Annotated in this window: 201 protein-coding genes, 10 pseudogenes and 2 riboswitches (2 of these 213 running past the window's edge); of the genes and pseudogenes, 101 read left to right on the forward strand and 110 right to left on the reverse strand. The window is 71.7% G+C overall.

The features are described 5' to 3' along the window. The 3 genes from mmsA to ACSMXO_RS20610 form a co-directional block, all read left to right on the forward strand. On the forward strand, positions 1-1,123 hold the 3' portion of the coding sequence (mmsA, locus tag ACSMXO_RS20600; RefSeq protein WP_346263320.1) for a multiple monosaccharide ABC transporter ATP-binding protein. 425 nt of this gene lie to the left of the window's left edge; only the last 1,123 of its 1,548 coding nucleotides appear in the window; its start codon lies off the left edge, out of view; its stop codon occupies positions 1,121-1,123. Next, positions 1,120-2,424 carry a multiple monosaccharide ABC transporter permease gene (gene mmsB / locus ACSMXO_RS20605; RefSeq protein ID WP_346263319.1) on the forward strand — a complete coding sequence of 435 codons (1,305 nt, stop codon included), beginning with the start codon at positions 1,120-1,122 and terminating at the stop codon, positions 2,422-2,424. The genes mmsA and mmsB overlap by 4 nt, the downstream gene beginning before the upstream one ends. A 69-nt stretch (positions 2,425-2,493) precedes the next feature. Next, on the forward strand, positions 2,494-3,603 hold the full coding sequence (locus ACSMXO_RS20610; RefSeq protein WP_455418994.1) for a substrate-binding domain-containing protein: 1,110 nt from the start codon (positions 2,494-2,496) through the stop codon (positions 3,601-3,603). A gap of 78 nt (positions 3,604-3,681) precedes the next feature. On the opposite strand, the gene selD is transcribed toward ACSMXO_RS20610, so the two are convergent. The 3 genes and pseudogenes from selD to ACSMXO_RS20625 form a co-directional block, all read right to left on the reverse strand. After that, the gene (gene selD, locus ACSMXO_RS20615; protein ID WP_455418995.1) at positions 3,682-4,707 is read right to left on the reverse strand and encodes a selenide, water dikinase SelD; all 1,026 of its coding nucleotides are present in this window, start codon (positions 4,705-4,707) and stop codon (positions 3,682-3,684) included. Positions 4,708-5,021: 314 nt separating this feature from the next. Then, positions 5,022-6,044 (reverse strand): IS110 family RNA-guided transposase, encoded by a 1,023-nt coding sequence (locus ACSMXO_RS20620; protein ID WP_455414638.1) that lies wholly within the window; start codon positions 6,042-6,044, stop codon positions 5,022-5,024. A 233-nt stretch (positions 6,045-6,277) separates the two neighbouring features. Next, positions 6,278-7,786: pseudogene (locus ACSMXO_RS20625) on the reverse strand (ISL3 family transposase). A 683-nt stretch (positions 7,787-8,469) separates the two neighbouring features. On the opposite strand from ACSMXO_RS20625, the gene ACSMXO_RS20630 reads away from it, so the two are divergent. Together ACSMXO_RS20630 and ACSMXO_RS20635 are read left to right on the forward strand one after the other, a co-directional pair. Further along, the gene (locus ACSMXO_RS20630) at positions 8,470-9,729 is read left to right on the forward strand and encodes an IS256 family transposase (protein ID WP_455414466.1); all 1,260 of its coding nucleotides are present in this window, start codon (positions 8,470-8,472) and stop codon (positions 9,727-9,729) included. 22 nt (positions 9,730-9,751) lie between these two features. Next, a complete protein-coding gene (locus ACSMXO_RS20635) occupies positions 9,752-10,102 on the forward strand; it encodes a hypothetical protein (RefSeq protein WP_455414467.1) in 351 nt (116 codons plus the stop codon). 41 nt (positions 10,103-10,143) lie between these two features. Here ACSMXO_RS20635 and ACSMXO_RS20640 read toward each other — a convergent pair whose 3' ends face one another. After that, positions 10,144-11,355: an alpha/beta fold hydrolase gene (locus ACSMXO_RS20640; protein WP_455418996.1), complete on the reverse strand. Its 1,212-nt coding sequence runs from the start codon at positions 11,353-11,355 to the stop codon at positions 10,144-10,146. Beyond that, positions 11,352-11,573, reverse strand: a complete 222-nt coding sequence (locus ACSMXO_RS20645) for a hypothetical protein (RefSeq protein ID WP_455418997.1) — start codon at positions 11,571-11,573, stop codon at positions 11,352-11,354. The genes ACSMXO_RS20640 and ACSMXO_RS20645 overlap by 4 nt, the downstream gene beginning before the upstream one ends. Before the next feature lie 475 nt (positions 11,574-12,048). Between ACSMXO_RS20645 and ACSMXO_RS20650 the strand changes: the two genes are divergently transcribed. From ACSMXO_RS20650 to ACSMXO_RS20670, 5 genes and pseudogenes are all read left to right on the forward strand, one after another. Then, on the forward strand, positions 12,049-12,609 hold the full coding sequence (locus ACSMXO_RS20650; RefSeq protein ID WP_455418998.1) for a hypothetical protein: 561 nt from the start codon (positions 12,049-12,051) through the stop codon (positions 12,607-12,609). Positions 12,610-12,896: 287 nt separating this feature from the next. After that, positions 12,897-13,271 carry a hypothetical protein gene (locus ACSMXO_RS20655; RefSeq protein WP_455418999.1) on the forward strand — a complete coding sequence of 125 codons (375 nt, stop codon included), beginning with the start codon at positions 12,897-12,899 and terminating at the stop codon, positions 13,269-13,271. After that, positions 13,268-13,513, forward strand: a complete 246-nt coding sequence (locus tag ACSMXO_RS20660) for a hypothetical protein (protein WP_455419000.1) — start codon at positions 13,268-13,270, stop codon at positions 13,511-13,513. The genes ACSMXO_RS20655 and ACSMXO_RS20660 overlap by 4 nt, the downstream gene beginning before the upstream one ends. Before the next feature lie 168 nt (positions 13,514-13,681). Then, the gene (locus ACSMXO_RS20665; protein WP_455419001.1) at positions 13,682-14,767 is read left to right on the forward strand and encodes a hypothetical protein; all 1,086 of its coding nucleotides are present in this window, start codon (positions 13,682-13,684) and stop codon (positions 14,765-14,767) included. Positions 14,768-14,925: 158 nt separating this feature from the next. Then, a pseudogene (locus ACSMXO_RS20670) lies at positions 14,926-15,968 on the forward strand (peptidoglycan DD-metalloendopeptidase family protein). Between the two features lie 434 nt (positions 15,969-16,402). Here the strand turns inward: ACSMXO_RS20670 and ACSMXO_RS20675 are convergent. Together ACSMXO_RS20675 and ACSMXO_RS20680 are read right to left on the reverse strand one after the other, a co-directional pair. After that, complete coding sequence (locus ACSMXO_RS20675) at positions 16,403-18,718, reverse strand: WD40 repeat domain-containing protein (RefSeq protein WP_455419002.1); 2,316 nt, start codon at positions 18,716-18,718, stop codon at positions 16,403-16,405. Between the two features lie 509 nt (positions 18,719-19,227). Next, positions 19,228-20,064, reverse strand: coding sequence for an IS5 family transposase (locus tag ACSMXO_RS20680; protein ID WP_455419003.1), 837 nt, complete (start codon positions 20,062-20,064; stop codon positions 19,228-19,230). Between the two features lie 600 nt (positions 20,065-20,664). Between ACSMXO_RS20680 and ACSMXO_RS20685 the strand changes: the two genes are divergently transcribed. Further along, on the forward strand, positions 20,665-20,829 hold the full coding sequence (locus ACSMXO_RS20685) for a hypothetical protein (protein WP_455419004.1): 165 nt from the start codon (positions 20,665-20,667) through the stop codon (positions 20,827-20,829). Positions 20,830-20,831: 2 nt separating this feature from the next. On the opposite strand, the gene ACSMXO_RS20690 is transcribed toward ACSMXO_RS20685, so the two are convergent. Continuing rightward, entirely contained in the window at positions 20,832-21,674 is an 843-nt protein-coding gene (locus ACSMXO_RS20690; RefSeq protein WP_455419005.1) for a transposase family protein, read from the reverse strand. Between the two features lie 245 nt (positions 21,675-21,919). Here ACSMXO_RS20690 and istA point away from each other — a divergent pair. Further along, positions 21,920-22,873 (forward strand): annotated as a pseudogene (gene istA, locus ACSMXO_RS20695) (IS21 family transposase); the annotation flags it as partial. A gap of 439 nt (positions 22,874-23,312) precedes the next feature. Here the strand turns inward: istA and ACSMXO_RS20700 are convergent. The 3 genes and pseudogenes from ACSMXO_RS20700 to ACSMXO_RS20710 all read right to left on the reverse strand — a co-directional run bounded on the left by ACSMXO_RS20700 (position 23,313) and on the right by ACSMXO_RS20710 (position 24,789). Beyond that, positions 23,313-23,936, reverse strand: coding sequence for a transposase (locus ACSMXO_RS20700; protein ID WP_455419270.1), 624 nt, complete (start codon positions 23,934-23,936; stop codon positions 23,313-23,315). After that, a pseudogene (locus ACSMXO_RS20705) lies at positions 23,936-24,427 on the reverse strand (winged helix-turn-helix domain-containing protein); the annotation flags it as partial. The gene ACSMXO_RS20700 and the pseudogene ACSMXO_RS20705, both read right to left, overlap by 1 nt. Next, the gene (locus ACSMXO_RS20710; protein WP_455419006.1) at positions 24,388-24,789 is read right to left on the reverse strand and encodes an Lrp/AsnC family transcriptional regulator; all 402 of its coding nucleotides are present in this window, start codon (positions 24,787-24,789) and stop codon (positions 24,388-24,390) included. The gene ACSMXO_RS20710 and the pseudogene ACSMXO_RS20705, both read right to left, overlap by 40 nt. Positions 24,790-25,311: 522 nt before the next feature. On the opposite strand from ACSMXO_RS20710, the gene ACSMXO_RS20715 reads away from it, so the two are divergent. Continuing rightward, a complete protein-coding gene (locus ACSMXO_RS20715; protein ID WP_455419271.1) occupies positions 25,312-26,613 on the forward strand; it encodes a cellulose binding domain-containing protein in 1,302 nt (433 codons plus the stop codon). Between the two features lie 269 nt (positions 26,614-26,882). Continuing rightward, positions 26,883-28,325: an endo-1,4-beta-xylanase gene (locus ACSMXO_RS20720; RefSeq protein WP_455419007.1), complete on the forward strand. Its 1,443-nt coding sequence runs from the start codon at positions 26,883-26,885 to the stop codon at positions 28,323-28,325. 415 nt (positions 28,326-28,740) lie between these two features. Here ACSMXO_RS20720 and ACSMXO_RS20725 read toward each other — a convergent pair whose 3' ends face one another. Both ACSMXO_RS20725 and ACSMXO_RS20730 read right to left on the reverse strand, forming a co-directional pair. Continuing rightward, positions 28,741-29,316, reverse strand: a complete 576-nt coding sequence (locus ACSMXO_RS20725; protein WP_455419008.1) for a flavoprotein — start codon at positions 29,314-29,316, stop codon at positions 28,741-28,743. Further along, positions 29,313-30,659: a hypothetical protein gene (locus ACSMXO_RS20730; protein WP_455419009.1), complete on the reverse strand. Its 1,347-nt coding sequence runs from the start codon at positions 30,657-30,659 to the stop codon at positions 29,313-29,315. The genes ACSMXO_RS20725 and ACSMXO_RS20730 overlap by 4 nt, the downstream gene beginning before the upstream one ends. 349 nt (positions 30,660-31,008) lie before the next feature. Between ACSMXO_RS20730 and amcA (ACSMXO_RS20735) the strand changes: the two genes are divergently transcribed. From amcA (ACSMXO_RS20735) to selB, 7 genes and pseudogenes are all read left to right on the forward strand, one after another. Continuing rightward, entirely contained in the window at positions 31,009-31,176 is a 168-nt protein-coding gene (amcA, locus tag ACSMXO_RS20735; protein WP_455419010.1) for a multiple cyclophane-containing RiPP AmcA, read from the forward strand. A gap of 74 nt (positions 31,177-31,250) precedes the next feature. Continuing rightward, a complete protein-coding gene (locus ACSMXO_RS20740; RefSeq protein ID WP_455419272.1) occupies positions 31,251-31,532 on the forward strand; it encodes a hypothetical protein in 282 nt (93 codons plus the stop codon). After that, a pseudogene (gene amcB / locus ACSMXO_RS20745) lies at positions 31,529-32,744 on the forward strand (cyclophane-forming radical SAM peptide maturase AmcB). Before ACSMXO_RS20740 ends, amcB begins: the two are co-directional and overlap by 4 nt. 10 nt (positions 32,745-32,754) lie before the next feature. Continuing rightward, on the forward strand, positions 32,755-32,943 hold the full coding sequence (gene amcA / locus ACSMXO_RS20750; RefSeq protein ID WP_455419011.1) for a multiple cyclophane-containing RiPP AmcA: 189 nt from the start codon (positions 32,755-32,757) through the stop codon (positions 32,941-32,943). A gap of 66 nt (positions 32,944-33,009) precedes the next feature. Further along, positions 33,010-33,672: pseudogene (locus tag ACSMXO_RS20755) on the forward strand (pentapeptide repeat-containing protein). 410 nt (positions 33,673-34,082) lie between these two features. Continuing rightward, positions 34,083-35,444 carry an L-seryl-tRNA(Sec) selenium transferase gene (selA, locus tag ACSMXO_RS20760; protein WP_455419012.1) on the forward strand — a complete coding sequence of 454 codons (1,362 nt, stop codon included), beginning with the start codon at positions 34,083-34,085 and terminating at the stop codon, positions 35,442-35,444. A 1-nt stretch (position 35,445) separates the two neighbouring features. Then, positions 35,446-37,218 (forward strand): selenocysteine-specific translation elongation factor, encoded by a 1,773-nt coding sequence (selB, locus tag ACSMXO_RS20765; RefSeq protein ID WP_455419013.1) that lies wholly within the window; start codon positions 35,446-35,448, stop codon positions 37,216-37,218. An 88-nt stretch (positions 37,219-37,306) separates the two neighbouring features. Here the strand turns inward: selB and ACSMXO_RS20770 are convergent, their stop codons facing one another. Then, positions 37,307-38,851 (reverse strand): class I adenylate-forming enzyme family protein, encoded by a 1,545-nt coding sequence (locus tag ACSMXO_RS20770; protein WP_455419014.1) that lies wholly within the window; start codon positions 38,849-38,851, stop codon positions 37,307-37,309. Beyond that, positions 38,838-40,457, reverse strand: coding sequence for an NAD(P)-binding domain-containing protein (locus ACSMXO_RS20775; RefSeq protein ID WP_455419015.1), 1,620 nt, complete (start codon positions 40,455-40,457; stop codon positions 38,838-38,840). The genes ACSMXO_RS20770 and ACSMXO_RS20775 overlap by 14 nt, the downstream gene beginning before the upstream one ends. Positions 40,458-40,530: 73 nt before the next feature. Here ACSMXO_RS20775 and ACSMXO_RS20780 point away from each other — a divergent pair, with 73 nt between their 5' ends. The 7 genes from ACSMXO_RS20780 to ACSMXO_RS20810 are packed head-to-tail and all read left to right on the forward strand — an operon-like array spanning position 40,531 to position 49,508. Then, positions 40,531-42,063 (forward strand): aromatic amino acid ammonia-lyase, encoded by a 1,533-nt coding sequence (locus ACSMXO_RS20780; protein WP_455419016.1) that lies wholly within the window; start codon positions 40,531-40,533, stop codon positions 42,061-42,063. 35 nt (positions 42,064-42,098) lie between these two features. Continuing rightward, a complete protein-coding gene (locus tag ACSMXO_RS20785; protein ID WP_455419017.1) occupies positions 42,099-43,679 on the forward strand; it encodes an FAD-dependent oxidoreductase in 1,581 nt (526 codons plus the stop codon). 5 nt (positions 43,680-43,684) lie between these two features. Beyond that, positions 43,685-44,806: an alpha-hydroxy acid oxidase gene (locus ACSMXO_RS20790; RefSeq protein WP_346262006.1), complete on the forward strand. Its 1,122-nt coding sequence runs from the start codon at positions 43,685-43,687 to the stop codon at positions 44,804-44,806. Beyond that, complete coding sequence (locus ACSMXO_RS20795) at positions 44,803-46,182, forward strand: cytochrome P450 (protein ID WP_455419018.1); 1,380 nt, start codon at positions 44,803-44,805, stop codon at positions 46,180-46,182. Before ACSMXO_RS20790 ends, ACSMXO_RS20795 begins: the two co-directional genes overlap by 4 nt. Before the next feature lie 46 nt (positions 46,183-46,228). Beyond that, positions 46,229-47,515 (forward strand): cation:proton antiporter, encoded by a 1,287-nt coding sequence (locus ACSMXO_RS20800; RefSeq protein WP_455419019.1) that lies wholly within the window; start codon positions 46,229-46,231, stop codon positions 47,513-47,515. Positions 47,516-47,565: 50 nt separating this feature from the next. Beyond that, positions 47,566-48,252 carry a response regulator transcription factor gene (locus ACSMXO_RS20805; protein ID WP_455419020.1) on the forward strand — a complete coding sequence of 229 codons (687 nt, stop codon included), beginning with the start codon at positions 47,566-47,568 and terminating at the stop codon, positions 48,250-48,252. After that, positions 48,249-49,508 (forward strand): sensor histidine kinase, encoded by a 1,260-nt coding sequence (locus ACSMXO_RS20810; protein ID WP_455419021.1) that lies wholly within the window; start codon positions 48,249-48,251, stop codon positions 49,506-49,508. Before ACSMXO_RS20805 ends, ACSMXO_RS20810 begins: the two co-directional genes overlap by 4 nt. A 185-nt stretch (positions 49,509-49,693) precedes the next feature. On the opposite strand, the gene ACSMXO_RS20815 is transcribed toward ACSMXO_RS20810, so the two are convergent. From ACSMXO_RS20815 to ACSMXO_RS20825, 3 genes are all read right to left on the reverse strand, one after another. After that, on the reverse strand, positions 49,694-50,869 hold the full coding sequence (locus tag ACSMXO_RS20815) for a low temperature requirement protein A (RefSeq protein ID WP_346262011.1): 1,176 nt from the start codon (positions 50,867-50,869) through the stop codon (positions 49,694-49,696). A gap of 243 nt (positions 50,870-51,112) precedes the next feature. After that, a complete protein-coding gene (locus tag ACSMXO_RS20820; RefSeq protein ID WP_455419022.1) occupies positions 51,113-53,383 on the reverse strand; it encodes an ATP-binding cassette domain-containing protein in 2,271 nt (756 codons plus the stop codon). Between the two features lie 100 nt (positions 53,384-53,483). Then, positions 53,484-54,521 carry a DUF6461 domain-containing protein gene (locus tag ACSMXO_RS20825; RefSeq protein WP_455419023.1) on the reverse strand — a complete coding sequence of 346 codons (1,038 nt, stop codon included), beginning with the start codon at positions 54,519-54,521 and terminating at the stop codon, positions 53,484-53,486. Between the two features lie 131 nt (positions 54,522-54,652). Between ACSMXO_RS20825 and ACSMXO_RS20830 the strand changes: the two genes are divergently transcribed. Together ACSMXO_RS20830 and ACSMXO_RS20835 are read left to right on the forward strand one after the other, a co-directional pair. Then, positions 54,653-54,856 (forward strand): hypothetical protein, encoded by a 204-nt coding sequence (locus ACSMXO_RS20830; protein ID WP_130462943.1) that lies wholly within the window; start codon positions 54,653-54,655, stop codon positions 54,854-54,856. 95 nt (positions 54,857-54,951) lie between these two features. Next, positions 54,952-56,280 carry an exo-beta-N-acetylmuramidase NamZ family protein gene (locus tag ACSMXO_RS20835; protein WP_455419024.1) on the forward strand — a complete coding sequence of 443 codons (1,329 nt, stop codon included), beginning with the start codon at positions 54,952-54,954 and terminating at the stop codon, positions 56,278-56,280. A 10-nt stretch (positions 56,281-56,290) separates the two neighbouring features. Here ACSMXO_RS20835 and ACSMXO_RS20840 read toward each other — a convergent pair whose 3' ends face one another. Further along, a complete protein-coding gene (locus ACSMXO_RS20840; protein WP_455419025.1) occupies positions 56,291-57,379 on the reverse strand; it encodes an SRPBCC domain-containing protein in 1,089 nt (362 codons plus the stop codon). 167 nt (positions 57,380-57,546) lie between these two features. On the opposite strand from ACSMXO_RS20840, the gene ACSMXO_RS20845 reads away from it, so the two are divergent. Next, positions 57,547-57,726 (forward strand): hypothetical protein, encoded by a 180-nt coding sequence (locus ACSMXO_RS20845; protein WP_455419026.1) that lies wholly within the window; start codon positions 57,547-57,549, stop codon positions 57,724-57,726. 31 nt (positions 57,727-57,757) lie between these two features. On the opposite strand, the gene ACSMXO_RS20850 is transcribed toward ACSMXO_RS20845, so the two are convergent. Continuing rightward, positions 57,758-58,411, reverse strand: coding sequence for a hypothetical protein (locus ACSMXO_RS20850; RefSeq protein WP_455419027.1), 654 nt, complete (start codon positions 58,409-58,411; stop codon positions 57,758-57,760). 211 nt (positions 58,412-58,622) lie between these two features. Here ACSMXO_RS20850 and ACSMXO_RS20855 point away from each other — a divergent pair, with 211 nt between their 5' ends. Continuing rightward, complete coding sequence (locus tag ACSMXO_RS20855; RefSeq protein WP_455419028.1) at positions 58,623-58,844, forward strand: hypothetical protein; 222 nt, start codon at positions 58,623-58,625, stop codon at positions 58,842-58,844. A gap of 61 nt (positions 58,845-58,905) precedes the next feature. On the opposite strand, the gene ACSMXO_RS20860 is transcribed toward ACSMXO_RS20855, so the two are convergent. After that, complete coding sequence (locus tag ACSMXO_RS20860; protein WP_455419273.1) at positions 58,906-59,358, reverse strand: hypothetical protein; 453 nt, start codon at positions 59,356-59,358, stop codon at positions 58,906-58,908. A gap of 65 nt (positions 59,359-59,423) precedes the next feature. Then, positions 59,424-59,636 (reverse strand): phosphatidylethanolamine-binding protein, encoded by a 213-nt coding sequence (locus ACSMXO_RS20865; protein WP_346262018.1) that lies wholly within the window; start codon positions 59,634-59,636, stop codon positions 59,424-59,426. 261 nt (positions 59,637-59,897) lie between these two features. Here ACSMXO_RS20865 and ACSMXO_RS20870 point away from each other — a divergent pair, with 261 nt between their 5' ends. From ACSMXO_RS20870 to ACSMXO_RS20950, 17 genes are all read left to right on the forward strand, one after another. Then, on the forward strand, positions 59,898-61,055 hold the full coding sequence (locus tag ACSMXO_RS20870; RefSeq protein WP_455419029.1) for an XdhC family protein: 1,158 nt from the start codon (positions 59,898-59,900) through the stop codon (positions 61,053-61,055). A 191-nt stretch (positions 61,056-61,246) separates the two neighbouring features. Beyond that, on the forward strand, positions 61,247-62,362 hold the full coding sequence (locus ACSMXO_RS20875) for a golvesin C-terminal-like domain-containing protein (RefSeq protein ID WP_455419030.1): 1,116 nt from the start codon (positions 61,247-61,249) through the stop codon (positions 62,360-62,362). Positions 62,363-62,456: 94 nt separating this feature from the next. Continuing rightward, positions 62,457-62,849, forward strand: coding sequence for a DUF2267 domain-containing protein (locus ACSMXO_RS20880; protein WP_346262021.1), 393 nt, complete (start codon positions 62,457-62,459; stop codon positions 62,847-62,849). A 379-nt stretch (positions 62,850-63,228) separates the two neighbouring features. Then, positions 63,229-63,870: a CDP-alcohol phosphatidyltransferase family protein gene (locus ACSMXO_RS20885; protein WP_455419031.1), complete on the forward strand. Its 642-nt coding sequence runs from the start codon at positions 63,229-63,231 to the stop codon at positions 63,868-63,870. Continuing rightward, complete coding sequence (locus ACSMXO_RS20890; RefSeq protein WP_346262022.1) at positions 63,867-64,769, forward strand: DUF881 domain-containing protein; 903 nt, start codon at positions 63,867-63,869, stop codon at positions 64,767-64,769. Before ACSMXO_RS20885 ends, ACSMXO_RS20890 begins: the two co-directional genes overlap by 4 nt. Next, complete coding sequence (locus ACSMXO_RS20895; RefSeq protein WP_203866211.1) at positions 64,766-65,098, forward strand: small basic family protein; 333 nt, start codon at positions 64,766-64,768, stop codon at positions 65,096-65,098. The genes ACSMXO_RS20890 and ACSMXO_RS20895 overlap by 4 nt, the downstream gene beginning before the upstream one ends. Before the next feature lie 11 nt (positions 65,099-65,109). Beyond that, positions 65,110-66,126, forward strand: coding sequence for a DUF881 domain-containing protein (locus ACSMXO_RS20900; protein ID WP_455419032.1), 1,017 nt, complete (start codon positions 65,110-65,112; stop codon positions 66,124-66,126). A 68-nt stretch (positions 66,127-66,194) separates the two neighbouring features. Continuing rightward, positions 66,195-66,575, forward strand: coding sequence for a glycine cleavage system protein GcvH (gene gcvH, locus ACSMXO_RS20905; RefSeq protein WP_346262024.1), 381 nt, complete (start codon positions 66,195-66,197; stop codon positions 66,573-66,575). A gap of 214 nt (positions 66,576-66,789) precedes the next feature. Beyond that, entirely contained in the window at positions 66,790-67,242 is a 453-nt protein-coding gene (odhI, locus tag ACSMXO_RS20910; protein ID WP_101365931.1) for an oxoglutarate dehydrogenase inhibitor Odhl, read from the forward strand. 152 nt (positions 67,243-67,394) lie between these two features. Next, positions 67,395-68,102, forward strand: coding sequence for a transcriptional regulator FtsR (gene ftsR / locus ACSMXO_RS20915; RefSeq protein ID WP_346262025.1), 708 nt, complete (start codon positions 67,395-67,397; stop codon positions 68,100-68,102). 281 nt (positions 68,103-68,383) lie between these two features. Beyond that, positions 68,384-68,848: a bifunctional nuclease family protein gene (locus ACSMXO_RS20920; protein ID WP_318397067.1), complete on the forward strand. Its 465-nt coding sequence runs from the start codon at positions 68,384-68,386 to the stop codon at positions 68,846-68,848. A gap of 215 nt (positions 68,849-69,063) precedes the next feature. Beyond that, positions 69,064-69,702, forward strand: coding sequence for a MerR family transcriptional regulator (locus ACSMXO_RS20925; protein ID WP_455419033.1), 639 nt, complete (start codon positions 69,064-69,066; stop codon positions 69,700-69,702). Positions 69,703-69,812: 110 nt separating this feature from the next. Further along, on the forward strand, positions 69,813-70,532 hold the full coding sequence (locus ACSMXO_RS20930) for a SanA/YdcF family protein (RefSeq protein WP_346262027.1): 720 nt from the start codon (positions 69,813-69,815) through the stop codon (positions 70,530-70,532). A gap of 349 nt (positions 70,533-70,881) precedes the next feature. Next, on the forward strand, positions 70,882-71,253 hold the full coding sequence (locus tag ACSMXO_RS20935) for a group I truncated hemoglobin (protein ID WP_455419034.1): 372 nt from the start codon (positions 70,882-70,884) through the stop codon (positions 71,251-71,253). 2 nt (positions 71,254-71,255) lie between these two features. Further along, positions 71,256-72,434: a globin domain-containing protein gene (locus ACSMXO_RS20940; RefSeq protein WP_455419035.1), complete on the forward strand. Its 1,179-nt coding sequence runs from the start codon at positions 71,256-71,258 to the stop codon at positions 72,432-72,434. Further along, positions 72,431-73,150, forward strand: coding sequence for a DivIVA domain-containing protein (locus ACSMXO_RS20945; RefSeq protein ID WP_346262030.1), 720 nt, complete (start codon positions 72,431-72,433; stop codon positions 73,148-73,150). Before ACSMXO_RS20940 ends, ACSMXO_RS20945 begins: the two co-directional genes overlap by 4 nt. A 386-nt stretch (positions 73,151-73,536) precedes the next feature. After that, positions 73,537-74,220 (forward strand): HpcH/HpaI aldolase family protein, encoded by a 684-nt coding sequence (locus tag ACSMXO_RS20950; protein ID WP_455419036.1) that lies wholly within the window; start codon positions 73,537-73,539, stop codon positions 74,218-74,220. Here the strand turns inward: ACSMXO_RS20950 and ACSMXO_RS20955 are convergent. The 9 genes from ACSMXO_RS20955 to ACSMXO_RS20995 all read right to left on the reverse strand — a co-directional run bounded on the left by ACSMXO_RS20955 (position 74,116) and on the right by ACSMXO_RS20995 (position 88,761). Next, entirely contained in the window at positions 74,116-75,669 is a 1,554-nt protein-coding gene (locus ACSMXO_RS20955) for an FAD-dependent monooxygenase (RefSeq protein ID WP_455419037.1), read from the reverse strand. The genes ACSMXO_RS20950 and ACSMXO_RS20955 overlap by 105 nt on opposite strands. Next, complete coding sequence (locus ACSMXO_RS20960) at positions 75,599-76,021, reverse strand: pentapeptide repeat-containing protein (RefSeq protein ID WP_455419038.1); 423 nt, start codon at positions 76,019-76,021, stop codon at positions 75,599-75,601. The genes ACSMXO_RS20955 and ACSMXO_RS20960 overlap by 71 nt, the downstream gene beginning before the upstream one ends. Before the next feature lie 58 nt (positions 76,022-76,079). After that, complete coding sequence (locus ACSMXO_RS20965) at positions 76,080-78,182, reverse strand: hypothetical protein (RefSeq protein WP_455419039.1); 2,103 nt, start codon at positions 78,180-78,182, stop codon at positions 76,080-76,082. A gap of 112 nt (positions 78,183-78,294) precedes the next feature. Then, positions 78,295-79,203, reverse strand: a complete 909-nt coding sequence (locus ACSMXO_RS20970) for a carbohydrate ABC transporter permease (protein WP_346262034.1) — start codon at positions 79,201-79,203, stop codon at positions 78,295-78,297. Then, positions 79,197-80,207, reverse strand: coding sequence for an ABC transporter permease (locus ACSMXO_RS20975; RefSeq protein ID WP_455419040.1), 1,011 nt, complete (start codon positions 80,205-80,207; stop codon positions 79,197-79,199). Before ACSMXO_RS20975 ends, ACSMXO_RS20970 begins: the two co-directional genes overlap by 7 nt. Before the next feature lie 31 nt (positions 80,208-80,238). Beyond that, positions 80,239-81,852: an extracellular solute-binding protein gene (locus ACSMXO_RS20980; RefSeq protein ID WP_455419041.1), complete on the reverse strand. Its 1,614-nt coding sequence runs from the start codon at positions 81,850-81,852 to the stop codon at positions 80,239-80,241. A gap of 2 nt (positions 81,853-81,854) precedes the next feature. Further along, on the reverse strand, positions 81,855-85,439 hold the full coding sequence (locus ACSMXO_RS20985) for a glycoside hydrolase family 38 N-terminal domain-containing protein (protein WP_455419042.1): 3,585 nt from the start codon (positions 85,437-85,439) through the stop codon (positions 81,855-81,857). Then, positions 85,427-86,989 carry an FAD-dependent oxidoreductase gene (locus tag ACSMXO_RS20990; RefSeq protein ID WP_455419043.1) on the reverse strand — a complete coding sequence of 521 codons (1,563 nt, stop codon included), beginning with the start codon at positions 86,987-86,989 and terminating at the stop codon, positions 85,427-85,429. Before ACSMXO_RS20990 ends, ACSMXO_RS20985 begins: the two co-directional genes overlap by 13 nt. Before the next feature lie 5 nt (positions 86,990-86,994). Continuing rightward, positions 86,995-88,761: an FAD-dependent oxidoreductase gene (locus tag ACSMXO_RS20995; RefSeq protein WP_346262039.1), complete on the reverse strand. Its 1,767-nt coding sequence runs from the start codon at positions 88,759-88,761 to the stop codon at positions 86,995-86,997. Positions 88,762-88,977: 216 nt separating this feature from the next. Here ACSMXO_RS20995 and ACSMXO_RS21000 point away from each other — a divergent pair, with 216 nt between their 5' ends. From ACSMXO_RS21000 to ACSMXO_RS21010, 3 genes and pseudogenes are all read left to right on the forward strand, one after another. After that, entirely contained in the window at positions 88,978-90,540 is a 1,563-nt protein-coding gene (locus ACSMXO_RS21000; protein ID WP_455419044.1) for an FAD-dependent oxidoreductase, read from the forward strand. After that, a complete protein-coding gene (locus ACSMXO_RS21005; protein ID WP_455419045.1) occupies positions 90,537-91,583 on the forward strand; it encodes a LacI family DNA-binding transcriptional regulator in 1,047 nt (348 codons plus the stop codon). Before ACSMXO_RS21000 ends, ACSMXO_RS21005 begins: the two co-directional genes overlap by 4 nt. Positions 91,584-91,974: 391 nt before the next feature. After that, positions 91,975-92,392: pseudogene (locus ACSMXO_RS21010) on the forward strand (IS5 family transposase); the annotation flags it as partial. A gap of 15 nt (positions 92,393-92,407) precedes the next feature. Here the strand turns inward: ACSMXO_RS21010 and ACSMXO_RS21015 are convergent. The 6 genes from ACSMXO_RS21015 to ACSMXO_RS21040 form a co-directional block, all read right to left on the reverse strand. Further along, a complete protein-coding gene (locus tag ACSMXO_RS21015) occupies positions 92,408-92,812 on the reverse strand; it encodes a hypothetical protein (protein WP_346262042.1) in 405 nt (134 codons plus the stop codon). Positions 92,813-93,073: 261 nt separating this feature from the next. Then, a complete protein-coding gene (locus tag ACSMXO_RS21020) occupies positions 93,074-93,571 on the reverse strand; it encodes a YfbM family protein (protein WP_455419274.1) in 498 nt (165 codons plus the stop codon). Between the two features lie 100 nt (positions 93,572-93,671). Continuing rightward, positions 93,672-94,370 carry an RNA-guided endonuclease InsQ/TnpB family protein gene (locus ACSMXO_RS21025; RefSeq protein WP_455419046.1) on the reverse strand — a complete coding sequence of 233 codons (699 nt, stop codon included), beginning with the start codon at positions 94,368-94,370 and terminating at the stop codon, positions 93,672-93,674. After that, positions 94,310-95,041 carry a helix-turn-helix domain-containing protein gene (locus tag ACSMXO_RS21030; RefSeq protein WP_455419047.1) on the reverse strand — a complete coding sequence of 244 codons (732 nt, stop codon included), beginning with the start codon at positions 95,039-95,041 and terminating at the stop codon, positions 94,310-94,312. The genes ACSMXO_RS21025 and ACSMXO_RS21030 overlap by 61 nt, the downstream gene beginning before the upstream one ends. Next, complete coding sequence (locus ACSMXO_RS21035; RefSeq protein WP_455419275.1) at positions 95,038-95,613, reverse strand: IS607 family transposase; 576 nt, start codon at positions 95,611-95,613, stop codon at positions 95,038-95,040. Before ACSMXO_RS21035 ends, ACSMXO_RS21030 begins: the two co-directional genes overlap by 4 nt. A 382-nt stretch (positions 95,614-95,995) precedes the next feature. Continuing rightward, a complete protein-coding gene (locus tag ACSMXO_RS21040; RefSeq protein WP_455419048.1) occupies positions 95,996-96,445 on the reverse strand; it encodes a hypothetical protein in 450 nt (149 codons plus the stop codon). Positions 96,446-96,626: 181 nt separating this feature from the next. On the opposite strand from ACSMXO_RS21040, the gene ACSMXO_RS21045 reads away from it, so the two are divergent. The 3 genes from ACSMXO_RS21045 (at position 96,627) to ACSMXO_RS21055 (ending at position 98,491) form a co-directional block, all read left to right on the forward strand. Then, on the forward strand, positions 96,627-96,755 hold the full coding sequence (locus ACSMXO_RS21045; RefSeq protein ID WP_455419049.1) for a hypothetical protein: 129 nt from the start codon (positions 96,627-96,629) through the stop codon (positions 96,753-96,755). A 217-nt stretch (positions 96,756-96,972) separates the two neighbouring features. Continuing rightward, entirely contained in the window at positions 96,973-97,263 is a 291-nt protein-coding gene (locus tag ACSMXO_RS21050; protein ID WP_455419050.1) for a hypothetical protein, read from the forward strand. 214 nt (positions 97,264-97,477) lie between these two features. Beyond that, positions 97,478-98,491 (forward strand): LacI family DNA-binding transcriptional regulator, encoded by a 1,014-nt coding sequence (locus ACSMXO_RS21055; RefSeq protein ID WP_346263534.1) that lies wholly within the window; start codon positions 97,478-97,480, stop codon positions 98,489-98,491. Positions 98,492-98,563: 72 nt separating this feature from the next. On the opposite strand, the gene ACSMXO_RS21060 is transcribed toward ACSMXO_RS21055, so the two are convergent. The 5 genes from ACSMXO_RS21060 to ACSMXO_RS21080 all read right to left on the reverse strand — a co-directional run bounded on the left by ACSMXO_RS21060 (position 98,564) and on the right by ACSMXO_RS21080 (position 103,545). Further along, entirely contained in the window at positions 98,564-100,276 is a 1,713-nt protein-coding gene (locus ACSMXO_RS21060) for an amylo-alpha-1,6-glucosidase (protein WP_455419051.1), read from the reverse strand. Between the two features lie 32 nt (positions 100,277-100,308). After that, positions 100,309-101,133, reverse strand: coding sequence for a carbohydrate ABC transporter permease (locus ACSMXO_RS21065; RefSeq protein WP_346263532.1), 825 nt, complete (start codon positions 101,131-101,133; stop codon positions 100,309-100,311). Continuing rightward, the gene (locus ACSMXO_RS21070) at positions 101,130-102,101 is read right to left on the reverse strand and encodes a carbohydrate ABC transporter permease (protein ID WP_455419052.1); all 972 of its coding nucleotides are present in this window, start codon (positions 102,099-102,101) and stop codon (positions 101,130-101,132) included. The genes ACSMXO_RS21065 and ACSMXO_RS21070 overlap by 4 nt, the downstream gene beginning before the upstream one ends. 18 nt (positions 102,102-102,119) lie before the next feature. After that, positions 102,120-103,358: a sugar ABC transporter substrate-binding protein gene (locus tag ACSMXO_RS21075; RefSeq protein WP_455419053.1), complete on the reverse strand. Its 1,239-nt coding sequence runs from the start codon at positions 103,356-103,358 to the stop codon at positions 102,120-102,122. A gap of 61 nt (positions 103,359-103,419) precedes the next feature. Continuing rightward, a complete protein-coding gene (locus ACSMXO_RS21080; RefSeq protein WP_346263529.1) occupies positions 103,420-103,545 on the reverse strand; it encodes a hypothetical protein in 126 nt (41 codons plus the stop codon). A 114-nt stretch (positions 103,546-103,659) separates the two neighbouring features. Here ACSMXO_RS21080 and ACSMXO_RS21085 point away from each other — a divergent pair, with 114 nt between their 5' ends. The 3 genes from ACSMXO_RS21085 (at position 103,660) to ACSMXO_RS21095 (ending at position 108,110) form a co-directional block, all read left to right on the forward strand. Beyond that, complete coding sequence (locus tag ACSMXO_RS21085) at positions 103,660-105,492, forward strand: RICIN domain-containing protein (RefSeq protein WP_346263528.1); 1,833 nt, start codon at positions 103,660-103,662, stop codon at positions 105,490-105,492. A 177-nt stretch (positions 105,493-105,669) separates the two neighbouring features. Further along, positions 105,670-107,232, forward strand: a complete 1,563-nt coding sequence (locus ACSMXO_RS21090) for an arabinofuranosidase catalytic domain-containing protein (protein WP_455419054.1) — start codon at positions 105,670-105,672, stop codon at positions 107,230-107,232. A gap of 239 nt (positions 107,233-107,471) precedes the next feature. Next, the gene (locus ACSMXO_RS21095) at positions 107,472-108,110 is read left to right on the forward strand and encodes a hypothetical protein (RefSeq protein WP_455419055.1); all 639 of its coding nucleotides are present in this window, start codon (positions 107,472-107,474) and stop codon (positions 108,108-108,110) included. Positions 108,111-108,175: 65 nt separating this feature from the next. On the opposite strand, the gene ACSMXO_RS21100 is transcribed toward ACSMXO_RS21095, so the two are convergent. From ACSMXO_RS21100 to mgrA, 8 genes and pseudogenes are all read right to left on the reverse strand, one after another. Then, positions 108,176-108,910 (reverse strand): alpha/beta hydrolase, encoded by a 735-nt coding sequence (locus ACSMXO_RS21100; RefSeq protein ID WP_455419056.1) that lies wholly within the window; start codon positions 108,908-108,910, stop codon positions 108,176-108,178. A gap of 755 nt (positions 108,911-109,665) precedes the next feature. Continuing rightward, positions 109,666-109,821 (reverse strand): annotated as a pseudogene (locus tag ACSMXO_RS21105) (aldo/keto reductase); the annotation flags it as partial. A 132-nt stretch (positions 109,822-109,953) separates the two neighbouring features. Continuing rightward, positions 109,954-110,298 carry a hypothetical protein gene (locus ACSMXO_RS21110; protein WP_455419057.1) on the reverse strand — a complete coding sequence of 115 codons (345 nt, stop codon included), beginning with the start codon at positions 110,296-110,298 and terminating at the stop codon, positions 109,954-109,956. Further along, complete coding sequence (locus tag ACSMXO_RS21115) at positions 110,295-111,140, reverse strand: TIGR04222 domain-containing membrane protein (protein WP_455419058.1); 846 nt, start codon at positions 111,138-111,140, stop codon at positions 110,295-110,297. Before ACSMXO_RS21115 ends, ACSMXO_RS21110 begins: the two co-directional genes overlap by 4 nt. Beyond that, positions 111,140-111,958 carry a DUF692 domain-containing protein gene (locus ACSMXO_RS21120; protein ID WP_455419059.1) on the reverse strand — a complete coding sequence of 273 codons (819 nt, stop codon included), beginning with the start codon at positions 111,956-111,958 and terminating at the stop codon, positions 111,140-111,142. Before ACSMXO_RS21120 ends, ACSMXO_RS21115 begins: the two co-directional genes overlap by 1 nt. A 56-nt stretch (positions 111,959-112,014) precedes the next feature. Further along, positions 112,015-112,935 carry a TIGR04222 domain-containing membrane protein gene (locus tag ACSMXO_RS21125; protein ID WP_455419060.1) on the reverse strand — a complete coding sequence of 307 codons (921 nt, stop codon included), beginning with the start codon at positions 112,933-112,935 and terminating at the stop codon, positions 112,015-112,017. A 242-nt stretch (positions 112,936-113,177) separates the two neighbouring features. Then, complete coding sequence (locus tag ACSMXO_RS21130) at positions 113,178-113,690, reverse strand: DUF402 domain-containing protein (RefSeq protein WP_455419061.1); 513 nt, start codon at positions 113,688-113,690, stop codon at positions 113,178-113,180. A 267-nt stretch (positions 113,691-113,957) separates the two neighbouring features. Next, on the reverse strand, positions 113,958-114,953 hold the full coding sequence (gene mgrA / locus ACSMXO_RS21135) for an L-glyceraldehyde 3-phosphate reductase (RefSeq protein WP_455419062.1): 996 nt from the start codon (positions 114,951-114,953) through the stop codon (positions 113,958-113,960). 324 nt (positions 114,954-115,277) lie between these two features. Here mgrA and ACSMXO_RS21140 point away from each other — a divergent pair, with 324 nt between their 5' ends. Further along, entirely contained in the window at positions 115,278-115,913 is a 636-nt protein-coding gene (locus ACSMXO_RS21140; protein WP_455419063.1) for a carbonic anhydrase, read from the forward strand. Between the two features lie 13 nt (positions 115,914-115,926). Here the strand turns inward: ACSMXO_RS21140 and ACSMXO_RS21145 are convergent, their stop codons facing one another. From ACSMXO_RS21145 to ACSMXO_RS21165, 5 genes are read right to left on the reverse strand one after another with little or no spacing between them, the layout of a single operon-like run. Further along, positions 115,927-116,901 carry an ABC transporter ATP-binding protein gene (locus ACSMXO_RS21145; RefSeq protein ID WP_455419064.1) on the reverse strand — a complete coding sequence of 325 codons (975 nt, stop codon included), beginning with the start codon at positions 116,899-116,901 and terminating at the stop codon, positions 115,927-115,929. Beyond that, the gene (locus ACSMXO_RS21150; protein ID WP_455419065.1) at positions 116,898-118,118 is read right to left on the reverse strand and encodes an ABC transporter ATP-binding protein; all 1,221 of its coding nucleotides are present in this window, start codon (positions 118,116-118,118) and stop codon (positions 116,898-116,900) included. The genes ACSMXO_RS21145 and ACSMXO_RS21150 overlap by 4 nt, the downstream gene beginning before the upstream one ends. Continuing rightward, positions 118,115-119,038 carry an ABC transporter permease gene (locus ACSMXO_RS21155; RefSeq protein WP_346260677.1) on the reverse strand — a complete coding sequence of 308 codons (924 nt, stop codon included), beginning with the start codon at positions 119,036-119,038 and terminating at the stop codon, positions 118,115-118,117. Before ACSMXO_RS21155 ends, ACSMXO_RS21150 begins: the two co-directional genes overlap by 4 nt. Beyond that, positions 119,038-120,021, reverse strand: a complete 984-nt coding sequence (locus tag ACSMXO_RS21160) for an ABC transporter permease (protein WP_455419066.1) — start codon at positions 120,019-120,021, stop codon at positions 119,038-119,040. Before ACSMXO_RS21160 ends, ACSMXO_RS21155 begins: the two co-directional genes overlap by 1 nt. 8 nt (positions 120,022-120,029) lie before the next feature. Then, positions 120,030-121,703 (reverse strand): ABC transporter substrate-binding protein, encoded by a 1,674-nt coding sequence (locus ACSMXO_RS21165; protein ID WP_346260679.1) that lies wholly within the window; start codon positions 121,701-121,703, stop codon positions 120,030-120,032. Between the two features lie 326 nt (positions 121,704-122,029). Beyond that, positions 122,030-122,126: riboswitch (glycine riboswitch) on the forward strand. Between the two features lie 80 nt (positions 122,127-122,206). Between ACSMXO_RS21165 and gcvP the strand changes: the two genes are divergently transcribed. Then, entirely contained in the window at positions 122,207-125,074 is a 2,868-nt protein-coding gene (gene gcvP, locus ACSMXO_RS21170; RefSeq protein WP_455419067.1) for an aminomethyl-transferring glycine dehydrogenase, read from the forward strand. 51 nt (positions 125,075-125,125) lie between these two features. Here gcvP and ACSMXO_RS21175 read toward each other — a convergent pair whose 3' ends face one another. Next, complete coding sequence (locus ACSMXO_RS21175) at positions 125,126-125,326, reverse strand: DUF5999 family protein (protein ID WP_346260681.1); 201 nt, start codon at positions 125,324-125,326, stop codon at positions 125,126-125,128. A gap of 123 nt (positions 125,327-125,449) precedes the next feature. Here ACSMXO_RS21175 and ACSMXO_RS21180 point away from each other — a divergent pair, with 123 nt between their 5' ends. Continuing rightward, positions 125,450-126,664 carry a chorismate-binding protein gene (locus ACSMXO_RS21180; protein ID WP_455419068.1) on the forward strand — a complete coding sequence of 405 codons (1,215 nt, stop codon included), beginning with the start codon at positions 125,450-125,452 and terminating at the stop codon, positions 126,662-126,664. Between the two features lie 180 nt (positions 126,665-126,844). On the opposite strand, the gene ACSMXO_RS21185 is transcribed toward ACSMXO_RS21180, so the two are convergent. Continuing rightward, positions 126,845-128,089 carry an SWIM zinc finger family protein gene (locus tag ACSMXO_RS21185; RefSeq protein ID WP_455419069.1) on the reverse strand — a complete coding sequence of 415 codons (1,245 nt, stop codon included), beginning with the start codon at positions 128,087-128,089 and terminating at the stop codon, positions 126,845-126,847. A 61-nt stretch (positions 128,090-128,150) separates the two neighbouring features. Further along, on the reverse strand, positions 128,151-131,051 hold the full coding sequence (locus ACSMXO_RS21190; protein ID WP_455419070.1) for a DEAD/DEAH box helicase: 2,901 nt from the start codon (positions 131,049-131,051) through the stop codon (positions 128,151-128,153). Positions 131,052-131,260: 209 nt separating this feature from the next. Here ACSMXO_RS21190 and def point away from each other — a divergent pair, with 209 nt between their 5' ends. The 3 genes from def (at position 131,261) to ACSMXO_RS21205 (ending at position 133,301) form a co-directional block, all read left to right on the forward strand. After that, positions 131,261-131,764 carry a peptide deformylase gene (def, locus tag ACSMXO_RS21195; RefSeq protein WP_346260685.1) on the forward strand — a complete coding sequence of 168 codons (504 nt, stop codon included), beginning with the start codon at positions 131,261-131,263 and terminating at the stop codon, positions 131,762-131,764. 130 nt (positions 131,765-131,894) lie between these two features. After that, positions 131,895-132,674, forward strand: a complete 780-nt coding sequence (locus ACSMXO_RS21200; RefSeq protein WP_455419071.1) for an endonuclease/exonuclease/phosphatase family protein — start codon at positions 131,895-131,897, stop codon at positions 132,672-132,674. Positions 132,675-132,884: 210 nt separating this feature from the next. Next, a complete protein-coding gene (locus ACSMXO_RS21205; RefSeq protein WP_346260687.1) occupies positions 132,885-133,301 on the forward strand; it encodes a DUF6223 family protein in 417 nt (138 codons plus the stop codon). A gap of 108 nt (positions 133,302-133,409) precedes the next feature. On the opposite strand, the gene ACSMXO_RS21210 is transcribed toward ACSMXO_RS21205, so the two are convergent. Continuing rightward, a complete protein-coding gene (locus ACSMXO_RS21210; protein WP_346260688.1) occupies positions 133,410-134,072 on the reverse strand; it encodes a response regulator transcription factor in 663 nt (220 codons plus the stop codon). Further along, positions 134,069-135,235, reverse strand: a complete 1,167-nt coding sequence (locus tag ACSMXO_RS21215; RefSeq protein WP_455419072.1) for a sensor histidine kinase — start codon at positions 135,233-135,235, stop codon at positions 134,069-134,071. The genes ACSMXO_RS21210 and ACSMXO_RS21215 overlap by 4 nt, the downstream gene beginning before the upstream one ends. Positions 135,236-135,487: 252 nt before the next feature. Here ACSMXO_RS21215 and ACSMXO_RS21220 point away from each other — a divergent pair, with 252 nt between their 5' ends. Beyond that, positions 135,488-138,160, forward strand: a complete 2,673-nt coding sequence (locus ACSMXO_RS21220; RefSeq protein ID WP_455419073.1) for an Hsp70 family protein — start codon at positions 135,488-135,490, stop codon at positions 138,158-138,160. Here the strand turns inward: ACSMXO_RS21220 and ACSMXO_RS21225 are convergent. The 5 genes from ACSMXO_RS21225 to ACSMXO_RS21245 form a co-directional block, all read right to left on the reverse strand. After that, positions 138,157-139,173 carry a tyrosine-type recombinase/integrase gene (locus ACSMXO_RS21225; protein WP_346260691.1) on the reverse strand — a complete coding sequence of 339 codons (1,017 nt, stop codon included), beginning with the start codon at positions 139,171-139,173 and terminating at the stop codon, positions 138,157-138,159. The genes ACSMXO_RS21220 and ACSMXO_RS21225 overlap by 4 nt on opposite strands. 589 nt (positions 139,174-139,762) lie before the next feature. Next, positions 139,763-142,138, reverse strand: coding sequence for an ATP-binding cassette domain-containing protein (locus ACSMXO_RS21230; protein WP_455419074.1), 2,376 nt, complete (start codon positions 142,136-142,138; stop codon positions 139,763-139,765). A gap of 181 nt (positions 142,139-142,319) precedes the next feature. Next, positions 142,320-142,730: a VOC family protein gene (locus ACSMXO_RS21235; protein WP_346260693.1), complete on the reverse strand. Its 411-nt coding sequence runs from the start codon at positions 142,728-142,730 to the stop codon at positions 142,320-142,322. 5 nt (positions 142,731-142,735) lie between these two features. Beyond that, positions 142,736-143,185, reverse strand: a complete 450-nt coding sequence (locus ACSMXO_RS21240) for a helix-turn-helix transcriptional regulator (RefSeq protein ID WP_455419075.1) — start codon at positions 143,183-143,185, stop codon at positions 142,736-142,738. Positions 143,186-143,295: 110 nt separating this feature from the next. Beyond that, positions 143,296-144,024: an SDR family oxidoreductase gene (locus ACSMXO_RS21245; RefSeq protein ID WP_455419076.1), complete on the reverse strand. Its 729-nt coding sequence runs from the start codon at positions 144,022-144,024 to the stop codon at positions 143,296-143,298. 254 nt (positions 144,025-144,278) lie between these two features. Between ACSMXO_RS21245 and ACSMXO_RS21250 the strand changes: the two genes are divergently transcribed. The 4 genes from ACSMXO_RS21250 (at position 144,279) to ACSMXO_RS21265 (ending at position 148,646) form a co-directional block, all read left to right on the forward strand. After that, positions 144,279-144,998: a hypothetical protein gene (locus ACSMXO_RS21250; RefSeq protein WP_455419077.1), complete on the forward strand. Its 720-nt coding sequence runs from the start codon at positions 144,279-144,281 to the stop codon at positions 144,996-144,998. Positions 144,999-145,115: 117 nt separating this feature from the next. Continuing rightward, a riboswitch (ZMP/ZTP riboswitch) is annotated at positions 145,116-145,206 on the forward strand. Positions 145,207-145,225: 19 nt separating this feature from the next. Beyond that, positions 145,226-146,686 carry a glycine hydroxymethyltransferase gene (locus tag ACSMXO_RS21255; RefSeq protein WP_346260697.1) on the forward strand — a complete coding sequence of 487 codons (1,461 nt, stop codon included), beginning with the start codon at positions 145,226-145,228 and terminating at the stop codon, positions 146,684-146,686. 137 nt (positions 146,687-146,823) lie between these two features. Beyond that, complete coding sequence (locus tag ACSMXO_RS21260; RefSeq protein ID WP_346260698.1) at positions 146,824-147,345, forward strand: SigE family RNA polymerase sigma factor; 522 nt, start codon at positions 146,824-146,826, stop codon at positions 147,343-147,345. After that, complete coding sequence (locus tag ACSMXO_RS21265) at positions 147,345-148,646, forward strand: hypothetical protein (RefSeq protein WP_455419078.1); 1,302 nt, start codon at positions 147,345-147,347, stop codon at positions 148,644-148,646. Before ACSMXO_RS21260 ends, ACSMXO_RS21265 begins: the two co-directional genes overlap by 1 nt. A gap of 50 nt (positions 148,647-148,696) precedes the next feature. Here the strand turns inward: ACSMXO_RS21265 and ACSMXO_RS21270 are convergent, their stop codons facing one another. From ACSMXO_RS21270 to ACSMXO_RS21280, 3 genes are all read right to left on the reverse strand, one after another. Then, positions 148,697-149,575, reverse strand: coding sequence for a siderophore-interacting protein (locus ACSMXO_RS21270; protein ID WP_455419079.1), 879 nt, complete (start codon positions 149,573-149,575; stop codon positions 148,697-148,699). Between the two features lie 164 nt (positions 149,576-149,739). Then, the gene (gene cydB, locus ACSMXO_RS21275; protein ID WP_346260701.1) at positions 149,740-150,735 is read right to left on the reverse strand and encodes a cytochrome d ubiquinol oxidase subunit II; all 996 of its coding nucleotides are present in this window, start codon (positions 150,733-150,735) and stop codon (positions 149,740-149,742) included. A 68-nt stretch (positions 150,736-150,803) separates the two neighbouring features. Then, on the reverse strand, positions 150,804-152,261 hold the full coding sequence (locus ACSMXO_RS21280) for a cytochrome ubiquinol oxidase subunit I (protein WP_455419080.1): 1,458 nt from the start codon (positions 152,259-152,261) through the stop codon (positions 150,804-150,806). Positions 152,262-152,507: 246 nt separating this feature from the next. On the opposite strand from ACSMXO_RS21280, the gene ACSMXO_RS21285 reads away from it, so the two are divergent. Next, complete coding sequence (locus ACSMXO_RS21285; RefSeq protein ID WP_455419081.1) at positions 152,508-153,302, forward strand: lysophospholipid acyltransferase family protein; 795 nt, start codon at positions 152,508-152,510, stop codon at positions 153,300-153,302. A 57-nt stretch (positions 153,303-153,359) separates the two neighbouring features. Here ACSMXO_RS21285 and ACSMXO_RS21290 read toward each other — a convergent pair whose 3' ends face one another. Together ACSMXO_RS21290 and ACSMXO_RS21295 are read right to left on the reverse strand one after the other, a co-directional pair. Further along, positions 153,360-155,807: a poly(A) polymerase gene (locus tag ACSMXO_RS21290; RefSeq protein WP_455419082.1), complete on the reverse strand. Its 2,448-nt coding sequence runs from the start codon at positions 155,805-155,807 to the stop codon at positions 153,360-153,362. A 2-nt stretch (positions 155,808-155,809) separates the two neighbouring features. Next, positions 155,810-157,729, reverse strand: a complete 1,920-nt coding sequence (locus tag ACSMXO_RS21295; RefSeq protein WP_455419083.1) for an RNA ligase family protein — start codon at positions 157,727-157,729, stop codon at positions 155,810-155,812. A gap of 745 nt (positions 157,730-158,474) precedes the next feature. Here ACSMXO_RS21295 and ACSMXO_RS21300 point away from each other — a divergent pair. Beyond that, a complete protein-coding gene (locus tag ACSMXO_RS21300; protein ID WP_455419084.1) occupies positions 158,475-158,921 on the forward strand; it encodes a DUF5980 family protein in 447 nt (148 codons plus the stop codon). A 48-nt stretch (positions 158,922-158,969) separates the two neighbouring features. Here ACSMXO_RS21300 and ACSMXO_RS21305 read toward each other — a convergent pair whose 3' ends face one another. Continuing rightward, positions 158,970-159,500: a LuxR family transcriptional regulator gene (locus tag ACSMXO_RS21305; protein WP_455419085.1), complete on the reverse strand. Its 531-nt coding sequence runs from the start codon at positions 159,498-159,500 to the stop codon at positions 158,970-158,972. A gap of 20 nt (positions 159,501-159,520) precedes the next feature. Next, complete coding sequence (locus ACSMXO_RS21310; RefSeq protein ID WP_455419086.1) at positions 159,521-162,145, reverse strand: LuxR C-terminal-related transcriptional regulator; 2,625 nt, start codon at positions 162,143-162,145, stop codon at positions 159,521-159,523. Between the two features lie 209 nt (positions 162,146-162,354). Here ACSMXO_RS21310 and ACSMXO_RS21315 point away from each other — a divergent pair, with 209 nt between their 5' ends. The 4 genes from ACSMXO_RS21315 (at position 162,355) to gndA (ending at position 168,006) form a co-directional block, all read left to right on the forward strand. Beyond that, on the forward strand, positions 162,355-163,872 hold the full coding sequence (locus ACSMXO_RS21315; RefSeq protein ID WP_455419087.1) for a dynamin family protein: 1,518 nt from the start codon (positions 162,355-162,357) through the stop codon (positions 163,870-163,872). After that, positions 163,869-165,788 carry a dynamin family protein gene (locus ACSMXO_RS21320; protein WP_455419088.1) on the forward strand — a complete coding sequence of 640 codons (1,920 nt, stop codon included), beginning with the start codon at positions 163,869-163,871 and terminating at the stop codon, positions 165,786-165,788. Before ACSMXO_RS21315 ends, ACSMXO_RS21320 begins: the two co-directional genes overlap by 4 nt. Continuing rightward, on the forward strand, positions 165,781-166,428 hold the full coding sequence (locus ACSMXO_RS21325) for a hypothetical protein (protein ID WP_455419089.1): 648 nt from the start codon (positions 165,781-165,783) through the stop codon (positions 166,426-166,428). Before ACSMXO_RS21320 ends, ACSMXO_RS21325 begins: the two co-directional genes overlap by 8 nt. Positions 166,429-166,539: 111 nt before the next feature. Next, a complete protein-coding gene (gene gndA, locus ACSMXO_RS21330) occupies positions 166,540-168,006 on the forward strand; it encodes an NADP-dependent phosphogluconate dehydrogenase (protein ID WP_455419090.1) in 1,467 nt (488 codons plus the stop codon). A gap of 109 nt (positions 168,007-168,115) precedes the next feature. On the opposite strand, the gene ACSMXO_RS21335 is transcribed toward gndA, so the two are convergent. Further along, positions 168,116-169,483: an Hsp70 family protein gene (locus ACSMXO_RS21335; RefSeq protein ID WP_455419091.1), complete on the reverse strand. Its 1,368-nt coding sequence runs from the start codon at positions 169,481-169,483 to the stop codon at positions 168,116-168,118. 188 nt (positions 169,484-169,671) lie between these two features. On the opposite strand from ACSMXO_RS21335, the gene ACSMXO_RS21340 reads away from it, so the two are divergent. From ACSMXO_RS21340 to ACSMXO_RS21355, 4 genes are all read left to right on the forward strand, one after another. Next, positions 169,672-170,445, forward strand: a complete 774-nt coding sequence (locus ACSMXO_RS21340; RefSeq protein WP_455419092.1) for a glycerophosphodiester phosphodiesterase family protein — start codon at positions 169,672-169,674, stop codon at positions 170,443-170,445. A 46-nt stretch (positions 170,446-170,491) separates the two neighbouring features. Beyond that, positions 170,492-171,868, forward strand: coding sequence for an MFS transporter (locus ACSMXO_RS21345; RefSeq protein WP_455419093.1), 1,377 nt, complete (start codon positions 170,492-170,494; stop codon positions 171,866-171,868). Positions 171,869-172,002: 134 nt separating this feature from the next. Next, a complete protein-coding gene (locus ACSMXO_RS21350) occupies positions 172,003-172,374 on the forward strand; it encodes a hypothetical protein (protein WP_455419094.1) in 372 nt (123 codons plus the stop codon). A 141-nt stretch (positions 172,375-172,515) separates the two neighbouring features. Further along, positions 172,516-173,187 (forward strand): thymidine kinase, encoded by a 672-nt coding sequence (locus ACSMXO_RS21355; protein WP_455419276.1) that lies wholly within the window; start codon positions 172,516-172,518, stop codon positions 173,185-173,187. Between the two features lie 27 nt (positions 173,188-173,214). Here the strand turns inward: ACSMXO_RS21355 and ACSMXO_RS21360 are convergent, their stop codons facing one another. Beyond that, complete coding sequence (locus ACSMXO_RS21360) at positions 173,215-173,673, reverse strand: Rv0361 family membrane protein (RefSeq protein WP_346260717.1); 459 nt, start codon at positions 173,671-173,673, stop codon at positions 173,215-173,217. 179 nt (positions 173,674-173,852) lie between these two features. Between ACSMXO_RS21360 and ACSMXO_RS21365 the strand changes: the two genes are divergently transcribed. Both ACSMXO_RS21365 and ACSMXO_RS21370 read left to right on the forward strand, forming a co-directional pair. Beyond that, positions 173,853-175,553: an acyl-CoA dehydrogenase family protein gene (locus ACSMXO_RS21365; RefSeq protein ID WP_455419095.1), complete on the forward strand. Its 1,701-nt coding sequence runs from the start codon at positions 173,853-173,855 to the stop codon at positions 175,551-175,553. 86 nt (positions 175,554-175,639) lie between these two features. Beyond that, positions 175,640-176,011 (forward strand): VOC family protein, encoded by a 372-nt coding sequence (locus ACSMXO_RS21370; RefSeq protein ID WP_346260719.1) that lies wholly within the window; start codon positions 175,640-175,642, stop codon positions 176,009-176,011. Between the two features lie 28 nt (positions 176,012-176,039). On the opposite strand, the gene ACSMXO_RS21375 is transcribed toward ACSMXO_RS21370, so the two are convergent. Next, a complete protein-coding gene (locus tag ACSMXO_RS21375; protein ID WP_455419277.1) occupies positions 176,040-176,984 on the reverse strand; it encodes a tyrosine-type recombinase/integrase in 945 nt (314 codons plus the stop codon). A gap of 139 nt (positions 176,985-177,123) precedes the next feature. Between ACSMXO_RS21375 and ACSMXO_RS21380 the strand changes: the two genes are divergently transcribed. Continuing rightward, a complete protein-coding gene (locus tag ACSMXO_RS21380) occupies positions 177,124-178,107 on the forward strand; it encodes a helix-turn-helix transcriptional regulator (RefSeq protein WP_455419096.1) in 984 nt (327 codons plus the stop codon). A gap of 90 nt (positions 178,108-178,197) precedes the next feature. Here the strand turns inward: ACSMXO_RS21380 and ACSMXO_RS21385 are convergent, their stop codons facing one another. The 3 genes from ACSMXO_RS21385 to ACSMXO_RS21395 form a co-directional block, all read right to left on the reverse strand. Next, on the reverse strand, positions 178,198-178,623 hold the full coding sequence (locus ACSMXO_RS21385; RefSeq protein ID WP_346260721.1) for an Hsp20/alpha crystallin family protein: 426 nt from the start codon (positions 178,621-178,623) through the stop codon (positions 178,198-178,200). A 112-nt stretch (positions 178,624-178,735) separates the two neighbouring features. Next, entirely contained in the window at positions 178,736-179,233 is a 498-nt protein-coding gene (locus ACSMXO_RS21390; RefSeq protein ID WP_455419097.1) for a GNAT family N-acetyltransferase, read from the reverse strand. A 68-nt stretch (positions 179,234-179,301) separates the two neighbouring features. Next, positions 179,302-180,537, reverse strand: a complete 1,236-nt coding sequence (locus ACSMXO_RS21395) for an MFS transporter (protein WP_346260723.1) — start codon at positions 180,535-180,537, stop codon at positions 179,302-179,304. A 70-nt stretch (positions 180,538-180,607) separates the two neighbouring features. Between ACSMXO_RS21395 and ACSMXO_RS21400 the strand changes: the two genes are divergently transcribed. After that, complete coding sequence (locus ACSMXO_RS21400) at positions 180,608-181,111, forward strand: MarR family winged helix-turn-helix transcriptional regulator (RefSeq protein WP_346260724.1); 504 nt, start codon at positions 180,608-180,610, stop codon at positions 181,109-181,111. Positions 181,112-181,136: 25 nt separating this feature from the next. Here the strand turns inward: ACSMXO_RS21400 and ACSMXO_RS21405 are convergent, their stop codons facing one another. The 4 genes from ACSMXO_RS21405 to ACSMXO_RS21420 form a co-directional block, all read right to left on the reverse strand. After that, on the reverse strand, positions 181,137-181,454 hold the full coding sequence (locus ACSMXO_RS21405; protein ID WP_346260725.1) for a type II toxin-antitoxin system PemK/MazF family toxin: 318 nt from the start codon (positions 181,452-181,454) through the stop codon (positions 181,137-181,139). Beyond that, the gene (locus tag ACSMXO_RS21410) at positions 181,451-181,702 is read right to left on the reverse strand and encodes a DUF6364 family protein (protein WP_346260726.1); all 252 of its coding nucleotides are present in this window, start codon (positions 181,700-181,702) and stop codon (positions 181,451-181,453) included. Before ACSMXO_RS21410 ends, ACSMXO_RS21405 begins: the two co-directional genes overlap by 4 nt. A gap of 72 nt (positions 181,703-181,774) precedes the next feature. Next, positions 181,775-182,434: a response regulator transcription factor gene (locus tag ACSMXO_RS21415; RefSeq protein ID WP_346260727.1), complete on the reverse strand. Its 660-nt coding sequence runs from the start codon at positions 182,432-182,434 to the stop codon at positions 181,775-181,777. Next, positions 182,431-183,651, reverse strand: coding sequence for a sensor histidine kinase (locus ACSMXO_RS21420; protein WP_455419098.1), 1,221 nt, complete (start codon positions 183,649-183,651; stop codon positions 182,431-182,433). The genes ACSMXO_RS21415 and ACSMXO_RS21420 overlap by 4 nt, the downstream gene beginning before the upstream one ends. Before the next feature lie 96 nt (positions 183,652-183,747). Here ACSMXO_RS21420 and ACSMXO_RS21425 point away from each other — a divergent pair, with 96 nt between their 5' ends. The 3 genes from ACSMXO_RS21425 to ACSMXO_RS21435 all read left to right on the forward strand — a co-directional run bounded on the left by ACSMXO_RS21425 (position 183,748) and on the right by ACSMXO_RS21435 (position 186,448). Beyond that, positions 183,748-184,710: an ABC transporter ATP-binding protein gene (locus tag ACSMXO_RS21425; RefSeq protein ID WP_455419278.1), complete on the forward strand. Its 963-nt coding sequence runs from the start codon at positions 183,748-183,750 to the stop codon at positions 184,708-184,710. Next, the gene (locus ACSMXO_RS21430; RefSeq protein ID WP_455419099.1) at positions 184,707-185,570 is read left to right on the forward strand and encodes a hypothetical protein; all 864 of its coding nucleotides are present in this window, start codon (positions 184,707-184,709) and stop codon (positions 185,568-185,570) included. The genes ACSMXO_RS21425 and ACSMXO_RS21430 overlap by 4 nt, the downstream gene beginning before the upstream one ends. Before the next feature lie 392 nt (positions 185,571-185,962). Further along, entirely contained in the window at positions 185,963-186,448 is a 486-nt protein-coding gene (locus tag ACSMXO_RS21435) for a dCMP deaminase (RefSeq protein WP_455419100.1), read from the forward strand. Positions 186,449-186,461: 13 nt separating this feature from the next. On the opposite strand, the gene ACSMXO_RS21440 is transcribed toward ACSMXO_RS21435, so the two are convergent. Beyond that, positions 186,462-186,644, reverse strand: coding sequence for a hypothetical protein (locus ACSMXO_RS21440; RefSeq protein WP_346260731.1), 183 nt, complete (start codon positions 186,642-186,644; stop codon positions 186,462-186,464). A gap of 187 nt (positions 186,645-186,831) precedes the next feature. After that, entirely contained in the window at positions 186,832-187,245 is a 414-nt protein-coding gene (locus ACSMXO_RS21445) for a VOC family protein (RefSeq protein ID WP_455419101.1), read from the reverse strand. Positions 187,246-187,626: 381 nt separating this feature from the next. Here ACSMXO_RS21445 and ACSMXO_RS21450 point away from each other — a divergent pair, with 381 nt between their 5' ends. Beyond that, the gene (locus ACSMXO_RS21450; protein ID WP_455419279.1) at positions 187,627-187,947 is read left to right on the forward strand and encodes a transposase; all 321 of its coding nucleotides are present in this window, start codon (positions 187,627-187,629) and stop codon (positions 187,945-187,947) included. A 13-nt stretch (positions 187,948-187,960) separates the two neighbouring features. On the opposite strand, the gene ACSMXO_RS21455 is transcribed toward ACSMXO_RS21450, so the two are convergent. Beyond that, positions 187,961-188,602 carry a hypothetical protein gene (locus ACSMXO_RS21455; protein WP_455419102.1) on the reverse strand — a complete coding sequence of 214 codons (642 nt, stop codon included), beginning with the start codon at positions 188,600-188,602 and terminating at the stop codon, positions 187,961-187,963. 135 nt (positions 188,603-188,737) lie between these two features. On the opposite strand from ACSMXO_RS21455, the pseudogene ACSMXO_RS21460 reads away from it, so the two are divergent. Both ACSMXO_RS21460 and ACSMXO_RS21465 read left to right on the forward strand, forming a co-directional pair. Continuing rightward, a pseudogene (locus tag ACSMXO_RS21460) lies at positions 188,738-189,076 on the forward strand (transposase); the annotation flags it as partial. A gap of 493 nt (positions 189,077-189,569) precedes the next feature. Further along, positions 189,570-189,737, forward strand: coding sequence for a hypothetical protein (locus tag ACSMXO_RS21465; RefSeq protein WP_455419280.1), 168 nt, complete (start codon positions 189,570-189,572; stop codon positions 189,735-189,737). A 130-nt stretch (positions 189,738-189,867) separates the two neighbouring features. Here the strand turns inward: ACSMXO_RS21465 and ACSMXO_RS21470 are convergent, their stop codons facing one another. Continuing rightward, a complete protein-coding gene (locus tag ACSMXO_RS21470; RefSeq protein WP_346260733.1) occupies positions 189,868-190,896 on the reverse strand; it encodes a tyrosine-type recombinase/integrase in 1,029 nt (342 codons plus the stop codon). A gap of 147 nt (positions 190,897-191,043) precedes the next feature. Here ACSMXO_RS21470 and ACSMXO_RS21475 point away from each other — a divergent pair, with 147 nt between their 5' ends. Next, positions 191,044-191,511 (forward strand): HNH endonuclease, encoded by a 468-nt coding sequence (locus tag ACSMXO_RS21475; protein ID WP_455419103.1) that lies wholly within the window; start codon positions 191,044-191,046, stop codon positions 191,509-191,511. A 570-nt stretch (positions 191,512-192,081) separates the two neighbouring features. Here ACSMXO_RS21475 and ACSMXO_RS21480 read toward each other — a convergent pair. Continuing rightward, positions 192,082-192,264, reverse strand: coding sequence for a hypothetical protein (locus ACSMXO_RS21480; RefSeq protein WP_455419104.1), 183 nt, complete (start codon positions 192,262-192,264; stop codon positions 192,082-192,084). Between the two features lie 255 nt (positions 192,265-192,519). Here ACSMXO_RS21480 and ACSMXO_RS21485 point away from each other — a divergent pair, with 255 nt between their 5' ends. Beyond that, the gene (locus tag ACSMXO_RS21485) at positions 192,520-193,779 is read left to right on the forward strand and encodes a chymotrypsin family serine protease (RefSeq protein WP_346260736.1); all 1,260 of its coding nucleotides are present in this window, start codon (positions 192,520-192,522) and stop codon (positions 193,777-193,779) included. A gap of 6 nt (positions 193,780-193,785) precedes the next feature. On the opposite strand, the gene ACSMXO_RS21490 is transcribed toward ACSMXO_RS21485, so the two are convergent. Next, positions 193,786-194,166 carry a hypothetical protein gene (locus tag ACSMXO_RS21490; protein WP_346260737.1) on the reverse strand — a complete coding sequence of 127 codons (381 nt, stop codon included), beginning with the start codon at positions 194,164-194,166 and terminating at the stop codon, positions 193,786-193,788. A 288-nt stretch (positions 194,167-194,454) separates the two neighbouring features. After that, entirely contained in the window at positions 194,455-195,024 is a 570-nt protein-coding gene (locus ACSMXO_RS21495) for a DUF4158 domain-containing protein (RefSeq protein ID WP_346260738.1), read from the reverse strand. Between the two features lie 548 nt (positions 195,025-195,572). Between ACSMXO_RS21495 and ACSMXO_RS21500 the strand changes: the two genes are divergently transcribed. Further along, entirely contained in the window at positions 195,573-196,058 is a 486-nt protein-coding gene (locus tag ACSMXO_RS21500; protein ID WP_346260739.1) for a DUF1062 domain-containing protein, read from the forward strand. A 73-nt stretch (positions 196,059-196,131) separates the two neighbouring features. Here ACSMXO_RS21500 and ACSMXO_RS21505 read toward each other — a convergent pair whose 3' ends face one another. The 4 genes from ACSMXO_RS21505 to ACSMXO_RS21520 form a co-directional block, all read right to left on the reverse strand. Next, entirely contained in the window at positions 196,132-196,983 is an 852-nt protein-coding gene (locus ACSMXO_RS21505) for a sensor histidine kinase (RefSeq protein ID WP_455419105.1), read from the reverse strand. Further along, on the reverse strand, positions 196,980-197,669 hold the full coding sequence (locus ACSMXO_RS21510; protein WP_346260741.1) for a response regulator transcription factor: 690 nt from the start codon (positions 197,667-197,669) through the stop codon (positions 196,980-196,982). The genes ACSMXO_RS21505 and ACSMXO_RS21510 overlap by 4 nt, the downstream gene beginning before the upstream one ends. Before the next feature lie 5 nt (positions 197,670-197,674). Further along, complete coding sequence (locus ACSMXO_RS21515) at positions 197,675-199,825, reverse strand: MMPL family transporter (protein WP_455419106.1); 2,151 nt, start codon at positions 199,823-199,825, stop codon at positions 197,675-197,677. A 115-nt stretch (positions 199,826-199,940) separates the two neighbouring features. Then, on the reverse strand, positions 199,941-200,927 hold the full coding sequence (locus tag ACSMXO_RS21520; protein ID WP_346260743.1) for a zinc-dependent alcohol dehydrogenase: 987 nt from the start codon (positions 200,925-200,927) through the stop codon (positions 199,941-199,943). Positions 200,928-201,016: 89 nt separating this feature from the next. Here ACSMXO_RS21520 and ACSMXO_RS21525 point away from each other — a divergent pair, with 89 nt between their 5' ends. Then, positions 201,017-201,799, forward strand: coding sequence for a class I SAM-dependent DNA methyltransferase (locus ACSMXO_RS21525; RefSeq protein WP_455419107.1), 783 nt, complete (start codon positions 201,017-201,019; stop codon positions 201,797-201,799). A gap of 449 nt (positions 201,800-202,248) precedes the next feature. Continuing rightward, on the forward strand, positions 202,249-203,421 hold the full coding sequence (locus ACSMXO_RS21530) for a hypothetical protein (protein WP_455419108.1): 1,173 nt from the start codon (positions 202,249-202,251) through the stop codon (positions 203,419-203,421). Between the two features lie 25 nt (positions 203,422-203,446). On the opposite strand, the gene ACSMXO_RS21535 is transcribed toward ACSMXO_RS21530, so the two are convergent. Next, entirely contained in the window at positions 203,447-203,863 is a 417-nt protein-coding gene (locus tag ACSMXO_RS21535; protein ID WP_455419109.1) for a VOC family protein, read from the reverse strand. An 87-nt stretch (positions 203,864-203,950) separates the two neighbouring features. On the opposite strand from ACSMXO_RS21535, the gene ACSMXO_RS21540 reads away from it, so the two are divergent. Then, positions 203,951-204,901, forward strand: coding sequence for a helix-turn-helix transcriptional regulator (locus tag ACSMXO_RS21540; protein ID WP_455419110.1), 951 nt, complete (start codon positions 203,951-203,953; stop codon positions 204,899-204,901). Positions 204,902-205,014: 113 nt separating this feature from the next. On the opposite strand, the gene ACSMXO_RS21545 is transcribed toward ACSMXO_RS21540, so the two are convergent. Further along, positions 205,015-206,052, reverse strand: coding sequence for an endonuclease/exonuclease/phosphatase family protein (locus ACSMXO_RS21545; protein WP_455419281.1), 1,038 nt, complete (start codon positions 206,050-206,052; stop codon positions 205,015-205,017). 45 nt (positions 206,053-206,097) lie between these two features. Next, positions 206,098-208,515: a PEP/pyruvate-binding domain-containing protein gene (locus tag ACSMXO_RS21550; RefSeq protein ID WP_455419111.1), complete on the reverse strand. Its 2,418-nt coding sequence runs from the start codon at positions 208,513-208,515 to the stop codon at positions 206,098-206,100. Positions 208,516-208,600: 85 nt separating this feature from the next. Between ACSMXO_RS21550 and ACSMXO_RS21555 the strand changes: the two genes are divergently transcribed. Together ACSMXO_RS21555 and ACSMXO_RS21560 are read left to right on the forward strand one after the other, a co-directional pair. Then, on the forward strand, positions 208,601-209,338 hold the full coding sequence (locus ACSMXO_RS21555; protein ID WP_455419112.1) for a TetR/AcrR family transcriptional regulator: 738 nt from the start codon (positions 208,601-208,603) through the stop codon (positions 209,336-209,338). A 127-nt stretch (positions 209,339-209,465) separates the two neighbouring features. Next, on the forward strand, positions 209,466-210,470 hold the full coding sequence (locus ACSMXO_RS21560; RefSeq protein ID WP_455419113.1) for an NAD(P)H-dependent glycerol-3-phosphate dehydrogenase: 1,005 nt from the start codon (positions 209,466-209,468) through the stop codon (positions 210,468-210,470). A 39-nt stretch (positions 210,471-210,509) separates the two neighbouring features. Here ACSMXO_RS21560 and ACSMXO_RS21565 read toward each other — a convergent pair whose 3' ends face one another. Further along, positions 210,510-211,220, reverse strand: coding sequence for a class I SAM-dependent methyltransferase (locus ACSMXO_RS21565; RefSeq protein WP_455419114.1), 711 nt, complete (start codon positions 211,218-211,220; stop codon positions 210,510-210,512). A gap of 163 nt (positions 211,221-211,383) precedes the next feature. On the opposite strand from ACSMXO_RS21565, the gene ACSMXO_RS21570 reads away from it, so the two are divergent. Both ACSMXO_RS21570 and ACSMXO_RS21575 read left to right on the forward strand, forming a co-directional pair. Continuing rightward, positions 211,384-212,541 (forward strand): hypothetical protein, encoded by a 1,158-nt coding sequence (locus ACSMXO_RS21570; RefSeq protein ID WP_455419115.1) that lies wholly within the window; start codon positions 211,384-211,386, stop codon positions 212,539-212,541. A gap of 232 nt (positions 212,542-212,773) precedes the next feature. After that, a complete protein-coding gene (locus ACSMXO_RS21575; protein WP_101366032.1) occupies positions 212,774-213,115 on the forward strand; it encodes an RNA polymerase-binding protein RbpA in 342 nt (113 codons plus the stop codon). 211 nt (positions 213,116-213,326) lie between these two features. On the opposite strand, the gene ACSMXO_RS21580 is transcribed toward ACSMXO_RS21575, so the two are convergent. The 9 genes and pseudogenes from ACSMXO_RS21580 to kdd all read right to left on the reverse strand — a co-directional run bounded on the left by ACSMXO_RS21580 (position 213,327) and on the right by kdd (position 223,980). Further along, positions 213,327-213,860, reverse strand: coding sequence for an FxsA family protein (locus tag ACSMXO_RS21580; protein ID WP_346260755.1), 534 nt, complete (start codon positions 213,858-213,860; stop codon positions 213,327-213,329). Between the two features lie 60 nt (positions 213,861-213,920). Continuing rightward, positions 213,921-214,733, reverse strand: a complete 813-nt coding sequence (locus tag ACSMXO_RS21585) for a polyprenol monophosphomannose synthase (protein ID WP_346260756.1) — start codon at positions 214,731-214,733, stop codon at positions 213,921-213,923. Next, positions 214,730-216,373, reverse strand: coding sequence for an apolipoprotein N-acyltransferase (gene lnt, locus ACSMXO_RS21590; RefSeq protein ID WP_455419282.1), 1,644 nt, complete (start codon positions 216,371-216,373; stop codon positions 214,730-214,732). Before lnt ends, ACSMXO_RS21585 begins: the two co-directional genes overlap by 4 nt. Before the next feature lie 721 nt (positions 216,374-217,094). Then, the gene (locus ACSMXO_RS21595; protein ID WP_455419116.1) at positions 217,095-218,447 is read right to left on the reverse strand and encodes a glutamate mutase L; all 1,353 of its coding nucleotides are present in this window, start codon (positions 218,445-218,447) and stop codon (positions 217,095-217,097) included. 2 nt (positions 218,448-218,449) lie between these two features. Continuing rightward, positions 218,450-218,878, reverse strand: a complete 429-nt coding sequence (kal, locus tag ACSMXO_RS21600; protein WP_455419117.1) for a 3-aminobutyryl-CoA ammonia lyase — start codon at positions 218,876-218,878, stop codon at positions 218,450-218,452. 89 nt (positions 218,879-218,967) lie between these two features. Continuing rightward, positions 218,968-219,696: pseudogene (gene kamE / locus ACSMXO_RS21605) on the reverse strand (lysine 5,6-aminomutase subunit beta); the annotation flags it as partial. Continuing rightward, a complete protein-coding gene (gene kamD, locus ACSMXO_RS21610) occupies positions 219,693-221,297 on the reverse strand; it encodes a lysine 5,6-aminomutase subunit alpha (protein ID WP_455419118.1) in 1,605 nt (534 codons plus the stop codon). The pseudogene kamE and the gene kamD, both read right to left, overlap by 4 nt. 21 nt (positions 221,298-221,318) lie before the next feature. After that, complete coding sequence (locus ACSMXO_RS21615) at positions 221,319-222,917, reverse strand: amidohydrolase (RefSeq protein ID WP_455419119.1); 1,599 nt, start codon at positions 222,915-222,917, stop codon at positions 221,319-221,321. Between the two features lie 4 nt (positions 222,918-222,921). Next, complete coding sequence (gene kdd, locus ACSMXO_RS21620; protein WP_455419120.1) at positions 222,922-223,980, reverse strand: L-erythro-3,5-diaminohexanoate dehydrogenase; 1,059 nt, start codon at positions 223,978-223,980, stop codon at positions 222,922-222,924. Positions 223,981-224,172: 192 nt separating this feature from the next. On the opposite strand from kdd, the gene ACSMXO_RS21625 reads away from it, so the two are divergent. Beyond that, the gene (locus ACSMXO_RS21625) at positions 224,173-225,582 is read left to right on the forward strand and encodes a KamA family radical SAM protein (RefSeq protein ID WP_455419283.1); all 1,410 of its coding nucleotides are present in this window, start codon (positions 224,173-224,175) and stop codon (positions 225,580-225,582) included. Between the two features lie 108 nt (positions 225,583-225,690). On the opposite strand, the gene ACSMXO_RS21630 is transcribed toward ACSMXO_RS21625, so the two are convergent. Continuing rightward, a complete protein-coding gene (locus ACSMXO_RS21630) occupies positions 225,691-225,885 on the reverse strand; it encodes a CsbD family protein (RefSeq protein WP_318397160.1) in 195 nt (64 codons plus the stop codon). Positions 225,886-226,121: 236 nt separating this feature from the next. On the opposite strand from ACSMXO_RS21630, the gene ACSMXO_RS21635 reads away from it, so the two are divergent. Continuing rightward, on the forward strand, positions 226,122-226,733 hold the full coding sequence (locus tag ACSMXO_RS21635; RefSeq protein ID WP_455413545.1) for a histidine phosphatase family protein: 612 nt from the start codon (positions 226,122-226,124) through the stop codon (positions 226,731-226,733). Here the strand turns inward: ACSMXO_RS21635 and ACSMXO_RS21640 are convergent. The 3 genes from ACSMXO_RS21640 to ACSMXO_RS21650 all read right to left on the reverse strand — a co-directional run. Continuing rightward, on the reverse strand, positions 226,663-227,187 hold the full coding sequence (locus ACSMXO_RS21640) for an Lrp/AsnC family transcriptional regulator (protein ID WP_346260762.1): 525 nt from the start codon (positions 227,185-227,187) through the stop codon (positions 226,663-226,665). The two genes, ACSMXO_RS21635 and ACSMXO_RS21640, sit on opposite strands and share 71 nt — an antisense overlap. A gap of 136 nt (positions 227,188-227,323) precedes the next feature. Continuing rightward, the gene (locus ACSMXO_RS21645; protein WP_455413546.1) at positions 227,324-228,463 is read right to left on the reverse strand and encodes an acyl-CoA dehydrogenase family protein; all 1,140 of its coding nucleotides are present in this window, start codon (positions 228,461-228,463) and stop codon (positions 227,324-227,326) included. Continuing rightward, on the reverse strand, positions 228,460-228,872 hold the 3' end of the coding sequence (locus ACSMXO_RS21650) for a M24 family metallopeptidase (protein WP_455413547.1). 700 nt of this gene lie beyond the right edge of the window; only the last 413 of its 1,113 coding nucleotides appear in the window; its start codon lies beyond the right edge, outside the window — the gene reads right to left on this strand; the stop codon is at positions 228,460-228,462. The genes ACSMXO_RS21645 and ACSMXO_RS21650 overlap by 4 nt, the downstream gene beginning before the upstream one ends.

Consider the following 228,872-nt stretch of genomic DNA (forward strand, 5'->3'; position numbering starts at 1 on the left):
GATCAAGGACATCGGCGTGGGCAAGCAGCAGCTCGTCGAGATCGCGAAGGCCTTCGCCAAGGACGTCAAGCTGCTCATCCTGGACGAGCCGACCGCCGCACTGAACGAGTCCGACTCGCAGCACCTGCTGGACCTGCTGCGCGGCTTCAAGCAGCGTGGCATCACCTCGATCATCATCTCGCACAAGCTCAACGAGATCGCCGAGATCGCCGACTCGATCACCATCCTGCGGGACGGCAAGACCATCGAGACCCTGGACGTCAAGGCGGACGGGGTGGACGAGGACCGGATCGTCCGGGGCATGGTCGGCCGGGAGCTGCACAGCCGGTTCCCCGACCACACCCCGAAGATCGGCGAGGTCTTCTTCGAAGTACGGGACTGGACGGTCCGGCACCCCATCTCGGCCGACCGAATGGTGGCCAAGGGCTCCAGCTTCACCGTCCGGCGGGGCGAGATCGTCGGGTTCGCCGGGCTGATGGGCGCCGGCCGTACCGAGCTGGCGATGAGCGTCTTCGGCCGCTCGTACGGGGTCTACCAGGGCGGCCAGATCTTCAAGGACGGGCAGGAGATCGTGCTGAAGTCGGTGGCCGACGCCATCAAGCACGGCCTGGCGTACGTCAGCGAGGACCGCAAGTCGCTCGGCCTGAACCTGCTCGACGACATCAAGACCTCGGTGGTCTCCGCCAAGCTCTCGAAGATCACCGATCACGGCGTGGTCGACCCGGTACGCGAGTACCAGGCGGCCGAGGGCTACCGCAAGAGCCTGCGGGTCAAGGCTCCGAACGTCGACGAGGGCGTCACCAAGCTCTCCGGCGGCAACCAGCAGAAGGTGGTGCTGGCCAAGTGGATGTTCACCGACCCGGACCTGCTCATCCTCGATGAGCCGACCCGGGGCATCGACGTCGGCGCCAAGTACGAGATCTACGGCATCATCCAGCAGCTCGCCGACCAGGGGAAGGGCGTCATCGTCATCTCCTCGGAGCTGCCGGAGCTGATCGGCCTCTGCGACCGCATCTACACGGTCTTCGAGGGCACCATCACCGGCAACATCGAACGGCGGGACGCCGATCCGGAACTCCTCATGAAGCAGATGACCTCAGCGAAGAAGGCGCAGATCCGGTGAGTCGCATAAAGGAACTCCAGAAGTCCCTGTTCGCGGGGACGACATCCAACGCCCGGCAGTTCGGGATGATCTTCACGTTGGTGGCGATCGTCCTGCTGTTCCAGATCCTGACCAACGGGCTGACGCTGAACTCGAGCAACCTGATCTCGCTGGTCAGCCAGTACTCGTACATCCTGATCCTGGCCATCGGGATGCTGATGGTGATCGTCGCCGGCCACATCGACCTGTCGGTCGGCTCGATCGCCGCCTTCGTCGGCATCGTGGTGGCCCGGGCCATGCAGGACTGGTCGCTGCCCTGGCCGGTGGCGATCCTGTTCGGCCTGCTGGTCGGCGCCGCGATCGGCGTCTGGCAGGGCTTCTGGGTGGCCTACATCGGGGTACCGGCGTTCATCGTCACGCTGGCCGGGATGATGCTCTTCCGGGGCGGCAACCAGTTCATCGGCAGCGCCGACACCATCCCGGTGCCGGAGGGCTTCAAGGTGATCGGCGCCGGCTTCCTGCCGGAGGTCGGCCCGAACACCGGCTACAACAACCTCACGCTGCTGCTCGGGTTGCTCGTCGCGGTCGCCGTGGTGGTCCGGGAGTGGAAGGTCCGGCGTACCCGGCGGGAGATGGACGCCGACGTGGCACCGATGTGGATCTCGATGATCCGGGTCGCCGTGCCGGTCGCGGTGATCCTGTACGCGGCCTTCCTGTTCGCCGGCGGCCGGGTCGGGACCAGCTTCCCGGTCTCCGGCATCATCCTCGGCGTCCTGGTGGTGTTCTACTCCTTCGTCACCCGGAACACCGCCGGTGGCCGGCACATCTACGCGGTCGGCGGCAACGCCCGGGCCGCGGAGCTCTCCGGCGTCAAGCTCAAGCGGGTCAACTTCCTGGTCATGATGAACATGTCGATCCTGGCCGCGCTGGCCGGCATGATCTTCGTCGCCCGGTCGGCCGCCTCCGGGCCGCAGGACGGGATCGGCTGGGAGCTGGACGCCATCGCCGCGGTCTTCATCGGCGGCGCCGCCGTCTCCGGCGGCCTCGGCACCATCAGCGGGTCGATCGTCGGTGGCCTGGTGATGGCGGTGCTCAACAACGGTCTCCAGCTGATGGGTGTCGGCTCGGACCGGGTACAGATCATCAAGGGTCTGGTTCTGCTGCTGGCCGTCGCCTTCGACGTCTACAACAAGAACCGCGGGCGGTTCTCGATCATCGGATCGGTGACCCGCCCCTTCCGCCGGGAGACACCCACCGGGCCGGCGCCCACGCCCAGCGTCGAGACGGGCCAGGAGCCCGCCAAGACTCCGGTGGCCGGCTGACGGTCACCGCCGGTGGGGCGGAAAACCTCCGCCCCACCCCCACCACCTTGTAAAGAAGGGCAACCTGCAATGCGTAGATTCCTAGCCAGGGGTGTCGCCGCCGGCGCCATCGCCCTGCTGGCCCTCACGGCCTGCTCCGAGCGGTCGGGTGACGGCGGCGGCGACGAGGCCGGGGCCGAGAAGGGCTTCGCCGCCAACTCGCTGATCGGGGTGGCGCTGCCGGCCAAGACCTCCGAGAACTGGGTGCTCGCCGGTGACCTGTTCACCAACGGGCTCAAGGAGGCCGGCTTCCAGTCCGACGTGCAGTACGCCGGCGCCACCAGCACGGTCGCCGACCAGCAGGCGCAGATCTCGGCGATGGTCACCAAGGGTGCCAAGGTGATCGTCATCGGCGCGACCGACGCCGCGCAGCTCACCACCCAGGTCGAGCAGGCCAAGCAGAACGGTGCCACCGTCATCGCCTACGACCGGCTGATCAAGAACACCAAGGACGTCGACTACTACGTCGCGTACGACAACTTCAAGGTCGGCCAGCTCCAGGGCCAGGCGCTGCTGGAGGGCATGAAGGCGAAGAAGCCGAACGGGCCGTACAACATCGAGCTCTTCTCCGGCTCGCCGGACGACAACAACTCGGGCGTCTTCTTCGACGGTGCGATGGACGTGCTGAAGAAGGAGATCGACGCCGGCAACGTGGTGGTCGGCTCGGGCCAGAAGGACATCAAGCAGACCGCCACCGACGGCTGGAAGGCCGAGAACGCGCAGCGGCGGATGGACTCGCTGCTCACCTCGACCTACAGCAGCAAGACGCTGGACGGCGTCCTCTCCCCGAACGACACCCTGGCCCGGGCGATCCTGACCTCGGTCAAGGGCGCCGGCAAGCCGCTGCCGGTGGTCACCGGGCAGGACTCCGAGGTGGAGTCGGTCAAGTCGATCGTGGCCGGCGAGCAGTACTCGACCATCAACAAGGACACCCGGAACCTGGTCAAGGAGACCATCGAGATGGTCAAGGCCCTGCAGGCCGGTAACGACCCGAAGACCAACGACACCGAGTCCTACAACAACGGCGTCAAGGTGGTCCCGGCCAACCTGCTGGAGCCGCTGATCGTCACCAAGAAGAACGTGGTCGAGGCGTACGCCAACGACCCGAAGTTGGCCCCGCTCACCGCTGGCGCCAAGTAAGCAGCAGTAGCAGCGGGTTGCACCGTCCGGGTCCCCGGGATCGTCGATCCCGGGGACCCGTCCCGTCTTCTCCGCCTGTCACCACCGTTCTCCGCCCGCGACGATCAGGGTCCGCCCGTCGTCCCGGGCCGGCAGCAGCTCGCCGATCACCGGATGGCCGGGCAGCTCACCGGCGACCAGCAGGCCACCGGAGGTCTGCGCGTCGGCCAGCAGCAGCACCTCGTCCTCGGCGACCCCGGCCGCCTCGAGGTGCGGGCGCACCCAGGCCAGGTTCCGCCGGGTGCCGCCGCTGACGAAACCGTCGGCCAGCGCCGCCCGGGCGCCGTCCAGATACGGTACGGCCGACGCGTCCACCCGGGCGGTCAGCCCGGACGCCCGGGCCAGCTTGTGCAGGTGGCCGAGGAGCCCGAAGCCGGTCACGTCGGTACCACAGCGGATCCCGGCCGCCACCACCGCCGCCGAGGCTGCCCGGTTCAGCTCGGTCATCGCCGCCACCGCCTGCGGAAACACCTCGCCGGTCTGCTTGTGCCGGGAGTTGAGCACCCCGACGCCGAGCGGCTTGGTCAGGGTCAGCGGCAGTCCGGCCCGGCCGGCGTCGTTGCGGATCAGTCGCTCCGGGTCGGCGATTCCGGTGACCGCCATTCCGTACTTCGGCTCGGGGTCGTCCACGCTGTGCCCGCCGGCGACGTGGCAGCCCGCCTCCCGGGCGACGTCCAGCCCGCCGCGCAGTACCTCGGCGGCCAGCGTCAGCGGCAGCACCTCCCGGGGCCAGGCCAGCAGGTTCACCGCGACCACCGGGGTGCCGCCCATCGCGTAGACGTCGGAGAGGGCGTTGGCGGCGGCGATCCGGCCCCAGTCGTACGGGTCGTCGACCACCGGGGTGAAGAAGTCGGCGGTCGCCACCACCGCGGTACCCGACTCCAGTCGGACCACCGCCGCGTCGTCGCCGTCGTCGAGCCCGACCAGCAGCTCGCCCGGCCCGCCCGGGACGGCGGTGCCGACCAGGCCGGCCACCACCTCCTCCAACTCGCCGGGCGGGATCTTGCAGGCGCAGCCGCCGCCGTGCGCGTACTGGGTGAGCCGGTGGCGTTCGGTAGTGGTCACCCGACCACTGTCGCACCTTCCGAGGAGGGATCGCAGCCGTCGGGCGTCGTGCCGGTGCGTGGGCTACGGAAACTGTTCCAGTTGAGAGACACAGACTCTTAACGCGGGTTCGGGGTTCGAGTCCCTGGCGGCGCACAACAATAAGGCCCTGACCAGCAGTAAGCTGGCCAGGGCCTTGATGGTTATCTATGTGGTTTCAAGCTCCCCCCGAACCCCCCCCGGGTAACGCCCCTGGCGATCAGGTTCGACAGGCCCGGGTGATGGCGGCGCTAGCCGCTACCGTGCCCCGGATGGGACTGTACATAGCTCCTCTGTCAAGCCCTGGGTGTGCAGTCTGTGTGTAGGGCTTGGTAGACGACGTCGGACAGGCGTCGTTTCAGTACACGGAGGGCTTCAAGGCCGCCGTCGCCGGCATTTCGGCGGCGGGCGAGGAGGTCTTTGGCGGGTTGGTGGCAGCGGGCCTGGGTCATCGCGATGCGGTGCAGAGCGGCGTTGAGCTGGCGGTTGCCGGTTCGGCTGAGTCGGTGGCGGGCTCTATTGGATGACCATACCGGTAGCGGTGCGGTGCCGTTGTGGCGTGCGTAGGCGGCCGCGGAACGGAATCGGGTGATGCCTGCGGTCTCGCCGAGGATCTTCGCGGCGGTCAGGGCGCCGCAGCCGGGCACGGCGATGAGCGCTGGCGCGAGTTCTTCGGCCAGCTGGCGGATTTCGGTCTCGATCGTGTTGATCTCTTCGGTGAGGTGCTTGCACCGTTGGGTGATCGCGGTGGCGAGGTGGGCGACGACGCCGGGCAGTTGCGTCAGCCGGTACAGGACGTGGTCCAGGTTGCTGACGCGGTCGAGCGATCGCGCTGGTGGGTCCCATTCCGGGTCGAGTTCGTGCAGGTGCCAGCGGAGCCGGTTGACCGCGCGGGTGCGTTCGGCGATGAGGTCTTCGCGGTGGTCGATCAGCAGGCGCAGGTCGCGGTCGGGACCATCGAGGTGGGCGGTGGGCAGGTCGTCCTCGCGCAGCGCAGCGCGGGCGACGGCCAGGGCGTCGATCGGGTCTGACTTGCCGTAGGTGCGGGCGGCGTCGCGGGCGTTGGCCATGAGCTTGGGTGGCACCCGCACGATGCGTTCACCGGCGGCGAGCAGGTCGCGTTCGAGGCGGCGAGTCATGTTGCGGCAGTCCTCCACCGCCCAGACACGGTCCTTGCCGTGCCCGGCCGCCCAGCGCAGCAGCGACAGGTGGTCCTTGCTGGTTGTTTCGCACGTCTTCGTGGCGAGTTTCCGCCCATTGCCGTCGATGATGACAGCGGTGTGGGTGCGCTTGTGCGCGTCGATGCCGATGACGACCATAAGAGTCGTGTCTCCTTGACCGAGGGGGCGCGGGACCGGTCGGTGGGCATATCCCAGTCGGGCGCTGGCACGCTCCTCTCAAGCCATGCCGGCCGGTCCTCGATGTCCGGCGGGCCGCAATATTTACACCAGCCACGCAGGCATCTAACGGCAGAGCGAGCCCGCCGGACTGATCAAGAGTGACACTGGAAATAACGGCCCTGTCTCACATTCGGTGGTGACGGAGGGTGTTGTTATCCGAGGAGGATGCGGTGGCGAAGTAGGGTGAAGCCCGCTCGTCCGTGCATTTGGCGTGCGATCCGTTTGGTCTTGGTGTTGACGCCTTCGGTGGGGCCGTTGCTGTAGGGAAGCGTGAGCGCGGCGTTAACGGCGTCGCGGTCGCGTTCCAGGCCGCGGGTGAAGGCGTGCAGATGAGGTAGGTCGGCCGCGTGGGCCTGGACGATCCAGAGCGAGAGCCGGTCGGCGTTTCTCGGCTGAGGGGTCAGGAGTTCGGCGAAGCCGCCGACTACGGAGGCCAGTTGGGTCATCTCGGGGCAGGCTGCGGTGAGCCGTGCCAGTAGATCTCGATGCTCGGGCTTGAGGTTGTCGGGCCTGGTGAGGATCATTCGGGCGAGCCGGCGCGGGGAGATGTAGCCTGCGGTCGACGTCCGCGCGGCCTTGGTTGATGTACTTGTGCAGGAGGTTGAGGCAGCCGGTGAAGCCGAGGGCCTTGATCTCTTCGAAGAGGTGCTTGATGGGGACGCCGGGGTCCTCGGCTCGACGTTTACGCAGGTGTTCGCGGTATGGGTCGACGAGGCTGGCACGGTATTTGGGAACGCGGAGCATCCGTTCGGGCCGGTCGGCTCGGGCGTAGCGTTTGACGGTGTTCAGGGCCAGTTGTAGACGGCGGGCGGATTCGAGCAGGCCGACGCCCTGGTCGAGCAGGTCATGGACGTGGTGCCAGCGTTCCAGGGTCGTCCGCGCGCGGGGCCCGTCATACAGGGGTGCGTCCAGTACGGGGGCCCAGCAGGTGCTGTGCGCCTTCACCTCGCTGAGGGCGGCTTCGCATAGGTTGTGCCATAGGTGCCACCTGTCCGCGACCTGCACCGCGTTGGGCAGGGCGCGGCGGATGGCCTCGGCGTAGGTGGCCGAGCCGTCGCGGCACACGACCTCGACGCCGGGATGCTCGCGCAGCCACGCTTGCAGGGTGTCGGCGGTGCGGTCGGGCAGTACCTCGATCCGCTCATGGGTCTCGGCGTCGATCACCACGGTGGCATAGCGGTCCCGCCGGCGCAGAGCGAAATCGTCAACGCCGATCACACGGGGCGTCCGCCCGGTGGGCAACGGGATGCGCAGCAGGGCGCGCAGGGCCGTGTGACGGGACAGGCCCATGGCCAGTATCGCCAGCAAACGCGACCCTGCCCGGCCCGCTAACTCCTTGACGACGGCTTTGACCTGCCTGGACAGGCGGGCCGTGCGGCGCTGGTATCGCTCCAGCACCCCAGGACCTGCTCCCGGAAGGTGTGGCGGCAGCCGCGCGTGGGACACACCAGACGCCGCACCCGCACGCGGACCACCACCCGCCGCCCGTCGACCGGAACGTCCGCCACCGTCCGCCAGTGATAGCCGTGGACCCGTCCCGACGAGGCCCCGCACACCGGGCAGACCGCGGTGTCCCGCGGCGTCCGGGCCCGCACCACGATCCGCTCACCCTCGTCGACCACGTCCTCGATGACCAGCGGGGACAGCCCCGAGAACACCATCTGTACAAGTCTGTTGAGGTCCTCCACATAGGAATCAACGACACCCTGCCACCCTCCGTCACCACCGAATGTGAGACAGGGCCGTTAACTTGACACTCCCGATACGCGCGGATCAAGCAGATGCGGATGTCATGCAGATCCCTCCGGTGACCGTGTCGGCGGGTGTCCGGATTGTTTCGAACGCTAGTGGTCAAACTCGTTTTCGATCGCAGTGACGGTGTACTTGAGAGGAGCGGTGGATCCGAGGGCTCGGGAGCTGCGCTCAGACGACGCATTCGCTTCGATGGGGTCCGTCGCTGCCTGCCTACGACAACTCGATAGTGTTCTTCGCCTCGCTGGAGACAGAGCTGCATCGGGGTACCCACTGACCCGGCGGTTCGAGTCGCAACGCGACGCCAGTTCGCTGTCTTCGACCACATCGAGGTCTTCATAGCCGGCAGGGCCGAGATTCCGCCATCGACGGCGCCTCGCCGGTTACCCTCGATGCCCGTCACGCTGAGAAGGTCGGTCTGGCAGCCTGATCGTCAGAAACGCTGTGTCCACCGAAGTGGGTCGGCTCCAGCTACCTTGAGCAATGCTCAAGACCTGTGGATCGGCCGGGAAGGGGCGTACCTTCCCGGTGATCGATTTGTTGTGGTCTCGAGCAAGGCCGACGTTGGCGCGTCGGTCGGGAAGGCACGCCCGTGCTGACTGTAGTCGCCGAGGACGGACAGCGACGCGATGGCGTTTCGCTGTTGGACGAGGTCGTTCGTGAGGGGGCTCGGCGGATGCTGGCTGCCGCGCTGGAGGCCGAGGTCGACGCCTATCTGGCGGAACTGGCAGATGAACGCGACGCGCGGGGCCGGCGCCTGGTGGTGCGTAACGGCCACGCCCAGCCGCGGCAGGTGATCACGTCGGCGGGGGCGATCGAGGTGATCGCGCCGCGGGTCAACGACAAGCGCACCGACCTGGTCACCGGGCAGCGTCGGCGGTTCCGGTCGGCGATTCTGCCGCCGTGGTGCCGCAAATCGCCGAAGATCGCGGAGGTTCTGCCGCTGCTGTATCTGCACGGCCTATCTACCGGGGACTTCGTGCCCGCGTTGGAGCAGTTCCTCGGCTCGTCCGCCGGGCTGTCCGCGGCGGCGATCACGAGGTTGACCGCGCAGTGGACCGACGACTACCACGCCTGGCGCAAACGGGACCTGTCGCAGGTCGACTACGTGTACGTGTGGGCCGACGGCATCCACGTCAACGTGCGCCTCGAGGAGGACAAACTCTGTCTGCTGGTGATCGTCGGCGTGCGTGCCGACGGCAGCAAGGAGTTGGTCGCCTTGGCCGACGGCTACCGCGAATCGACCGGCTCCTGGGCCGATGTGCTGCGTGACTGCGCCCGCCGGGGCATGCGCGCCCCGGTCCTCGCGGTCGGCGACGGCGCGCTGGGGTTCTGGGCCGCGCTGCGGGAGGTGTTCCCCGACACCCGTGAACAGCGGGACTGGGTGCACAAGACCGCCAACGTGCTGGCCGCGCTGCCGAAGTCCGCGCATCCGGGCGCGAAGGCCGCGCTGGCCGAGATCTGGGGCGCCGAGGACAAGACCCGCGCCGAACTCGCGGCGAGGCGGTTCGCTGACCTGTACGGCGCGAAGTTCGCCAAGGCCGTCGCGAAGGTCACCGACGACCTCGACGTCCTGTTGACGTTCTACGACTTCCCGGCCGAGCACTGGGTGCACCTACGCACCTCCAACCCGATCGAATCGACCTTCGCCACCGTCCGGCACCGCACCCGCGTGACCAAGGGTCCAGGCAGCCGCGCCGCCGGTCTCGCGATGGCGTTCAAGCTCATCGAGGCCGCTCAGGACCGGTGGCGGGCGGTCAACGCACCCCACCTCGTGGCTCTGGTCCGCGCCGGCGCCACGTTCGTCGGCGGTCACCTCGTCGAGCGCCCCGCCGACCAGGTCGCAGCATGACCGAGGGCGGCAGCCGGCCGCAGTGCCCACCGACAAGCTGACCGCGCTACGCGTCGGCCGGCGCTTGGTGACCGAGGTACCCGCCCGCGGCCCAGGCCGGCGAGCGTTCATCGAGATCCGACCGATCACGACCGTCGCCGATTCCGACGCCCGGCGGCAGGGTTGGACCCGATCCGACCGTGACCGCGCCTTCAAGCTGGAGCACTGGGATTACGACGCCGCCCACATCGCCGGCTTCGACCACGACATCGGCGCGGTACTCGTGCAAACCACGACCGTCACCGGCGAGGCCCAACTCGCCGCGGCCCTCGAAACATGGAACCTGCGACCCGAGCAGTTCCTCCACCCCTGGCAAACCGACGACCCGACGTAACAGGCAAACTCACCAATCCACAGGTCTTGACGATTCCTCAGCTACCTTTCGCCGTTGGCCTGATCACGGTGTTGTTCGGCCGAAGCGGCGGCCAGAAAGTCCAAGAGTTCACGGTAGAGGATCGAGTGGGTGCTGGCGCCGGCGAGCATGGCGACGTGCCCGCCGGGGCATTCCACCACTCGGGGCGGGCGGCGCAGGCGATCGCTGAGCGCGTAGCTGGCTGGCGCCGGCACGATGTGGTCACGCGCGGCGACCGCGAGCATGACGGGCACGTTGAGGCTTTCGAGGCGTGCTGGCCGGCCGTACACGGTCCAGCGGCCGTCGCGGAGGGCGTTGCTGCGGGCGTAGTCGACGAGGTCGAACAGTAACGCGCCAGGGATGGGTGTCTGCTCCCAGACCCATCGGGCCAGCGGCCCGGCCGTGGCTCGCCAGGTCGGATCCCGTCGGCTCCGCCAGGTGACGAGCGCCGTGCGTAGCGCGATGGGGCGGAGCCAGTGGAAGCTCTCCCGGATGAGCGGGGCGGGCACCAGGCCGTGCCCGTCGAGGGCGAGCACGGGTGGCAGGCGCGGTGAGCGGAGCAACCCGCCCAGGCGGCCCGCGACTGCCGTGTCGATGGATGGGGCAATCGCAGTGAGGGACGCCAACCCGGCGTCGCCGAGTGCCGCGTGCGTGGCCAGAGTCAGCGTGCCGCCCAGGCAGTAGCCGACCAGATGCAACTCCGGCTGACCGCTGTGCTCACGGACTGCCTGCTCGGCCAGCATCAAGGTGGCGACGTAAGCGTCGAACCCGCAGCCTGCCTCGGCAGGTCCCGGGACACCCCAGTCGAGCAGGTACACGTCATGACCCGCGTTGAGAAGCGCGGCGACCAGGCTGCGGCCCGGCGCCAGGTCAAGCACCCAGGAGCGGGTAACCAGCGAAGGCACTACGAGGACGGGTGGGCCAGGTGTATGGCGTTCGCTCGGGTAGCGCCGGAGCACTGCCGGACCGGACCGCCATAACACCGAGGAGGGAGTCGCCGGCACACTCGCCCGGGGTAGCCCAGCGGCAATTTCGACGACGTGGGGCCAGGCGGCCACCGTTGCCAGCAGGCGCGCACAACCCGCTCGGAACCACCGACCTGCGCGCACGATCTGGTTGGCTCGCAGCAGACTCCGGTCTGTGGAGGTGATATGCCGCCAATAGATCCGTGACCAGGCGGCCAGGGTCGTCGCGACGACCATCGCCGCGACGATAATGCCGAACCAGCCAGTCATGGCTTGGCCTGGGTAGTGGCGGTGCCGTCGAGCATCGTCACCACGTCATGGCCACCCACGCCAGTTGCGACGGCCATGCCTGCGGCGCGAAGCCGCTCGGCGACCAGTGTCGATGTACGCCGCTCATCCCCGGCAGGCTCAGGATGCATATGGATGTCGCGGCGCGAACCGATCAGCTCAGGGTCTATCTCGGCCGTAGGCACAGCGAACAAGTTCATGCGACTACCGCCCCCCACTCACGAGATCATCGCTAACGCTAATCGCTGTACCGATCTTCCTCAACAGGACGCTTGCGCCACGCGACTCCTTCGAAGCCGTCCCCGCTCCACACACGCCAGATGCCCGGTAGCGAATCCTCAAAAGGACACCCTCCGACATCCGCTTATCTAGCAGAAGCGGAAGCCGAGCCGCCCGTCGTTGGATCGACGTTCGTTACGCAAAGTCACCAACCGGAACGTCGGCTGGGCCCATGGGCGTCAAGGTAGCCAATCAGTGGGAGGCCGGCTGACCCCGATGCAGCTTTGTACGTCAAGCCGTACCTGTCTCTGCGCCGGAGCCAGTACGCCGACACCCGGCAGTCTCGGAATCCGACAACGACTCACCACGCGCCTGCACCCCCCCACACACACACTTCGCTACTGCGGCGCGGTGCGGCCTAGCCGCACGCGCCCACCATCCGTTGGAAGAGAACCCATGACGACCGATACCAACACCCATCCGCACTTGAACACGACGACCAGCGGGCTTGCGGTGATCTTCGATGCCACCGCACTGCGGTCGTGGCTGGCTGATTCCACCAACACCGGTACCGATGCCAACGACACTGGCAATGGCGACGCCGGCAGCCGCGCCGACGAACTCGGCATCAACGAGTTCTTCAGCCGAACCCATGCATACCTACTCAGCGGCCTGGATGATCTACTGGCGGCGTTGGCAGATGACCAGCAGCAAACTGTGTGGCGGCTGCAGTCCGGCACCGAGCACGTCGGGTTCTTCCGCACCTTCGACGGCGAGATCTGCGATGGCGCGATCATCGTCGTCGACCTCGCCAACTGGCTGCGGCTGGCCAGCCTGCACCAGGACCACCGCGACTTCGCCAGCCTGAACAGCCACGGCTGTGACGCAGCCGTCGAAGCGCTGGCCAACCTCGCCACCGAAGCCAACGCCATCGTTCGTCGTTACAGAAGCACCAACGGGCCCGGCCACGGGACAAACGACATCCGCCAGGCGTCCACGGTCACGTCTGCGGACTGACCAACCACGACCGCGCGGCCTACGACCAGCACCCGCGCCGCCATCCCGGCCCAGGGCGTGTCGCCCCACGGTGCTCCCCGGATTGTTTGTCCCGCTGGCCGGAGCTGCCCGTGCGACTGCCGAAGCACTGGTCGGGACCCACCCGGTCGCCTGCGCATACCCCGTCCCGATTGCCGGCACTACCTGCCCTGACGTGCCGCTGCGTCGCGGCGCATCGGGCGACGCGCCCGTGCGTCGCCCAGCCCTCAGTTCAGGCGTGGGCTCGCCATTTCGAGAGGAGCAGAGAGATGAACATCGCCACCAGTCAGCCGCACCCGGCTAAGCACGAAGCGTCCTGTCCCGACCGGCCCCAGCAGGACGTGTACGGGGGGATCGGGTGGAGCAGCGCGGAAACCCCTACGTCGACCGTCGCCGGCACCGCCGGGAAGGAGCCGTTGTGCCAGCTGATCGTTGCCGGCGAACCGATCGAGGTATGGGTCGAGTCCCTCGATACCGGTCTGGTGCGCATCGACCTTTGCACCACCGGCGGAATGGGCTGCGGCGAGGCCGAACTCGCCGACGGTGAGCTGCGCGTTGACCTGCCCGGCGACTGGAGCGTGGCGGACAAGGCCACGGTCACATGCCTCATCGCCCGGATCGCCTACGCAGTGTGTGCCACATGACCAGCCCGCAACACGGGCGCCGGGCGCGGCCGGAACAACCACGGCTTGCCGACGGTCAACTCACCGCCCTGGTGCTGGAGCACATGCGTGCCCGGCCGCGCCTCGATTTCAGCCCGTACGAGCTGGCGAAAGTGCTGGGCCGCTCCCACGGCACCATCCGTCGCACCCTGCTACGTCTGGCTGAGACCGGCACGGTGACCCGCACCCGGCAGCGCCCTGCCCGCTTCCGCATCACCACCTGAAACATCACCCCGCCCGTCCACGGACATCCACCCCGGATGGCCCGTCGCGGCGGGACGCCTACGCCCGTCTGGGCCCAGCGTCCCGCGTCGGGGCGCTGGGCCCTCCTTGAAGGGAGAAAGCCCCGTGACCCTGGATGAACGCCACCGGCAGCAGCGGGTGGTTCAACGATGAACGGCAACCGCACGCGGCACTCACGTCGTCCTACGGTCGAACACGCCGCCTGGGTCTTCTACGCCGTCGCCGCGCTCGGCTCCACCATCGGACAGATCTGGGTCGGGGTGCAGATCCCGCCCTGGCCCGACACCCTGCACTGGTGGTGGCGGACCGTGTTCGTCGCGCCGTTCGCGATCGTCATCGACCTCGGCGGCGCTGTCACGGCGGCCTTCGCCGACTGGCGGCAGCGGCTCGGCGAGGCCGCCTACGGCTGGCGAATCCTGTCCGCCGCGTGGGTCACCGTCGGCGTCACCACCAACATCGTCGGCCACGCTGACGTGCCCTACCTGGCTGTCGTATTCGGCGGCCTCGGGGTCTTCGCCTACGCGATCTGGCTGATGCACAGCGCGGCCCGACGCCGTGACGCGCTGCGGGCCGCCGGGAAACTCGCCGACACCGCACCGGTCTTCGGCATCGTCCAGTGGTGGCGCGAGCCGGCCGTCACCCGCCGCGCCCGCTCCCTCGCGGTCGCGCAGCGGCTCCCGCTGCACCAGGCCCTCGACATGGCCCGCCAGCAGTTGCGTGACGAGAAGCGCCGCGCCGCGCTCGCGACCCACGTGGAGACGCTGATCCGGTCCCGGCACGACGACCCGGTCCGAGCCGACATCGCCGCCACCACGCTCGACCTCGACGCGGTCGCCGCCGCGCTCACCGCCCAGGCCGACGTGCCCGGCTGGGCCCGCGTCATCGGCGCCGACCTGACGCCCCCACCGCCCACTGACGCCGAGCCGGACACCGCAGGAGAATTGGCCGCGCTGCCGGCCGGACCGATGCCGCCTGCCGACGTGCTGCGCCGGGTGCCGCAGGACCAGGCGTCCTACGACCGCTGGCGGCAACTGTGGGACGAACTCAAAGGCAACCCGGACGTCGTGCCCGCCGAGTTCGCCAAGCGGCACGACATCTCCCTGCGGCAGGTCCAGTGGATCCGCCGCACTGGTGCCAGCGGCCTGCTCGACTCGCCGCTCACGCTGATCGATCGTGTCGCTCTGCTGGGCAGCACCAACGGGAAGCCCACGCAGCATCCGGCACCCACCTCGTAGAGCCTGCCGCCGGTGGCGGCGCGCCAACCCGTGTCCCGCCACCGGCGTGCGCCCCCTTCGGGGCCGGTGCGGGGCCGCCTGATGTCCGCACGGCAGATCGCCGCGGACACACCCACCTCGAAGGGAAACATCATGCCCGCACACACCCGGCGGCTGCCGTGACCAGCCGTCTCATCGCCGTGATCGTCTCCATCGTCGTCGGCGTCGCGTTCCTGTGCGTCGCCGGCCTGACCGCCCTCACCGCAGCCGCATCCGCCTGCTCGGTGACCACCGCCCCGAGCGGCACCACCGGCCGCTACGACGCCAAACAGAGACACCACGCCCAGGTCATCGTCACCGTCGGCGTCCAGCACAGCATCCCTGTCCGCGGGCACGTCATCGCGGTAGCCACCGCGCTACAAGAATCCGGGCTACGCAACCTCGGACATCTCGGCGACCGCAACGACCACGACTCCCTCGGCCTGTTCCAGCAACGGCCAAGTCAAGGATGGGGCACACCCGCGCAGATCATGGACCCCGAGTACGCGGCAGCGGCGTTCTACCGCAAGCTCGTCAGCATCCCCGGCTGGCAGAGGATGCCACTGACCGTCGCCGCACAGGCCGTGCAACGCCCGGCCTACCCCGACGCCTACGCCAAGTGGGAAGACGAGGCGGCACTCCTCGTTGGGCTCGTCTCCGGACAGCCGGCCGCCGCTGGTCCCGGCGAGCAGTGCATCAGCGTCGGCGGCTGGATGAAACCGGTCCAGGGAACCGTCGGGTCCGGGTTCCGCACCGACAAGCGCCCCGGCCACGACGGAGTCGACATCAGCGCGGCCAAGGGCACCCCCATCCACGCCGCAGCCTCCGGATTGGTCATCAGCGTCGTCTGCAACGCCCACCTGCGCGACGGCACCCCGTACTCATGCGATGTCGACGGGCATCCGGTCAACGTCGAGGCTGCGGCTGGTACGTAGAGCTGAAGCATCCCGACTCCACGGTCACCCGCTACTGCCACATGCTCCGCCGACCGCCCGTCGAGGTGGGACAGCAGGTTCCCGTCGGTCAGGTCATCGGCCAGATCGGCAGCAGCGGCCACTCCTCCGGCCCGCACCTGCACCTGCACCTGGAAACCCATACCGGCCAGCCCGCGACCGAAGCCAACGCGGTAGACCCCGTCAATTTCTTCGCCATACGGGGCATCGACCTGACTCAAGATAGCTGATTGTAGGTTCTCATCGCCGATGACGGATTCTCACGATCTTGGCGGGCGCTGCGGCGGATCCGCCATGATCACGAGAATCTATGGGCGTGGTTGTCCGGTCTCGCGGGAGTTGGCGGATTCTCAGGCTCCGCGCGGCTGTCGCGGCGGGTTCTCAGGACCAAGGTGGTCGGGCCACGAAGTTCTTCAGCCCCGTAGCCGGTCGATTCCTCAGTGTTGTGATTGACGTAGCTTCACGTGGGCGTCGGGCGGCGACGGCACGACGCTGGTACGGGCCCTGCTCACCACGGTCAACGGCATCGCCGCCGGGATGCGCAGCACCGGGTGATCTGGACCGGCCGAAGCTGCCCGTCAGCCCAGCTTCGGCAGATCCCGCCTTTCCATGTCCAGCCCGGCTCGGCACGGCCCGGCCCAGTTCGGTCCGGTGGGTGTGCGAGTCACCTGGGTTCGGTGTCGAGCGCGGTGCCGATGGTCCGTAGCGCACTGAACGCGGCGTCGGCTCGACCGTTGAAGTCGTCGTCGCGCAGCGTCGAGAGCAGGTCGAGAACTGCAGTGAAGTGGCGGCACTTCGCAGCCTGCTTGATCAGGTCTTTGGTCGCGTAGAGCCGCTCGCTTCGACGAGTGGTCCGTAGCGTCGCGTAGGCCTCCGCGAGCGCGCCGGTCTCCGCCTGGGTCGGCCGGGGCGCTGGGTTGACGTTCACGGTCGGCGCGGCGCTCTCGATGGCGTCCGCGTCTGCCGTGGCAGTCGCCAGGATCCGCTCCACCTCCGCGGTGGCCTTCAGCCGGGCGGCGGCGACGGGTATCGCCGCCACCAGTTCCAGCGCGGCCGTCGCCTCCCCACGCTGGGCACGCAGCCGGGCCGCGCGCCGGAGCCGCTTGGTCAGGATCGGCTCCACCTCTGTGGTGGCTGCGTCCCGGGCAACAGCGACGGGTATCGCCGCCACCAACTCCAGCGCACCCGTCGCCTCCCCACGCTGGGCACGCAGCACTGCCGCGCGATGGAGGCTGTGGCAGACCTGCGTACTCCACCGTTCGTCAAGGGGCCGGATCGACTCCAGAGCCGCCCGGTACAGGTCGTCCATGGTCGCGGTGTTCGGCGGCGGCCACGGGGTGGCGACCGGCGCGGGTCGGTCCCGGAAACGATCAAGGTACCGCGCCAGCGGCGGGCCGAGGCGCTCGGCGGCGCTGCCGGCATCGGGCACGATGTCGAGGTCTCCCCAGCGGGTCGGCCACGCGAACCGGCGGTCGACCGTCCAGGCGAGGATCGCGTCGAGCGTGTCCCGCCGGTCGCCGGGGGCGATGACGAGTCCGGCTTCGAACGCCACCGCCCAGCTGCTGGCATCCAGCGCGAATGTCGGGTCCAGGCCGAGGTCGCGGCGGATGTCGTCGCCGGTGTCGGTGCGGTCCAGTTCCAGCGGACGGGGCCCAGGCGGCTCCCTCAGGAACGTGAGATCCCCGATCACCTTGCCGGTCGTGGCCCGGACGAACCGCAGGGTGCTCCAGCCGGTGGCGATGAGTACGTCGTCGACACCCCAGAGCACTCCTCCGGTGTTTTCGGGCACGTCGATCACCCGTAGCCGTTCAGGTTCTCCGGCCAACGACCAGACCTCGATGTGGCCGGCGGTGGTGAGGCACGCCGCCCGCTCGCCATCGGGTGCCCACGCCCAGGCGGTGTGATCCGATTCCTCCGGTTCCTGCTTCACCAACGCCAGGTCGAGGTCGTAGCGATGTTCGCCCTCGTCGTAGATGGCGACGAGGGGCCGGACATCGGTGTCGTCGCCGGCGGGAATCACGACGGCCAGTCGGCCCCGACCGTCTCGGTCGCCCCAGTACAACTCGGTGGCGCCGGGACGTTCGGGCAGGTCGGCCACTGGCCGGCCGGTCGCGGTATCGGCGATCACCAGTCGCTCCTGGGACTGGTAGGCGAAGAGCCGGTGGTCCGGGCTCCACGACACGGCTACGTCCGGTGTTTCGGTGTCGACAAGCCACAACACCTGCCGACTGTCGACGTCGATCGCGTACACCTCGCCGTCTTCGGCGCGCGCGAAGATCCGCGATCCGTCCCGCGACCAGATGGACCCCGTGGGGTAGAGCCACCTGGGCTCGGACTCGTCCTCAGCCCAGTCCGGAAGCGTGTCAGCCAGCAACAGCACCGACGCCGGCCCGTCGCTGTCGTCCTCGTCGTCCTCCCGGTCGTGGTCGTAGACCTTGCCGTTGACCAGCGAGACGAGGCAGCCGGACACCGCGCGTTCGAACCCGACGTGGACGTACGCACGCGTGCCGTCCGGCGCGAAGGCGTACCCGGGCGGCCGCCCAGACCCGTTGGTCACATCCGCGGCCCCAATCGGCTCGACGTGGTCACCGAACGGGTCCCACGCCCCCACCACGTTGGTGTCGAAGGCCGCCGCGACCCGCCGGCCCTCGGCTGACCACTGCAGCAGGGTGGGATATCCCGGCCACCCGACACCGCCGCGGATCCCGTCCAGCACGTTGACACACCGCCCGGTGGACACCTCCCAGATCTGCAACGCGCCACCGCGCTCGTAGTCGCCACCACACCAACTGCCGACGGCAAGATAACGACCACACGGGCTCAACGCGAAGGCGTCGATTTCGTCAAAATGCACGTCGGGATGGCGCAGGACCGCGCCGGCCGACCTGATCCGCTCGGTCGCGAGCCGGTGCGCCTCGGTCACCCCGTACGCCTGGTCGAGCGCGACCAGCGCGGCGCGCAACGGCGGTAGGTCACGCACCGGAGTGAACGCGGACCAGTCCGCGCCGCGCAACGCCCTGAGGTACGCGTCCGGATCGGCGCCTGACGGCGGAAGGTCCACAAACCTGGGTGAGTGGCAAGAGGCGTCGTTATCAGGGTGGTCGCCCGATATATCCATGACAGCGGATTGTAGGCAGCGGCACCGACACCCCGCGGACGACCGAGCCGGCTGTCCAGAACTCCGCGGTCGCCGTCACGCGGCGTGTCTACCCCGGACCGGGCAGCGTCGGGCAGCGGCGATCAGGCTCAGCGCCAACAGGAACGCCGAGTACGCCACCGCACCCCCGGGGCGGCCGGCACCTGCCCGAAGCGTGCGGAATCGGCCAGCACCCACCCAGCAGTAACGCGTCCGCTAACCGTAACGGATACGCCTCCGCTAATGCCCCGCGCGGACAGTCAACCCTGCACACCAACCAGGTGACCAACCTTAGCCCTCATAAAGATCACCAAGAAAGCGCCAACTCACTGAGTGAGCGTTTTAGATGTGGGTTACTCGGGTGTGTTGAAGGTACGGCGGGGTTGGCGGGTGGCGGGTCCGATGCGGGTGAGGCGGTTGAGCATGCCGGTGATCGCGGCCCAGCGGATCATGTGTTCAGCGGTGGCGGGATCGGTCTCGTAGTCGCGGGCCAGGCGGCGGTGCAGCATCAACCAGCCCAGGGTCCTCTCCACCACCCACCTGCGCGGATGCACGGCGAAACCCTTCTGGTCGGCGGGCTTACGCACGATCTCCACCGTGGTGCTCAAGGCGTTCTTGGCCCAGTCGACGAACCGGCCGGCGAACCCCTGGTCGGCGAAGACGTGCCGGATCGGGGTGGTCGCGTACGCGGCGAGCAGCGCTGCTTTGCCGCCGTCGCGGTCCTGCCAGCAGGCGGCCAGGACCCAGACGGTGACCAGCAGGCCGAGGGTGTCGGTGACGATGAACCGCTTCCTGCCGTTGATCTTCTTGTTCGCGTCGTAGCCACGACTGTCCGCGGGGACGGTGTCCGCGGCTTTCACACTCTGCGAGTCGATGATCCCCGCCGTCGGCTCCGCCTCGCGGTCGTGGGCGAGGCGGACCTGCTCGCGCAGCTCGGTGAGGATCCGTTCGGTCACACCCCGCTTGTTCAGGCGTTTGAAGTGCCCGTACACCGTCTGCCACGGTGGGAAGTCCGTCGGCAGGTACCGCCACGGGCAGCCGGTACGCAGCACGTACAGGATCGCGTCGATGACCGCCCGGCGGGGATGCTTCTCCGGCCGGCCCATCCACTTCTGGCCAGGCAACATCGCCTCGACGATCTCCCACTGGGCGTCAGTCAGGTCAGACGGGTACCGCCGCACTCGCTCCATACCCGACTACCGAGCCACTCACCCTCATCGATCGGACCCACTGTGCGACACGCCCGACCAACACACATCTAAAACGCTCACTTAGCGCAGGCCAACGACATGATCCCTGGGACATCGACGCATGGCGAAGAGCGAGCTACACGCCGAGTACCTGGCGCACGGCCTCTCCCATCTCGACCAACTTGTCGTGCCCAAGGTTACAGCATGATCGATCGTCATGATTTCTGCGACCGGACAGCGGCGGCAGTGTCGGCGGGATTGTACTTTCGGGAATTTCCGGTGATTCGCTTACTGTAGCTGAGTCGCTGGTCAGATCATGTCGCCTCAGATGCCACCGACCCGGTCAATTCCGTTCAAGCTTAACCGAATTTCGCCGACTCCCAGGAATCGCTGAGTAGTCGGGGGCGTCCAGGTTAACGCGAATCACCATCTCGCGGGGCTGCGGCCTGCGTCGGTGCACCCCTGTTGAACGGCCTACGAAGATTGTAAAGCGATCGGCCGGCCACGAGTCGGCTGCATTGCTCCCTGCCGCCCCGCCAGGGGCGGCGCCAGGCGTGGGCACTTGACGAAGGAGAATTAAAATGGGTTTGAGCGCAGACATTGCCGAACTCGATCGTCGCCGTGGATCGGGCGATTGTCGCTTTTGAAAGCGTGCTACCGCCGGCCCTGCGTGAGTCGCGCGAGTGGATCAACCTCAAGGAGCAGGTCGAAGATCTTCAGTGGGCGTCGTTAGGCGAAGGCATGCACTTCGGCTCACTGACGTGATCTCAACAAGAATCCGGTAGGTATCGGTATTCGACGTGGGTGAGGTGGAGGGCGGCGCGGACGATGTCGCCGATGCCGCGAGGGCTGGCGGTGGTGTGTCGTAACGTTCGCCATCGGCCGGTGAGGATCGCGAAGCCGCGTTCTCCGAGGCATCGCATGGATCGAAGCATGGTGTTGTAGTCCCGGTTGTCCGGAGCGAGGCGGCGGCTGTCGGCGGGTTGCTTGTACGGGGTGTGGATGCCCTGGCCGGCGCCTTCGTAGCCGGAGTCGGCAAGGGTCGGTAGGTGGAGTTGCGATGCCGCCCAGTACAGGGCGCCGGTGACGTCGAGGTGGTGGGCGCAGGTCAGGTCGTGTAGGTGTCCGGGCATCGCGTCGGAGGTCCAGATCGGCAGTCCGTCCGGGCGGATCACGGCCTGGATGTTCGCGCCAAAGTCGCGGTGTTTCCCGGAGTACCAGGCGTCGATCGTCTCGCCTTTCACGCTGGTGGTTGTCTCGGCAAGCCGGTCGGTGTCGAACAGCTTCCCGTCGAGGATCACGTGTGACCAGCCGTCGGCGGCTACTCGTCGCAGGGCGTCGTGCAGGGTGGGTGTCTGCGTCGCCAGGACCCGTACGGCCTCGGCGACGTACCGGTAGGCGGTTGCTCTCGACACTCCGAACCCGGCCCCAAGGATGGTCTTGTCCTCACCTTTGCGAAACCACACCAGCACCAGGAGTGCTTGGTAGAAGCAGGTCGGAGCGCGGGTACCCGGTCGAGTGCCGACCGCGCGACGCTCGGCGCGTAGCAGCCGCGCCACGTACTGCACGAGTTCCTTGGGGACGTCGAGGATGGCACGATAGGCAATCACGTGGGGTCCTTCCTGGTAGATCAGATTCCGTCGCAAGAACCTGTCTACCGAGGGCCCCACGCTCTGTCTCTGGACCATCCGTTATGGACGCGATGCCCGTGTCATCCCAACCTGTGTCGGCGGCCAGTGAAAGATCCCCATAGGCGGCCATTTACCGCCCCGCTGACGGCCAGGGTTCTCCCCGTGGATGGCCAGATATCTCCCCGCTGATCATGACGAGACGCTGGTCGGCGAGGGTCGGCGGCGTGAAACGTGGCAGGAAGATCGTGGAAATCTTGGAGGCGTACGACCTCACGGGTAGTTACCGTGCGGCGGCCGAGTTGGCCGGGTGTGATCACCACACCGTGGCCCGTTATGTGAAGTTGCGGGCCGAGGGGCGCAGCCCCGAGGAGCGGACGCATCGGGCTCGGCCGATCGACGAGTTCATGGACAAGATCGAGGAGCTGGTGGCTCGTTCGGGTGGCCGGGTCCGCGCGGATGTGGTGCATTGGAGGATCACCGCGATGGGTTTCGCCGGCGGGGAACGCACCACCCGTCGGGCGGTTGCCGCGGTGAAGAAGTCCTGGCAGGCCGGGCAGAGGCGGGTGTTCCGCCCGTGGATCCCGGAGCCGGGGTTGTGGCTGCAGTTCGACTGGGTTGAGGGTCCGCGTATCGGCGGCCGGCGGACCACGTTGTGGTGCGCGTGGCTGCCCTGGTCGCGGTTCCGGGTGGTGATCCCGGTGTTGGACAAGACGCTGCCGACGGTCGTGGCCTGCCTGGACGCCACCCTGCGGCGGCTTGGCGGGGTGCCAGCCTACGTGTTGACCGATAACGAGAAGACGATCACAGTCGAGCACGTCGCGGACATCACCGTGCGGAATCCGGAGATCGTGCAGGTCGCCCGGCATTACGGGATGACGATCCGCACCTGCGTGCCGGCGGACCCGCAGTCCAAGGGCGGCGCCGAGAACACCGTGAAGATCGCCAAGGCAGATCTGGTCCCGACCAGCGCGAACCTGCTCGATCAGTACCGCACGTTCGCTGAGTTGGAGGCGGCCTGTCGTGACTTCACCGACGAGGTCAACGCCCGGCTCCACCGCGACACCCGCCGCCGCCCGGCCGAGGCCCTGCTGGAGGAACGCCACCGGCTGCACCCGCTGCCGGCGCAGCCGTTCACGGTCGCGTTTGGCACCACCTGTCGGGGTACCGGCACAAGTACAAAGCCACGTACGGCTCGAAGTGCAGACCCTGGGCACGTCAGCCCATCCCCAGTGATCGACCACCTTGCTGACCGTCGGATCTCGCGAGGTGTCCCCGACGATAACCGTACGTGACGGATCTCCCCAAGTGCCGCGAGCCGCTCGCTTCCGGATCTGTCGAGATCAGTGCACGTGATCAAGGCTGGGTTTCTCGTCAAGGCCAAGGCGTTCGGCCGCCGCGAACCGGCGATGATCATCTGTTTTCTTCGTGCCCATTGACCGGTTGACCGTGCTGGACCGCGACGGGCCGTTCGAGGACGGTACGCAGGACAACGGTGGAATTCGTGTGTGAGATGGCCGGGATCGCCCGGATGCGATCGAGAGCATCGGCGAGTTTGACGGTAGCGCCGACTCGGACCTTGATGAGGTACAGCGGTTGAAAGTCTGGGGTCTGTCGCGGTCATGGTGGTTCCGGTTGCAGGCTGAGTCCGGTCTGGGTGAGGAAGCCGGGGATCAGGTCGGGTCGGTACTGGATCCGTTTGAGTCGGTTGCGGATGATCGCGGCGAGGTGGTCAACGCCGTTGACGGCGAGGTTGCCCAGGTTGGCCTTGATCGTTGAGCACAGGCCCTCGACGGGGTTGAGGTCGGGTGCGTACGCGGGTAGTTGGACCACGGTCAGCCAGCGGTGGCGGGCGGCGATGAGTTGGCGCATCGCCGTGCTGGTGTGGGTGTTGACCCCGTCCCAGATCAGGATGATCGGGGCGTGGAGTTGGTGGTGCGCGGCGGTGATCAGGGTGGCGTAGTCGTCCTCGGACAGGCTGCGGCGCTCGCCCCTACGTCCGCGGTGGACGCGTAGGCGGTAGAAGACGTGGCCGCGCTGGCCGGGCTTGTAGGCGATCAGTCCGGCGATCGAGACCCGGCCCGAGCCCTTGCCCGACACCCGTACGACGGGGGTGTGGCCCTCGCGGGCCCAGGTATGGGCCCTGGGTGGGCGTAGGGTCTGTCCGGCCTCGTCCTCGAAGGCGATCCACGCTCCGGTCGCCGCCGCTGGCCTCGTACCTTGGCCCAGGTGGTGGCCCGCCAGTCGGCGATCGCGTCCTCATCGCGCTGGACGGCCCGGTGTTTGGGGGCCTGCGGGGTGTAGCCCATGCGGTGCAGCAGGTAGGACACGCCGCGCAGCGTGTAGGAGACGTGGAACAGCCGGCCGATCAGGGTGGCGACCCGGGCCAGGGTCCACCGTTGGTCCTCGGTCCAGCCGTGCGCGGCCAGGCCGAGGTCCAACTCGGCCCGCAACCGCAGGAGCTGGTCGGGCGAGAGCCGGGAGAGGTTTCCACCCGGCCCGGTCGAGGCCAGGGCGGTCATCCCACCCGCACGCCAACGACGCCGCCACTGGTAGACCGACTTCGTCGACACCCGCAACCGGGCCGCGACCTGCGTCGCTGGCACATCGACGGCGAACATCCGCGCGGCCTGCATCCATACCTGCTCCCGCCTGGCCCGTCCCGCAGCGGACAGGCCCCCACTATCGGCGTACCTCACACCACAGGCATAGGCCGATACCGACCCAGCGTCCATAGTGGTAGATCACACCCGGCCATCCAAAGCAGACCCCAGTCATTCAACGGCTGTAGCAGTCTTCGCCGGCGACCTCGTGGACCTCCAGGACACACGCTTCCTTTTGGCAGTGCGGTGTTGACCGCGGCTTTGGCGCCGGGTTCCGACCTGAAGCGCAGCGCGACGAACGCGGCGGTGCCGGCGCCGACGGCTTGGGGTTCGGTGACGGCGCGGTCGCCGGTGGCGACACCTTCGCGCGAGAGCTTGTCCAGGCGGTCGCGCACGGCGGGCTCGGACAACCCGACGAGCGCGGCAAGGGCGCGAACGGTTTTGCGTCCCGTCTCGGGACAGTTCCGCCAGCAGGATGCGATTGACGTGATCATCGCGACCACCCACGCGCAATGTGGCGGTCCTCCGAGGGCCGCAGCGAGGGCACTTGGGCCTGGACCGTCGGGTCACTCGTCCAGAGGTGTGTCTGCGGCTGCCGGTCGAGCTGGAACGGTTCGATGGATGGCTGGACGATGAGCGGTTCTTCGCCTCGTTCGTGCCGCACTTCTCCCCGTGGATGTGCCGGCCGCGCATCCCGATGATGACGTATCTGCGGTTGATGTTCCTCAAGCACAGCTACCGTTCATCCGCGGCTGCCACTCACTCTGGACATCGACGGACGTGACTTGACACACGTATGACGTCTGATCTACGTTTTTCTCGAATCGGTTCGCCGGGCCGTGTGGAGATCCCCCCTATCCGAACCCCGCCAGCCGGACGTACGCCAGCGGTTTCGTTCGGATCTGCGTTGCCGCCGCCGACGGAAGGGACGCCTTCGGTCGGTGCCGATCGGGCCACGATCCCCGCAGGCCGGTTCGACCGTGCACGGCAACCGTGGTACCGAGAAGGAGCTGAAGATCTTGAAGTACCGATCAGCACTTGTATCCGCCGCGGTCGCCGCAGTCACCGTCATGGCGGCCGGCGGCCTGACAATCAGCGGCGGGCTCACTGCTGCCGCCGGGGCCGACACTCTGGCGGCGACGGCCGGGTGTGGTAAGGCGCCCACGCTTGCCAGTGGGACACGTACGATCCAGAGCGGCGGGCAGAACCGCAGCTACATCCTGCGGGTCCCCGACAACTACGACAACAACCATGCATACCGGTTGATCTTCTCGTTCCACTGGTGGGGCGGCACCGCCGAGCAGGTCGACAACGGCAGCACCAGCGGCCCCCAGTGGTCCTACTACGGGCTCCGGCCGCTGGCCAACAACACCACGATCTTCGTCGCCCCGCAGGGCATCGGCAACGCCTGGGCGAACTCCGGCGGCCAAGACCTGACCTTCGTCGACGACATGATCAGACAGATCGGGACCGGCCTGTGCGTCGACACCACTCAACTGTTTGCCTCGGGCTTCAGCTACGGAGCCGGGATGAGCTATGCCATCGCCTGCGCGCGGGCAAACGTGTTCCGCGGGGTGGTGCTCTACGCCGGGGGAGTCCTCAGCGGGTGCGAGGGCGGAACTCAACCCATCGCCTACTTCGGGATCCACGGGCTGCGGGACTCCACGCTGTCGATCGCGGGCGGGCGGTCGATGCGCGACCGGTTCGTCAGGAACAACGGCTGCACGCCGCAGAACCCGCCGGAGCCGGCGCAGGGCAGCCTCACCCACGTCGTCACCTACTACACCGGGTGCAGGGCGGGCTATCCAGTGGTGTGGGGCGCCTTCGACGGGCCGCATGCCCCCAACGCCGTGGACGGCTCCGCCGACCCGTACGCGCCCGGCGCGAGGTCCTGGACCCAGCAGGCGGTGTGGACCTTCATCACCCAACTCGGCCCCAACCCGCCGACGAGCTCGCCGACGACGAGCTCCCCACCGTCGACCTCGCCAACGACGAGTGCGTCACCCAGTTCCCCGGGGCCCAGTGGCGCGTGCCAGGCGAGCTACCGGACGGTCAATTCCTGGCAGGGTGGCTTCCAGGGTGAGGTCAGCGTTACGGCCGGCGGTTCGGCGATCAACGGCTGGACCGTCCAGTGGACGCTCGCCGGCGGCCAGAACGTCACCCAGGTGTGGAACGGCACGCTGACCACCAGCGGCTCGACCGTTACGGTGCGCAACGCCTCCTACAACGGATCGGTGCCGGCGTCCGGGTCGACCACATTTGGCTTCCTCGCCAACGGCACACCGTCGACGCCGGCACTGACCTGCGTCAGCCCGTAGCCCGGCATACGCGTCTCGGGAGGCTCGTGAGACGGGCTGCGGCCGGTCGGACCGTCGTCGACTGAAGCGGCCGTGGACGGGCCGCAGCAGAACGACACCGCTGTCACCCACAACGCCCAGGCCCGGTTGAAGCCGGCAATGGCGTCACCTCCCGGGGTGATGGTCCAAGCGCGAGCTTGGTGCTCCGGTCGTCGACCGCACAGCGAGCTGCCGGTTCCGTGCCTCGTACGGCAACGATTCAGACAGAACATCGAGGAGGAAGCGCACAGATGAACGACGTTCCAGCTCACCCGAAACGCCGTACCGGCGGTCGCGCGAGACTGCTGCTCGGCGGTGCTTGCGCCGTGGTGATCGCCGTGTCCTCAGTGGCCATAGTCACGTTCGCCCACGCCGATCTCAGCGGCCCGCCCGGGACTACCTTGAAGGCTGCCGCCGAGCGGAGTGGCCGGTACTTCGGCATGGCCATGGGGGCAGACCGCCTCAGCGACTCAGGCTTCCAGACTATCGCGCGACGCGAGTTCAACATGCTGACGGCCGTCAACGAGATGAAGCCCGACGCGACCGAGCCCAACCCGGGCCAGTTCAACTTCACAAACGCTGACAGGCTCTACAACTGGGCCATTCAGAACGGCATGCGGGTCCGCGGCCACACCCTCGCCTGGCACGCACAGCAGCCGAGCTTCTGGCGGAATCTCAGCGGCAGCGCCCTGCGCTCCGCGATGATCTCGCACATCAACGGCGTCATGGACCACTACAGAGGCAAGATCTACCAGTGGGACGTGGTCAACGAGGCCTTCGAGGAGAACGGCACCCGGCGGAACTCGAACCTGCAGGCCACTGGTAACGACTGGATCGAAGCGGCGTTCCGGGCCGCCGACGCCGCCGACCCGGCCGCGGGTTTGTGCTACAACGACTACAACATCGAGAACTGGACCTACGGCAAGACGCAGGGCGTCTACCGGATGGTGCAGGACTTCAAGAACCGTGGTGTGCCGATCGACTGCGTCGGCCTCCAGACCCACTTCACCGGTGGCAGCTCACTGCCGGGCAACTTCCAGCAGACGCTGTCCAGCTTCGCCGCCCTCGGGGTGGACGTGGTCCTGACCGAGGTCGACGTCACCAACGCGTCACCCAGCCAGTACCAGGGACTGACCCAGGCCTGCATGAACGTCCCCCGCTGCCTCGGCATCACGACGTGGGGCGTACGGGACAGCGACTCCTGGCGCAGCAGCGAGAACCCGCTGCTGTTCGACCGCAGCAGCAACCCCAAGCCCGCGTACACCTCCGTCCTCAACGCTCTCAATGCCGCCTCCACCACGGTGCCAGGCACGACCACGCCGCCGAGCACCCCGACCAGCGCGCCCCCGACCAGCGCGCCCCCGACCACGCCGCCCGTCACCGGGCAACCGGGCGCCTGCACCGCGACGTACCGCATGGTCAACAGCTGGGGCGGCGGCTTCCAGGGCGAGGTCACCGTGGCAAACAACGGCTCCGCCACCCTCAACGGCTGGACCGTACGACTGACGCTGGCCAGCGGGCAGACCCTCGCCCAAATCTGGAGCGGCACCAACACCGGCACCAGCGGCGCGGTCAGCGTCCGCAACGCCGCGTACAACGGCACCCTCGGCGCGAACGCCTCGACCAACTTCGGCTTCCTCGTCAACGGAAGCACCAACGCGGCGCCCAGCAACATCTCGTGCACCAGCCCCTGACCGACCGACGAAACGAACCAGCACTATCGCATCAGGACCCTGACAGGGCCCGGAGCCACCGGCTCCGGGCCCTGCGCCGTCGTCGTCGGCCGGCGAGCTGACGCCGCCGGCGAAGAATGCGACTCCCGAACCGCGTCGCGCCACCGCGCCTGATCTATCAAAATCGGGCCGGTGCACCGCTGGTCCACGAGGTTTTGATGCACGAACCGCGGGTTCGGGGTTCGAGTCCCTGGCGGCGCACCACTGAGATAGGCCCTGACCTGGGGTTTCCCCTGGGTCCGGGCCTTTTCATTGCTGCGGCCGTGCCCGGGGTGCTCGACGGGTGCTCGGGAGCCGTTGGACGGATACCGCGTCCGTGGATTGTCCGCTGCGGTTGTGGACAGGCTCGGAGAGTGGCTGCCTGCATCCCTGACGGTCAGTCCTGATCGCTGGCAACTGCTCGCGACTCGTGGACGAGTCGGGCTGCGGTCTCGAACGCTGCCTTCCAGGGGAAGACTCTCTGCCGTTCGTTTCCGCTGCCCGGTGGGTGGGGTTCCCAGCCGTCGTCTTCGCTGAGCAGGACGCGTACGCGTTCGTCGCGCAGGCTCACCACGGCGCGTTGGAAGGGTGCGCGGGTGGCCAGGGCGGCGTTGACGAACGGGACGATGACTGTCGGTACCTGGCGTCCGATCAGCTCGGCGACCGAGGTCATGGCGTAGTTGTCGGCGATGCCGAGCGCGATCTTGTTGATGGAGTTGTAGGTCGCGGGGGCGATGACGAGAGCGTCGGCGGCGGGAAGCGTGCGGCGGCCTCCTAGAGACATCTGGTAGGTGGACCTGATCGGGTGCCCGGTCATCGTCTCGATCGCTTCGGTGTTGATGAAGTCGATGGCGCTGGGGGTGGTGGTGACCGCAGCCGTCCAGGTTTTCTCTGTAGCTGCGGCGATCAGTTGTGTCACGTCGGTGGCGGGGCCGGCTCCGCAGACGACGATCTGAAGGTGGCCGACGGTCATACCGGGATCCCGACGCGGTGGGCGAACTCAACGACTTCGGTACGGACGTGGCCCCGGCTGAGGGCTGCGAGGTCGCCGGCGATGCGCTGGACCGCCGGTCGGCACCGGAGTTCCTCGGGTGCCACGTCGTACGCGATGCGCAAGGCGTTCAGGCTTTGCTCGTAGCGTCCCCACTGGCCGTAGGCACGGGCCACGTCAACGAACAGTGAGGCTTTGCGTTCGGCGAGGTGGATTTTGTCCAGTGGCACCTGGCGGGCGAGGGTGATCGCGGTGCCGGCGTCGCCCAGGGTCAGCGCGATGTTGACCTGGTGGAGCAGGACGTTCGTGGCGCCGAAACCGGTCCACCGGTCGTTGCCGTCGTAGCCGAGCCGTGCGGCGGCACGGGTGGCCTCGTCGAGCATGGCTTGCGCGCTGTCCCGGTCGTCGCTGCGCGCGGCGGCGATCGCACCGCGAAGCAGGAGGGCGCCGTAGACGGCCACCTGGTCGGCGGACCGGAGATGGGTGTCCCGTTCGAGGGCGCCGGCCGCGTTCCCGGCCAGGTTCCTCGCCTGCCTGGTGTGGCCGTTGCTCATCAGGGCGTGGGTCATGATCCGCGCGCTGGTGGCCATTGCCACCGGGTCCTGGCTGGCCGTGCCGGCGTGGGCGCTTCTCTCGGCCGCCACCAGGGCCATGCCCCGGTCACCGATCTTGAGTAGCACGCTGCCGACGACGTGGTACAGGTCGCTGGCCAGGGCGTCGATTCGGATCCGCTGGTCGCCCTCGGCTTCCGCCTGGGTCGGTGCCAGAGCGGGTAGCAGGGTCGCGAGGCGACCGAGAACCTGCTCGTATCGGCATGCCTGGTAGGCGGCCTTCGCGGTGGCCACGTCGCGAGTGAAGTCTCGAAGGGGCAGGGCAACCGGCTCGGCGGCCAGAGCAGTCGGCGCTGAGACCAGCGCGTCGAGTAGTGGCGTGACGCCGGGAAGGGCAGCCATGCCGCCGACCGTCGCGCCCTGCAGGAACTGTCTACGCTGCACGTCACCGTCCGACTCGAGGCCAGGTCTGTCCCTGCCAGTATCGGCGTCCGCAGCGGCCGGCGGTCTGGTGGTAACGGCAAGTGCAACACTGGTGCCTTGCCCCCGTAGCGCCTCGAAGCGTTCCAGAACGTCGGGGGCGGCCCGGGCGAGCACCGTATCGAGCGCGGTTTGCATGTCGGCACGTAGTTGGATGGTCTCGCCCTGGCTGCTCCACTTGGCCACCGTGCGTCGGGCCGCGCCCAGGTATTCGGCGAAGCCGGTGACGCTCATTCGTAACGCCCGCCGCAGGGCGTTTGCGTCCTGGCCGGTCCAGTTGGTCACTGTGGCCATCGGATGTCCTCTCGATGGGACAGGTCAGCGTGCCGATCGTAGCGTCACGTGGTGTGCCGGCGGGTGCACCGCGAGTGCACCGCGGGGACATTCCTCGTCGTCACGCTCCCCGGCGATTCTGAATCGGCCGGTCGCCCGTTCGAGGCCAGAAGCGCTTGACGCGTCGGCCGGCGGCGTCCCCAGAGACTGGCACGTGTGTGCCCGTGACTCCCCGTCTGCGTACTGCCACGAGAGCTGCGCGGGCGGGTGACCGGCGGTCTGCTCCCAGCCGCCGCCCGGCGGCGGTGGGCTCGCCCTTCCCCAGGCGAGTCCACCGCTTGCCGGCGCCTACCTGCTTCGGGGGGCGGCCATGACGGTGTACGTCTCGCGCAACGCGACGACCGGCGGACCATGGCGTACGGATCCGCCGAAACACGCCGGTCCGGCCGAGTTGGAGCGGATGCCCGAGCCGCCGCTGCTCACCCACGTGTGGCGTCAGCATTTCGAACGGCAGGCACGGGAGGCGATGCGCCGATGACCGAAGCCCACCCGGATGCTGTAACTGCGCATCGCCGCACCTCGAAGCAGGGAGAACAGGCGCGGAGGGAGCACTTGCCGCTGCGTCCGCTCTGGCTGTGCCGGACCTGCGGACAGCCCTGGCCCTGCAGGCGGGCGAAGCTGGATCTCTTGGTCGAGTACCAGGGCAGCAGGGTCAGCCTGTGCCTCTACCTGGCCAGCCTCCTCTGCGACGCCATCGATGACCTGCACAGACTCAACCCGAGCGCTACGGGAAGCACCGCCGGTCTGTTCGACAGGTTCCTTGGCTGGCCACGCGCGCCCCACCCACCAGCAGCACCAGACGACCACGTACAGACGGGGGAGGCAGGATCATGAGCGGCATCGGTGTCATCACCGCCGATGGACGGGCGGCCATAGCCCGCACATTCCACACCCTGGTGCTGCAGCCCACCAGCTTCTGCAACCTGGACTGCACCTATTGCTACCTGCCCGACCGACGATCCCGACGGCTCATGACGGTCCCGGTCGCCGCCGGGTGCGCCCGATCCGTGAAGGAGCAGGCAAGCCTCTATCCGGTGAGCGTGGTGTGGCAAGGAGGCGAGCCCACCGCGACACCTCTCGGCACCTTCTGGGAACTGCTTGCCCCGTTCGAGGAGCTGAGGCAGGCCGGACAGGTACGCCACGAGATCCAGACCAACGCCACCCTCGTCAACCAGCGGTGGTGTGACCTGTTCGCTGCCTACGAGTTCGAGATCGGGGTCAGCATCGACGGCCCCGGCGCCCTGAACCGCAACAGACTTGACCGGGCCGGAAAATCGACAACGGCCCGGACCATCCGCGGGATACAGGCTCTCGCCGAGGCAGGATTGCCGTATTCGGTGATCTGCGTCGTGACCCCGGAAACCATCGACCAGGCGGACGACCTCATCGATTTCTTCACCAACCTGCCCGGGTGCCGTTCTGTGGGCTTCAACATCGAGGAACAGGAGGGCGCCGGGCGAACACAGGTGTCGGAGGATGCCGCCTACCGGTTCTGGCACCGGCTTGTCCAACGACGGATCGACCGCAACCCGCTACCCATTCGCGATCTGGAACGCCTGGCCGACTACCTCACCGCCACCCGCGCCGGGCTCGTCAACGACGCCCCGTACGAACCGATCCCCACCATCTCCTGGGACGGGCACGTGGTCCTCCTGTCACCAGAGCTCCTCGGAGTCAAGGACCCGCAGTACGCAGACTTCGTCGCAGGCCACGTTCTCCGTGAACCGATCGGCAACATCCTGGCCCGGGCCGGCAACCTGCGGTACGTCACCGAGTTCATCGCGGGACTCAACGATTTGCGCGGACCACTGCACGTTCTACGACTCTTGCCGGGGTGCCCAGGCCGGCAACCGCTACTTCGAGCACCACACCTTCACTGAACCTTTTTCAACCTCCCCTTGCGGTCCGGCGGACCGCAAGGTCGGACGCGGTGCGTGAGCGCCGCGCGGTCCAGGTTGAAAAAGGTTCACTGCCCGGGAGACCAACTACTGCCGCACCACCCGGCAGGCCCTTGTCCGCGCCACCGCAAACCACCTCGCCAGCTAGGAGGACCACCGTGACCAACGCCCTCGCGAGCCTCGTGGACGCCACGCCGGAGCACCTCGCACGTTTCGGCGTCGAGCCGGTCCGGACGATAGCGTCGATCGACGCGGCCAAGTTCGACAACCGGCCCACCTGGGACAACAAGGGAGGGTTCGACAGTCGACCCGGCTGGGACAACTGGAACAAAAAGAAGTGCTGCTAACCCAGGAGTAGGCGAACGAACGCGGGGTGGCGTCGCCACCCCGCGCCCTAACCATGCTGAGGATTCATGCGGACAACCACCATCGGTGATGTGAAGATCCTGCTCCCGGATCTCGATCCGGAAGATCTTGACAACGTCTACGATCCGGCGAGCGACCTCACCGAGGCCAGCATCGAGGGCGTCTCCTGGCGAGGTGCGCAACTGGAAGACGTCAGCATCCGTAGCAGCCGGATCGCTGGCGCGGACCTCAGCGAGAGCACCTGGGAAGCCGGAGCCATCTGGGGCAGCGAGATCAGCCGCACCGACCTCTCCGGCTCGACTCTGTCCGAGATCACCATCGAACGCTGCGCGTTCACCGGCTCGCGGCTCACGGGTGCCCGGCTAACCGACGTGCGTCTGAAAGACGTCCTCTTCGACGGCTGCCGCTTCGACTACGCCACCTTCCAACGCGTCGTCGCCGCCGGAGCCACGGCCTTCACCGACCGCACGCTCACCAACGCCATGTGGTCGTCCTGCCGACTACCCAAAATCGCCATCAGGTCCTGCCAGTTGACCAACCTTTAACTCGAATCCTGCCAGCTCCAAGACGCTGATCTTCGCGGCAACCGCCTCCACGATCTCAAGGCGGCACTCGTCAACCTGCACGGGGTCACCATCGGCGAAGACCAACTCTCCGAACTTACTCAGATGGCCATCACGGAGCTACGCGTTGAGGTGCGGGCTGACTGAGGCATCAGAGCGCGGCGAGGCTGACCGGCTCAGGAGTCCGCCGAGGCTACTCGAAAAGTGGCCGCCGGAAGGCGTCAGCGACTCGCCGCTGCCGGGGTGGTTCGACTTTCAACAGTTCGACTTTCCACAACAGGTCCGCCGGCACTTGTTTCGCCGGCTACGCAGCCCTCGCGGGCGGCGAACACCGCGAAGCGGCCGGCTACCAGGACACTCGACGCCCTGCACGCCGTACGGCAGCGGCCTCAACCACTCTGACCCGGTGGAACTCCCCGACACCCCCCGACCGGGTTGGCAGCTGATCCGGCGATGGTGCTGGCCGTTTCCGCCGGGACGTCGGTGAGACTTCCACGGGCGCGGAGAGATCAGGTGTGGTTTAGTGCCGGTGAACGGGTTTCGACAGTGGGGTAGGGATGAACGGGGCGGCCGATCCTCGGCGGCGGGTGCCGCGTACCGACGTACTGCTCGCCGATCCCCGGCTGGCGGCCGCCGAGGCCACCGTCGGGCGGGCCCGGCTCAAGGCCGTACTCGGCGCCGCCCAGGACCGGGTCCGGCGGGGTGAGATCGCGCCGGAGGAGGTCGTCCCGGCCACCCTGGCCGCGCTGCCGGAGACCGCCGCCGGGCTGCGCCCGGTGCTCAACGCCACCGGGGTGGTGCTGCACACCAACCTCGGCCGGGCGCCGCTGTCGGCGGCGGCCGTCGACGCGGTGGTCGCGGCCGCCGGGCACACCGACGTGGAACTCGATCTGCGCACCGGGCGGCGGGCCCGGCGGGGCCGGGGCGCGCTGGCCGCACTCGCCGCCGCGGTGCCGGCGGCCGGCGCGGTGCACGTGGTCAACAACGGTGCCGCCGCGCTCGCCCTGGCCGCGACCGCCCTCACCGCCGTGCGGCAAACCGGCGGGGCAGCCGGGCTCGGCGACGGGCCGGCCGGGCGGGAGATCGTGGTCAGCCGGGGCGAACTGGTGGAGATCGGCGACGGGTTCCGGCTGCCGGACCTGCTGGCCAGCACCGGCGCGACGCTGCGGGAGGTGGGCACCACCAACCGGACCGCGCTGGCCGACTACGCGGCGGCGGTCGGGCCGGGTACCGCGTTCGTGCTCAAGGTGCACCCGTCGAACTTCGTCGTCCGGGGCTTCACCGCCGCCGTACCCGTCGACGAGCTGGCCACCCTCGGCGTACCGGTGGTGGTGGACATCGGCTCCGGGCTGCTGGCCCCGGACCCGCTGCTGCCCGACGAGCCGGACGCCGCCTCGGCACTGCGGGCCGGCGCCGCGCTGGTCACGGCGAGCGGCGACAAGCTGCTCGGCGGTCCGCAGGCCGGGCTGCTGCTCGGCGACGCGGAGCTGGTCGAACTGCTCCGCCGGCACCCGCTGGCCCGGGCGCTGCGGGTGGACAAGCTGACCCTGGCCGCCCTGGAGGCGACTCTGACCGGTCCGGAGACGCCGACCTGGCGGGCGCTGCGGACCACCCCGGCGGCGCTGCGGCTGCGCACCGAACGGCTCCGCGACCAGCTCGCCGCCGCCGGCCTGAGGGCCGAGGTGGTCCCGCACGACGCCGTGGTCGGTGGCGGCGGGGCGCCGGAGGTCACCCTCGACTCGTGGGCCCTCGCCCTCCCCGAGGAGTACGCCGAACCGCTGCGCCTCGGCGACCCGCCGGTACTCGGCCGGCTGGAGCGGGGCCGGCTGCTGCTCGACCTGCGCTGCGTACCCGTCGACCGGGACGAGGCGGTGCGGGCCGCCGTCGCCCGGGTGCCCCGAGGATGGCGGGAGAGCTGAGGTGCAGGTCGTCGCCACCGCCGGACACGTCGACCACGGCAAGTCCACCCTGGTCCGGGCGCTGACCGGGATGGAGCCGGACCGCTGGGCGGAGGAGCGGCGCCGGGGCATGACCATCGACCTCGGCTTCGCCTGGACCGCGCTGCCGTCCGGGACGGTGCTGGCGTTCGTCGACGTACCCGGACACCAGCGGTTCGTCCCCAACATGCTCGCCGGGATCGGCCCGGCCCCGGCCGCGCTGTTCGTGGTCGCCGCCGACGAGGGCTGGATGCCGCAGTCCGCCGAGCACCTGGCCGCGCTGGACGCGCTCGGGGTCCGGCACGGGCTGCTGGTGGTGACCCGGACCGACCTGGCCGATCCGGCCGCCGCCACCGAACTGGCGCTCGCCGAGATCGCGGCCAGCTCGCTCGGCGAGGTCGAGGCGGTCGCGGTCAGCGCGACCACCGGCGCCGGGCTGCCGGAGCTGCGCGCCGCCCTGGACCGGCTCGCCGCCCGGCTGCCGGTGCCCGAGCCGAGTGCCCCGGTGCGGCTCTGGGTCGACCGGGCGTTCACCATCAGGGGCAGCGGCACGGTGCTGACCGGCACCCTCGGCGCGGGGACGCTGCGTACCGGCGACGAGTTGGAGCTGACCGGCAGCGGGCAGCGGGTCCGGATCCGGGGCCTACAGACCCTGGGTACCCAGGTGTCCGAGGTCGCCGGGGTGGCCCGGGTCGCGGTCAACCTGCGCGGGGTGCCCCGGGAACAGGTCGGCCGGGGCGACGCGCTGCTCACCCCGGGACGGTTCCAGCAGACCGACCTGGTCGACGTCCGGCTGGCCGGCGACCCGGTGGCCGAGCTTCCGGCGGAGGTCACCCTGCACGTCGGTTCGGCCGCGGTGACCGCCCGGGTACGCCCGCTCGGCGCCGACACCGCCCGGCTGCGGCTGGACCGGCCGCTGCCGCTGCGCATCGGTGACCGGGCGCTGCTGCGGGATCCCGGCCGGCGGCACGTGGCCGGCGGGGTGACGGTGCTCGACGTCGTACCGCCCAGGTTGAGCCGGCGGGGCGCGGCGGCCGAGCGGGCGGCGGTGCTGGCCGGGCTGGACGGCCGCCCCGACGAGTCCGGGGAACTGGCCCGGCGCGGCCTGGCCCGGCGGCCGGAGCTTTCGCGGATGGGCGTGACCGTGCGCACCGCACCGGTGGCCGGGGACTGGCACGCCGATCCGGCGCACTGGCGACAGCTGCGGCGGCGACTGGTCGACGAGGTGACCCGGTGGGCACAGGCGCATCCGCTGGAGCCGGGCGTACCGGTCGAGACCGCCCGCCGGCTGCTGGACCTGCCGGACCGGGCCCTGGTCGAGGCGCTGGTCGCGGCGCCGCTGGTGTGCCGCGACGGCCGGATCGGCCGGGGCGGGGCGACCGGCGCGCTGCCCGAGCAGGTCGCCCGGGCGGTACGGCGGGTCGGTGCGGAGCTGGCCGAGCGGCCGTTCGTCGCCCCGGAGGCGGCCCGGCTCGCCGAGTTCGGACTCGGCCACCGGGAGATCGGCGCGGCGGTACGGGCCGGCGCGCTGCTCAAGCTCGCCGACAACGTCGTACTGCTGCCGGACGCCCCCGAGCGAGCGATCCGGGTACTCGCCGCGCTGCCGCAGCCGTTCACCCTCAGCACCGCCCGGCAGGCCCTCGGTACGACCCGGCGGGTCGCCGTGCCCCTGCTCGAACTGCTGGACCGGCGCGGCGCCACCCGCCGGCTCCCGGACGACGCCCGGATCGTGCTCTCCGGACCGGGCGACCGCTGAGCCCACCGCCGGATCCCGGCCCCGCCCGACCCGCCGAGAGCGCCCCACTGGTCACGCACCCGCCAAGAGCATCTGCGGCAGCCGCGGGTCAGGGCAGCGCCGCTCGCCGGTCGGCCAGCAGGCGCCGCTTGTCGGGCTTGCCGGCCGTGGTGACGGGAACCTCGGCGATGAAACTGACGTGCCGGGGACTGCTCGCCGCGCCGAGCCGCTCCCGGACGAGCGCGCGCAGCACGTCCGGATCCGGCCGCCGGTCCGGGGCGGGGACGACGAAGGCGTGTACCGCCTCGCCGGTCTCCTCGTCGGGCGCGGCCACGACGTACGCCTCGGCCACGTCCGGATGGCTGGCCAGGGCGCGTTCGATCGGCCCGGCGTACTGGAGGTCGGCGTTCACGATGACGACGTCCCGGGCCCGCCCCAGCAGGTGCAGGTATCCGTCGGCGTCCAGCCGGGCGAGGTCGCGGGTGCGTACCCAGCCGTCGACGAACACCTCGGCCGTCTCCGCCGGGTCGGCCCAGTACCCGCTCGCCTGCGCCGGGGTGCGGACGAAGAGTTCCCCCGCGACCCCGGTCGGCACCGGTCGGCCGTTGCCGTCCCGGACCTGCACCTCGACGGCGGCCGGTGGCCGGCCCACCGAGGCGAGGGTGGCCGGCGCGGCGGTCGGTTCCGCCGGGGTCAGCATGGAGATCATGCCGGTCTCGGTCTGGCCGTAGCCGTGGTAGACGACCGGCCCGAGCACCGAGAGCGCCTCGGCGAGCCGGGCCGGGTGCAGCGGGGAGCCCGAGACCAGCAGGGCGCGCAGCGTGCCGAGGTCGACCGGTGCGGCGCGCTGGCTCGCGACCAGCTTCGCCAGCCGGGGCACGGTGATCACGCTGGCGGTGGCCCGGTGCCGGACGATCGCGGCGGGGAAGAAGGGCTCCGTGCCACGGGGTGGCTCGGCGATCACCATGGTGCCGCCGGCGGCCAGGGTGAGGATGCCGTACTCCAGCATCACCTGGCTGCTGAGTGAGCCGAAGACCAGGTAGCGGTCGAGGTTGGTGGCGAGGTCGCGGATCGCCGGAGGCCACCGGTCCGGGTGCGGTGCCCAGGCGGCACCGAGCGCGGCGTACGTCTGGAGGCAGCCCTTCGGGTTGCCGGTGCTGCCGCTGGTGTAGATGACCCGGCCGACGTCCTGCGGGCGTCCGGCCGGGACCGGCGTGGGCGGGTACGCCCGGGTGGCGGTCAGCTCGGGTACCCCGTCGACCGGGCCGACCGCCAGCAGGGGGCGGCCGGCGGCGGCCGACCGGAGCTGCGGGGTCGCGGTCGACGGGTCGACCAGCACCGCCGCGATCTGATGGCTGAGCAGGTGCCGGAGCTGGCCGGGGGTGAGCCCGGGACGTACCCCGGCCAGCCGGGCACCCACCACCTGCACCGCGACGATCGCGGCGAACGCCTCCGGCGACACGCCGAGCACCACCGCCACCCCGTCGCCCGGGCCGATCCCCGCCTCCCGCAGGCCCGCGCTGATCCGGCCGACCAGGTCCGCCAGCTCGTCGGCGGTGACGGTACGCGGGCCGTGCTCGAAGACCGGGCGGTCCCGGCCGGTGCCGAGCAGGTCCAGGATCGCCTGCGGATAGCCCGGCTCAGCTTCCGGCATCGACCCGGACCTCCTCGGCGGTCCCGCCGCCGGCCAGGGGCTCGGCGACGACCTCGCCGTCGGCCAGGTGTTCCTTCAGGAATGCGGCCAGCGGTTGCTGGTGCACGGTGGGCAGGTTCCACTGGTTCTCCAGGTTCTCCGCCAGGTGGTGCACCGCCCGCACCGTCCCGTCCCGGTAGTGCCGCACCACCGGGTGCAGATAGCTGGCCCGATGCGCGGCGTGCGGGTCGTTCTCCGCGACCCGGGGGATCGAGACGTCGAACGGGTCCACCGCGTCGTGGTCCGCCCCGTACTCCAGCGTGACGGCGAAGGCGGACGAGGAACCGGGACCGAGCCCGCCGTCGGCGAGGTACGCCACCGGCACCTCCTCGTGGAAGTACGCGCTGTCCCCGCGTACCGTCACGACGTCACCGAGCACGCCGAACTGCTGCCACAGCGCGGACGAGCGGTTGATCCGGGCGATGATCGCGTCGGTGATCGCCTCCGGGGTCGCCGCCAACTCCACGGCGGGCCACCCGACCTGGTGGTAGCGGGAGTTGAGGATCCGGTGCAGCGCCCGGGCGCCGTACCGGAAGCCGTGGATGAACCCGCTGGTCGACCGCTTGAAGTCGCGTTGCTGGGTGAGCGTGCCGGCGAAGTACAGGTCGGGTACGGAGGTCGACTCGTAGCCCGAGGTCTGCTCCGGGAAGCGGTCGTTGATCACCAGTCGCGGCCGGCAGGTGTCGTCGAAGACGCTCGCGTCGAACCGGAAGCCGGTGCAGGCGATCACCCGGTCGTACTCGATCTCCCGGATCGCCTCGACCGTGCGGGCGTACCGGAACCGCACGAGGTAGCCGCCCTCCGGGCGCCGGTGGATGCTCTCGACCGTGCCGTCCAGGACGGCGTTCTGCGACTTGAGCTGGTACGTGTCGAGGAAGTTGTTGTTCACCGCCCGCAGGTGCCCGACGTAGTGCGTCTGCCAGGCGAACCGGACCGAGTGCGGCCCGGCGACGTGCACGACGGCGGCGGTCTCCACCAGGGCGTCGGCGGTCTCGAATCCGGAGTTGCCCTTGCCGATGACCATGACCCGCTGGTTGGCGAAGTCCTGCGGATCGACGCTGACCGTGTCGTACCGCTCGGCGGTCTCGATCCCTTCGATCGGCGGCAGGTGAAGCTGGGACACCCCGGTCGCCACCACCAGGCGGCGACCCCGCCAGGTGCGGCCGGCGGCGTCGAGGGCGTGGAACCCGTCGCCGTCGCGGCTCACCCGGACCACCGTGGTCCGGTACTCGACCCGTACCCCGGTCGCCGTGGCGAAGTCGGCGAGATAGCGCACCAGGTCGTCCGCGTCCGGGAAGTACCGCTGGCTGTACCGGCCGAACAGCAGGTCGGGCTCGTCGCTGAGCAGCGAGTTCCAGTCCATCCGCAGGTTGAACTCCGGATCGTCGGAGCCGGTGTAGACCTTGTTGATGGAGATCAGCCGGCGATGTCGCGGATAGGTGCTGAAGAACGTGCCGGGTGCGGCGCCGGCCTCCAGCACGACGTAGTCATGACCGTCGCGTTCGAGCAGGGCGGCGAGTTGCAGTCCCGCAGGCCCGGCCCCGATGATCAGGTAGTCGTGCGTCATGCGCGGGACGGTAGCCACCGGTAATCAGAGATGTCTCAGACCGCTCTGAGATTGCCCGGCTACGGTCGGCCCGATGACGATCCAGGCCCGCAAGGCGATCCGTCCCATCGACCTGACGCGGCCGCTCCGGGAGGCAGACCTGCGCCGTGCCGCCGCCGAGATCCGCGTCGACATCACCGCCCCGGTACGCGACCGGTTGCGGCGCTCCCGCGACCACCTGCGGGCGGTGCTCGGCGACGACCGTCCGGTGTACGGCGCCACCACCGGCTTCGGTGCGCTGGTCGGGTTCGCCGGCCGGGACGACGAGGCCGACCAGTGCGACAACACGCTGGCGCATCTCGGCGCCGGCCAGGGTCCGGACATCGATCCGGCGGTCAGCCGGGCCGCGATGCTGGTCCGGGTCTGGTCGCTCGCCCAGGGCGTCTCCGGGGTTTCGGTGCGGGTCGTCGAGGGGCTCGCCGCGATGCTGGCGACGACGTTCGCGCCGGCGATGCCCCGGCTCGGCTCGGTCGGGGCCAGCGGTGACCTGATCCCGCTCGCCTACGCCACCCAGGCGCTGCGCGGCCGAGGCTGGGCCTATCTGGACGGCCGGCGCGTGCCCGCGGCCGAGGCGCTGGACAGGGCCGGCCTGACCCCGCTCGCCCTCGACGGGCGGGACGCCCTGGCACTGGTCAACGGCACCTCGCTGACCACCGCCGCCACCGCGCTCGCCCTGGACGACATCCGCCGCGCGCACCGGGCCGCCCAACTGCTGACCTGCCTCCTCGTCGACCTGCTCGGCTGCGACCCCGGCCAGTTCCCGCACCCCCGGCTGCTGGCCGCGTACGGGCACCCCGGCGCCGTCGACGTCGCCGGGCGGATGCGCGGGTACCTCGCCGGTGCGGTGCCGTCCGGTGCCCGCCCGCTCCAGGAGGCGTACAGCATCCGCTGCACCCCGCAACTGCTCGGCGCGGCCGAGGACGCGCTGCGCTACGTCGACGGTGTGGTGGCGGCGGACCTGCGCGGCGTGAGCGACAATCCGCTGTTCTTCCCGGATGACGACCTGGTGCTGCACGGCGGGAACTTCTTCGGCCAGCCCGCCGCCTTCGCGGCCGACGTGCTGGCGACGGTCGCCGCCCAGCTCGGCAACCTGGTCGAGCGCCAACTCGACCTGCTGGTCGACCCGGCCCGCAACGGGGGACTGCCGCCGATGCTGGCGGCCGGGCCCGGCCGCCAGCACGGTTTGCAGGGCGCCCAGTTGGCCGCCACCGCGATGGTCGCTGAGATCCGCCGGGCCGCCACCCCGGCCAGCATGCAGAGCCTGCCGACCAACCTGCACAACCAGGATGTCGTGCCGTTCGGTACCCAGGCCGCGCTCCGGGCCGTGGACCAGGCCCGGCTGCTCCGGCTGGTCTGCGGCACGCTCGCGGTCGGGCTGCGCCAGGCTCTGCACGTCGGCGCGCGTACCCCCACCGCCCCTGGCTGTGCCGCCGCGCTGGACCGCCTCGTCGCGTTGGTCCCGCCGATCGACCCGGACCGGCCGCTCGACGCGGACGTCGTCCGGGCCGCCGACCTGCTCGACCTGTTGACCGAGCCGCCGGCGGCACCGGCCGAGCCGGCGAACTGATTTTTCTCTGAGTTCTCCTTCGTACGTTTCCCCGCGTGACCGCAGAGATGCTCGACTATCTGATCATCGGGGCGGGGCCGGCCGGACTACAGCTCGCGGCCCTGTTCCAACGGGACGGCCGGCGGGACTACCTGGTGCTGGAGGCGGCCGACGCCCCGGGCGCCTTCTTCACCCGCTTTCCACGGCATCGCCAGCTCATCTCCATCAACAAGCCGCACACCGGCTCCGACGACCCGGAACTCAACCTGCGGCTGGACTGGAACTCGCTGCTCAGCGACGATCCGGCGCTGCGGTTCACCCGGTACACCGAGCGCTACTTCCCGGACGCCGACGTGCTGGTCCGCTACCTGGCGGACTTCGCGGCGGCCACCGGGGTCCGGGTCCGGTACCGCAGCCGGGTGGTCCGGGTCGCCCGGGACGCGGACGGCGGTTTCGCGGTCACCGACCAGACGGGTACCACGCACCGCGCCCGCCGGGTCGTCGTGGCGACCGGGGTCTCCCAGCCGTACGTCCCGGCGATCCCCGGCATCGCGCACGCGGAGCGGTACGACGAGATGCCGGTCGACCCGCGGGACTTCCTGGACCAGCGGGTACTGATCATCGGGAAGGGCAACTCCGCCTTCGAGACCGCCGACGCCCTGATGGAGACCACCACGCTGATCCACGTGGCCGGGCCGAGTTCGGTGCGAATGGCGTGGCGCACGCACTACGTCGGACACCTGCGAGCGGTGAACAACAACTTCCTCGACACCTACCAGCTCAAGTCGGCGAACGCGATCCTCGACGGGCAGGTACGCGACATCGAGCGGGACGCGGACGGCTACCGGGTCACCTTCAGCTTCTCCCGGGCCAACGAGGTCACCAAGGAGCTGCGCTACGACCGGGTACTGGTCTGCACCGGCTTCCGGTTCGACCCGTCCGTCTTCGCCGACGGCTGCCGTCCGGCGCTCGTCATCGACGACCGGTTCCCGGCCCAGACCGCGCAGTGGGAGTCGGTGAACGTACCGGACCTCTTCTTCGCCGGCACCCTCTCCCAGCAGCGGGACTTCAAGCGGTCGACAAGTGGTTTCATCCACGGCTTCCGGTACGGGGTCCGAGCCCTGCACCGCATCCTCGAACGGCGCTACCACGACACCCCGTGGCCGGCCGAGAAGGTCGACGCGACCGCCGAGTCGGCCGCCGACGCGATCATCGAACGGGTCAACCGCAGCTCCGCCCTGTGGCAGCAGTTCGGGGTACTCGCCGACGTGCTGACCGTGGCCGGGACGGACGCCCGCTACCACGAGGAGGTGCCGGTCGACTACCTCGTCGACACCGGGCTCGCCACCGCCGACCATCCGGTCGAACACGCCTTCGTCGTCACGCTGGAGTACGGCCCGCAGCACGACCAGGTCGACCCGTTCGACATCTCGGTGGGTCGGATCGCCCAGGACGTGCCCGGCCAGGCGCACGCCGCGGCCTACCTGCACCCGGTGGTCCGGCACCACCACCGGGGCCGGGTGGCGGCGGTGCACCACCTGGCGGAGAACCTGGAGAACCGGTGGGACAGGCCGGACGTGCACCGCAGCCCGCTCGTCGCCTTCCTGGACCGCTGCCTCTCGGGCACCGTGGGCTGACCGCCATGCCCTCGGTCACGGACCAGGCGGGCCCGCGCCGCACACCCACGGCCGGCGCGGGCCCCCTGCTCAACGTCGACGACCTGTGGACGGAGGCGCACCGCCGGCTCGACCCGGTGCACCGGGACTTCTTCGCCGGCGGATCCGGCGACGAGCGTACGCTGCGGGCCAACGAGACGGCCTTCGACGCGTACCGGATCCTGCCCCGGGTGCTGCGCGGCGGGGGCGCGCGTGACCTCCGTACCGACCTGCTCGGCGAGACGCTCGCGATGCCGGTGTTGGTGTCACCGACCGCCTTCCACCGGCTGGCCCACCCCGAGGGGGAGGTGGCGAGCGCCCGGGCGGTCGCGGCGGCCGGCACCGTGATGGTGGTCAGCATGGCGGCCACCGCGCCGATCGAGGCGGTCGCCGGGGCGACGGACCCGGCCGGCCGGCCGGCGCGGCTGTGGTTCCAGCTCTATCCGCAACCGGATCTCGGCTTCACCGAGTCGGTGATCCGGCGGGTGGAGGCGGCCGGCTGCCGCGCCCTGGTGGTCACCGTCGACTCGCCGGTGCTCGGGCGCCGCGAGCGCGACCTGCGCAACGGTTTCCTCGACCTGCCGTCCGGGCTCCGCTGCGAGAACATGCGGGATCCGGAGACCGGGCGGGTCCGGGACATCGTGCTGGACGCCGACCTCGACTGGGCCCGGATCGAGTGGCTGCGCGGTACGACCCGGCTGCCCGTGGTGCTGAAGGGAATCCTGCACCCGGCCGACGCCCGGCTCGCCGTCGCGCACGGGGCCGACGCCGTGCTGGTCTCCAACCACGGCGGGCGGCAACTGGACGGGGTACCGGCGAGCATCGACGCGCTGCGGGCGGTCGTCGAGGCGGTCGAGGGGCGGATTCCGGTACTGCTCGACGGCGGGATCCGCCGGGGTACCGACGTCCTCACCGCGCTGGCGCTCGGCGCGACGGCGGTCGGGATCGGTCGGCCGGTCGTCTGGGGTCTCGCGGCCCGGGGCGAGTCCGGGGTACGCCAACTCCTCGACCTGCTCCGCGCCGACCTCGTCCGGGCCATGACGCTGGCCGGCGCGGTCCGCCCCACCGACCTCGCTCCGGACATGATCGCGATGCGGGTGCCGCGATGAGCCGGCTCCCCGGGTTTCCGTGGTACGCGGTGGGCGTGCTGGTGGCGGCGGTGGCGTGGACGCTGCCGCGGTGGTTGCCACCGGCCGTGGTCCGGCTGCGGGAATGGATCTTCATCCGGGTGAACGGCGTCGAGGGCATCCCGGTGCCCGGCCCGCTGGTCGGCCCGGAGCACTTCGAACGGGTGTACTCGGACCCGGCGGCGGACGGGCGCAGCCGGGGCGCCGGGCTCTCCGACCTGTTCTGGTACTGGCTGGCGCCCGGACCGCAGATGCACCAGGAGCACCTGGAGCCGGGCGAGCGCTACCGCACGGTCGCCCGGACGACCCGGCGGGTGCTGGCGGTGTCGCAGCGCCGGTCGACCGAGCTGGCCGGGGCGGCGGCCCGACGAGTCCTCGACGAACTGCCGGCCGGCCGGACCAGCCAGGTGCGGCTGCGTGACCTGATGATGCCGATCTGGGCCGAGGTCTACCACGAACTCGTCTTCGCCGAGGCGTGCCCGCCCGACGTCCGGGCGCTGATCGTGGCCAACGCCGACGACGTGGTGACCGCGCTCAAGTGTTGCGGGCTGCGGCACCTGGACCGGCGGGACCGGCTCACCCGCCATCTGCGGGCCCGGGTCGAGTCCGGCACGGCACCGGTCACCCTGCCCGAGCCGTTCACCGCCGAGGAGACGACCTGGTATCTCCAGGGCACCTTCTTCAACACCGCCGTCGTGCAGATGTCCGAGGCGATGGCGCACCTCCTGCTGGCCCTCGCCCAACACCCGTCGGCCCAGCGGGACCTGATCGCGACCCTCGACGACCTCGGCGGCGAGGGCGACCGGGCGCTGGACCGGGTGATCGACGAGGCGCTGCGGGTACATCCGCTCTTCGGCGTGGCACACCGGATCACCTCCGGCCCGATCGAGGTCGAGCCGGGGGTCACCATCCCGACCGGCTCGGTCCTGCTCTTCAACTATCTCGCCTTCCAGCGCACCGGGCCGGCCGCCGCCGACACCTTCGACCCCGCCCGCTGGCTGACCCTGCGCCGGGGCGACGCGCACTTCGTCCCGTTCGGCGTCACCGCCAACCGGGCCTGTCCCGCCCGTGGCGTCGCCCCGGTGATGATGCGCGCGGTCACCCGGGAGGTGCTGCGCCGGTACGCCCTGGTGTCCACCGTGCGGCACACCCGCTCGCTGCCCAGCCGCGGCCCCTGCCTCCTCGTCCCGCCCGGGGCACGGCCGCCCGGGAACGTACGACGGTGGTGGATGCGGTGGACGGACCGTTGGGCCGACGTGTGGCGCAGCCTCGTCCAACTGGTCCTGGGCACCTGGATGGTGGTCGACGCGCGACGCGTACGACTCTGCACCAGCTACTTCGAGGAGGTTCGGCCATGATCGAGGTCGGGTCCACAGCGGACACTGCCAGGGAAGGCGGGACGGCATGAATCCCGTCGAGCTGGCGCCACGGTTCTTCATCGCCGTCGCGGCCATCCTGCTCGTCTGCCGGGCGACGACGTGGCTGCTCGGCAAGGTCGGCCAACCGCCGGTGGTGAGCGAGATGCTGGCCGGCGTCCTGCTCGGACCGTCGCTGCTCGGGCTGCTGGCCCCGGCCGTGCAGGACGCACTCTTTCCGGAGCAGCTCTATCCGGTGCTCTACATCGTCGGTCAGGTCGGTCTGGTCATCTTCATGTTCCAGGCGGGCTACGCGTTCACCTCGCACCCGGTGACCGGACTGGCCGGCACCGCCGGGGCGGTGTCGCTGGCCGGGGTACTCGCGCCGCTCGGCCTCGGCGTCCTGCTGGTGCTCGCCACCGCGGGACACGTGCCGGTGCTCGCCCCGGGCACCTCGGTCGGGGTCTCCGCCGCCTTCGTCGGGGTCGCCCTCGCCATCACCGCCTTTCCGATGCTCGCCCGGATCATCACCGAACGCGGGCAGGAGGGCACCCGGCACGGGTCGCTCGCCCTGGCCAGTGGCGCGCTGGACGACGCGGTTGCCTGGATCCTGCTCGCCGTCGTCCTCGCCACCGCCACCGGCCGGTCCGGCCCGGCACTCGTCACGGTCGCCGGCGCGATCCTGTTCGGGCTGCTGCTCTGGTCGGTGGGCCGACGGGTGGCCGCGGCGCTGGTCGGCAGCGACCGGATCGGTGACCAGTCCCGGCTGCTCGGCCTGGTGGCACTGCTCTTCGTGGTCGCCTGGTACACCGACGAGATCGGCCTGTACGCGGTCTTCGGCGCCTTCTCGGTCGGCGCGGTGATGCCGCACCGGGCCCGTACGGATCGGATGGTCGCCACCGTCACCCCGGTTTGCCAGATCGTCTTCCTTCCGCTCTTCTTCACCTACTCCGGGCTGCACACCGAATTCGGGCTGCTCAGCCAACCCTCGGTGCTGCTCTTCGCGCTCGGCTGTGTCGCGGTCGCCGTCGTCGGCAAGTTCGGCGCCTGTTGGGCGGCGGCCCGGCTCCGGGGTGAACCGAAGGGCGTCGCGGTGCGGATCGGCGTACTGATGAACGCTCGCGGGCTGATGCAGCTGATCGCGATCAACGTCGGCATGGCGGCCGGGATCGTCAACGCGACCCTCTTCACCGCCCTGGTGCTGGTCGCGCTGGTCACCACCCTGATGACCACGCCGCTGCTGAGTTGGATCGACCGGCGCGAGGCGAGGAACCCCATCTCGGTTGCCACGAAGGACCCGGTGCCGGCGGTTCAACCGGTGGCCGACACGGTATAGAGACATCTATCACAGTCTATGTATGGCGGTGGGTGTGGGATTCTCAGCCTGTGCTACAGGCAAGCGAGGCGTCACCTACCGTACGCCGCCTGCTCCTGGTCGAGGACGACAGGGAACTCGCGGAGCTGCTCACCGAGGTGCTGGCCGACGAGGGATACCTGGTCGACGTGGCCCCGGACGGCCAGCGCGGCCTGCATCTCGGGCTCACCCGACGCTACGACGTCATGGTGATCGACCGGTTGCTGCCGGCGCTCGACGGGCTGCACCTGCTGGCCCGGCTGCGCTCCCGCGCGGTCGGCGCCCGCGCCCTGCTGCTCACGGCGCTCGGCACGGTCGACGACCGGGTCGCCGGCCTGGACGCGGGTGCCGACGACTACCTGATCAAGCCGTTCGACCTCGACGAGCTGAGTGCCCGGATCAGGGCACTCTGCCGGCGTACCTCGGACGGCGCCGAGGCGCTGCCGATCGGTGCCGGCCGGCTCGACCTGGGGCTGCGGGACGTGGTGCTCTCCGACGGATCCCGGGTGGCTCTCTCCGCCCGGGAGTTCGAGCTGCTCCGGGTCCTCGCCGTGCGCCCCCGGGCGGTGCACTCCCGGGCCGAGCTGCGCCGCCGGGTGTTCGACGAGGCCGCCGCCTCGTCCATCGTGGACACCTACGTGTACTACCTGCGCCGCAAGCTCGGCCGGGCGGCGATCCGTACCGTGCACGGCCTCGGCTACCGGCTCGGCGAGCTGTGAGGGTCCGGCGGCCGGCGGCGCCGGCGGGGCTCTCCTGGATGGCGGCCGAGCGGGCGGTGGTCGCCCGGGCCCGCCGGCGGGTCGGCCTGCTGGTCGGACTCGCGGTGACCGTCCTGGTCTCGCTGGTCGGCGCCGTCTCGTACGGCATGCTGGTACGCGGCCAGGAGCGCCAGATCCAGCGGGAGCTCGCCTACACCGCCGTCCGCGGCGACCCGTCCGGGCCGCCGGGATGCACCTGGCTCTTCCTGCTGCACGACGGCCAGCTCATCTCCGGCGCCGTACCCGCGCCGGCCGGCTTCCCCCTCACGGCCTCGATGACCGCGACCGCCGCCACCCGGACCCCGGCCACCGACAGGATCGAGCGCAACGGCACCGTCTACTTCGTCCTCACCGAGCCCCGGGGTGAGGACGTGGTGCAGGCGATCTTCGATGCCCGGTACCAGCTCGCCGACCGCCGCCATCTGCTCCTCGCCCTCGCCGTCGCGGAGCTGGTCGGACTGCTCGCCGCGGTCGTCAGCGGGTTGGTCGTGGGCCGGCTCACCGTCGCGCCGCTCGCCGAGGCACTCGCCCGGCAGCGCCGGTTCATCGCCGACGTCAGCCACGAGCTGCGTACGCCCATCGCGCAACTGCACACCCGGGCACAGGTGCTGGCCCGGCGGGCCGGCTCCACCGGCGTTCCGGCCAACTACCGGTCGGAACTGGACCGGTTGGTCGGCACCAGCAGGCGGCTCGGCGAGGTCGTCAACGACCTGCTGCTCTCCGCCCGGCTGGCGGCCATGCCGGACGACCGGCCGGCCACCACCCCGGTGGATCTGGCCGCGCTCGCCGAGGCGGCGGTCGTCGCCGAGGCCGACCGCGCCGCCGAACAGGGCGTGACGCTCACCCTCAGCCGTCCCGACGTGCCGGTTCCGGTGCCCGGGGTGGAGTCGGCACTGCGCCGGGTGATCAGTGAACTTCTGACGAACGCCCTGCGGCACACGCCCGCGGACGGGCGGATCGACGTGACGGTGCGCCGCCGGGACGACGTCGCCGAACTGATAGTGGTCGACACCGGTGAGGGCTTCGATCCGGCCGACCGCATCTTCGACCGGTTCCACAGCGGCGTGGGCGCCGAGAAACGGCACACCGGCCTCGGGTTGGCGCTGCTGCGCGAGGTCGTCACCGGCCACGGCGGCACGATCGAGGCCCGCAGCCACCCCGGCCAGGGTGCCCAGTTCGCCGTCCGGCTGCCGGCGCGGAGCAGTCCGGACCCGTGAGCCGCCAGGCAAGCCGGCGACCGGTGGCGGTGGCCGTCCAGCCGTGACCGCCGGGCCGCCGTAGCCTCCGGGCCGGTCGGACGGGGAACCGGGCCGGTCGAACCGGGTGCGGTCGGGGTTGTCGGAGACCCCGCTGGCAGTGGGTGGTTGCTGCCCGGGCGCCGGGGCGCCCCCGGCACCCGGTCCTAGGTGATGCCGGGCGTGCCGCGCGGTTCCCGGACGATCACCGCGTCGGCGACGACGACTCCGAGCAGGACGACCATGACGGCCACGGAGACGAGCAGCGGTGGCAGCAGGACCATCATCGGCGCGATCAGGATCAGCACACCGATCCCGACCAGCCACGGTCGGGACACCCGGGCGAACACCTCGTGCCCGAGCAGGATCCGGCCGGCGAGGAAGAGCACCGGACCACCGACGATCACCGCGATCCAGCCTCCGGGGGTGTCCTCCATCGGGTGCCGGATGATCAGCTCGTCGCCGACCGTGGTCAGGACGACGCCGGCCACCATGATCAGGTGGGCGTACCCGGCCCACTTGCTCTCCCGGGCCGGGTCGGCCGAGCCGATGATCGCGCTGCCGAGCTTCTCCCTGGCCCGGTAGAAGTAGATCCACCAGAGCAGCACCGTGGTGGTGAACGAGATCAGCACGGCGACGGCCTGTTTCGGCGAGTAGTCGGTGCTTCGCACGGTCCGGGCGATGATCACCACGGTTTCGCCGAGAGCGATGATGATGAACTGGCGGTACCGCTCGGCGAGGTGCTCACCGGCGGTGTTCCACTCCCAGGCCGGCGAGCGTCCGATCCACGGGGTGGGCCAGCGCACCACCGGCCCCAGGTACTCCATCACCAGGGCCGCCGTCCAGAGCAGCAGCCGTGGCGTGCCGGAGACGAAGACCCCGACGAACCAGAGCGTGCCGGAGAGACTGAACCAGAAGATCCCGCGCAGCGGCCGGTTCCGTAGCCGGTGGCCCCGCAGGATCACCGCGAGGATCGTGCTGCGGAACAGGTGGATCCCGACGTAAGCGGAGGCGAAGAGCAGGGCTCGACCGTCGAACGCGTCGGGCAGCGCGGTCGAGATCAGCAGGCTGCCGAGCATGATCGTGATGACCACCAGTTGCACGGCGGGCCGCCGCGAGTCCAGGGTGTCGGTGGTCAGGTTGGTGTACGACCACACCCACCAGATCGCCAGCAGCAGCAGAAGCGTCTGGTAAGCCCCGAGCGGGTGCAGACTCATGAGCAACGTTTCGGCCAGCCGGGCCAGCATGAAGACGAAGACGAGATCGTAGAAAAGCTCCACCGGAGTGGCCCGCTGCGGCTGACTCGGATCCCGGATCAGCGTGGAGTGTCTGCCCGTCGCCATCGACCGCCTGTTCCCCCCCAACCCGCCGCACGCAGGCCGCCGCCCAGCGCCCTGACCTGCGCGGACCCGTCACACCCCACCGTCGAAGCAGTCGTACCACGGTGGGGCTGTCCGGTTCCCGGCTTCACCGCGATGGGCGGCCGGCGCGCGGCAACACCCGGTACGGCGGGGAACCGTGCCAGGAGACGTCGGCGCGAGCTGCGGCGGCTCGCGGCCACCGCCGGCCCGGCCCGGCCCGAGCGCTCAGGCCGGTGCGGGTGCCCCGACGTCGCGCCGGAGGTACTCGGCGGTGTAGGAGTTGCGGGCGTCGAGCAGTTGCGCCGGGGTGCCCTCGAACAGCACCGTGCCGCCCTGGCTGCCGCCCTCCGGTCCGAGGTCGATGATCCAGTCGGCGTTCTTGATCACGTCGAGGTTGTGCTCGATGACGACGACCGAGTTTCCGCCGCCGACCAGTCGCTCGACGATGTCGAGCAGGTGCTGGATGTCGGACATGTGCAGCCCGGTCGTCGGCTCGTCCATCACATAGATGGTGCCGCCCTTGTGTAGTTCGGTGGCGAGCTTGATCCGCTGGCACTCGCCACCGGAGAGGGTGCTCAGCGGCTGGCCGAGCTGGAGGTAGCCGAGCCCGACGTCGTTGACCGCCTGGAGGATCGTCCGCAACTTCTTCTCGGGGAAGAACTCCAGGGCCTCCGAGGCCGGCATCCGCAGCACGTCGCTGATCGACTTGCCGCGCAGCTTGTGCTCGAGTACGTCCTCGCTGAACCGGCGCCCCTCACAGGCCTCGCAGACCGACTTGAGCCCGTCCATGAAGGCCAGGTCGGTGTAGATCACACCGAGCCCCTGGCAGTTCGGGCAGGCACCCTTGGAGTTGAAGCTGAACAGCCCGGCCGGTACGCCGTTGGCCTTGGAGAAGAGCTGCCGGATCGGGTCGAGCAGCCCGGTGTACGTCGCCGGGCTGGACCGGATCGAGGCCCCGACGGCGGACTGGTCGATCACGATCGCCTCGGGGTGCTGCCCGACGAAGACCTTGTTGATCAAGGTGCTCTTGCCCGACCCGGCGACCCCGGTGACCACCACCAGCACCCCGGTCGGGATGTCCACCGTGACGTTCCGCAGGTTGTGCACGTCGGCCGCGGTCACGGTGAGGTGCCCGGTCGGCCGCCGGTAGTCGGTCTTGAGCGGCAGCCGGTGCTCCAGGTAGCGCCCGGTCGGGGTGTCCGCGCTGCGCAGCTCGTCGACGGTGCCGCCGAACAGCACCTCACCGCCGCCCGCGCCACCGGACGGGCCGATGTCGATCACATGGTCGGCGATCTCGATGACGTCCCGGTCGTGCTCGACCACCAACACGGTGTTGCCCTTGTCGCGCAGCTTCACCAGCAGCCGGTTGAGCCGCTCGACGTCCCGGGCGTGCAGGCCGACGCTCGGCTCGTCGAAGATGTACATCATGTCGACGAGGCTGCTGCTCAGGTGCCGCACCATCTTGATCCGCTGGGACTCACCGCCGGAGAGGGTGTCGGTCGGCCGGTTCAGGCTCAGATAGCCGAGACCGATATCGACCAGGTTGCCGACCCGGTCGAGCAGGCTCTCCAGCACGGTCGCGCCGACCGGGTCGGTGAAGGTCCGCAGCACCGCGACGAGTTCGGTGGCCTCCATCGCGGCCAACTGGGCGATGTTGTAGCCGTCGATCTCGCTGCTCAGCGCCGCCTGGCTGAGTCGGGCGCCCCGGCAGAGCGGGCAGGTCTGCTCGGTGACGAACCGCAGGAAGATCGCCCGGTTGCGTTCGGACATCTCCGCCGCGTCCTTGCGGATGTAGAGCCGGGTGAACTTGGTGACCACGCCCTCGTAGCTGGAGTTGATGGTGGTGCCCTGCCACTCCAGCGGGACCTTGCCGTCGCCGTACAGCAGGGTCTGCCACTCCTGCTCGGAGTAGTCGGCCAGCGGCTTGTCCAGGTCGAAGAAGCCGGAGGCGGCGTACATCTTCCAGAACCAGCCGGTCTTGGCGAAGTCGGGATGCAGCAGGGCGCCCTCGTTCAGCGACCTCGACCGGTCCAGGAAGGCGTCGAGGTCGAGCTGGACCGACTTGCCCAGGCCCTCGCACTCCGGGCACATCCCCTGCGGGTCGTTGAAGGAGAAGGCGTTGGAGTAGCCGACGTGCGGCTTGCCGACCCGGGAGTAGAGGAGCCGCAGCAGCGAGTAGATGTCGGTGATGGTGCCGACCGTCGACCGGGAGCCACCGCCGAGCCGCTTCTGGTCGACCACGATGGCGGCGGAGAGGTTTTCGATGGTGTCCACGTCCGGCTGGCCGTAGCGGGGCAGGAAGGTCCGGGCGAAGGCGGTGAAGGTTTCGTTGAGCTGGCGCTGCGCCTCCGCGGCGATGGTGTCGAAGACGATGGAGGACTTGCCGGAGCCGGAGACGCCGGTGAAGACGACCAGCTGGTGTTTCGGCACCCGCAGCGAGACGTTCCGCAGGTTGTTCTCCCGGGCCCCGGTGATGACGATGTCGTCGGCCGCCACGCGTTCCCCCTATTTCCCGTATGGTGTACGACAACGAGCCACCGTACAGCATACGGGGTGGGGCCGACGCTGGCTCGGGGCGACGGTCGAGGGCGCCTGGTCAGCCCCGCAACTCGGCGAGGAACCGCGCGCGGTGGGCGACCCGGGCGGGATCACGGGCCGGTGCCACCCAGCCGAGCACCTCGTACGCGGCCCGCACCGGGTCGGGGAAGAGCGCCGCCTGCACCGCCAGCCCGGCGGAGTGCCGCAGGAACGCCTGCTGGCGCTGCGCGTCGGTCATCCGGCCCCGCTGGGTCGGCAGCGCCAGCGAGGTGCCGGCGACGTCGGACTGGCAGGCCAGTTCGCGCAGCAGCAGACCGAGCGCCGAGTCCGGCACGATCCGCGTCCCGCCCCGGTCCACCTCGGCCAGCGCGTCGGCCACCACCGGCTCGGTGTCGATCCCCGCCTCGTCGGCGCGCCGCCGCGCCTCGGCCGCCACCACCCGGCGCAGCAGGTCGGGCCGGGCGGAGGTGATCGCGGTCAACAACTCGTGGTCCTCGCGCAGCATCCAGGTCGGCAGCGCGGGCGGATCCGGGAGCAGGGGTACCAGCCGGCCGGTGCTCAGCGGCCCGGCCAGCCGGTCGGCATCGAGGTGCACGCCGGTGAGCAGGTCGGCGAGGCGTAGCCCCGCGTCGAGCCCGGCACTGGACCAGCCGGCGTCGCCACTGTCCGGCAGGCCGACCCGGCGCATCAGCGGCACCAGGGCGTCCGGCGCCGTGCCCCAGCGGCGTACCGGCGAACTCGGGTCGAAGCCGGTGCGCAGTACGCCGTCCACGGTGTGCGTGAACCGCCGGTTGCCGTTGATGTTGGTATAGACCGACACCGCCTCGGTACCGCCGGAGACGGCCCGCAGCACCTCGGTCCGCATCCCCTGGAACCCGTTCTCCTCCAGCACGAAGACCCAGCCGTCGAGCCGGCCGGCCAGCACGAGGTGGTCGAAGGGCAGCTCGGTGGCCTCGGCGAGGCCGGTCAACGATCGAAGGCTGGCCGGTTCGACGCCGAACCGGCGCAACACCGCCTGCTCGTCCGGGTCCCGGACGAACGTCAGGCAGAACGCCTCGCGGAGGCCGTGGTCGTCGAGCCAGTCGTAGTCGGTCATGCCGCCCCCTTCCGATCCGCCGGGCACCTGCCACCGGGTGGCCCGGCGGCGCGCCCCGATCGTCAGAGCCAACACCCGGCGTACGACAAAACCCGGCGAACGCTACCGGAGACGGCACTACGGTGAGGGGCATGGACCCATCCGCCATCTGGCGGGACAAGAACCATCGCTGGCGGATCGAGGCGATCCACGCTCCCGACCTGCGGTTCGCCATCTACGCCACCAACGGCACCACCGAGTCCGCACCCCTGTGGCTGTACGGCATGCCGGCGCTGGCCCGGTGGCTGATGATCCAGAACATCGAACTCGGTGACCTGGAGGCGGAGGAGCTCTGAGTCCGCTCTCGTAATTTTCCTTCTTGACCAACCATTATGATGTAGGTAACTTCCGACACGTCCCCTGCCCGCAGCCCCGCCCCCGGGAGGCCGCCGTGCAACGCAGAAGGTTCCTCGCCAGCACCGCCGCCGTGAGCGCCATGGGCGCGACGGCCGGCGCCCTCGGTGGCGCCGCCGCGTCCGCCGCTCCGGACACCGCAGCGGACCGCTCCGGTTCGGGCCGGCACGGTCGGCGGGTCAGCACCGGCCTGGACGTGCTGGTCGACTCCAGGTTCGCGGTCCTCGCCGGCCAGCGGGTCGGGGTGCTGTCCAACCCGACCGGAGTGGACGCCCGCTACCGCCACCTGGTCGACCTGATGCACGCCTCCGGCCGGGTGCGGCTCACCGCCGCGTTCGGGCCGGAGCACGGGTTCCGGGGCTCCGCCCAGGCCGGCGGCAGCGAGGGGACCGGCATCGACGCCCGGACCGGCATCACTGTCTACGACGCGTACGGCGCCTCGCAGGCGAAGTGGGGCGAACTGATCACCCAGGCCGGGGTCGACACCGTGGTCTTCGACATCCAGGACGTGGGCGCCCGCTTCTACACCTACATCTGGACCCTCTACGACTCCATGGTCGCCGCCGCCCGCCTCGGCCGCCGGTACGTCGTACTCGACCGGCCGAACCCGATCGGCGGGCGGGCGTACGGGCCGATGATGACCACGCCGTTCACCTCCGGCGTCGGCAAGAAGGAGATCGTGCAGCAGCACGGCATGACGGTCGGCGAGCTGGCCCGGTTCTACAACGGCGAGTTCCTGCCGGCCGAGGCGGGCCGGCCGGTCGACCTGACGGTGGTCAGGTGCCGGGGCTGGCGGCGGGGCGACTTCGCCGTCGACACCGGCGTGCCGTGGGTGCTGCCCAGCCCGAACATGCCGACCCCGGACACCGCGCTGGTCTATCCCGGCACCTGCATGTTCGAGGGGGTCGCGTCGATGACCGAAGGGCGGGGCACCACCCGGCCCTTCGAGCTGATCGGCGGCCTGGCCACCGAGTTCGACTACCACCTGGTGGACCGGCTCGTCGCCCGGGACCTGCCCGGAGTCGAGTTCCGGGAGGCGTACTTCTCGCCGACCGCCGCCGGGCAGAAGCCGGCCCTGCTCAACAAGCTCTGCGCGGGGGTGGAGGTGAAGGTCACCGACCCGGCCCGGTTCGACCCGGTGCGCACCGGGGTGGCGCTGCTGGTCGAGTCCCGTAAATACCCGGCGTTCGCCTGGCGGGCGGACACCTGGGACACCGCCCGGCCGTACTGGATCGACAAGCTGACCGGCTCCACCCGGCTGCGTACGATGATCGACGCCGGTGCCGACGTGCCGGACGTGGTCGGAGCCTGGTCGGCCGAGTTGGCGGAGTTCGACCGCCGGCGCCGGCCGTACCTGCTCTACTGACCCGTCGTCCTCACAGCCCCGCGCACGGCTGGTCGCCCACGGCGCAGCTCGTCGGCCGCTTCTGGGCCAGCGCGCCGGCGCGCTCCACGTCGAACCGGATCGTCGCCGAGCTGTTGGCGGCGAGCGGGGCGCCGGTGAAGGTGACCTGCTGCTCCTCCTGCCGGTAGCTCTCCGCTCCGGTGACGCTCGCCACCTGGGCACCGCCGGCCAGGGTGATCACCACCGTCCACCGGGTCGCGGTCGCCGCGCCGTCGTTGGCCACCACCACCTCGCCCTGATAGCCGAGGAGCCGGCTCGACAGCGTGCTGTACTGGGCGGTCAACCTCGGCTGGCCCGGCCTGGTCGGGTTGGCGGTGGCAGCCGGGGACGTCCGGCGAGGCGTCGCCCCGGGCTGGGCCGTCCGGCTGGGCTGGACCGGGGTGACACCGCTGGCCGGGGTCCGGGCGACCGGAGGGGTCGTACCCGGTGGCGTGCTCGGCGCGGCGCTGGCGACGGTGGCCGCCGCTCCGGGCGGCGAGTCGTCGCCGCGGCCGCGGGCCAGGCCGGCGACCACGACCACCGCGCCCACCGCCAGGGCCAGCACCGCCAGCCCGGCGCCGAGCCGGCGCCGTGACCGCCGTGCCGGCCCGGCCCGCCCGGCCGGCACGGCACTGATGATCTGGGTCGGCCCGGGGAGGTCCACCTCGCGGAAGGCCAACCAGTCGAGTACGGCGGGCAGCCGGGTGTCGAGTAGCCCCTGGTAGCACTCCTCGCGCCCGGCCGGGTCGGCGGGCAGCCAGGGCTCCTCCTCGCCGCTCTGCACGACGGTCAGCCGGCAGCCCTCCGCAGTGGGTGTCAGCTCGCACTCCAACCGGGTCGGCTGGCCCTCCTCCGGCCAGCGCAGCACCATCCGGTGTGGCCGGTCGACCTCGATCAGCTCGATGACGATCAGCTCGTCGAGTTCGGGCAGGTCCACGGGGCGCAGCTCGAACCGGCTGATCGAGGTGGGTCGTGGTTCGATCGAGGCGAACCACTTCGGCAGCAGCTCGCGGTCGGTGAGGGCCCGCCAGACCCGCTCCGGGGGATGGCGCAGCTCGACGGTGGTCCGGATTTCGGTCACGGCGAGACTGTACGTCCATCGGTCACCGCGGATGTCCCGGCCCCGGCCGACCGACGTCGGAGCCGGTACCCGACCGCCGCCCCAGACGACCCCGCCCGGGGTCACCGGATCGGGGTGGTTGGCCGATTCCCGGAAGAGAACCCTCTGCCGTAATTAGTATGATTTGCGTGAAAAACAAGGGACTGCGGACCCTGTTGTCGGTCGGCGCCGCGCTCGCCGTCATCTACTTCGGCCGCACGGGGGAGGAGGAAGGCAGGGTCACCAACACCGTCCTGCTGCTGGCGGTCGCGGCCGGACTGACCGTGTGGTATCTGACCAGACCCACCTCCGGCAAGCCGGTGAGCTGACCGCCAGAACATCGCCTGCGGGGTGGGCCGGTCAGCGGGCGGCGGCCGCCCTGGTCAGCTCGCCGATCGACTGCTGACCGAGCGAAACCCGGACCAGCGCGGAGGCCAGCCGCGGGAAGTCGGCGCCGCCGACCAGTCTGGCCAGCTTGTCCGGTGTGGACGGCAGACCCAGCCGGCCGGCCGCGTTCACCGCCCGGCGATCGGCGTACGGGCGGACGTCCGGCCAGACCGCCTGCGCCTCCCGGAGGAAGATGTCCGCCCCGGTCGGCCCGATTCCGGGAAACCGGGTCAGTTCGCGGCGCAGCGCGTTCGGGTCACTACCGGCCTCCCGGTGCAACCGGCGCAGGTCGCCGTTCCAGCGCTCCAGGCACAGCCGTGCCGCGTTGCCCAGCATCGTCGCGGTCCGCTCGTCGTAGCGGCGGTAGTGCCCCCGGCCCAGCGCGTCCACCCGGTCCTGCCAGCTCAGCGCGTCCGTGCCCTGCGGGGTACGGCAGCCGGCGGCGAAGAGTTCGCGGGCGGCGGCGACCGCCACACCCGCCCGGATCCGGGTGCTGAGCAGCGTGGTCAGCACCAACAGCTGGTAGAGCGGGCCGGGCCGGTCGGCCAGCCGGATGCCCGCCTCCTCGGCGTACGTGCGGCCCTGCCGGTCCAGCAGCACCCGCACCATTGCGCGGTCACGGTTCATTCCGTCCGGTTACCCGCGCAGCGGGTCCACGCACCGGCGCGGCCGACCGAATGGTGCCACCCGCACCGGGTAACCCCACGTCGGGTACCCGGGTGTCCGTGCCGAGCTCGGCGCACGGGCCGTTGCGAACCCCCGGGGCACCCCGCCGGACGGCGACCACCGCCGGCCGGCGCCCACCATCGAGGGAGTACGACGGCGGAAGGGGACGGCGATGACGAACGTGCAGCAGCCGGAGATGCGCCGCAACGAACTGAACCCGACGGTGCAGGACAGCAAGGGTCCGCGGCCGGGTGACCCGACCCGGGTCCGGGGCGGCGACGGCCGGCGGATCCCGCCCGAGCAGGTCTCTCCGTACGGCCCCTCTGTCCGGCCCGTTGCCGAGGATCCCGACCGGAAGGCCGCGGGCCGCAGCGAGGCGCGCCGGGTCGAGTGACCCGGACGGCGGGGCACCGGGTGCGGGATCCCGCGCGTCGGCATCACCCGGTCCGCGGCCGTCATCGGCGGCACCGGGTGTGCCGTAGCCGCCCGAGCGTCGCGACGGCGGCCACCCCGTACACCAGGTGCGGCACGATCTCGGAGAGCCAGTCCGTCCGGCTCCACCGGCGTGGATCGGTGCTGCCCAGGACCGTCAACGCGCCGTCCGACGCCAGCATCACGCCGGCGCCGAAGAGCCCGGCCGCCACCGGTCCGGGAAGACGGCGCAGCCCGATAACGGTGAGCGCGGCCCCGCAGAGTACGCCGGTCGCGTAGCCGAGCAGGGGCCCGAGGCCCGAGCGGCGGTTCGCCGCCCGGTCCTCGGGCCCCAGACCGATGTGCAGCATCTCGGCCAGCCGCTGGGCGCTCTCCTCCGGAACGATGCTGGCCGGTCGGGCCCGCAGGGTCATGTCGAGGTAGGTGACCACGTTCAACGCCACACTGCCGACCGCACCGGCGATCACCCCGTCCACCGCGTCGGTGACCGGGCCACCCGTCGCCGGCCCGTCCAGCAGGCCGGCGACGACGCGTTTCCCGGTCACTTCGGCTCGCCCGGGCCGCGCTCACCCTTCGGGCCGAGCCCTCGCTCGCCCCGGACGAAACCCCGCCGCCCGCGATCCTCCTGGAGGTACCGGTTCGCGGTGTCGTCGGCCTTGCCGTCGTTGGTCCGGCGGCCGGAGTCGTCGATCCGCTTGCGCAGCCGCGCACGCTCCACGTCGTACGCGTTGCTGCCCGGTCGTGGTCCTGGCATGGGGTGCCTCCCGTCGTGTCGGCGCCGTCCCGGCTGGTCTACCCGCCCGGGTCCGGCCCATTCACGGAGCGTGACGCACCGGGGGCCGCCCGGCGCCCGCGTAATCTCGCAAGTCGCGGTCCGGGATGGGCCGGCGCGGGTGATCGGACATATGGGACGATCGACGGATGGTGCCAGGTTGCCCGGTAACCGCGCGGGAGCACCGCAGGGGAGTCGTTGCCGGCCAACGGAGCAGGCGGAACGGGTACGGGTGAGCGGGTCATGCGTGACGTGCTGGACGAACTGGACCGGTGGTGGCGGGCGGGCGAGCCGGTCGGAATGGCGACGGTCGTCGCGACCTGGCGTTCCGCGCCCAGGCAGGCCGGCGCCACCATGCTGGTCGGCCCGGACGGGGCGGCGGTCGGCAGCGTCTCCGGCGGCTGCGTCGAGGGCGCGGTCTACGAGCTGACCCGGCAGGTGACCGCCACCGGCCGGCCGGCGCTGCAACGCTACGGCGTGACCGACGACGACGCGTTCGCGGTGGGCCTGACCTGCGGCGGCCTCCTGGACGTCTACATCGAACGGGTCGACCCGGCCGGGTTCGGCGAGTTCGCCGAGGTGGCGGCCTCGATCCGGGCCGGTGCGCCGGTCGCGGTGGTGACCTGCGTGTCGGCCGGCGAGTCCGATCCGGCCGGGCGGCTCGGCCGCCGGCTGGTGGTCTGGCCGGACCGCACCGCCGGCTCGCTCGGCACCGACCGGCTGGACGCGGCGGCCACCGACGACAGTCGGGGCCTGCTCGCCACCGGCCGGACCGGCACGCTCGGGTACGGCTACCACGGCCAACGGCGTGGCGACGACCTGCTGCTCTTCGTCGCGGCGTACGCCGCCCCGCCCCGCATGATCGTGTTCGGCGCGATCGACTTCGCCGCCGCGCTGGCCCGGATCGGTGCGTTCCTCGGCTACCGGGTCACGGTCTGTGACGCCCGGCCGGTCTTCGCCACCTCCCGCCGGCTGCCGGACGCGCACGAGGTGGTGGTCGACTGGCCGCACCGCTACCTGCGGGCCGAGGCGGAGGCCGGCCGGCTGGACGGGCGGACCGTGGTCTGCGTACTGACCCACGATCCGAAGTTCGACGTGCCGGTGCTGGAGGTGGCGCTGCGGCTGCCGCTCGGCTACGTCGGCGCGATGGGCTCCCGGCGGACCCACGACGACCGGGTGGCCCGGCTGCGGGCGGCCGGTCTCTCCCCCGAGGAACTGGGGCGGCTCTCCTCTCCGCTCGGGCTGGACCTGGGCGCGCGTACCCCGGAGGAGACCGCGGTGAGCATCGCCGCCGAGGTGGTCGCCGGCCGCTGGGGTGGTACCGGAAGCCCGCTGTCGGTGCTGTCCGGCCGGATCCACCACGAGGCGCCCGCAGCCGACGAGGCCGCCCCGGTCGGCTGATTCCGGCCGGGCCAGGCGCCAGAGCGGGGGAGGGACGGCGCGGCGACCCCGTCCGCGCGCCGGTCGACGGATCGCGGATATCCGCCAAGGGACAGGTCTAGCGGTAAACGTCGATCCTCTGGTAAGAATTCCTTCAATCTCTCCCGCCGTCATCAAAGAAACCTTCAACCCCCGTTCACCTGGAGGTCCACGTGACCGGCAACCCCCTGTCCCGCCGCGACGTCGTACGCGGCGCGGTCTTCCTCGGTGTCGGCGCCGCGACCGGCGGTCTGGCGATCGCCGGCGCGCCACCGGCGCTGGCCGCGCCCGACGAGGTCGACGCGCTCGCGGTTCCCGTCCCCACCATCGCCAGCTGCGCCACCTGGGGGGCCCGGTCGCCGGGCTCGCTCAGCGTGATCTCGTCTTCGCCGGACAAGATCGTGATCCACCACACCGCCGGCTCGAACACCACCAACTACACCCAGGCGCACGCGTACGCGATGGCCCGCAGCATCCAGAACTTCCACATGGACGGCAACGGCTGGTCCGACTCGGGACAGCACTTCACCATCAGCCGTGGCGGCTACATCATGGAGGGCCGGCACAACAGCCTGTCCCGGCTGCGCGCCGGCAGCGGCATGGTGGTCGGCGCGCACTGCCCGGGCCAGAACGACAAGGGCATCGGGATCGAGAACGAGGGCACCTACACCAGCGCCACCCCGACCGCCGCGCTCTACGACAGCCTGGTGCAGTTCTGCGCGTACGTCTGCGACCAGTACGGCATCGCCGCGTCCCGGATCTACGGCCACCGGGACTACGTGGCCACCGCCTGCCCCGGCAACGTGCTCTACGGCATGCTCCCGCAACTGCGCGCCGACGTCGCCGACGCGCTCGACGGGGGCACCACCCCACCGCCGGCCTTCAGCGCGATCGTCGACAACACCACCAGCGGCCGGTTCACCGCCAGCGCCAACTGGCTCACCTCGTCGTACTCCACCGAGCGGTACGGCGCGGACTACCGGTACGCCGACCCGGCCGCGATCAGCGACGTGGCGTACTACAAGGTGAACATCCCGGCCGAGGGGACGTACCGGATCGACGCCTGGTACCCGGGCATCGCCGGCTACAACACCGCCACCCCGTACATCGTGCTGGCCAAGAGCGGCAACCAGACGGTGGTGGTGGACCAGAGCACCGGCGGCGGGACGTGGCGTTCGCTGGGCACCTTCACGCTGACCGCCGGCGACAAGAACGTGGTCGGGGTGAGTCGGTGGAGCGGCGCCACGGGATACGTGATCGCCGACGCCGTACGGGTCACCCGGGTCTGACCCGTACCGACTCCGTCGCCGATACCCGCCGGAACGCATCAACGGCGTGCCGACGGGTATCGGCGTACCGGAGGGCGGCTAAGGGGGTGGGGGAGTGCGGTACGACGAGTTCGTCGCCAAGGTGCGCGACCGTGGCGAGTACGCCGATTCGGCGGAGGCGGAACGGGTGACCCACCTGGTGCTCGGCATCCTCGCCCAGCGGCTGCACCCGGACGAGGCGGAGGATCTGGCCGCCCAGTTGCCCGGCCCGCTGGCCGCGACCCTGATCTCGGCCGGGCAGGGTACCGCGGGTGCGTTCGGTGCACGGGAGTTCCTGGGCCGGGTCGCCACCGGGGCGGGAGCGACCGCGCGGACCGCCGAGTGGGACGCCAGCGCGGTGCTGTGCACCGTGGCCGAGGCCATCTCCGGCGGTGAGCTCAACGACGTGCTGACCCAGCTGCCGTCCGGGTACGCCGTACTGTTCGGCCGGGCCGGCCTGAGCGGCTGAGCAGCCGATCCACCTTCGCACCGTCCTTGATCCCGCCTGGCCACGCCTGATCGTCGCCGTCCGGCCCGTTCGGGCGGCTCCAGCACCCGAGCTAGCATCCTAGGATGCCTTACGCGGCGTGCCCCGGCTCACACCGCACGACAGAAACAGAAGACACCGGACACGGACGGCCGCGCCAAAATCGGGCCGGATATAGTGGCACGGCAATTGAGCAGCCACGGGAGCCGAATGCGCCGTAACCGGGGCTGCGTCAGGTGCCGTCACTCGTCCGGAATGCGTCAGCCGTTCCCGGGCGAGAGGTCGGTCGGAGCGCGCACCGGTTTCTGGACCGTCCTCCGCCATCGTGCGGACGCCGGGCCGTGGCGCAGAGGGAGGTTCGGTGTCGCGTCGGCCGGCGCGGGCGGATGACGCCCAGCCAACCGGTGACGCCACCGCCGGGCCTGCTGGCTCGACGGGGCGGATCCTCACCGTCCCCAACCTGATCAGTTTCGTCCGGCTGCTCGGCGTACCGCTCTTCCTCTACCTCTTCCTGGTCGCCGAGGCGGACGCGGCCGCCGTGGTCGTCCTCGCCGTCGGTGGCCTGAGTGACTGGGTGGACGGCTTCGTCGCCCGGCGACTGCGCCAGGTCAGCCGGCTCGGCGAGCTGCTCGACCCGGTCGCCGACCGGCTCTACATCCTGGCCACCCTGGTCGCGCTGACCGTCCGCGAGGTGGTGCCGTGGCAGTTCACTATCGCGCTGCTGGCCCGGGACGTCGTGATGACCGCCAATCTGGGCGTGCTGCGCCACTTCGGCTTCCGCCCGCCGCCGGTGCACTATCTGGGCAAGACGGCGACGTTCGTACTACTGGCCGCTTTTCCGGTACTGCTGCTCGCGGCTACGGTGCCCGGGGCGGCTACCGCTGCCGGCGCGATCGGCTGGGGGCTGGCACTGTGGGGACTGGTCCTGTATTGGCTGGCCGGCGGGCTCTACCTGATCCAGGCGGTCCGGCTGATCCGGGCGGCACGGGCGGAGGTGGGATGACCGGGCAGGGCAAGCGGACGTACGCGGCCGATTTCCTCACCGAGCTCTTCCAGAACCCGCTCGACCCCGGTTACGCCGATGCGGCCGCGCGGCGCCGGCGTGCGGTGCCGGCCACCGGGTGGCGGCGGTCGATGCCCCGGGCGGTGACCCTGGTGACCCTGGTCGTGCTGGGGCTGCTGCTCGCGATGGCCTACCGCCAGACGGTGGCGGCGGAGCCGAGTCGCAGCAAGGCGCGGGCCGGCCTGGTGACCCAGATCAAGCAGCGGGAGGCTGAGAATGCCGCGCTGACCGAGCGGGCCGACCGGCTGCGTGCCGAGGTGCTCCGGCAGCGGGACGCGGCGCTGTCCGGCAGCGCGGCGGCGAACCTGCGGAATCTGGAGGCGGCCACCGGGCTGGGCCGGGTGCGCGGTGACGGTCTGGTGGTGCGGGTCGCGGACGCGCCCGAGGAGCCGGACGCGGTCACGGGTGCCGGTGCGACGAATCTCGGCCGGGTACTCGACCGTGACCTCCAGGACATCGCGAACGCGCTGTGGAGTGGCGGGGCGGAGGCGGTCTCGATCAACGGGCAGCGGCTGACCGCCACCTCGACGATCCGGGCGGCGGGTGGCGCGATTCTGGTCGACTTCAAGCCGGTGATCGGCCCGTACGAGGTGTCCGCGATCGGTCCCGGTCAGCTGGAGCGCCGGTTCCGGGACAGCGCGGCGGCGCGGTTGCTGGACAGCGTCTCCGAGGAGCACGGGATGTCGTTCGAGTTCCGTAGGGTCGACGATCTGACTCTGCCGGCCGCGACGGAGCCGCGGCTGCGCTATGCCACACCCTCGCCCGAGCCCACCCCGACGCCGTCCGGGTCGTCGGCGGGTGGCGGGGGGTCCCCGAGTCCGCATGGAGGCGGCCGATGATCGCTGTGCTCGCGTTGCTCGCCGGGGTGTTGCTCGGCGTCTGGCTGGATCCGACGGTTCCGTCGGCGCTCCAGCCGTACCTGCCGATCGCCGTGGTGGCGGCCTTGGACGCGGTGTTCGGCGGGGTGCGGGCCAAGCTCGACGGCATCTTCGACGACAAGCAGTTTGTGATCTCGTTCATCTCGAACGTGCTGGTCGCCGGGCTCATCGTCTACCTGGGTGACCAGCTCGGCGTCGGTGGGCAGTTGTCCACCGGTGTCGTGGTGGTGCTCGGTGTCCGGATCTTCGGCAACGTGGCGGCTATTCGCCGGCACCTGTTCCGGGCGTAGGTTCGACGGCGATGGCGGGAGCGAGCGAGCAGAACAGTCCGGACGAGGCGGCCAGGGGCCCGGTACCGGATGGTTCGCCGGCGGACCGGACGCCGGGTACGCCGGGGTCGCCGGACGGCGCCGCCGCGGAGCGGCCGGCCACGCCGGGGCCGGCCGGTGACGGGGACCCAGGCGCCGACCGGAGTACGGTCTCGGCGGACGGCGGGCCCACGGTGCGGCTGTCGACCGACGACGGGCCGACCGTGCCGTTGCCGGGGGACGACGAGACAGTGCCGATCCCGCCGCCGGAGCCGCCGGAGCCGGTCGGGCCGGCGTCGGCGGTTCGCCGGCTGCTGCCCCGGCTGACCGCGGCGAACGCGATGATCGGGGTGCTGCTGGCGCTGCTGGGGTTCACCCTGGCGGTGCAGTTGCGGACCAACTCCACGGACGCGTCGCTGGAGACGACCCGCCAGGAGGACCTGGTGCGGATCCTGTCGGACCTGGACGCGCAGGAGGAGCGGGTCCGGCAGGACATCGCGGCGCTGGAGGAGAGCCAGCGGCAGTTGAACTCCGGTGCCGAGGGGCGGCAGGCGGCGTTGGACGAGGCGACCCGGCGGGCCGACGAGTTGGGCATCCTGGCGGGGACGTTGCCGGCCCGGGGGCCGGGGTTGACGGTCAGTTTCATGCCGGTGAGTAAGCCGATCGCGGCGTCGCGGGTGTTGGACGCGGTGCAGGAGCTGCGGGGCGCGGGGGCGGAGGCGATGCAGATCTCCGGCGGTGACGGTGCCACGGTGCGGATCATCGCGTCGACGTACTTCCTCGACGCGGACGGCGGTATCTCGGTGAGTGGACGGCGGTTGACCGGACCGTACATGATCTCGGTGATCGGCGATCCGAAGACGATGCAAACCGCACTGAACATCCCGGGCGGGGTGGTGGCATCGGTCAGCGGGGACGGCGGTAACGTGGCGATCCAGGAGCGGGAGGTGGTCGACGTGACGGCCCTCAGCCCGCCGAAGGATCTGCAACATGCGCGTCCGGTCTCCTGACCGGGCGCGGTCGGGACGGCGACTCGGCGTCCCGGTATTGGCTGGTGCGATGAAGAAGGACGCGTCTGGTGATTCCTGAGGACCTGCGGTACACCGCCGAGCACGAGTGGGTGGCTGGCGACGGCAGCGGACCGGTGCGGGTGGGCATCACCCACTTCGCGCAGGACGCGCTGGGCGACATCGTTTATGTCCAGCTTCCCGACGAGGGTGCGACGGTGCAGGCCGGCGAATCGTTCGGTGAGGTCGAGTCGACCAAGAGCGTCTCGGAGATCTACGCCCCGTTGACCGGTACGGTGGTGGCGCGGAACGAGCAGCTCACGGATACTCCTGAGGTGATCAACACCGACCCGTACGGCTCGGGTTGGCTGGTCGAGATCGCGCCCAGTGACGCGTCGGCGGTGGCTGGTTTGTTGACCGCCGAGGCTTATCGGGAGCTGACCGAGAGCTGATCGTGGTGACGCCGTCGCGTGGTTGTGTCCGCGCGTCTGGTTGCCCTGTATTTCGGCGCTGGCTAGGCTCGCCCAGTCGACCGAGAACCAATAGTTGCGCGTTGCGGAAATGCCTTCCCGGGCACGGGGGAGCCAGCCGCTGGGCCCCGAGGGCGCCCGGCGGCCAGACCCGTAACACCCGACGCCGACCGAACAGATCCGTGAGGTGGTCCCAATGACGCGCCCAGACGACGAGTTCCCCCCACTCGACGTCACATCGACGCTGAACCTTGGTTCTCTCGACGAGATGTTGGAGGGGCCCGAGACCGACGTTGTGCCGAGCCGGATGTCAGGTTCGCTGCCTCCGGGTATGGCGTTGCTGGTGGTTCGGCGTGGTCCGAATGCCGGCGCCCGGTTCCTGCTGGATCACGATGTGACGACGAGTGGCCGGCATCCGGACAGTGACATCTTCCTGGACGACGTCACGGTGTCCCGGCGGCACGCCGAGTTCCACCGGGACGGTGGCACGTTCACCGTCCGGGACGTGGGCAGCCTGAACGGGACGTACGTGAACCGGGAGCGGGTCGAGGCAGCGACGCTGAGTAACGGCGACGAGGTCCAGGTCGGGAAGTTCCGGCTGGTCTTCATCGCTGGTCCGCGTCCGGAGGAGGGGGCCGTCCGGGGGTGAGCGAGAGTGCGGCGGCGGCTGTTCCCGGGCCGGGGACGGCCGCTCGGGGCCAGCCACCGAACCTTTTTCCACCTGAACTGCGCGGCGCGCACCCCTCGACTTCCACCCGCGGCCACGACGGACCGCAGGGGGAGGTCGACAAGGGTTCACTGATGAGTATCGGTGAGGTGCTGGCGCAGCTTCGGGTGGAGTTTCCCGACACGACGATCTCCAAGCTGCGCTTTCTTGAGTCCGAGGGTCTGGTCGAGCCGCAACGCACGCCGGCGGGTTACCGCAAGTACAGCTGGGACGACGTGGCGCGGTTGAGGTTCGTGTTGACCGCGCAGCGTGACCAGTACCTGCCGTTGCGGGTGATTCGGGAGCAGCTCGCGGAGGCGGCTCGGGACGGGTTGTCGGGGCCGGAGCGGCATCGGCCGTCGCTGGTGGCGGTGGGGCCGGACGGCGAGGTGCCGGGTCGGGAGCCGGCTGCCCCGGTCGGCGAGTCGTCGGAGACCCGGCTGGACCGGACCGAATTGCTGTCCCGCAGTGGGCTCGGTGAGGCGTTGCTGGCCGAGTTGGAGCGGATGGGTCTGGTGGTGTCGCAGCCGCCCGGCTGGTACGACGCGGATGCGCTGGTGATCGCGCAGGCGGTGGCGGGGTTGGCGGCGTACGGGTTGGAGCCGCGGCATCTGCGCGGCTACCGGACGGCGGCGGATCGCGAGGTGGGGTTGTTCGCCCAGTTGGTGGCGCCGTTGGCCCGGCAGAACGATCCGGCGGCCCGGGCGCGGGCGGCGGAGGCGGCGCGGGAGTTGGTTGGCCTGTCGCAGCGGCTGCACGCGGCGCTGGTCCGGGTGGGGCTGCGCGGGACGTTGGGCCGGTGACCTCCCAGGGCGGCGGATGTGCCGCCCTGGGGTGGTTGTCCGGCGGGTTGCTGGGTGTGGCCTGGCGCACTCGGCCGGCAGGAAAGATCTGCGGCGGTGGGCGTGGCGTACGCTTCCCGGGGTAACCCGTGCGGTGCGGCGGTTGCGGGCAGCACGGGTGGGGCGGTGTTATCCGAGCCCGTGTACCGTGCAGGGAAGGGGCATACCGGCCCCTGCGGCGGGTAGCATCGGCCGCCGCAGGACGGTGGTGGGGAAGAGACGACGGCGACACGGAGGCGGCGGTGCGCGAGCTGAGCGTGGTCGGGGTTCGGGTGGAGCTACCCACCAACCAGCCGATCGTCCTGCTCAGAGAGGTCGAGGGCGACCGTTATCTGCCGATCTGGATCGGTGCGGTGGAGGCTACCGCGATCGCCTACGAGCAGCAGGGGGTCAAGCCGGCCCGGCCGCTGACCCACGATCTGCTGCGGGACATCCTCTCCGCGTTGCAGGCGCCGCTGCGGGCGGTGGAGATCGTGGAGTTGAAGGAGAACGTCTTCTACGCCGATCTGCTGATCGGGGACGGTCTGCGGGTGTCGGCCCGGCCGTCGGACTCGATCGCGTTGGCGTTGCGGGTGGGTGCGCCGATCCGCTGTGCGGAGCAGGTGCTCACCGAGGCCGGGATCATCATCCCGGACGAGCAGGAGGACGAGGTGGAGAAGTTCCGGGAGTTCCTGGAGCAGGTCCGCCCGGAGGACTTCGCCGGTTGACCGCGGCTCCGTGGGGCGGCCTGGCCGGTGGTCGTGGTGCTGCCGGTCGGGTAACGATTGATTCGTCCTGGGGTAACCCTGCGGTGATCCCCGTGTGCGGCGTGTCGCGGCATTTCCTGCGGGGTAACCCTCCAGCCGGGCTATAGGGTTGGGCCTGTCGAGGGGTGCACGTCGGCGGAAACGACGTGTCACCGCACGGGCGGGGAGGTTGTCCGATGCATGAGCCACAGGACCCTGATCCGGGTAGGTCGAATCCCCAGGGTATGGATCAGCGGCACGTCGACGGGCCTCGTGAGGTGGCGGAGGATCACTCGGCTGGCGGGGCGTCGGTGGAGGACGGTTCGGTCGGCTATCGGGGTGTGACGGCGTGCCACGCCGTCGGGATCAGCTACCGGCAGTTGGACTACTGGGCGCGTACGGCGCTGGTGGTGCCGAGCGTGCGGGACGCCTCGGGGTCGGGAACCCAGCGGCTCTACTCGTTCCGCGATCTGGTGGTGCTGAAGGTGGTGAAGCGGCTGCTGGACGCGGGGGTCTCGTTGCAGAACATCCGGCGGGCGATCGACGCGCTGCGCTCGCGCGGGGTGGCGGACTTGGCCGGTATCACGCTGATCTCGGATGGCACGACGGTCTACGAGTGCCGATCTCCGGAGGAGGTCGTCGACCTGTTGCAGGGTGGGCAGGGGGTGTTCGGGATCGCCATTGGTGGGGCGTTCAAGGAGGTCCAGGGCTCGCTGTCGCATCTGCCGGCGGAGCCTGCCGGGGAGCCGCCGCTGGCGGGGGAGACGCCGGAGCCGGTCGCGGTGGAGGCCGGCGACGAGTTGGCGGCCCGCCGGGCCCGGCGGCGCGCGGGCTGACCCGGCCCATCCGGGCCGGGGTTGTCGAGGTGTACCGGCCCAGCGCCGGGAGGCTGCGTGGCTCGGGGCGCCGCCACCCGCCCCCTTGATCGTTATCGCATACTTGGCGTATGTCGTCTACTTTGTCGCCGGAGTCGTCCGGCTCCGACCGTCCGCGTCGGGTCGCCCGGCGCCGCTGGCGTCGCCGGATCATGCTCGGGGCTCTGGTGGGCCTGCTGCTGTTGCCGGTGTCGGTGGTCGGCAGCGTGGTCTGGGTGCGGCAGTCGGCGCGGGAGCACGTGTATGCGCTGGCCGACGTTCCGGCGGCGCCGGTCGCCCTGGTGCTGGGTGCCCGGGTGTATCCGGACGGCACCCCGGCGCCGTTCCTGGCCGCCCGGCTGGGGCTGGCGAAGGAGCTGCTGGCGGCGGGCAAGGTCCGGGCGATCCTGGTTTCCGGCGACCACCGGAGCTGGGCGTACGACGAGCCGGGTGCGATGAGTCGCTGGTTGGTGGAGCGGGGCGTGCCGGCCCGGTTGGTGGTGCAGGACCATGCCGGGTTCGACACCTACGACTCGTGTTCGCGGGCTCGTCGGGTCTTCGGTGTCGATCGGACCATTGTGGTCACCCAGAGCTTCCACATCGAGCGGGCGGTCACGGTGTGCCGGCGGGTCGGTCTGGACGCGGTCGGTGTCGGCGACGAGTCGGTACGCCGGTTCGAGCGGGCCTGGCGGTGGGGCGGGTTCCGGGAGCACTTCGCGGCGGTGAAGGCGGTCTACGACGTGCTCAGCGGACGGGATCCGGTGTTCCTGGGCCCGGCTGAGTCGGGGGTCCGCGACGCGTTGGCCGGCTGACGGTGCGGGCGGTGGAGTGTGTCGTCGCGTACCGTGACCGGGGTGGCCGGCGCGGCGTCCAATGGGGATGATGGTCCGGATCGGATCGAGCTCGATGATTGCCGAGCCGGTTGGGTATGGATGACACCGATTCGGGTTGGATGACACAGAACGGGTGGGCGCGGTAGTGTCCCCACCCAGTGTCACCCGTCGGCCGTCCGCCCGGCGGCCGGCACTGTTGGTGTTTCGACCCCACACGCCGCGCGATCCCCCTCGCGCCGGAAGGAAGACCGTGACGGATCCACATGACAGCGCCGTGTCGTCCCCCGCGGACGGCGCCGCGACCACCGGTAACGGTGCAGCAGCCCGCGTGACGCACTACGAGCGGATCGGCGGGGCGGAGTCGGTCAAGGCGGCCGTGCGGCTGTTCTACGACCGGGTGCTCGCCGACCCGGAGCTGGCCGGCTATTTCACCTCGGTGAACATGGAGGAGCAGCGGCGGCACATGGTGCTGATGCTGACCGTGGTGCTCGGCGGGCCGAACAACTACGCCGGCCGGGGACTGACCGAGGCGCACCAGCCGCTGAACATCCCGGACGAGCACTACGCCCGGGTCGGTGTGCACCTGATCGACACCCTGACCGGGCTCGGCGTGCCGGACGACATCCTGGACGACGTGCGGGCGACGCTGGGTTCGGTACGCGACCAGGTGGTGGCGAGCGGCACCTCCGCGGGCGTCTGACCGTGGACGTCGCTCGTCTCAAGCAGAGCTGGCACCTGGTCGCCGGACATGGCGACCAGGTGCCGCTCTACTTCTACTCGACCCTGTTCCTGGCCCATCCCGACGTCCGGCAGATGTTTCCGACGAACATGGCCGGCCAGCGGGACCGGCTGGTCACCGCGCTGGGTCACATCGTCTCCAACGTGGACCAGGTGGACCAGCTCGTCGGTTTCCTGCAGTCTCTCGGCGCCGACCACCGCAAGTTCGCGGTCCGGCCGGAGCACTATCCGGCGGTCGGGGAGGCGCTGCTGGCGACCCTGGCGCACTTCCTTGGCGAGCACTGGACCGAGGATCTGGCGAAGGACTGGACGGCGGCGTACGGGCTGGTCGCGAAGGTGATGACCGACGGCGCGACGGCGGCGGAGAACGTCAGCCCGCCGTGGTGGGTCGGCGAGGTCGTCGCGCATGAGCCGCGGACGTTCGACATCGCGGTGCTGACGCTGCGCCCGCAATATCTGCTGCCGTTCGAGGCGGGCCAGTCGATCGGGGTGTCCAGCCCGGCGACCCGGGCGTGGCGGTACTACTCGCCGGGGAACGCGCCCCGCACCGACGGCACGATCGAGCTGCACGTGCGGGCAGCGCCGGGTGGGGCGGTGAGTTCCCGGCTGGTGTACGGGACCAGCGTCGGTGACCAGGTGCATCTGGCGTCCCCGGTGGGGGAGCGGCTGACGTTGCGCCAGGCGTCCGGCGGTGGGGACCTGCTGCTGCTGGCCAACGGCACCGGCTGGGCGCCGTTGAAGGCGCTGGTGGAGCAGGTGGCGGCCGAGGGCGGCGGTCGGCGGGTCGACGCGTACGTCGGGGCCCGGTCCCGTACCGAGTTCTACGACGTCGACGCGACCGAGAAGCTGGTGGCGTCGTACCCATGGTTGCGGGTGACGTATGTGGTCAACGCCGACCCGTCACGGCCCGGAGAGTTCGTCCAGGTGGTGGACCGCGCCCTCGCCGACGGCGACTGGCGCAACCGGCACGTCTTCGTCTGCGGGTCCGATCCGATGGTGTCGGGCGCGGTCACCGGACTGGCGCAGGCGGGTTACCACGCCGGGCAGCTGCACTACGAGGCGCTGGGTGGGCAGTGGTATTCGCCCGGGCGGCGGATCGGCGAGGTGCAGGAGCATAGGCCGGCAGACGGAGGTACGCAGTGAGCGCCAGCCCGATCAGCGAGTACGACCGCGCGACGGCGCTGTCGGGTCCGAGTCCTCGGGTGCGGATGACCGCGGATCGGGTCCGGCGGTGGGAGTTCAACACGTCGTCGTTCACCAGGCGCGGCTACGACGACCGGGATGTCGACCGGTTCCGGCACCAGGTGGCCGACGAGTTGGACCTGTTGGCGACCCAGTTGGCGGATCTGCGGGCGGAGAACCAGCGGCTGCACGACCATGTGGAGCTGCACCGGCACGGGGTGCTGCCGAGTGCCAGCAACCGGCCGCAGTTGCCGGGGGCGAAGGAGGTCAACCTGCTCTCGGCGGCGCAGCGGGAGGCCGAGCAGATCATCGCCCAGGCGCACGACTACGCCCGCCGGGTCGCCGAGTACGCCCGGGTGCAGTACGAGAACTATCTGCGGGCGGCGGCCGAGGATGCCCGCAACGAGGCGGAGCGGGCGGTGCAGGACTACCGGGCGTCGGCCGGGTCGAGTTTCGACGACACGGTGGCGACCCGGGAGGCGCTGCGTATCTTCGGCGAGATGATGATCTCGCACATGCAGGCGGCGGCCCGGCATCTCGACGACGGCAGTGAGCATCTGGCCCGCACCATGGACCGGATCGTCCGGGAGGCGGGTGCGGGGATCGGCAGTGCGACGCCGCCGGGTGTCGCCCGGCCGGCGCTGTCGCCGCGTCCGGAGCAGCCGCGGCAGATGTAGGGTGCCGGCCCTGGCCCGGTCCGTCGGCGTGACCGGGTGGGCGGCCGTCATCTGCGTGCCGGCGGCTGTGGGGGCCGCCGGCCGAGGTGCCATCGGTCCGGAGTGTTCCGCTGTCGTAGGGGTCGGGTGCGGGAACGGTGACGTACCGCCGGCCGGTCCGGCCCGGCCCGCGCCGGCCACACTTCGAGGCCACCGCGCGCGCCGAGCTGCGGCCCCGACCTGCCGAATCCTGCTGGCCCCGGATCTACCCCCCGTTGCGGCAGGCAGATCGACTCGCCGGTGACCGCCGACCCGGGTATAGGCTCGGCCGGATGCGGGGGAACACGTTGAAGGATCGGATGCGGCGGGGCGAGCCGGTGCGCGGAGTGTGGTTGGCGTTGCCCAGCGTGGAATCCGCCCGGCTGATGGCACGGATGCCGGCGGACTGGCTGGTTGTCGACGTCGAGCACGCCCCGGTGGGTGCGGAGACGATGACCCGGATGGTGGCGACGATCGCCGACGCCCGCGGCCCGGCACCGCTGGTACGGCTGGCGAGCCCGGGTGTGGAGAACGTCAAACGGGCCCTGGACGCGGGTGCGTGGGGCGTGATCGGCCCGATGGTCAACACTCGCGCCGAGGCGGAGGCGTTTGTGGCGGCGGCGAAGTTCCCGCCGGTCGGGCAGCGCAGCTTCGGCAGCGCCTGGGCAGGGCTCGCCTTCGATGTGGCCGCGCCGGACTACCTGCGTATCGCCAACGAGCAGACCATCGCGATGGTGCAGATCGAGAACCGTGCGGCTCTGGATCACCTCGACGCGATCTGCGGTGTGCCGGGACTCGACGGCGTGTTTGTCGGCCCCGTCGACCTTGCGATCTCGCTGGGTCTGGGGCCGGATTCGGATAGCCGCGATCCGGACTTCCGCCAGGCGCTGGACGAGATCCTGCGTGCGGCCAGGGCGGCCGGGCTGCCGGCAGGAATATATTGCTCGTCACCCGAGGCGGCCGCCGAGCGGCTCGAGCAGGGCTTCGTCATGGTCAACGTCGCCACCGACGTGGCCGTGCTGAGCCAGGGTGTGCGGGACCGGCTTGCCTAGCACCGTCCGTACCAGGGCGGGCAGGTCGGCGGGCGCGATATCCCGCCGCCGTGCCGCGACGTGTCCGTCCGGCCGCAGCAGGTAGCAGGTACCCGGTGGCGACACCTTGTCGGGCGGCATCGTCACGACACCGACGACGTCGACCGGGTCGGGCGAAGAGTACAGGGCGGTGAAGCCGTGCCCCAGTCGTCGGCGTACGTCCGGATCCGCGGGTACCAGCTTGGACCCGAGCGCGGGCGCCCCGCCCCAGTTCCCTACGTCGTCGGCCAGGGACAGCGGCGACGTGGTGTACGTGTACGGCGTGCTCATCCTGCCGCTGTCGACGAGCCGCCGCAATCGCAGTCGCAGGATCACGTTCCGGCGTAGGCGCTGCCAGCGGGTCCGGGGCGCCATGAACCGCATGGTGGCCTCGGTGACCTCCTGGTTGTGCCGCTGCGCCGCCCAGCGTTCGGTCTGGTACGTCTCGAGCAGGTCTGGCCCGGCACGGCCGGTCAGCACATAGGCGAGCTTCCAGCACAGGTTCTCCACGTCGTGGATGGCGCCGTTCATGCCCCGTGCCCCGAACGGCGCGACCAGGTGCGCGGCGTCCCCGAGCAGGAAGACCCGGCCGTGCCGGAGCCGGCGCAGCAGACGCTGGTGGAAGCGGTAGTCGGTCAACCACACCAGCTCATATGGCAGATCCCCGATCAGCGCCCGAATCCGGCGATCCATCGCCTCGGGGGAGCGCTCGTCCTCGACGGCCGCGTCGCCGCTGAGTTGCCAGTCGACGCGCCACACGTCGTCCGGCTGCGGGTGGATGAGGATGTTGTGCCCGGGGTTGGCAGGATGATCGAAGAAGAACCGCGGCTCGGCCGGAAAGGGCAACTTCGCGCGGATGTCGGCGATCAGGAACCGGTCCGGATAGGTCCGGCCCGGGAAGTCGAGTCCGAGCAGTTTGCGGGTGGTGCTGCGGGCGCCGTCGCAGGCCAGCAGGTATCGGCCCCGGATCGACACCGGGCCGGACGGTGTCCGCGCGGTGACGGTGACCCCGTCGGCGTCCTGGTGCAGCCCGACCACGGTGTGCTGCCAGCGCAGGTCGACCAGGGGTGAACGGGCCATCGCCGCCAGCAGTTGGCGTTCGGTCTCGTGTTGCGGCAGGTTGAGGAAGGGCGGTAGTTCTCCGGGCGCCGGTGCGGCTGCGGTCTGGGTCTGCATCTCGTGCTGCCGGAAATAGGTTTTCCGGGTACGCCAGGCGATGCCGCGCGCCAACATCGGCTCGACGCAGCCGAGTTTCTCCCAGACTGCCAGCGCGGTGCGATGAATGGCGATTGCGCGTGATCCCTGCGGCCTCTCGGCGCCCGAGTCGAGCACAATGGACGGAATGGAATAGTGCGCCAGTTCAAGCGCGGCGGTCGCTCCGGTCGGTCCACATCCGACGATGATCACCGGTACTGTTCTGTTGTCCCCCATAGCCGGCAAAGCTAGCTAGCGGAATTCCGCCGTCCCATGGTGTGCTCAAGATCCGACTTGTTCCGCCAGTACCTCCTGTCGGGCGACGGCCCACGGCGCTTACGCACCGCGTCCGACCTTGCGGTCCGTCGGACCGCAAGGGGAGGTCGAAAGGTTCATTCCCCAGGTTCGTATCGCTTAGGTCCGTACCGACCAGCTTCGCGCCAGCCAGGTTCGCGTCGTCCAAGAACGTGCCGAATAGGTTCGCGCCGTAAAGGCTTGCGTCTACCAGGTTCGCGCTGCTCAGCGCCGAACCATTGATTGATAGCAGGGGCCGCCAGATCGGCTCGGTGGAGCCGAGATCGCGGTCCACTGACCGGATGGCACTGGCGGTGCGCTGCCTCCCGGCCGGGGAGGCAGCGCACCGCGGATCAACTGATCAACTGGTACCCGAACTGCACCTCCAGGCCACTGGCGGCGGCCGCGTCGAGGACCCGGACCTGCAGTCGCGGCGCTTCGCCGCTGCCGTCGACGGTGAACGGCGCGACGAGTGCGGTGGTCTGCACGGCGGTGGTCACGCCGACGGCGTTACCGCCCGCGGACTCCCCGTCCGCGTCCAGCCGCACGGCGCAGGCACCGGCGGCGAGTCGGCGCGTCACCTTGACCACCCGGATGCGCTGCCCGGCGAGATAGAGCAGGTTGCCGAAGTCGTACAGCCCGTCGGCCACCGGACCGGCCACCCGGGCCGCCAGCCAACCGTCGATCTGCTCGACCCCCTTGTTGCCGGTGAACCGGGCCTGGCCGGTGGAGGTCCCGGCGAGCAGATACGGGCCGACCAGGTTGCCGCTGAGGTCGTTGTCGGCGACCAGTACGTCACCGGCCCCGTCGACCACGCCGTAGTCCTGCCGGTTGATGCCGTCGGCGAGCGAGCCGACGGCGTTGCCGACGATGACGACCCGGCTGGCGCCGGAGCGGATGTTGATGCCGGCGCCGTGCCGGTAGCCGCTGCCGCCGCCGGCGTACCCGTGCGCGACGGTGACCGGCAGGTCGAACTGGGTGGGGCTGACCACGTCGATCCGCCAGGTGCCGTTGGCCTCGGTGCTGCCGGTCGCGCCGGAGATGGTGATCCGGTCGCCGGTCTCCCAGCCGTGTTCGACGGCGGTGGTGACCCGGGCCCGGCCTTCCGGGCCCGCCGTGATGCCGCTGATCGCGCGGGCGAAGCTGGGATGTGCGGTGCGGCCGTTGTTGCCGATGATGCAGCCGGTGACGGTGACCCGGGTGGCGGCGATGTCGAGGCCGTTGCGCCCGGAGCCCCGGATGACGCATCCGGTGAAGGTGGCCATGCCGGTGAAGCCAGGATTGATCCGGACGTTGTCGTGTTCGTTGTCGGCCGAGATGTAGACGTTGGTGAACTGGGCGTGCGCGCCGGCGTCGAGCAGCACCGGTGTGCCGTGACCGTTCTCGAAGCCGCCGCCCTCGAAGTAGACGAACTTCGGGTAGGACCCGCCGGTGGTGTTCTTCAGCCACAGCCCGTGCCGGCCGAACAGCACCGCGGTCGCGAAGAACTTGATCGACCCGCCGAGGCCGTCGATGACCAGGTTGTCCGTGGTGGTGTTGCCGGAGCCGGCGGCGATGCCGCACTGCACGAACTCCACCGGGTCGGCCCGGGACGTGTTGCCCACCCCGTTGAGCAGGATCACGTACGGGCCGGTGAAGCCGTTCCAGACGCAGTTGCGGAACCGGATGGTGTTGCAGGAGCGCAGGGTCGTACCGGTGTAGCCGTTCTTGAACCGGACGTTGACGAACGACACCATGTAGTTGCGGCCGCCGTCGACCGCCTCGGTGGCGACCAGGCTGCCGCCGGTCAGGCCGTCGCCGCGTACCACGAGGTCGCGCAGCCCGCCGCCGGACACGTTGGTGAGCAGGAACCCGTGCCCGGCGCCGGTGGCGACGACGTACTGGGTGGCGTACTCGTCGTTGTCGGTGGGGCCGGCGCCGGAGAAGGTGACCGGCACGTCGCGTACCCGGATGGTGCGCTCCAGGCGGATCTTGCCGGGACCGGCCTCGATGACGCCGCCCGTGCGCAGCGTGTCGACGGCGGCCTGCACCCGCGCCGAGTCGTCGTCCACCCCTGCTCCGGTGCAGCCGAACCAGGCCAGGTCGAGGCGGGTGGTGTGCGGCCGCTTCCACCGGCCGGTGGCGGTCCCGGCGACGGCGAAGACGGTGCCCCCGTTGTCGGGCTCGGTGCTGTCCGCATCCCAGTGCAGCGGGCCGCCGCCGACGCCGGGCGTGTCGGCGTGGTAGCCGAGCAGGTGCACCTGCTGGCCGTCGGTCTGGCCGGGCGTGCCGCGCAGCTGGTCGACGCTGGCGATGCCGTCGCCGGCGACATGGGACGGCTTCGGCGGCGCGGCGTGTGCGGCGGTGGCGACGGCCTGGCTGCCGGTCAGGGTGAGACCGGCGAAACCGAGGGTGGCCAGGGCGCGGCGGCGGGTACCGGCGAACGGCGTGCCGGTCGGGTCGGGACGGTCGGGCATCTCGGGCCTCCTGTTGTCGGGGTAGCCCCCGGCGCGGCGGACGCGCACCACCGCGCGACCGGCGCCAACGCCGGCCACGGCCGGGGTACGGGTGGGGGACGTGCGGGAGGGGTCAGCCCTTGACGGCTCCGATGACCACTCCCTTGGCGAAATGCTTCTGTAGGAACGGGTAGACGAGCAGGATCGGGACGAGCGAGACGACCAGGATGGCCATCTGCAGGGACTGCTGCGGTGGGACCACCTCGCCCGGCAGGTCGGTGCCGATCGCGGCGTTGTCCACCACGTAGGTGCGCAGCACCAGTTGCAGCGGCCACTTCTCGGTGGAGTTGAGGTACAGCAACGCGTTGAAGAAGGCGCTCCAGTAGGCCACGGCCTGGAACAGCGCCACCACCGCGAGCACCGCCTTGGACAGCGGCAGCATGATCCGGGTGAGGATCTGCAGCTCGCCCGCGCCGTCGATGCGCGCGGCGTCGACGATCTCCTTCGGCACCTCCAGGAAGAACGCGCGCACGATGATCACCTGGAACGCCGAGACGAGTGGCGGCAGGATCAGCGCCCACCACGAGTCGATCAGACCGAGCTGCTTGATCAGCAGGTAGTTGGGGATCATGCCCGCGTTGAAGAGCAGGGTCACCAACACCAGAATCAGCACCGGACGGCTGCCGAAGCTGCCCGGCCGGGACAGCGAGTACGCCAGCAGCGCCACCACGGCCACCGACAGCAGCGACCCGACCAGCGTGACACCGATCGAGACGAGGGTGGCGCGGGTGACCACCCCGCCCCGGAAGATCGCGGCGTAGGCGTCGAGCGTCGGGTCCTGCGGCCACAGGACGTAGCCGCCGGCCCGGGTGATCTGTTCCTGGTCGGCGAGAGAGGTGGCGACGACACCGAGGAACGGGATGGCCACCACGGCGCAGCACAGCGCCAGCACGATGCCCTTGAGGCCGCGTACGGCGGGATGCGGGGGTGCCATGCCGTTGACCATCCGGCGGCGGCCGCGGGCGGCGGTTGTGGTCACCATCGGGAGTAGATCCCCCTCTCCCCGAACAGGTGCGCGATCTTGTTGGCGGCGAGTACCAGCGCGAGCCCGACCACGCCCTTGACCAGGCCGACCGCCGCCGCCATGCCGAAGTCACCGTCGATGATGCCGCGGTTGTAGACGTACGTGTCGAGCACCTCGGAGGCGTCCTGGCCGACGGCGGCCTGCTGGAGGATGATCTGCTCGAAGCCGACGGTCAACACGTCACCGAGCCGCAGGATGAGCAGCAGGACGATGACGGACCGGATCGCCGGCAGGGTGACGTGCCAGAGCTGGCGTAGCCGCCCACCGCCGTCGACCGCGACCGACTCGTACAGTTCCAGGTCCACCCGGGAGATCGCGGCCAGGAAGATGATGGTGCCCCAACCGGCGTCCTTCCAGATCGCCTGCGACGTGATCAGGGTGAGGAACAGGTCGGGGTTGCCGATCAGGTGTAGCAGCGGCAGGTCGTGGGCGCGGGCCCAGGTGTTGTAGAGCCCGGCGTTGCCGAGCAACTGCTGGAACAGGGCGACGACCACGACCCAGGACATGAAGTGCGGCAGGTACAGCACCGACTGCACGACGCGCTTGAGCCGTTCCGAGAGCAGGCTGTTGAGCAGCAACGCGACGGCGATCGGGATCGGGAAGACCACGATGATCTGGAGCAGCGAGATGATCAGCGTGTTGGTCAGCGCGTTGAGGAACGCCGGATCGGCGGTGTAGATGACCTGGAAGTTGGCCAGGCCGACCCAGGGCGCCTCCCAGATCGTCAGGTACGGCCGGTAGTCCTTGAAGGCGATGACGTTGCCGGCGAGCGGGACGTAGTGGAACAGCAGGATCAGCGCCAACCCGGGCAGGCCGAGCAGGAACAGGAAGCCGTCGCGGCGCAACCGCTGCCGCGCCGACGGCCGCCGGCGCGGCCGGTCCGGCGGCGGCGCCTCGGGTGGACCCGCCGCGCCGGGGGCGGCGGGAGCCGCCGCACCCCGGGCAAGCTCGGTCGATGCCATCGCCTCTCCTCCTCCTGCCGCGATCGGCTGGTCAGCCCTGCTCGGCCAGCGCCTTCTCGTACTCGGCGCGGGCGGCGTCGCCGCCGGCCCTTCGCCACTGGGCAACCGCCTCGTCCCAGGAGCTGACCGGCTTCCGGCCGGCGACGATGTCCAGCTCGGCGTCGTCGATAATCTTGCTCATCGCGCCGGCCTTGTCGACGGCGGTGGCCGAATAGTGGCCCTCGGCGGGGTTGCGCAGGATGCTCGGGACCACCTTCTCCTGGTACGCCCGCTGGGCGTCGATCCGCGTCCGGTCGCCGGGGCCGAGCACGTGCGGAGCGTCCGCGACGTACTCCAGGGGCAGCTTGACCTCGACCTTGCCCTTGTCGGTGAGGACCGGCCTGCCGTCCTGCACCGTGTAGTGGCTGCCCTCGACGCCGAACTTGCGGAACATGTACTCGGTGGTGCCGAGCGGCGCGGCCAGCCAGTCGCAGATGCGCAGCAGTTGCTGGATGCGGCCCTTGTCGGCCCGCTTGAAGGCGGTGATCGCGAACGCCGTGGTACCCGCCCGGTGCCGGGCCACGCCGCCGCCGTCGTACCTGGGCGCCGGCACCGCGCCGACCTCGACCCGGTAGGTGTCGGCGAGCGTGTCCCAGGCGGCGTACCCGTCGGGGTTGAAGGCGATAGTGCCGTTGCCGAACAGGTCCCGCAGTTGCAGCTTCCCGCCCATCGCGTCGGGGTGGAACAGCCCGCCCTTGACCATCTCGGCGGTCCGGGCGAGGGCCTCCTTGCGCTCCTCGGTCTCGTACTCCGAGGTGAACTTGCCGCCCTCCTCGCGCCACACGTTCGGTACGCCGAGCATGGTGCCGACGAAGGTGACGACCTGCTTCGCGGTGCCGAACGCCCAGCGGTTGGCGCGGGCGTCGGTCAGCCCCCGGGCCAGCGCCAGGAACTCTTGGTAGTTCGCCGGATTCGGCTGGAGACCCCGCTCGCGGATCAGGTCGGCCCGGGCGAACATGATGGTCCCGACGACGGCGCGCGGGATCGGCACCGCGTAGATCCCGCCGCCATAGGCGGTGGCCCGCCACGCGTCGGTCGGGATGTTGGCCAGGAACGGGTACTGCTTGATCGCCGGGCCGGAGACGAACTCCGAGATGTCGGCGCAGAGCCGGGTGAGCACGTCGGCCCGGTTCGCCAGCCGGGCGGAGATCAGGGTCATGTCCGGCAGGTCCCCGCCCGCGATGACGGTGGAGAGCTTGCTGAGGTAGTCGACCTGCCGGGTCATCGTGATGTCGAGGGTGGCGCCGAGCCGGTTGTCGAGCTCCTGCCAGTAGGCGTTGGACCCGGCCGCTGGCGGCACCGGCGTCAGGATGTTGGTCAGCACTGACACGGTGCCCGCGCCGTCCCCCGGCTTGCCGGGGAACGCGGTGACGAGGTCGGTCGGGTACCGGTAGAAGCCGGCCATCACCCCTTCGGCGGTGGCGGGCAGATCCGCCTGGACGCCGGTATAGGGGAGATAGTCCGGGAAGGTGACACTGCCGGCACCGCCGGTGGTTGGCGTGGTCGAGCTGCCGCAGGCCGCAAGCAGGCCGGAGCCGGCCGCCACGGCGGCCGCGCCGCCGGTCATCGACAGGAACCGGCGCCGGCTCATCTGGACGTTGCGCATGGTTACTCCTTCGGGGGTGCAGCGGCGTCATGGGGTCCGGCGGCCGGGGACGCACCGCCGGTGAGGGTCAGCGTGGCGACCTGCCACGCGTCGAGGCGTACCGCGAAGCGACCGTCGGCGTCCGGGGGCAGGGTGGCCACCGGCCGCTCGTCGGCGTGGCAGAGCGTGGCCTCGCCGCGCCCACCCGCCGGGTGCCGGAGACGTAGGGTGCGGGCCCGACCGCTGAGGTCCTGGAGGCGTACCAGCAGCCCGCCGCCGGACCGGGGCTGGGCCACGGTGGCGTGTACGGTCTCCGGCAGGTCCAGGTCGAGCAGCGCACCGGCCGGTTCGGCCAGCGGCCTCGGGTCGAGGTCGAACTTGTCCAGCCAGGTGATCTCGGTGGCGATCGCCGCCGCCCGGACCTCCCGGCCGAACCGGCCGGCGGTGACCGGGTCGAACTCCGGCAGCGGCGTGAAGGCGTACCGCAGGGTCAGGGTTCCCTCCTGCTGCGGTGGCGTGTTGGTGGGCCAGTAGTTGTTCAGCACCCAGGAGAAGATCGCGGCCGAGGCGGGTGCGAAGCGCTCGAACCAGGCGCCCCGGACGATGTCCCCGGCGGTCCAGAGCGGCGCGTCGGCCGAGGACCAGGCAATGGCCGGCCCGGCGCCGTCCGCCACCACGACGCCGTACTGGCTGGTGAACCAGTCGTGGCAGGCGCCCGGCGCATGGTCGACCGCCGGGTTGATCCAGCCCTGCTGCCGGTCGTACCGGAAGACCGGGTCGGCGGCCACGAACGGGAAGGCGACGTAGACCGCCTCCTTGGCCAGCACCGGCTCCTTGTCGAACGAGACGGTGACGTCGACGCGGTCGTCGCCGTCGCGCAGCAGCACGTCGACCTCGACGCGCGGCAGGCTCGGCGCCCGGCCGACGGTCCGCAACCGCCACCCGTCGTAGGTCCGACGCAGTCCGACCGGCCGCATCTCGGCGGCGTGCACGACCAGCGCCGGCGGATCCGCCTTCGGCCGCCGACCGAGCAGCGAGCTACGCGGTTGTGGCTCGTGCCGGTGCGGGCTGCCGCTGTGCCACGGGCCGTCCGGGGTGCCGTTCTGCAGCCGCGGCAGCGGCGACGTCCACGACTGCTCGCCCGACTGCTCGCCCGACTGCTCGCCCGGCCGGTCGACGTCGCCGCGGGTCAGCTCGACCGGACCGTCGAGCGCGTAGAGCACCTGACCCAACCGCCACGGCCCGGCCCGGTCCAGCAGCTCGCGCCCGCTGGACCGGTGGACCAGGCCGAGGACCGCGCCGGTGGCGGGATCGAGGGAGACCAGCCACCGGTCGGCCACCAGCGTGGCCGGCACCGGCCCCCAGTCCGGTGACTCGCCGGTCCCGGCGGTACCACCGGCCGCCGCACCGTCCTCTTCGCCCGGGGCGAGCGTCCGCGCGCCGCCGAGCGGCACCACCCGGTAGCCGAATCCGGGTACCTCCGGCACGGTGACCCGCAGCCGTCGCAGCCCGTTGCAGTCGGCGAGCGGTTCCGCCCCGAGGGGCTCACCGCCGGGCAGCGTCGGCGGCCCGTGCAGGGTTTCCACCTCGACCTCCACGTCGCGCCGCCAGCCCAGCGGGTTGTGCACGAGCAGGGTGGGTCCGCGCGTGCCGACCAGCTCGCCGAGCTGGCTGAGCGCCCGGTTGGCCTCGTCGACGGCGGTGCGGTGGGCGGTGTGCACCTGGTGCCGCTTCCAGTCGAGCTGGTCGCCGACCTGGTGGCCGTGCGGGTGGGCGTTGGCGTGTGCCCAGGTCCAGGTGTGTTCGCAGCCGATCAGGGCGCCTTCCCAGGCGGCGTCCAGGGCCGCCCGGTGCGGCCGGTAGCCGGGGTCGGCGAGCGCGACCAGCGCGGCCAGCCCCTCGGCCGCGGGCAGCGCCGTCTGCGCCCGGCGGTGCTCGGCGCTGACCGTGGCTCCGGTACCGACGCCGTCCTCCCAGTAGCTGCCCCCGTCCCCGCGCCACACCGGGAGCCGGTCGGCGAGCGGGCGGACCGCCGCGAGGTAGCCGGCCATCGTGGAGACCCGCATCCGGGGGTACGCGTACCGCTCGTTCCAGCGGGCGGCGAAGCCGGCGTCGCCGTCGGCCAGGTCCTCGTTGTCCGCGTGGGTGCCGATCACCGCCAGGTCGTGTGGCAGGTAGTCGGTCCGCTCGTAGCGGGCCAGCAGCCGGCAGAAGGCGTGCGCGGCGCCGGGGACCGTCTGCGGATCGCCGGCCATGAACCGCAGTTGGGAGTACGTGTCGGAGAAGTGGGTGAGCACCCGGGATCCGTCGACGCCCTCCCACAGCACCGGACTGGCCAGGTGCTGCTCGTCGCTTTCGGCGTTGCCACCCCGGTGGTGGTTCTCGATGCCGACGAACGCGTCGATGCGCAGCGCCGTCAGGATCGACGGCAGCGCCGCGCTGTACGAGGGGACGTCGGTGAGGTTGGCGTACCGGACCGGGACGCCGTGCTCGTCGCGCAGCCGTCCGGCGGCGTACGCGGCCCGGTAGATCTCCTCCAGGCTGGCCACTCCGGACAGGAACAGGCTGTGGAAGGCGTTCACGGCGAGCCGTTCCGAGCGCAGCGCCGCCAGCACCCGCTGCGCCCGCTGCGGTGAGCGGGTCGCCAGGTACTGCGTCACGACCAGGGAGCCGTCGACGGAGAAGGCGAAGTCAGGATCCCGGTCCAGCGCCTCGACCGCCCGGTCCAGGTTGCGGCTGTGCAGCTCCAGGACCTTGCCCTGGACGTCGGTGTAGCCGATGTCCAGGTGGACGTGCGGGATGAGGTGCAGGGTCCACTTGCGGGCCGGGTGCAGCACGACCCGGGTCTCCGGCCCGTCGTCGACTCGGACCGTGGCCGGCGCGGGACCGGTGAACTCCGGTACCGGGAAGCGCACCCGCACCTGCCCGAAGGTCCGCCCGGCGCGGGTCAGGTCCAGCTCGTGGGTCCGCCCGCCGAGACGTACCTCGGCCCGGGCCGGCCAGGTCGCGCACGGCGGTACGGTGACCGTGAGTTCGAGCAGCTCGTGCAGGGCGCCGTCGGGCTCGACGTAGAGCGGCGTCGCGTCGAGCGCCACGCCGAGCGCCTCGGGGGCGGGCGCCGTGGCCGGGACCAGGGTCAGCTCCTGCCAGGTGATGCCGCTGCCGAAGTGGTTGCCGAACTGCTCGCGATGGCGGGGCCGGTCGGGGTCGGCCGGGACGGGTCCGGTGGCGGCCGGCTCGTCGAGGGTGGTGGTGACCGCCAGGAGGTGGTCGCCGGGCGTGAGCCAGGCCGCCGGCAGTGGCACCTCGAGCAGGACGTCGCCGGCGATCGGGCCGTGCCGGTAGACCTCCGACCGGTCGTCGCGGCGTACCAGGGGGTGGAACAGGCCACGGTGCGTACCGTCGAGCTCCAGCAGGAGGTCGGGGCAGGGCCCGTGGCCGGCGGTGAACGCCAGGCGCAGCACGGCGCCGTACGCCGGAATGTCGCCGGGCTCGATCCGCAGCGGCAGCTCGACCCGGTGCGCCCGCCAGCCGGTCGACGCGTTGAGCGGGCCGGGCTGGAACGCCGGCAGCTCGACGCCGGGGGTGGCGATGGTCAGCGGGAGCATGTTTCCGGCTCCAGCCCGGGCAGGGTCAGCACGCTGCCGTGCTCCCGGAGGGCGGTGGCGAGGTCGGTGTGGTCGTAGTCCTGCGCCGGCCGGCCGGTGCGCAGCGACTGCGCCGCCAGTTCGCCGCTCGCCTCGCCGAGCATGCCGTAGTTCGGTTCCATCCGGGGCGAGGTGTAGCCCACATGGCTGGCCGAGAAGCAGAGCGGTACGGCGATGTTCTCCAGCCCGCCGCGCGCCGGGAACAGCACCTCCGCCGGCATCTGGTACAGGTCCACCGGCGGGTTGAACTCGGTGCCGCTCAGGGTGCCCTCGCCGACGATGGTGTCGTCGCCCTCGGCGTAGTACTGCACGATGTGGCTGTCCATGCCGTACTTCCAGCAGCACACCGGGGTCGCCTTGGTGTTGTTCGGGCTGAGCAGGTCGTGCTGGGTCAGCACGTGTGCGCCGACCATCCGGCGCGCCTCGCGGACGTAGAGGGCGTGCGGGAAGCCGGTACCGTGCGGGCTGTCGGTGAACTCGTCCGGCGGCAGGCCGAAGCGGCGGGCGTCGGCGCGGAAACTCTCCGGCAGCGACGGGTCGTTGGCGAGCCAGTAGAGCATCCCCTGGTGCCAGCGCACCTGCTCGGCGATGATCTCGTCGCGCCGCCGCCAGCTACCGTCCGGATAGTCCCAGGACGCGCCGGGCAGGTCGAAGCCGATGAAGAGCGCCTGGTTGGTCTGGTACTTGCCGCCGGGCAGCAGCGCGGTCTCGGTGACGATCGACGACAGCCCGGGGATGCCGCGCTGCCGCAGCAGTTGCGCCAGGTAGCGGTAGTGCTCGGGATCGTAGCCGGCGGGCTTCGGGAACGGCAGCCGGTCGGCGTTGGTCGACAGCACGCCGCGGAAGTTGTACGCCTGGGTCTTCTCGTCGCCCTCACCGGCGTGCAGCTTCGGCGCCGGGCCGACCGGGTAGCGGTCGTTCGGCCGGAAGCTGCGCCGCCGGTACGCCTGCACCGGCTGGAACCCGGCCAGCGGCTCGTCGTACCGGGTCTTCGGCTCCCGCCCTACGGTGTAGGGCACACCGGCGGCCGCCATCAGGTCACCCTCGTAGGAGGCGTCGATGAAGAAGCGGGCGCGCTGCCAGCCCTGCGCGGTACGTACCGCCCGCAGCCGCCGGCCGGAGACCTCGACGTCGGCCGGCCCGTGCAGCCGGTGGTGCACCAGGACCGTGGCCCGCGCCTCGGCCAGCAGGTCCCGGGCGACCCGTTCGGCCACCTTCGGCTCGAACCGGTACCGGGACCCGTCGTCGCCGTAGGCGGCGCCGATCCCGGCGAAGAACCGGCTCGACGTCAGCCCGCCGAGCGCCTCGGTCACGTTGGGGGTGTCGGTCTTGACCAGGCCGCCGGCGATGATGCCGCCGACGTGCCCGGTCGGTTCGAGGATCACGCTGGACAGGCCCCGCAGGCGCAGCCGCAGGGCGGCCATGATGCCGGCCAGGGTGGCGCCGTAGATCACGACGTCCACCGGCACCGGAGCGGTAGGGGCAGCGGTGGCGGCGTCGGGTACCCGCATGGCCGTCACCGTCCCGCCGGGGTGGCCGGCTCCGCCGCCTGGCCCGGCGAACCCGGCCGCTGCGCCGCCGCCGGATCCGCTGCCCCCGCCGCCTGGTTCGCCGCCTTCTTCACCCGGCGTTCGGGCAACGCGAGCAGCGGTGTAGCGCTCCGGGCGGCCCGCGACGGGCGGGTCCGCCGGATGTCGTCCGGCCAGGCGATCGGGATGCCCAGGGTCTGGGTGAGCAGTGCCTGGTAGTCCTCGGTCAGCTTCGCGGAGTCGTGTACGGCGTGCGGCTCGGTGTCGCGGGACAGGCAGTACGCCGCCAGCGCCCCGACCGCCTCGCCGATGCTCCACTCGACCGGGTGCAGCCGGTAGCAGCCGTTGGTGATGTGCGTGGTGCCGATGTTCTTGCAGGCGGGCAGGAGGTTGCGCATCCGGACCGGGATGAGCGCGCCGAGCGGGATCTGGAACGGGTAGCACTCCAGGTTGACGTAGTTGACGCCGGCGGTGCTGGGGTGCAGGTCGATGTTGTAGTGCCCGACGCCGACCGCGTCGGCGAACTGGACGGCTCCGGCGTCCTCCGGCCGGTCCACGACGGCGACGTGTTGTTCGAGCACGGTGAACCGGGCCCGGATGCGGCGGGACTCGCGGATGTAGACCGTCTTGGCCAGCCCGTCGGCGGTGCCGGTGAGGTCGGGCCGCAGCTTGAGGCCGGGGTAGCCCTGCCCGCCGTCCGGGCGGGGCGCCTCGGTCTGCATCCAGTGCAGGTAGGACAGGGAAAGCTCCCGGCAGCGTTGCAGTGCCCGCTCGCGGGCGTGCCCGTCGATGCCCGGGCCGACCAGCGGCGCCTCCCAGTAGTCGATATTGGGCCAGTTCACCAGGCTGATGTCGGTGTCGACGAGGTCGGGCCGGAACTGGCTGCGGGCCCGGATGCGGCGGAAGTGCCACAGGTCGGGCACGCGTACGGCGTCCAGGTCGCCCTCGAAGATGCGGTTTTCCTTGCCCGCGTTCGTGTGGATGTCGATTTTCATCCAGGACAGCTGTGGGCCCGGCCAGAACGGGTCGACGTGGGTCTTCCAGTGGTCGTACGAGGCCGGACGGTCGACGACGTGCTCCTCGCCGGGCCGGTATTCGAGCGGGAAGCACCAGGTGATCGCCTGCTGGTCGGTCCAGTCCGCCTCGGGCGCGGCGAACGGCTCGCCGGTCTCGTCCTGTGCCTCGGCGCCCAGCACGTGCTCGACGCCGGCCAGTTCCAGCAGGTCGCCGAGTTCGGTGGCGTCGGCGACCAGGGCGGCGGTGACGGTCCGCAGGTCGCCGCTGCGCCGGTCGCGCAGGGTCACCGCGGTGATCCGGTCGCCGTCGGTGGCTGCCGAGACCGGCTCGTGCTCGTAGAGCACGGTGATCCGGCCGGCGGATCGGTAACCGGCGAGCAACTCGTCGATGACGGCGACGCCGACCCGGGGCTCGTGGCAGAGCCGGCTCACGTTACCCAGCCCCGGGTTGAGGGTCGGGTCGGCGAGCGCTTCCGGGCGCAGCGGGTAGTTCCGCTTGTAGTAGGCGCGGATGCCGTCGCGTAGTTGTCGGTAGCCGGGCGAGATGTGCTCGGTCTCGATCCACGGATGCTCGTCGGACGGCACGGCCTGCGCCGTGAGCTGTCCGCCCAGCCAGTCCGTCTCCTCGGTGAGGATGACCCGGCGGCCCAGCCGGGCGGCGGTCAGTGCCGCCGCGACGCCGCCGAGGCCGCCGCCGACCACCAGGAGATCGGTCTCCAGCCCGGTCGTCTTGCTCATGCTCGCCCGCTTCCCTTCCGATGGGGTACGCGTCTGCGGCGGCGCTGCTAATATATCGGCAACGATCACCGCCGTGAAGATTGCGGCTACGTTACATCCCTCGGTCAGGTGGATGTCAATCGTTGCTGAGCTGCTGTTTCGGTGACGGTTCGGCATCTTGGAATTAGCAAATATTAGCTATTTGCGATCTCCGGCCGAGCTGTTAGAAACCCAGTCATGACAGCAGCACCAGCGCTGCCCGGCCTGCGCTACCACCTGCCCGCGCCACCCGCCCAGGGGGCGCCGACCGAGGCCGACGTGGTCGTCTACGGTGCGACCTCCGGCGGCGTCACGGCGGCGGTGCGGGCCGCCCGGGACGGCATGACGGTGCTCCTACTCGCCTTCGACGACCATGTGGGCGGCATGTCCGCCGGTGGCCTCGGCGAGACCGACGTCGGCCGGCCGGAAACCGTCGGCGGGCTGGCCAGGGCCTTCTACGCGGACGTCGCCGCCGCCTACCACGCGCCCGACCCGCACTGGCGGGTCGAGGCCCGGGTGGCCGAGGAGATCTTCGAACGCTGGCTCGCCGACACCGGCGTGCGGATCCGCCGCCGCCAGCACCTGCGTGACGTCGTCGTGCGATCCAATCGGATCGTCGAGCTGCGTACCGACGACGGTGGGCGGCACCGCGCCCGGATCTACGTCGACGCCTCCTACGAGGGCGACCTGATGGCGGCCGCCGGGGTCACCCACACCGTCGGCCGCGAGGCATCGACCACCTACCGCGAACCCCTCGCCGGCGTGCAGCCCAGCACCAACCACCAGTTCAGCCGCCCCGTCGACCCCTACCTGCGGCCGGGGCACCCGGACAGCGGCCTGCTGCCCGGCATCAGCCCGGACGACCACGGCGAGATCGGCGCCGGCGACCGGCGCCTCCAGGCGTACAACTTCCGGCTGCACGTGACGACCAGCGCCGGCCGGGTCCGCTACCCCCGCCCCGACGGCTACCAGCCGGAGCGGTACGAACTGCTGCGCCGGTACATCGAGGCCGGCGTCTTCGAGCTCTACGGGCGCACCACCCCGGTGCGCGGCGACGTCTACGACATGAACAACCACGGTGCGGTCTCCTCGGACCACATCGGGGCCAACACCGACTGGCCGACAGCGGACTACCCCCGCCGGGAGGAGATCTTCCAGGACCACGTCCGCTACCAGGCCGGTCTGCTGTACTTCCTGGCCAACGACCCGCGACTGCCGGCGCCGATCCGGGCGGCCACCCGGGCATACGGGCTGTCCCCGGCCGAGTTCACCAGCACCGGACACTGGCCGCACCAGCTCTACATCCGCGAGGCCCGCCGGATGGTCGCCGACTACGTCGTCACCCAGCACGACGCCGCCGGACGGTCCCGGCCCGCCGATCCGATCGCGCTCGCCTCGTACGTGATGGACTCGCACAACGCCAAGCGGGTCGTCGTCGACGGGCAGCCGCGCAACGAGGGCAATGTCCAGCATCCACTCACAGTGCCGTTCGGCATCCCGTACCGGTCGATCGTGCCGAAAGCCGGCGAGTGCGAGAATCTCCTCGTCGCCTCGGCGGTCTCCGCGTCGCACGTGGCCTTCGCCTCGGTCCGGATGGAGCCAGTCTTCATGATGATCGGCGAGGCCGCCGGCTGTGCCGCCGCCCAGGCGGTCGGCGCGCGGGGCGGCGTACGGGACGTCGACTACGAGACACTGCGCAAGGAACTCGTGCGGACCGGCTCGGTGCTCACCTGGCCGCCCGAGCAGGAGGTACGGGCATGAGGCGTGGACAGGGCTCGCGGCAGGCCGACATCGCCCGCGAGGCCGGTGTCTCCCAGTCCACCGTCTCCCAGGTGCTGCGCGGCGCGGGTGACCTGAGTCGCATCTCCCCGGAAACGCAGCGCCGCGTGCTGACCGCCGCCCGCCGGCTGCGCTACACGACCAGCCCGCAACAGCGCGCCGCCACGCAGAGCCGGAGCGCCCCGCTCCTGCTGGGCGTACACACCTTCGAACCGATCTTCCCCACCAGCATCGGCGACTACTACTTCGAGTTCCTCCAGGGCATCGAGGAGCAGGCCGGCATCGAGGGCTGCAACCTGGTGCTCTTCACCGCGGCCCGGGACGAGGGCGGGATCCGCCGGATCTACCGCAACGGAGTGAACGGACTCGGCCAGGCGGCCGGCAGCCTGATCCTCGGCCACCGGGCACACCTCGACGACCTCGCCCGGCTCGCCGCCGACGGCCACCACTTCGTCTACATCGGACACCGCGAGGTCCCTGGCGTCGAGATCTGTTACGTCGGTGGCGACTACCGCGCCGCGACCGGCCGGATCGTCGACGACCTGGTCGCCCTCGGCCACCGGTCGTTCGGGTACCTCGGCGAAAGCTCCCGGTACGAACCGCAGGCCGACCGGTGGGACGGCTTCGCCGCCGCCCTGGACCGGTTCGGGCTGCCGGTGCCCACCCCGGCGTACGTCAACCCGGACGAGCTGACCGCGCAGTGGCTCGACGACTCCCTCGCCGCCGCCACCACCGCCATCCTCGTCGAATCGGTCAGCCTGCTACGGGTGCTGCACGCCATCATCAGCCTCCGTGGCCTGCGCATCCCCGAGGACGTCTCGGTCGTCCTGCTGGTCGACGATCCGGGCGGCGAGGTGGGCGGCCAGCCGTGGGCCGCCATGCACATCCCCCGGAACGCGATGGGCGCCTGGGCGGTACGCATGCTCACCGCATTGCTCACCGATCCGGCCGGAGAATACGAGCGGCAGGTCCTGCTGCCGTGCAGCCACACTCTCGACCGGACGGTCGGTCCGCCGCGCGCATGAATCCCGGCGGCGGTGCGGGCAGTGTCGCCTCGGGACTGCGGTCCTGGTCGGCCCGGCCGCCCAAAGTCACCTCGCCGAGCGGCGTGCCCCACCGATGCGCCTGCCTTCTCGGCAGGGCTCGACTAGGGTCGGCGCGGATCGCGGCTAGTACTGCAACGGCAGTGTCAGGAGTAGCCGTGTCGTCGGTAGTGGCAGAGTCTGGCCTGGTACTGGCGTCGTCGGCGCCATCGGGACCAGGCCCATACCAGCTCGCCACCTGGCTCGGCTTCTGCCCTCACTGCCACCACCCCGTACCGACCTAACAAAGTCCTACCAGGGCGCGTTTCAGAAGTGGCGGTGACGCATGAGGTCGGTCGTGGGTACGGCTGATCAGGCGGTGTGTCGCTGATCGATGAACAGCGAGGTCTCCGGTAGACCGTTCAACGACCAAGAAGGACGAAACCGGAGACTACCGGCGGCGAGGCGGCACGACCTGACCGACGCGCAGTGGGCGGCCCTTGCACCGCTGCTGCCCAAGGGCACGAAGCCGGCCGTCCGCCGAAGTGGGACAAACGCCAGCTCATCGACGGGATCCGTTGGCGGGTGCGGGTCGGCTGCCCGTGGCGGGACGTACCCGACCTGTACGGACCCTGGCAGACCGTGTACGGGCTGTTCCGCCGCTGGCAGCGCGCCGGGATCTGCAAGCCCACGCCGACGCTGCCGGTCTGATCGACTGGGACGTCAGCGTCGACTCCACGATCACCCGCGCGCATCAGCACGCCGCCGGCGCCCGCACGCGCCCGCAGGAGCGGAAGGAGCCGCCCGGCGGCGGACGCGCATGACGCTCACTTGACGACGTGAAAGCCAGGATGGGCGATCCAGGCGGTCATCGCCGCCGCGTCCAGGTAGACGGCGTCGTCGACGCGAACGCAGCGACCCGCGTTCTCCAGATACCCGACCAGGTCTGCCGAGGGCGGAGTGCCGCACTCAACGAACACCCAGCCGTTGGTACGCCACGCCACTCGCTCGGCAATCCGGGCCAGGGCAGGTCGGCCGGCGCGATCGCTGACGAGGATGTGCAGCACGATGTCGCAGCGCATGATCGCACCGGCTGCCCGTGCGACGAGCTGCAGCTCGTCGACACCGACCTCGAAGTCCGGCGCCTGAACGTCGTATTCGTAAGGCAGGCCATCGGCGGACAGCCAGTAGTTGGGGTTGGGCTCGTACCGGACCAGGCCCTCGGCTGCCATCTCCTCTGGCAGTACTGGTTCGACGTCCTCAGCCGTGCAGGGACTCAGGACGCTCAACGCCGTTCCACCCATGACGAGCAGTAGACAGCATCCGACCACACCGCGGCCACACAGTACCGAACCTCGCGCGGCTTGCTGCCGATCCGAGCGTCACCACACCGAGGACGTCTCGATCCAGAGCAACGTCTTCTGAAGGGTGTCCTAGAAGCGGGCACCTGGGCGTCTTGGACGTCGGCGCCCGAAGACGGCGGCACGGTGGCGTCAGGTGATGGCCAACAGCACGGCCTGCCGGTGTACGGCTGCGGTTTGGTAAAACCGGCGCAGTTTGGTGAAGTTCGGCGCAAGGTAGCTGTCAAACTCCTCGGTCCCGTTGGCCCAGATATCTGGGTAGATACCGGCGGTGGCCATGGCGTTCGGGTCGAAGCGGGCGCGCAGGGTCTCCACATTCAGGGCGTCGAGCGCGGTGGCGATCGCGTGTACCGTCGCCGGGTCGAGCAGCCGGGCAGGCCCGTAGCCACCATCCTGACCGATCACGTCGCCGCCGAGGATTGCCGCGCCGGCACCCTCGCCGATGTGCCAGGCAGTGCCGGTGAGCAGGTAGTGGATGCCGTGCCACGACTTGTCCAGGTCCAGTTCGGGCTCGGGCATCTCGGCCGCCTCGTCGTCGAGGTCGCCGTACAGCAGCGTGTCGACCGTCTCCGGGTCGGCGAGCACCGCTGCCAACTCCTCGGCCGACAACCGGCGCCCGACTAACACCATGCCCACGGATCGACCCCGTCTCTATCCTTGGCGTGCTCCCCGCCGGTCACCGGCTCTTGTCGGGCAGCACGGTACAGCAACCGTTACCTTTCAGTGCACTTTAGGTGAGCACGTGATTAGTAGTCCCGCCTTGCGGTGGGACGGTCCCGGTCTGACCGGCGGACGCCGTGCCGGGTTCACGCTTCACAGCCGCCAGCCCGCGTGCACGGGTCTTACGGTCGGCTCCACGTGCTGCCACCGGGCCACTCCCGGCGGTGTCGAACTCGGCCGCAACAGCGGCCAGGTTGCGTGCGGGGTTGAGGTCCCGGTCCAGGACCAGCCCACACGCCTCACAGTCGTACTCACGCTCGGACAGGGCCAGCTTGGCTTTCACCGCGCCGCAGCCCGAGCAGGTCTTCGAGGACGGATACCAACGGTCGGCCACGATCAGTCGGCCACCGTTCCATGAGGTCTTGTAAGCGAGTTGACGGCGGATCTCGGCGAATCCGGCGTCAGCGATATGCCGGGCCAGCCGCCGGTTACGCAGCATGCCGCCCACGTTGAGGTCTTCGACCACGACCGTGCCGTGCTCACGAGTGAGCCGGGTGGTGAGCTTGTGCAGGCCGTCGCGGCGCAGCTGAGCGACCCGGGCGTGCGCACGGCCAAGCCGCGCGGACGCCCGTTCCCACCGCTTCGATGGGCGGCGTCCGGTACGCCGGTCGGGGCCGCTCTTACGCGACAGCGCTCTTCCCCAGGCATCTAGCCGGGCCTGCGAGGCAACGAGGTGGCGCGGGTTGTCCACCAGTTCACCGGTGGACAACACCGCAAGGTGCGTGACGCCGACGTCCATGCCGACCACAGACGTGGCTTGGCCGGTACCTGGTCGGCGCGTTCGACCTCGACGGTGAACGAGACGTGCCAGCGGCCACCGTCGCGCCGGACGGTCGCGGACATGATCCGGGCGGTGTCGTTGTCCACGCGGCGTGCGAGTTTCCGAGCGGACTCGTGCAGCTTCAATCGGCCCAGCCTGGGTAGCGTCACGTGCATGCGGTCGGGCTCGACCCGGATCGTGCCGGTGGTGAACCGCACGGACGGTGTGGTGCGGCGTCGGAACTTGAACCGAGGAAACCCGACCGGACGGCCAGCACGTTTACCGGCGCGGGAGTCGGCCCAGTTCTTCAACGCGCGGGCGAGCGCGTCCAGGCCGGTGTTGAATGCCTCCTTCGAACACTCCCGCCACCACGGTGCCACACCACCCTTCGCGGCGTTCCACTCCCGGCGCAACGCGGGCAACGACCACCCGACCGCCGGGGTGAGCTGACCATCCGGCACACCGTAGGTACGCTGCGCCGCGCGCTGGTCCATGACCGCCTTCACCCGAGCCAACGCCCAGTTGTACGCCAACCGTGCCGCCCCGGCGTGCGCGAGTACCGCACGCTCTTGGGTCGGGGTGAGGTCCAAGGCGAACCGGTACGCCTGAATCGTCTTCATGCCGGGTCGCCCTCGGTGGCCGCTTCGACGGCGCGGCGGGCTCGGTCCGCAGCACAGCGCCGTCCATACAGACGAGCGCACAGCGACGTCAGGATCTCGGTCATGTCGCGCACAAGGTCGTCGTCCACCCCGGCCGGGTCGACCACCAAAAGCCGCCTGCCTTGCGCGGCCAGCACGGCTTCGACGTACTCGCCGCCGAAACGCGCGAACCGGTCCCGGTGTTCGACCACGATCGTCGTGACGGTCGGGTCACGCAGCAACGCCAGGAACTTCTTGCGGCGTCCGTTGAGCGCGGACCCGACCTCGGTAACGACTCGGGACACAACGAGGTTCCGCCCAGTCGCCCATGCGGTTACCCGGGCGACCTGTCGATCCAAGTCGGCCTTCTGATCGGCAGACGACACGCGGCCGTACACCACTGTGGTTTCTGGTGACGACGCCTCCGCGTGCTGCTCTACCAGGATCAGGCCGCCGACTCGTCGAGCGGGCACGGGCAGCTTGCCCTCCCGGAACCAGCGATACGCCGTGACCGGGTGGACTCCTTCCCGCTTCGCCCACTCTTTCAAGTTCACCATTACATCTATCACTTACTACAGCGGCAACTGCCCCGAACCCCGATCTGCCCTCAGAGCTACCTCGCACCGCCGCAGGCCGCGGACACCCAACCGGATGCCGGCGTAAGACAGGTGAGGTTGCGAACGGCAGCTACTTCTGGGCCGTCGATCAGCTGATCGCGCCGGAACCGGGTGTCTCGACGATGATCGCGGCGATCCGAGAACTGGTGTGCAACGGAGCATCACGAGCGCCGGGGTCCGATGCGAAGGCCAGGTGTGGTCTTCAGGGGTCTACGGCGCTGAATCTTCGTCGGTACTTGGCGCAGTGGGTGGCAGGGGCGGACAAAGATGGGAGATCGAGTAGCGGGAGGGGCCGTTCCCGGCCGAGGCTGCCCTCCAGTCACAGCTGAGCGACGATGCTTCCGGCGGCGTTGCGGCCGATGACGGCAGTGATGTCGGAGAGTTTCATGCCGTCGCGTTCGGGGCCGCTACGGGGAAGCCACACCGCGTAGGCGCCGACCTGGCGGTCACCGGTCGCGGGCAGCCGGTGAACCGTGCTCGTGGCGGTCTGACCGAACATGGTCACGGAGACGCTGGTGATGTCGCCGCGTACGGTTCCGACCAGGATGATCTTCTGCTCCTGCGGGTCCGGGGGCAGGGCGTAGGGCTGCGGCTTGTCGGGCAGTAGCGGTGGACCGATGGTGTCCAGAGCCGCTGGCGCCGGGTCACAGAAGATCGTCTCGGTCACCCGGTCATCCCGGTGCCCGTCTGTGCGGGCGGCGCGTACGCAGAACGAGCCCTGGGCCGCCAACCAGGCGGAGGTCTCCCAACGTGCGCGCGTGTCCAGCACGACGGGCTGCCCGACGGCTGGCGGGTGGCGCTCCGGGGCTGATGGCTCCGCTGCGGTGCAGCCTTGCAGGGCTGATAGTGCTGCTGCGGCGACCAGGAGAACGCGAGAGCGCATATACCCAATTATTTCGGGCGGAGGTCGTCATCGCCGTATGTTCGACCTGGGCGTGCAGGGCCACGTCATGGCAGATACGAGGGCACTGCTGCTCAGCACCCGTGCCGTCCTGGTCAGCGAGGCCGACCTCCGCGCGGTGCAGCAGACCAGCGCGGCGGCGACACCGCATGTTGATCAGCCCGGGCGTACACGCTGACCGGTCTGCTGATCTGCCAGCGGTGCGGGCGGCGGCCGCAACCGCACTGGGTGCACGGGCATCCCGGCTACCGCTGCCGACACGGCTACGCCAGCGCCCACACCAACCCCGACGAACATCCCCGCTGGATCTACTGGCCCGAACGCCGCATCCGACCGAGACCCTCGCCCAACTCGCCGGCACCGGCCAGGTGGGCGCCGACGCCAGGGTCCAGGACGTGACCGCCTACCTCCAGGATCGCGGCGCGACCATCGTCTATTTTCGTTGGCGCGGGCGCGGTGCCGAGACTCAGCTTTACGCCATGTCTGCCCCCTCACCGATCTTCGTAGCGGGTACGGGTCGTTCGGGAACATCACAGCTCGCGGACGTTCTCGGCGAACATCCGCAGATCCACAGGATTCAGATCGAGACCCGGTTCATTGTCGATCCGGATGGCTTGCGAGACTTGGCGGACGCACTCACGTTCGGTGCAACCCTTACCTCGGGGACGACGCCCTCCGCAGGCTGAGCAACATCCTGACGGTGCGACTGGTCGGCAGGCGCGACAGGGATCGTGGTCAGACCGTTCCCGCGGCAGTCACCAACAGACGAAGATCGTCAACCTGCGCGAATGGTGGCTGTGCAGCAGTTCCTGCGCCAGGGGCGGGATTCAGGACGGATATGCTCGTCGGCGAAGCGTGGTGCGTCCCCGTGTCGGGGAGAGAATCGATTCGAGGGCGTGTATGAACATCGGGGAGATCGCCCGCCGGGCGGGGGTGTCCCGCAGCACCGTCTCCTACGTGCTGAGCGGGAAGCGGACCGTGTCGGAGGCGACCCGGCAGCGGATCCAGGCGGTCATCGACGAGCTGGACTACCGACCGAACGCCAGCGCCCGTGCTCTGAAGGAAGGACGCACCCGCACCCTCGGGCTGGTGATCCCTCCGGCGAGCCAGCGGTTGACCGACATGCAGTTGGGTTTCGTCGCCAGCGTCGTCGAGGCCGCCGCTCGCCATGACCTCGATGTGCTGCTCTCCCCGTCCGGTGGCGACCATGACCGGTCGTTCGAGCGGATCGTCACCGGACGTCGGGTGGACGGTGTAGTCCTGATGGAGATCCGGTTGGCGGACGAGCGAGTGACTCGGCTGGCCAAGGCCGGTCTGCCCTTCGTCACGATCGGGCGGACCGCCGAGCCGCACGGCATGAGCTGGATCGACATCGACTACGCGGGGCTGATCGCCCGGTGCGTGCACCACCTGGCCGATCTGGGGCACCGGCACGTGGCACTCGTGAACCGCTCCGCCGAGTTGGTGGCCGCGGGTTACGGGCCCAGCCATCGAGCGCTTGCTGGTTTCCGGGCGGCGGCGGCGGAGCGGGGGATGACCGGCGTGGAGGTCTGCTGCGGTGACGACACGGCCTCCGGCGAGGCGTGCGTGGAACAACTGCTCGCGACACATCCGGACGTCACGGCGGTGGCCACCATCAACGAGGCCGCGCTACCCGGGATGCAGCGTGCACTGACCAGCGCCGGGCTCTCCGTGCCGCGCGACTTCTCCGTCACCGGCGTCGCCGCCCAGCACTGGGCGGAGGATTTCCGCCCGCCGTTGACCGCTGCGGACGTTCCGATGGTTGACATGGGCGCCGAGGCCGTGTCGTTGCTGCTGGAGATCATCGCCACGCCCGGGGCCGTGCCCCGCCACCGGCTGTACAGCCCGCCCATCTCGTTGCGCTCCAGCACCGGTCCAGTCTGGTCCCGCTGAACCGGCCGAGGGCCCGGAACGGGGCCTTGGCCTCGGTGGCCCAGGCCGGGCCTGCTCAGTCGGTGCCGCTACCTACCCACCCGCTATCCGCCGCTCCTCCTGGGCGGCGGCGAGGATGAGGTAGCTGCTGGCGGTCCAGGTGTACGCGCGATCCCGGAGTCCGGCACCGGTTTCGGCGTCGAAGTTCTCCGCGAACCCGGACTTCTCACACAGCGCGAGGAATCGTCGACTGATGTCGTCGGCGATCCTGGTCTGTCCGGCCCGCCGCAGGCCGTCCTCGACGAGGACGGTGGAGGGTGCCCAGATCGGCCCACGCCAGTAGCCGTCGGCAACATAGTGGGCCGAGTCCGGCGGCTCAGTGGCCAGCCCGTGCGTGGTCAGGTGAGTTTCCGCGCCCCGAGCCAGTGCGGCGGCGACCGGCGCGGGCAGGTCGGCCCCGAGCGCGACGGGCATCAGGTCGAGCAGGCTGCGACTCGCCCGCCGTTGCCCGGTACGGGGGCTGCGGGCGGTGAAGCGTTCGCCGTCCCACAGGTCCCGGAGCATGGCCCTGCGGATCCGGTCGGCCTCCCGGGACCAGAAGTCGGCGGGCTCGCCGAGCTCGGTGGCGAGGTCGGCCAGGCAGTGAAGCTGCGAGACCAGGAACGCGGCGAGGTCGGCCGTCTGGAGGACCCGGTCGTCGTCGAAGGTGGTCGCGTTGTCCCAGCCGCTGTCGTTGCCGTGCTGGTAGTGGGGCAGATCCTGGCCGAGGGCTCGGCGCGCGTCGAGCCAGAACCCGGTCCAGCGGGCCAGCCGGTCGTACGTCTCGGCCAGCGCCGCCCGGTCCGGCTGCCGGGAAAGGCGTCGGCGCAGGTGTCGTAGGGCCCAGCCGTGAATGGGGGGCTTGACGTAGTTGTGCAGGACCTCGGAGTGGGTGACCGAGTCGGGTAGGGCGCCGGCCTCGTCCTGGTGGTCGAACGGCAGGTGGAACTGGTGCCAGGCCAGCTCCGGCTCGCCGGCCGCCAGGGCGATCGCGTTGAAGCAGTGGTCCCAGCTCCATACCTTGTCCATCCAGTGCTTGGACATGAGGACGGCCGGCCGGGTGACGAAGCCCGCCGGGGCGACAGTGGCTGACCACAGTACGTATGCGGCCAGCTCGGCGGCCGGGGTGTCCGCACCGCGCCACGGCGCGACCGCGTCGACGAACGTGGTGAACTCGGCGATCCGGTCGTGGCACAACTGCTCAAAGGCGACGGATCCGGCGTACGGACGGCGGGCGGTAGCGTACTCCTCGATCGCGATCTCCCAGGGTTGGTCGCCGGCGAGTTCGAGGGACCGGTCAGCGGTGCCGAGCGCCTCCACGCCGTCGGTCCGCTCAAGAGCGCCGGAGAGCACCGTGATCCGGTAGCGGCGACCGGTCTCGTACGAAGTGAACACATGCGACCCGTCGACCGGGTCGAGGTACAGGTAGGTGCCGCTGAACGGGGTGAGGGTGCTCGCGGCCGCCGCTACCCGCAGGCCGAGCCGTCGGCCCCGGATCCGCAGGGTCTCCGTCCCGTCGTAGACGGCCTCGATCCGGTCCATGCCGTTCCGCCAGGTCAGCAGCGCGGGCGTGGCGACGACCGTGGTGCCGGCGACCGCGGGTGCGAGGCGCAGTACGGGGTGCAGCCCGGTCTGGTGGGAGACCAGGTGCAGATCGTCGGCGTACGTCTTCTCGGCTACCACCGGGGAGATGTTGAACCAGGATCCGCGGTAGCTGAACGGGATGTCCTGGATGGGGAATTCCGGACCGGACGGGGCGACGGTCATGGGTGGCGGATGCCCTTCTGTGGTGCGGGTGGTCAGTCCTTGACGGCGCCGGCGGTCACGCCCGTCGAGACGTACCGCTGGGCCAGGAGCAGCAGCACGGCGGCAGGGATGGAGGCGACGACAGCGGTGGCCATGATGGCGTTCCACTGCTGGTTGTTGTTGCCGATGTAGTGGTAGATGCCGAGGGTGATCGGCTGGTGGTCGCCGCCGCCGGCGAGGGTCGAGGCGAAGACGAAGTCCGACCAGGACCACAGGAACGCGAAGAGCGACACCGTGATGATCGAGTTGCGGCTGACCGGCAGCACGACCGACCAGAAGGTCCGCAGCCGACCAGCGCCGTCGACCAGGGCGGCCTGGAGCAGCTCGTCGGGAATTCCGGACATGAAGGCCGTGAAGATCAACACGCCGAACGGCACCGCCAGGGTCGAGTCGGCCAGGATCAGCCCGGGCAGCGTGTTCAGGACGCCGAGATTGAGATAGATGGCGTAGAAGCCCATCGCCATGATGATTCCCGGGATCATCTGCGCGATCAGCAGCACGAAGCTCAGCGCCGGACCGCCGGGCGGCCGGAGCTTCGCCAGCGCGTATCCGGCGGGAGCGGCCAGCGCCACGGTCAGCGCGACCGTGCCGAGGCCGACCAGGAGGCTGGTGCCGAGGTACGGCAGTTGTTGGTCGAGCACCGCCCGGTAGCCGTCCAAGGTGCCGTCGGTCGGGATCAGGTGTGGAGGGCTGGCCCGCATGTTCTGGTCCCGGGTGAACGACACATTGATCATCCAATAGACGGGGAAGAGCATCAGCCCGGTCAGCACCACGCCGATGCCGGTCTTCCACCAGGCCCGAGGTGTCGAAGTGGTCATCGTAGGTGCTGCCTCCGCTCGACCCGGATGTAGCCGAGCCCGGCGATCAGGGCCATCACGATGAGCAGGTTGCCGACGGCCGCACCCGGTCCGAACTCGGGCAGCAGATTGCCGAAGCCGAGTCGGTACGACCAGGTGGCGAGGGTGGCCGAGGAGTCGGTCGGACCACCCCGGGTCATGATCCAGATGATGTCGAAGACCTTCAGCGTGTAGATCAACCCCAGCAGCAGCGTGATCGCGGAGACGGGGCGCAGCACCGGAAAGGTGATCGACCAGAACCGTTGCCATCCCGTCGCGCCGTCGAGCGCGGACGCCTCGTACAACTCGGCCGGGATCGCCTGTAGGCCGCTGTAGAGCACCACCAGGTTGAACGGGATGCCGATCCAGACGTTCGCGATGATCACCGAGGTGAGCGACCAGCCCGGCGAGGTGAGCCAGTTGACCCGGTCGATGCCGACGAGGCCGAGCGCCGCATTGACCAGCCCCGAGTCGCTGTTGAGTAGCCACGACCAGGTCGACGCCGAGACGATCAGGGGCAGCAGCCACGGTACGAGGATCAACGCCCGCAGCGTGCGCGACAGCGGGAAGTGCTGGTGGAAGAAGAGGGCCAGGGCCATCCCGATGGTGAACTGGAAGACGAGCGACACGGCGGTGAAGACCAGGGTGTGCGCCAGGGTCGGCCCGAAGGCCGGGTCGGTCAGGACCGTCCAGTAGTTGTCGAGGCCGGCGAAGGGCGCGCCGCCCTGCACGAAGGAGCGGACGCTGTACTCGCGCAGGCTCAACTCGACATTGCGGTAGAGCGGGTAGGCGTAGAAGGCGATCAGGTAGACGGTCACGGGTGCCAGGAAGCCCCACGCCAGCCATCGGCTGGGCCGGCGGACCCGGGACGGCAGAGGCTCGGGTGGGGCGGCCGTCGCCGCCCCACCCCGGTCCCGTGCGGCGGTGGAGGTCTGTGTCGTGGACGGCATGGTGTCGGTTCGGCACGCTTACCTGGTCGCGGCCGCGGCCTGCGCGGCGGTCAGCGCCTCGTGCGGCGACTTCCCGCCGCTGAGCGCTGCCTGCACCGCGGTCCACAGGGATTCGGAGATCTTCGGGTACTTCGTGCCGAGGTTGTCACCGGTGCGGCCCTTGGCCGCCCGAACCGCCTCCACCCAGACCTTGAGCTTGGGGTCCGCAGCCGCCTGCCGCTCCTGGACGGCGGCGACGGGTGCGACGTAGGAGAGCGTGGTGTCGGTGGTGAGAAGGTTGTCGGCGCTGGTCAGGCAGGCAACGAGTTTTTGCGACGTCTCGTACCGGCCGGTGTTCTCCTGCACCGGGATCGAGACGAACTCACCGCCGGTGGGCGCCGGTGCCGGGCCGCCCGCGCTGGCCGGGATCGCGATGATGCCGTACGAGAAGCCGAGTTTCTCCGCGTTGGCCAGCTGCCAGGTGCCGTTCTCGGCGAAAGCGTAGTTCCCGGTGGCGAACTCCTGCCAGCTTGTGGTCTGGGTGTTGTTGATGACGGAGTTCGGGGCGTGGCCCTGCTTGACCCAGTCCGTCCAGAGCGTCAGCGCGGACACCGCCTGCGGCGAATCCAGGCTGGTCAGTTGCGCTCCCGATCCCCAGAACCAGGGCAGGAACTGGAAGCTGCCCTCCTCGGTGCCGATTGCGGAGAAGGTGATGCCCTTCTTCCCCGCGGTCTTGACCTTGGTCAGCGCGGCGGTCAGCGAGGTCCAGTCCGTGATCGTGGCCGGATCGACGCCGGCGGCGGTCAGCAGGTCCCTGTTGTAGTAGAGCGCGAGGGTGTTCGCCCCGATCGGCACCCCGTACGTCTTGCCCTCGCTCTGGCCGGCGCCGAGCAGGTTCGGCTCCATGGCCGAGACGTCCAGCTTGTTGTCGTCGGTGGTGGTGAGCGCGCCAGCCTCGGCCAGTGTGGAGATGACCGGGTTGTCCACGATCAGCACGTCCGGCGAATTGCCCTGCTGGGCGGCGAGCAGCGCCTTGTTGGTCAGGTCGGTGGTGTCGTAGCCGGTCCGCTCGACCGTCACCCCCGCCGAGGTGCCGCACTTCTTGAGCAGCGCGACCCATTCGGAGTCGTCGGCGAACTGCGGATACGGGTCCCAGACGAGGTAGGGGGCACCGCCGGTGGGGTCGTCGCCGGACGACGAGCAGGCACTGCCTGCCGCTGCGGCCAGCGCTATCACGGCGACGGCGGCCAGGCGCCGCCGACGACTGAGTCCTGTCATGTGTTGCCTCACTCCAAGTCGATCGTCAGGTGGAGGTGCGGGTTGACCGTCGCGGGGCGGATCACGGCCCGGTCATGAGGCGAATCGGTTCGAGAAATCGGTTCGCACGAAGATAGGTCCAGCCATGCCCGGTGGTCAAGGGATAGTCGGTCGCATCGAGCGTTTCACCGGGAAACACCGACTTCATCCGACCGTCACTTCATTGACACGGTTCAGTTCCTCGCCCTACGATCCGTGCGAATCGATTCGCAAGCGCAGCCCTCCGGAGAGCGTCCCCCCACGCCCCACCAAGGAGCCGCCCGTGAAAACCCCGTCCCGCGGCAGGCCAGGACGAGCCCGCGCGCTCGTCGCCCCACTCCTGGTCGGCTGCCTGCTCGCCGCCGCCGTAACCGTCGCCGCGTCCCCGGCCCAGGCGGCCGACGAGTCGATCAGCGTCGACTTCGCCACGACCAGCGGTACGCCGACCTACCGCGCGTCCGGCTGGATCTACGGCATGACCGAGAACGCCAGCGGTCCGGCCGACCACTTCTACCGAGACGTCAAGTTCCAGTACATGCGGGCCGGCGGCGCGCAGCTGCCCGGGAGCGGCTGGGTCGGCGGAACCTACGACCGTCGATGGAGCTCCACCCTCGCCCAGGCACGTCGGACCACCGCCCTCGGCGGCCAGTTCATCCTGCTGCCGCATGACCTGTGGGGCGCGGACGGAGCCGGGATCTCCCGCTTTCCCGGCGACAACGGCAACTGGACCGACTACGACAACTTCCTGACCCGCCTCGTCAACGACGTCCGGGCGTCCGGGCTGTCCGTGCAGTGGGACATCTGGAACGAACCCAACATCACCATCTTCTGGAACCGCCCGATCTCGCAGTACCTCGAACTGTGGCGCCGCACCCACCAGCGCATCCGGTCGGAGTTCCCCAACCAGCTCATCGTCGGGCCGAGCTGCGCCTGCGTACCGTCGACGACGCACACCTTCTGGAACCAGTACCTGGACTTCGTCCGCTCGACCAACACGGTGCCGGACATCATCAGCTGGCACTCGCTGCCGGGTGACCCGGTCGCCAACGTCGCCGCTGCCAACGCCACCCTCGACCCGCGCGGCATCGCCCACCCGCGCCCGTACCAGATCAACGAGTACGGAGCCCCCGACGAGCAGAACCCGGCCGACGGCGCCTGGTACATCGCGCGTCTGGAGCGGGCCCGCGCGGATGGCCTCAGGGCGAACTGGGCCGGCGGCGGCAACCTGCACAACGACCTCGGCAACCTGTTGGTCCGCAATTCGGCCGGCCAGCACCAGCCCAAGGGCGAGTGGTGGGTCTACCGTTACTACGCCGCCCAGACCGGGCAGATCGTCGCGACGACCGCCAGCCCGTCCTACGACGCGTACGCCACCAAGGCGACCGGCGTGGCGAAGGTCCTGGTCGGTGGTGGTCGTACCACCGGAAATCTGACCGTCAACCTGCGACGCCTGGACACGACCAGCGGCATCGTGCAGGACAACCAGGTGCGGGTCCTCACCCAACGCATCCCACACAACGGCGGCGGCGCGGTGCAGGGGCCGATCACGGTCTCGAACAGCGTGGTCGGCGTCGTCAACAACACCACCACCGTGACCCTGCCGTACACCAACCAGACCGACACCTACACCGTCACCCTGTTGCCGCCCTCGGACGGTGGCTTTCAGTCGGTGGCGGTGGCCCAGCACTCCCAGCAGTGCCTGGACAACGCGGGCCTGAGCACCGCCGACGGCAACGTCCAACAGCAGAACTACTGCGACGGTGGTGACCAGCAGATCTGGAACTTCCGCCCGGTCGCCGGCGTGGCCAACACGTACACGGTGATCAATCAGCAGAGCGGCAAGTGCCTCGACGTCAGCGGGGTGTCCACCGCGGACGGCGCGGCCGTGCACCAGTGGACCTGCCTGAACGGCCTCAACCAGCAGTTCACCCTCCGCAGGGTGACCTACCCGGGCAACGACTCGCACGACTACCAACTCGTCGCCCGGCACAGCGGCAAGTGTGTCGACGTCAGCACGGTCTCCACGGCGGCACGGGCGCCGATCCACCAGTGGACCTGCAACCCGACCGGCCAGGGCACTCCGCTGAACCAGACGTGGCGGATCCTGGGGCGCTAGGCGTCACGAAGGGGTTGCGGCGCTTCCCGCCTGCGCTACGGCCAGCGCCAGCTTCCGCCGAATTCATTGACCGATCTCGACCCAAACCTACGATCGCCGCGGATCGATCCGCCATCACCGCCACCGCCCGTGGCGCATCGACAGACCTCCGCTTCCACGACTCCGAGGAGCCACCTCGTGCGAACTCCGTCCCGCAGTGGGCCAGGAAAGGTCCGCGATCCCATCCCGAGACGCCATCGCGTCCGTCTGACCGTACTGGCCGGCGCCCTGGTCGGCGTTCTCGTCGGCGTCGGTGCCACCCCCGGCACCCCGCCTCCCGCCGCCGAGGCCACCGCCGCCGCACCGTCGTCGGTGGCTGCCGTCGAGCCGGGGCAGAGCACCACGATCGTCGGCACCCCGTCCGGTCGCTGCCTCGACGTTCCCAACTCCAGCACGGTCAACGGCACCCAGACACAACTGTGGGACTGCCAGGGAAGCGCCGGCCAGACCTGGACCTGGACCTTGAGCAAGCAGCTCACGGTCTACGGCAACAAGTGCCTGGACGCCTCCGGCCAGGGCACCGCCAACGGCACCCTGGCGATCATCTGGGACTGCAACGGCCAGACCAACCAGCAGTGGAACGTCAACCCGGACGGCACCATCACCGGCGTGCACTCCGGGCTGTGCCTCGACGCCAGCGGCTACGGCACCGCGAACGGCACCAAAATCCACCTGTGGGCGTGCCACGGCGGCGCGAACCAGCAGTGGAGCTCGCCGACCACCCCGCCGCCGACCGGTACGCGCCCGTGCGACATCTACGCCTCCGGCGGTACTCCGTGCGTTGCGGCGCACAGCACGACGCGGGCACTCTATGCGGCGTACGCCGGCAACCTCTACCAGGTCCGTCGCTCCTCGGACAACACGACCCGCAACATCGGGCTGTCTACCGCGGGCGGCACCGCCAACGCGGCGACGCAGGACTCCTTCTGCGAAGGCACGACCTGCGTGATCACGGTCGTCTTCGACCAGTCCGGGCGCGGAAATGACCTCTGGTACCAGGGGTCGAGCGTGGTTCCCGGCTCCCCGCAGAGCAGGCCGGCGATCGCGACGTCGGAGTCGCTGACCGTGGGCGGCGCGAAGGCGTACTCGCTCTACATCAATCCTGGTAACAGCTACTGGCGGGACGGGCACCTGACCGGAGTGCCGACCGGTGCCGCTCCCGAGGGCATGTACATGGTGACCAGCGGCACCCACGTCAACGGCGGCTGCTGCTTCGACTACGGCAACAGCGAGACGACGAGGAAGGCCGACGCCGCCGGGGCGATGGACGCCATCAACTTCAGTACACAGTGCTGGTTCGGCGGCTGCTCCGGCACCGGCCCCTGGGTGCAGGCAGACCTCGAGTGGGGCCTCTTCTCCGGCGGCAGCCAGACCTGGAACCCGAACCAGCGCTCCTTCACCAGCAAATTCGTCACCGCGACCCTCAAGAACAACGGCACGACCCGCTTTGCCATCAAGGGCAGCAACGCCCAGTCGGGCAGCCTCTACACGCTGTGGGACGGCGCGCTTCCGCCGGGGTACAGCCCGATGAAGAAGCAGGGCGCGATCATCCTGGGCAGTGGCGGTGACTGCTGCAAGCCCGACGGCGGCGCGAACCTGAGCGCCGGCACCTTCTACGAGGGAGCCATGGTCGCCGGCTATCCGTCCGACGCGACCGAGAACGCCGTACAGGCCAACGTGGTGAGCGCCGGTTACCGCTGATCCTGGCAACAGCGCCTGCACGACAGCGTGCGCCGGCCACCACCGGGTGGTGGCCGGCGCACGCTGTCGTCGACGCCGAATTCGTTCGGACGACGACCAGGCTCCACGTACAGTCAGCCCAGTACTTCTCCCAAGGGCCGGGGATGGCCAGGGGACGCTGCGACCGCCCCTACGACCTGTCGGGTGCGTGGTCGGGCCCGTTCCTTCACAGCAGTCCGTGCTGAGTGCAAACTTGCCGCGTGCCACCGCTGATGCCCATCCGAAAAGTCCAGTTCAAGATCCGTCCGTGGGGTCCCGGTCCGGATCCGGGTCGGGAACTTCTGCCGTACGTCGACGATGTCAGCTTGGTGGACCTGATCTCGGGCTACGAGCGCGCGGCCGGGTTCGACGTTCCCGGCGCGTATGCCGGAGTTGTCCTTGATCATTTCAACTTCGGTGACCTGGCCTCCTATCTCGTCGGGCAACCTGATTCCACCTACTGGGCAGACAAGGGCGTGATTGCTCTTCTTGGCTGTGACTGCGGCGAGGTCGGCTGCTGGCCCCTTGAAGCACAGGTAATCATCGATGCGGATCTTGTCACCTGGCGCGGCTTTGTCCAGCCCTTCCGTCCTCGACGCGACTACGGAGCCTTCGGCCCCTTCACCTTCCGCCGGAATCAATACGAGCGCGCCGTTCGCGAGGTCGCATCGCAGCACGTGTCGGGTACTCCTTGGAGTACAGAAGTAGGTACAGCTGATCTTGCAGAGGTCAAGCCGGTCACCAAGAGCAGAACTCCGCCCCGACCGGCCGGTACCGCCGATGGCCGGTACCGCCGCGATCGGGGCGGTGGTGCATCTGCGCCACCGCCATCGAGAAGGGCCGGGGCCTGCCCTCGATGAGCGGCGTGCCGGCCGGCGCCGCCTACCGCCTGCTGCTGCCTTCGCGGCGGGGCCCCGGCCCGCGGCTAGCGCAGATGCCGGGCGAAGAACCCGGCCGCGTCCTCCCCTGCGAACTGCGGGACACCCGTGTGTCCGCCCATGTTGGCGTGCAGCGTTTTCTCCTTGGAGCCGAAGGCGTCGAACAGGTCCAGGGCCGCCTGCCGGTCGTTCCCTTCGTCATCCCACTGCAGCAGGACATGCAGCGGAATGGTGACCTGTCGCGCCTCCTCGAACATGGTGCGAGGCACGAAACTCCCGGCGAAGAAGCCGGCGGCCACGATGCGCGGCTCGACCACCGCAAGCCGGATGCCGACGGAGATCACTCCCCCCGAGTACCCGACCGGGCCGCCGATCTCGGGCAGCGTAAGGAGGGCGTCCAGGGCGGCCTGTGATTCCGGGACCGCCTTGTCGACGAGCGGGAGGATGAGGGCGTCGATGATTTCGTCGCTGACCGGCTCGCCGGCCTCCATGGCCCGGCGCAGGTCAGTGCGAGCCCGCTCGGCGGAGGCCCAACGGGGCCGGTCACCGCTCCCGGGGAGCTCGATGGTGGCCGCGGCGAAGCCCTCCGCCGCGGCGTGCCGGGCCCGAGCCACCAGGCGGGGGTACATCTTGTGCAGTCCGAGCGGGGGGTGGCCGAGCAGGATCAGCGGGACCGGTGCGGATGCGGATGCGGGCGTCCACAGGATGCCGGGGATCTCGCCGAGGGTGAATTCGCGTTCGAGGACGCCGTCGTCGAGGCGCTGCTCAGTAGTGAATTTCATGGTCGTGCCTTTCGGGAGTGCTCGTGAACGGCGCTCCCGGACGACCTATCGCCCGACCGTGACCCCAGAGGGAAGCACCCATGTCGAAACGTTCACGGGTACCACCTCCTCGGTCTCTCGCACGGCCTCCAGGAAACTAGCAGCGACCGCCGTGATCCGCCAAACGTGTTTCTGCGCAGGCTCGGTGGCCGGGCGCCACGGACAGGCCGCATGCGGTTACGGTGCGATGTGAGCTCACCGATCACGTCCAACGACGTGGCCCGGATGTTCCCTTCCTGAGTCCCGCCCTGCCCCGACCGGTGGAGGCGGAACCTCACTGGTTCGGCCAGTGCTTGCTCTGCAAGATCAGTCGTACGCGGCTCTGCACAACAACCAGTACGCCGACAGCACGGATGATCAGGCGGCCCCGGCCCTCCTCTTTGCGCATACGCCGATACCTGAGACATGCTCATCTCGTAGTGCAGAGAAGCGTGTGTCAGATGCCCACTCCTTCGGGTCGACGCGGCCCAACTGCCGCGCTTGAAGGAGATCCACGCCAACCTCACCGACCGACTCGCTGAGGCCAGCGGACGACCTTCGAGTTGCTGGACCAGTTGTGCGTCCCGAACTCCGGCTGCCCCCTGGTGGCGGACGCCGCCGAGCCCGGCCCTGAGCGACGTGGACCCGCAGGTGCGGCGTACCGCGGCGACGTTACTGGTGAACACCGCCGAACCTGATCGGGTCATGGCGGCGTTGACCGCCGCGACCGATCCAGCGGTGAGCTGGTCGCCGATCTCGGCGAGTTCGCTGTCGGTGAGGGTCAGGTTGTCCAGCCCGGCCACGTTCGTCTCGAGCTGGCCGGCGCTGCTCGCGCCGATGATCAGGCTGGTCATCCGGGCGTCCCGCAGCGCCCAGGCGAGCGCGAGCTGGGCCGTTCGCGTCCGCGTTTCCCCTGGACCGTGGCGTGCGGGGTGGCCGGGAACGCCTCGGTGACCTTGCCCGCCAGCACACTGACCGCTTCCTCACGACCCACCAGCCAAGATCCACGGACCTGCCTTGGCTGTTCAGGGTGCGGGTCGGCGGAGCCAGCGGCGGAGTGTGCGTGGTGGGTCGAGGTGGCCGCCGGCGTACAGCCAGGACTCGAAGCGGTCGAGGTCGGCGCGGAACGAGGAGTCGACCGGTTTCGGGTGGTCGAGCGCCCAGGTGTCGAACAGCGGGCGGAACTCCGTGCCGAGCCGTTCGGCCAGGTCCGGGCGAATCCTGGCCGCGACCGACCGGCGTTTGGACTGGAGCGACCGGGCCTCGACCGCGACCCGGTGCGTGTCGAAGCCGACCGGCACTTGGCCGCCGGCCAGCAACGCGCGGAGGAGTTCCCGCTGCCGCGCGGCCAGTTTGTCCCGCGCTGTCACGGGGTTCCACCGCCGCAGCCACCGCCACCACCGCCGCTGTCGCTACTCAGGGTGGGCGGACCGTAGGAGTAGTAGACCTCCCGCTGGCGACCTCGGCCCTTCTTCTTGGGCGGGGTGGCCGACGCGACGAGCGCCGCGCGTAGCTCCTCGTCCGGGTAGGCGGCCATCCCGGACATCGCGACTCGGTCGACCCCGTCGAGTTGGCGGGCGGCCAGCGCCACCACCGGGTTGTTGCGCCGCGTGCGGGCGGGAAGCGGCCAGACCGCGATATAGAACGCCGGGATGATCGCCATGCTGACGATGAGCTGGATGGGCAGATAGCCGATCGGGTAGCCGTCGGTGATGCCGTCCACCAGGCGGGCCATGCCGACCGCGAACACCAGACACAGCAGCGCCAGCGAGGCGTACGTGGCGAGCGCCCGCTCCCACCGCGACCGGGAGCGCTGACCAGCGGCAACGCGTTCGGCAAGCGCTCGAACCTGGGGCATCGCCTTGAGTCGACGCCGCAGCGCGTGGACCTTCGTCGGCTGCTGGCGGACGACCGAGTGGACGTCCCGGCCGATCGGGTGGTCGGAGGCCGGGTCGCCCGGTGCGGACAGCACGCCCTTGCGGTTCACCCTGAGCTGTTCACTGTGGACGAGGCGGGCGACGGCCGCGTCGACCACCCGATCGGTGCCGCCCGCGAGGAAGGCCACCTCCGCAAATTCCACAGCGGACGGCAGCTCGGCCGGCGCGGTCCGGTTGGCCCAGCGGCGGGCGTACTCCGCCACCGCCAGGCCGGCGATCACGGCGATTGGGTAGAGCAGCAGGAACTGCGGGCCCGAGATGCCCCAGGGCTGCATCAGGACTCCTTGGCAGCAGTGATGACGGCACGGATCGCGGCGAGTTCGGCGGCCAGATCGGCGTCGGGTGGGTAGTCGTCGTCGCGTTCCAGCATGACCCCCGGCGGGTCGACGCGGGCGCACAGCGCGGCGAGGGTGTCCAGCACCTGCGGCGGCACGGCGTGAGCGTGCGTGTCGTGGTAGAGCCCGTCGTGGGTGACCCCGCCCGCGACGTGCACGTAGGCCAGCCTCTCCAGCGGCAGCTCGTCGAGGAACGTCTCCGGCGCGGTGCCGAGGTTGACCGCGTTCGCGTACAGGTTGGCCACGTCGACCAGCAGCCGGCAGTCGGTGCGCTCGACCAGCTCGGCGAGGAACTGTCCCTCGGTCAGGTCGCTGTCCGGCCAGTCGAGCAGCGCCGCGATGTTCTCCAGCGCCAACGGCACCGGCAGCTCCGCCTGCACCCGATTCACGTTGTCCACCAGCACGTCCAGCGCGTCACGGGTGCGCGGCACCGGCAGCAGGTGCCCGGAGTCGAGCCCGCCGGCGCGGCTGAACGCCACGTGCTCGCTGACCAACGGCGCGTCCACCGCCTCCGCCACGGCAGCCAGGTGGGCGACCCGCGTGCGGTCCACCGGCTCCGCCCCGCCGAGCGACAGCGACACCGCGTGCGCGATCACCGGCACCCCACGTTCGCGCAGCACGGTCAGCGACTCCGGCAGCGGGTCCGGGTGGATGTTCTCCGCCAGCACCTCCACGAAGTCGACACCGGGCAGCCGCTCCACCGTCAGGTCGATCTCCGGCCGCCAGCCGATCCCGACGCCGAGTCTCGGCCGCGTCATGGCGCCACCTCCACCGAACCCCTTGTCCTGCGATCAACCCAAGCCCACAGTGGCTATCAGGGGGCACCGCCGCCGCAGCCGCCGCCGCCGGACGAGCTGTCGCTGGAGGACGAGGTGTCGCTGGAGGACGAGGTGTAGTTGTGCGTGTAGGTGCTGCCGCCGGACGAGCCGATGTGCACGAAGGAGTCGAACGAGCCCGCGGAGGCGTAGCTCCAGGTGCCCCCGGCGAACGCCACCGCCGCGCCGTGGGTCAGTGCCTTGGAGAGCTCCCTGTCCGGGTAAGCGTGCGGGCCGTTCACCGCCACCCGCTCCAGCGGATCCGCCGCCTGCCCTCTCGCCGTGACCTCGGCCACCACCCGGTCGCCGTGCACCGTCCGGGCCTTGGGGGCGGAGGTGAGCCGGGTGCTCAGGTACACACTGGCGATGAGCGCCGCGGCGAGCAGATAGCTCAGATAGCCGGTGGGCAGGTCGTTGGCGATCCCGTTGACCCAGCGGGCCAGGCCGACCACGAACAGCAGGTACAGCAAGATCGGAGCGAGCCATCGTGCCCGGACCGCGCGGGCCGGGGCGACGAGCAGGCCTCGGCGGACCAGTGACTCGCCGATCTCGGTCACCACCGGTTTGCCGGCAAGCTTCTCGGCCACCATCGCGACCTTCCGCGGTGCGGTGAGTTCGGCGAGCACCGCGTCGTCGAGCGGGCGTCCGGTCGGCTCGCCGTCCGCCGTGGCGGTCAGAGTGCCGCGACGGTCGACTCTGACGTCACCGGCGTCGACCAGCCGGACGACGCCAACCTGGACCGCGTGCTGCGGCCCGCCCGCGAGGAAGCCCAACTCCTCGGGAGCCGGCGGGTCGGGCGGCTCGGCAAGCCGTGGCCTGCGCACCGCCATGCGCACCCCGACCGCCACGGCGAGCCCCACGACCAGGCCGGCGGAGTACAGCCAGAGGAACTCCGGCCCCGACAGTCCCCACGGATGCATCGTCTACCCCTTTCCCCGTGCTCGGCGGACATTGTCTCTGGTGTGATCAGCGACGCCCATGAAGGGCCCGGCGATGGCCGAGCCACATCTCCACGCGGTCGCCGTGCACCGCGTGCCGCACAGTGCATAGGGTTTAGGTGCGGATGGCTGGCCGGCTGCACTGGGTGACTCGGCGTCGACCAGCAAGTTTCGACCTGCCCGACCTCATCCCGCTGACCCGGATGAGCCCGGTGTCCGGATCCTCACGTCGGTTGAGAGAGCATCTGCCATCCGCGCTCCTGCCAGGGCTCGTCCCGGCGCCGGAGTGCCCCGGCGCGATCGTCGGCCGTGGACTGTGCGAGCTTGGCGTCATCCGCGCTCATCCAACCGTTGCGGCACGCCTGTTCGTACTCGTCCCAGTCCTCGATCTCGACACGCGAATCCCGCTCGTGGAGCACCGGGTCCAGTTCGAGATCGATATACCGCCAGCCTGCTTCGGTACGCTCAGGCGGGAGGCACACGTCGATCTCAAGCCGCCGATCGGCAGGATCGCCGACCCACCACGCCACCCACGGCCGGCCCGCCGCGAGCAACACCACAACGGGTACCGGAAGAGCGCCACTGTCATGCGGAGCACCCCATGGTGAACCGGCCGGACCCCACAGCCACGTCCCGGCACGGTCTTCAATGATCTGCTGGAGATCAAACCAAAAGACGCCTCCGGGGCGTTTGATCTTGCACAGGCGTACGCTTCCGCTGTTCTGAACCACGCCCACAGGAGCACGTTAGGGGCAACCGGAGTACGCCGCGACCGGCGCACGGAGCCCCGCCACCGCCGACTCCGCCCAGGCCCTCCAGCTGGCCGCCGCCCTGGCCCAACCGGCCCGCACCGCCGCACGAGCCAGCGACCAAGCCCTCATCCTGGCCCGCGTCCTACCGGAAGGGCAGCCCCTCCTGGGAAGAACTGGCCCAGGCAGTCGGAGACCCCGACCGACCACCCCAGCGCCCCACCAGCCCCCGATCCGGCACTGTTGGCCCTACCGTCAGTCGACGGTGAGCTGGTCGCCGATCTCGGCGAGTTCGCTGTCGGTGAGGGTCAGGTTGTCCAGCGCGGCCACGTTCGTCTCAAGCTGGCCGACGCTGCTCGCGCCGATGATCAGGCTGGTCATCCGGGGGTCCCGCAGCGCCCAGGCGAGCGCGAGCTGCGCCAGGGACTGGCCGCGCCGCTCGGCGATGGCGTGCAGCGCCCGTACGGTGCTCATCGTGGTGTCGTCGAGGTCGCTCTCGTTGAGGAAGACGCTGGTGCGGATCCGTGAGTCGGCCGGGATGCCGTCCAGGTAGCGGTCGGTGAGCACGCCCTGGGCGAGCGGGCTGTAGGCGATGCAGCCGGCCCCGACCTCTTCCAGGGTGTCGAGCAGCCGGTCCGCCTCGATCCATCGGTTGATCATCGAGTACGACGGCTGGGAGATCAGCAGTGGCGTACCGAGCCGTTCCAGGATCGCGGCGGCCTGTCGGGTCTGCTCCGAGGTGTAGTTCGACAGCCCGACGTAGAGGGCCTTGCCGGCCCGGACGACGGCGTCCAGCGCCGTCATCGTCTCTTCGAGAGGGGTATCCGGGTCGGGCCGGTGGTGGTAGAAGATGTCGACGTAGTCGAGGCCCATCCGGCGCAGCGACTGGTCCAGTGACGAGACCAGATACTTGCGGGAGCCCCATTCGCCGTACGGGCCGGGCCACATGTGGTAGCCGGCCTTGGTGGAGATGACCAGCTCGTCGCGGTAGGGGGCGAGGTCGGCGGCGAGGGTCCGGCCGAAGTTCTCCTCGGCGGAGCCGGGCGGCGGGCCGTAGTTGTTGGCCAGGTCGAAGTGGGTCACCCCGAGGTCGAACGCCCGGCGGCAGATGTCCCGCTGCTGCTGCCACGGCCGTTCGGCACCGAAGTTGTGCCAGAGGCCGAGCGAGATGGCGGGCAGTCGCAGGCCGCTGCGGCCGGCCCGGCGGTAGGTCATCGAGTCGTAGCGGTCGTCCGCGGCAAGGTAGGTCACGCTTGCCACCCTATTGAACCTCCGTCCCGCCGGACCGCGCGGAGGTCACGCCCGGCGCCTCAGCCGGGGGCCGAGGCGGACCGCCCGGGCCGGCGGGAAGGCCGGGCCGCGTGGCGGCCGGTCGTGGCGGGGGAGGGGCCGTAGCCTGTTCGTACACGGGCTTGCCCGGTCCGGGTGCGCCGGCGGGTGTTCCGTAGCTCACCGTTTGGCCAGGTTCGGGTGGGCCGGCGGGGTGGTCCGTGATATCTGATCGGTACGCATCAGGTCGCCGAAGGCGCCGACCTCGCTTCACCACCTGCGGTGGTGCCGTCGAAAGGGGACGTCATGGCATACCTGGACCACCGGCCGGCCACTCCCGCCGAGGCGCTCGACGAGCTGCTCGCCGGTAACGAGCGGTTCGTGGCCGGTACCCGGATCCATCCGCACCAGGACGCCGAGCACCGGGCGGTGGTCGCCGCGGCGCAGCGGCCGTTCGCGGTGGTGTTCGGGTGTTCCGACTCCCGCCTCGCCGCCGAGATCATCTTCGATCGGGGGCTCGGCGACCTGTTCGTGGTCCGCACCGCCGGGCACATCGTCGGCCCGGAGGTGACCGCCAGTATCGAGTACGGGGTGGTGGTGCTCGGGGCGCCGTTGGTCGTCGTCCTCGGCCACGACTCGTGCGGGGCGATCCAGGCCACCCGGGCGGCCCGGGACGGTGCCCGGCTGCCGGGCCGGGAGCTGGGCGCCATCGTCGAACGGGTCACCCCGAGCATCGAGGCCGCCCAGGCGCGGCAGATCACCGACGACGCCGGTATCGCCGCGTTGCACACCCGGCACACCGTCGAGCTGATCACCCGGTCGGGCACCGAACTCGCCGACGCGGTCGCCGCCGGCCGGTGCGACGTGGTCGGCATGTTCTACCAGCTGGCCGACGGCCGGGTGTCGGTGACGGCGCCCAGCGCCGCCCCGACCGGCGGTTAGGGACCGTCCGGCCCTAACCCGCGTCGGGGCGGCGCAGCCAGCACCGGGCCATGTGCCCGGCGGCGACCGAGAACTCCGGCACCTCGGTGTGGCAGACCTCCATCGCGGCCGGGCAGCGGTCCCGGAACAGGCAGCCGCCGCGGTCGGCGGCCGTCTGCTGCCCGCCGCGCAGCGCCCGCATCCCGCCCGGTGCGGCGGTACGCGGGCGGCCCGGGTCCGGCGCCGCCGACGCCAGAAGCTGGGTGTACGGGTGCGCGGGGCGCAGGATCACCTCGTCGCTGGGGCCGGACTCGACCACCTGCCCCCGGTACAACACCATGATCGACGAGGCGAAGTAGCGGGCGGTGGCGAGGTCGTGGGTGACGTACAGGACGGCCAGTTCCTCCTCCCGCTTGAGCCGGTCGATCAGGTTGAGGATCTCCAGCCGGATCGACACGTCGAGCATCGACACCGGCTCGTCGGCGAGCAGGATCCGGGGCCGGGGCGCCAGGGCGCGGGCGATCGCGACCCGCTGCCGCTGCCCGCCGGACAGTTCGTGCGGCAGCCGGCGGGCGACCTGGTCGGCCGGGGTGAGGTTGACCCGGGTGAGCAGGTCACGCACGGCCGCCCGGACGTCGCCGCCGGACCGGGCGACCCCGTGCAGCCGCAGCGGCCGGCCCAGGTGGTATCCGACGGTGTGTGCCGGGTTCAGCGACCCGAACGGGTCCTGGAACACCATCTGCACGTCGCGGCGGTAGCGGCGAACCGCCCGGCGGTCGGCGGCCAGCGGGGTGCCGTCGAGGCGGATCTCCCCGGCGGTCGGCCGGGTCAGCCGGACCAGCATCCGGGCGATCGTCGACTTGCCGCTGCCGCTCTCGCCGACCAGCGCCACCGTCTGGCCGGAGTGCAGTTCGAAGGAGACGTCGTCGACCGCCCGCAGGGTGCGGCGGTGCCGCCCGTCCCGCAGCGGGAAGTGCTTGCTCAGGTGGCTGACCGTCAGCGTGGTCACCGGCCGCCACCTCCGGCCGACGGCTCCGGTCCGGTCTCCGGCGTCCCGCCCTTCTCGACCGGCGGCGGCACATCGCCCGGCTCGGCCGGCGGTGCCGGCGCGGCGGGGCGTACGTCGGGGTGGGGCGGCGGCCCGGGCTCCAGCGCCGGGTCGGTGGGGTCGAACCGGCCGGCCCGGAGCGCGGCCGGTGGGCCGTCCGGGCGCAGTACCGGGTCATAGTGTAGGCAGGCGACCCGGGTGGTGCCGGCGACCCGCAGCGGTGGGTCGGTGCGGTGGCAGGCGTCGAAGACGTACGGGCAGCGGGCGGTGAACGCGCAGCCGGCGGGGGGCCGGGACAGGTCCGGTGGGCTTCCGGGGATGCCGTGCAGCACCGTCCGCTCGCCCCGCAGGCTCGGGAAGGAGCGCAGCAGCCCGACCGTGTACGGGTGGGCCGGCGCGGCGGCCAGGTCCGCGGCGGGGCCGTACTCGACGATCCGGCCGCCGTACATGACGGCGAGCCGATCGCTGATCTCCAGCAGCAGGGAGAGATCGTGGGTGATGAAGACGACCGCGAAGCCGAACCGGGCCCGTAGCCGGTCGATCTCCTCCAGGATGTCGCGCTGCACCACCACGTCCAGCGCGGTGGTCGGCTCGTCCATCACCACCACGTCCGGGCGCAGCGCCATCGCCATCGCGATCAGCACCCGCTGGCGCATCCCGCCGGAGAGTTCGTGCGGATACGCCGAGAGCCGTTCCGGGCCGATCCCGACCAGGTCGAGCAGTTCCCGGCAGCGCTCTTCCCGGTCGGCGCGGCGCAGTTCGGGGCGGTGCGCGGTGAAGACGTCGGCGAGTTGCCGGCGTACCGACAGCACCGGGTTGAGGGCGTTCATCGCCCCCTGGAACACCATCGAGACCCGGTTCCAGCGGAACCGGCGCAGCGCCTCGCCGTGCAGCGTCGACAGGTCGACCGGCGGGCCGTCGGCGGGGTGGAAGACGACCCTGCCTGCGGCGAGCCGGCCGGGTGGCTTGAGCAGCCGGGTGATCGCGTACGCGAGGGTGGACTTGCCGCAGCCGCTCTCGCCGGCGATGCCGAGCACCTCGCCGCGGGCCAGGTCGAAGCTGACGCCGCGGACCGCCCGGACCGGGTCGGTACCGTCGTAGACGACGCTCAGGTCGCGGACCGAGAGCACCACATCGGTGCCGGTGACCGCCGGTGGGTGGGTGGTGTCGAGGGTCATGCCGGTCCGGTCCGTCGGGGGCGGCGGGTGACCCGCAGCCTCGGGTTGATCAGTTCGTCGAGACTGAAGTTGATCAGTGCGAGTCCGGCGCCGACCAGCGCGATGCAGAGCCCGGGCGGCACGAACCACCACCAGGCACCCTGGGACAGCGCCTGCGAGTTCTGCGCGAAGTAGAGCATCGTGCCCCACGAGCCGGCGCCGCCGAGGCCGAGGAAGGCCAGCGCGGCCTCGGTGAGGATGCCGCCGATGACCGCAAAGACGAACTGGGCGGCAATCAGCGGCAGCAGGTTGGGCAGGATCTCGAAGGTGACGATCCGCCAGCCGGGTTCGCCGCTGACCCGGGCGGCGTCGACGTAGTCGCGGGAGCGCAGCGACAGGGTCTGGGCCCGCAACACCCGGGCGGAGCCGGCCCACGCGGTGATCGAGACGATCAGGGCGATCGCGAGGGCTCCGCGGGTCTGCACGTAGTCGGTGATCAGGACCACCAGCGGCAGGCCGGGCAGTACCAGGAAGACGTTGCTGACCAGCGAGAGGCTCTCGTCGGCGTGCCCGCCCGCGTAGCCGCCGAGGACGCCGACCAGCACCGAGACGACGGTGGCGAGCAGCCCGACGACCAGGCCGACCAGCATCGAGCCGCGGGTGGCGACGACGAGTTGCCGGAACACGTCCTGGCCGGTGGTGGTGGTGCCGAGCAGGTGTTCGGCGGAGGGGGCGAGCAGCCGGTCGTCGCTGACCAGGTTCGGGTCGTCGACCAGCAGCGGGCCGAGCACGGCGACCAGGGCGAAGAAGCCGACGATCGCCAGCCCGGCGGCGAGTTTGCGGGAGCGCAGCAGGCCGCGCCAGCGGGGCCGCCGGGTCGGCACCACCACTCCGGGGACGACCTCGCCGGTCACGTCGCGCTGGGTCTCGATGGTCGCCATCAGCCGGCCTGCCGGGTACGGGGGTCGATCACCGCGTAGAGCAGGTCGACGACGAAGTTGGCGCCGAGCACGGCCAGCGAGATGACCAGGAAGATGCCCTGCAGCAGTGGATAGTCGGCGTTGGCGACCGCGGCGACCAGGCTCATCCCGACGCCGGGATAGGAGAAGACGATCTCGGTGGCGATGGAACCGCTGACCACGAAGCCGAGGGTGATGGCGAACCCGGCGACGCTGGGCAGTACGGCGTTGCGGGCCGCGTACTGGATCATGATGCGGCGCGGGCGCAGCCCCTTCGCCTCGGCGGTCAGCACGTAGTCCTCGGCCATCGTGGAGACCATCATGTTGCGCATCCCGAGCAGCCAGCCGGCGACCGAGGCGAGCACGATCGAGGCCGCCGGCAGGATGCCGTGGTAGATCGCGCTGCGCAGGAACGGCCAGTTGAACCCGATGGTGGTCTCGTAGCTGTAGCCGCTGTTCAGCGGAAACCAGCCGAGCACCCCGCCGAGCAGGTAGAGCAGCACCAGGGCGAGCCAGAAGTACGGGATGGCGGCCAGGAAGGTGGTGGTCGGCACCAGCGCGTCCAGCCAGGTGCCGCGGCGCCAGCCGGCGAGGGTGCCGAGGGTGATCCCGAGCAGCACGCTGAGCACGGTGGCGATGCCGACCATCACCACCGTCCAGGGCAGGCTCTGGCTGAGCACCTGCGACACCGGGGTCGGGTAGTAGGCGACGGAGAGGCCGAACTCGCCGCGCAGCAGGTTGCCGAGGTAGCCGAGGTACTGCTGCCACAGCGGGTCGTCGGAGACCCCGAACTGCAGTTCGAGGGCGCGGCGGGCCTCCGGCGACATCGGGGTCATGTTCTGGGTCTTGGCCAGTACGGCGTCGACCGGGTTGCCCTTGATCAGCCGGGGGATGAGGAAGTTGAGGGTGACCGCCGCCCAGACCGCGACCAGATAGAACAGCGCCTTGCGCCGCAGGTACCGCATCGGGCGGCTCAGCCGGCCGGGGTGAGGTTCTTGGCCACGATCCCCATGTCCGGCCCGTTGTACGGGGTGGTCAGCGCGTAGTGGTTCTGCTCGGTGGGGAAGTTGCCGAGGTTCTCGGTGCGGTACTCGATCAGCGAGGCGGACTGCTGGATCGGGATGTACGGCAGCTCCTCGACGATCACATCCTGGATCTTGAACAGTTGTTCCCTGATCGCGTCCTTCGCCTCCGGCGGGGTGTTCTCCATCGCCAGCAGGGCGGCGTCGACGGCGGCGTTGCGGTAGCGGCCGTAGTTGGAGCCGGCCTGCTGGCCCAGCGGGGCGGTGGTCTTGCTGGCGAACGCCCGGCTGTACCAGGAGTACGCGGTGCCCTCGCTGTAGAGGTTGGTGATGATCATCTCGAAGTCGCCGGTCTGCTGGTCGGTGGAGAAGGCGGTGAACGACACCTCCTGGGTCTTCATCTCGATCCCGACCGACTTCAGCGACTGGGTCATGATCTGGAGCGCGGAGATGTAGTCGTTGTAGCCCTGCACCACCTTGACGGTGAAGGAGAGCCGTCGGCCGGCCTTGGCGTAGATCCCGTCGGCGCCCTTGGCCCAGCCGTCGGCCTGGAGGGTCTGCTCGGCCCGAGCCGGGTCGAACTCCAGCTTGCGGTCCTTGTATTCCGGCTTGATGTAGTCGTCCCAGAGCGGCCGGGGCAACTGGGCCGGGCTGGCCTCCTTGCCGTACCCGGAGAAGGCCAGCCGGATGAGCTGGTCGCGGTCCAGGGCGAGGCTGATCGCCTTGCGTACCGCGGCGCTGTCGAACGGCGCCCGGTCCAGGTTCGGGATCAGGTTGGTCAGGTAGAGCTGCGACTCGTTGAGGTACTTGTTGTGCTCCGGGTCCTTGCTCACGTACTGCTTGTCGATGTCGGCGATGAACGAACCGGCCCAGTCGAGCTGGCCGGCGGCGAGCGCCGCGATCGCGCTGTCCGCGCTGGCGAACTGGTGGAACCGCATCCCCTTGATCTTCGGCTTGCCGGTCTCCCAGTAGTTGGGGTTGCGTTCGAAGACGTAGTTCTGCTGGCTGAACGAGGCCAGCGTGAACGCCCCGGTGCCGACCGGCTTCTCGTTGGTGAACGCGGACGGGTCGGCGACGGTCGACCAGATGTGCTTCGGCACGATCCAGATCCGCCCGGCGATCAGGTTGAGCCGGGTGTAGACGCCCTGACTGAAGATGATCGAGACGTGGGTCGGGTCGGCGGCGACCGCCTCGACGATCGGCAGGCCGTTATAGTTGATCTTCGGGTTGTCCCGGAGCAGGTTGAAGGTGAAGGCCACGTCCTCGGCCGAGAACGGCTTCCCGTCGCTCCACCTCACCCCCTCCCGGATGGTGAGGTTCAGCCGCCGGCCGTCGTCGGCGAACTCGTAGCCGGTGGCGAGCTGCGGCTGCACGTCGTCGGCCCGGGCGCCGTTGAAGTAGAGCAGCGCCTCGTAGAGCACGCTCATCGTGCCGGCGACGCTGTTCTGGGAGAACGGGTTGAAGTTGGGCACGAACCCGGCGTTCGCCCCCGAGAAGACATTGATGATCTTGCCCTCAGCGCCGGTCGGCGAGTCGCCGCCGTCACCGCAGCCGGCGGTCGCACCGGCGGCGAGCGCCGCCGTGGCCAGCGTGGCGAGCAGCCGGCGGGCGAGGGTGGGGCGCATCGTGCCTCCCGGGTCGAGGGATTTCGGACGGGTTGCCACCTGCTGTCCGGGCAGGTGAGATCGATGACAACACCGAACCGGTTCAGAGTCAATAGATGGAAAGCGATTGCAGCCGGTACCGGAGCGCCGGGCCCAGCACGTACGGTGAGACCTGAAGGCGGGCGGGAACGGTCCCGGTCCGGCGCCGCTTAACCGGTTCTGTCAGGGGCGCCGGAACGGGGCAGGTGACGACCGCTCCGCCCGGTCAGCCGGCGTTGACGGTGATCAACGGGGAACGGCCGAAACCCGGAGGAAATCCGGTCACTGGTACCGTTGCCAACGCCGACAACACTCGCGAGCGAGAGACCGCCCGGCAGCGTGGGGCGGCGCCGAAGGGGCAAATCCTCCCCGGAACCTCTCAGGCAAAAGGAGCCCGCGGGCAGGCGACTGTGGAGCGCCCGCGACGTCGCGGAGCGTGACAGAGGGGGAGGTTGCAGCGTCGACCTCGCCCGGGAGTGTCCCCCATGACCACAGCGCAGTACCCCACCCGCGACGGCGGGCAGTTCGCCGACCGGCACATCGGCCCCGACGCCGACGCCGAACGCCGGATGCTGGAGACCGTCGGCTACCACTCGATCGACGACCTGATGGACGCCGCGGTCCCCGAGGTGATCCGCTGGACCGGCAACCTCGACCTGCCGCCGGCCGCCACCGAGGAGGAGGTGGCCGCCGAACTGCGCGCGCTGGCCGCCCGGAACACCGTCGCCGTCTCCATGATCGGCCTCGGCTACTCCGGCACCCACACCCCGGCGGTGATCCGCCGCAACGTGCTGGAGAACCCGGCCTGGTACACCGCCTACACGCCGTACCAGCCGGAGATCAGCCAGGGCCGGCTGGAGGCGCTGCTGAACTTCCAGACCATGGTCACCGACCTGACCGGGCTGGCCACCGCGAACGCCTCCATGCTCGACGAGGGCACCGCCGCGGCCGAGGCGATGACCCTGGCCCGCCGCGCCGGCAAGAACTCCAGCAACGTGTACGTCGTCGACGCCGACACCCTGCCGCAGACCCTCGCCGTACTGGCCACCCGGGCCGAGCCGCTCGGCATCGAGGTACGCGTGCTCGACCTTTGCGCCGAGCCGCTGCCGGCGGAGTTCTTCGGCCTGCACCTGCAGTACCCGGGCGCCTCCGGCGCGGTCCGCGACCACACCGGGCTGGTCGAGGCCGCGCACGCCGCCGGGGCACTGGTGACGGTCGCCGCCGACCTGCTCGCGCTGACCCTGCTCCGCCCACCCGGCGAGATCGGCGCCGACATCGCCGCCGGCACCACCCAGCGGTTCGGCGTACCGATGGGCTTCGGCGGCCCGCACGCCGGCTACCTGGCGGTCCGCGCCGGCCTAGAGCGGATGCTGCCCGGCCGGCTGGTCGGGGTCTCCCGGGACGCGGCCGGCGACCCCGCCTACCGGCTGGCGCTGCAGACCCGGGAACAGCACATCCGCCGGGAGAAGGCGACCAGCAACATCTGCACCGCCCAGGTGCTGCTCGCCGTGATGGCCAGCATGTACGCCGTCTACCACGGCCCGGCCGGGCTGCGGGCGATCGCCGAACGGACCCACCGGCGGGCCGCCACCCTGGCCGCCGGGCTGCGCACCCTCGACGCCGTCGAGGTGGTGCACGAGGCGTTCTTCGACACCGTGCTGGCCCGGTTCCCGGGCCGGGCCGCCGAGGTGGTCGCCGAGGCCGCGCGGCGCGGGGTCAACCTGCGGCTGGTCGACGCCGACCGGGTCGGGATCGCCTGCGACGAGACCACCACCGAGGCGCACCTGGCGACCGTGTGGGACACCTTCGGCGCCGTCGCCGGGCAGCGCGTGGCCCCGCCCGCCGGGCAGCCGTGGCCCGCGGTGCCGGCCGGCCTCGCCCGGACCAGCGACTACCTGACCCACCCCGTCTTCCGGTCGCACCACTCCGAGACGGCGATGCTGCGCTACCTGCGCCGGCTCGCCGACCTCGACTACGCGCTCGACCGGGGCATGATCCCGCTCGGCTCCTGCACCATGAAGCTGAACGCCACCACCGAGATGGAGCCGGTGAGCTGGCCGGAGTTCGCCGACGTGCACCCGTTCGCCCCGGACGACCAGACCGCCGGCTACCGCGACCTGGTCGCCGCCCTGGAGGGCTGGCTCGCCGAGGTGACCGGCTACGACGCGGTCAGCGTGCAGCCGAACGCCGGCTCGCAGGGCGAACTCGCCGGCCTGCTGGCGATCCGCGCCTACCACCGCGACCGGGGCGAGGGGCACCGGGACGTCTGCCTGATCCCGTCCTCGGCGCACGGCACCAACGCGGCCAGCGCGGTGATGGCCGGGATGCGGGTGGTGGTGGTCGGCTGCGACCCCGACGGCGACGTCGACCTGGCCGACCTGGACCGCAAGATCGAGGCGCACCGGGACACCCTCGCCGCGATCATGGTCACCTACCCGTCCACCCACGGGGTGTACGAGGGCGGCATCGCCGCGCTCTGCGCCAAGGTGCACGACGCCGGCGGCCAGGTGTACGTCGACGGCGCCAACCTCAACGCGCTGCTCGGGTACGCCAAGCCGGGCCGGTTCGGCGCCGACGTGTCACACCTGAACCTGCACAAGACGTTCTGCATCCCGCACGGTGGCGGCGGCCCCGGGGTCGGCCCGGTGGCGGTCCGGGCACACCTGGCGGGGTACCTGCCCGGCGACCCGCTCGGCTCCGCCGGGGCGGCCCGGCCGGCGGTCTCGGCGGCCCGGTACGGCTCGGCCGGGATCCTGCCGATCCCGTGGGCGTACCTGCGGCTGATGGGGCCGGACGGGCTGCGCCGGGCGACCGGGGTGGCGGTACTGGCCGCCAACTACGTCGCGGCCCGGCTGCGCGGCCACTACCCGGTGCTCTACGCCGGCAACAAGGGCCTGGTCGCGCACGAGTGCATCCTCGACCTGCGGCCGCTGACCAAGGCGACCGGGGTCAGCGTGGACGACGTGGCGAAGCGGCTGATCGACTACGGCTTCCACGCCCCGACGATGTCGTTCCCGGTCGCCGGCACCCTGATGGTGGAGCCGACCGAGAGTGAGGACCTCGCCGAACTCGACCGGTTCTGCGACGCGATGATCGCGATCCGGGCGGAGATCGACAAGGTCGGGGCGGGGGACTGGCCGAAGGGGGACAACCCGCTGGCCAACGCGCCGCACACCGCGGCGATGGTGACCGGCGACGAGTGGCCGCACCCGTACCCGCGGTCGGTGGCCGGCTATCCGGGCGGGATCGACCGGCGGGCGAAGTACTGGCCGCCGGTACGCCGGATCGACGGCGCCTACGGAGACCGCAACCTGGTCTGCGCCTGCCCGCCGCCGGAGGCGTTCGAGAACTGACAACGGATGATCGGCCGGCACCGGCGCCGGCCGATCACTGTAAGTGATGAATCAGCCGACCAGGGCGTGCCGGGCCGGACCGCGGTGCGGCGCTATGGTGCTGCCGTCGGGCAGCAGCTCGCCGGTGTCCTCGAAGAGGATGACGCCATTGCAGAGCAGGCTCCACCCCTGCTCACGGAAGCAGGCGAGGACGCGGGCCGCTTCCCGGTCGGTTGCTTCAGCGGAGGGGCAGGTCGGTTGGTGCTGGCACATCGGGTTCTCCGGACTATGGGGGCGCTGTGGCATGGTTCACATGACCAGTGACGGACGGTACCCCCTCACACCGAGTGATGACGAGCGGGTATCCGTCTCTGACCGAGGAAATCCACTTTTCGGATGAGGCAGATCCACCCGTACGTCGTGGAAGCGCTCCCATTCGCACCGCCGGGAGCGCCGGCGGGCTGCGTACCCCGGCTCGTCGAGCACGACCGGCTTCAATGCCGGGCCGACGGCCCGGACGACCCCGCCACGCTGCTGGAGGAGTTCCTCGCCGGACACGGCCTCCCGGTCCGCGACCTGACCCGCCCCGGCGTCCACCCGCCGGACGGCCCGGCCGGCACGGTCTGCGGCGCCGCCGTCTTCGTCTCCGCCGCCGCCGGAGCCCGGATGGTCGGCGCGGCGACCGGCCCGGCCAGCCCGGCACCCGCCGTCCCCGACCTGGTCGCGGTGGTCTACCGGCACGGCGCCGCCCCGGCCGCCGGTCCGCCCCGGCGGCACCGGCCCGACGACTGGCAGCTCGGCCCGTGGGCCGAGAGCTGGACGCCGCAGCGGCACGCCGACGCGGTACGGCAGGCCCGGGAGGCCATCGCGGCCGGCGACATCTACCAGGTCAACGTCGTCGGACACGGCTGCGCCCGGTACACCGGAGACCCGCTGCCGGCGCTGCACCGGCTGGCCCGGCTACCCGGCGCCCGGTACGGCGGCGTGCTCACCGGCGCCGGCTGGGCGATCGGCTGCGCCTCCCCGGAAACCCTGGTCGAGGTGACCGACGGCACGGTCTACACCCGGCCGATCAAGGGCACCCGGCCGGCGACCGGCGCCGGCCGGCGGGAGCTGCTGGAATCCGCCAAGGAACGCGCCGAGCATGTGATGATCGTCGACCTGGAGCGCAACGACCTGGCCCGGATCGCCCGCACCGGCACCGTCCGGGTCGACCAGCTCTACGCCATCCGCCGCTGGTCCGACCTGTGGCAGGCCGAGTCGACCGTCTCGGCCACCCTGGCCGACGGGCGGGGCCTGGCCGACCTGCTCCGGGCGGTCTGCCCCGGCGGGTCGGTCACCGGCGCCCCCAAGCTCGCCGCGCTGGCCCAGATCGCCGCCCTCGAACCGGTCGGCCGGGGTGCCAGCATGGGCGGGCTGGGCTGGATCGGCCCGGACCGGATCGACCTGGGGCTGACCATCCGGACCGTCGCGATCGACGCCGACCGGGTGCACGTCTGGGCGGGCGGCGGCATCACCTGGGGCAGCGACCCGGCGGCCGAGGTTGCCGAGGCGGCCGCGAAGTCCGGCCCGGTCCGGGCCATCCTGGCCGGCCCGCACCGGCCCCGCTGACCACCCCCGGCACGGCCGCCCACGACGGAACCGGAGAGGCCCCCGTCCCGAGTCGGCTCCGCCGACCGCCGCCGTCCGAGGTCGTCGGCTCCGGTGGCGTCCCCGTCCCGCCTCGCCGGAGCCGGCGGCGTCCCCGTCCGGCGGCGTCGCCGGCCCGATTCCGGGCGACCGGCGGCTCGGTCAGTCGCCGAGCAGGTCGGCCAGCGCGTCGGCCGGGTCGTCGCGGGGTACTCCGGCCGGCCACCAGTCGCCGTCGGCCCGCTCCCGGTACGGGTACCAGCGGTCGTCGCGGCCGTACCGCAACTGGGCCCGGTGCCGGGGAAACGTCCACCGGTTGCGCCACACCTGCGGCTCCGGCGGGTCGTCGCCGGCCCAGCCGGCGGTCAGCTCGGTCCGGGCCCGGGCCAGCCGTACCGGCGGCGGGGTCCACGGCTCGTCCAGCACCGACAGGCCGGTGTGGCCGCCGTACTCCCAGGCCCGTACCGCCCGGCTGAACTCCCGGGCGGTACGGCCGCCGGCCTGCCGTAACCGGGCCAGCACCGGACCGCCGGCCCCGACGGCGAGCCGGACCGCGTCCACCCGCTCCGGCAGCGCCGGCGGCGGGCCGTCGCCGTCCGGGGCGGCGCGCAGCAGCACAGCGGCCCGGACGGCGGCGTTGTCGACCAGCCCGCGCAGCACCTCCGCCGCGATCCCCGGCGCGTCCGGCAGCGCCGGCCCGGACACCCCGGGCTCCGGCGGTGGCGGCGGGGCGGGCAGCGGCGGATCCGGCCGGGCGTACGCCCGCGCGGCCGGCACCCCGGCGCCGGGCCCGCCGGCCGGCGCGGCCGACGGCGCGGCCGCCGCCGGCCGGCGGGCCCGGCGGCGCAGCTCGGCGAGAACCTCCCGGGTGCCCCGGCCCCGGATCAGCAGCAGCAGCAACGGGTCGGCGTCGAGCAGCCAGGCCACCTGGTAGCAGAGCGCGGCGGCGTGCCGGCACGCCGCCGCGGCCCACTCCGGGCAGTCGCACTCCGGCTGCAGGTCGCCGAGCCCGGGCAGCAGGGCGATCCCGGCGTCGTCGGCCGCCGATGCCAGGTCACGCGGCATCTCCCCGTCCAGCAGCGCGGCGATGTGCCCGGCCTTCGCCGCCACCTGGTCCAGGAGCCGGGACCACTGCGCGTCGGTCAGCGGCTCCACGAAGACCCGGGTCCGGTACGGCAGGTCCCGCACCCCGTCGTACACCTCGGCCGCGATCCGGCCCGGGCTGACGGTGATCGAGCCGACCTGCCCGGCCGACGCCGCGCGCCGCCCCCGGCGCAGCAGGGTCTGGTCCAGCGAGGTCTCCTCCAGGGCGCGGACCCAGGCGTCCCCCCACCAGGAGCGGCTGCTCCGGGCACGCCGCCCCGGCGGGAACGCCGGAAAGCCCCGGACCCGGTCGTCGCCACTCATCGGCCCCCACCTTCCCCAGCCGGCTCGGAGCCGGCGTACCGCGCCCGGTCGACGATCCCGGTCATGCCGGCCCGCGCAGTTCGACCAGGGACGCCAGGTCGGCGTCGGACAGTTCGGTCAACGCCGCCTCGCCACCGGCGAGCACCGCGTCGGCGAGGTCCCGCTTGACGGCGAGCAGGGCGGCGATCCGGTCCTCGACCGTTCCCTCGGTGACCAGCCGGTGTACCTGCACCGGCCGGGTCTGCCCGATCCGGTACGCCCGGTCGGTGGCCTGCTCCTCGACGGCCGGGTTCCACCACCGGTCGTAGTGCACCACGTGGTCGGCCCGGGTCAGGTTCAGCCCCGTCCCGGCCGCCCGCAGCGACAGCAGGAAGACCGGCACCTCACCGGCCTGGAACCGGCGTACCTGCTCGTCGCGGCGGGCCACCGGGGTGCCGCCGTGCAGCAGTTGGGCCGGTACGCCCCGGTCGGCGAGGTGCCGCTCGATCAGCCGGGCCATCGCGACGTACTGCGTGAAGACCAGCACCGCGCCGTGTTCGGCGAGGATCGTGTCGACCAGCTCGTCGAGCAGTTCCAGCTTGCCGGAGCGGCCGGCCAGCCGGGGCCGCCCCTCCCGCAGGTAGTGCGCCGGATGGTTGCAGATCTGCTTCAACGAGGTCAGCAGCTCCAGCACCAGGCCCCGGCGCGCCATCCCGGTGCTGTCCCGGATCCGCGCCAACGTCTCGCGGACCACCGCCTCGTAGAGGCCGGCCTGCTCGCCGGTCAGCCCCACCGGATGGTCGGTCTCGGTCTTCGGCGGCAGCTCCGGCGCGATCCCCGGATCCGACTTGCGGCGCCGCAGCAGGAACGGCGCGATCAGCCGGGCCAGCCGTCCCGCCGCCGCCGGATCCCGACCGGACTCGATCGGCGCCGCCCACCTGGCCCGGAACCGGGGCAGCGGGCCGAGCAGTCCGGGGGTGGTCCAGTCCAGGATCGCCCACAGCTCGGTCAGGTTGTTCTCCACCGGGGTACCGGTGAGGGCGACCCGGGCGGCGGCCGGGATCCGGCGCAGCGCCCGGGCGGTACCCGAGGCGCGGTTCTTCACGTGCTGCGCCTCGTCGGCGACGACCAGGCCCCACCGCACGGCGGCGAGCCGGTCGACGTCGGACCGCATCGTCCCGTACGTGGTGAGCAGGAACCCGCCGGTCAGCGCGTCCAGGCTGCGCCGGCCGCCGTGGAAACGGCGTACCGGGGTGCCGGGGGCGAATCGGGCGATCTCGCGTTCCCAGTTGCCCAGCAGCGAGGCGGGGCAGACCACCAGGGTCGGGCCGGCGGCCGCCGGGTCCGCCTGCCGGTGCAGGTGCAGCGCGATCAGCGTGACGGTCTTGCCGAGCCCCATGTCGTCGGCGAGGCAGCCGCCCAGCCCCAGCTCCGTCATCCGGGCCAGCCAGCGCAGCCCGCGTAACTGGTAGTCCCGGAGCGTGGCGGTCAGCCCGGCCGGCACCCCGACCCGCTCCGGGGCGGCCCCGGCGGCCGGCTCCGGGTCGGCGATCCGGCGCCGCAGCCCGGCCAGCCAGCCGGTGGCGTCGACCTCCACCGGCCGCCCGTCGACCTCGACCGTCCCGGTCAGCGCGGCACCGAGCGCCTCGATCGCGCCGACCGGCGGCAGCGCCGGCTTGCGGGCCCGGGCGGCCAGCTCCGGGTCGACGAGTACCCACTGGTCACGCAGCCGGACCACCGGCCGGTGCGCCTCGGCGAGCAGGTCCAGCTCGTCGGCGGTCAGCGGCCGCCCGCCGAAGGCGAGTTGCCAGTCGACGTGCAGCAGCCCGTCGCCGCCGAAGAAGGCGGCCAGGTCCGACGGCGGCTCGTCGGCGGCGCCGAGCACCGCCCGGGAGGTCAGCCCGGCGGCCAGTTCCCGGGGCCAGTGCACCGCCACCCCGACCGCGCCGAGCCGGCCGGCGGCATCGGCGACCAGTTCGGTGACCTCCTCGTCGGTGAGCAGGAGCTCGTCCGGGACGGCGGTGTCGAGCAGGTGCCGCAGCGGTGGCCAGACTCCGGCGGCGCGGCGGATCGCCAGCGTGGTGTCGAGCCGGGCCCGGGGCCCGAACCCGGCGACCTCGCCCTGCCACAGCGCGGCGGCGTCGACCACCAGCGCCGGGTCGACGAGGCTGTGCACCTGCACCACCGCCCGTAGCCCGGGCCGGGTGAAGTCGCCGCCGACCGGCTCCAGCCGCACCGAGACGCGTACTCCGGAGTCGAGACCGGCGCGGACCTCCTCCGCCCAGCCGCGCAGCTGGGGTACCGGCTGCGGCGCCGTCGCGGCGAACGCGTCGGTGCCGGCAGCGTGCCGGGCGGCGGGGGACCGGGGCAGGGTGTCGGCGACCGCGTCGAGGAACCCGCGTAGCAGGCCGGCCGCGTCCGGCAGGACCGGACCGTCCGGTGTCGTTTCGTCCGGTGTCGCCTCGCCAGCCGGGGCCGGATTCGCCCGGGCCCGGGCCGGCATCGCCGCCGCGAGTTCCCGGATCCGGCCCGCGTCGGCCGCGTCCAGCGCCGCGACCGTCCAGGCGTCGAAACCGGCCGGTGACACCGTCGGCAGAATCCGGCGCCGGGCCACCAGGTGCAGGGCCAGCACTGTCGCCGCCGCCCAGTACGCCAGCGCCGGATCGGCCGGCGCCGGGTCGGCCAGCAGCAGCGGCAGCGCGTCGCCGACCGGCAGCCGGCGCGCCGGCACCATCCGGGCCCGCACTCCGGCCCCGTCCGGCACGGCGACCGTCAGCTCACCGCCCCGGCCCGGGCCGTCGTCCGGCAGCGGACCGCCGTCCGGCCGCCAGAACGCCAGTACACCGGCGCGAGGCGGATCGGCCGGCTCGAACACCACCGCACAGCCCGCCGGCCACCGGTCGTCCGGGCCGGCGAGACGCTCGTCCCGGGACCGCTGGGTGCCGGACGCGCTCCCGGCTTCCGACGTCGCGTTCGGCCGCATCTCCGGTCCTGCCCCCTTGTCCGCCAGCCGCCCCGACCCGGAATTCCCGCCCGGCGGGGCGCCTCCCGCTCACCGGCCCGGCCATTATACCGTATGACGTACGGGAAACCCGTCGGACCGCGTCCGCCCGCAACCCGGACCAGCCGGCCACGCCGCCGCCGAGCGTGCCGGGGCGCCCGGGCGGGTAACGAACCGATAAGGTTCCGGTCATGACGATGCGGCCCATCCGGATCATCGGGGACCCCGTGCTCCGCACCCCGTCCGAACCGGTCACCAGCTTCGACGCCGAACTACGCGACCTGGTCACCGACCTGATGGACACCCTCCTCGGCGCACCCGGCCGAGCCGGAGTCGCCGCACCGCAGATCGGCATCAGCGCCCAGGTCTTCGTCTACGACGCCGACGGGCACCGCGGCCACCTGGTCAACCCCACCCTCGAACTCTCCACCGAAGCGCAGGACGACGACGAGGGCTGCCTCTCCGTCCCCGGCCTCTACTTCCCGACCCCGCGCGCCATGCACGCCACCGCACACGGCTTCGACCAGTACGGCGAACCCGTCACCATCACCGGCAGCGGCTTCCTCGCCCGCGCCCTCCAGCACGAGACCGACCACCTCGCCGGCCGCCTCTACGTCGACACCCTGCGCGGCGACACCCGACGCCGCGCCCTCCGGGAAATCCGCGCCGGACGGTTCGCCACCCCCGACCGGTGACCGTCAGCGGCCCCGCCGCCGCCGCAACCAGATACCGGCCGCGCCCAGCCCCACGAACACCAGCGCGGAACAACACAGCGCTTTGAAGATCACGCCGAAACTGTCGCACATCCCGCCGTAAGGTGTGCAGGTGCGCCTGGCAACCTTCAACGTGCTGCATGGCCGATCCCCACACGACGGCCTCGTCGACGAGACCCGGCTCGCCGCCGCGGTCGCCACCCTCGACGCCGACATCCTGGCCCTGCAAGAGGTCGACCGCGACCAGTCCCGCAGCAACCACCTCGACCTCACCGCCATCGCCGCGAGCGCGATGAACGCCCCCGAACACCGGTTCGCCGCCGCCATCGTCGGCACCCCCGGCGAACGGCTCCGGCCACTGACCCACGACGACGACGGCCACGGCGAACCCCTCTACGGCATCGGGCTGATCAGCCGCTACCCGGTCCGCTCCTGGCAGGTCACCCGCCTCGCCCCGATACCCGTACGCTCCCCGGTGATCGACCCCGGCCCACGCGGCCGCGTCATCCTGCTCCGCGACGAACCCCGAGTCGTCCTCACCGCCATCCTCGACACCCCGTACGGGCCGATCACCGTCGGCGCCACCCACCTGTCCTTCGTACCCGCCTGGAACATCCGACAACTGCGCCAGGCCGTCCGCGCCCTGCGTACCCTGCCCCCGCCCCGGATCCTGCTCGGCGACCTCAACCTGCCCGCCGGACTCGCCACCCTCGCCTCCGGCTGGCGCTCCCTGGCCCGCCGCCCCACCTACCCGGCCAAGCAACCCCGGGTCCAGCTCGACCACATCCTCGCCGACCCGCGCGGCGGGCACCCGCTGCCCGCGGTCACCGCCGTCGACGCCCCGATCACCACCATCTCCGACCACCGACCGCTCGTCGTCGACCTCGCCTGACCCCCAACCGGGCCGGCCATCCGGTCGACCCATCTCCCGACCCGAGCCGGACCAGCACGGAAGCCAGTGGATACCGCCCCGGCGGCACGACGCCGAGAGCACGTACGACCCGGGTGGTACGCCCACCGGCAACCCCGGCATGACGACCCGTGACCACGCCGGTACATACGCTGCCGGCAGGTACCCGTCGTGCGAGGGAAGGAATCCCCGATGTCCGTCCGTCACCTGCTTGCCGCCGCCACCGCCGCCCTGCTCGGAGGGCTCTGGCTCGCCGCACCGGCGGCCGCGCACGTCGCCGGCCAGCCCGCCGCCGCCACCGTCTACACCATGAGTTCCGGACGGATCGGGTCCATCGTGGCCGGACTGCTGGGGCTGGCCGGCGTCGTCGTCGGCGGGCTGGCCCGGGCCCGCGCCGCCGGACGCACCGGCGCCGGGCGCCGCGGGGCCATCGTCGCCGTGGCGCTCGGACTGGTCGGCGTGGCCATCGGCGGGGTCGTGGCGGCCACCTCCGACGGGAGCATCGGCACCGGCAACGGGCTCGGCGGGGCCATCGTCGCCGTGGCGCTCGGACTGGTCGGCACCGCCCTCGGCGGGCTGGCGCTGACCCGCTCCCGCCGCACCGGCTGACCTGCGAGACCCACTGACCCGGCCGCCGTGCCGGGTCAGTACCGTGCACCGGCCCCCATTCACCCGTGCCCGCTCGGTCCAGGCGGCGGCGTACCCCGGGGGCTGCGGTCAGGAGCGGGCGAGCCAGCCAGGGATGCTCAGCCCGGACTCGTACGCGAGGATCACCAACTGCGCCCGGTCCCGGACCTGGGTCTTGGTCATGATCCGACTGACGTGCGTCTTCGCGGTCGCCGGGCTCAGTACCAGCCGCGCCGCGATCTCGTCATTGGACAAGCCGGCGGCGACCAGCACCATCACCTCCCGCTCCCGCTCGGTCAGCGCACGCAGCCGCGGCCCCGGATCCGGATGCCTGACCCGGGCGGCGAACTCGGAGATCAACCGGCGGGTGATCGACGGTGCGATCAGCGCGTCACCCCGAGCCACCACCCGCACCCCGTGGATCAACTCCGCCGGCTCGGTGTCCTTCACCAGAAAACCGCTCGCACCGGCCCGCAACGCGCCGTAGACGTAATCGTCCAGGTCGAACGTGGTCAGGATGATCACCCGGACATCGGAACCCGCGACGATCTCCCGAGTCGCCGCCAGCCCGTCCAGCCCGGGCATCCGGATATCCATCAGGGCGACATCCGGCCGCAACTGCCGGGCGAGCCGCACCGCCTCGGCACCGTCGGCGGCCTCGCCGACCACCTCGACACCGTCCTCACCGTCCAAGATGGACCGGAAACCGGCGCGTACCAGAGTCTGGTCGTCGGCGAGCAGCAACCGGATCACGCCGCAGCCCCCGGACCCGAACCCAGCCCGGGCGGCCCCGCCGGCACCGGACCGGGCCGCAACGGCAGGCGGGCGCACACCCGGAAGCCGCCGCCCGGCCCAGGGCCGGTGGTCAGCGACCCGCCCAGCGCCCGAGCCCGCTCACCCATGCCCAGGATCCCGTTACCGGGCACCCCCGGCCCACCGGTGCCGTCGTCCTCGACCTCCACCAGCACCCCGTCGCGGTCGGACCGCACCCGGACCACCGCGGCGGTCGCGCCCGCGTGCCGGGTCACGTTGGTGAGCGCCTCCTGCACGATCCGGTACGCCGCCAGGTCGACCTCCGGCGGCAGCGGCCGGACCGCGGCCAACTCCGTACGGACCGCCAACCCGGACTGCCCGGCCGTCAGCACCAGATCGCCGAGACGGTCCAGACCGGGCACGGACGGCACCCCGCCCTCCTGCCGCAGAATGCCCAGCGCCGTACGCAACTCACCCAGCATCTCCTTGCTCGTCTGCTTGATCGCGGTGAGCGCCTCGGTGGACCGGGCGGGATCCGGACGGTGCAGCGCCGCACTTGCCTGCACGTTGATCAGCGAAAGGTGGTGGCCGAGCACGTCGTGCAACTCCCGGGCGATACGCAACCGCTCCTCGGTGGCCCGACGCCGGGCCTCCTCCTCCTTGCCCTGCTCCGCGGCGAGCACCCGGGCCCGCGCCTCCGCGACATAGGCCCGGCGGTTACGGGTCACCCCGACGATGACCGCGACCAGCCAACCGGCGTGCAGCAGCGTCGCCCCGTTCCCACCGCCGGCCGACCGGTGGTAACTGTCCGCCATGGCGAAAGCGACCACCGAGGCGAGACCGAGCCCGATCGCAACCGCCAGATGCCCCTCGTCGACGACGGTGTAGAGCGCCACGACGAACACCACCATGATCGGACCGGGCCGCTGCAACAACTCCCCGTACGCACCGACCGCGAACAGCGCCACCACGGCCACCGGCACCGGATAGCGGCGGCGGACGTACAACGCACCGGAAGAGGCCAGCACCGCCAGCAGCGCCACCCAGTCGACGGCGGTGTCGACGCCGGCCGACTGCACCACCAGACCGACGACACCGACCAGGGCGACCACCAGCAGCAGGGCCGCGTCCGCCGCCCGGCCGTGCCATCGCCACCTCGGCATGCGCCGAAGCCTAACCCCCCGCGACCAGGCCCCAGAAGGCCCGCCCCGCCGGCCAGCCGGCGACACCCCCACCCGCACGCCGGGCCGGCCGCACGCCCCGACGCCGTCGGACCCGGACATACCGAGCCGGCCGAAGATCTCCCACACCCCCGGACCGGCGACACCCCCGCCCCGCCAGTAGCACGGCGGGAAGTAGCATCCGCACGCGGCGTGCCCACCCCGCCGCGCCCGCCGCACCCGGAGGTGACATCGGTGGACCAGCCGGTCCGGCTCGCCATAGACCTCGGCACCACCCACACCGTCGCCGTGGCCCGCCGCGACCACCACCAACCGGCCCGGGCCCTCATCTTCGACGGCACCCCGCTACTCGCCTCCGCCGGCCACCTCACCCCCGACGGCACCGTGCACACCGGACGCGACGCCGTCCGGCTCGGCGGCAGCGACCCACAACGCTACGAACCACACCCGAAACGCCGGATCGACGACGGCACCCTGCTGCTCGGCACCGACGAGGTACCCGTCGAACGACTCCTCACCGCCACCCTGCGCCGGGTCGCCGACGAAGCCCGTACCGCCGGAGTCGACCCCACCGGCGCCACCGTCCTCACCTGTCCCGCGGACTGGGGCCAACCCCGCCGCACCCTGCTGCGCGCCGCCGCCGCCGACGCCGGCCTCGGCGCCGTCCGACTCCTCGACGAACCCGTCGCCGCCGCCACCTACTGCGCCCAGATCCTGCACCAGCAGATCCCCGTCGGCGGCAGCATCGGCATCTTCGACTTCGGCGGCGGCACCCTCGACGTCGCCGTCGTCCGCCGCGACCCCACCGGCCTGCGCGTCCTCGCCACCGGCGGCCTCGACGACCTCGGCGGCCTCGACATCGACGACGCCCTCGTCGCCCACCTCGGCCAGCTCGTCGAACTCCGCGACCCCGAACAGTGGCGACGCCTACGTCACCCCGAAACCCCCGCCGAACGCCGCGACCGGCAGGCATTCTGGACCGAGGTCCGCGCCGCCAAGGAGATGCTCTCCCGCACCGCCAGCGCCCCCGTCCAGGTGCCCGGCCGCGACGACCCGCTGCACCTCACCCGCGACGAACTCGACCGGATCGCCGGACCACTCGTCGCCCGCGCCGTCGACGAGACCCGCCGCACCCTCGACCGGGCCGGCATCGAAGCCCGACACCTCAACAGCCTGCTGCTCGTCGGCGGATCCAGCCGGCTGCCCCTGGTCGCCAGTCGCCTGCACGCCCGGCTCGGCATCGCCCCCACCGTCCCCGAACAACCCGAACTCCCCGTCGCGTACGGGGCCGTCCACCACACCGGACCCGAACCACGACAGCCGGCCACCCCGCCCGCATACCCGACCAGCAGCCCGCCGGCCGGCGCCGCCGTCCCACCGCGACCCGTTCCGCCACCGCCACCCACGGCGCCACCCGTGCCGGCCTCGGAGCGACTCCGACAGCCACCCCGACCGGCCACCCCCCGGCCCGTACCCCCGGCCGACCCGCGCCGCCGACGGATCCGCCGCCTCCTGGTCACCACCACCGCGTTCCTCGCCGTCGCCGGCTGCGTCAGCACCGTCGTCGTCGGCGGCGAATGGCTGACCAACCAGATCACCGGCCTCGGCACCGGCTCCACACCCGCCGGAACCCTCGACCAGGTCAACGCATACACCGGCACCCGCCGGGGTGCCGCCGCCGTCACCGTACGCGGCACCGAGGTGATCTCCGCCGTCGCCGGCAACCGCAGCACCGAAGTCGTGGCCCTGACAGCCTCCGACGGCCCACCCCGGTGGACGACGACCCTGCCGATCGAACCCACCGATCTGCGACTCACCGCCGTCGAAGACCTGATCATCGTCGACGGCGAGGACTCCGTCACCAACGGCGGCGAGAACGTCCGCGCGGTACTCTCCGGCAAAGACGGCAAAGTGCTCTGGCAACGTGTCTGGCCCGACCGCGTCGACGTCGCCTACTACGGCACCGACGCCGTCGTCGAGACCCTCGGCGGCTCCGACGACGTCGCGATCAGCCGCATCAACCTGCGCACCGGCCGACAGGTGTGGAGCAAGGCCGGCGAACCCGACCTGCTCACCTCCGACGAACACCGGGCCGAACCGGTACGGCAGTGGACCACACCCGGCACACCCGCGCCCGGCGCCCTGCCCGCCGTCGCCGGCATCCTCAACGACGCACCCGGCGGCAGCACCACCATCGTCGAACTCGACTCCGCCAACGACCGCGGCTACGTACTCGACGCCAAGACCGGAAGAGTCCGGGGAAGCGGCAAACTACCACTCGAACCCGACCTCTGGACCGCCCACGACAACGCCGTGATCGGCAAGACCACCGGCGACGACCACGACCTCGCCGCCTACGCCGTACCCAATCTCAAGCTCAAATGGAAGGTGCCGCTCGCCGCCGGCGACCGCGTCGAACGGATCAAAGCCTGCGCGCCGAAGCTCGTCTGCGTCGCCATCACCAATGGCACCGACCACCGGGTCACCGCCCTCGACACCAGCGCCGGCGAACAGCGCTGGAGCGCCACCGTCGAGCACTCCGACCAGAACTGGTACGCCCACGGCGACATGCTGGTCATTGGACGCGACGCCTTCGACACGATCAGCGACCCCCGACTCGTCAACGGCACCAGCGGCGCCGCACAGAAACGAGAATTTCCCGAGTCCGCCAGCCTCGAGGCCACCGCCGACGGCCGACTGCTGCTCGGCACCGTCGGCGGCTCACCACCGCGCTGGCACCTGCAGGTCGAGGACACCACCGTCGGGCAGGGCACCAACCGGTTCGCCGTCGGCGACAAGAGACCCGAACGGGTGGCGATCGACGAGCACCTGGTCGGAGTCGTCACCGCCGACCGCCGGACCCTCGTCCTCAAGGTCTCCGGCCTGCCCACCGCCGCACCCCGCTAACCGGAACCGCCCACGCCCGACCACTGCGACAACAGCGTGCCCAGCGAACGGTTGGTCCGGTTCGCCCGCACCGCCGCCCGCTCCTGCTCGGCGGTCACCTCGATGTAACTCTGACTCGTCGCCAGGCTCGCGTGCCCCAGCAGCCGCATGATCTCCGGCGCGCTCGCCCCGTCCTCGGCCAACCGGGTCGCGAAGGTGTGCCGCAGCGCGTGCAGCCGCGCTCCCGGCGGCACCCGGTCGGTGATCCCCGCCCGCCGGTAACAGGACTCCACCAGATACTGCAGGCCACCCCGGCGCAGCGGCGCGCCCTGCCGGTCGACCAGCAGCGCCGAGTCCGGCCCGACCGTACGGGAGCCGAACCGGCGGCGTCGACTCTCCAGATAGTCCACGATCACCCGGTCGAGCTCCGGCTCCACCGGAATCAACCGGGACCGGCTGCCCTTGCCGGTCACCTCGACCCGACGCTCGCCGTCCCGGCCGACCAGCGAACCCGCCCGCAGCGCCAGCAACTCGGCCAGGCGCAGCCCCGCACAGAGCGCCAGGGCCAGCACCGCGAGGTCCCGCTCCGGCCACGGATCACGCTGCCGCTGGTCCGGCCGGACGACCCCGGCCAGCAACTGCTCCGGCGTACGCTCGCCGCGCAGCGGCTTCGGCGGGGCGGGGGGCACTCGGGGCTTGTCCACGGCGGGCATCGGATTGCCGGTCACCACCTGCTCGGCGACCAGGAAGTCGAAGAAGCCGTTCCAGGTGGACCAGGCCCGGTAGATCGAGGCGGCGGCCCGGGGAGCGGCGAACCGGGCGAAGGCCGCTCGCAGCGACCGCGCGGTCAGGGCACGGATCGGCAAGGCCGCCAGGGGGAGGGGAGTGGTGGGGTCGTCGGCGACCAACCGGGCGATTGCCAGCAGGTCCCGGCGGTACGCCGCCAGCGTGTGCGGGGAGGGCTTGCGGGTGGCGCGGGAGATCAGGAACTGCTCGACGAGGGGGAGTAGCAGAAAGTCCTCTTTGTCCTGCATAACGAATATTATGCATGATTTCCGACAATCCGGCCAGTTGGCGATCTTGGGAAGACGCGTCGTTCCCGAGCCGCTCGACTCGGCGCGCAGAGCTGGTCGGCGCGCAGAGCTGGGAGAGGAGGGGGACGAGGGGGCAGTGGGTCCTGCTGCGGTCTCCGCCCAGACGGCGCCGAGACGTGGCCGCGGCTCTCGCTGGCGACGGGAGTACGTCGGCACTCGCGCCAGCGCCCGACCAGCCGCAACCCGGTCAACCTCGGGGTCAGATCGAGCTCGGCTGGCCGGGTTCGTGATCGGGTCGCGTACCGGGATGACGAGTCGTCGCCGGGCGGCCTCGCGTGCCACCGATTTCCCGGCCCTGCCGCCCCCGTGGAGGGGTCCGGGAGATCGCTAGTTGACATAATGTACATTATCGACCTGACGCCGGGCCGGGAGAAGTGGCCCTGCGGATCGCGCGTCACGCGTCGACGGCCGGTGCGGGAGTCCTCCGGGCCGGCGTCGCCGTAGTCGTCGACGCCGGCCCCATTCCAGAGATTGCGCCGCTCGTGAGCGTGTCCCCGCTCCGCTCGCGGTGTCCGCAGAGGGCTCTCGGTCAGCGGCCGACGTAGGCCGCGAGGTGCTGGCCGGTGAGGGTGGAGCGAGCGGCGACGAGATCGGCGGGTGTGCCCTCGAAGACGATCCGGCCGCCGTCGTGGCCGGCTCCGGGACCGAGGTCGATGATCCAGTCGGCGTGTGCCATGACCGCCTGGTGGTGCTCGACGACGATGACCGACTTGCCGGCGTCGACGAGCCGGTCGAGCAGGCCGAGCAGTTGCTCGACGTCGGCGAGGTGGAGGCCGGCGGTCGGCTCGTCGAGGACGTAGACGCCGCCCTTGTCGGCCATGTGGGTGGCCAGCTTGAGCCGCTGCCGCTCCCCGCCGGAGAGCGTGGTGAGCGGCTGGCCGAGGCTGAGGTAGCCGAGCCCGACGTCGGCGAGCCGGTGCAGGATGGCGTGCGCGGCCGGGGTACGTGCCTCGCCGGTGCCGAAGAACTCCTCGGCCTCGGTCACCGACATCGCGAGTACCTCGCTGATGTCGCGGCCGCCGAGGTGGTATTCGAGTACCGATGCCTCGAACCGCTTTCCTTCGCACTCCTCGCAGGTGGTGGCGACGCCGGCCATCATGGCCAGGTCGGTGTAGATGACGCCGGCACCGTTGCAGTTGGGGCAGGCGCCTTCGGAGTTGGCGCTGAACAGCGCCGGCTTCACCCCGTTGGCCTTCGCGAACGCCTTGCGGATCGGGTCGAGCAGTCCGGTGTACGTCGCCGGGTTGCTCCGTCGCGAGCCGCGGATCGCGCCCTGGTCGATCGACACCACGCCCGCGCCGGCCGGGATCGACCCGTGTACGAGGGTGCTCTTGCCGGAGCCGGCGACGCCGGTGACGACGACCAGCACTCCGAGCGGGATGTCGACGTCGATGTCGCGCAGGTTGTTGGCGGTGGCGCCGCGGATCGGAAGCCGGCCGGTGGGCTTGCGCACCGTCTCCTTGGGGGCGGCGCGGTCGTCGAGATGGCGGCCGGTGATGGTGCCGCTGGCCCGTAGCCCCTCGACCGTGCCCTCGAAGCAGACGGTGCCGCCCGCCGTACCGGCGCCGGGGCCGAGATCGACGACGTGGTCGGCGATGGCGATGGTCTCCGGCTTGTGTTCCACCACGAGTACGGTGTTGCCCTTGTCGCGGAGCCGTAGCAGCAGGTTGTTCATCCGCTGGATGTCGTGCGGGTGCAGGCCGATGGTGGGCTCGTCGAAGACGTAGGTGACGTCGGTGAGCGAGGAGCCGAGGTGGCGGATCATCTTGGTGCGCTGCGCCTCGCCGCCGGACAGGGTGCCGGACGGGCGGTCGAGCGAGAGGTAGCCGAGCCCGATCTCCACGAACGAGTCGAGGGTCTGCCGTAGCGAGGCGAGCAGCGGCGCCACCGACGGTTCGTCGAGGTCGCGGACCCATTGGGCCAGGTCGCTGATCTGCATCGCGCACGCCTCGGCGATGTTGACCCCCTTGATCCGTGACGACCGGGCGGCCTCGCTGAGCCGGGTGCCGCTGCAATCGGGGCAGATGGTGAAGGTGACGGCGCGGTCCACGAACGCGCGGATGTGCGGCTGCATCCCCTCCCGGTCCTTGGAGAGGAACGACTTCTGGATTTTGGGGATCAGACCCTCGTAGGTGAGGTTGGCGCCTTCGACCTTCACCTTGGTCGGCTCCCGGTAGAGGAAGTCCTGCATTTCCCGCTTGGTGAACTCGCGGATTGGTTTGTGCGGGTCGAGGAAGCCCGACTCGGCGTAGGTGCGTACGGTCCACCAGCTGTCCGACTTCCAGCCGGGGATGGTGAAGGCGCCCTCGGCGATCGACTTGGAGTCGTCGTATAGCTGGGTGAGGTCGATGTCGGAGACCCTGCCCCGGCCTTCGCAGCGTGGACACATGCCGCCGGTGCGGGTGTAGGTCTGTTTCGTGGTCTTGCCGGCGACCGTGATCGCACCGCTCGCGCGGACCGAGGCGACGTTGAAGGAGAAGGCGCTGGGCGAGCCGATGTGCGGCTCCCCCAGCCGGCTGAAGAGGATCCGCAGCATGGCGTTGGCGTCGGTGGCGGTGCCGACGGTGGAGCGGGGGTCGCCGCCCATCCGCTCCTGGTCGACGATGATCGCGGTGGTCAGCCCGTCGAGTACGTCGACCTCGGGCCGGGCCAGTGTGGGCATGAAGCCCTGCACGAAGGCGCTGTACGTCTCGTTGATCATGCGCTGCGACTCTGCGGCGATCGTACTGAACACCAGTGAGCTCTTGCCGGAGCCGGAGACGCCGGTGAAGACCGTCAGCCGGCGCTTCGGGATCTCGACGCTGACGTCCTTGAGGTTGTTCTCCCGGGCACCGTGCACGCGGATCAGGTCGTGGCTGTCGGCGACGTGTGGCGCGGGCGGTGGGGTGTCCGTGCTGGTGGCCATGCTTCCGTTTCTTCCCTTCGTGGCGGGCCGCCGCACGGTCTCCGGCGGCGTCGCCTGACGCTTTCCGACCGGGTTGGAGTCGTTTGTCTGGTTTCTCTGCTCCGTGGTCGCGACAACGGTACGCGGGTCCGCCCCGGTCGGTGGCATCGCCGGGGTACCGGCCCGACCGACGCTGTCCGGGTCAGCGGAGTTGGTTGATCCGGATCAGGTTGCCGGCGGGGTCGCGGAAGGCGCAGTCGCGGATCCCGTACGGCTGCTCGGTCGGCTCCTGGACGACGTCGGCGCCGCTGGCCTGGAGCCGGTCGAAGACCCCGTCGAGGTCGTCGGTGGCGAGGGTGATGGCGGTGTAGGTGCCCTTGGCGATCATTTCGAGGACGGTGCGCCGCTCGTCGTCGGTGATGCCGGGGTCGGCGGCCGGCGGGTGCAGGACGATGGACGTCTCGGGCTGCCTGACGGGGCCGACCGTGATCCAGCGCATCCCCTGGTATCCGACGTCGTTGCGGACCTCGAAGCCGAGGGTGTCGCGGTAGAAGGCCAGCGCGGCGTCCGGGTCGGTGTGCGGGAGGAAGGCCGCGTGAATGCTGATGTCCATGGCCATCACGCTAGATGCGGCTGCCCGACCTGCGCTTCTCGATTCCTGATCGGTCTGGTCACCTGTTTCGCGATGCACGGTGGCATCTCCCCGGTCGCTTGAGCCGTCTGGGCCCGGTAGGTGCTCGGCGGTACACCGACCAGTTCGGTGAACCGGGTGCTGAAGGTGCCCAGCGACTGGCAGCCGACCGCGAAACAGACCTCGGTGACGGTGAGGTCGCCGCGCCGCAGCAGTGCCATGGCGCGCTCGATGCGCCGGGTCATCAGATAGGCGTACGGCGACTCGCCGTAGGCGAGCCGGAACTGGCGGCTGAGGTGCCCGGCGGACATGTTCACGCCGCGGGCGAGCGCCTCGACGTCCAGCGGCTGGGCGTGCTCCCGGTCGATCCGGTCCCGGACCCGACGCAGCCGTACGAGGTCGCGAAGGTGCTGTGCCTCGGCGGGTGTGCTGCTCACCTGCGAAATCGTGCCATAAGGTGCCGACATTGCCCAGCGCGGCTGGCGTCCCACCAGGACGTCTTGCCGATACGGCCGTTCCGGCGCCGCCTGGAGGAGTCGGGACGGGGCTACATGCCGCCGGCGACCCGGAGTACCGCGCCGGTGGTGTAGGAGGCGGCGTCGCCGAGCAGCCAGACGATCGCGGCGGCGACCTCGTCGGCTCGGCCGGCGCGGCCGAGCGGTACCCGGCCGGCGGCCCGGCGGGCCCGGTCGGGTACCCCGGAGATGGTGTGGATCTCGGTGTCGATGATGCCGGGTGAGACGGCGTTGACCCGGATGTCTCGGGGGGCGAGTTCCTTGGCCAGTCCGACGGTGAGGGTGTCGGTGGCGGCTTTGACGGCGGCGTAGTGCACGTATTCGCCGGGGCTGCCGAGGGTGGCCGCCGCCGAGGAGACGTTGACGATCGCCCCGCCGGAGCCGAACCGGCGGGCGGCCTGCTGGGCGCAGAGGACGTAGCCGATGAGGTTGACGTCGACGACGCGGCGCAGGTCGGTGACGGTCAGGTCCTGGAACGGGCCGATCGGGCTGGTCACTCCGGCGTTGTTGACCAGGCCGGTGGGTTCGCCGAGCTTCCCGGCCTCGTCGAAGAGTCGTAGCACCTGGTCGGGGTCGGTGGTGTCGGCGCGGACGGCCAGGCCCTGGCGTCCGGCGGTGGCGATGTCGCGGAGTACGGCGTCGGCGGCTTCGGTGTCGCGGCGGTAGCAGAAGACGACGTCGTGTCCGGCGGTGGCGAGGTGTCGTACGGTCGCGGCGCCGATTCCCCGGCTGCCGCCGGTCACCACCGTCAGCGGCGTCATGGGCCTCTCCCTCGGTTGTCGCCTCCCCCGGCTGCCGGGTCGGGGCCGGGGTGTGCCGGCGCGTGGCGGTGCGGTTGTCGCGGGTTGGCCGCGCGGGTCCGGTAGCTGGCGATCCTGCCAGGTGTGGGCGCGGCGGAGGTGGCGGGGACCGGGCGGCGGTTTTGTTGATCTCGGACCGGTGTGTCCGTCTCGACGTTGTCGGGCCGGCCTGGTAGTAAGTCATGAATCAAACAGGTGTACGGAAGAGGGATCCGATGGCTGCCGCGCGTACCGCCGAACAGGGCTTGTCCACCGAGGAGTTGCAGCAGATCAGGGACGCGTTGGCGGGTGGCCGCAAGCCGAAGGTGATGTTCACCGAGGCGGCGGGGCAGATCGCCGGTCAGCTCGGTCAGGTGGTGGAGTTGACCGATCCGGAGGTGTCCGAGGAGTGGGTGGTGGTCCGGTTCGGCCGGGACGAGTTGCCCTTCTCCCCCACCGATCTGGCTGTCGCGCCGAAGGGTGCGACCCGGCGGGCGGCGGTCAAGCCGGAGCCGGAGCCCGAGCCGGCCGCCGAACCAGAGTTCAAGATTGTCAGGGAGCCGGTTTCGGCTTCCCGCGAGGAGGCAGCAGTGACCGCAGTGGACACTCCCCCGGCCCGTCCGTCCGACGGCGACGGCGAGGCGAAGCCGGCCCGTCGGGCGACGAAGGCGGTGAAGCCGAAGGGGCCGGCGGGGTTGACGGTCACCCTGACGTACGCGGAGGGCGAGTGGACGCTGGCGGCGACGCAGGGCACGAAGTCGCTGGCGAAGCCGTACGTGATCAAGCCGGCCGAGGCGTTGAAGATGGTGGCGCTGATCGATGTCCCCGGGGTGCACGAGGCGGTGGAGCAGATCATGGCGGTGGAGCGGCGGGAGGCCGAGCAGCAGGCGGAGAAGTTGCGGGCCGAGCTGGCGGAGATCGAGGCGCGGTTGGCGGAGCTGCGCGACGCGGGCTGAGCCGTCGGCGTGGAGCCTCGGCTGGCCGTGCTCGCGGCGCCGGCCGGGGCTGGCGGTCGGATCGGGGCGGCGGGTTGGCGTGGTTGGTCGCTGCGGGCCGGGCGGGTTGGTACGCTCGGCCCGGACCGTGACTGGCGTGCTGGGATGGGGTCAACCATCGGGAAGCGGTCCCGTCGAGTGACGTGTGCCGTGCGCCTGGGCCAATTTTTCCTGCCCAGGAGGTTTCCATGGCCAATCAGGTGTCCCCACTCGGCACGAGGTCCACGGAGTCGGTCGCGTTCGGTGCGGCGTTGGACGTGGTGCGTGCGGTCGAGCCCCGGATCGCCGACGCGATCGGGGCGGAGCTGGCCGACCAGCGCGAGTCGTTGAAGTTGATCGCCTCGGAGAACTACGCGTCCCCGGCGGTGCTGCTGGCGATGGGTAACTGGCTCAGCGACAAGTACGCGGAGGGCACGATCGGCCGCCGGTTCTACGCCGGCTGCCGCAACGTCGACACCGTGGAGTCGGTCGCGGCGGAGCATGCCCGGGAGTTGTTCGGAGCGGCGCACGCGTACGTGCAGCCGCATTCGGGGATCGACGCGAACCTGGTGGCGTTCTGGGCGGTGCTGGCCGACCGGGTGGAGTCACCGGCGTTGCGGCGGGCCGGGGTCCGGCACGTGAACGAGTTGACCGACCAGGACTGGGCGGTGTTGCGGCGGGAGCTGGGTGACCAGCGGATGTTGGGCATGTCGTTGGATGCGGGCGGGCATCTGACGCACGGTTTCCGGCCGAACATCTCCGGCAAGATGTTCGACCAGCGTAGTTACGGCACCGATCCGGAGACCGGACTGCTGGACTACGACGAGCTGCGCCGGGTCGCCCGGGAGTTCCGGCCGTTGATCCTGATGGCCGGCTATTCGGCGTACCCGCGGCGGGTGAACTTCCGGCTGATGCGGGAGATCGCCGACGAGGTCGGTGCGACGCTGCTGGTCGACATGGCGCACTTCGCCGGGCTGGTGGCCGGGAAGGTGTTCACCGGTGACTTCGATCCGGTCCCGTACGCGCATCTGGTGACCACGACGACGCACAAGTCGTTGCGGGGGCCGCGCGGCGGCATGGTGCTGTGCGGGCCGGAGCTGGCCGACCAGGTGGACCGGGGCTGCCCGATGGTGCTCGGCGGCCCGCTGCCGCATGTGATGGCCGGGAAGGCGGTCGCGTTGGCGGAGGCGCGGCGGCCGGAGTTCGCGGCCTACGCGGGCCGGGTGGTGGAGAACGCGGTGGCGCTGGCGGAGGGGTTGTTGCGGCGGGGAGCCGAGCTGGTGACCGGTGGTACGGACAATCATCTGCTGCTGGTGGACGTGTCGGGGTACGGGTTGACGGGGCGGCAGGCGGAGGCGGCGCTGTTGGATGCCGGCATCGTGACGAACCGGAACTCGGTGCCCCGGGACCCGAACGGCGCCTGGTACACCTCCGGGATCCGGGTCGGTACGCCGGCGTTGACGACCCGGGGGCTCGGGGTGGCCGAGATGGACGAGGTCGCCGGGTTGCTGCACACGGTGCTGTCGCAGACCCGGCCGGGGGTCGGGCCGGACGGCGCGCCGTCGAAGGCCCGGTACGTGTTGGATCGGGCGGTTGCCGAGCGGGTGGCGGGGCAGGCCGCGGATCTGCTGGCAGGTTATCCGCTGTATCCGGTGGTCGATCTCGGCTGACGTGGTCGATCTCGGCTGATGGTGGTTGGTCCGGGCTGAGGGTGGTGGTGGCGGGGTCGGGTCGAGTTCGGTGGTGGTGGCGGTAACCCTCGCGGCTTCCCGCGGCGTCTGTGGAGGCGACGAGACCGGGAGGGTGGATGCGAGAGTCGCGTGGTGCGGAGTTCGACGACTTCGTCCGGACGCGGTCGGTGGCGCTGTTACGGGTCGCCTACCTGCTGACGGGTGATCGGCATGAGGCGGAGGACCTGCTCCAGGAGGTGTTGGAGCAGGTCTATCTGCGTTGGCGGCGGGTGCGGACGGTGCCGGAGGCGTACGCGCGGCGGGCGTTGGTGAACCGGGCGGCGAGCCGGTGGCGGCGGCGGGCCCGGCGGCCGGAGCGGGCGCTGGGTGATTTCGACCCGTCGACGCCGGACCGTACCGAGGATGTGCTGGTCCGGGAGTCGGTGGTCGCGGCGTTGCGGGCGTTGCCGCACCGGCAGCGGGCCGCGGTGGTGCTCCGTTTTCTGGAGGATCTGTCGGTCGCCGACGTCGCCGCCGCGCTGGACTGTTCCGAGGGTGCGGTGAAGAGCCACACCGCGCGGGGGTTGGCGCGGCTGCGGGCGGCGCTGGCCGGGACCGGTCTCGTCCTGTCTGTTTCCAACGGTTCCGGAGGTTCGTGATGACGATCGACGACGTGGATGTGCCGGGGGTCCTGCACCGGGCGACGGCGCACCTGAGCGAGCCGCCCGGCCTGCTCGACGACGTGCGCCGGGGTGGGCGGCGGCGGCTGGTGCGCAGGCGGGGGGTGCTGGCGGCCGGTCTGCTGGTGGTCGGGGCGGCGTCGACCGGCGGGGTGCTCCAATGGGGCGGTGGTGGCCGGGTCGAGGTCGCGGCGCCGCTGTTCGACCGGCCGTCCCGGGGTGATCTGGCGGGCAACGAGGTGTTCGTGCGGCGGCTGCTGGCGGTGTGGCGGCGCGCGATGGCGGATACCGAGACCGGGGTACGGGGTGCGCCGCACGTGGTGTGGGCGGGTAGCACTCCGGCGGGGCCGGCCGCGTTCGTGATGCAGCGCACCGCCGAGCATCCGGTGGTGTCGGAGCCGGGTGGGGCACGGCTGGCGGCGGTGGCCGCGTTTGTGGAGTCGGTCGGGGACCGGTTGCGGGTGATGACGGTGGAGCAGGTCGACGAGGACGGTATGGACGGCAACTCGCAGGCGGCGTTGCTCGGGGAGAACCGGGACGTGCTGGTGGTGCTGGATGTGGGGCGGCCGGTGGAGTTCTCCCGGGATCTGCGGTTCGCCGCCGATGGGAGGGTGTTGCGGACGTTCGTGCCGGTGCCGTTCCGGGACGGGGCGGCGGTGCTGGAGGTGCCGGCGCAGCGGGCGAAGATCACTCTTGCGTTCCGCCGGCTGGGTGGGCTGAGGGACCAGGTGTACCTCAGCAACGCCTCGGAGATCCTTTTTCCCGGGGGGCGGGACCGGCCTGCTCCCCCGGTGCGCGATCACGTGTTGCCGGGTGCGGAGAGGGTGTGGGGCAAGCCGTCGGAGTTGGTGCAGCGGTACGTCAACGAGCCGGACTCGCTCGCCGACTACTACGACCGGTGGGGCATGCACACCAGTGACGGCTCTCCGCTGCTGACGGTGTACGGGGTCACTCCGGACGGCCGGCTGTTGATGGTGACGACGGTGCAGTACGACGACTATCCGTCTCGGGTGGTCGCGCTGCTGGGGCCGGTCGCTGGGCCGTTGCGGCCGGTGACGAGCGCGGTGGCGGACTGGTCGGCGAGGTTGCCGGTGCGGCTGCGGTTGCCGGACGGGCAGGGCACGGTGGTGGCCGCCGAGGGGGCGGCGTTCGGTTACCGGGTCGACGGCGACGGTGGCTGGCGGGATGCGGGCCGGGACGCGGCTCTGCTGCCGGCGGCTGCGGTGGAGTTGCGGGTGACGCCGTCGAGCGGGTCGGCGCAGACGGTTCCGCTGCGTTGACGGTCCGCCGGTCCGGGTGCCGATCCCACCGGCACCCGGACCGGCGGGGTTCATCCGGTCCGGGTGCCGGTGGTGGTGGTTTCGGCGTCGGCGAGGCGTTCGCGTGCCTCGGCGAGGTCCTCGTCGGTCGGGTCGTCGTCCTGGGTCAGGTTCCGTCGCCAGTAGCCGGTGAAGTCGATCGACTGTTTCGGCAGGCCCCGGTCGTCGACGAGGTGTCGCCGCAGCGCGCGTACGGTGCCGGCCTCGCCGGCCAGCCAGGCGAAGACGGAGCCGGCCGGGAAGGTCGCGGCGCGTACGGCGTCGAGCAGCCGGCTGCCGTGTGCGGCCGGCGGGTCGCCGCGGTGCAGCCAGTGCAGGGTGAGGTCGGCCGGGGTGTCGAGGTGCTGCTCCTCGGCCGGGTCGGGGATCTCGACGAAGGCGTGCGCGCGGGTGCCGGCGGGGAGCGCCTCGACGATGGTGCCGATCGCCGGCAGCGCCGACTCGTCGCCGGCGAGCAGCATCCAGTCGGTGCCACCGATCGGGACGGGGCGGGCGAAGACCGCGGACGGGCCGAACATGCCGAGGGTGTCGCCGGGGGTGGCGGATTCGGCCCATCGGGTGGCGGGGCCGGCGTGCTCGTGCAGGACGAAGTCGATGTCGATCAGGTTGCCGTGCGGGTGGTGTGCCCGGATGGTGTAGCTGCGGGTCCAGGGGCGGGCGGGTTCGGGGATGTCGGCGAATCCGGCGTACCAGCGCCAGAGGTCGGGGTCGGGTTCGGGCAGCCGGGGGCGGCGCTGCCCGGGTCTGGGGAAGTAGAGCTTCACCTGTTGGTCGGGTCCGTCGAGGTGGAGGTCGGCGAGGTCGTCGCCGGTGAAGGTGATCCGGGCCATCCGCGGCGTGATCCGGGCGACGTCGGCGACCCGGATGAACCGGATCGGGAGTTGTCCCATCGGGGTGCCTTTCGACGGTTACGAGTAGTCGGTGCCCTGACTGAGCCTTTCGCTTCAATTATTTCATTGAAGTCCTTGTAGAGACTTCGAGTGAACGGGTGCGGGCAGTGCCGGTGGTGGGCGCGGAAAAGTCTCAACTCGCGGGTTGCGTCGCGGCGGGTGGGTCACCGGGGGATGTTGGCGACCCCGATCCGCTTGCGGAACACCCAGTAGGTCCAGCCCTGGTAGGCGAGGACGACGGGGGCGAAGAAGGCGGCCACCCAGGTCATCACCTTCAGGGTGTAGGCGCTGGAGGCGGCATTGTCGATGGTGAGGGTGCCGGCCGGGTCGGCGGTGGACGGCAGCACGGTCGGGAACAGCGCGGCGAACAGGGCGGCGACGGTCAGCCCGATCGCGGCGGCGGTGCCGACGAAGGCCCAGCCCTCCCGGCGTACCCGGGTGGCGGCCAGCGCCCCGACCAGGGCGAGCGCGGCGGCCACGGCGAGCCCGACGGCGGCCGGGGTCTGCCGGATGGTCAGGCCGACGGCCAGGAACGCGGCCGTGACCAGGGCGGTGGCCGTGGCCGCCCGGGCGGCGAGCCGGCCGGCCCGGACCCGGATCTCACCGGTGGTCTTGAGCGCGAGGAAGACGGCGCCGTGCGTGACGAACAGCGCCGTCGTGGTCACCCCGCCGAGCAGCGCGTACGGGTTGAGCAGGTCGAGCAGTCCGCCGGTGTAGTCGTGCCGCGCGTCCAGTGGTACGCCGCGCAGCAGGTTGCCGAGGACGACCCCCCACAGCGCGGCGGGGATCAGCGAGCCGAGGAAGATGGCGAGGTCCCAGCGGGCCTTCCAGGCTGCCTCCGGGCGCTTGTGCCGGTACTCGAAGGCGACGCCTCGGAAGATCAGGGCGAGCAGCACGAGCAGCAGTGGCAGGTAGAAGCCGGAGAAGAGGCTGGCGTACCAGCCGGGGAAGGCGGCGAAGAGGCCACCGGCGGCGGTGATCAGCCAGACCTCGTTGCCGTCCCAGACCGGCCCGATGGTGTTGATCAGCACCCGGCGTTCCCGGTCGTCGCGGCCGAGCACGGGCAGCAGGATGCCGACGCCGAAGTCGAAGCCCTCCAGGATGAAGTAGCCGGTGAAGAGCACGGCGATGAGCAGGAACCAGAAGGTGGGCAGGTCCATCGTGGACTCCGGTCGGGTCGGTCGTGGGCGGGCTGCGGGTGCGGCGGGCGGGCGCCGGGTCGGTGGGGTCAGTAGGCGAAGGCGAGGGGGCGGTTCTCGTCGTCGGTGTCGGGTTCGGGTGCGGCGGGGGGTGCGGTGTCCGGCAGGCCGGCGCGGGCGTACCGGATCAGCAGCCGGACCTCGACGACGGCGAGGGTGGCGTAGACCAGGGTGAAGGCGGTGAACGAGGTGAGGACCTCGGCCAGCGAGACGCTGCGGGAGACGCCGTCGCGGGTGAGCATCTCGCCGAAGACGACCCATGGCTGCCGGCCCATCTCGGTGAAGATCCAGCCGAAGCAGTTCGCGGCGAGCGGCAGGACCGGCATGACCAGGCCGGCCCGGACCAGCCAGCGGGAGTTCGGGGTACGGCCGCGGCGCTGCGCCCAGAGCACCCACGCGGCGATCGCGGCGGCGGCCAACCCGAAGCCGATCATGAATCGGAAGCTCCAGTAGGTGACCGGGATGACCGGGGTGTAGCTGCCGGGGCCGTACTGGGCGACGTACTGGGCCTGGAGGTCGTTGATTCCCCGGACCTGCCCGTTCGGGTCGCCGGTGCCGAGCACGGAGAGCAGGTACGGGATCTTGATGGCGAAGAGTTCCCGGCTGCCGTCCAGGCTGCCGACGGTGAGTACCGAGAACGAGGCGGGCTGCTCGGTGGTGTAGAGCGCCTCGGCGGCGGCCATCTTCATCGGCTGCACCTGCGTCATGATCTTGCCTTGCAGGTCGCCGGTGATCACGACGGCGACCGCGGCGGCGAGGGTGACCCAGGCGCCGAACCGGGCGGCGAACCGGAACGCTGCCCGGTCCTCCCCCACCGCCGGGCTCTGCCGCTCGGCGGCCTGCTTGCCGGCCTTGCCGGTCGGGCGGCGCAGGTGCCAGAGGGCGATCGAGACCATCAGCGCCCCGGCGACCAGGAAGCAGCCGGCGAGGGTGTGCGGGAAGGTGACCAGGGTGACCTTGTTGGTGAGTACGGCGACGATGTCGGTGAGTTCGGCCCGGCCGGTGTCGGGGTTGATCCGGTAGCCGACCGGGTTCTGCATCCAGGAGTTCGCGGCCAGGATGAAGTACGCGCTCAGCGTCGAGCCGAGCGCGGCGGCCCAGATGGTGGCCAGGTGGATCCGGCGGGGCAGCCGGTCCCAGCCGAAGATCCACAGGCCGAGGAAGGTGGATTCGAGGAAGAACGCGAGCAGCGCCTCGATCGCCAGCGGGGCACCGAAGACGTCGCCGACGAAGCGGGAGTAGTCGCTCCAGTTCATCCCGAACTGGAACTCCTGCACGATGCCGGTGACCACACCCATGGCAAAGTTGATCAGGAAGAGCTTGCCGTAGAACTTGGTCAACCGCAGGTAGCGCAGCTCCCCGGTGCGGTGCCAGCGGGTCTGCAGGATCGCCACCAGCACCGACAGCCCGATGGTCAGCGGTACGAAGAGGAAGTGGTAGACGGTGGTGACACCGAACTGCCACCGGGCGACGTCGAGCGCGTCCACGGCAAACCCCCAGGTATGTACTACCGGACGTAGTAAATACTACCTGTCGTCGTAGACGGTGCCGCTGGGAGGTCGATCACGTCTGCCGGTCACCGTCGCGGTCCTGCTCGGCTGCCCGGCGCTTCCGACGCCACGCCGGGGCACCGGGCTCGGGCAGCCGGCGGCGGTGCACCGCGTCCCGGCCGGCGCGACACCCCCTGCCCCGGGCCTCCCGGACGGCCGGCGCGTGCGACGATCGACCGCCTGATGGAGACCACCACCGCCGCGCCCTGGCGCGCCCCCCGCTTCTGGCTCTTCCTCCAGGTCCTCGCCCGGGGCGTGGTCGGGCTGCTCGCCCGGCTGCGGGTCACCGGCGACGTGCCCGACGAGCTGCGGCACGGCCCGCTGATCCTGGCCGCCAACCACCTCAACCCGTTCGACCCGGTGGTGCTGACCGCCGCCTGCCGGGTACGCCGGATCGCGCCCCGGATCATGGCCACCGGCGGGGTCTTCCGGGCCCCGATCGTCGGCTCCGCGATGCGGGCCAGCGGACACATCCGGGTCGACCGGCGTACCCCGACCGTCGGACTCGCCCTGGAGCACGCGGCGGCGGCCGTCGCCCAGGGCTCGGTGGTGCTGGTCTATCCGGAGGGGCGGATGGGGCTCGACCCCGGCATGTGGCCCGAGCGGGGCAAGACCGGCACCGCCCGGCTCGCCTTCGCCAGTGGCGCCACGGTGGTGCCGGTCGCCCAGTGGGGCGCGCACGAGGTGCTGCCGTACGCCGCACCGGCCGGCATGCTCCGGGCGGTTGGCCGGGCGATGCTCCGCCGGCCGGTGATCCGGGTGCACTTCGGCCCGCCCGTCGACCTGACCGGGATCGACCCGATCAGCCCCGGCGCCGCCGCCCGGGCCACCGACGCGATCATCGAGGCGCTCACCGTCGCCCTGGCGCCGCTGCGTCACGACGAACCCGACCGGCCCCGGTACGTCGACCCGACCCGGCCCACCGAAACCCGGCGCCAGCACCGCCGTCCCCGCCTCGACGACGCGGCCGGCGGCTGAGCCGGGCACGGTGTTCCCGGCGGCGGTAGCAGCGTGCCCGGGTGCGGTGCGCGCGGCTCACCGCAGGGTCGGAACGTCGCCGCCGGGCAGCCAGTCCACGGTGGCACCGGGCAGTCCCGCCGTCCAGGGCGCGACCTCCTCGGCGAGCCGGACCGGAGCCGGCAGCGTCGGACCGAGGCCGATCGCGTACCGGGTCAGCTCCGGGGTCCGCTCGAACGGGCGCGGCCAGGCGTGCGGCTCCGCTGCCCCGGCCCGCTGCACGGCGGCGAGCAGGGCCCGGACCCGGCCCCGGACCCGGCCGAGCGTCACGCTGAACGCCTCGCCCCGGACCGCCCGTACGGTCAGCACCGCCCAGGCGGCGTGCCGGCGGTGCAGCGGTGGCGGCGACGACAACTCGGGAGGCGGCTCCGGGGCGGCTCCCGCCGCGTCGAGGAGTTCCCACCCGGCGTAGAGCTCCCGGGTCAGCAGGTCCCGACCGGCGGCGGACACCTGCCCCGAGCAGGACCGGACCGGTGCACTGGGCGTCAGGATCCGCACCGGTGGCTCGTCGGCGCCGGAGTCGACGGGGGCCGGCCAGCCGTCCGGTCCGGCGGGGCCGGCCGGCGACGGGTGCAGGGCGACCGGCTCGCGCCAGTCCCAGGCCGCCCAGTCGGCGAAGAACTGCCGCAACAGCGGGACCGGGGAAAGATCGTCGGCCTGGCGTACCGTGCGGGCCGCCAGGACCGTCCAGGCCAGCCCGGGCAGCCCGCCGAACGGCGCCGAGTCGAGTCCACGTACCCGCGCCCACGCCTTCACCTGCCGGGCCAGCCCGACGAACGCCGACCGGTGCCCGCGTACCGCCGCGAGCAGTTCCTCGGCGTCGCTGACCGCACTCAGCGCGACCGCCGCCGCCGTGTCCAGCGCGGCCCGGCGAGGCACCGCCGCCGTCGCCGGCACGTCCCCGGTGGCGACCACCACCAGGTCGACGTCCCGGTCGTCGACGCGCAGCCGCAGGCCCGGCACCCGGGCGCCGCGCACCTGGCGCAGCCCGGTCGCGGCCGGCAGCGCGGCCCGCACCCGGGCCTCGACCGCCGACAGCTCGACCGCGCCCGGCAGCGCCAGCACCAGGTCCAGATCGGCGCCGGGCAGGGCGCAGCCGAGCCGCCGCGATCCGACGACGTGCGGCACCGCCTCCGGCAGGACGTCCCGCAGCGCCGACACCACCCGCCGGGTCAGCGGGTCCGCAGCCGACTGCGCCGGTACGCCGGGGCCGGCCGGTGCGGCGCCGCGGTGCCCCGGCACCGGCGGCGGGTGCACGCTCTCCGGCTCCGGCTCGATCCCGACGGCTGCGGCCGGATCGCCGGGTACGCCGACCAGGTCGGTCGAGCCGTCGACGACGACGTCCACGGTGACGCCGTAGTGGTCCGAGACGAACAGGCCGTCGACGGAGGCCGGGGCGGTGCCGAGCAGGGCGGCGGCCCCGGCGCGCAGTCCGGTGCCGCGCAGCAATACCCGGTCGAGCCGGCCCGCCCGGCCGGACAGCGACGAGACGGCCGCCAACGGGTTGACCAGCGGGTCGAAGGTCGGTGTCCGGTCGGCGGGCCCGTGCAGCTCGGACCAGGCGTCCCGTACCTCGGGTAGGCCGCCGGGGCCACATCCGTCGTCGTTGAAGTCGCCGACCAGCACCACCGGGCCGTCGATCCCGGCCAGCGCCTCGGCGAGCCGGGCCAGTTCGACCTGCCGTCGGGCCGCCCCGCCGTCGGCGTGGTCGCTGGTCAGGTGGGTACCGGCCACCACCAGCGGCCCGTCGGCGGACTCCACGGTGATCGCCGCGACCGCCTTGTGCGGGCCGAGCGGGTGCCGGCCGGCCTCCCGGACCGGCAGGCGGCTGAGCAGCAGCAGCCCGGTGTCGTCGACGTCCCGACCGGTCGGGTCGGTGTCCAGGGTGTAGCCGGCGCGGACCCATGGGGCGTTCAGCAGCAGGTGCAGCAGTTCGGCTTCGACCTCCTGGAGGGCGATCACGTCCGCGTCGGCGTGTTCGAGCGCGGCCAGCAGCAGCGGCCGGCGCCGGGCGGTGTCGATCCGGTCGCTGTCGTACCGGTCCCAGAGGGTGTTCCAGGTCAGCACCCGCAGCCGGGCCGGGCCGGGCAGCGGTACGCCGCCGGCCGGCGCGGGTGCGGCACGCCAGCCGGCGGCCGGCATCCCGGAACGGCCATCCGGTCCGGCCGACCACCGGAACGGCGTGCCGGCGGTGAAGGACGGTGCCCGGAGCAGCCGGGGCCGCCGGCTGCGGCCCGCCGGTGTCGAGTCGATCCGGTCCAGGCCGGTGGCCCGGTCCCAGACCACCTCGCCGTCCGCCTCGATGAACAGCACCCGGTGCCACGGGATGTCGCCGCCGGGGGTGAACGCGGGCAGCGGAATCCGTTTCGGCTCGGTGCCCCGGACGTTGACCCCGAGCACGAACCGGGCCGGGTCGAACCGCGGATCCCAGCGGATCCGGTGGTAGATCTCCTCGCTGGTCCGCATGCTCAACCCACCTCGCCGAACACCGGCGCACCGCCGAACACCGGCGCACCGCCGAACACCGGCGCACCGCCGAACACCGGCGCACCGCCGAACACCGGCGCACCGCCGAACACCGGCGCACCGCCGAACACCGGCGCACCGTCGGCCGGGTTTTCCGGCTCCTCGTCGGCGAGGCTGCCGGCGACGTCGCCGACCGTGCCGTCCGGCCCGACGTACCAGGTGCGGTGCGCCTCCCCCGGCAGCGGCGGGCGGAACCGGCGGAGCTGGCCGGCGAGCACCTCCGGCGGCACCCGATCCGCCCGGTCGGCGTTGCGTCGGGCCAGCACGTCGTCCGGGACCAGCAGCACCGCGTGCGTGGTCAGCGCGTCGCGGCGGCGGGCCACGGCGTGCACCAGGGACCGCTGCTGCCGGTTCAGCGCGGTCGCGTCCCAGACCACCGTCCCGCCGGCGGCCAGCAGGGCGTCGAGCCGGTCCAGGCCGGCTCGCAGCACCTCGGCGTTCGCCCGCTGGTCGGCGCGGGACCCCCGGGCCTGGCGCAGCTCGTCGAGGGAGACGATCCCGGCCACCCCCGGCAGGCGCCGCGCGAAGCCGCTCTTGCCGCTGCCGGCCGGCCCGACCGTCAGCACGAGCCGGGGAAAGCGCCCCGACCGCCACCGCCAGGTCGCCGCCGGCGCCTGCTCCGGCGTGCCGATCCGGCCGTCCGCGTACGCCTGGCGGGCCTCGGCCCAGCACCGGTCCGCCGCCTCCGGGTCGCACCCGCGCAGCGCCGTACGCAGCTCGGCCCGCAGCGGTCGCAGCGGCGCCTCGGCGAGCAGGCCGGCCTCGTCGGCGTGCAGTTCCGACCAGGCGACCTGCTCCCGCGCCTCGGCGCTGGCGGCGTCCTCGCGGCCGGTCAGCACCGCGGCGGCGACGGCGTGCAGGACGCCGACGTCGGCCGCGTCGGCGAGCCGGATCAGGCCGGCCCGGCGCGCCTCGTCGGGAAACGGCCGGTGCGGGCCGGTGTGCAGTTCCACCAGGTCGGCGACCCGGCGCGCCAGCGGCATGCCGAGCGGGGCGACCAGGCGGGCCGCCAGCCCCGGCCGGCGGGTCTGGGCGAAGAGGGCGGCCAGCACCCCGGCCAGGCGCGGGTCACCGCAGCGGCCCAGCAGGTCGAGTCGGGCCAGGACGTCGGCGACGACCTCCTCGGCCCGCTCGACCGTCCCGCCGGCACCGGTGGTGCCGTCGTCTCCGGTGTCGGCGCCGCCGAGGGTGGCGGCGAACAGCGCGGGTACGTCCGCCGGGCCGCCCGACCGCACCTGCCAGAGCGCGGCGTGCGGGCCGAGGCCGTTGGGCACCACCGGAGCCAGCATCCAGTGCGCGTCGGTGCGTACGTGGTCCCGGCGTACCCACTTCGCGACCCGGGCGGCGAACTCGGCGCGGGCAAAGCCGTCGACGGTCCGGACCACGTAACCCTCCTGCCGGGCCGGGTCGAGCCGCAGCGTACGCAGCGCCCGCTCGTCGAAGGTGCCCCGCCACAGCACCGGCGGGAGCGGCAGGCCGAGTCGCCGGGTGACCCGGACCGTCCGGTCCCAGTCCAGGCAGTGGTCACCGGCCCAGACCGAGAAGGCGTAGAACCAGCTCGCCAGATCCTGGTAGCCGATCGAGTGCCGGGCGTAGAGGTTCTCCCCACAGATCCGCCACCCGGCCGGCAACCCGGCGGCGATCCGGCCGTGCAGCGCCTTCAACCAGGCCCGGGACGGATGGTGCGCCGAGTCCAGCGAGCGGGCGTGCAGGCCGTCCCGGTAGAGGGTGGTGTTCTCGCCGTCGAGTTTCTCGGTCACCACCACCTCCCGGCCGCGCAGGCCGGACAGGTCCCCGACCCGCAGGTCGTCGGCGGCCACCCCGGGCGACCAGGGCAGGTGCGGGGTGCGAGGGTATGGCACCCGCATGATCCACCCCCGACCACAAGCAACCTGGTGATCGAAAACGGTACGCAGCGCGGCGATGCCCGGCCAGCCATTTAGGCATCGGCGAGCGGACAGCGAACCCCGCGCCGCTCACGTGGGGCCGGGGCAGGTCAACACGGCTCTCAGCGGCCCGTGTCGCTCACCGTTGCTGAGGGTGTCCGGTGCGGTGGGACCGGTGCTCGTACGGTGCCGAGGGAAACCGGCCGCCCATCCGGTGTCGAATCGTCGTTCCGGCACGCGGTACAGAATGTCCACAGCCGATAACCATCCCCGTACGTCTGGCAGTGGGCCAGGTAGTTTCCGGTGTATTCCCATGCTTCGCCGGCGAACCTGCACTCCGCGCAGTACCGGAACGACGACCTGTACTGCCATCCGCTCGGTAGATTTCCGTTGCATCCGGTTACGAGCGGCTCTGCCACGGTAGCCCGAGCCTGCTCCGCCGGTACCGGAGCCGGCCCGGCCAGCGCCGGGCCCGCGTTCACCGCCCCTGCGGCAGCAAACGCAACGGCCAGGGCCAGCGCGAAGACCGCTTTCTTGAGCAAAAATCCGAGTCCCTGTGTCATGCCGCGAAAGTTATCAACAGGCGACTTCTCGGCGGCGTCGACTGCTTCTGATATCTCTCTGAGACGACAGCCGTAGGCTGCCGGGTTCAGGGCGGCGATTCGAGTGACGACAATGCTGTGGGTGTGAGCCGCCGTCGAACGAGCTTGGGGAGGCTTCGATGTTGCGATCGACCTTCGGCGCCGCTCGGATGGCGCTCGGGCTGGTCACCGCACTGACCCTGGCGCTGATCGCCGGCCAGCCGGCCGCCGCGGCGGGTACCCCCACCTCGGCGGGCGGCTGGCAGCTGACGAACATCGGCCAGCGCATCTGCATCCCGGCCGGCGAGTCCTGGTGGACGTACTTCTGGATCACCATCGACGGAGAGTGGTCGACCCCCATCGAGGTCGGAGCCCGCAACCTGCCTGCCGGCACGACCACGAGCCTGCCGCATTCGCCGATCCCGCCCGGATCGAGCGACGGTCACACCGCGCTCAATCTGATCGCGATGACCCTGCCGCCGCTACCGTTCGGGGTGTACCGGCCGGTGCTGACGGCGTCGGACGGGCTGCAGACGCAGAGCGTCCCGGTCACGATCCAGGTCCAGGAGAGCTGGGGCTGCGCCTGAGTTTCAGCGGCCCGCCACCCGGGACCCGAAATCCGAACCCGGCGCCCGTCAGCCGGAGCGGCGCTGCCGCAGGTAGGCGAGGACGGCCTCCCGGGTGGTCCGCACCCCGAGCGCCTCCCGGGCCTGGGCGATCCGCCGGTTCGCGGTGCGCAGCGACAGGAACTCCGCCGCCGCGGCGGCGGCGATGGTCTCGCCGTCGGCGAGCCGCTCCAGCAGCGCCCGCTGCTCGGGGATCAGCCGGCTCACCACCGACTCGGTCTCGGACTCCGGCACCTCGTCCGGATCCCGGTGTACCGGCCCGAGCCGGCTCAGGTCATCGACGAGTGCCCGGCCAACCTCGCCGGCCGGGTCCACGATGGCCACCACCCCGGCGCCGCGGGCCGCGGCCAGCACCGCCAGCCGGACCGTGTCGGCGTCCGGTACCCGGCCGAACAGCACCAGTCGGGCGGCGGCCAGGTCCCAGCCGGGCTCGGCGACGGCGAACCCCTCCCGGGTCGACCACCCGTCCCGGACCAGTCGGCGCAGCACCGTGGTCGCGTCGGTCGCCGACGGTACGACGTAGCGCGGCGGGTCGGTCATCGCTGCACCTCCAGCACCAGTCACAGCGCCTCCAGGGCGAGGGCCGCGGCCTCGGTACGGGTGCGGGCGCCCAGCTTGCGCATCCCGGACCGGACGTGGGTCTCCACCGTCTCCGCGGATATACCCAGTTGACCGGCGATGCGTCGGGTCGGTTCGCCGGCCGCGACCAGCCGGAGCACCTCACGTTCCCGGTCGGTGAGGTCGCCGTCGGCGCGGGCGCCCCGGACGTCGCGGCGTACCGCGTGCCGGCGCAGCGCCCGGCGGATCCGGCCGAGCAGTACGACCAGCCCGGCGCGTTCGGCGCGTTCCTCGGCGGTCAGCAGTACCGGGACGCTGCGGGCCGGGTCCGGTTCGTGCAGGCCGGCGGCGAGCAGGCAGCGCACCTCCTCGCGGACCGCCAGGTCCCGCCAGCCGTCGGCGGCCCGGATGAAGCCGGCCGGGTCGCCGCCCGGGGTGTCCCAGGCGGCGAGGGTCTGCCACACCGGCGCCGGCTCCGGCGGAACTCCGGTCACCGCACCGTCGGGCAGCCCCGGACCGGGGCCGGCATCCGCGCCGTCGTACGCCGCCCAGCGGGCGGTGATCCGGCGCAGCCCGTCGATCAGCGGCGGGCCGCCGGAGGATGCTCCGCCGGCCCGGTCCGGCTGGCCGTCCAGCCAGGCCGCCTCCCGACTCACCCAGTCGAGCAGCGCGTCGGCGCCGGTGGAGCCGCCGGTGGTGGCCGCCAGCCGGGACCGGGCCGGGCCGAGCAGGCCGCCGTCCGCCTCGACCAGGCTGGCGGCGGCCACCGCGTAGCCCCGGGCCAGCCGGGGCAGGGTCCGGTCGGTCAGGTCGGCCGCCCGGCGCAGCGCCTCGTCGGAGTCGAGTACCGTGCCGGACGTGCCGGAGTCGAGTGCGGGCTGCCCGCCGCGCAGCGCCGCACACCACAGCCGGGCGGCCAGGAACCGGGTCTGCCAGCTGTAGGCGAGGTCGGCCGCGCAGGCGTGTTCGGCCGCCTCGGCGGCCTGCCCGGCCTCGCCGAGCCGGCCGTCGGCGAGCAGCGTCTCGACCAGTAGCCAGGCACTCCACCGGGCGGAGAGCGGATCACCGGCCGTACCCGCCGCGGCGGCGGCCGAGGCCAGCGTCGACTCCCAGCCCGGGGCGCGGTTCGCGGCGCGTACCGCCGCCAGCGCGGCCCGCAGTCCCGGGTGCGCCGGTTCCGGGCCGTGCCGGGCGGTGATCCGGGCCGCCGCCCGGGTCGCCTCGGCCGGGTCGGCGTCGAGCTGGGCGAGGAGCACGATCCGGTCCCGGGCGGCGAGCTGCTCCGGGGTGGCCGAGTCCGGTACCCGGGCCACCGCCGACCGGGCGCCGGCCAGGTCGCCGAGCTGGACCAGCGCCTCCGCCCGCAGCAGGTCCGGGTCGACGCCGAGCGGTGTGCCGGTGTTCAGCACCCGGGCGGCGGCCCGGGGCCGGCCGCAGGCCAGCGCGGCCCGGGCGGCGTCGACCCGGACCGCCGGTTCCGGCTCGACGCCGGGCAGCGCGCAGGCGAGCAGCAGCAGTTCGGCGCGCAGACCGGCGGTGTCGGCGTCGGCTGCCACGTCCAGCGCCCGCCGGTACGCCGCCGCGCCGTCACCGGCCGCCGCCAGGTGCCGGGCCGCCTCGGCCGGCGGTACCAGCTCGGCGAGGCGCCGGTGCAGCGCCTGCCGGCCGGTCTCGTCGAGCAGCCCGGCGGCCACCTCGGCGACGTACGGCGACACCGGGCCGACCAGCGCGGCGCCGCCCTGCTCGACGGTGACCAGGCCGGCGGCGTGCAGTTCGTCGACCCCGGCACCGAGCACGCCCGCCGGTGCCGGCCGGCCGAGCAGCCCGAGTGCGGCCATCGTGGTACGCGCCGGCCGGGTCAGGTCGGCCAGCGCCGCCGCCACCGCGTAGCCGACCTGGTCGGCGTCGCGGTCCGCCGGCACCGGCTCCGGACGCCGCTCGCCGGTGCCACCGGGTCGGGGCACCCCGGCCGCCCGCTGCGCGGCCGCCTGGTGGGCCAGGGTCACCACCGCCAGCGGCACCCCACCGGCCCGCCGGACCACGTCGGCGACCGTCGACGGGCCCAGCCCGGGGGCTATCCGCCCGGCCAGGGCGGTCGCCGACTCCACGGTCAGCGGCGGCACCGCGAGCCAGCCCGCCGCGACGGCCTCCAGCGCCGCCACCGCCGCCGGCGGCAGCCGGTGCGGGGTACGCAGCGCGACCGCGATCCGGCAGTGCGTGGCCAGCGGCACCAGGGCGGCGAGGGTGGCCGGATCGACCCACTGGAGGTCGTCCAGCAGCAGCAGGCCGCCGCGTACCCGGGACCGGACCGCCTCGGCGAGCAGTGCCGGATCGTGCCCGGGTAGCCGGACCCGGACCGCACGGGCCAGCGCGAACGCCGGTTCGCCGGGCAGGCTGGCCAGGCCGCCACCGGCGAAGACCGGCCCCCGGAAGGCGGTGCCGAGCCGGTGCAGCGCGGTGCTGCGCCCGCCACCGGGTCCACTGTGCAGCACCACCAGGCCGGGGGTGGTGAGCAGGCCGGAGCCGGCCGCGACGACGTCCGGGGCCTGATCGCCGACCGGCCCGCCGTCCGGCAGGTCGGCCGGTCGGAACTGGTCGGGCAGATCACCGACCGACGCGTGCCGCACTGTCCCTCCCCCGCCCGGGTCGACGCCTGACCACCGTGGAAGACGGTGGCACGAACATGGGATCCTGCGCCGGCAGGATATTCGTAGTGTGATGTCCGGCAGGGGCAGCCCGCCCCCGCCGTCGTGTCGGAAGGACAGCAGACGAGATGAACGTGCTCCACCACCGGGTTCCTGCCATTGTCGCCGACCGCACCGCCGGCTGACGAGCGATGGGAGCAGGTCCGCTCAGCGCCCGGGTCGCCGGCCTCTGTGACGAGGTCGGTCCCCGACTCGGCGCCGCTACCGGAACCCAGGTGTCGGGGGTACGCCGCCGGCTCGACGAGCCGCTGCGGGTGGCGATCGCCGGCCGGCTCAAGGCCGGCAAGTCGACGCTGGTCAACGCGCTGATCGGCCGGCGGGTGGCACCGACCGAGGTGGGCGAGTGCACCCGGATCGTCACCCAGTTCCGCTACGGCACCGCCGACCGGGTCGACGTGGTACGCCGGGACGGCAGCCGGCTCAGCCTGCCGCTGGACGACGCCGGCATGATCCCGCAGCGGCTCGGCGTGCCACGCGCCCAGATCTCCTACGTCGACGTCACGCTGACCAGCGACCACCTGCGCGACCTGACGGTGCTGGACACCCCGGGACTCGCCTCGACGAACACCTCGGTCAGCGCGGGCGCCCGCCGGTTCCTGTTCGAGGCCGCGACCGCCCCGTTCGACGACAACATCGACGACGACTCGGCCGGCGCGATCGCCGGTGCCGAGGCGATCGTCTACGTCTTCACCCAGTCGGTCCGGGACGACGACGTGGCGGCGCTGGAGGCGTTCCGGTCGGTCTCGGCCCGGCTGGCCAGCAACCCGATCAACTCGCTCGGCCTGTTCAACAAGGTGGACAAGCTGGTTGGCGGGGCGGCCGACCCGTGGCCGGTGGCCGGTCCGCTGGCCGCCGACCAGACCGGTGTGCTGCGCCGGGTGGTCTCCGAGGTGGTGCCGATCGTCGGGCTGCTGGCCGAGACGACCGAGGCCGGCCGGCTGACCGCCGCCGACTGCGAGGCGCTGCGGACGATGGCCCGGTTGCCGGCCGGCGAGCGGGCGGTGCTGCTCGCCTCGGTCGACCTGTTCACCTCCCGGGACTGCCCGGTCCCCCGGGAGCAGCGGGAGCGGTTGCTGCGGCTGCTCGACCTGTACGGCATCGGCTTCGCCATCGCCCAGTTCGCCGCCCAGCCGCAGCTGGCCAGCGGCGACCTGGTGCGGCTGCTGTTCCAGGCGTCCGGGTTCCCCCGGCTGCGCAACACGCTCGACCAGGCGTTCCGGTGGCGTACCGACGCGATCAAGGCCGGCTGGGGGCTGTCGACCCTGGAGAAGCTGGCCAGCCACGCTCCCCGGCCCGAGGACCGGGAACTGCTGCGGGACGCGATCGAGCAGGTGCTGCAACAGCCGGAGTACCACCGGCTGCGGCTGCTGGAGGTGGCCCAGCTGGTCAGCTCCGGCTCGGTGGAGCTGCCGGAGCCGATGGAGCAGGAGCTGACCCGGCTGGCGCTCTCCACCGACCCCCGATGGATCCTGAGCCTGCCGGCCGCCGCACCGGAGCAGTTGGCCCGGGCCGCGCTGGAGGCCGCCACCCGGTGGCGGGTGTACGCGGTCGCCGGGGCGAGCCCGGCGCAGTCCCGGGTGGCCCAGGTGGCGCACCGCGGCTTCTTCCTGCTCTCCCAGCGGGTACGCGCCGAGGGGAGCCCGCGGTGACCGCCGGCCGTACCGCCACCGGGGCCGGTGCGCCAGCGCAGCGCGGTGGAGCGAACCCGGAGGCGGCGCTCGGCGCGGCGCTGGGCGGGGCGGTCGACGGCGGGCTGGCGTTCCTGCGCAAGGTCGCCCCGGATGCCGCCGCCGACGTCGACATGCTGCGCCGCCAGGTGGTGACCCGCCCGTCGATCGTGGTGGTCGGTGAGACGAAGCGCGGCAAGAGTTCCCTGGTCAACGCGCTGGTCGGGGTGCCCGGGCTGTCACCGGTCGACGTCGCGGTCGCCACCTGCTGCTATCTGGAGTTCGTGCCCGGGCCGGAGGCCGGCGCCCGGGCCTTCCTGCCGGGTCGGGGCGACCCGCTGCCGCTGCGCCTGTCCGACCTGCGGGACTGGGCCACCCCGCTGGGCCGGCTGCCGGACGACCAGCGCCCGCCCCGGCACATCGAGGTGACCCATCCGGCGCCGCTGTTGCAATATCTCAGCCTGGTCGACACCCCGGGCACCGGCGGGCTGGATCCGGCGCACGCCCAGATCGCGCTGGACGCGGCGGCCCGGGCCACCGCCCTGCTCTTCGTGGTCGACGCCGCCGCCCCGTTCGCCCAGCCGGAACTCGACTTCCTGATCGAGGCGAGCAAGCGGGTCAACCTGGTGGTCTTCGCGTTGACCAAGACCGACGCGTACCCGGGCTGGCGGACGATCCTGGCCGACAACCGGGCGCAGTTGCAGGCCCACGCACCCCGGTTCGGCGGCGCGTCGTGGTTTCCGGTCTCGGCCCGGCTGGCCGAGCTGGCCCGGACGATGCCGGCGGAGGCGGCCGGTGAGCTTATCCGGGAGTCCCGGATCGCCGAGTTGCAACACGCCCTGATCGGGGTGGCCGGCCGGGGGCACCTGCTGCGGCAGGCGAACCTGCTGCGTACGGTCCGCAGCGAACTGATCCGGTACGACCTGGAACTCGGTGACCGGCTGCGGGCCGCCGACCCCGATCCGGCGGACCTGGCCCGGATCAAGCAGGACCGGGCGGCGCTGGCGGCGCGGAAGCGCACCGAGTCGCGGCAGTGGTCGCTGGCGTTGAGCACCGAGACGCAGCGGGCCCGGGTGGAGGCGACCGGGCTGCTCCGGGGTTACGTCGGCACCCTCCAGGAGGAGTTCCTGAACCGGATCGACAAGGCCCGGGGCGAGGAGCTCAAGGGGCTGCCGCAGCAGGTCGACGAGGGGTTGCACGCGCTGTCGGTGCGGCTCTCCGACGATCTGGAGGTGCGGTTCCGGCAGGTCGGCGAGCGGGTGCTCGCCGAGGTGTTCCAGCCGGAGGAACTGCGGTTCGTGCTGGGGCGGCTCAACGCGACCCTGCGGCACGCGCTGGCCAGCAAGCCGCGCCGGGAGGGCGGCGGCCCGGACAACATGATGATCGCGATGTCGGCCGGGTCGATGGCGTTCCTGGCCGGCCGGGGCGCGATGGCCGGCGCCTCGGCGCTCGGCGCGGGCGCGCTGGTCGGTGGCAGCCTGCTGATCCCGTTCGCCGGGCTCGGCCTGGGGCTCGCCGCCGGCGGCTTCATCCTGTACCGGCGCCGGGTGCACACCGACCGGCAGCAGGCCCGGATGTGGCTGCGGGAGGTGGTCGCCGACGCCCGGGCCGCGCTGTCGGACGAGATCACCAACCGGTTCACCGACCTGCAGTACGCGCTGACCCTCGCCCTAGATGACGCGATCGAGCGCCGGCTGCGGCAGCTCGACGAGCGGATCGCGGAGATCGACGCGGCGGCGGCCGAGGACACCGCCGTACGGGCCCGGCGCCGAGCCGCGACGCAGGCGGAGCGGGAGACGGTCCGGACCCGGGTCAAGCAGGTCGACGAGGTGCTGGTCCGGGCCCGGGCGCTGGCCCCGGCTCCGGCCACCGAGGACCGAGGGCGGGAACATGACTGACTACTGGGGTGGCTGGTCCGCCGACCAGCCGGAGTTCGGCGGCCCGGAAGGTGAGGACTTCGGTGACCTGACCCCGGACCAGCCCGACGACAGCGGCTTCCCGGTCGAGGGGTTCGGTGCCGCCGACCCGGATCCCGGCGACCTGTCCGGGGCGCCCGCCGACCCGCCGCTGCCGCTCGGCTACGACGACCTGCCGACCGGGCCGCACACCGACCCGTACGCCGAGGCGGACCCGTACCCGGCCGAGGAGTCGGGGTTCGGGCCGGACGGCTATTCCGAGGTGCCCGCCGAGGTCGGCTTCGGCGCGGCGGACCCGCCGGTCGGCGCCGACCCGGACCTCGACCCGTACGCCGACACCGGACCGGCCTGGTGGGAGTCGACCGAGTTGCCGGATCTCGGCGCACCGCCGGAGCCGGTCGACGGCTTCCCGTGGACCGATCCCGCCCTGCTCGGCCAGCCGGTCGACGCGGTGCCGCCGCCGCTGCCCGAGCCGGTCGCCGGGACGGTCGCCCCGGACGAGTTGGCCGGGTACGCCGGTGAGGAATTGCCGGCCGACGGCGACCCGTGGTCGGCGCTGACCGCCTCCGAGGACCCGGCGACGAGTACGCTTGCCCGGTTCTGGTTGCCGGACGAGCGCTGACGGGACACCGGGCCTTCCGCCCTGCTGCGGGATTCCGCGCGCTCCTCCGACGCCGGCACAGGAACTGGCAACCGGCCGAACATTCAGGCCCAGACGGAAGCGAGCGGCAAGATGGCGGAGACGACGAGCGGCGGCACCGGCGCCACAGCCCAGATCGGGGTGACCGGGCTGGCGGTGATGGGCCGCAACCTGGCCCGGAACCTGGCCCGGCACGGTCACCGGGTGGCGGTGCACAACCGGTCGCCGGAGCGGACCCGGAGCCTGGTCGCCGAACACGGGGACGAGGGGACGTTCGTGCCGAGCGAGTCGCTGGCCGACTTCGTCGCCTCGCTGGAGCGGCCCCGCGCCGTCATCGTGATGGTGAAGGCGGGCCGTCCCACCGACGCCGTCATCGACGAGCTGATCCCGCTGCTCGAACCCGACGACATCGTCATCGACTGCGGCAACGCCCACTTCGCCGACACCCGGCGGCGGGAGGAGACGCTGCGCGAGCACGGGCTGCACTTCGTCGGCACCGGTGTCTCCGGCGGAGAGGAGGGTGCGCTGCTCGGCCCGAGCATCATGCCGGGCGGCTCGGTCGAGGCGTACCGCAAGCTCGGGCCGATCTTCGAGTCGATCGCCGCCCAGGTCGACGGGGTGGCGTGCTGCGCACACATCGGGCCGGACGGCGCCGGGCACTTCGTGAAGATGGTGCACAACGGCATCGAGTACGCCGACATGCAGCTCATCGCCGAGGCGTACGACCTGCTCCGGGAGCGGCTGGGCGCGACACCGGCCGAGATCGGCAAGATCTTCGCCGGCTGGAACGAGGGCGACCTGGAGTCGTTCCTGATCGAGATCACCGCCGACGTGCTCGGGCACGTGGACGCCGGCACCGGCAAGGCGTTCGTCGACATCGTCCTCGACCAGGCCGAGCAGAAGGGCACCGGCCGGTGGACGGTGCAGAGCGCGCTCGACCTGGGCGTGCCGATCACCGGGATCGCCGAGGCGACGTTCGCCCGCTCGCTGTCCGGGCACGCCGACCAGCGGGCCGCCGCGGCCCGGGCGTACGCCGACGCGGGGGGCGAGGCGCCGACCGGTGAGGTGGACCGGGACGCGTTCGTGGAGGACGTCCGCAAGGCGCTGTACGCCTCGAAGATCGTCGCCTACGCGCAGGGCTTCGACCAGATCCGGGCCGGCAGCCAGGAGTACGGCTGGGACATCGACCCGGCGGCGCTGGCCACCATCTGGCGGGGCGGCTGCATCATCCGGGCCCGGTTCCTCAACCGCATCCGGGAGGCGTACGACGCCGACCCGCAGTTGCCGACGCTGCTGGTGGCGCCGTACTTCGTGCAGGGGGTCGCGGAGAGCGTCGCCAGCTGGCGGCGGGTGGTCAGCTACGCCGCCCAGGCCGGCGTGCCCGCCCCCGCCTTCGGCTCCTCGCTCTCCTACTACGACGGGCTGCGGCGGGACCGGCTGCCGGCCGCGCTGATCCAGGGCCTGCGGGACAACTTCGGTGCCCACACCTACCAGCGGGTCGACACCGAGGGCAGCTTCCACACCCAGTGGGCCGGCGACCGCACCGAGTCTCCGGCCTGACCGCGAGTCGCGACAACGCGACTGACCGCGCCAACCCGACGGGTCGGCGGTCCGTCCTCCGGCACGGGGGCGGATCGCCGGCCCGGTCGCGTCCCGGTCTGCACCGCAGTCAGCCGGGCCTGGCAGCGAGGACCGCGACCAGCACGACGAGCGCGGCGACCACCAGCAGGGCCAGCGTCCCGGTCCAGACCAGCCCGGCCGTCCCGGTCCAGAACCGGCCGGCCGGCTGCGCCCCGGGCTGACCGGGCCGGGCCGGAGCCGGCCACTCGGGCTGGGCGGGCGCCGGCCGGAGCGGCGCCACGGCCCGGGCCGTGGCCGATCCATCACGAGCCGATCCGCCCGGGGGCGGAGCCGATCCGCCGCGAGCCGATCCGGCCAGGGCCGGTCCGGGCGACGGCACCGGTGCGGGCCGGGCCGGCGGGTCGTCGAGCCGGAGGGCTCCCTCGGCGACCACCGTCTCCGGCTGCTCCAGGGTGGTCGGGGCGACGCCCAACTCGGCGTGGATCAGCCGGGCGGCCAGCGGAATCCGGCTGGAGCCGCCGACCAGGAAGATCCCGACCAGGTCGGCCGGGTCCAGCCGGGCGGCGGCGATCGTCCGGGCCAGGCAGTTCACCGTCTGCTGGAGCTGCCGGCGGATCAGCGACTCCAACTCGTCCCGGGTCAGATGCGCCCGCAGGTCCAGCGCCGGCAGGTGCAGCTCGGCGCTGGCGGCCCGGGACAGCAGCTCCTTGGCCGCCCGGACGTCGTCGTAGAGCAGTTCCCGCGCCCGGCGCTGCCCCGCGTCGGCCGGGCTCAGCAGGCCGTGCCACAGCTCGGTCCGGCCGCCGGCGTAGCCCCGGCCGAGGTGCTCGACGAGGGCCTGGTCGAAGTCCAGCCCGCCCAGGTCGGTCAGGCCGGACTCGGCCAGCACGTCGAAGCCGTCGGCGGTGCGCCGGACCACGGCGGCGTCGAAGGTGCCGCCGCCCAGGTCGTAGACGGCCAGCGCCCGGCCGGGCGGCAGCACCGTGCCGAGTACCGCCGGATAGTAGGCCGCCGCCGCGACCGGCTCGGCGACCAGCCGGGGCGGCGGCAGCCCGGCGGCGCGGGCGGCGGCGACCAGCACGGTGCGACGGCGCTCCCCCCACCGGGCCGGATGGGTGAGCCGGACCTCGTCGACCCCGCCGAGCTGCCGGTACGCCTCGACCGAGACCCGCCGCAGCACCGCGCCGACCAGCTCGGTGACCGGTACCTCCCGGTCGCCGAGCAGCACCGCCCCGTCGTCGATCCGCCGTTTCGGCGCCGGCTCGAACCGGGCCGGGTCGAGCCGGGCCGCCCGGGAGGCGTCCCGGCCGGTCAGCGGCGTGCCGCCCGGGTCGAGGCAGACCGCCGAGGGCAGCAGCGGGCTGCCGTCGAAGAGCAGTGACCGGGCCCGGCCGTCAGCGCCCCGCACCGCGGCGACAGTGTTGGAGGTGCCGAAGTCGATGGCGAGCAGCCGCATGGCGAGCACCATACTGAACCCTCGCCGACCTCCCGTCGCGGTCCGTCATGCCCGGATGGCCGGACGTCGGGGCGCGGGCGCCGCGCTGTCCAGGTGCCGTTCACCGCCCGGAAGAGTCCCCGTCGGTCGGGGGGAAAGCGCCGCCCTCCGGTCACCGGACGGCCAACCGGACCGGGCATACTCGCACCGTGATCCGGGACTTCGCCTACCTCGACGCGCCGACACCGCTGGCGTTCGCGCACCGGGGCGGCGCCGCACGCGGCGACGAGAACACCACCGAGGCGTTCGCCCGGGCGGTCCAGCTCGGCTACCGGTACGTCGAGACCGACGTGCACGCCACCGCCGACGAGGTGCCGGTGGTCTTCCACGACGCGACCCTGCACCGGATGACCGGCGAGCACGGCCGGATCGCCGGACTGCGCTGGACGGACCTGAAGACGATCCGGGTCGGCGGGGCGGCGGCGGTACCCCGGCTCGACGACGTGCTCGGCGCCTGGCCGCAGATCCGGTTCAACGTCGACGTCAAGGCCGACGGCGCGGTCGCGCCCACCGTGCGTACCGTCGACCGGGCCGGGGCCGGCGACCGGGTGCTGCTCGCCTCGTTCAGCGACGCCCGGCTGGCCCGGCTGCGGATCCTGGCCGGGCCGAAGATCGCCACCTCGCTCGGGCTGCGCGGGGTGGCCCGGGTACGGCTCGCCTCGCTGGCCAACCGGCGGCTGATGCTGCCGCCGACGGTGGTCGCCGCCCAGGTGCCGGTCCGCTACCGCGGGGTCAAGGTGGTCGATCGGCGGTTCGTCGACTACGTGCACCGGCTCGGTCTCCAGGTGCACGTCTGGACCATCGACGACATCACCGAGATGAACGAGTTACTCGACCTCGGTGTGGATGGCATCATGACCGATCACGTCGACGTGCTGCGCGAGGCGTACCAGAGCCGCGGTCACTGGCCGTCCGATCGGTAGGTCGGCCGGACCAGGCCCGCCCGACCCCCGATACCGAAGGACCGACATGGCCGAGACCATCCCCGCGACGGCGCCGGACGCGCCACCCAGCACCCGGCACGAGCGGGTCGGCTGGTACTTCTACGACTGGGCGAACTCGGCGTTCAACACGACGGTGATCACCGTCTTCCTGGGCCCGTACCTGACCTCGATCGCGAAGGCGGCCGCCGGCTGCGCCTCGGACGACCCGTGCCGGGGCGGGCGGATCAGCCTGCTCGGCATCGACATCGCGCCCGGTTCGCTCTTCCCGTACATGGTGTCGCTGTCGGTGTTCCTGACCGTCTTCGTGCTGCCGCTGGTCGGTGCGGTCGCCGACCGGTCGCCGCGCAAGAAGGAGATGCTGGCGCTCTTCGCCTACATCGGCTCGGCGGCCACCGTCGGGCTGCTGTTCCTGACCGGCGACCGCTATCTGCTCGGCGCCGGGCTGTTCCTGGTCGCCAACATCTCCTACGGGGCGAGCATCGTCGTCTACTACTCGTTCCTGCCGCAGATAGCCGGGCCGGAGGAACGTGACAGCGTCTCCAGCATCGGCTGGGCGATCGGCTACATCGGTGGCGGGCTGCTGCTGGCGATCAACGTCGCGGCGGTGCTGTTCAAGGACTCGCTCGGGTTGGACACCGGCGAGGTCGCCCGGTACAGCATGGTGTCGGCGGGCATCTGGTGGGCGGCGTTCACCACCATTCCGCTGATCCGGCTGCGCAACCGGCCGCCGGTCGCCGGCCCGGCACAGGGACCGGTACTGCTCGACGGGTTCCGCCAGCTCTGGCACACCCTGCGCAGCCTCAAGGCGTACCCGCTGACGTTGTTCTTCCTGGTCGCCTACCTGGTCTACAACGACGGCATCCAGACGGTGATCTCGCTGTCCGCGGTGTACGGCACCGAGGAGCTGAAGCTCTCCGACGACGTCCTGGTGCCGACCATCCTGATGGTGCAGTTCCTCGCCTTCTTCGGCGCGCTCGGCATGGGCGCGCTGGCGAAGCGGATCGGCGCCTGGAAGACCATCCTGATCAGCTTGGTGCTCTGGACCGTCGTGCTGGCGGTCGCGTTCCGGCTGCCGGCCAACCAGGCGCTGCCGTTCGTGCTGCTCGGCGGCGGGATCGGCATCGTGCTCGGCGGTAGCCAGGCGCTGAGCCGGTCGCTGTTCAGCCAGTTGATCCCGAAGGGCAAGGAGGCCGAGTACTTCGGGCTGTACGAGATCTCCGACAAGGGCACGAGCTGGCTCGGGCCGCTGCTGTTCGGGCTGGCGTACGGGATGACCGAGAGCTACCGGGTGGCGATCATCTCGCTGCTGGCGTTCTTCGTGATCGGGTTCGTGCTGCTGGCCGCCGTGCCGATCCGGCGGGCGATCGTCGCCGCCGGCAACACCCCGCCGGAACGGCTCTGACCGGCCGGTACCGCCGCAGCCCGCCGGCTGCCGCGTCGGCCCGGTCGGCCCGCCCGAGCTGGCCGACCGGGGCGACCAGCGGCACGATCTGGCCTAGGGTGGGCCCGGGGCGGCACGTGGGCGGGAGGCGCGGAATGGAGCGGATCGAGGTGGCCGCGGGTACGGCACTGGTCGGCGTGATGGCCGGTGCCGGCTGGCCGGCGGCCCGGGCCGAGGTGGTGGCCTTCTGGCGGCAGGTCCGGCCCGGGGAGGCGGACGACGTGGCCGCCGACCTGACCGAGGTACGCGCCGAGGTGCTCGCCGCCCGCCAGGCCGGCGACCCCGCCCTGGAACGCGCCCTCGCCGAGGGCTGGCAGCGCCGGTTGCGGGACCTGGTGCAGGGTGACCCCGACCTCGCCGCCGGCCTGCGGCACCTCGTCGACCAGCATCTCGTGCCGGCGCTCCCGGCGGACGAGCGGGCCGGGATCACCAGCCGGCTGCCGGACGGCGAGCGCGGCCCGGGCTGAGTCGCGGGCTGAGCGGGCTGAGTCGCGGCCCGCTGGTCGGTCGGCCGACCAGAGTGGTCAACGACACGGCGGGTCGAACCCGAAACACCTGGTGGCCTAGGCTCCCCGACCGTGACCGACGACAGCCGCACCAGCCCGACCCTGTCCGCCGGCGACGAGTCCGCGCTCGCCCAGGCGTGCTTCGCTGCCGGCGACGGCCGGTTACGTCAGGGCGCCGCCCTGAAGTTCTTCTGGGGACCGATGGACTGTGGCAAGTCGACCATGGCCCTGCAGATGAACTACAACCACGCCCGGCAGGGCCGGCGTGGACTGGTGCTGACCAGGATCGACCGTTCCCTCGGCCCGCAGATCACCACTCGGATCGGCCTGGCGCACGAGGCCATCGAGGTCACCGAAGACCTCGACCTCTGTGAACTCGTCAGGGGCCGGTGGGCCGAGGGCGACCGGCTCGACTACCTGATCTGCGACGAAGCCTGCTTCTACACCGTGCGGCACGTCGAGCAGATGGCCGAGCTCGTCGACTGCTACGACGTGGACGTCTTCGCGTTCGGTTTGGCCAGCGACTTCCGGTCCTGCCTGTTCCCGGCGGCGCAGCGGCTGTTCGAACTCGCCGACGAGGTGTCCCGGATCCAGGTCGAGGTGCTCTGCTGGTGTGGACGCCCGGGGCAGCTCAACGCCCGGGTGGTTGGCGGCGCGGTGGCCCGGCAGGGCGAGCAGGTGGTCATCGGCGACACCGTCGAGGCGGCCGAGGTGCGCTACCAGGTGCTCTGCCGGCGACACTTCCGCTCCGGCGACCTGGGCGAGCACCGCTGACGCCGGAGCCGGCCGGCCCGGTCGGGATCAGAACGGGTCGCCGCAGACCCGCCACTCGTCGCCGTCCTTGATCATCGGCAGCTCCCGCCGGTCCACCGCACCGGAGCGGCGGGTCAGCTTCGCCGTCGCGGTCGCCCGGAGCTGGCCCCGGTCGCTGGCGACGGTGACGTCGTCGATGGCGTATCGGGTGATCGTCGGTGGCACCGAGAGGCGGCGTTCGAACTCGTCCCGGCTCCACCGCTCGCGGGTGTCGACGCAGAGCCGGTCGTAGGCGCCGCCCGCGTCGCCGCTGGTCACGTCCTGCAGGAACGCCTCCGCCGCCTCCTGGGCCGCGCCGGAGGACTGCCGGACGTGCTGGTAGTTCCAGGCCCCGAGGCCGGCCGCGCCCACACAGCAGACGAAGAGGCCGGCCGCGACCACCGACAGCACGCCCCGGAGCCGGCGCGGCCGCCGTGCCCCGCGCCCGCCGGGCAGCTCGTAGCCCATGCCACCGACCGTAGATAGCCACCGCGTCCGGCGGGTGCCGAACCGGTCGGGTCGGCACCCGCCGGCCATGATCGGCTCGGTCGGCGCCACCGGGCGCCCGCCGTGGTCTACGGTCGGGACCATCCCCCGCCAGCTTCGCCGGCCCGCCGGCCGGCCCTCGCCCCTCGAGGACGACGACCATGCAGCGCTACGTCCAGTCGGTCCCGCTACCCGCCGACCCGTACTTCAGCGACCGGCTGCTGCGGTCCTGGCTGGACCGCCAGCTCGGCCCGGACGGGCACGCCGCCGCGGCGGACCGGCTGGCCGCGCTCGCCACCGACGTCACCGGTCCGCTACGGGCCGCGCACGCCGATGCGGAGGCGCACCCGCCCACCCTGGTCCGCTACGGTCCGTGGGGAGCCAGGATCGACCGGATCGAGACCTCCGCCGGCTGGCAGGCCCAGCGCGCGGCGGCCGCCCGGCACGCCGTGGTCGCGCTGCCGTACCTGGCGCAGGCCCGGAGTACCTGGGGAGCGGCGGCCCGGGTCGTCCAGCACGCCCTGCTGCACCTGTACGGTCCGGAGTCGGCCACCTTCTCCTGCCCGGTGGCGATGAGCGACGGCGCCGCCGCGCTGCTCGCCCGCCCCGAGGTCGATCCGGCGCTCCGGGACGCCTGGCTGCCCCGGCTCACCGCCACCGACCCGGCCGTGGCGGTCAGCAGCGGGCAGTGGATGACCGAGTCGCAGGGCGGCTCCGACCTGGCCCGGTCGACCACCACCGGCCGGCCCGCCACCGATGGCTCCTGGCGGCTCACCGGCGAGAAGTGGTTCTGTTCGGCCGCCGACGCGGAGTTGGCGGTCGCGCTGGCCCGCCCGGAGGGCGCCGATGGGGGCAGCCGGGTGCTGGTGCCGTTCCTTGTCCCGCGCTACGCCGCCGACTCGCCGCCGGCCGGGCCGGGCGCCGACCGGGACGCCCCGGCGCCGGGGATCACCGTGCACCGGCTCAAGGACAAGCTCGGTACCCGGGCACTGCCGACCGCCGAAATCGGGCTGCACGACGCGTACGCCTGGCCGCTGGGTGACCCGTCCGTGCCGGGTCTGAGCCGGGCGATGACCCTGGTCGTGGTGACCCGGCTGCACAACGCGGCGGCGGCCGCAGCCGGCATGCGCCGGGGACTCGGGTACGCCCTGGCGTACGCCGACGCCCGGCAGGTGGCCGGCGGACGGTTGATCACCGCACCGCTGCACCGGGCCACCCTGGGCACCCTGGCGGTGGACGCGGCCGGGGCGTTCGTGCTGGCCGGGCACGCGTTCGCGCTGCTCGGCCGGGTCGAGGTGGGGGCGGATCCGGCCGCCGCGGCCGAACTGCGGATCGTGGCGCCGCTGGCCAAACTCGCCACCGGACGGCTGGCGGTCTCCTCGGCCAGCGAGTACGTCGAGTGCTTCGGCGGCGCCGGATACGTGGAGGACACCGGGGTGCCCCGGCTGCTGCGGGACGCCCAGGTGCTGCCGATCTGGGAGGGCACCACCAACGTGCTCGCGCTGGACGTGCTGCGGGCGGTGCTCCGGGAGGACGCCGCTACCCCACTGCTGGCCCGGCTGGACGCCGCCACCGACACCGGCCGGCGGTTGCACCCGGCGCTGGCCGACGCGCTCGCCGGCACCACGGCGGAACTGCGGAACTCGCTCGCCGAGGTGACCCCGGAGTCGGTCGCGGTACTGGCCGGGGCGCGCGGGCTGGCGTTGCGGATGGCGTACGCGCTGGCCACCGCCCTGCTGGTGGAACAGGCGGCCGGCGGCGACGAGACCGCGGAGGTGGCCGCCCGGCTCTGGGCACGGCGCTGGCTGCGCGGCGCGGACATCGCGGCGGAGGCACACCACGAACTGGACCTGCTCTGCTGAACCGCCCGCCCGGCAGAGCGGCGGTGCGCGGACTCGGTCGCCGTACCTGACAGGAGGTGTCAGGTACGGCAGGCAGGCTGGCCGGCATGGAAAAGATCGGCGACCTCATCATGGTCAACCTGGACAGCCCGGATCCCCGCGCGCACGCCGAGTTCTACTCCCGGGCGCTCGGCTGGGAGATCACCGCCAGCGCGGACGAGTACGCGATGATCAGCGACGGGCACGCCTCGATCGGCTTCGGGCTGGTCGAGGGCTACCAGCCGCCGGCCTGGCCGGACAGCTCCGGCGGCAAGCGCTACCACCTCGACCTCTACGTCGACGACCTGGACAAGGCCGAGGCGGCCTGCCGTGACGCCGGTGCCGCGCGACCCGACTTCCAGCCCGGCGGTGACCGGTGGCGGGTGCTCACCGACCCGGCCGGGCAGCCGTTCTGCATCTGCCGGCGACCGCAGGACTGAGCAGGTGGACCCGGGCGGACCCGCCGTCTCAGCTCCGGCGGCGGGCCCGGGCCGCCCAGATCGCGTACGCCGGGTCCCGGTCCAGGTTGTGCCGGTCCCGGTCGTACCGGCGGGTGGTGCGCGGGTCGGCGTGCCCCATCGCGTCCTGCACATCCTCCAGTGGCACCCCCTCGGCCCGGGCCGAGGTGGCGAAGGCGTGCCGCAACGAGTGTGGGGAGAGCCGTTCCCAGGCCGGAATGCCCGCCACCCGGGCCAGCCGCCGGACCAGCCGGAACACGGCGTGCCGGTCGAGCCGGTTGCCGGTGGCGGTCACCAGCAGCGCGCCGGTCAACTGCTCCACTGGCCGTCCCGCCACGATCGCGCGGGCGGCCAGGTAGGCGTCCACCGCGTACGCCGAACCCGGGGTCAGCGCCCGGCGGCGGGCCCGGCCGCCCTTGCCGACGAACCGCACGCTGCGGTGCCCCCGCTCCTGGCCCAGGTCGGCCAGGTCGAGCGAGACCAGCTCGCCGACCCGTAGCCCGAGGTCGGCGAGGAGAGCCAGCACCACCCGGTTGCGCAGCGCGGTGGGGCCGGTGTCGGCCTCGGCGGCGGCGAGCAGCGCGTCGACCTCGTCCGAGGTCAGGCCCACGGTGGCGGAGTGGTCCCGGTCGACCCGGGGCCGGTCGGCACCGGAGACCGGATTGCCCGGCACCGCCCCGAGCTTGCCGAGAAACGTGTACCAACTGGACAGCGCGGAGAGCTTCCGGGCCACCGTTGCCGAGGTCAGCGGGCGGCCGCTGCGCGGGTCGACGCTCGACTCCAGCTCCCGGGCGTACGTGTTGACGTCCAGGAACGTCGCGCCGAGCGGGTCGAGCGCCCGGCTGCCGCACCAGCCGAGCCAGCCGGCGATGTCCCGCCGGTACGCGGCCCGGGTGTGCTCGGACAACCGACGGTTACGCAGCCAGGCCTCGGTGAAGTCGGCCGGAGCGGACATCGACACCGGTCGGGGCGTCGCCCGGCGAACCAGGGTGGATCGGGACACGCGAGAAAGTTTTTCAGACCATTCGCCCGGGACCTCGAAGACGCGCCCGGCGATCTCCAACTCTCGGAAATACCGGGATAATCTTGCTCGGGTGCGCGCCAGCCGACTCGTCTCACTGCTCCTGCTGTTGCAGGCCCGGGGGCGGATGACGGCGCAGGAGCTCTCCACCGCGCTGGAGGTGTCGGTCCGGACGGTCTACCGGGACGTCGAGTCGCTCGGCGCGGCCGGTGTACCCGTCTACGCCGACCGGGGTCCGGCCGGCGGCTACCGGTTGCTCGACGGCTACCGGACCCGGCTGACCGGGTTGACCACCGACGAGGCGGAGGCGCTGTTCCTGGCCGGCATGCCCGGCCCGGCCACCGAACTCGGCCTGGGAACCGTGCTGGCCGGTGCCGAGCTCAAGCTGCTCGCCGCGCTCCCGGCCGAACTGGGGGGCCGGGCCGCCCGGGCCCGCGACCGGTTCCACCTGGACGCACCGGGCTGGTTCCGCGACGCCGAACCGACCCCGCACCTGGCCGCGCTCGCCGACGCGGTGTGGCGGGAGCGCATGGTCGAGATCCGGTACCGCCGCTGGCGGGCGCCCCGGGAGGTGACCCGGCGGCTCGCGCCGCTGGGCGTGGTGCTCAAGGCGGGCCGCTGGTATCTGGTGGCCCGGGCCGGCGAGGAGCCCCGGGCCTACCGGATCGGCAGCGTGCTGGAGCTGACGGTGCTGGACGAGAGCTTCACCCGGCCCGACGACTTCGACCTGGCCGGCTTCTGGCACGCCTGGAGCCGCCGCTACGAGGAGAGCGTCTACCAGGCCACCGCAACGGTACGGCTGACCGAGGCGGCGCTGGAGCGGATGCCCTTCATCTTTCCCCCGGCGATGTCCCGGGCGGCCCGGGCCGCGGCCGGACCGGTCGACAACGCCGGCTGGCGCTACACGGCCGTGCCGATGGAGTCGGTCCGGCACGGGCACGTCGAGCTGTTGAAGCTCGGCGCCGACGTCGAGGTGCTCGCCCCGGCCGAGCTGCGGGCGGCGTTCGTGGCCACCGCCCGGGCGATGGCCGACCGGTACCGGATCACAGCGGACTGACCGGCGCCGCTGCCCGGGACGGCCGACGCGCGCCGGTCCGGGGTGTCGGCCGGACGGGCGCGCGTCGCGGGACGGTGGTTATACGTGGAATCAGGAGTTGATCTGGCGCGGGCCGGCACCGGAGACGGTGACCTCGACCCGGCGCGGCTTGGCCCGCTCGGCCACCGGAATGCGTAGGGTCAGCACCCCGGCCTCGTAGCCCGCCTCCAGCTTGTCCGTGTCGAGGGTGTCGCCGAGGAAGAGCTGCCGGGTGAATACCCCCATCGGACGTTCGGCGGCGACGAGTTCCACCTTGTCGCCGGTCGGCCGGCGCCGCTCGGCGCGGACGGTGAGCACGTTGCGCTCCACCGTGCACTCGATGCTCTCCGGGTCGACGCCGGGCAGGTCGAAGGCCGCGTAGAAGTAGTCGCCGTCGCGGTAGGCGTCCAGGTGCATGACCGCCGGTCGGCTGGTGGTGCCGAAGAAGTGCTCGGCGATCCGGTCGATCTCGCGGAACGGGTCGGTACGCATCAACATCGTCGATCCTCCTCGGTTCTCCTGGGCCGAAGGTTAAGTTGAGTCGAGGTGACTCAAGTTCTCTTCCTTATTACCGCGCCGCGGCTCCGGCGTCAACCCCGACCACCCGACGTCAACCGAGCCGCTTCTCGAACCAGTGGTCGGCGTACGGCGAGACCGCGTAGGCCGGCACCTCCCGGTAGCCGTGCCTGGCGTACAACGCCCGGGCCTCCACCAGGTCGTGCCGGGTGTCCAGCCGCATCGTCGTCGCCCCGTGCGCCGCCGCGACCTCCTCCACGGCGGCGAGCAGCCGTGCCCCGCCCCCACGCCGTCGCGCGCCGGCCCGGACGAACACCCGGGTCACCTCGGCGTACGGCAGGTCACCCAGCCGTACTCCGGCACAGCCGGCCGGCTCGCCGTCGTACCAGCCGACCAGGAACAGCCCGGTCGGCGGGGTCAGGTCGTCGCTCGGCTCGTCCGCCAGCACCTGGTCGATCTCGGCGTCGTCGGTCGGCCGGCGGTGGTACCGGCTGACGATCTCGGTGAAGTAGTCACGGAGCAGGGCACCTGCCACCGCTCCGTCGACGGGCTCGGCGCGGACCGTCCAGCCCAGGGTCAGGATGTCTCCCACCCGGTCAGTCTGGCCGGCGCGTCCAGCGGTTTTCCCCGCTCCGTTCGGGTGGCGGCGCGGGCGACCGGTCAGCGGACGGCCGCGACCGGCGCGGGTTCCGGCGCGGCCTCCGGGCCGGTGCTGACCGGGCGACGCACCCCGGGGACCGCGGCGGTACCCAGGCAGGCCACCGCGACCGCCACGGCGGCCAGCGCCAGTGGCACGGTGGGCGACCAGGCGTCGGCGGCGAGCGGCGCGAGCGCGTACCCGAGGGGCATCGCGGCGAGCGAGAGCAGCCAGTCGTAGGAGGTGACCCGGGCCAGCACGTGCGACGGGATCTCCGCCTGGACGACGGTCTGCCAGAGCGGGTTGAGGAAGCCGAGGGCGGCCAGCGCGACGCCGTACGAGACCACCACGGTCCACGCCGGAGCGGCCACCGCGAACAGGGTGAGCGGCAGCGCGTAAGTGGCCAGGCCCAGGTTCGCCACCAGGATCGGCCGGCGCAGCCGGGCCCGTCCGGCCAGCAGTGAGCCGACCAGCAGACCGACCGCACCCGCCTCGAGCACCAGTACCCAGACGCCCTCGCCGCCCAGCCGGTCGATCGCCACCGCTGGGCCGAGGGTGACCAGTACCGCCGCCACGCCGTTCCAGACCGCGTGCGCCACCAGACTGCTCCAGTACCAGTCGCGGGAGCGGACCTCGGACCAGCCCTCCCGCAGGTCGGCGAGGAGCGAGTGGCGCTGCACCGGGGTCCGGCGTACCCGGAGCACGGCCAGCAGGGCGGCGCTGACCGCGAAGCTGGCACCGTCGAGCACGAACGCCCAGCCGGGCCCGGCGGCCCAGATCAACGCGCCGGCCAGCGCCGGTCCAGCCAGCCCGGTGGCGCTGCGGGCGGCGCCCAGCGCGGCGTTGGCCCGCTGCCGGCCGGGCGCGTCGACCACCCCGGCGACCAGCGGTGAGGTGGTGGGCATCGCGAAAGCGGACGCGACCCCACCGACCGCCGAGGCGACGGCGATCGACAGCAGGGTCGGATCGCCGCCGAGCAGTTCGACCCCGACGAAGACCTGGGCGGCGCAGCGGACCAGGTCGCTGCCGATGGCCACGATCCGGGGATCGAGCCGGTCGGCGAGCACTCCGCCGAGGGGTAGCAGCAGCAGTCTCGGCACCATCGCACAGCCGAGCACCAGGGCCAGGGCGGAGCTGGAACCGGTGGCTCGCAGCACGGCGAGGGCGAGCGCGGCCGGCACGACGGCGTCGCCGAGCGCGGAGAGCGTACGGCCGAGGAAGAGCAACTGGAAGGCGCGCAGCCGGAGCGGGTGGGTCACGGGTTCGGAGGTTATTTCGAAGCCGAACCTTTCGCCAACGAATAATTCCACTTCGACGTAGGATTGTGGCGTGGAACACCAGGAGGACTGGACCGACGGGCACGTCGCGCGCTGGCTGCCCGTGCTGCCCGACCTCGACCCGGACGTGGAGGGCACGGTGACCCGGGCGAAACTGCTGGCCCAGCACCTGCGCCGGGTCCGGGAGAAGTCGCTGGTCGACTTCGACCTCCAGCGGCCGGAGTTCGACACCCTGCACGCGCTCGCCGGCCGGCACGGCCGGGCGGTGCCGTCCCAGCTCGCCGACGACCTCAACCTGGCGCCGCCCTCGGTCACCGCCCGGATCGACGCCCTGGTCGCCCGCGGCTTCGTCCGGCGGACACCGTCGGCCACCGACCGGCGCCGGGTCGACATCGAGCTGACCGAGCAGGGCCGGGCCGCCTGGCTCGGCGCGATGGACATCCTCGGCGACGAGGAGTACAGGCTGCTCGGCGCGCTCACCGCGGACGAGCGGCGTACCCTCTCCGACCTGCTGCGCCGGGTCATGCTCGCCGCCGAGCGGCCCCCGACGCTCTGACCGAATCAGGGGCCCGCCCTGGTGGTCACAGCTCGAACAGGTCCCGCAGCGCCGCGCCGATCCGGGCCATGCTCGCGCCGGTCGCCATCCCCACCCGCTCCACCGCGACCGCCGCCGGAACCCGGCGCAGCCGGTTCACCACCACGACCCCGGTGACCGGATCCGTCTCGGCCAGCGGCACCACGAACGGTGGAAGTTCGCTGCTGCCGCGCTGCCGGACGATCGGGGCACAGTACGGGGAGGTGGACGGCCGGTCGTTGTGCCCCTCGCCGGAGAGCACGATGACCCGGTGTCTGGCCTGCTGGGTACGGTCGCCGACGGTCCAGATCTCGCCCCGGTTCACGCGGCGCCGGCCAGGTCGGACCAGCCCGCGTCGACCCGGTCGGCGTAGCGGTCGAAGGCGTCGAGTTCGTCCCGGACCTCCGGGTGCGCGGCCAGCCACGCCTCGTGCTGCCGAGCCGCGGCGCGGAGCGCCTCCTTGCGGGCCGCACGGTCGATCCAGGCCGACAGGGACATGCCGTCCTGCTTCGCCGCGGCACGGGCTCGGGCGAGCGTGTCCGGGTTCAGGCTGAGCGTGACCTTGTCCGCCATGTCCGCGATGGTACGCCCGGTGGTGTCGGCGGAGGTATCCGCGCGGGTGTGTCGGGGCGGCACCGGAGCCGGTCAGCGGGCCGGCGCGACCAGCCCCAGCTCGTACGCGATGATCACGAGCTGTACCCGGTCCCGGGCGTCGAGTTTGGTCAGCAGCCGGGCCACGTGCGACTTGGTGGTCGCCATCGTGATGAACAGCTCGTCGGCGATCTCGCTGTTCGAGCGGCCCTGCCCGATCAGGGTCAGCACCTCCCGCTCCCGCTCGGTGATACCGGCGACCGGGCGTACCCGACGGGCGGCCGCCGGTGCGGCCTCGACGAAGCCCGCGATCAGCCGGCGGGTCACGCTCGGTGCGATCAGGGCGTCACCGGCGGCGACCACCCGGATCGCCCCGAGGATGTCGTCCACGGCCATGTCCTTGACCAGGAAACCGCTGGCACCGGCCCGGAGTGCGCCGTAGACGTGCTCGTCCTCGTCGAAGGTGGTCAGCACGAGTACCCGGCTCGCTCCGTCACCGGCCACGATCTGCCGGGTCGCCTCGATACCGTCCATGCCGGGCATCCGGATGTCCATCACCACCACGTCGGGCCGGACGGCCCGGGCCAGCTCGACGGCCTCCGCACCCGTGCCCGCCTCGCCGACCACCGACAGGTCGGGGGTGTCGGCGATGAGGACCCGCAGCCCGGAACGGACCAGCGGCTGGTCATCGACGAGCAGTACCCGGACGCTCATGCCGGCACCGCCGGGCTCGGGACGGTCTCCGGCAGCGGCAGCCGGGCCGCCACCCGGAAACCGCTTCCGGGGACCGGTCCGGCCGCGAAGTCGCCGTGCAGCAGGCCGACCCGCTCCCGCATCCCGGCGATCCCGAACCCGCTGGCCGCGACCGGCCCGCCGCGCCCCTCGTCGACGACCTCGACGTGCAGGTCGTGCTCCCGGTAGTCGAGGGTGACCCGGCACCGTGGCGTACCGGCGTGCCGGACGACGTTGGTCACCGCCTCCTGCACGACCCGGTACGCGGACAGCTCGATGTCGGCCGGCAGCGGACGCCGCTCCCCCCGCCGGCACAGCTCTACCCGGACCCCGGCCTCCGCCGTCGCCTCGGCCAGCCGGTCGAGGTCGGCGAGCCCGGGCGCCGGATCCCGGGGCGCCGGGTCGGACGGGTCCGCCTGACGCAGCCCGCCGAGCACCCGGCGCAGGCCGGCGAGGGTCTCCCGGCTGGTCGTCTCGATCGCCCGCAGCGCAGCACCGGCCTCGGCCGGCTGGGTCTGGATCACCCGGCTACCCACCCCGGCCTGGATCGCGATGATGCCGATGCTGTGCGCCACCATGTCGTGCAGTTCACGGGCGATCCGTAGCCGTTCGGCGGTGACCGCCTGGGTGGTGGCCTGCGACCGCAGCGCCTCGGCGTACCGCCGCCGCGCCCGCACCGAGTTGCCGATCATCCAGGTGGCCAGCATCCCCAGGGTGGGGATCTCCGGCTGGAAGACGGCATTGTCGCCGAGGTCCAGGTAGCCGATCATGATCTCGGCGCAGAGCGTCAGTACGGCCACGGTCACCGAGAGCCGACGGGACCTGGTCGCCGCGACGAACCCGACGACCAGGTTGATCGCCAGCAGTTGCAGATACCGCAGGTCGGCCAGGTAGCCCTGGTGCCACGAGTGGATCATCACCGTCATCGCCGCCGACCCGAGCAGCATCAACGCCAGGGTCGCCAGCGGGCTGCGCCGCAGCAGGACGGCGGGCAGCGCCATCACCAGGGCCGGCAGCGCGTACCGGGGGATCATCTCCAGCACGCTGTGGTAGCGGCCGGGGCCGTCTGAGACGATCGCCACGGTAAGGGCCAGTAGCACGGGGAACGCGGCGACTCCGCACCAGACCAGTGCCGTCCGCACCCCCGCCGGCAGGCGGTGGCGCAGCGGTGGCCGGAGCAGGTGCGGGGTGGCGTCCACGCGGCGAGACTAGCCACCGGCCGGCCGGTGCGGCATCCGTCCACGGACGTAATCCCGCAGGCTGGCGCCGCCCGGACGGTTGCCGCCGCCGGCCCGATGTCCCGGGCCGCCCGATTCGGCAGCGTTGCGGTCGTGATCGAAGTCAACGACCTGACCAAGCGATACGGTCGCAAGACCGCCGTCGACGCCCTCTCCTTCACGGTACGGCCCGGGCACGTCACCGGCTTCCTCGGACCGAACGGTGCGGGCAAGACCACCACGCTGCGGATGATCCTCGGCCTGGACGCACCGACCCGGGGCACCGCCACGGTCGGCGGCGTACCGTTCCGGACCCACCGGCGCGGGCTGCGGCACGTCGGTGCCCTGCTCGACGCGAACCACGTGCACGGCGGACGCAGCGCCAGGGCACACCTGTCCGCCCTGGCCCGCAGCAACGGCATCCCGCCGGGCCGGGTGGACGAGGTCCTCCGGGAGGTGGGGCTTGCCGAGGTGGCCCGGCAGCGCGTCGGCGGGTTCTCCCTCGGCATGAAGCAGCGACTCGGCATCGCGACCGCGCTGCTCGGTGACCCGCCGGTACTGCTCTTCGACGAGCCGATCAACGGGATGGACCCCGAGGGGGTGCGCTGGGTCCGGCACCTGTTCCGCCGGCTGGCCGCGGAGGGCCGGACGGTCTTCCTCTCCAGCCACCTGATGACCGAGATGGAGAACACCGCCGACCAACTCGTCGTGATCGGCCGGGGCCGGCTGGTCGCCGCCGAGTCGCTGGCCGGCTTCGCCGCCCGCAGCAGCCGGCGCAGCGTGCTGGTGCGTACCCCGCGGGCCGCCGAACTCACCGCGCTGCTGACCGCCGCCGGAGCGCGGGTGGAGGCGCAGGAGAGGGTCGAATCCGAGGTACGCACGCTGACCGTGATCGGGCTACTGGCCGAACAGATCGGCACCCTCGCCTTCGACCACCGGATCGTCCTGCACGAACTGGCCACCCGGACCGCCTCACTGGAGGACGCCTACCTGGAACTCACCGCCGACCGCATCGAATACCTGGCGGGGCAGCCCCGATGAGCACCGACACCGCCACCTCGGCACCGAACCCGGCACGCCGGGCCGAAGCGCTCGCCGAGCCACCTGCCCGGTTCCGCGACCTGCTCGGCGCCGAGTGGATCAAGGTCTGGTCGCTGCGTTCGACACCCTGGACGCTGCTGCTCAGCACGCTCTTTGTCGTCGGTACCGCCACCATGGAGGCGCTCGACGACTACCGCGACTTCCCGAGCATGAGCCCGGAGGCGCAGCGAGAGCCGATGTTCGCGCTCTCCGACGCGTTTCCGCTGATGGGCTACTGGACACTGGCACTCGTCGCGGTCAGCGCGGGCGCGATCGTGATGGTCGGCGAGTACGGCAGCGGTCTGATCCGCACCACCACCGTCGCGGTGCCGGCCCGTGGCTCGGTGGTGCTGGCCAAGGCGGTCGTGGTAGCCGTGCTCTGGACGGTGGCCGGCACCCTCGCCGCGAGCGGCGCGTTCACGGTCTCCCAGGCCATCCTGAGTGGGCGGGACGCGGCGATAGCGATCACCGAACCGGTCGCGCTGCGCGCCCTGGCCGCCGCCGCGCTGCTCCCCACGGTCTGCGCGCTGATCGGGCTGGGCCTGGGGGTCCTGATCCGGCACGGCGCCACCACGATGGTCACCGGCATCTTCACGCTGCTGATGCTGCCGCAGTTCTTCTCGATCCAGATGCGGTGGACCGCCGAGATCAACCACGCGATGGTGCTCACCGCATGGCAACGGTTGACCGCGATGTGGGTACCGCCGCCGGGTGACGGTTTCTCCCAGCCCGATGTCGCCGGGTCGTGGATCGTCTACGCCGCCTGGCCGGTGGCCGCGATCGTCGTCGCCCTGATCGTGGTACGCCGCCGCGACGTCTGAGCGGCCGTCCCGGACCGCATACCGGCGACGGTCTCGGTCGGGGACGGTTGCCGGCGGTCAGTCGATGCTGGCGCGCAGGGCCAGCCCGGCCAGCTGGTCCTGCTCCGCTGACCGCCACGGGTCGCCCCGGTGCCCACCCGTTCGACGTTCTCGTCCATGATGGCGTCGTCCAGCACCGTGCCGTGAAACTCAAGGAGCGGCCCCCTAACCACGGCCGTAGCGTACGGAGTGCGGAGTGGCCGGACACCGAGAGCCGCGGGAGGCGGGGGCGTGCGTCGCAGGCGGTGGCACAGTGCCCGACACGGCGTCGGCGAGGTGGTGACTGTCGGCGGCGCGGGTGCCCCGGTCGCCCCGGGGTCGGCGACGGTCGAGCCGGATCGTTACGGCAGGGCATGAACGGCGGCACCGAACAGGACCGGCGATGGTTGAGGTCGGCCATCGAACTGTCCCGGCTGTCGCCACCCTCGCCGACCCACTACGCCGTCGGAGCGATCATCGTCGACCGGTACGGCGTCACGCTGGCCACCGGCTACACCGGCGAGACCGACCCGCACCACCACGCGGAGGAAGCCGCACTGACGAAGCTCGCCGCCCGGCCCGGCCTGGACCTGGGCCGGGCGACGCTCTACACCTCGATGGAGCCGTGCACCATCCGCAGGTCACGGCCGGATCCCTGCACCGACCTGCTGCTCGACGCCGGCATCGCGCGAGTGGTGCTGGCCCTGCGGGAGCCGCCCCTCTTCGCTGACTGCGACGGTGTGGCGACCTTGCGCGACGGCGGGGTCGACGTCGTCGAGATCAGCGAGTTGGGCCATCTCGTGATCACGATCAACGCCCACGTGCTCGGGCCGGCTGACCGTCGTCCGAACGGCTGGTGATCTGGCAGCGCGGTCAGGCGATGGCGCGGTCAGGTCGGGACGGCGGCGCGAGCTCAGTCCGTACCGGTGCGGGTTTGGGAAGGGCGAGCAGCGCGACCGCGCCGGCCAGGCCGTAGGCGGCGGCCTGGGTGGCGATGGCCGGCAGGATCCCGACGCGTTCGCCGAGCGCGCCCGCCGCGACCGTGTCACGCAGCATGGCCGATGGATACAGAAAGGGCAGCAGGTCAAGGGCGCCGAAGACCACCGCAGCCCAGCCGGACAGCTTCCGGCCAAGGGCTCCAGGTCCCCGTGCCGTGTCAACCGCCCCGGCTTCCGCGAGGCAGCGGGCTGCGCCGGGGAGTATGACCCGGTCGGCCACACCCGACCGAAGCCTCCGTCGGCGGCTACTCCGCGTAGGGCTGGTCCTCTCCGTGCGCACTGTAGCCGAGGCTCCAGATGTAGCCGTCCGGGTCCGCGAAAGAGCCGCCGTAGCCACCCCACGGCAGAGGGCCAGCGGACTTGAGGATCGTGGCACCGGCCTTCTCGGCCTCCGCCATGACCTCGCTGACCCGTATCTCGCTGCGGACGACATAGGTGAGGACCAGCCCGCTGAAGCCGCTGCCCTCCGGGGTCGTACCCACCTGCTCGGCCAGACCTTCACGGCCGTAGAAGCCGACGGGAGACCCGCCGTCCGGTGCGAAGAACACCGAGACGCCGTAGTCCTGCTCGATCTTCCAGCCAAGACCCTCCGTGTAGAACCGCTTGGACGCCTCCATGTCCCGAACGCCGAGGAGGATCGAACTCACGTGCGCTTTCATGCCTCGTCTCCTTGCTTGTGCTTGTTGGTGATGCACACGAGAATCACGCTACGAGCGGCTCCGGGGACCACGCTTCTTGAATCCTGATCGGTTTGATCACCTGCATCGCCGGGAAGGATGCGTCCCCGCCGCCCGAGGGCGGTCGAGCGGGCGGTTGTATACCGCTCCTGGGCCCAGTGAACCTGTCAACCTCCCTTGCGGTGCAATGGATCGCCAACCACTCCTTCCGCACCACCGACAGCAGGCGCTCCTGCCCGGGCGAAAGATAGCTCCTTGCCGAAATGCGGGTCGTCCGACGTCACGGATCGGCAACCAGTCATCTCGCCGAGTAACGCCTAAGGCGGTCCGCCGACCGCAGGCGTCATCCCCGTTCAATGAGCCATTCCATCATGGCCAAAGCGCGTTCATGTTGGCCCGCCCGTAGTTTCCAGACCAGAAACAACGCATCGGTACAGGGCGGGCACGCCACCGCGGCGTTGGTGGTCGGGAAGCTCGGCCATGCCGTCCATCACCCGGTCGGTAATCGGTGAGAGCGGGCGGCCACCAGCCTTCGATAAGGTGACCTACCGCAGGCGCAACGTCGTGGAACGCTGCTTCAACCGGCTCAAGCAGTGGCGTGACCTGGCCACCCGCTACGCCAAACGCGCATCCCTCTACCGGGCCAGCCTTGTCCTGATCGCCGCGACCATCTGGCTCGCATGACCGAGTTGGATCCCTAGTAGTTGCCGAACCGTTCCGTGAAGTTGTGGATGAATGTCTCGGCCGTGTCTCCCGCGAACACCTGGCGAATCGCACCGAACTTCGCCAGCATGGCGCGGGCCTCGGGCAGGTCGCCTGACACCGCCAGGCAGACGGCCAGAGTTCCGTACTCGACCTGCGACTTCGGCCGTCCGAGCAGGGTTTCGATCACCTTTGGCAACGTCTGGTTGCCAACCAAGAACGGCTCCCCATAAGCCGTCAGGTCGGCGACCACCTGGCCAACAGCTTCGTCCACCTGTTCCGGCGACGCGACCCACCAGCGAAACGGCGTGGCCTTGGACGGCTCCGCGTCGTGGACCAGATTGATCATGCTCGCACCCACCTGGCACACGGTGTCCATGCGATCGAAGAGTTGCCTCTGCAACTCGGCGGCGGCGGCGTGTTCAACGCCGACGCTGGGGCTGAGCGAGACGCCGTCGCGCCCGGCGAGGTTGACGCCGAAGTGGAAGACGACCCCGTGGACGGGCTCGCGCACGAAGGCAACCTCATCGTCAGGCACGAAACGATGCCGTCGCCATCCACCAGGCGCCAACTGCTCGGCCAATCGATCGGCCACCAGCACCGAGACCTGGACGACTTGTTCCGGCCCTGACGTCACCAAGGAATCGTGACACGCGAGCTAATGGCTCTTGCAGCGGCACGGGCAGCGCGATGCCCGGCGCGTATGCCACGAGCGCGTAGCTAGAGCTGTTCATTCACATGATCGACAGGACAGGGCCTAGACCGCTTCGCCGAGTTAAGCGCCGTCTGGGAGACCAGATACCCGGCGATCGTCCGGCTGTGGACCAACGCCTGGCCCGAGTTCGTGCCGTTCCTGTCCTTCGACACCGAGATCCGCACCGTCATCTGTACCACCAACGCCATCGAGTCGCTGAACGCCCGCCTGCGCCGCGCGGTCCGCGCCCGTGGCCACTTCCCGAACGAAACCGCCGCACTCAAGTGCCTCTACCTGGCTGCCACCGTCCTGGACCCGACCGGCAAAGGCCAACGCCGGTGGACCAACCGCTGGAAAGCGGCTTTGAACGCCTTCGAGATCACCTTCAACGGACGCCTATCCGCAGGCCGTAAATAACACGAAAACAACTCAGTTACACCAAATTCTTGACACTCCCGGACAAATCGACGGCGACGCATGAGGATCGCCTGGGCCTAGGCTGCATACATACGCCGTGACCAGCGTCCTGCCGATGGAGCTCCTTGGCAGGGCAGGCCTGCCAAGGTCAGCACGGGAGGAGATGGGAATGCGGCGTGACGATGGTGGCGACGTGGGGTGCTGCGGGTGTCCGCAGGCTAGGCGCGATCGGCGCCCGCGTCGGTGGAAGGTGGTACTGATGCTGCTGGCCATCGCTGTTCGGGCTGGTGACTGGCTCTGGCGTCGCGACGAGGGGCCATAGGAGGTTTCCGGGCTTGGACCAGCCTGGTCAGGGCTGGTCCAAGCCGGGCGCGTCCGTCAGCGCCCTCGGCGGTACGGCGGGGCCCGGCGCCGCCGGCTGCGAAGCGAGCGACGCGACGGCAGGACCTGTTGCAGATCCTGGAGACCTATCCCCAGGGACGAGCTGTTCCAGATCAAGACCGACGACCTCTACCACACGGTCATCGGGGTCACCCGGGTAACCGAGTCGATGCTGGCCCGGGTGCTTCGGGGGTGGCGCCGGTACCAGCACCGACCACGAGGTCAGCATCAGGTCTGCCGGTCGCGTCCGGTTCCGGGCGCGTTCGCGCGAGCGAGGTGATCGGGGAGTACCGCTTCCTGGGCATGCTCGGAGCCATAACCAAGGGGCTGGAGTGGTTTTCGCCTGGAAACTACGGCGAGGCCAGGTTGGTGTGCCGCACGCCACAGCGGTGCCGCTCTTTATGGGCGTCTCAAGAGGCGTTCGCCCCGCCGATCCCGGTCCGTCGGCCGCCCCGGCGGGCACGGGCCGCCCAGATGACGTACGCAGGATCGCGGTCGAGGTTGTGCCGGTCTCGGTCGTAGCGGCGGGTCGTGCGTGGGTCCGCGTGTCCCATCGCGTCCTGCACATCCTCCAAGGACACCCCTTCGGCGCGGGCAGTGGTGGCGAACGCGTGCCGCAGCGAGTGCGGCGACAGCCTTGCCCAGGCGTGGATGCCCGCTGCCTGGGCGAGTCGGCGGACCAGCCGGAACACCGCGTTCCGGTCCAGCCGCGCACCGGTCGCGGTGACCAGCAGTGGACCGGTCAACTCCGGCACGCTCAGCCCCTGGGCGGCGGCCCGGGCGGCCAGATAGGCGTCCACCGCATAGGCGGTGCCGGGGGTAAGGGCGCGGCGACGGACCTTGCCGCCCTTGCCGACAAAGCGGATGCTGCGATGTCCGCGCTCGGTGCCGAGATCGGTCAGGTCCAGCGAGATCAACTCGCCGACCCGTAGCCCCAGATCGGCCAGCAGGGTGATGGTGGCCCGGTTCCGGATGGCGGTCGGTCCAGTGTCGGCCTCGGCCGCGGCCAGCAGCGCATCGACCTCGTCGGGGGTCAACCCGACGGTGGCGGAGTGGTCCCGGTCGACCCGCGGGCGGTCGGCGGCGGCCACCGGATTGGTTTCGACGGCGTGCAGCTTGACCAGAAACTCGTACCAGCTGGACAAGGCGGAGAGGCGGCGGGCGACGGTGGCCGGGGTGAGCGGGCGGCCACTGCGGAGCCCCAACGTCGCCTCCAACTGACGGGCGTACGCGTTGACGTCGAGGAACGTGGCCCGCAGCGGATCGAGGCCATGGCTCTTGCACCAGCTCAGCCAGCCGGCGACGTCCCGCCGATAGGCGTCGCGAGTGTGCTCCGACAGCCGCCGGTTGCCCAGCCAGGCTTCGGTGAAGTCGGCGGGCCCAGCGGCTGTCAGCGCGGGGCTGCTCGACCTGCGGGGCACGACGTCGGGAGAGAGCATGCGAGAAAGGCTCTCAGCTCAGATGTGGATTCGTGCCGAGGCGCGCCCGGCAGGACGCCATCGTCGGGGACCGCCGGTCGGGCCAGGACAGCGGGGGTATTGCCGCCGACCACCGGGAACATCGGAGGTACCCGCTATCCTCCCGGCGTGCTCTCCCAGATCAGAGGCTTGTCCCGCCATTTCACCGGGGAAACGCTCCGGACGTACTTGTTGGACCGCTCGGCGCGCATGGAAGACGGCTGCCTCATCGTACGAGGCTACGGTAGCCAGCGAGGCGTGTACCAGAAGGTCGCGGGTCGGGCATGGGCCCACATCGCCGCGTACGTCGTCTTCGTCGGTGACTACAGCCCTGAGTTGGAAGTCGACCACGTTTGCGGTGTGCCGGACTGTATCGAACCGACCCACCTGCGTCAGGTCAGTCATGCCGAGAACTGTCGTAGCCGCCAGCAGCAACCTCGGTGCCGCAATGGACACGACCGTGAGGTCGATACCCGTACCGGCCGCTATCGCAAGGTCTGCCGCCGCTGCAACGGAGACGGGCAGAAGCGGTGGCGCGAACGGCAAGCCCGCCAGGTTGCCGAGGGCCGCGCCAGCTACGGCCGCGCAACGGACTGACGCCGGCCGCGCGGGATCCGGGGTTTCGGCGTCGCCGGGCGCCACTGTGGGGACACCGGAACCTTGGTGGGAAGGGAAACCTTCCGGCCGATCAACACTCCGGACGGTAGGCCAGGCGCCGGTGGCGCCCGTGCCGGTGGCGACCCGGCCGCCGGGTCGCGTTTGACGAGTCGGTCCAGGCAGCTATCCGGAAGTACCTCTGCACGGGGGCGGCGGATGGGAGAACGACGAACACTGCCGCCAACGTCGTACGGCTGGCGCCGCTCCCAAGATCGAACCGCTGGCGTCCCCTTGTCGATCGGGCGCGGGCCGCAGGCAGGATCGGCTTACACCATCCTAAGTGCTTACGGTAAAGAACTGTCATTATGATGTATCACGTCTTGGTCGTTCCGGCCGCCTCTCCGGTGTCAGCTATGGGGATTAATGGATTACTGGTAATGGCAATCCAACAATCATCCCCGGTGGCTGTCGCCGGCGACCTTGTCGTCGAGAGGGCGTACTGCTGGGTGGTCTCGGTGGGAACGTGCCCGAGTCGGCGGCGGACGGCTTCGATGGACACCCCGGCGTTGATCAGTTCGACACGGTGCGCACCGCGCCGCCCTTGCCGGGGACGCGCACGTGCCCGTCGTCCAGTGGGGCGTTGGTAAGAACCGTGGCACCAGCCGCCAAGAAGATGATCTTCGGTGGCTTCGGGGCCATCGGTACGGCGTCTTCGCTGGTAGTCGTGCGACTGGCATCGCGGATGTTGGTCACGCCATGTCCATCGCGCCGGCCGCCGCTTCTGGCTGATGAGTGAGCGGCGTCACATCGACGCGGAGGCAAGGAACCTGGTTCTGAGATGTGTGGCGGGTGATCGCTTCGTTGAACCGGCGCGCGCCAGCTCGACCAGGGCTTGCGGTCAACATCAATCGAGAGATTGCCATGCATGGATGACGTTGAGTAAGCTTCCACATACATGTCGTTATCGAGACGGGAGTACGATCTGTGGGGAAGACCAGAAGTCTTCTGGTGGGCGGCCTCATCGTCGCGCTGGTGGCAGCCGTATCGGCGCCAGCTTCCGCGAAGCCGGTCGGGCCAGAGGATCCCGGCAAGGTCACGCTGACCGGACCGGCAACGGGGGAAGCACGGAAGTACGCCGCACTCTTCGCCCGTCAGGAAAAACTCAACGCTGCGGCTGACACCGTCCAGGCCGCAGCTGGCAACCCAGCCCTGTCCGGTTTCGCCGGCGCCCGGGTTGACGCCGCAACCAACACCCTGACCATCTACTGGCACGGCGAGCAACAGCCGGCGGTCCAGGCCGCGATTGCGACGGCTCGCCGTGCGGGAATCGACGTCAAGGTACAGGCTGCGGCCTACTCGCTGCACACCCTGCAGAAGGAGGCCGACCGCCTCGCGGGGCGGCGGTTCTCATCGGGCCGCGTCGTACTGGTCGGCCCGGCCCCGGACGGCAACAGCCTCGAAGTCGGTGTCACACCGGACGGCGGCAATGCCCGCGCATCCACCGACCTGCACCAGGTGAACGACGAACTGGCCAGCAACGTGAAGCTGGACTTGTCACTTGAGTCACCTGCCGAGTTCACGACCCGCGGCGCGGACACTACCCCCTACTGGGGTGGCGCGCTGATCGTCAACGGCGGCGCCTGCACCTCCGGCTTTGGTGTAAGGGGCAACAACGGTGCGGCTCGCTATCTGCTTACTGCGGCTCACTGCGGCCAGGGGCAGTGGCGAACGGGTGCCGGCACTGTTATCGGCAACACCCTCACGAACACGACCGTCGAGTACGACGGCATGCTGATCCTTACCGACGCCGGCACTGCGGTATACGAGGGTCCGTCCTTTGCCACCGGCGACACCAACACGGGACGCCACATCAACGCTGCCTCCACCAACCAAGTCGGCAACCTTGTCTGCACCGGCGGTTCCTTCTCCGGCACCGCCTGCGGCTGGACCGTCCGGGCACTCAACCAAACCCTCACGCCCGAGGGCGGACCCACGATCAGAGGCCTCGTTCGGGCAGAGGCCGCAAACCGCGTCGCCGGTGTCGGCAACGGCGACAGCGGCGGCCCCGTCTATGTGCAGTCCGGCAACGCGGGCACGGCCCGAGGCATCATCAGCCTGCGGTCGAACGTACGTGAGGAAATTGTGGCCTGCGCCGGAGTACCCAGCGGAGACATCAACGACCCTAACTCCCGGCAGTGCTCCTGGAAATGGTGGTACGTCGACATCAACCAGCAACTGTCCCGGCTCAGCGTGCACTTCGGCCCCTGACATCCGTCACTTGCCGGTGGGCCCGGACGGAATTCCGCCCGGGCCCACCGAGAACGGCGCGAACTCGGCCGAGCCCCGCTCCACCACGATCGGCTGCCGATAATGCTCGGACAGCCGCTCCGACTCGCCCGCAGCCCCATCGGCCGTCATCACACGCACCGCCGATCCGTCGGGCAGCGGACCAGCCCCGGACACGGAAATACCTTCGCCACGCCAGTGCTCCACGTCGGCCATGACACGCTCGGTCAACGCGAGCATCTCCTGCTCCGACAGACGGGCGTCCGCGAAATGGATGGCGACATCGGCGAACCGATCACGAACTACCTCGTCAAGATCGCTGCCCGGTTTACGGTAGACGGTCATGGTACCGGCGGGCTCGTCCAGCACTATGCCCCCGTACCACTGTGCGTACCTCGTGCGCAGCAAATCCTCCACCTGCTCTGCGGCCCGCTCTGGCCCGGCCTCGCCGGAACCGTCTCCTGTAGCGCACCCACCAGTAGTAGCCAACACCAGGACAACAGCCAAGGCGACTACTAATCCCGTCTTTTTAGGCATTACACTCCTCACCACGCTGGAACCGCCTCTCACGTTCGATGGTGCTCCGGCCGGCCAGGTTCCCGACCGCGTAGTCGCCATCACATCCCGTAACATCGCCGCCGCATAGGCGGAAGGCGCCTAGCGACGGTCAGGCCCACAAGAACGGTCGCGACGCCGAGCCGTCCGCAGCAGACCCAACAGCCGCGCCGCCACATCCGCCGGCAGCTGCCCGGCGACCCGCTCGGTCAGGAACCTCTCCGCCTGGTGCAACCCCGACCGCACGATCCGGTCCACCCGATCACTCGTGGGCGGCTCGATCGACCAGGCCCGGCACTCCGCCAGCAAGGCGTCCCGAACCAGCTCGTACCGGCGTTCCTGCTGCGCGTACCAATCGGTCAACTTCTCCGCATCCGCGACTGTGCACTCCCGAAACCCCAGATGAGCACGGATCTGCGCACGGTGCCGCTCGATGGTGCGCCCGGACCACTCGTACTGGCCCAACGAGCCCGCGTCGACACCCACCTGCTTCGCGACGTACTCCACCGCGTCCGGATGCAACTCCGCCCGGCCACGCGGAAACCGACCGAACCGGCCGTAGAACTTCAGCAGCAGCGCGAATCCAAGCCGAGTGTCCCGATGCTTGGCCGCGACCAGGTCCTGCTCGGCACCAACCACCGTCCAGTGCTCGACCAGATCCCCAAGATTCAACGAAGGGCGATTCACAGCCGCAGATCATCCGGGGCCCGACGGCGCCGGCAACAGCCCTCGCGGCTAGATCATCTTCTTGGCGGCTAGTGACAAAGTTCTTACCAACGCCCCCCAGTCGCAGGTCGAGGTCCTCGACGTGCAGGCCGCACACCTCTCGCCGGCCCGGGCGCCGCAGACGTAGATCGTTCTCGGACAGCACCCGGTCGCGCAGCCGATCGAGGGGTAGGTCCCTGCGGGGCCATCGAAAACCGTTTGAGCCTTCCTGCCGCGTCCCCGTAGGTTGCCCCCAGCCCCAACCCCGGTGAGGACAGAGGACGAAACCGCGTGACCCCGCCTGCTCTTTAGACCTGACACCTTCTTGCGCTCACCTGTAGCCGACACTCCCGTCGGCTCTGCCGGGCTGCCCTTGTGCGCCCGGTCGTCCAGCGTTTGAGGCCGCGCGCGATCGGCCTCGTGTCAGGTCTGGAGAGACCATGTCTTCACCACCTCATACCGTGCTGCCCTGGGTCGTTCGTCGGACCAGGCTGCCCCTACTGTCGTTGCGGTGCGTGGACTGCCGGTCGGAGTCGGCCACCACCGGCGAGGGCAGGTTCCGCGTCAACGCCAACCGCAAGCTGCTGGACGTGTGGCTGCTGGTCCGCTGCGTATCCTGCGATCGGACGAGCAAGCTCACCGTGCACGAGCGAGTGCCGGTCAGTTCCTTCGATCCGGCCGAGCTCCACGGCTACCGCGTCAACGATCCGGAACTGGTGGCGTCCAGGTTGTTGGATCCGTTGCTCGCCCGGCGCAGCCGCTTCGCCCTGGACTGGACGGGGGCCTGGCGGCTGGACACCCCGTCGGCGCGGCTCGACGAGGCGTGGCCGGTCCAGGTGGAGGTCGTCTTCGAGGATCCGGTACCGGTGCGCCCGGAACGGCTCATCGCGCAAGGGCTCGGCCTCAGCAGGCCCGAGGTACTGCGCCGGATCAAGTGCGACATTCCGCTGCGTCGCACGACGAGCGCCGGGTTCACCTTCACCGTGATGGCCGGGGACTAACCGGGGATGTAGCCGCGGCGGGCCATCCCGCCCGCCCGGCTTCACCCCGAAACCCATGCCGGTACCGGAAGGCTCAGCGCGCGGGATCGCGCGGGGCCGGTCGTGCCGGCCCAGCAGGGCGGTCCGGTCGGGCAGGGCGAGCTGTCGCCGGGAACGTGACCCGTACGGTGGTGCCCTGCCCGGGCACCGAGGTCACCCCGGCCTGGCCACCGTGCGCGGTCACGATCGCCTCGACGATGGCCAGACCCAGACCTGACGAGCCACCGCCGTCGCGGCTGCGGCTGGGGTCGGCGCGGTAGAAACGCTCGAACACGTGCGGCAGATGCTCCGGCGCGATTCCGTCGCCCTCGTCGCGTACCGCGATCACCACCTCGCCGTCCTCGGCGGTGACGGTGACCGTGACCGGCGTGCCGGGCGGGGTGTGCTGTACCGCGTTGCCGACGAGGTTGCGCAGCACCTGCTGGATGCGCGGGCCGTCCCCGTCGACGACCGCTTCCGCCACGCCTTCCAGGGTGATGGCCCGGTCGGCGCTGACCACCCGGGCGTCGTCCACCACCTCGCCGGCCAGCGCCGCCACGTCCACCGGCCAGCAGTCCAGCGGCCGCGCCCCGTCGAGGTGGGCCAGCAGCGCCAGCTCGTCGACGAGCAGCCGCATCCGGCCCACCTCGGCCTGCATCCGTTCCATGGCGTGGTCGAGTTCGTCGGGGTCGCGCAGCCCGCCCTGGACGTACAGGTCGATCCAGCCGTGCATGGTCGCCAGCGGCGTACGCAGCTCATGGCTGGCGTCGGCGACGAAGCTGCGCAGCCGGTCCTCGGCTCGCCGGCGGGCGTCGAACGCCTGCTGGACCGCGGCGGTGATCGCGGCGGCCTCCGGGCCGGCGAACAGCGCGATGAGGGCCAGCCGCCACCGGGAGGACCGCTTCACTGCTGCACCGGCCGCAGGCTGTACCCGAACCCCCGTACGGTGTGGATCAGCGACGGCCCACCGAAGTCGATCTTGCGACGCAGGTTCGAGACGAACCGCTCGACCACGCCCGCGTCACCGCCGAAGTCGTACTGCCAGACGTGGTCCAGGATCTGCGCCTTGGAGACCACCCGCCCGGTGTTCGCCAGCAGGTAGCGCAGCAGCCGGAACTCGGTGGGGGACAGCTCGACCGGGCGCCCGCCCCGGGTCACCACATGCCGGGCCTCGTCCATCTCCAGGTCGCCGCAGCGCAGCACTCCCTCCGGCCCCGCCGACGGCACGCGGCGGGAGCGCCGCAGCAGCGCCTCCAGCCGCGCGGCGAGCTCCACCACGTTGAACGGCTTGCTGAGGTAATCGTCGCCGCCCAGCCGCAGGCCGCGCACTCGGTCGTCCACCTCGTCGCGGGCGGTCAGGAACATCACCGGCACTCCGACGCCCTGCGAGCGCAGCAGGTGCAGCAGGTTGAAGCCGTCCGTGCCGGGCAGCATCACGTCCAGCACGATCGCGTCGGGCGTGCGCGCCTCGATCGCGGTCAGCGCGGCCGGCACGTCGCCGGCCGCCTCGACCTCGAACCCCGCGAACCGCAGCGCGGACAGCAGCAGCTCCCGCAGCCCAGGATCGTCGTCCACCACCAGAATGCGGTCCACGTTCTCTATCTCACCATCACGACGGAAGCGCGCCGGCCGAGCTGCGTGCCCTCCACATCCAGGTTCGGCAGCACCCGATCGAGCCACCGCGGCAGCCACCAGGCGCGGTGCCGGGTCAGCGCCAGCACCGCCGGCACGAGCGTCATCCGGATCAGGAACGCATCCAGCAGGACGCCCACCGTGAGCGCGAAGGCGATGGGCTTCAGCGTGGCGTCGCCGTCCGGAATGAAGCTCGCGAAGACCGAAATCATGATCAGGGCGGCCGCCGCGACCACGCGTGCCGAGGCCCGGAACCCCTGGGCGACCGCGCGTTGCGGGTCGGCGCGGTGGGCGTACTCCTCGTGCATGCGGCTGACCAGGAAGACCTCGTAGTCCATTGCCAGGCCGAACAGCACCGCCATGAGGATGATCGGCATGAAGCTGATCACCGGCCCGGTGCGCGAGACCCCGATCAGATCGGCGAGCCACCCCCACTGGAACACCGCGACCACCGCGCCCAGCGTCGCGCCGACCGACAGCAGGAACCCCAGCGTCGCCTTCAGCGGTACCACCAGCGACCGGAAGGCCACCATCAGCAGCAGAAAGGCCAGACCCACGACGACCAGAGCAAAGGGTACGAGCGAGGCGTTCAGCAGCTCGGAGATGTCGATGCCGATGGCGGTCACGCCGGTGACCGACACGGACCCCCCGCCCGCGGTCTCGATGCCGGTCACCAGCCGCTCGGTACGTTCGTCCTGCGACCCGGTCTCGGGGATCACCGTCAGCAGCGCGTACCGGCCGTTGGCGGACAGTTGCGGGCGGCCGACGGCGGCCACCCCGTCGACCGTGCCGAGCCGCTCGGCCAGCGCCGTGGCGGCGGCCCGATTGTCGCCTTCGTTCTTCAGGTCGGCCAGGACCAGCAGCGGGCCGTTGAAGCCCGGCCCGAACGCGGCGGCTGTCAGGTCGTACGCCTGCCGCTGCGTGCTGGCCGCCGGAGCGGAACCGCTGTCGGTGAGCGCGAGCCGCAACCCTGCCGCCGGTACGGCCATGACGCCGAGCGCCGCGACGACAGCGAGGGTCGTGACCAGCGGCCGGCGGGTGACCAGCCGGACCCAGCGCGCGCCCATGGTGGGCCGGGCATCCACGGCCTCGCGCCGGACGGCCCGCGAGCCGGGCCTCGGGCGCAGCCGGTCCCCGGCGAAGCCCAGCACCGCCGGGATCAGAGTGATCGCGACCAGCACCGCGACGATCACGGCGGCGGCCGCGGCCAGTCCCATCGCGGTCAGAAACGGTATCCGGACGATGGTCAGCCCGGCCAGGGCGATCACCACGGTGAGGCCGGCGAACACCACGGCGGCGCCGGCCGTGCCGATCGCCCGGGCCGCGGACTCGGCCACGGGCATGCCGGACGCCAACTGCGACCGGTGCCGCGCGACGATGAACAGCGCGTAGTCGATGCCGACCGCCAGCCCGAGCATGAGGGCCAGGGCCGGCGCGGTCGTCGGCAGCGTCAGCATGCCCGCGGCCGTGGCCAGGCCGGCGACGGTGGCCCCGACTCCGAGCAGGGCGGTGAGCAGAGGCAGTCCGGCCGCCACCAGGGAACCGAAGGTGATGACGAGGACGACCAGCGCGATCAGCAGGCCGGCGGCCTCGGTGCCCTGGCCACCGTCGCCGGAGCTGTCGGCGTACGCCGGCCCGCCGACCTCCACCCGCAGCCCAGCCTCGCGGGCCGGTCGGACCACGTCCTCCAGCGCTTCGAGGGAGCCGCCCTCCAGCCGGGCGCGCTTCTGCTGATAGTCCACGATGGCCAGGGCGACGCGACCGTCCGGCGAGACCGTCTTCGCGGCGAACGGGTCCACCACCCCGGCCACCTGCGGCGCCTTCGCGGCGGCGGCGAGGGTCCGCTCGATGACGACTCGGTGCTCGGTGACCTGGTGGCCGGCGGGGGCGACGAACACCACCTGCGCGGAGGTGCCCGCCGCGGCGGGGAACTGCTCGGCGACGGTGTCCAGGGTCCGCTGGGCGCGCGAGCCGGGGATCGAGAAGTCGTCCTCGTAGGAGCCACCGGCGGTGCCGGCGAGCGCCCCGACGGCGACGAGCATGGCCAGCCAGGCCACCAGGACGGTCCGGCGGCGCCGATAGGTCCAGGCGCCGAGCCGGTAGAGCAATGCGGCCATGACGGCAGACTCCCGTGGTCGTGGGTCAAGGAGCCTCAGCACACCGCCCGTGCCTGACGGTCCGGCGTCGGCGAACCTGACGGTTGCCTGACGGTCGATCCCGGACGGGCGCGTCTCAGCCCTGGGGGTGGACGACCACCTTGAGGCCCGTCCGGGCCACCGCGGCGGACAGTGCCGCGTCGATGTCGCTGAGCGGGTACGCCCCGGTGACCAGTGACGACAGATCCAGCCGGCCGCTGGTGGCCAGGGCAATCGCGCGCGGATAGACCTCGCCCATCCGGCGGGACATCACCAGGGTCAGGCCCTTGCGGCGGGCGACCGAGGCAGAGAACGACGTGCGGTCGCCGTCCGGGATGCCGACCAGCACCACCCGCGCGCCGGGCCGGGCCAGCCGCAGCGACGCGTCCACCGCGCCGTCCGTGCCGCCGACCTCGAAGACCACGTCGGCGGCGCTCTGCTCGGCGTCGGTGATCGGCTCGGCGCCGAACGTCACGGCCGCCTCCAGCCGGTGCGGTAGCGGGTCGGCGGCCAGCACCCGGGTGGCGCCGGCCAGCCGCGCGAGCTGCACCAGAAACAGCCCGATCGGCCCGCACCCGACCACCCCGACCGTGTTGGCCACGCGCAGGTGCCCGAGGTCCAGGGCGTGCACGGCGACGCCGAGCGGTTCCAGCAGCGCGCCCTCGTCGTCGGAGAGCGAGTCGGGCAGCGGTACGAGCCGGTCGCTGGGCCACGCCATGAGTTGCCGCAGCCCGCCGTCACACCCGCCGTGCCCGGCGAAGACCACGTCTGTACACAGGTTGCCGTCACCGCGCGCGCATTCGGGGCAGGATTCGCAGGGTACGGCCGGGTCGATCGCGACCCGCGTACCGTCGGCGGGCCCGCCCCGCACCACCCCGGCCATCTCGTGGCCCAGCACCAGCGGGCGGGCCAGCCTGACGTCGCCGATCGACCCCTCGGTGAACCAGTGCAGGTCCGACCCGCACAACCCGACCGAGGTCACCTCGACCAGCCACTCCCCCTCGCCCGGCACCGGCCGGTTCTCGCTGACCACCCGGACGTCGCCAGCCCCGACGAGTCGCGCCGAAAGAAAGCCGTCCGGCATGGTGACCTCCTGATTGGATACGTTCCCGGTCGCGGCTGACCCCGCAAATTCGGTGGACAGCGCATGGACAGGGCCACGATTGTGGCCAGATGCGGCAGGAGGAGATCTGGGACGCCGACGTCGCCCAGCGTTACGACACTCCCGGCAGGGGGATGTTCGCACCCGAGGTCCTCGGGCCCGTCGTGGACCGCCTCGCCGAACTTGCCGGTGCCGGACCGGCGCTGGAGTTCGCCATCGGCACCGGGCGGGTGGCCGTTCCGCTCGCCGAGCGCGGCGTACCGGTCACCGGCATCGAACTGTCCCCCGCGATGGTGGAGCAACTGCGTACCAAGGTCGACGAGACGACGATCCCGGTCGTGGTCGGAGACATGGCCACCGCCGTCACCGGTGGGAAGCACACCCTCGTCTACCTCGTCTACAACGGCATCTCGAACCTGCTCTCCCAGGCCGAGCAGGTCGCATGCTTCCGCAACGCCGCCCGTCACCTGCTGCCCGGTGGTCGGTTCGTCATCGAGCTCTGGGTGCCTGAGCTGCGCAAACTCCCACCGGGTCAGCAGGCGGTCGTCTCCGGGACCGAAACTGGCTACGTCGGTCTGGACACCTACGACCTCCTGCGGCAGCAGGTGGTGTCGCACCACTTCCGGTTCGACGACGGTCGACACGCACGTGTGTTCCGCAGTCCGCACCGCTACGTCTGGCCCGCCGAATTGGATCTCATGGCACAGTTGGCCAGCTTCGAGTTGGAGTCCAGGCACGCGGACTGGACCGGCTCCGAGTTCACCGCCGAATCCCGGTCCCACGTCTCCGTCTACCGCCTCCCACCCGACCGCCTCAGCAGCTCGCCGGTGGCTGCGGACGCGCCGAACCTCTAGCTGAAGTCGCGCGCCCTGACCGCGCCGACCGTGCCGGTGCCCGAGGTGCCGTAGTCGTCCATGATCAGGCCCGGCAGGCGGTCGCCTCGATCGCGATCTTATCCGCGAGATCAGCAGGGCAGCGTGGTGAAGCCTTCAAATGCCGGCGGCTCAGGCCGGTCGGTGGCGGGATGCGCCCCGGCAGCGCCTTCATTGACGTCTTCCAGCGCGCCTTCGGCTACATCCCCGGCACCCACAACCGCCGCACCTGACCTGTGCCGGCATCGGCGTCCGCGCGCCGTACCGACAGCCGCCCCGGTCGAGCACGGTGCACGGTGGACGCCAGGGGTGCGCGGCGCCGACGCCGGCCGCCTACCGGATATTCGGTCGACCTGGCCGCAGGCGGTCACGATACTCGCGACCATGACCCGAGCCATGGTGCCGCCGTCGGCACGGTGGCGAGCCCGCCGATGAGTGCGGCACCGCTGCCGGTGCTGTGGCTCTACGGGCCGCCCGCTGTCGGGAAGTCCACCGTCGCCTGGGAGCTGTTCACCCAGCTCTCCCGCCGGATGCCCACCGGCTACGTCGACCTCGACCAGTTGGGCATGTGTTACGCCCAGCCGACGCCGGACAACTGGGCCCCGGAGCCGGCCTCCGACCCGGGTCGGCACCGGCGGCAGGCCCGCAACCTCAACCTGGTGGCGGCGAACGTCCGGGCCGCCGGCGCCCGCTGCCTCGTCGCCTCGGGAGTCGTCGACGCCGTCCGTGGGATCGACGTCGACCTGCTCCCGCACCTGGCGCTGACGCCGTGCCGGCTGCGTGTCGAGCCGTACGAGCTGCGGCAGCGGCTGGCCGGCCGTGGCCGGGCCGGGGACGCCGCCGCCGACCAGGTGCTGGAGTACGCGGATGAGCTGGACCGCAACCACCCGACCGGCCTCTGCGTCGACACGACGGGCCGGAGTGTCACCGACGTTCTCAAGCTGGTGCTGGCCGAGACCGGCGGCTGGCCGACGCCGACCGGTACGGGTGCAGCAACGGCCGCGGACCCGGCCGGGCTCTACCCGAGGTACCCCGCCGGTCCGGGCGAGATCCTGTGGCTGTGCGGCGCGACCGGGGTCGGCAAGTCCACGGTCGGTTGGGAGATCTACACGACTGTCAGCAACGCCGGGAGGCGTGCCGCGTTCGTCGACCTCGACCAGATCGGCTTCTACCGCCCCGCCGGTGCCCAGTCGCCCCGGAACCATCCGCTCCGGGCGAGCAATCTCGCCGCTGTCTGGCAGACCTACCGGGCCACCGGTCTGCGACGCATGATCGTGGTCGGTCCGGTCGGCGACGACGAGGCCGTGCGGACGTACCGGGAAGCGCTGCCGTCGGTGCGGATCACACTGTGCCGGCTGCACGCCGGCCGCGACTCGCTGACCGAACGGATCCTGCTCCGGGGTCAGGGCCAGGGTCCGCTGATCGCGGGCGACGACCTGAAGGGGCGGCCGGCGGCACGGCTGCGTCAGGTCGCCGACGAGGCGACCGCCGAGGCGGAAGCCCTGGAGGCGGCGACGCTCGGCGACCTGCGCGTCGACACGGACGGCCGACCCGTGCCCGACATCGCCGGGGAAGTCCTCCGGCGCATCCGCTGGCTGGACTGACTGTCCCGACGCGGCGTACCCGCCGTTACCGGCCCGTCCCGGACCGGAGCACCTCCAGGTAGTGCTCGTTGTACATGATGCCGAGGAGGTTGCCGAACGGGTCGACCACGGACGCGGTGACGAAGCCGGGGCCGCGCTCGACCGGCTTCTCGTGCACGGTGGCGCCCAGGGACAGCAGCCGGTCGAAGCTGGCCTGGATGTCGTCGACGTGCCAGTGGACGATCGCACCGCCGACCTGGTCCGGGTGGCCGTGCGGGGCGTACCGGCTGTCGAGGATGCCGAGTTCGTGCAGGTAGTCGCCGATCCGGAACTCTACGTACGCCGGTGCCCCCTCGGTCGGGCGCACGAAGTACGCCTCGACGCCGAGCAGTTCCGCGTACCAGTTCCGAGCTGCCGTGACGTCGTCGGCGAAAAGGGTGACGGTGGTGAGTCCACGCAACATGACATTTTTCCTTCCGGTCGGTGACAAGGTCCATCCTCCGAGGAAAAGTGCGCACCGATTGAGCACTTTTTCCGGCAGGATGCTGGCATGCGCGCCGACCGTCTCGTCGCCGCCCTGCTGCTGATGCAGGCCCGGGGTCGGGTGACCGCCGCCGAGCTGGCCGAGGAGTTGGAGATCTCGGTGGCCACCGCCCGCCGTGACCTGGCGGCGCTGGGCACCGCCGGGGTGCCGGTGTATCCGCAGCCCGGCCGCAACGGCGGCTGGTCGCTGGTCGGCGGCGCCCGTACCGACCTCACCGGCCTGTCCTCGGCGGAGGCGCGGGCCCTGTTCCTGCTCGTCGGTCCGGCGGCGGCCGGCTCGGACGAGGCCCGCGCGGCGCTACGCAAGCTCGTCCGGGCACTGCCGCAGACCTTCCGGGCCGAGGCCGAGGCGGCGGCCGGCGCCACCGTGGTCGACCGGACCCGGTGGAGCGGCCGGGACCGGCCGCGCCCCGAACTGGTCGACCTGCTCCAGACGGCCGTGATCCGCCGTCGGAAGGTCCGGCTGAGCTATGTCGGCGGCGACCGGAAACGCTCCGAACGGCTGGTCGACCCGTGGGGACTCGTCGACAAGGACGACGTCTGGTATCTGCTGGCCGGCACGGAGCTGGGGCAGCGCACCTTCCGGATCGACCGGATCGTCGAGGCCGAGCCGACCGAACAGCCCGCCGAACGCCCGGACGGCTTCACCCTCGGCGCCGCCTGGGGCGCGGTGGTCGGTGAGGTGGAGCAGCGGCGTTCCCGGACCTGGGCGACGGTACTCGTCGAGCCCCGGTACCTGCCGGTGCTGCGCGACCAGTTCGGCCGGCACTGCCGTCCCGACGACGAGCAGGGCGACGGGCGTGCCCGGGTCCGGCTCGCCGCACCCACCGCGCTGGACATCGCCCGCCATCTGGCCGGCTGGGGCGCCCTGGTCGAGGTACTCGAACCACCGTCGGTCCGGGCCGAGCTGGCCCGGATCGGCACCGAACTCGCCGCCCGCTACTCCGCCGACGGCTGACCGTCGCCGCCGCTGCCGACCACCACGGACCGTCACCGGCACCGCCGCCCGGATCGCGCCCGGCCGCGCGGCCTGCCCAGCCCGGCTGGCCGGATGCCGCCCGGCCGCACCGGCTAGAGGCTGAGGCGGGCGGCGATCGGCAGGTGGTCGCTGTCGGTGGCCGGCAGTGCCCACAGGTCCGTGACGGTCGCGGACCGGGCCATCACCTGGTCGATCCGGGCGACCGGCGACGCGGTCGGCCAACTGAACGGGAAGGCCGCGCCGGTCGACGGCAGCAGCTCGCTGACCGGTGCCAGCCCCCGGTCGTGCACCGTGCTGTTGAGGTCACCGATCAGGATCACCGCCGCCAGCGGTTCGGCGTCGATCGCCCTGGCCAGCAGCCGGGCACTCTCGTCGCGCCGCGCGGTGCCGAAACCGTCCGGCAGGCCGAACCGCACCGACGGCAGGTGCGCCACGTAGACGGCGACGTCGCCGCCAGGCATCCGGGCGGTGGCCCGCAGCCCCCGGTTCCAGTCCGGACCGAACCCGGCCGGTCTGATGTCCAGCGGCCGGTCGTCCAGCAGTGGATACCGCGACCAGAGGCCGACGGTGCCGTGCACCGAACGGTACGGATAGTCCCGGCCCAGCACCGTCGCGTACGCCGACAGCGCAGGTGTGGTCAGTTCCTGCATTCCGATCAGGTCGGCCCGGGCCCTTGCCAGCGCGCCGGCCGTGCCCGCCGGATCGGGATTGGTGTCGCTGACGTTGTGCTGGACCACCGTGATGCCCGCGCCGGAGCCGTCCCCGGGCAGCAGCGCCCCGCCGAACAGCCCGAGCCAGGCGGTGGTGGGCAAGACCAGCGCGACCAGAGCGGCGAGCGAACGGCGCAGCAGCGCCAGCACCAGCAGTACCGGAACGGCGGCTCCGAGCCAGGGCAGGAAGGTCTCCAGCAGGCTGCCCAGCCGGCCGATCCGGTTGGGCAGCAGGGCGTGGCCGGCCAACGACAGGGCGACCAGTAGGGCCAGGGCGGCGGGCAGCCACCCGCGCCGCCAGGCCGACCGGCCACGCGCGTCGACGCCCCAGCGCCGCCGTTGCGGTCGCCGGACCGTCGTCGGCTCGTCGTTCAGGGTCTCTCGCCCCTCCCGTTGTCGCCGACCGGCCCGCGACCGCATCACGGGTGGGCCGACAGGCAGTCCGAGTAGGACGGTGCCGACCGCCTACCGTCCCCGGTCCACCGTCACCGTCCCGGCGGCGCCGTCGACGGTGATGACCTGACCGGTTCTGATCGTATCGGTGGCGCCGGGGACGCAGATGACGGCGGGGATGCCGTACTCCCGGGCCACGGTCGGGCCGTGTGCCATCGGCGCGCCGGTCTCGGTCACCAGTCCCCCGGCGGTCAGGAACAGCGGCGTCCAGCCGGGATCGGTGGTCGGGGCGACGAGGATCTCGCCGGGCTCGACACGTGCGGTCGCCGGATCGTGCACCACCCGGGCCGGGCCGGTCGCCGTGCCCGGGGCGGCGCCGACGCCGCGCAGGGCGTCGGGTGCGACGGCGGTGGCCGGGGCGAGCGCGACCTCGACGTCGGTGCCGTCGGAGAGCACCGCGACCGGTACGTGCCGGCGACGCAACTCCCGCCGGTACGTCGCCCGGCGCTGCGCGACCAGCGCCCGCTGGTCGACTCCGTCGCACACGGCGGCACGCGCCTCCGGGATGGTCAGGAACATGATGTCGTCGGCCTGCGCCAACCGCCCGCCGTCGGCCAGTTCCGCGCCGACCAGCAGCAACTGCCGGCGGTTCTCCCGCAGCGGATACAGCCCGGCGAACTTGCCGGCCTCCCGCAGCCCGGCCAGCACCCGCGCCCGGCGCAGCAGGAACCCGGCGAGCCGGCCCCGGACCGGTCGGCGGCGACGGACCCGGCGGACGAGTGCGGCGAGTGCCGCCTCGGCGTCGGCGGCGGCCCGGGCGAACCGCCGGTCCGGCGCCTGCTCCGGGTCGGTGACCCGCAAGTAGTTCGCGATCGAGGCGAAGACCGGGGTCGGGTCCTCGGCCCAGCGGGGTACCCCGAGGTCGACCTCGGCGGCGGCCCGGTGCCCGTACGTGTCGAGGAACGCGGACAGTCCGATCTCCGGCAGGGTGCCGGCCCGGTACCGCGCGGCGAGTTCCTCCGGCGGTGTCGTGCAGAGCAGGTCGCGGTGTGCGCCGGCCCGCTCGGCGAGCCGCCACAGCGCCAGGTCCATCTCGATGGTGATGTTGTGCGGCATGCCGCCGAGTACGGCGTGGATCTCGGCCTGGCTGGCGATCCCCTTGAGTAGTTCGGCCGGCAGGGCGGTGGTCAGGATGCCGGCGACGACCGGCCAGACGATCCGGTCGTACTGGGTCGACGGGTCCTGGGCCTCGACGAGGTCCAGCCGTTCGGCCGCGGTACGCGGTCCGGTCGACCCGGCGGCGGCCCGCTGCCGGAGCTGGTCGATCTCCTCGAAGAGCCGGACCCGGGCCGCCTCGGGCCGGGCCAGCGCGGCCACGATCCCGGCGATCGCCCGTGGCGCGGTACGCAGCGCCGGGCCGAGACCACCGGCCGGGCGGGACCGGACGCCGGGCACGGGCGCGAACCGGGGATCGGTGAGCAGGTGCGCGACCACCGCCTGGGCGCGCGGGCCGAAGTCCACCGCCATCAGCTTCACCAGTCGTTTGCGGGTCGCCGGGTCGCGGACCAGGTCGGTCAGGTCGCCGTAGAGGCGGCCGCCGATGTCGACGATCTCGGCCCTGATGCCGAAGGAGCCGAGCATGCCGGCCAGGATCACCCGCAGCGCGGACATCCCCATCGGGGTGACCGGGCGGAGCATCCCCTGGACGTGCCCGAACTCCAGGTAGACCCGGGGCTGCGGTCGGTCGGTCGGCGGCGGCAGCGGGAAGAGCGTGGTGATCGGCCGGGACTGCAGCAGCCACAGGGTGCCGTCGGAGTCGATCGCCCACTCGACGTCCTGCGGGGTGCCGAAGTGGGCCTGGATCCGCTCGCCCGCCCGGTGCAGTTCGGCGAGCTGGGCGGGGGTGAGGCAGCCGTGGTCGTCGTACCGGGTGCCGTCCAGGACGTAGTGGTCGGCCGGGGCGGTGCCGTCGACCACGGCGGTGCCGAGCCCGGGGGCGGCGTCGACCACCATCTCGGTACGGCAGCCGGTGAGCGGGTTGGCGGTGAACAGCACTCCGGCGACCTTCGCGTCGACCATGCGCTGCACCACCACCGCCATCCGGACGGTCCGCCCGTCGATGTCGTTGGCCTCGCGGTAGGCGACGGCCCGCTCGGTGTGCAGTGAACTCCAGCACTTGGCGATGGCCTCGTGCAGTGCGTCGACCCCGGTGACGTCGAGGAAGGTGTCCTGTTGGCCGGCGAAGCTCGCGTACGGCAGGTCCTCGGCGGTGGCGCTGGACCGGACCGCGACCGGCCCACCCCCCAGCGCCCGGTACGCCGCCGCCACCTCGGCCTCCGGGATCGCGCCCCGGTGGTGGGCGGCGGTGGTCAGGCAGAAGCCGTCCGGCACCCGCTCGCCGAGCCTGATCAGCTCGCCCAGCCCGGCGGCCTTGCCACCGACCAGTTCTGCCATCCCGGCAGACGTCTCGGCCAGCGTGATCACGTTCACCAGGGCCTCCCCTCTTTTTCAATACGACCGAAATGTAACCGGCTCGGCATGCCATGTCAATACGACTGCAATGTAAAGTGGTGGGGTGCCCAGAAGAGCCGACCACGTCGCCCGCCGCCGGCAGCTCGCCGACGCCCTGATGCGACTCGCCGCCAGCCAGGGACTGGAGGCGGTCAGCCTCCGGCACGTGGCGGCCGAGGCCGGGGTGTCGACCGGCATGGTGCAGCACTACTTCCGCACCAAGGACGAGATGATGACCTTCGCCCTCGACATGGTGATGAACGATGCGGTGCAGCGGATCACCACCGAGGTGACCGCCGCCGGTCGGGTTCTCAACCCCGCCGAACTCGTCCGGACGCTGATGATCCAGATCCTGCCGCTGGACGAGCCCCGACGGCTCGAGGGGCACGTCACCCTCGCCTTCCTCGCCTACGCCGCCGTCAAGCCGGCCATCGCCGAAGGGCTGCGGGGAAGCGCCGACCAGATGCGGACGTTCATCGCCGACCAGATCCGGGCCGTGCAGGCGACCACCGGGGCGGCGCCGCGGATCGACCCGGTGCACGCCGCCACCGGCTTGCTGGCCCTGGTCGACGGGCTCGGCATCCACGTCCTCGGCCAGCACTACTCCGGCGAGCAGGCCGTCGCCGCTCTCGACGCCCACCTCGGGCTGCTGTTCGGCTCCACATCGGACCGGACCGGCGACAACCGCCACGACCGGACCGGCCAGGACCCGCCTGGCCAGAACCGTCACGTCCCAGCCGGCGACAGCCCCGTCGCCCCGGCCGGCGGCGCCAGCTCGGATCTGCCCGCCGGCACCGGATGACCGGAGTACGTCGGCCCGGCGCACCACCGTCGACCCACTCGGCCGTACGGGCCGACCCCGGCAGCCCCGTACGCTACGACCGGACCCGCGCCGCGGACGGACGGCGCCGGAAGAGGGAGGCCGCTCGGTGACCACCCGTATGGCCGTGTTCGGCGCCGGTTCCTGGGGCACCGCGTTCGCGATGATCCTCGCCGACGCCGGCTGTCGGGTCACCCTGTGGGGACGGCGCCCGGACCTCGTCGACGCCGTAAACCGCACCGGTACCAACCCCGACTACTTCCCCGGCATCCCGCTGCCGGCCGGCATCACCGCCACCGCCGATCCGGCGGAGGCCGCCGAGGGCGCCGAGTTCGTGGTGCTCGCGGTGCCGTCGCAGACCCTGCGGGCCAACCTCACCAGCTGGGCGCCGCTGATCGCCGCGGACAGTGTCCTGGTCAGCCTGATGAAGGGCGTCGAACTCGGCACCGCCAAGCTGATGAGCCAGGTCGTCGCGGAGGTCACCGGCGCCGGACCGGACCGGATCGCGGTGGTCTCCGGCCCCAACCTCGCCCCCGAGATCGTCCGCCGCCAGCCCGCCGCCAGTGTCGTCGCCTGCCGCGACGAGGCCGTCGCCCGGCGGCTCCAGACCGCCTGCCACACCGGCTACTACCGCCCCTACACCAACATCGACGTGGTCGGCTGCGAGATCGGCGGCGCGGTCAAGAACGTCATCGGGCTGGCGGTCGGCATCGCCGGCGGTCTCGGCCTCGGCGACAACACCAAGGCGTCGCTGATCACCCGGGGCCTGGCCGAGACCACCCGGCTCGGGCTGGCGATGGGCGCCGACCCGCTCTCCTTCGCCGGCCTGGCCGGCATGGGCGACCTGGTCGCCACCTGCTCCTCGCCGCTGTCCCGCAACCAGACCTTCGGCACCAACCTCGGCCGGGGCATGACGGTCGCCGAGACGGTCGCGGCGACCCGGCAGACGGCGGAGGGCGTCACCTCCTGCGAGTCGGTCCTGGACCTCGCCCGCCGGCACGACGTCGAGATGCCGATCGCCGAGATGGTCGTCGACATCGTGCGTGGCGGAAAGTCGCCGCAGGTCGCGGTGAAGGAGCTGATGGCCCGCTCGGCAAAGCCCGAGCGGCACTGACCACCCCGGCCCGTTCCCGGCTCACCCGCGGTCGGGGCGTCAGGTCCGGACGCAGACGTAGCTGGCGTACGTGGCCGGGTCGCGGCTCGGGCTCGCCTCGACGACCCGGAAACCGGCCCTGGCCAGCATCGGTTCGAGCAGCCAGCTGAAGGTGCTGTGCTCGGTGCGGACGTGGGTGGCGAGTTCGGCCCGGGTCCAACCGTCGGCGGTCGACCCGGCCGCGCCGGCCAACCAGGTCTCGAACTGCTCCGCCACCTGCGCCGGCTCGAAGGTGTAGATCAGGTCCCGCAGCAGCAGGATCCCGCCCGGACGCAGCAGGCCGGCGACCCGGGTCAGCGCGACCGCCTTCCAGAAGTCCGGTAGCTGGTGCAGCGCGTGCCGGCTGTAGACGAGGTCGGCCGGCGGGCCCTGGTGGGTATAGCTGAGAAAGCCGGCCCGGACGACCTCGACGTTGTCCAGCCCGGCCCGCTCGGCGCCGGCCCGCAGCCGGGCCAGCATCGCCGCCGAGACGTCCACCGCGACCACCCGCCGGCAACACGCCGCGGCGGCCAGGGTGAGCCGGCCGGTACCGGCACCGAGGTCGACCAGCGTGGCGTTGCCGTCCAGCCCGTGCCGGCGCAGTATCTCCAGGTCGGCCTCGGGGTCGTGACCGGCCTTGCGGTCGTAGCCGTCGACGTACGCCGGGTCGAGGTGCTCGGGTCCGGCATGCGCCAGCTCGTCGAGCCACCAGTCGGGGTGTTGCGGTGCCATCCGACTCCTCCACCGGGCCCTACGCCCCTCGCGCGACGGCCGGGTGCCGCACCGGGCCCGGCGAGGCGCCAGTATCGCCGCTTCCGGCCGGCCGGGACACCGCATTTACCCGGCCGGCCGTCCCGCCACCGCCGGGGACGGGCCGCACTAGACTTCCCCGGCGATGGACGAGCAGACCCCCACCCCGGAGCCGCCGACGGAGATCCGGCCCTGTGCCCACTGTGGACGGCCGGTACCGCAGCGGGCGGCGGCGGGCCGGCCGTTCCGGTACTGCCGGGACAACGACGGCGCGTGCCAGCGGGCCTCCCGTAACCAGCGGATGCGGCACCGCAACGCACCCGGGCTGGCCGGTCAGGTGGCCCGCACCTGGGAGGTCGTCGACCGGCTCGACCAGGTCACCGAGGCGCTGGCCGAGGCGTTGCACGCCGAACTGTCCCCGGCCGGGGTGGAACGCCGGCTCGCCGAGGTGCGGGCGGAGGCGGCCCACCAGATCGCGGCGGCGCAGACCGAACGGGACGAGGCGCGCCGGGACGCCGAGACAGCGGCGGTCACCCTGCACCAGGCACAGCAGGCGGCCAGCGCGGCCGCCGCCGACCGGGCCGCCGCCCGGGAGGAGGCCGAGCGGGCCGCCCGCACCGCCGAGCGGGCCAGCGCGGAAACCGCCGCCGCGCTCGCCGCCCGGGACGCGGCCCAGCAGGCGGCCAGCGCCGCCGCCGCGCTGCGTACCCAGGCCGAGCAGGACCGCGACGCGGCCCGCCGGGAGCTACGGGCGCTGCGGACCGAGGCGGACGCCGACCGGCGACGGCTGGCCGAGCTGACCCGGGAACTCGCCGAGGTGACCCGGGACCGGGACGCGGCCCGGGCCGAGTCGGAGCGGGCGGCCCGGTCGGCCGCCGAGGCGGTCAGCCAGGCGGAACGGTTCCGGGCGGCGGCGGCCGAGGCCCGCACCGCCGCCGAGAGCGCGGCCGGGGAGGCGGCCCGGTTCCGGGCCGAGGCCGAGCGGGCGGTCGCCGACGCCGCCGGGGCCCGGTCCACGGCCGCCACCGCGACTGCCGACCTGGAGCGGACCCGGGCCGACCTGCGGGCCGCGCGGGACACCGCGACCGCCGTGCAGGCCCGGCTCGACGCGCTGACCGGACGGCTGTCGGCGGCGGAAGCCGACCGGGACGCGGCCCTGGCCCGGGCCGGTCAGCTCTCCACCCAGGTCAGCGACCTCGCCGCCGCGCTGGCCGGGCTCAGCGCCCGGGCCGTCGCCGACGTGTCGACCGGCCGTCCGGCACCCGCCGGATCCCGCCCCGCCGGCCCGGCCCCCGAGCCGTGATCGCCGACTTCCGGTCCCGGTGCGGCCGGGCCGGATCGGACAGCCGGAGCAAGGCGACATATCCCGGCAATTCCCCGCCGACACCGGTGATCTCGATCACCGTTGAGGAGATCCGGCTACGCTCGGAGCGTTTGACCACTTGTACGTTTCTGCCGGGCGGCGGGAATCGCCCACCCGGCACCTGTCGTTACACCGATAAGAACACGCACCACGACCGAGGGGAAAGCCGATCATGGGCGAGCGCATGCTGCGCGGGAGCCGTCTGGGAGCAGTCAGCTACGAGTCCGACCGCAACACGGAGCTTGCCCCGCGACAGACCCGAGAGTACCTCTGCGCCAAGGGCCACCAGTTCGAAGTGCCCTTCGCCGTCGATGCCGAAGTGCCGATGACCTGGGAATGCAAGTTCGACGGCAGCGTCGCCCGGCTGGTCGACGGCAGCGAGCCGGAGCAGAAGAAGGCCAAGCCGCCGCGTACCCACTGGGACATGCTGCTGGAGCGTCGCTCGATCGCCGAACTGGAGAGCATTCTCGCCGAACGGCTCGAAGAGGTCCGGACCCGGCGCGGCCGGGCCTGACCGGTCGCCGGCCGGCAGCACACCACCGCCCCCACGGCGACGCCGTGGGGGCGGTACTGTCTCCGGCGCCACCCCGAGGCCGCCGACACGTCCCGACCGCACCCCTCGGCCGTCCACCACCGCGGTGCCGTCGCGGCACCACGACTGGCCGCGAGCCCGGCGCAGGTCGGCGAGGACTCAACCGGCCATCGACGCGCCTGGTCACCGACCATCAGGGCCGGCGCGGCTCCACGATCTCGCCCTCGATCGCCCCACCCGGGGCGGCCGGCGGCCCAGGCGCCGTGTCGGCGGGCTCCGGGCGTACGTCCGGTCGCGGCTGACCCCGCCGGACCCGCACCCGACGCGGCCCGAACAGATCACCGGCGACCTGGGCGGAGACCCGCCGCTCGGCCACCCGCTGCACCTGCCCCCGCACCAGCCGGCGCAGCAGCGGCACCGTCAGCAACAGCCCGGCCAGCCCGGTAACCAGACCGGGAATCGCGAGCAACAGCCCGGCGAGCAGGCCCACCAACCCGTCGCTGACCTCACTGCCCGGCGGACGGCCACCCTCGACCGCGGCCCGCAGCCCCCGCCAGGCCCGCATCCCCTCCCGGCGCAGCAGGGCCAGCCCGAGCAGCGAGGCGGCCAGCACCAGCAGGACCGCCCAGCCGAACCCGATCCACCGCCCGAGCAGCACGAAGACCGCGACCTCCACGATCCCGGTCAGCAGCAGTGCCAGTGGCACGATCCTCAACCCTCGGCGCATGTCACCCCATCCGGATGTCGGGCCCACAAACCCCGTACGTCCAGCATGACACGCCACCGGTCACGGCCAGCGGAGCCGCTGGTCGCCGGTACCGCCCCGGCGCGACCGGCCCGGCGCCACCCGCCGGTCCGCCACCGACCAGAGCGTGACCCGCCACAACGCCTCGCCGATGATCACCGGACTCATCTTGCTCGTCCCCCGCTCCCGCTCGGCGAACGTGATCGGCACCTCGACCGTACGCAGCCCGGCCCGGTGCGCCCGCCAGGAGAGCTCCACCTGGAACGAGTACCCCTGCGAGGCGATCGAGTCGAGGTCCAGCCGGGCCAGCGCCGGCACCCGGTACACCCGGTACCCGCCGGTGGCGTCGGACAGCGGCATCCCCAACGCCACCCGGGTGTAGAGGTTGCCGCCCCGGGACAGCAACTGCCGGTGCCACGGCCAGTTCACCACCTGACCGCCCGGCGTCCAGCGCGACCCGATCACCACGTCCGCGTCCCGGGCCGCGTCCAGCAGCCGGGGCAGCTCCTCCGGGGCGTGCGAGCCGTCGGCGTCCATCTCCGCCACGGCGTCGTAGCCGTGCTCGGCCGCGAAGGCGAACCCGGCCACGTACGCGGCACCGAGACCCTGCTTGCCGGGCCGGTGCAGTACGTGCACCCGGGGGTCCGCTTCCGCCATCCGGTCCGCGATCGCCCCCGTGCCGTCCGGACTGTTGTCGTCGACGACCAGGATCTCCACCGACGGCGCCGCCCGGTGCACCCGGTCGACGATCACCCCGATGTTGTCGGCCTCGTTGTAGGTGGGCACCACCACCAGCACCCGGCCCACCCCCGGATAGCCGTCCCCGCCCCCATCCGATCCGTTCGACTCATTCACCGCTCCTCCGCATCCGCCGGGTCGCCGGCCGTCGCCGTACCGACCCCGGGAAGCGGACGCCGACGGGTCAGCAGCGTCGCGGCGGCCAGCGCCGCCACGGCCATGGCCAGCAGCGCCACCTCCGGCCACAGGCCGACCCGGGTGGCGACCGTACGGGCCTCCCCGAGGTGCATCTGCCGGGTCACCACCGCCCTGGTGTTGAACCCGGTCGCCCCGGTTACCCGCCCATCGGCCCCGACGAACCCGGAAACACCGACCGTCGACGCCATCAGCGCCTCCCGGCCGTGCTCCACCGCCCGCAGCCGTACCATCGCCAACTGCTGCTCGGCCTCCGCCACGTTGAACGTGGCGTTGTTGGTCTGCACGACCAGCACCTGCGCCCCACCGGTCACGGTGTCCCGGACCACCTCGTCGTAGGCGACCTCGAAACAGATCACGTCGCCCAGCGTCACCCCGCCGACCCGCAGCACCCCCGGTTCGGTGCCGGCCACGAAGTCGTTGCGGACCCGGTCGACCTCCTTGCTGACCATCCGGGCGATGTCCCGCAGCGGCACGTACTCGGCGAACGGCACCGGATGCCGCTTGATGTACATCTGCGACCCGTCCAGGCCGGTACCCGGCAACCACACCAGCCCCGCGTTACGCACCTGCCCCTTGTCCGGGCCGAGCAGCACCGCCCCGACCAGGATCGGCGCGCCGATCGCGTTCGCCGCATCCGAGATCCGCCGCCCCGCCGACGCGTTGCGGGTCGGGTCGACGTCGCTGGAGTTCTCGGGCCACACCACCAGGTCGGGCCGCTCCGCCTCGCCCCGCGCGACCTGGCCGGCCAGCTCGATGGTGGCGTTGACGTGGTTGTCCAGCACCGCCTGCCGCTGGGCGTTGAAGTCGAGCCCCATCCGGGGCACATTGCCCTGCACGATCGCCACCCGGGCGGTCTCCGAGCCGGGCCCGGCCAGCGGCACCAGCAGCCCGCCCGCCACCAGGGCCGCCGCCCCGGCGACGAACCCGGCCCCGCGCAGCCAGCCGGCCACCGGCAGCCCCCGCCACGGCCGCCACACCGCCACCACCAGCAGCCCGCCGGCCACCGCCACCGCGAAGGTGACCAGTGGGGCACCCCCGTACGCGGCCAGCCGCAGCATCGGCGAGTCACCCTGGCTGAACGCCAGCCGCCCCCACGGGAACCCGCCGAACGGGGTCCGGTCGCGCAGCGCCTCCTGCGCCACCCACAGCACCCCGGTGACCAGCGGCCACGACCAGCGGAACCGGTCCACCAGCGGACCGGTGAACGCCAGCGCCAGCCCCAACAGCCCCAGATAGGCCGCCTGCAACCCGGACAACAGCAGCCACGGCACATTACCGGTGTAGAGGTTCGTCCAGCTCAGCATCGGCAGGAACAGCGCCAGCCCGGCCAGGGCGCCGAGCCCGAACCCGGCCCGCATCCGCCGCCGGTGCACCGCCACCGACAGCAGCGCCACCCCGACCGGCGCCAGCCACCACACCCCGTACGGCGGAAACGCCAGCAGCAGCACCAGCCCGGCGCCGAGCGCGGCCGGCAGCGCCAGCCACAGCGGCAAAGGTCTTCCGGCCGGCTCGGCGGGCCGGTCCCCGCTCTCGGCAGTCTCGGTCGGCTCGGCCGTCACCACTGTCACGCGCGCCTCACGTCTTCTCGAACGCCACCGGCCCCGGCGCCGGTGAGACCACCTGCCGAAGGCTACCGGCCCGGCCACCCGGACCGGCAGCCGCGACGCTCCCGGATCAAATCCCGGCGCCGCGAACCCACCGAACCAGTCGAAATGCGGCCCGAATCGGGTGCCGGCGTGCCGGCGTGCCGGCGACAACGGCCAGCACCGAACGAAACGGACAGAGGCCGGCACCGAAATGAAAATCGGGGCGCGGCCGACAAGCCGCGCCCCGATGCTCCCAGGCCCTCCCCGGCCGGTGTGGTAGGGCATTGCCACACGACCTTCGGACCGACCGGACGTGAACTGGCTGTTCCCGTCGGGCCGTTGTCTACTGGCCGCCTGCACCACCCTGCCCGAGCACCGGTAACCGCAGCCGGTTCGCGCCGCCCCGCCGACCCCCGCCCGCTGGACCTGGCCGTTGCGACGACACGAACACATGTCGCTCGGCCAGCGGACGAAGGGACGAAGCGAACAACAGCCGCTTCCCGTTGTAGGACTCAAAGACGGTACGTGGTACCCCCCGGGCACTGTCAACCGCCCCCGGCCAGTCGTCCGATTCGGGCGGCGTGTCGGGATCCGCCGCGCCGCGCCGCCCCCGGTTCGTCTCCCGTTCGCCCGCCGGACACCGGCCGGTAGCCGGTGAGCCGGCCCGCCGGACCCCGCCCGGTAGCCGACTGAGCTAGCCGACTGACCCGGCCAGCAGGTGCCGGTGCAGCAGCCCGGCCGCCGCCACCGGATGCGGCTGCGCCAACAGTCCGGCCGCCGCCAGCACGTACGTGACGTCCACCACCGTACGGGCCGACCGGGGCAGCGGCCAGCCGCCGGCGTAATCGGTCGACACCCCGTCGAGCAGCCCGGCCGCGACCACCGGACCGGCATGCCGGAACACCCCGCCGGAGCCGACCAGCAGCCGGACGTCCCGCAAGTCCCGCCCCGGCTGCCCGGCCACACCGCCGCCCCTGGCGTGCCGGCGTACCGCCACCACGGCGGCCAGCGCCGCGATCCGCCGCTCGGCCGCCCGCTCCCCGGCCGTCGCCACCAACCGGCTCGGTTCGGCCGCCAGCGTCGCCGCCACCGCCGCCAACGGGCCCTCCTCGCCCGGGGACAGCAGCCGCTCCGCCACCGCCGCCCGTACCACCCCGGGCGCGCTCCACCGCATCCCCAGATCACCCTCGACGGTCCGGGCCCGCCACAGCGTCCCGGCCGCCGGCCGCCCCGGACCAGCGGCCCGCTCGTCCGGCACCAGCACCGAGTACACGTCGGTGGTGGCCCCGCCGACGTCGACCACCAGCAGATCCCCGCCGAGCCGGTCGGCGAGCGACTCCACCCCCGTCAACACCGCGTCCGGGGTCGCCGCCCGGACCAGCCGGGCGAACCGGCCGCCCCGGGAGAGCCGCTTGCCGCCGATCACGTGCCGCAGGAACACCTCCCGGATCGCCGCCCGGGCCGGCCCCGCCGCCAGTACGCCGATCGACGGCAGCACGTTGTCGGTGACCGTCACCGGTACCCCGCGCCCGGCCAGCGCCTCCCGGACCGCCGGAGCCGCCACCGCGTTGCCGGCCACCACCACCGGCACCCGAAAGCGCGCCCGGGCCAGCCGGCTGGCATTCACGGTCAGCACCTCCGCGTCACCGCCGTCGGTCCCGCCGACCAGCAGCACCACGTCCGGCCGGGCCGCCCGCAACGCCGCCAACCCCGCCCCGTCGAGCCGACCCGCCCCGACGTGCACCACCCGGGCCCCGGCCGACAACCCGACCTGGTGCCCGGCCCGGGCCGTGATCAGCTCCTCGTAGCCGAGCACCGCCAGCCGCAACCCGCCACCGGCCGACGAGCAGACGTACCAGGGCGCCGACCCGGCCCCGGACAGCCCGGCGGTCGCCTCGGCCACCGCCGCGTCCAGCCCGTGCAGCACGTCCGTGCCGACCGTGGTCCGGCCGGACGCCGAGGCCAGCAACGCACCGTCGGCCAGATCCACCACCGCCACCTTCGTCCAGGTGGAGCCGACGTCGGCGCAGACCGCGTACGAGGTCACCGCTACCAGGGCCCGGCACCGGCCGGTGCCGGCGGCACCACCACCGTGCCGACGGCGGTCACCGCCACCAGCGGCGGATCGAGTACCTCGGCCGCCGACCCGCCCCGGTCCGGCCGGCCCCGGCACACCACCCGGCACTCGAACTCGCACGTCCGGCTGCGGCTGCCGACCCGGACCACCGTCGCCGCCACCTCCAGCACGTCCCCGGCCCGGATCGGCGCCTGGAACCGCACCTCGGCATAGCCGGCGAACAATCCCTCGTCGCCGTCGGTCCGGATACACACCTCGGTCGCCACGTCGCCGAACAAACCCAGCGCGTACGCCCCGTCCACCAGGTTGCCGGCATAGTGCGCGTGCGAGTACGGCACGTACCGGCGGTGCAGCACCGTCAGCCCCAGCCGTGGATCCGCCGCCCCGTCCCGTCCGGTCACCCGGCCACCCCTTCCACTCCCCGGCCCGCTGACCGATCCCGATCACCCGACGCTGCCGCCGCCCGGTCCGGTCCAGCCGGGCCGCCGGCCACCAGCCGGTGCACCAGGTAGCTGGCCACCTCGCCCGGCGTGGTGCCCCGGCCGAAGATCCGATCCACGCCCAGTTCCCCGGCCATCAACTCGTCGAACCGAGGGCCGCCGACCACCAGCAGCGGACGCCGGCCCGCCGGCATCGCCTCCCGGAACGCCGCCGACATCTCCCGGGTGTTGTGCAGGTGCGCGTCCCGCTGCGTCACCACCTGCGACACCAGCACCGCGTCCGCCCGCTCCACCCGGGCCGCCGCCACCAGGTCCGGCACGCTCACCTGGGCGCCCAGGTTCGTCACCCGCAACTCCCGGTAGTACTCCAGGCCCTTCTCCCCGGCGATCCCCTTCACGTTCAGGATCGCGTCGATCCCCACCGTGTGCGCGTCGGTGCCGATGCACGCACCGACCACCGACAGCTTGCGGCGCAGCCGCCGCCGGATCAGGGCGTTGACCTCCTTCGCCGACAGCAGCGGATAGTCCCGCTCCACCACCCGTACCGCCGACAGGTCCACCAGATGGTTCACCCGGCCGTAGACGACGAAGAAGGTGAAGCCGTCACCCATCTGCCGGGCGTGCACCAGCATCGCCGGGTCCAGCCCCATCTTCGCCGCCAACTGCAGCGCCGCCCCCTCGGCCCGCTTGTCGTGCGGCACCGGCAGGGTGAACGACACCTGCACCATCCCGTCCCCGGTGGCGTCCCCGTACGGCCGCACCACCGGACCACCGCTCACGATCCCGCCTCCAACAGCTCCGTCGCCGGGTTGTAGTAGTCGTCCGCGTGCACCGCCACCCCATCCAGCCCCCGACCCCGGTCCGCCGGCCGCTTCGTGATCCCGAACGTGCCATCCGCGATCGCCGGCAACAGCCCGCCGTCGGCGATCCGCTCCAGCAACGCCACCGCCTCGGCCAGCACCGTCGCCGCCCGCCGCTGGATGAACCCGCCCGGCGCCGGCACGAAATCCTCGTGCAGCCCACCGGCCGCACCCAACACGTACCGGACGTTCTGCAGGGCGATGTCCCGGTCCGACAGCCACGGCGTCACCACCGCCTCGGTCATCATCCCGACCAGCAGGATCCCCTGCCCGGTCATCGCACCGACCAGGTTGAAGAAGCCGTCCAGCAGATTGCCCCGGAACACGTCCCCGGTCATGTGCCGGGTCGGCGGCATCCACTTCAGCGGCGCGTCCGGGAACAACTCCCGGGCCAGCAGCGCGTGCGCCAGCTCCAGCCGGAACGACTCCGGCAGATCCGGGTCGATCTCGAACGCGTGCCCCAGCCCCAACTGCGCGTCCGGCAACCCCGCCTCGTGCGCGAAGTACTCGTTGAGCAGCTGCGACACCGTCACCGTGTGCGCCTCATCGACCGCGTCCGCCGTGGTCAGGTAGTTGTCCTCACCGGTGTTGATGACGATCCCGGCCCGGGCGTGCACCTGCCGGGAGAACCGCTGGTCCACGAAGGTCCGCACCGGATTGATGTCCCGGAACAGGATCCCGTACATCGAGTCGTTGAGCATCATGTCCAGCCGCTCCAGCCCGGCCAGCACCGCCATCTCCGGCATGCACAACCCCGAGGCGTAGTTGGTCAGCCGCACGTACCGGCCCAGTTCCTTCGAGGACTCGTCCAGCGCCGCCCGCATCAGCCGGAAGTTCTGCTGCGTCGCGTACGTGCCGGCGAAACCCTCCCGGGTCGCCCCCTCCGGTACGTAGTCCAGCAGCGACTGCCCCGTCGACCGGATCACCGCGATCACGTCCGCCCCGGCCCGGGCCGCCGCCTGCGCCTGCGGAATGTCCTCGTAGATGTCGCCGGTCGCCACGATCAGATAGATCCACGGCCGGCGAGCGGGATCGCCGTGCCGGCGTACCATCCGGTCCCGCTCCGCCCGACGGCGGTCGATCCGGCGCAGCCCGGCGCCGACCGCCCGCCGCGCCGCCGCCCGGGCCGACCGCGCCGCCCGGCCCGCCGGCACCTCGAACCGGACCGACCCGGCGGCCGCCTTCTGGGCCAGCAGTGTCACCGCCACCCCGACGTCCGAACCGGCCGGCGCCGGACCCAGCTCCCGCCGCAGCGCGTCGAAGACCGGCACCGCCACCCCGTGCGCCAGCCCCACCTCCGCGACCACCGCGTCGACCAGCCGGTTCACCCACGGAATCCCGTCCGGATCCGCACCGGTCACCCCGGCCAGCCGCAACACCGCCCGCTCCACCGACACGGTCGTATGGGCCCGGGCCAACTCCACCACCGGCCGCCCGGCCCGCCGGGCCAACTCCCGCGCCCGGCGGACCAGCACCGGATCCAGCGCCAGCTTGCCGCCCGCCCCACTACCCGGCGCCATCGGCGACCCTCCACCGTTCCGTCACGACGCGTCCTCCCCGTCGTAGATCACCGAACCGCGCAGCACCGTCCGGCGGCACGTCGGCAGCGGCGTCGGATCGTCCGGCCCGCGCTCCTCCGGGCTCGCCGACACCAGCACCGGCAGCCCACCGTCCACCCCGGCCGGCGCCGACCAGACCGCGAACGTCGCCGCCGCCCCCGGCACCAGCACGCCCTCGGTCAGCCGGGGATCCCGGCCACCCGCGCCCGCCGGCACCGCCCGCCAGCCACCCCGGGTGTGCGCCGCGAACGCCGCCCGCACACTCATCCGCTGCGCCGGGTTGAAGTGCGCCACCGCCGCCCGCACCGAACCCCACGGATCCAGCGGCGTCACCGGCGAATCCGAACCGAACGCCAGCGTCACCCCGACCCCGTGCATCGCACCCATCGGATTCGACTCCAGCGACCGCCGCACACCCAACCGCGACGCGTACATCCGCTGCTCGCCGCCCCACAACCGGTCGAACGCCGGCTGCATGCTCGCCACGATCCCGTACTCGACGAAGCCGGCGATCAGGCGCTTGCTCATGATCTCGGCATGCTCGACGCGGTGCCGGGCCGCCCGCAACCGCTCCACCCCGAGCACCTGCGCCGCACCGGCGAACCCGGACAGCACCGTGTCGATCGCCGCGTCCCCGATCGCGTGGAAACCGCCCTGCACCCCGTGCGCCGCACAGTCCAGCAGATGGTCCCGCACCTGCTCCGCCGTCAGGTAGCCGTGCCCGCACGCTCCCGGCTCACCGTCGTCGTACGGCACCGACAGGTGCGCCGTACGCGCACCCAGCGCCCCGTCGGCGAACAGGTCACCGCCGGCACCGACCGCACCCAGCTCACGGGCCCGCTCCGCACCCATCAGCTCGCCCCAGTAGCCGTACACCTCCGGACCGTCGCCACCGGAGAGGGACAGCAGCGTGGTGAAATCCGCCTCGCCGGAGATGTCCGGACCGCCGCACTCGTGCACCGCCGCGATCCCCAACGACGCCGCCCGGCGCAACGCCAGCCGCTGCGCCGACCGGCGCTGGGCGTCGGTCACCGAACCCAACGCCAGCTCCCGCACCAGGTGGTGGGCGTCCCGGCGCAGCCACCCCGACGGGTCGTAGCCGGGAATCCCGGCCACCTCCGGCACCGCCGCCAGCAGCGCCGACGAGCAGAGCGCGGAATGGATCGACGCCTGGGACAGGTACACCCGCCGGCCACCGGCCGCCCGGTCCAGCTCCGCCGCCTCCGGCATCCGCCGGTCCGACCAGCCCGACTCGTCCCAGCCGTGCCCCAGCACCACGGCGTCGGCCGGCAACCCCGCCGCGAACCCGGCGACCGCCGCACAGACGTCCGCGGCCGACCGCGCCCCGGACAGGTCCAGCCCGGCCAGCGCCAGCCCGGTGTCGGTGGCGTGCACGTGCGCGTCCACGAACGCCGGGGTCACCAGCGCGCCGTCCAGCTCCACCACCCGGTCGGCCGCCGGGGCGTCGGCATCGGCACCGAGCCAGTCGATCCGGCCGTCCCGGACCAGCAGCGCGGTCGCGTGCGGATCGGCCGGACAGTACAACCGGCCGCCACGGTAGAGAGTCGAGGGGTTCGTCATGGCATCAGTCTGCCGCGAGCCGGTCCGTGAAGAGCGCGCGCACTCCGGGCACCGTACGCAGCAGCGACAACGCGTACTCGGCATGCCCCGGCAGGTAGCCGTTGCCGATCAGCATCGTCACGTCGGCGGCCAGCCCTTCCGCACCGAGCGCCGCCGAGGCGAAACTCGTGGCCATCGAGAAGAAGACCACCGTCCCGCCGTCGGCGGTGGCCAGGATCGCGCCGTGCTCGCAGCCGGGCACGTCGACACAGACCACCGTGACGTCCGCCGGCCCGCCCAACGCGCCGGTCACCGCCGCCGCCAACCCCACCGGGTCCCGGGCGTCGGCGAGTACCACCTCGTCGGCGAGCCCGGCGGCGAGCAACCGGTCCTGCTCGGCCGGTACCGGCACCACCCCGACGGTCCGGCCGGCACCCGCCTGCCGGGCGGCGGCCAGCGCCAGCGAGCCGCTCTTGCCGGCCCCGCCGAGCACCGCGACCCGGGGTGCCGGGTAGCCGCGCACCGTGCGGGCGGTCAGCGCCGGCGCACCGCAGACGTCGAAGACCGCCAGGCTCAGCCGGGGGTCGAGGTCGTCCGGGAGTACGGCCACGATCGACCGGGCGAACAGGATCGCGTGCCCGGTGCACGGCACCTGCTCGGAGCGGCCGTCCCAGCCGGCGAGCCCGTCGGTGATCGCCAGCGGGGTCAGGGTCAGCGAGACCAGCGTCGCCACCCGGTCACCGGGCTTGACCGGCAGCGGCGACTCCGGGCCGACCTCGGCGACCGTGCCGACCAGCATCCCGCCGGATCCGGTGACCGGATTGTGCATCTTGCCGCGCTCTCGGATGATCTCCAGCACCTCGGTCCGGACCGCCGCACCGTCCCCGCCGTGCTTCTCCGACAACTGCCGGAAGCTCGCCGCGTCCAGGTTCAGCCGCTCCACCCGGATCCGGACCTCGTCGGCGGCGATCTCGCCCCGGGCGTCCAGCCGGTACGCCGCCTGCGGCAGTACCCCGGCCGGCTCTAGCACCCGGCGCAAGCCGACCGCCGACGTGACCGCCACACCTTCCGGCGTCGTGCCCACCGCTGCCTCCTCCCGACGGCCCGTCCGGCGGGGCATCAGCCCTTCAGGCCCGCCAGGAACAGGAAAACTTACGGCAGGATATTTCCTAGACGGGAAATCTTCCAGTAGCGTTCGAGGTCCAGGCCCCACCGGCCCCTGCCGGCACCCGAAACTGGAGGAGGCGCCGTGACCCAGGTCGAACCGGCAACCGCCGTGCTCGCCCCCCGCAATCCCAGCGGCCCGGCGCACCCCGGCCCGGCCGAGGCGCCCACCACCGGCCAGCCGTACGAATACCGCCGCCGCGCCCTGGTCGAACCCGACTGGACCCGCTTCCCCGGCTGGCGACAGGTGACCCGGGAGCAGTGGGAATCCGCCCAGTGGCAGCGCGCCAACTGCGTCAAGAACGTCAAGCAGCTCCGCGCCGTGCTCGGCGACGCCGTCGACGACACCTGCTACGCCGACCTCACCGCCGACCAGGACACCCGGGCCACCATGTCGATGCTGGTCCCGCCGCAGATGCTCAACACGATGGTCCCGGACGGCCCGATCACCACCGACGCCTTCCGCGCCGACCCGATCCGGCGCTACATGCTGCCGCTCGCCACCGACCGGCGCACCGACTTTCCCTCCCACCCGTACGCCACCCGCGACTCGCTGCACGAACACGACATGTGGGTCGCCGAGGGCCTCACCCACCGCTACCCCACCAAGGTCCTCGCCGAACTGCTCTCCACCTGCCCCCAGTACTGCGGGCACTGCACCCGGATGGACCTCGTCGGCAACTCCACCCCGGCCGTCGACAAGCTCCGGCTGCGCCTCAAGCCCGTCGACCGGTACGACGCGCACATCGACTACCTGCGCGCCCACCCCGGCGTCCGGGACGTGGTGGTCTCCGGCGGCGACGTCGCCAACGTGCCGTGGCGCAACCTCGAGTCGTACCTGATGCGGCTACTGGAGATCGAGACGATCCGGGACATCCGGCTCGCCACCAAGGCACTCGCCGGACTCCCCCAGCACTGGCTCCAGCCCGAGGTGGTGGAGGGACTCGAACGGGTCGCCCGGACCGCCGCCCGGCGCGGCGTCAACCTCGCCATCCACACCCACGTCAACCACGCCCAGTCGCTCACCCCGCTGGTTGCCCGGGCCGCCCAGACCGCACTGGAGGTCGGGGTCCGCGACGTACGCAACCAGGGGGTGCTGATGCGCGGCGTCAACGCGACCGCCGCCGACCTGCTCGACCTCTGCTTCGCACTACAGGGGGAAGCGGGAATCCTGCCGTACTACTTCTACATGTGCGACATGATCCCGAACGCCGAACACTGGCGGGTACCGGTCTGGCACGCCCAGCGGCTCCAGCACGACATGATGGGCTACCTGCCCGGCTACGCCACCCCACGGATCGTCTGCGACGTGCCCTTCGTGGGCAAGCGCTGGGTACACATGGTCACCGAGTACGACCGCGAGCGCGGCATCTCGTACTGGACCAAGAACTACCGGACGTCGATCGAGTCGGACGACCTCACCGCCCTGGACCGGCGGTACGCCTACTACGACCCGATCGACACCCTGCCCGAGGCCGGCCGGGCCTGGTGGGCCCGGCACGGCACTCAGGCCGGTCACTGAACCTTTCTCCGCCTGGACAGCGGCGGCGCGTGCGCCCCGGCTTCCACCTACGGCCGCTACGGACCGCAAGGGGAGGTCGAAGAAAGGTTCACTGAGGACGGGCGACCGTCAACGGTCGAACGCCTGCTTGGCGTCGCGGCCGGCTTCCTTCACGTTGGAGCCGGCCTGCTTCGCCTTGGCCTGCATCTGCTCGGAGGCGCCCTCGCCACGCATCTGCTCGTTGTTGCTCCGGTCGCCCATCCGTTCCTTGGCGGCGCCCTTCAGCTCCTCCGCCTTGTTGCGCATCTTGTCCATGGCACTCATGTCGCACTCCTCACCTCGATGGCTCCGCTCACGGCGGCTGGCCCGCAAGTGAGTTGCCCGACGAGGGTGTAATGAAACCTGCCTGATCGCCCCAAACCCCGTGAAGGCTCCCAAAGGTCGCACCCCCTGTCCGGTGGCCGTGCTTTCGGTCCTGCCTTGCGGGGCGTGCCACCTCCCGTAACACGTCCTAGGATGCTAGGTCAAGCGGGCGGTACCGGAGGTGGTTGACTGGAGGGATGGCCGAGATCATCCTCATCCGCCACGGCGAGACCACCTGGAGTGCCAGTCACCGACACACCTCGTACACCGATCTGGAACTGACCCCGGACGGTGAGCGGCAGGCCCGGGAGGTGGCCGCCGAACTCGGCGAGCAGACCTTTGCCGCCGTGCTCTCCAGCCCCCGGCGGCGGGCACTGCGTACCGCCGAACTCGCCGGACTGCGCGTGACGGAGGTCGACGACGATCTCAGCGAGTGGAACTACGGGGAGTACGAGGGGCTGACCACCAACGAGATCCGGCGGGAGCGCCCGGACTGGGTGCTCTGGACCGACGGCTGCCCCGGTGGTGAGTCCCCGGAGCGGGTCGGTGCCCGGCTGGACCGGGTACTGGCCCGGGCGACGGCGCTGCTCGACACCGGTGACGTGGCCCTGGTGGCGCACGGGCACAGCCTGCGGGTGGCCGGGGCGCGCTGGATCGGGCTACCGGCCAGCGGCGGCGGGCGGCTGCGCCTGGACACCGCCACGGTCTCCACGCTCGGCTACGAGCACGGCCGACCGGTCATCCTGCGCTGGAACTCGCCGGGTCGGGCGGGAGCGCCCGCAGCCGGGCCGTCCCCGGCTCCGAACTGAGCTTCGACTCCGCCGGCAGCTTCGGCGGGCGGCTCTCGTACGGGATGGAGAGCACCACGGTCGTCCTGGTGGTGACGTTCGCGGCGGTACGGATCTCCTGGAGTACCCGCTCCAGGTCCACCGGACTGGCCACCCGGACCAGCAGCAGGTAGAAGTCCTCCCCCGCCACCGAGTAGCACGAGTCGATCTCCGGCAGGTGGGCCAGCCGGTCCGGTGCGTCGTCCGGCTGCGACGGGTCCAGTGGCCGGATCGCCACGAACGCGCTCAACGGCAGGTCGATCGCCTCGAACGAGATCCGCGCCGCGTACCCCTTGATCACACCGCGCTGCTCCAGCCGGCGGACCCGCTGGTGCACCGCGGACACCGACAACCCCACCCGCTCGGCCAGATCCGTGTACGACAGCCGGCCGTCGGCGGCCAGAGCCGCCACGATGGCCCGATCGGTCTCCTCCACGGCGTGCAACCTACCGGTAAAGGGTGGTCCGGACGACCTCGAACCGGCCGGGTCGCCGCCGCGCGTTATCAGGTCGATAGCTGGCGGCGGCCCCCACGCTCGGCCGGCGCTCCCCGGCGGGCCGGGACGACGGTGGTCAGCGGGCCAGCGAGCGGGCTATCACCAGGCGCTGGATCTGGTTGGTCCCCTCGACGATCTGCAACACCTTCGCCTCCCGCATGTACCGCTCGACCGGATGGTCCGCCACGTAGCCGGCGCCGCCGAGCACCTGCACCGCGTCGGTGGTGACCCGCATCGCGGTGTCGGTGGCGAAGAGCTTCGCCTTGGCCGCCTCGGTCGAGTACGACCGCCCCGCGTCCCGCAGCCGGGCCGCGGCCAGGGTCAGCGCCCGGGCCGCCGACACCTGGGTCGCCAGGTCGGCCAGGAGGAAGCCCAGTCCCTGGAAGTCGATGATCGGCTGGCCGAACTGTTCCCGCTGCCGGGCGTAGTCGACCGCGTAGTCCAGCGCCGCCTGGGCCAGCCCCACGGCGCAGGCCGCGATGCCCAGCCGGCCGCTGTCCAGTGCCGACAGTGCGATCCGGAACCCCTCCCCCTCGGCACCGACCAGCCGGTCGGCCGGGACCCGGGCGTCGTCGAAGGCGATCTGCGCGATCGGCGACGAGCGCAGCCCCATGGTGCGTTCCGGGGTCTGCGGGACGATCCCGGCGGTGCCGGCGTCGGCGAGCAGGCAGGAGATGCCCCGGGCGCCGGGACCGCCGGTGCGGCAGAAGATGTTGTAGAAGTCGGCGTTGCCGGCATGCGTGATCCAGGCCTTGGTGCCGGAGACGAGGTAGTCGGCGCCGTCCCGCCTGGCCCGGGTGGTCAGGGCGGCCGCGTCCGAGCCGCCCTGCGGCTCGGAGAGACAGTACGCACCCAGCAGCTCGCCGCCGATCATGTCCGGCAGCAGCTTGCGTACCTGTTCGCCGCCGTAGCTGGCCACCGGATAGCAGGACAGGGTGTGCACGCTGACCGCCTCGGCCACCGCCAGCCAGCGGCTGGCCAGGATCTCCAGCACCTGGAGGTAGACCTCGTACGGCTGCGCCGCGCCGCCGTACTCCTCCGGGTACGGCAACCCGAGCAGTCCGGCCCGGCCGAGGGTACGCAGCAGCTCGCGGGGAAACACGCCACGCCGTTCGAAGTCGGCAACCCGGGGCGCGAGTTCCCGGTCGGCGAGCTCGGTGACGAGGTCGAGCAGTTCGTACGCCTCGTCGGTGGGCAGGATCCGGTCGACCGTCATAGCCGCACCAACTCCCGGGAGATGGTGTTGAGCCGCTCCACCCCGTCCGGGGTGCAGACCACGATGTCCTCGATCCGGGCGCCGTGCCGGCCGGACAGGTAGATCCCCGGCTCGATGGAGAACGCCATCCCCGGCTCCAGCGGCAGCTCGTTGCCGGCGACCAGGTACGGGTCCTCGTGCCCGTCCAGCCCGATCCCGTGCCCGGTGCGGTGCAGGAAGGCGGCACCGTAGCCGGCGTCCGCGATGACCTCGCGGGCGACCGAGTCGATCGCCGCCGCGCTGACCCCGGGCCGTACCGCCCCGACCGCGGCTCGCTGGGCCGCGTGCAGCACCTGGTAGTAGTCGGTGAACTCGGGTGGTGGGGTGCCGATCACGTAGCACCGGGTGGAGTCCGAGCAGTATCCGGACG

It is taken from the genome of Plantactinospora sp. DSM 117369, from assembly GCF_053764795.1.

What these genes read in the sequence shown, in the direction of transcription:
- cydB (WP_346260701.1), bottom strand. Translation starts at nt 150,735, where the DNA reads ATGGACCTGCCCACCTTCTGGTTCCTGCTCATCGCCGTGCTCTTCACC.
- ACSMXO_RS21000 (WP_455419044.1), top strand. Translation starts at nt 88,978, where the DNA reads ATGACAGCAGCACCAGCGCTGCCCGGCCTGCGCTACCACCTGCCCGCG.
- ACSMXO_RS21185 (WP_455419069.1), bottom strand. Translation starts at nt 128,089, where the DNA reads ATGAGTGGCGACGACCGGGTCCGGGGCTTTCCGGCGTTCCCGCCGGGG.
- ACSMXO_RS21230 (WP_455419074.1), bottom strand. Translation starts at nt 142,138, where the DNA reads ATGGCCACCAGCACGGACACCCCACCGCCCGCGCCACACGTCGCCGAC.
- ACSMXO_RS20970 (WP_346262034.1), bottom strand. Translation starts at nt 79,203, where the DNA reads ATGGTGACCACAACCGCCGCCCGCGGCCGCCGCCGGATGGTCAACGGC.
- ACSMXO_RS21385 (WP_346260721.1), bottom strand. Translation starts at nt 178,623, where the DNA reads ATGTTGATGCGTACCGACCCGTTCCGCGAGATCGACCGGATCGCCGAG.
- ACSMXO_RS21030 (WP_455419047.1), bottom strand. Translation starts at nt 95,041, where the DNA reads ATGAAGACGATTCAGGCGTACCGGTTCGCCTTGGACCTCACCCCGACC.
- ACSMXO_RS21080 (WP_346263529.1), bottom strand. Translation starts at nt 103,545, where the DNA reads ATGAAGTCGGTGTTTCCCGGTGAAACGCTCGATGCGACCGACTATCCC.
- ACSMXO_RS21535 (WP_455419109.1), bottom strand. Translation starts at nt 203,863, where the DNA reads ATGTTGCGTGGACTCACCACCGTCACCCTTTTCGCCGACGACGTCACG.
- ACSMXO_RS21445 (WP_455419101.1), bottom strand. Translation starts at nt 187,245, where the DNA reads ATGAAAGCGCACGTGAGTTCGATCCTCCTCGGCGTTCGGGACATGGAG.
- ACSMXO_RS21300 (WP_455419084.1), top strand. Translation starts at nt 158,475, where the DNA reads ATGTTGCGATCGACCTTCGGCGCCGCTCGGATGGCGCTCGGGCTGGTC.
- ACSMXO_RS20890 (WP_346262022.1), top strand. Translation starts at nt 63,867, where the DNA reads ATGACCGGGCAGGGCAAGCGGACGTACGCGGCCGATTTCCTCACCGAG.
- ACSMXO_RS20925 (WP_455419033.1), top strand. Translation starts at nt 69,064, where the DNA reads ATGCATGAGCCACAGGACCCTGATCCGGGTAGGTCGAATCCCCAGGGT.
- ACSMXO_RS20780 (WP_455419016.1), top strand. Translation starts at nt 40,531, where the DNA reads ATGACGATCCAGGCCCGCAAGGCGATCCGTCCCATCGACCTGACGCGG.
- ACSMXO_RS21575 (WP_101366032.1), top strand. Translation starts at nt 212,774, where the DNA reads ATGGGCGAGCGCATGCTGCGCGGGAGCCGTCTGGGAGCAGTCAGCTAC.
- ACSMXO_RS20990 (WP_455419043.1), bottom strand. Translation starts at nt 86,989, where the DNA reads ATGCGGGTACCCGACGCCGCCACCGCTGCCCCTACCGCTCCGGTGCCG.
- ACSMXO_RS21250 (WP_455419077.1), top strand. Translation starts at nt 144,279, where the DNA reads ATGGCTGCCGCGCGTACCGCCGAACAGGGCTTGTCCACCGAGGAGTTG.
- ACSMXO_RS21175 (WP_346260681.1), bottom strand. Translation starts at nt 125,326, where the DNA reads ATGTGCCAGCACCAACCGACCTGCCCCTCCGCTGAAGCAACCGACCGG.
- ACSMXO_RS21360 (WP_346260717.1), bottom strand. Translation starts at nt 173,673, where the DNA reads ATGGGCTACGAGCTGCCCGGCGGGCGCGGGGCACGGCGGCCGCGCCGG.
- ACSMXO_RS20665 (WP_455419001.1), top strand. Translation starts at nt 13,682, where the DNA reads ATGAACGGCAACCGCACGCGGCACTCACGTCGTCCTACGGTCGAACAC.
- ACSMXO_RS20870 (WP_455419029.1), top strand. Translation starts at nt 59,898, where the DNA reads ATGCGTGACGTGCTGGACGAACTGGACCGGTGGTGGCGGGCGGGCGAG.
- ACSMXO_RS21425 (WP_455419278.1), top strand. Translation starts at nt 183,748, where the DNA reads ATGTCCCGGGCCGCCCGATTCGGCAGCGTTGCGGTCGTGATCGAAGTC.
- ACSMXO_RS21015 (WP_346262042.1), bottom strand. Translation starts at nt 92,812, where the DNA reads ATGGCAGCCGAGGGCCTGGTCCGGTACGAGCCCAACCCCAACTACTGG.
- ACSMXO_RS20710 (WP_455419006.1), bottom strand. Translation starts at nt 24,789, where the DNA reads ATGATCACGTCAATCGCATCCTGCTGGCGGAACTGTCCCGAGACGGGA.
- ACSMXO_RS21525 (WP_455419107.1), top strand. Translation starts at nt 201,017, where the DNA reads ATGCGGCAGGAGGAGATCTGGGACGCCGACGTCGCCCAGCGTTACGAC.
- ACSMXO_RS20985 (WP_455419042.1), bottom strand. Translation starts at nt 85,439, where the DNA reads ATGCTCCCGCTGACCATCGCCACCCCCGGCGTCGAGCTGCCGGCGTTC.
- ACSMXO_RS21065 (WP_346263532.1), bottom strand. Translation starts at nt 101,133, where the DNA reads ATGACCACTTCGACACCTCGGGCCTGGTGGAAGACCGGCATCGGCGTG.
- ACSMXO_RS21150 (WP_455419065.1), bottom strand. Translation starts at nt 118,118, where the DNA reads ATGACCCTCGACACCACCCACCCACCGGCGGTCACCGGCACCGATGTG.
- ACSMXO_RS21245 (WP_455419076.1), bottom strand. Translation starts at nt 144,024, where the DNA reads ATGACGCCGCTGACGGTGGTGACCGGCGGCAGCCGGGGAATCGGCGCC.
- ACSMXO_RS20965 (WP_455419039.1), bottom strand. Translation starts at nt 78,182, where the DNA reads ATGCCCGACCGTCCCGACCCGACCGGCACGCCGTTCGCCGGTACCCGC.
- ACSMXO_RS20850 (WP_455419027.1), bottom strand. Translation starts at nt 58,411, where the DNA reads ATGAACCGTGACCGCGCAATGGTGCGGGTGCTGCTGGACCGGCAGGGC.
- ACSMXO_RS20900 (WP_455419032.1), top strand. Translation starts at nt 65,110, where the DNA reads ATGGCGGGAGCGAGCGAGCAGAACAGTCCGGACGAGGCGGCCAGGGGC.
- ACSMXO_RS20790 (WP_346262006.1), top strand. Translation starts at nt 43,685, where the DNA reads ATGCCCTCGGTCACGGACCAGGCGGGCCCGCGCCGCACACCCACGGCC.
- ACSMXO_RS21115 (WP_455419058.1), bottom strand. Translation starts at nt 111,140, where the DNA reads ATGCAGCCCTGGGGCATCTCGGGCCCGCAGTTCCTGCTGCTCTACCCA.
- ACSMXO_RS21070 (WP_455419052.1), bottom strand. Translation starts at nt 102,101, where the DNA reads ATGCCGTCCACGACACAGACCTCCACCGCCGCACGGGACCGGGGTGGG.
- gcvP (WP_455419067.1), top strand. Translation starts at nt 122,207, where the DNA reads ATGACCACAGCGCAGTACCCCACCCGCGACGGCGGGCAGTTCGCCGAC.
- ACSMXO_RS21645 (WP_455413546.1), bottom strand. Translation starts at nt 228,463, where the DNA reads ATGACGGTCGACCGGATCCTGCCCACCGACGAGGCGTACGAACTGCTC.
- ACSMXO_RS21225 (WP_346260691.1), bottom strand. Translation starts at nt 139,173, where the DNA reads ATGCAGGACAAAGAGGACTTTCTGCTACTCCCCCTCGTCGAGCAGTTC.
- odhI (WP_101365931.1), top strand. Translation starts at nt 66,790, where the DNA reads ATGACGCGCCCAGACGACGAGTTCCCCCCACTCGACGTCACATCGACG.
- ACSMXO_RS21180 (WP_455419068.1), top strand. Translation starts at nt 125,450, where the DNA reads ATGAGGCAGATCCACCCGTACGTCGTGGAAGCGCTCCCATTCGCACCG.
- ACSMXO_RS21350 (WP_455419094.1), top strand. Translation starts at nt 172,003, where the DNA reads ATGGAGCGGATCGAGGTGGCCGCGGGTACGGCACTGGTCGGCGTGATG.
- ACSMXO_RS21630 (WP_318397160.1), bottom strand. Translation starts at nt 225,885, where the DNA reads ATGAGTGCCATGGACAAGATGCGCAACAAGGCGGAGGAGCTGAAGGGC.
- ACSMXO_RS20725 (WP_455419008.1), bottom strand. Translation starts at nt 29,316, where the DNA reads ATGACCGTCGGCCACCTTCAGATCGTCGTCTGCGGAGCCGGCCCCGCC.
- ACSMXO_RS21370 (WP_346260719.1), top strand. Translation starts at nt 175,640, where the DNA reads ATGGAAAAGATCGGCGACCTCATCATGGTCAACCTGGACAGCCCGGAT.
- ACSMXO_RS21165 (WP_346260679.1), bottom strand. Translation starts at nt 121,703, where the DNA reads ATGCGCCCCACCCTCGCCCGCCGGCTGCTCGCCACGCTGGCCACGGCG.
- ACSMXO_RS20955 (WP_455419037.1), bottom strand. Translation starts at nt 75,669, where the DNA reads ATGGGGGACAACAGAACAGTACCGGTGATCATCGTCGGATGTGGACCG.
- ACSMXO_RS21305 (WP_455419085.1), bottom strand. Translation starts at nt 159,500, where the DNA reads ATGACCGACCCGCCGCGCTACGTCGTACCGTCGGCGACCGACGCGACC.
- ACSMXO_RS21140 (WP_455419063.1), top strand. Translation starts at nt 115,278, where the DNA reads ATGGCATACCTGGACCACCGGCCGGCCACTCCCGCCGAGGCGCTCGAC.
- ACSMXO_RS21265 (WP_455419078.1), top strand. Translation starts at nt 147,345, where the DNA reads ATGACGATCGACGACGTGGATGTGCCGGGGGTCCTGCACCGGGCGACG.
- ACSMXO_RS21260 (WP_346260698.1), top strand. Translation starts at nt 146,824, where the DNA reads ATGCGAGAGTCGCGTGGTGCGGAGTTCGACGACTTCGTCCGGACGCGG.
- ftsR (WP_346262025.1), top strand. Translation starts at nt 67,395, where the DNA reads ATGAGTATCGGTGAGGTGCTGGCGCAGCTTCGGGTGGAGTTTCCCGAC.
- ACSMXO_RS21270 (WP_455419079.1), bottom strand. Translation starts at nt 149,575, where the DNA reads ATGGGACAACTCCCGATCCGGTTCATCCGGGTCGCCGACGTCGCCCGG.
- ACSMXO_RS21615 (WP_455419119.1), bottom strand. Translation starts at nt 222,917, where the DNA reads ATGACGAACCCCTCGACTCTCTACCGTGGCGGCCGGTTGTACTGTCCG.
- selA (WP_455419012.1), top strand. Translation starts at nt 34,083, where the DNA reads ATGAACGGGGCGGCCGATCCTCGGCGGCGGGTGCCGCGTACCGACGTA.
- ACSMXO_RS20825 (WP_455419023.1), bottom strand. Translation starts at nt 54,521, where the DNA reads ATGACCGACTACGACTGGCTCGACGACCACGGCCTCCGCGAGGCGTTC.
- ACSMXO_RS21160 (WP_455419066.1), bottom strand. Translation starts at nt 120,021, where the DNA reads ATGCGGTACCTGCGGCGCAAGGCGCTGTTCTATCTGGTCGCGGTCTGG.
- ACSMXO_RS21060 (WP_455419051.1), bottom strand. Translation starts at nt 100,276, where the DNA reads ATGACCGTCGCCCCGTCCGGTCCGGAATTCCCCATCCAGGACATCCCG.
- ACSMXO_RS21430 (WP_455419099.1), top strand. Translation starts at nt 184,707, where the DNA reads ATGAGCACCGACACCGCCACCTCGGCACCGAACCCGGCACGCCGGGCC.
- ACSMXO_RS20660 (WP_455419000.1), top strand. Translation starts at nt 13,268, where the DNA reads ATGACCAGCCCGCAACACGGGCGCCGGGCGCGGCCGGAACAACCACGG.
- ACSMXO_RS20645 (WP_455418997.1), bottom strand. Translation starts at nt 11,573, where the DNA reads ATGAACTTGTTCGCTGTGCCTACGGCCGAGATAGACCCTGAGCTGATC.
- ACSMXO_RS21285 (WP_455419081.1), top strand. Translation starts at nt 152,508, where the DNA reads ATGGAGACCACCACCGCCGCGCCCTGGCGCGCCCCCCGCTTCTGGCTC.
- ACSMXO_RS20980 (WP_455419041.1), bottom strand. Translation starts at nt 81,852, where the DNA reads ATGCGCAACGTCCAGATGAGCCGGCGCCGGTTCCTGTCGATGACCGGC.
- ACSMXO_RS21100 (WP_455419056.1), bottom strand. Translation starts at nt 108,910, where the DNA reads ATGAAATTCACTACTGAGCAGCGCCTCGACGACGGCGTCCTCGAACGC.
- ACSMXO_RS20995 (WP_346262039.1), bottom strand. Translation starts at nt 88,761, where the DNA reads ATGAGCAAGACGACCGGGCTGGAGACCGATCTCCTGGTGGTCGGCGGC.
- ACSMXO_RS21415 (WP_346260727.1), bottom strand. Translation starts at nt 182,434, where the DNA reads ATGAGCGTCCGGGTACTGCTCGTCGATGACCAGCCGCTGGTCCGTTCC.
- ACSMXO_RS20800 (WP_455419019.1), top strand. Translation starts at nt 46,229, where the DNA reads ATGAATCCCGTCGAGCTGGCGCCACGGTTCTTCATCGCCGTCGCGGCC.
- ACSMXO_RS20830 (WP_130462943.1), top strand. Translation starts at nt 54,653, where the DNA reads ATGGACCCATCCGCCATCTGGCGGGACAAGAACCATCGCTGGCGGATC.
- ACSMXO_RS21020 (WP_455419274.1), bottom strand. Translation starts at nt 93,571, where the DNA reads ATGGTGTTAGTCGGGCGCCGGTTGTCGGCCGAGGAGTTGGCAGCGGTG.
- ACSMXO_RS20930 (WP_346262027.1), top strand. Translation starts at nt 69,813, where the DNA reads ATGTCGTCTACTTTGTCGCCGGAGTCGTCCGGCTCCGACCGTCCGCGT.
- ACSMXO_RS20815 (WP_346262011.1), bottom strand. Translation starts at nt 50,869, where the DNA reads ATGGCGACGGGCAGACACTCCACGCTGATCCGGGATCCGAGTCAGCCG.
- ACSMXO_RS21290 (WP_455419082.1), bottom strand. Translation starts at nt 155,807, where the DNA reads ATGCGGACCAGCGAGGAGATCTACCACCGGATCCGCTGGGATCCGCGG.
- ACSMXO_RS21125 (WP_455419060.1), bottom strand. Translation starts at nt 112,935, where the DNA reads ATGCATCCGTGGGGACTGTCGGGGCCGGAGTTCCTCTGGCTGTACTCC.
- ACSMXO_RS21205 (WP_346260687.1), top strand. Translation starts at nt 132,885, where the DNA reads ATGTCCGTCCGTCACCTGCTTGCCGCCGCCACCGCCGCCCTGCTCGGA.
- ACSMXO_RS20610 (WP_455418994.1), top strand. Translation starts at nt 2,494, where the DNA reads ATGCGTAGATTCCTAGCCAGGGGTGTCGCCGCCGGCGCCATCGCCCTG.
- ACSMXO_RS21540 (WP_455419110.1), top strand. Translation starts at nt 203,951, where the DNA reads ATGCGCGCCGACCGTCTCGTCGCCGCCCTGCTGCTGATGCAGGCCCGG.
- ACSMXO_RS21215 (WP_455419072.1), bottom strand. Translation starts at nt 135,235, where the DNA reads ATGCCGAGGTGGCGATGGCACGGCCGGGCGGCGGACGCGGCCCTGCTG.
- ACSMXO_RS20650 (WP_455418998.1), top strand. Translation starts at nt 12,049, where the DNA reads ATGACGACCGATACCAACACCCATCCGCACTTGAACACGACGACCAGC.
- ACSMXO_RS21345 (WP_455419093.1), top strand. Translation starts at nt 170,492, where the DNA reads ATGGCCGAGACCATCCCCGCGACGGCGCCGGACGCGCCACCCAGCACC.
- ACSMXO_RS21470 (WP_346260733.1), bottom strand. Translation starts at nt 190,896, where the DNA reads ATGCTCTCTCCCGACGTCGTGCCCCGCAGGTCGAGCAGCCCCGCGCTG.
- ACSMXO_RS21365 (WP_455419095.1), top strand. Translation starts at nt 173,853, where the DNA reads ATGCAGCGCTACGTCCAGTCGGTCCCGCTACCCGCCGACCCGTACTTC.
- ACSMXO_RS21335 (WP_455419091.1), bottom strand. Translation starts at nt 169,483, where the DNA reads ATGCGGCTGCTCGCCATCGACTTCGGCACCTCCAACACTGTCGCCGCG.
- ACSMXO_RS20975 (WP_455419040.1), bottom strand. Translation starts at nt 80,207, where the DNA reads ATGGCATCGACCGAGCTTGCCCGGGGTGCGGCGGCTCCCGCCGCCCCC.
- ACSMXO_RS21435 (WP_455419100.1), top strand. Translation starts at nt 185,963, where the DNA reads ATGAACGGCGGCACCGAACAGGACCGGCGATGGTTGAGGTCGGCCATC.
- ACSMXO_RS21325 (WP_455419089.1), top strand. Translation starts at nt 165,781, where the DNA reads ATGACTGACTACTGGGGTGGCTGGTCCGCCGACCAGCCGGAGTTCGGC.
- ACSMXO_RS21520 (WP_346260743.1), bottom strand. Translation starts at nt 200,927, where the DNA reads ATGCCGGACGGCTTTCTTTCGGCGCGACTCGTCGGGGCTGGCGACGTC.
- ACSMXO_RS20770 (WP_455419014.1), bottom strand. Translation starts at nt 38,851, where the DNA reads ATGCCGGAAGCTGAGCCGGGCTATCCGCAGGCGATCCTGGACCTGCTC.
- ACSMXO_RS21055 (WP_346263534.1), top strand. Translation starts at nt 97,478, where the DNA reads ATGAACATCGGGGAGATCGCCCGCCGGGCGGGGGTGTCCCGCAGCACC.
- ACSMXO_RS21155 (WP_346260677.1), bottom strand. Translation starts at nt 119,038, where the DNA reads ATGGCGACCATCGAGACCCAGCGCGACGTGACCGGCGAGGTCGTCCCC.
- ACSMXO_RS21190 (WP_455419070.1), bottom strand. Translation starts at nt 131,051, where the DNA reads ATGCGGCCGAACGCGACGTCGGAAGCCGGGAGCGCGTCCGGCACCCAG.
- ACSMXO_RS21375 (WP_455419277.1), bottom strand. Translation starts at nt 176,984, where the DNA reads ATGTCCGCTCCGGCCGACTTCACCGAGGCCTGGCTGCGTAACCGTCGG.
- ACSMXO_RS21545 (WP_455419281.1), bottom strand. Translation starts at nt 206,052, where the DNA reads ATGCGGTCGCGGGCCGGTCGGCGACAACGGGAGGGGCGAGAGACCCTG.
- ACSMXO_RS20730 (WP_455419009.1), bottom strand. Translation starts at nt 30,659, where the DNA reads ATGGCCACAGTGACCAACTGGACCGGCCAGGACGCAAACGCCCTGCGG.
- ACSMXO_RS20855 (WP_455419028.1), top strand. Translation starts at nt 58,623, where the DNA reads ATGACGAACGTGCAGCAGCCGGAGATGCGCCGCAACGAACTGAACCCG.
- ACSMXO_RS21315 (WP_455419087.1), top strand. Translation starts at nt 162,355, where the DNA reads ATGGGAGCAGGTCCGCTCAGCGCCCGGGTCGCCGGCCTCTGTGACGAG.
- ACSMXO_RS21255 (WP_346260697.1), top strand. Translation starts at nt 145,226, where the DNA reads ATGGCCAATCAGGTGTCCCCACTCGGCACGAGGTCCACGGAGTCGGTC.
- ACSMXO_RS21635 (WP_455413545.1), top strand. Translation starts at nt 226,122, where the DNA reads ATGGCCGAGATCATCCTCATCCGCCACGGCGAGACCACCTGGAGTGCC.
- ACSMXO_RS21005 (WP_455419045.1), top strand. Translation starts at nt 90,537, where the DNA reads ATGAGGCGTGGACAGGGCTCGCGGCAGGCCGACATCGCCCGCGAGGCC.
- ACSMXO_RS20795 (WP_455419018.1), top strand. Translation starts at nt 44,803, where the DNA reads ATGAGCCGGCTCCCCGGGTTTCCGTGGTACGCGGTGGGCGTGCTGGTG.
- ACSMXO_RS20720 (WP_455419007.1), top strand. Translation starts at nt 26,883, where the DNA reads ATGAACGACGTTCCAGCTCACCCGAAACGCCGTACCGGCGGTCGCGCG.
- def (WP_346260685.1), top strand. Translation starts at nt 131,261, where the DNA reads ATGACGATGCGGCCCATCCGGATCATCGGGGACCCCGTGCTCCGCACC.
- kamD (WP_455419118.1), bottom strand. Translation starts at nt 221,297, where the DNA reads ATGGCGCCGGGTAGTGGGGCGGGCGGCAAGCTGGCGCTGGATCCGGTG.
- ACSMXO_RS20680 (WP_455419003.1), bottom strand. Translation starts at nt 20,064, where the DNA reads ATGGAGCGAGTGCGGCGGTACCCGTCTGACCTGACTGACGCCCAGTGG.
- ACSMXO_RS20640 (WP_455418996.1), bottom strand. Translation starts at nt 11,355, where the DNA reads ATGACTGGCTGGTTCGGCATTATCGTCGCGGCGATGGTCGTCGCGACG.
- ACSMXO_RS21565 (WP_455419114.1), bottom strand. Translation starts at nt 211,220, where the DNA reads ATGGCACCGCAACACCCCGACTGGTGGCTCGACGAGCTGGCGCATGCC.
- ACSMXO_RS21580 (WP_346260755.1), bottom strand. Translation starts at nt 213,860, where the DNA reads ATGCGCCGAGGGTTGAGGATCGTGCCACTGGCACTGCTGCTGACCGGG.
- ACSMXO_RS21045 (WP_455419049.1), top strand. Translation starts at nt 96,627, where the DNA reads ATGGCAGATACGAGGGCACTGCTGCTCAGCACCCGTGCCGTCCTGGTC.
- amcA (WP_455419010.1), top strand. Translation starts at nt 31,009, where the DNA reads ATGACGGTGTACGTCTCGCGCAACGCGACGACCGGCGGACCATGGCGT.
- gndA (WP_455419090.1), top strand. Translation starts at nt 166,540, where the DNA reads ATGGCGGAGACGACGAGCGGCGGCACCGGCGCCACAGCCCAGATCGGG.
- ACSMXO_RS21075 (WP_455419053.1), bottom strand. Translation starts at nt 103,358, where the DNA reads ATGACAGGACTCAGTCGTCGGCGGCGCCTGGCCGCCGTCGCCGTGATA.
- ACSMXO_RS20775 (WP_455419015.1), bottom strand. Translation starts at nt 40,457, where the DNA reads ATGACGCACGACTACCTGATCATCGGGGCCGGGCCTGCGGGACTGCAA.
- ACSMXO_RS21235 (WP_346260693.1), bottom strand. Translation starts at nt 142,730, where the DNA reads ATGGACATCAGCATTCACGCGGCCTTCCTCCCGCACACCGACCCGGAC.
- ACSMXO_RS21120 (WP_455419059.1), bottom strand. Translation starts at nt 111,958, where the DNA reads ATGACGCGGCCGAGACTCGGCGTCGGGATCGGCTGGCGGCCGGAGATC.
- ACSMXO_RS21530 (WP_455419108.1), top strand. Translation starts at nt 202,249, where the DNA reads ATGAGTGCGGCACCGCTGCCGGTGCTGTGGCTCTACGGGCCGCCCGCT.
- ACSMXO_RS21440 (WP_346260731.1), bottom strand. Translation starts at nt 186,644, where the DNA reads ATGCTGCGTGACACGGTCGCGGCGGGCGCGCTCGGCGAACGCGTCGGG.
- ACSMXO_RS21515 (WP_455419106.1), bottom strand. Translation starts at nt 199,825, where the DNA reads ATGGCCGCATTGCTCTACCGGCTCGGCGCCTGGACCTATCGGCGCCGC.
- ACSMXO_RS20620 (WP_455414638.1), bottom strand. Translation starts at nt 6,044, where the DNA reads ATGGTCGTCATCGGCATCGACGCGCACAAGCGCACCCACACCGCTGTC.
- ACSMXO_RS20655 (WP_455418999.1), top strand. Translation starts at nt 12,897, where the DNA reads ATGAACATCGCCACCAGTCAGCCGCACCCGGCTAAGCACGAAGCGTCC.
- ACSMXO_RS20895 (WP_203866211.1), top strand. Translation starts at nt 64,766, where the DNA reads ATGATCGCTGTGCTCGCGTTGCTCGCCGGGGTGTTGCTCGGCGTCTGG.
- ACSMXO_RS21570 (WP_455419115.1), top strand. Translation starts at nt 211,384, where the DNA reads ATGGACGAGCAGACCCCCACCCCGGAGCCGCCGACGGAGATCCGGCCC.
- ACSMXO_RS20865 (WP_346262018.1), bottom strand. Translation starts at nt 59,636, where the DNA reads ATGCCAGGACCACGACCGGGCAGCAACGCGTACGACGTGGAGCGTGCG.
- ACSMXO_RS21410 (WP_346260726.1), bottom strand. Translation starts at nt 181,702, where the DNA reads ATGGCGGACAAGGTCACGCTCAGCCTGAACCCGGACACGCTCGCCCGA.